The following is a 230,686-nucleotide window of genomic DNA, read 5'->3' as shown; positions in this document are numbered from 1 at the left end:
ACGCGATCATCCGTGCGGCAGTAGCGGTCGGCGAACATGCGGCCGATCGGGTGATAGCGGTCCATGTGCACCCGCATCGCCTTGTCGTCCCACAGCTCGTCGCGGATGTGGAAGTGGATGCCTTCGCCCATGATCAGGCGGCGATCGTCGTTGACGTCGATCATCTTCCAGAGCTTGCACTCCATCGCCCAGGGCGTGTCGGCGAGCCGCGGCACCGCGATCTTGCTCGAGGGCGCGAGCTTGAGCCCGAGATAGTCGGGCTCGCCGATGTCGGGCGGAAAATCGCCGCTGCTCTCGTGCATGGCCTTCGCCAGCGGTTCGTCGGCGATATTGACCACGAACTCACCGGTGCGCTGGATGTTGAGGAAGGTGTCCTTGTCCTGTCCGTTCGGCTTACGGTTCGCCGCGAACATGCACAGCGGCGGATCCTCGCAAAACGCGTTGAAGAAGCTGAAGGGGGCGGCGTTGACCACGCCGGTCGGCCCGACCGTGGTTACCCACGCGATCGGCCGCGGCAGGATGAAGGACGTCAGCACCTTGTAGCGCTCGCGTGGCGTCAGATCGCTGGCGGCGTAATCCATGGTGGCTCCGTGGAGGTGAAACTTCGTAGGGTGGGCAAAGCGAAGCGTGCCCACCACTTCTTGCGATCTCGCGATGGTGGGCACGGCGCGCGAAGAGCGCGCCTTGCCCACCCTACGCCTCTTCCCGAGCGGGAAGAGGCGAGACCTCACGCCATGCTGAGCTCGTGGCGTCCCACCACCATCCAGTGCACCTCGTCCGGACCATCCGCGAAGCGCAGATGGCGTACGTCCTGGTACATCTCCGCGAGCGGGGTCCAGTGCGAGATGCCGGTGGCGCCGTGCATCTGGATCGACTGGTCGATGATCTTGCAGGCGCGCTCCGGCACCATGGCCTTGACCATGGACACCCAGACGCGGGCCTCCTTGTTGCCGAGCACGTCCATCGCCTTGGCGGCCTTCAGCACCATCAGCCGCATCGCCTCGATCTCGCAGCGCGCTTGCGCGATGATCTGCATGTTGCCGCCGAGATGGGCGATCTTCTTGCCGAAAGCTTCGCGGGTCAGGCCACGCTGCACCATCAGATCGAGCGCTTTCTCCGCTTTGCCGATGGTGCGCATGCAGTGATGGATGCGGCCCGGGCCGAGGCGGAGCTGCGAGATCTCGAAACCGCGGCCTTCGCCCAGCAGAATGTTCTCCTTGGGCACGCGCACATTGTTGAAACGCATGTGCATGTGGCCGCGCGGGGCGTGGTCCTGGCCGAACACGTACATGGGCCCGAGCACCTCGACGCCGGGCGTGTCGCGCGGCACCAGGATCTGTGACTGCTGCTTGCTCGGCGCCGCATCCGGATTGGTCTTCACCATCACGATGAGGATCTTGCAACGGGGATCGCCGACGCCGGAGATGTAATACTTCTCGCCGTTGATGACCCATTCGTCGCCGACGAGCTTTGCCGTGGTCGAGATGTTCTTGGCGTCGGAAGAGGCGACGTTCGGCTCGGTCATGACATAGGCCGAGCGGATCTCGCCGTTCATCAACGGCTTCAGCCACTTCTCCTTCTGCTCCTTGGTGCCGACGCGCTCCAGCACCTCCATGTTGCCGGTGTCCGGCGCCGAGCAGTTCATGGTCTCGGAGGCCAGCGGGCTCTTGCCGAGCTCGGAGGCGATATAGGCGTAGTCGAGGTTCTTCAGGCCCTGGCCGGTCTCGTCATCGGGCAGGAAGAAGTTCCAGAGGCCTTCCTGCTTGGCTTTGTTCTTGGCCTTTTCCAGCACCTCGAGCTGCTTGGGCGTGAAGCTCCAGCGGTCTTCCTTGGCCTCGCCGGCCTTGGCGAACTCGATCGACATCGGCTCGACGGTTTCGCGGATGAACTTCCTGACGTGATCGTAGAGCGGCCGGACCTGGTCCGACATGCGGAGGTCGTTGAGCTCGTCGCCGGGGTTGAGGGTGTAATTGGTAGTGCGGGGAATATAGGTGTGTTTTGTCATTGTTCCTCCCGGGTCGCTGAGATCGTGCTGGACGACAGAATAGTCGCAGCGCGGCAAAAGTGCGAGCGTGCATTTCCCCGCGCGGGCCATGCCACGCGATGGAATTTCGCGAGGGCGTTTGAAATGTTGTTTGAACGCCGTCGCGTCGTGCGTCAGCTCGCCATCCGGTGCATCGCGCAGATCTTGTTGCCGTCAAGGTCGCGCAAGTAGGCGATATAGAGCTTGTTCCCCGCGCCCTCGCGGATGCCGGGCGGATTCTCAATCGGCGTTCCGCCAGCAGCGACGCCGGCGGCGTGCCACTTGTCGACCTGCTCCGGCGAGTTGCAGGCAAAGCCGATGGTGCCGCCATTCGCGCACGTCGCCGCTTCGCCGTTGATCGGCTTCGTCACCGAGAACACGCCGGTCTTGGTGATGTAGAAGATGCGATGGCCGTCGACCCTGGCCGGCCGCACCTCGAGCGTGCCGAGCAGCGTGTCATAGAACGTCTTGGCCTTGTCGAGGTCGTTGGTGCCGATCATGATATGGGAAAACATTTGCCCGTCCCCTTTTGCGCTTACGAAATCAGACATCGTAGGGTGGGCAAAGCGCAGCGTGCCCACCACCACAATTGCTTATGGTGGGCACGCCGCAAGCGCGGCTTTGCCCACCCTACGAATTTAAAACGCCGTATAGCCGCCGTCGATAACGAACGTATCCGCGGTGTGATACGATGACGCCTTGCTCATCAGATATACGGCAATGCCGCCGAAATCGCTGGGCTCGCCGAAGCGCCGCACCGGAATGCGCGGCATCACGTTGGCGACAAACTTTTCGTTGGCCATGATGCCTGATGTCATGTCGCTCTTGATCCAGCCGGGCAGGATCGCATTCGCGGTGACGCCGTGGCGTGCCAGTTCGACGCCGAGCGCGCGCACCAGCGCGTTGATCGCGGCCTTGGTCGCCGCATAGTGCTCGTTGCGCGCGGTGCCGAAGATCGAGGCCAGGCTCGATGTCGCAACCAGCCGGCCGAAGGGATCGCCCGCATTGGCGCGCTCGGTCATGTGCTTTGCGGCCGCCTGGAAGGCGTGGAACACGCCGTCGAGATTGGTCGCGAACATGGTGCGCCATTCTTCCTCGGTGCGCTCGATGAAGGAACGCCGGCCGCCGCCGCCGATGCCGGCATTGGCAAAGCAGCCGTCGACCGGGCCGAAAGTGTCGAGCGTGGCCTTCATTGCGGCATTGACCGAGGCCGGATCGGTGACGTCGCAGACGCGGGTATCGACCTTGCCGGAGAGGCCTGCCATGCTCGCGGCAGCAGCCTTGTTCTTGTCAGCATTGCGGCCCCAGATCGAGACGTTGCAACCCTGGCCGGCTAGCGCCTGCGCGATGCCGAGCCCGATGCCGCCATTGCCACCGGTGATCACGGCGACACGGCCAGTGAGGTCGAAAAGGTCCATGGCGCGTGTCCTGCTTTTGGTATGCGTCGCATCAGCCGCTGCGCGCAAGATTGCTTGCTATGCTCCGATCACCATGGACAAGACCGCGCCAAAAATCAAATATGCGCCCCGGCAAAAGCAATTCCGGTCTGCGAAACGTCGCTGGCCGCAACTGACGAGGAAACCATGCAGTTCAAACACGTCACGCTCGATCTCGATGGCTCGGTCGCGATCCTCAAGCTCGACCATCAGGAGGTGATGAACGCGGTCTCCGTGGACATGCTCGGCGGTCTCGCGCAAGCGCTCGACGCGATCGAGGAGAGGAAGGACGAGGTGCGCTGCGTCGTGCTGACCGGCGCGGGGCGTGCGTTCTGTACCGGCGCGAACCTCCAGGGCCGCAACGACCAGTCGAAGAAGACCAAGGCCGGCTTGACGCTCGAGACCGGTTTCCACCCCTTCCTGCGCCGCATCCGCAATCTGCACTGCCCGATCGTGACCGCCGTCAACGGACCGGCCGCGGGCGCTGGCATGAGCTTCGCGCTGCTCGGCGACATGATCCTGTGCGCGCGATCCTCCTACTTTCTGCAGGCGTTCCGCCGCATCGGCCTTGTGCCGGATTGCGGCTCGACCTGGCTGCTGCCGCGGCTCGTCGGCCGGGCGCGCTCGATCGAATTGTCGCTGATGGGCGAAAGGCTGCCGGCCGAGAAGGCGCTGGAATGGGGTCTCGTCAACCGCGTCTATGACGACGGCGTGCTGATGGAGGAGGCGATGAAGCTTGCACGCGAGCTCGCCAGCGGGCCGACGGTCGCGCTGTCGCTGATCCGCAAGCTCTACTGGGACAGCCCGGAAAATTCCTTCGAGGACCAGCTCAATCTCGAATTCCAGTGCCAGCTTCGTGCCGGCGACACGCAGGACTTTCGCGAAGGCGTCGGCGCGTTCCTGGAGAAGCGCCCGGCGCAGTTCAAGGGCAAATGATCGAGACGCAACTCTCCCGCAGCGTCGCGCGCTGGTGCCCGGGCGCGACGGGCGTTACCGGAGCTGCAAGACTGTCCGGTGGCGCGAGCCAGGAAACCTGGCGCTTCGATATCGTGCACCCCGATGGGCCGATCGGCGCGATCCTGCGCCGCTCGCCGAAAGGCTATGGCGCGGCGCCGACGCGCGCGGCAGGGCTTGGGGCCGAAGCGCAGCTGATGCAGCTCGCTTATGAAGCGGGCCTGCCGTCGCCGCGGGTGATGCATGTTCTGGTGCCCGAGGACGATCTCGGCACCGGCTTCATCATGCAGCGGGTCGATGGCGAGACCATCGCGCGCAAGATCCTGCGCGACGACGAGTTCGCTGCGGCGCGGCCGCTTCTCGCGCGGCAGATCGGCGGCGTGCTAGCGGGGCTGCACGGGCTGCCGCAGGACAAGCTGCCCGAGCTGCGGCACATGTCGGCGGCGAAGGAGATCGACGAGTTCGAACGTGACTACCGCAGCCTGAACTGGCCAAAGCCGGTGTTCGAGCTGGCGCTGCGCTGGCTGCGCGGCCACGATCCGGGTCCCGCCGCCGAGACGACGCTGGTGCACGGCGATTTCCGCAACGGCAATCTCATCATCGGCGCCGACGGCGTCCGTGCGGTGCTCGATTGGGAGCTCGCCCATCTCGGCGACCCCATGGAGGATCTCGGCTGGGTCTGCGTCAACTCCTGGCGTTTTGGTGAGATCGACAAGCCCGTCGGCGGCTTTGGTTCGCGCGAGGAATTGTTCGCGGGCTACGAAGCCGCGGGCCGCAAATGCGAGCCTGCGCGTGTAAAGTTCTGGGAAGTGATGGGCACGCTGCGCTGGGGCATCATGTGCGGCGGCATGATGCAGCGGTTTCGCGAGGGTCCGGACCATTCCATGGAGCGCGCCATGATCGGCCGCCGCGCCAGCGAGACCGAGATCGATCTGTTGCGGCTGCTCGCGCCGCGAGGGAGTTGACCATGCAGGACGAACCGACCCCGATCGAGCTGACCAGGACGGTCGCTGATTTCTTGCGCAATGACATCGCGCCGCTGGTCTCTGGCCACCAGGCCTTCAAGCTGCGCGTGGCCATCAACATCCTTGATCTCGTGACACGGCACCTGACGCTGGAGCAGGGGAGCGATGCGAAAGAGGTGGAGCGACTGCGTGCTCTGCTGGGTGGTGATGGTTCGGTCACCGATCTCAACCGCGCGCTGGCCGAACGCATCGCCAAGGGCGAGGTAGATCTCGCAACGACCGGTCTCGCCGAGCATCTCTGGCAGACCACGATGGACAAGCTTGCCGTGGATCAGCCGAACTACGCATCGTACAAGCGCGAACTGTCGCGAGACGGCTAAGCGTTCCCACTGTCTCCGTCATTGCGAGCGCAGCGAAGCAATCCAGAGTCGCTCCGCGGAGACAGTCTGGATTGTTTCGCTGCGCTCGCAATGACGAGGGGAGGGACCTCCTACTTCCCCACCCATTTCGGCGGCCGCTTCTCGGAAAATGCCTTCGGGCCCTCGATGTAGTCCTGCGACGCCACCATCGCCTTCACGGCCGGATAGTCCCGCTGCTCTTCAATTGCCTGCTCGAGCGACACACCGAGCCCCTTCTGAATGGTCTGCTTCGAAGCCCGGATCGACATCGGCGAGTTCTTGGTGATCATCTCCGCCCAGCGCAGTGCGCCCGCCAGCGCCTCGCCCTGCGGCACCACCTCGTTGACGAAGCCGAGCTCGTGGCCCTCTTTGGCGCTGACATGGCGCGCGGTGAGGATCATGCCCATGGCGCGCTTGAGCCCGATCTGGCGCGGCAGCCGGTGCAGGCCGCCGGCGAGCGCGGCCAGCCCGACGCGCGGTTCGGGCAGCGCGAAGGTCGCATTCTCTGAGGCAATGATCAGGTCGCAGGCCAGTGCGATCTCGAAGCCGCCGCCCATCGCCACACCGTTGACCGCGGCGATGATCGGCTTGTCGCAGTCGAATCGCGCAGTGAGGCCGGCAAAGCCGCCCTTGTCCCAGCCGCGCTTTCCGCCCGCCGCCTGCCATTTCAGATCGTTGCCGGCGCAGAACGCCTTGTCGCCGGCACCGGTGACGATCGCGACCCACTGCTCGGGATCGGCGGAGAAATCGTCGAAGACCCTTTGGAGCTCGAAATGCGCGTCGGTGTGCAGCGCGTTGTAGACCTCGGGCCGCGACAGCGTGACGATCGTGATTGGCCCCTTGCGTTCCACTTTGGAAAATTTCAGCTCCATCGCTCGCTCCCGCATTTTCTCGTGAAGGAATATTGGCGGCATACTACCGCGCCTCAGTGCTTGGGCACCATCGAATTGCGCAACGCGCCTTGCGCGGCCGGCACGCCTCGCATTGCTTGACTTGAAGGCGCTCTTCTCACCTTAATCGTGCGAAGCAAAACGCGCCTAGCGCCTTAACGCAAAACGATAAAATCATTCGGGAGAGAACCTGTGGATTTTTCACTGCCTGCCGATCTCGCCGCCTATCTCCGAGAGCTCGACGGCTTCATCGAACGCGAGATCAAGCCGCTGGAGCAGGCCGACGACAACATCCGCTTCTTCGATCATCGCCGCGAATGGGCGCGCACCGATTTCGAGAACGGCGGCCTGCCGCGCCATGAATGGGAAGCGCTGCTGCGCAAGGCGAAGGACCTTGCCGACGCCGCCGGCCATCTGCGCTTTGCGGTCTCGAGACAGTATGGCGGCAAGGACGGCTCCAACCTCTGGATGGCCGTGATCCGCGAGCATTTCGCCGCCAAGGGCCTCGGCCTGCACAACGACCTCCAGAACGAGCATTCCATCGTCGGCAATTTCCCCGTCGCGACGATGCTCGACCGCTACGGCCGCGACGACCAGAAGGCGATGATCGACGGCTCGATCAAGGGCAAGTATCGCATCACCTTTGGCCTCACGGAGCCCAATCACGGCTCGGATGCGACCCACATGGAAACGCGGGCGGTGCCGGCGACCCGCGACAACGTCAAGGGCTGGATCATCAACGGCGAGAAGATGTGGACGACCGGCATGCACGTCGCCACGCACTGCGCGCTGTTCGCGCGCACCAGCGGTAATGACGGCGATGCGCGCGGCATCACCTGCTTCCTGGTGCCGGCCAAGAGCCATGGCGTCAAGATTGAAGAGTACATGTGGACCTTCAACATGCCGACCGACCATCCGCGCGTCAGTTTTACGGATGTGTTCGTCCCGGAGGATGCGCTGTTCGGCGAGGTTGGCCGCGGCCTGGCGCTGGCGCAATGTTTTGTCCATCAGAACCGCATCAGGCAGGCCGCGAGCTCGCTCGGCGCCGCCGTCTACTGCATCAACGAGAGTGTGAAGTACGCGCGCGAACGAAAGCCGTTCGGCAAGGCGCTCGCCGAGAACCAGGCGATCCAGTTCCCGCTGGTGGAGCTGGCCACGCAAGCCGAGATGCTGCGCCTGTTGATCCGCAAGACCGCCTGGGAGATGGACAAGCTCAACGAAGAGCAGATCGAGCGCACGCTCTCCGACCGCGTCTCGATGTGCAACTACTGGGCAAACCGCCTCTGCTGCGAATCCGCCGATCGCGCCATGCAGGTCCATGGCGGCATGGGCTACTCACGCCACAAGCCGTTCGAGCATATCTACCGCCACCACCGCCGCTACCGGATCACCGAAGGCAGCGAGGAGATCCAGATGCGCAAGGTGGCGGGGTTCCTGTTCGGCTATATGGGGCCGGGGAAGCATTAGGGGCATTGCGCGTTATCTCTCTCCGAGTCGTCCCCGCGAAGGGCGGGGACCCATAACCCAAGCGAGAAGTTGTGTATGAGCTGGCAACTCTGAGTCGTCGCCAAACTTGATCTAGTGGTTATGGGTCCCGGGCTCACGCTACGCGCGCCCCGGGACGACGATGTGGAGGCAGTCGCGGCTAATTCACCCGTCGGTCCTTCCCCGCCCAATACGGCTCCCTCAACTGCCGCCGCAGGATCTTGCCTGAGGGATTGCGCGGCAGCGCCGGCAGGAACTCCACGCTCTTCGGCGTCTTGAACCCGGCGATGCGCTCGCGGGTGAAGTTGATGATGTCGGTGGCGGTCGCCTCCTTGCCCGGCTTCATCACCACGACCGCCTTCACCGCCTCGCCCCATTTGTCATCGGGCACGCCGATCACGGCGGCTTCGGCGACGTCAGGGTGATCGCACAGCGCGCTCTCGACCTCGGCGGGGTAGATGTTCTCGCCGCCGGAAATGATCATGTCCTTGATGCGATCGTGGATGTAGAGATAGCCGTCCTCGTCCATGTAGCCGGCGTCACCGGTGCGCAGCCAGCCGTCGGCGCGCAGTGTCGATGCGGTCGCCTCCGGCAAATTCCAGTAGCCTGCCATGTTCGAGCCCGAGCGCGTCGCGATCTCGCCGACCTGGCGCGGCGGCAGCGGCTTGCCGTCCGCGTCCAATATCGCGATCTCGACGCCCGGCAGCGCCTTGCCGGCCGAACGCATCCGTTCCAGCCCCTCGACGTGATCCTCCGGCGGCAGCGCGACGATGGTCCCGGTCGTCTCCGTCATGCCGTACATCTGCACAAAACCGCATTTGAAGATCTCGATGCACTCCTTCAGCAGCGCGGCCGGAATGGGAGATGCGCCATAGAGCATGTATTTCAGCCGCGAGAAGTCGACGGTTTTCGCACGCGGCTGCCGCACCACGAACTGCATCGCCGCCGGCACCATGAAGAGCTTTGTGATGCCCGACTGCTCGAAGAAATCCAGCACCTTGGTCGGATCGAACTCGCGTGCGATCACGCCGCGGGCGCCGTGATAGAGCCCCATCACGCCCCAGCCGGAGCCTCCGATATGGAAGATCGGCATCGCCACCAGCGATACGTCGTTGGTTGACCACCGGTTCCACTCCGGCTTGTCCGCGGCGTTTCCGGTCTGCACGAGATTGAGGAAGTTCGCATGCGACAGCATCGCGCCCTTCGGCTTGCCGGTGGTGCCCGATGTATAGAGCTGGATCGCGATGTCTTTCGTGTCGATCGGCACTTTCGGATCATCGCCGCTCTGCGCCTCGCGCCAGGCCGTGAAATCCTGCCATTCCGGCGCGCCGCCCTCGGTCGTGATGACAGTGCGCACGCCCGGCAACTGGTCCTTGATCTGGCGAACTTGCGCAATGAACTCCGGCCCCACGAACAGAACCGGTGCCTTGCAATCCGCGACGATGAAGGCGACCTCGGGCCCGGCGAGCCGCCAGTTCACCGGCGCCATCACCACGCCGGCCTTCATCGCACCCATCAGCAGCTCGAAATAGAGGTCGCTGTTCTTGCCGAGATAGGCGATGCGCTCGCCCTTCTTCACGCCCGCCGCCAGAAGCGCGTTCGCGACCTTGTTGGTCTTGATGTCGAACTCGGCAAAGCTGGTGATGCGCCCTTCGAACTCGTAGGCGATGGCGTCGCCGCGGCTCTTGCCGCGCTCGCGCACCATGTCGGCGAGGTTCGCCAATGGCTGTGTGGTGGACATGTTTCTCCCGTAGGCGTTTTGTTTTTATGCCGCGGAGTGTGGCGTCATCCGCGGGCAAAGACAATACGGGAGAGAGCGAGCTAGCCCCGCTTCGCCCGGTCCTTTTCGTTCTGCGCCATGATGCTTTCACGCGCGGTTTTCCAGTCGTCGTCGCTCCAGTCGCGGAGCTGGTAGAAATTGCCGCCCATCGCGAGCGCCTGGGCGCCGTCCATGGCGATGGTCTCGCCTGAGATCCAGTCGCAGCCGCCGGAGATCAGGAACACGGCGACGTTCTGCAACTCCTCCATGGTGCCGACCCGGCCCATCGGGTTCATCGCCTTGGTGCGCGCGCCGGCTTCATCGCCGGGCTTGATGCGCTTGCTCATGCCCTCGGTCGGGATCTCGCCCGGCGCGATGGTATTGAGGCGGATGCCGTATCGGCCCCATTCGGTCGCCAGCGACATCGTCATGGCGTGGATCGCCGACTTGCTCATCGCCGACGGCACCACATAGGGCGAGCCGTTGCGCACCCAGGTCGTGGTGATCGAGACGACGTTGCCCGGCTGCTTCAAGGCGATCCAGCGCTTGCCGACCGCGTGCGTCACGTAGAACGTGCCGTGCATCACGATATTGGCGACCGCATCGAAGCCGCGCGGCGACAGCTCTTCGGTGCGCGAGATGAAATTGCCGGCGGCGTTGTTGATGAGGTCGGTGAGGGGACCGTCGCGGAAGATGGTCTCGATCATCTCCTCGACCGCGAGCGCATTGCGGATGTCGACCCCGTGGCTGCTGACGCGGCCGCCATACTGGTCCATCAGCTCGGTCGCGGTCTCGTCGCAGACGATCTTGCGCCGGCCGCAGATATGCACCTCGGCGCCGAGCTGGAGAAACCGCGCTGCCATCGACTTGCCGAGCCCGGTGCCGCCGCCGGTCACGAGGATGCGCCGGCCGGCCAGAAGATTTTCCTTGAACATGGGTGTTTCCCCCGTAGGGATTGTCAGTTAATTGGTCGATTGACTAAATCCGGCCGCCGTACTCCTGTAAAGCGGCACCGAACAAGAACAGGCAGGAACCAGGGGAGAATTCATCCATGGAAGAGCGCGTCTCGATCTCGATCTCGGAAGGCGTCGCCGACGTGCGCCTGGTGCGCGCGGACAAGATGAATGCGCTGGATCAGGCGATGTTCGAGGCCCTTGTTGCCGCAACGGATCGGCTTTCGAAGGACAAAAGCGTGCGCGTCGTCGTGCTGTCGGGCGAAGGCCGCGCCTTCTGCGCCGGTCTCGACATGGGGCGTTTTGCCGCCATGAAGGAGAAGGGCGGCAACGGAATTCCGGGTGGCGAAAATCGCGACCTCACCGCGCGCACCCACGGCCAGGCGAATTTTGCGCAGCAGGCGGTGTGGGGCTGGCGCCAGCTTCCGGTGCCGGTGATCGCAGCCGTCCACGGCGTTGCCTTCGGCGGTGGCTTCCAGCTCTCGCTCGGGGCCGACATGCGCTTCCTCTCCCCCGATGCGCGGATGTCGGTGATGGAGATCAAATGGGGCCTGGTGCCCGACATGGCGGGCACGCCGATCCTGGCCTCGCTCGTGCGCGACGACATCTTGCGCGATCTCACCTATACGGGGCGCATCTTCTCCGCGCAGGAGGCGATGACTTATGGCCTCGCCACGCGCATCTGCGACGACCCGCGCGCAACTGCCCTCGACGTCGCACGCGAGATCGCCGGCAAGAGCCCCGATGCGATCCGCGCCGCCAAGCGCCTGCTCAACAACCTTTCGGTCGATCCAGGGCCCGCACTGCTCGCCGAATCCGTCGAGCAGCAGAAGCTGATCGGCAGCGCTAACCAGACCGAAGCGGTGCGGGCGAATCTCGAAAAGCGCGCCCCGAAGTTCGCGGATTAGCAATCTTCCGTCATTCCGGGGCGATGCGTAGCATCGAGCCCGGAATCCATAACCACGATCGTGAGTATGGATTCCGGGCCCGCGCCTTCGGCGCATCCCGGAATGACGACCACGGTTATGACTGAGATCTCAAACCCGACGAAAGATCGGACAGCAAAAATGAGTGAAATGTCAGAATTCCTCGGCATCGTCTCGGGCGATCGCCGTCGCACCCACGCCGAGGTCGCGAGCCGCGCCGATCGCATCGCTTCCGGTCTCAGCAAGATCGGCGTCAAGCAGGGCGATTGCGTCTGCATGCTGATGCGGAACGACATCGCCTTCCTGGAGGCAGCCTATGCCGCGATGCGGCTCGGGGCCTATGGCGTGCCGATCAACTGGCACTTCAAGCCGGAGGAGATCAACTACATCCTCGCCGATACTGGAACGTCCGTGCTGATCGGCCATGCCGACATGCTGCATGCCTTGCGCGATGCGATTCCGAAAGGCGTGACTGTGCTCAGCGTGCCGACGCCGCCGGAGATTCTCTCCAACTACAAGATCGATCCGGATCATCTGAAGACGCCGAACTTCGCGATCGATTTCGAATCCTGGCTCGCGGCATTGCAGCCCTATGACGGCCCGGTCGTGCCGCAGCCCATGAACATGATCTACACCTCTGGCACGACGGGGCACCCCAAGGGCGTGCGGCGCCATGCGCCGACGCCGGAGCAGGCGGCGGCCGGCGAGCGCATGCGCGCGATGATCTACGGGCTGAAGCCCGGGGCGCGCGCGATCCTGCCGGGCCCGCTTTATCACTCCGCGCCGAACTCGTTCGGCATCCGCGCCGGCAAGCTCGGCGGCGCGCTGGTGCTGATGCCGCGCTTCGAGGCCGAGGAGTTCCTGGAGCTGATCGAGCGCTTCAAAATCGACACCATCTTCATGGTGCCGACCATGTTCATTCGCCTGATGAAACTGCCGGAGGCGGTGCGTCGGAAATACGACGTCTCTTCGCTGCGCCACATCATCCACGCCGCGGCGCCGTGTCCGGCCGACGTCAAGCGCGCCATGATCGAGTGGTGGGGGCCGGTGATCTACGAATTCTACGGCTCGACCGAATCCAGCGCCGTCACCTTCGCAACTTCGCAGGACGCGCTGAGCAAGCCCGGCACGGTCGGCAGGATTTCGCCCGGCGCCGAACTGCGCTTCCTCGGTGAGGACGGCCGCGTGCTGGGCGTCGGCGAGATCGGCGAGATCTATTCCCGCATGGCCGGGATGGCCGATTTCACCTATCACAACAAGCCGGAGAAGCGCGCCGAGATCGACCGTGACGGCTTCATCACATCAGGCGATGTCGGCTATATCGACGCGGACGGTTACGTCTTCATCTGCGACCGCAAGCGCGACATGGTGATCTCGGGCGGCGTCAACATCTATCCGGCCGAGATCGAGTCGGTGCTGCATGCCGTCCCCGGCGTGCATGATTGCGCGGTGTTCGGCATCCCCGATGCCGAGTTCGGCGAAGCGCTGATGGCGGTGGTCGAGCCGCAAGCCGGCATCACGCTCGATGCCGCCGGCATCCGGGCCCGGCTAAAGGCTTCGCTCGCCGACTACAAGGTGCCAAAACACATCGAAATCCGCGCCGGGCTGCCGCGCGAAGATTCCGGCAAGATCTTCAAGCGCCTCCTGCGCGATCCCTATTGGGAGCAGGCGGGACGGAAGATTTGAGAAGGAATCCCTAGGGTGGGCGAAGCGAAGCGTGCCCACCATGACGACCGATTGTGCCGATGGTGGGCACGGCGCAAACGCGCCTTGCCCACCCTGCAAGGGAACTGACAGGGAAACATTCGTCATGAGCGATGCTACCAGCGAAGTCCTCTACGAGGTCGCCGACCACATCGCGACCATCACGCTGAATGCGCCGGAGCGCATGAACACGATATCCGGCCCAATGCTGAACGATCTCGCGCGGCTGCTCACCGAGGCCAATGAGGACAAGAACGTTCGTGTCGTCATCCTCACCGGGAAGGGCAGGGCGTTCTGCGCCGGCCTCGACCTGCGCAAGGAGCGCGACGGCAACGGTCTCAGCGCGGCATCCTCGCCGACCACGATCAATTTGCGCAACACGCCGCCGACGGTGTTGCAGGCGATGGACAAGCCGACCATCTGCGCCGTCAATGGCGGCGCCGCCGGTTACGGCATGGACACCGCGCTCGGCTGCGACATCCGCATCATGGCGGAGTCCTCGAAGCTCGCCGCCGCCTTCGTCAAGCGCGGCGTGGTGCCGGAATCCGGCGGTACCTGGCTGTTGCCGCGCATGCTCGGCTGGGCCAAGGCCTCCGAGCTGATTTTCACCGGCCGCACGCTGAGCGCACGCGAGTGCCTGGAATGGGGGCTCGCCAACGAGGTCGTGCCGGACGCCGAGCTGATGACCCGCGCCACTGCCATCGCCCGCGAAATCGCCGCCAATGCGCCGCTCGCGGTGCAGGCCTCCAAGCGCATGATGCGGATGGGCCTGAACCAAAACTTCTCGGACCATGTCCACCACGTCTATCTCCAGCTCCTGCCGCTGTTCAAGACGCAGGACATGGCCGAGGGCATGAAAGCCTTCATGGAGAAGCGCGAGCCGAAATTCGAGGGCCGCTGAGCGCGGCCGAGCGGAACTGCGGCGTCATGCCGGGGGTCACACGCCGACGAGCGCGGACGTGATCGACCATGACGTCGCAGCTCGTGCTATAGGAACGGGGTCACTAACCGCGGATTATGCCATGACCCCCGTTTCCATCCTGCTCAACATCCTCTGGATCCTCATCGGCGGCGCCTGGATGGCGTTCGGCTGGCTGGTCGCCGCGGTCATCATGGCCGTGACCATCATCGGCCTGCCCTGGGCGCGGGCGGCGTTCAACATCGCGGTCTACACGCTGATGCCGTTCGGCTCGCGGGCAGTCAATCGCTACGAGGTCACCGGCGTCGAGGATATCGGCACCGGCCCGCTCGGGGTGATCGGCAACATCATCTGGTTCGTGCTCGCCGGCTGGTGGCTGGCGCTCGGCCATCTCCTGACGGCGCTGGTCCTCGCGATCACCATCATCGGCATCCCCTTCGCATGGGCGCATCTGAAGCTCGCAGGCATCGCGCTCTGGCCGATCGGCAAGGTGATCGTGCCGGCTTAAGGCGCGAACACGTAGGAAGCGTAAAGCGGCAGCGAAACCATTCAATCGGTCCGCGCGAGACGAAGCATGATGGGTTTCACAAGGGTTCAACCCATCCTACGCGCATTTCTTGCCCTCCCCTTTGGAAGGCGCCAGGCGGGATGAGCAAGCAATCGTAGCTCGTCGGTTGCTACTTCTGCTGAACACGACTCAGGTAATCGACAACAGCGTGGATGCGTTTTCGCACGACGACTTCCGGGCTTTGCTCCGGCCCGGCCATCTTCCAATAAGACGGATCAACATAGTGAGGCAATTTCACAATAGGGTTGAATCGTTCCCCCCAAATTGGCATTTCACGAGTGCCGTGAGCGGGAATTGTTTTCAATCCCTCTATGGCTTCATAAACTGCGTTCGCGGGAAAGTCCCCGTGGTTGTTCCTGGCCAACATCGTCAAATCGGGAGGCGGTGTCTTGAGCTGGTCGCTGACCGGTCCTTTGCCCTTTGCATCCGCGCCATGACAACTCGCGCAGGAAGACTGAAATTCTGACTTGCCGATGTCGAGGTCTTCAGCTCGGGCCGAAGCAGCGAAGCCAGCGGTTAGACCGGTGATCGTCAACCATACACCGAATTTTATCATGTCGCGCTCCGACGCCGGCTAGAAGACCTTTACCACTAGCCGGTTTGCCCTCCGAACGATTGACTCACATCAAGACGGGCTTTCGGCTCAGGGACGAGGCTTCAAGAAAATTGCGACGAACGTATCGACACCCGATTGTTTCAGCCGCCCATGCCGAAAATCATCCGAATGTTCGCGCCCGGGAGTGTGCACTTGCTGGCGATCTTGCCCGTCCCGACGAGATGATCGCATAACGGTCATTTTTGCTGCGGTGCATGAATCCGGTTGTGGCCCAAGCTCGCAGGATGGGTAGAGCGAAAGCGAATCCCATCAATCCATCCGCCGGAGACGAGGCATCATGGGTTTCGCAAGCGCTCAACCATTCTACGCGTGCTGCGCCCGTTGCGATGTCAGCTGCTTGGCCGTTGCCGACCTAACGCGGCGGAATGCGTGTCGGCAGCTTCTGGACTCGAAGCCGACAGAAAGTTGGGTCCGCCGCCGTTGATCTAGATCAACTAGGGCACTCGCCAATAAGGGCGATTAGTTATTGGGGTCACGAGATGCAGATCTTGTGATCATATTAAATCACGAGTGACCTGTCGGTCACCCGTTACTGGGGAGGTCATCACAATGAGATGCAGGTTGATTATCCTCACGTTCGTCTCAATTGTCCCGGGGTTCGCCAGTGAGGCGCTTGCCACGACGGCCGATATTCGCAGCATCACCTGTAGCGAATATCTCGCCATGCCGGCTGCACCGTCGAGCAAGTTTTCGGCTTGGATGACCGGCTGGTTTAGTTATGAAAGTCGGAGGACGTTTGTAGATTTTGACCTGCATCGGACAAATGTCGCAAGCGTAAGAGGGTGGTGCCAATCCAACCCGAGTGCGAGTGTGATGGTGGGGCTGGAAAAGTCGATCGGCGTAACTGCGGTGCCTAACGCTACGCTGGATTTTAACAAGATCACTTGCGGAACTTGGTTGGCGTACGGTCCAGAGGATCAAGACTTTGTAAGATATTTCATGAGCGGCTACTACAACGCGGCGGCAAGCAACAGCGTATTGGATTACGATCGCCTGCAGAGGAATTCCAGAGCGGTCGTCGCGTATTGCAAGAAGAACAAATCCCGCACTCTACCAACGGCCATTCAGAACAGAGCTAGCTAGGCTGGACCAGTTTCCAGCCGCTTACGAGCGACGGAGAGCGCCTTCCGAATGCATACGAACTCGGCCATTAGCATGGCTTCTGCGAATGGCCCGTCAGAGAAGTAGCGGCGCAGTTTCATTGAGGTTCGCTCAGTGAAGCATGTCGGATTAGGTTTGCTAAGGTTGAGTTCTTCGCATTTCGACCCCACTCGGACACCGAAAAGTAGCAAAGGCCAGAAAATTCATATCCACAAAAAAGCCCCGGCGAGCCGGGGCTTTGGTTTGCGGAGATGTGTGCGATCAGTATCTGGCTGCGACCGGTGCGCCGTATCCACCGAAGCGGTAGTTCAACCGAAGCGTGACCATGTCCACGTCTTGGCTGACCCCGCTGCCGGTGAGGGTGAACCCTCCGGGAGTAACCACGCCTGCGAAGCCGGCATTGTCACGCCCCATCCAGAGATGGTCGTATTCGATACCGAACGACCAGTTCGGCGTGAAGCCGTATTCCCAGCCAACACCCAGAGCGCCGCCCCAGCGCGTGTGGCCTGCCGACGCCAGGCCGACCCCGGTTACGTTGTTGAATATATCGAAGCGATTGCGTGTCACGGCGGCGCCGCCCTTCACGTAGAACAGCGAGGCGTTCCACGCCCAACCGAGTTGCGCCGTGAAGAGTCCGATGGCGTCAATCTTGCCGGTGGTCGAAATCAACGGATCGATCAGACTGACGCGCGTGTTCTTGATTTCGGCCCAATCTCCCTGCGCTTCCAGGCCGAGCACAAACTGATTGGTTTGCCAGCGGTACCCGATCTGTCCGCCCGCGAGGCCCCCGGAGCGATCGGCGCAACCACCTGCGACTATCCCTGCCGGCGTCACGAAATCCACACAACCGTGGCTTTGCCCCCAACCTCCGTTGGCGCCGATGTAGAAACCGGTCCAATCATAGATTGGCGCGACCACCGGGGGCGGGGCCTTGACGTAAGGTCTAGCAGCCAGATCAGCCGCTGACGCGGGTGCCGCCATGCTCACTGCCAGCAAGGCCATGCCACTTAACAAAATCTTCTTCATTATTTTCGCTCCATCCACGTTTCACCCGAACGATGCCGGTTCTTTTCTGGATGTCCGGCATTCCAACTCGAACCTAGCTGATCCGACCAGCATGAGGTGTGCCTACGCCGCAACAGTCGGGAAAATTAGGTAATATGCGCGCTCGAGTTGCGTAAGTGCCATTGACCAATCAACTAAGGAAGTTGCATCTTGGAATTTTGCGCCAGCGATGTCTGTTGTTGGCCCCCGTTTCGGACATGCCTCGTCGCGCTGACGATGTCCGTTGACAGGACAACAGCAGACCTTGCGATTCCAAGCGCTGGGCGTGAGGAAACGATGATAGCGGCTTGCCTGAGTCCATCGTTGGCGGGCGCATGCCTCCAGGTTGATCTGGATCAACACGCACTCTCCGGAACTTGGGCGACCTGCGAGAGGGCGGGAAGACCGGAGTTTGAACGGCGTCAGGAGCGACGGACAGGGCGCACGGAGCGGCGCGAACAGCGGAATGAGGGTGCTGCCGAAGAGAAAAAGTAGCCGCGCGCCCCAGCACGTCGCAAGAAACCAATTAGGAGCAAGAGCATGAAAAGATCAACGATGCTCGGAGCGGCCCTCGGTGCAGCAATATTGTGTTTGGCTCCGGTGTCGCTTCACTGGTCACCAGCCGGGACTGTCTCCATCTCCGTCGACAAAGCCGACGCTCGTGTCGGTCGCCCGCTCACACCTGGCAGCATTGCGGGGGTTAATAGGCGAGTGCATCGGCGCGCGTATCGGCGCGGGTACTATGGAGCTGCTGTAGGCGCAGCTGCCGTCGGAGCAGCGGCCACGGGAGCGTACTATTACGGCCGACGCTGCGGTTATTATCCGTATCCGCCGTGCTATTGAGCGCGGCGTCGTTTGCGGGGCTCGACCGTTGGCATCAGCACTGCCGAGAAGCTTGACGCGCGTTGGACGTCGCCGATGCAATTGGCCTCATAGCCGATGCATTGCCGCGCACCATCGGTAGGCGTGTTGCGCGCCTGCATCGGCATGATCGAGCGAAGTCCGTTTCGCATTTTTGAAAGATGCAGCCGCCTCAATTGCGGCAAGGGACTCAGCTATTGATTCGCTCGGTAATCCAGCGTTCGTCGGCCTGGTCCACGATCCCTTAGAACTCACACCTGGATCGGCCAACGATGGGGGTGCAAGGGCGCTTGGTCCCCATCCGGGCGCCCTTGTGCTGAGGCACGCCTAGGCTCCGCGCCAGACGCGCAACACGCCCTCGCGAAAGCCGCCGACGAAATGGTCGGACGTATCCGATGGCAGAATTTGGCTGAGATCGTCGAACGAGCCGCTCACCATGGTCGCAAGCTCATGTGCTGAAGCATGCTCCGCCCATCGGCGCCCCAGCTCTAAACCCCGTTTGCGATCTTCCTCTGCGTCCATCGTCTCGGCTATCTTGCGCGTTAGCCGGCCCCGACGAAGTTGCTGACCGCGCCGGGGCCTTCTACGTTCTCGCCAAACTTAGGAAGCTTGGGGGCTGGAAAGATCGGCGAGGCGTATCGCAGAGAAGCACAATCCCGGTGCGTGGCTAGTGCACTTTGTGCCAATGCGAAGCGGGTGACCGGCATCCGTCGTTTCTATTGGCTGCCTCCAAGGGTACGCCCCAGTCGTTCCAGTTCCAGCGTGACGCAGAATAGCGCGAATAGCGACGCCACCAGTTGCAGCCCGCGACGGAACATGAGCCAGAGATCGGCGCCTTGATTGATCTCGGGCAAATGTCTGAAGAACACGACGCCGAACAGTGAGCCACCGAAAATGAAAGCAAGGCGCCCCAGAAAGAGAAACAGGTGGCTCAGGATCGGATTCGAGCGCTGAGGGGGAAGCGGAACGCATCGAAGGCGATACCAATAGGCGACTTGCATCGCAACGATCATGATTGGCGCTGCAAGATTGTCAGACCGTTCGTAAGGCAGCTGCTCACCGGGATAGGTCATCAGGTGCCTGAATTCGGGCAGCCCGTCCAAGATTATAAAGAGCGCTCCTGTCAGTTGACCCAGGAGAAGAAGCAAATAGAGGGCTCTCGATTTCAAGTTCGTCATGCCAAATACCCGTGAAAGCTTACTGTCAGCGCGGCTGTGCACGTAGGCGTCCTGTATTGGGTTTGGTGACGGCCCGCCGCGCTAAATTGGCACAAACTGCATAGCGCAAAGTCACATAGCTGCATCGCGGCTTCCCCTGATTGTGTCGACTTCCAAACAAGTGTGATGATCGTCTCATCGCCATCGGTCACGACCGGGACACTGATGAGCGCATGGGGACAACGTGCCTACAGCTGAACAATGCCGCGCTTATGCCGTCGATTACAAACTACTTGCCGCTGATCCGAGGAATTCCGCCCGTCGAGCGACCGTGCTGACGAACATCTCACGGAGCTGGGCAGGGCTTGCGAGTCAGCTTGAGAACCTTGCAGAGATCGCGAGGTCGGAAGGCATGTGAGATCGCCTTGCGTCAAAGGGGGCTGGTCGGCGAGTCTCCATCCGCACTTGGCGGTTGTCTCTTCGTGAGCGGGTTCTTGAGTGCTTTGCGCATCGCCGTCCCGTCCGCGATGAATTGGTAGCGACGACCAAGGCTCGCGCGGTTTTCGCAGGAGCTTGAACCATCTGCTTCGTGTTGGCGACCAAGAGCCAATCATGTTCGACGATCTGATGAATCTCTTGATTATTGTGTCTTTTGGCTTTCCCGCCATGCCATGGTTGTTTGGTGCGCGATGGGGGGCGAGAGGAGTTTGGCTCAGTACAGGATTGGCCGTAGTCATCCTGCTGTGTTTTTTTCCAATATTGTTTTGGGTTGCATGCGGTGCCTGTGGGCAGGGTGCGATAGCCATTTTTGTGCTGGGGCCGATCTGGATTGCATCGGCATTGCTTACAGTCACTTCGGCGGCGGTCGCTTACTACAAATTCGCGCGCTAATTTCCACAAGACCGCGAGGGCGCTGGGGTGACGATACCGCCCACGCTGGGCATCGCAGATGAAGTGATTGAGTAAGGCATCGCACACAATTCCTCGCACTGCCCGACGGGCAAAACACGCCACATGCAGGTCAAGGGACAGGCCCGCAAATATTCTGATTGATCGAATTCTTAGCTTCGGGTAAACCGTAAAACATCCCGGCCCGCCAAAGGGGCGTTTCGCGATCGTCACGATACGTGAGCCGGAATGCGATGGACGCGGCAGCGCCGGCGCGTGACGAGGTGGCAGGGCGGGCTACGCCTGTGAGCCATCGCGATCCGCGTGAACGACCCGGCGCGGTCACAGCGTTTCTTTTCGGCTTCGGGAGCGAGCACGCGCAAGCTTCCGGATGTCCGGGGAGGGACGTCCGCGGACGGCAAAAGCGTGTGGTCCTGACGCCCGGGGTCTGTGCGTCAAGGCTTGCGGTGGTGTGAGCAATAGTGCATCGCTCCCCGGGGAGAGCGCGCCATAAGCCGTAAAACCATTGCGCAGGGAAGGCTGGGATGTCCCGGCATCACCTGTGGTCACCCCGCGTGCGTTTCCCGCGTGCGGACCCTGGGTGCCAGCCGGCGCCCGGCCTTCCCTGCGCCCTTTTTTCTCGATGAGGGCGAAACGGATCGCAAAGCTCGGGCGCCTGCGCCGCGAGACCGCGGAGGGGCGTGCGCCCGTCAGCAAGGTGCATTCCAGCCCACGACCGGTGGCGTTGCCGCGCCGCCCCCAACTTCATCTTGCGCTGCGGCAAAAAACTTGCACACTCGGTTGAGCCGGGCAGCCAAGCGAGCTCGAACCAGGGGAGCGAGCCATGTCCCTCCAGACATTACCATCCGACACCGCAGATCAACGTCCCAACCGCCCCGAGGACGCCCAGGCGCTGGAAGCGGATGTGCGGCTGCGGGACGACATCCGCCTGCTCGGGCGCATCCTCGGCGATACCGTGCGCGACCAGGAGGGTGCCGATGTGTTCGACCTGGTCGAGCGCATCCGGCAGACCTCGATCCGGTTCCACCGCGATGAGGACCGGACCGCCCGCCGCGAGCTCGAGCAGATCCTCGACAGCATGTCGACCTCGGAGACGGTGCGGATCGTCCGCGCCTTCAGCTATTTCTCCCACCTCGCCAACATCGCCGAGGACCAGAACAACATTCGCCAGATGCGCGCCAACAAGGGGGGCGGCTCCGGCGTGCTGGCCGAGACGCTCGCCCATGCCAGGGCCGCGGGCATCGACCCGGACGCCTTGCGCAACTTCTTCAAGAGCGCGCTCGTCAGCCCGGTCCTGACCGCGCACCCGACCGAGGTTCGCCGCAAGAGCACGATGGACCGCGAGATGGAGGTCGCCAGCCTGCTCGACCGCCGCGAGCGCGTCGCGCTGACGGCGGACGAGACCGCCGCCAGCGACGAGCAGCTTCGCCGCGAGGTGCTGACGCTGTGGCAGACCAATCTGCTCCGCCGGACCAAGCTCACCGTGCTCGACGAGGTCGCCAACGGCCTGTCGTTCTACGATTACACGTTCCTGCGCGAGGTGCCGCGGCTGGTCAACACGCTGGAGGACCGGCTGGAGGAGGGCGGCGAGCAGGCCGCCGGCGAGCTCGCCTCGTTCCTGCGCATGGGCAGCTGGATCGGCGGCGACCGCGACGGCAATCCCTTCGTCACCGCCGACGTGATGCGCGGCACCCTGCGGCTGCAGTCGAGCCGGGTGATGCAGTTCTATCTGAACGAGTTGCACGTGCTCGGCTCGGAGCTGTCGATCGCGGCGCATCTTGCCGATATCTCCGAGGAGCTGCGCACGCTGGCGGAGCGCTCGCCCGATACCTCGCCGCACCGGAGCGGCGAGCCCTATCGGCTCGCGGTCTCCGGCATCTATGCGCGCCTGACTGCGACGGCCGAAATGCTTCAGGTCGAGATCACGCGCCGGCCTGTCGGCAAGGGCAAGCCTTACGAGAGCGTGAAGGAGCTGCAGGCCGATCTCGACGTGCTGCACCGCTCGCTGATCTCCAACAACGCCCGCGTCATCGCCCGCGGCCGACTGCGGCTGCTGCGGCGCGCGGTGGACTGCTTCGGCTTCCATCTGGCGCGGCTCGACATCCGCCAGAACTCGGCGGTGCACGAGCGCACCATCGCCGAGCTGATGGACGCCGCCAATCCCGGCATGTCCTATCTCGCACTGGGCGAGGAGGCGCGCATCTCGCTGCTCACCAACGAGTTGCGCTCAACGCGCTCGCTGGTGTCGCCGTTCGTCAAGTACAGCGACGAGACCATGGGCGAGCTCAACGTGTTCCATGCCGCCGCGGAGGCGCATGCGAAGTTCGGCTCCGACGCCATTCCCCAATGCATCATCTCGATGTGCAAGAGCATGTCCGACATGCTCGAGGTCGCGGTGCTCCTGAAGGAGGTCGGCCTCGTCCATCCCTCCGGGCGCAGCGCCATCAACATCGTGCCGCTGTTCGAGACCATCGAGGATTTGCAGGCCTCCTCCGGCATCATGGACCGGATGCTGTCGCTGCACGATTACCGGCGCCTGGTCGACAGCCGCGGCAGCGTGCAGGAGGTCATGCTCGGCTATTCGGACTCGAACAAGGACGGCGGCTTCGTCACCTCGGGCTGGGAGCTCTACAAGGCGGAGATCAATCTCGTCGACGTGTTCGAGCGGCATCACGTACGCCTGCGCCTGTTCCACGGCCGCGGCGGCTCGGTCGGTCGCGGCGGCGGCCCGAGCTATGATGCCATCATCGCGCAGCCCGGCGGCGCGGTGAACGGGCAGATCCGCATCACCGAGCAGGGCGAGATCATCTCGTCGAAATATTCCAATGCCGAGGTCGGCCGCAACAACCTGGAGATCTTGGCCGCCGCGACGCTGGAGGCGAGCCTCTTGCATCCGCGCCAGAGCGCGCCGCGACGCGAATACCTGACCGCGATGGACGAGCTTTCGAATCTCGCCTTCAAGGCCTATCGCGGCCTCGTCTACGAGACCGATGGTTTCGTCGATTACTTCTGGGCGTCCACCGTGATCAACGAGATCGCGACGCTGAACATCGGCAGCCGTCCGGCCTCGCGCAAGAAGACCCGCGCAATCGAGGATCTGCGCGCCATCCCCTGGGTGTTTTCCTGGGCGCAATGCCGCCTGATGCTGCCGGGCTGGTACGGCTTCGGCAGCGCGGTCGAGCAGTGGATCGCCGAGCATCCCGACAAGGGCATGCCGTTCCTGAAAGAGCTCTACAGGGAATGGCCGTTCTTCCGCATGCTGCTGTCGAACATGGACATGGTGCTCGCCAAGAGCTCGATCGCGATCGCCTCGCGCTATGCCGAGCTGGTGCCGGACGAAGCCCTGCGCGAAAAGATTTTCGGCCGCATCCGCCGCGAATGGCATTCCTGCATCGAGACGCTGCTGGACATCATGGGCCAGGATCGCCTGCTGCAGGGCAACCCGCTGCTGGAGCGCTCGGTGCGCCACCGTTTCCCCTATCTCGATCCGCTCAACCACGTGCAGGTCGAGCTGCTGAAAGAGCATCGCGCGCAGAACCCGGATGAGCAGGTGCTGCGCGGGATCCAGCTCACCATCAACGGCATCTCGGCGGGCTTGAGGAATACGGGGTAAGTGTTCACCTCTCCCCGCAAGCTGGAGAGAGGTGAAGCCAGGTCAGACCGGATCCCAGGGGAAGATGTCGGCGGAGCGGTCGAGCTTGTAGAACGAGCCCTTCAGCGCCGGCATGCCGTGTTCCGCGATCGATTGCGGCGTCCAGCCTTCGCTCCGATGCACCGAGCGCAGCGGCCTGTTCTGGCTGAACAGGAACAGCTCGTTCATGCGTGCGCCAAAAATCTGCCCGCTGACGTCCTTGGCGGCATCGGAGAGCAGATAGGCGCAGATCGGCGCGATCTTCTCCGGTCCCATCTGCTTGATCTTCTCGACGCGCGCCTTCTCGGCTTCGGTCTCGGTCGGGATGGTGCCGATCATGCGCGTCCAGGCGAACGGCGATACGCAGTTGGAGCGGACGTTGAAGCGGCCCATGTCGAGCGCAATGGATTTGGAGAGTCCGACGATGCCGAGCTTGGCGGCGGCGTAGTTGGCCTGGCCGAAATTGCCGATCAGGCCCGAAGTCGAGGTGAAGTGCACGAAGGAGCCGCTCTCCTGCTCGCGGAAAATGCGCGCCGCGGCGTGGCTGACATAGAACGAGCCCATCAAATGGACCTTGATGACGGCCTCGAAGGCTTCCACGCTCATCTTGTGGAAGATCATGTCGCGCAGGATGCCGGCATTGTTGACGACGCCGTCGAGCCGGCCGAAATGATCGGTCGCGGTCTTCACGATCTTGCTCGCGGGGATCGCTTCCGCCACCGACTCGAAATTGGCAACCGCGGTGCCGCCGCGCTTCTTGATCTCCTCGACCACCTCCTCGGCGGGCGTGGCGCTGGTGCCGGCGCCGTCGGCGGCGACGCCGGGATCGTTGACGACGACCTTGGCGCCCTCGCCCGCGCAGAGCAGCGCGATCTCGCGCCCGATGCCGCGGCCTGCGCCGGTGACGATGATGACCTTGTCTTGCAGTGATTTCGTCATGTGGATTCTCCGCTATGCGTTCCAAATTCCGCCGTCATTCCGGGATGCGCCGAAAGGCGCAGGCCCGGAATCCATAACCACGATCGGGAGTATGGATTCCGGGCTCGTAGCTTCGCGTCGCCCCGGAATGACAGGCATTACCTCTCGTTCGTAAACACGATCGTGCCGCTTGCGGCGAACATGCCGCCGACGCCGTGGCACACCGAAATCTTCGCGTTGGCGATTTGCGCCGGCGCGATGCCGCGCATCTGGCGCACGCTCTCCTGAAGCGCGTACATGCCGTACATGCCCGAATGCATGTAAGAGAGCCCGCCGCCATTGGTGTTGAGCGGCAGCTTGCCGCCGGGGCGCGTGTTGCCGTCGGCGATGAACTTGCCGGTCTCCTCATGCGGCATGAAGCCGAGGTCGCCGAGACCGAACAGCGGCAGATGCGCGAACGCATCGTAGATCATGAGATGGTCGACGTCCTTGTGCGCGATGCCGGCCTCCTTGAAGGCGAGGGGGCCCGCGGTCTTGAACGCGCGCGAGGAATTGAAGGTCTCCATCTGGCTGACCATCGGCGTCTCCACGCTCTCGCCGGTGCCCATGATGTAGACGGGCTTGCGCGGAAAGTCCCTGGCGCGGTCGGCCGAGGTCAGGATCAGCGCGCCGCCGCCGTCGGTGACGAGGCAGCACTGCAGCAGTCGGAACGGATAGGCGATCATGCGCGAGTTGAGCACGTCGGCGACCGTGATCGGGTCCTTCATCATCGCGCGCGGATTCTTCGCGGCCCATTCGCGCTGCACTACGGCCACCGAGGCAAGTTGTTCGTGGGTGATGCCGTAGGTCTTCATGAAGCGCAGCACGGGGATCGGGAACATGCTGGGCGGGCCGTAGACGCCGAACGGCGCCTCGAACTGGCCTTGCAGGCTGTCGGCGGGGATCGAGCGCGGCGCCTTGCCGATCATCGACTTGCCGCTCTCGGCATGGGTGATCAGCACGGTCTTGCAGAGGCCGGCCTCGATCGCCGCGGCGGCATGGCGGACGTGCAGCATGAAGGAGCAGCCGCCGACCGAGGTGCCGTCCACCCAGGTCGGCTTGATGCCGAGATAGTGGCAGACCTGCTGCGGCGTCTCGACCGCGGTGGCGAAACCGTCGATGTCGGACAGCTTCAGCCCGGCGTCCGCAATGGCATTGAGCGCCGCATCCGCGTGAAGCTGGAGCTGCGACACATTGGGGATGACGCCGAGTTCGGTGGTCTCGGCCGCGCCGACGACGGCAACCTGGTTGCTGCGCATGGCCTATCCCTTCGCCGGACGGAAAACGGGGAGGGTGATCTTGTCGTCAAGTGCCTCGAAGGCGACTTCGAGCTTCATGTCGAGTTCGAGTGCCTCCGGGGTCTGCGGGCAGTCGATGATGTTGCTCATCATCCGCGGCCCCTCGGCGAGCTCGACCACCGCGATGGCGTAAGGCGGCGTGAAACCGGGCGCGGCGGGGCGGTGGTTGATCACGTAGCTGTAGAGAAAGCCCTTGCCGCTCGCCTTGAAGATGCTGACCTTGCGCGAGGCGCAGGACGAGCAGAACGGCCGCGGCGGGAAGTAGACATGCGCGCAGGCGTCGCAGCGCTGCAGGCGCAATTCGCCCGCCTTGGTGCCGTCCCAGAAATGCTGGGTCTCCGGCGTCGGTTTCGGTCGTGCGCGTTGCGGTTCGGCCATGTCGGCAGATCCTCCCAAAGGCTCAGGTTTCAGACCTGCCTGTTTCAATCTTGATGCGACAATCGACCATGGCGCGTCAACGGTCCAGCAATGCGCATGCATGCCATCATGCGCACAATGCTTGTGTCGAACTGAGGCCGCGCTATAGATTGCGCGCAAATATTCCGTGAGACAGACATGCCCGATTTTCCGACACTGGCGAAGCTCGCCGAAGACCTCGAAAGCGGCCACACGACCTCCCGCAAGCTGGTCGAGGCGTGCCTCGCCAAAATCGCCGATCCCGCCGGCGAGGGCCGGCGCACCTTCGTTCATGTCGACAAGGAGGCCGCGCTCGCGGCGGCGGATGCCATGGACGGCTTGCGCAAGGCGAAGGCCACGCCGTCGCGCTATGCCGGTATCCCGGTCTCGATCAAGGATCTGTTCGACATCAGGGGCCAGGTGACGCGCGCCGGCTCCCGCGCGCTCGACGATTCTGCGCCGGCCGAGCAGGATGCCGCCACGGTGGCGCGGCTGCGCAAGGCCGGCTTCGTGGTGATCGGCCGGACCAACATGACCGAGTTCGCCTATTCCGGCATCGGCATCAATCCGCACTATGGCACACCGAAGGGCGGCTGGAACCGGGCTGCGGGCCACGTCCCCGGCGGCTCGTCGTCGGGCGCCGCAGTGTCCGTGCTCGACGGCATGGCGCATGGCGCGCTCGGCACCGACACCGGCGGCTCCTGCCGGATTCCGGCCGCCTATAACGGCATCGTCGGCTACAAGCCGACGCAGCGCCGCGTGCCGCTCGACGGCTCCGTGCCGCTGTCGTTCTCACTCGACAGCATCGGGCCGCTGGCGCGATCGGTCAGTTGCTGTGCCATTCTCGATGCCGTGCTCGCGAACGAGCCGATCGCGCCGCTGAAGCCGCGGCCGGTCCGGGGTATGCGGTTGGCCGTGCCGACCGCGATCGCGCTCGATGACCTCGATGCAGCGGTTGCCGAAACCTTCGAGCGCGCGCTCAAGACGCTTTCCGATCATGGTGCGATCGTCGAGCGCATCGAGATGGCCGAGTTCCACGACATCGGCCCGATGAATGCCAAGGGCGGCTTCGCGGCCTCCGAGAGCTACGCCTGGCATCGCTATCTGATCACGGCCAAGGGCGACGTCTACGACCCCCGCGTGTCCGTGCGCATCATGCGCGGCGAGGCGCAGAGCGCGGCCGACTATATCGATCTCCTCAACGAGCGCCGCTCGCTGATCGCGCGCGTCAACGCGCGCATCGCGCCCTATGACGCGCTGGTGCTGCCGACCGCCGCCAATACGCCGCCGAAGATCGCGGATCTTGCCGACGACAAGGCATTCACCAGGGAAAACCTGCGGGCGCTCCGCAATTGCACCCTGATCAACATGATCGACGGCTGCGCCATCTCGCTGCCTGCACATCGCGAAGGCGACGTTCCGGTCGGCCTGATGCTGGCGGGTGCGGGCGGGGCGGATCGTCGTATTTTTGAACTAGCTGCCGGCATGGAGGCCGTAATTCGTGTTTGACCTGACTTTCATCGTCGACGCCCAGGACACCACCACGCCGCTGACGCTGGCGATCGACCAGATGGTCATCGCCGGCTGGACCGGCCGCGACACGATCGCGCGCGACAAGCACATCGCCGAGCTGGAGGCCATGGGCATCGCCCGGCCGGCCACGACGCCGATCTATTATCGCGCCTCGGCGCGGCGGCTGACCATGCAAGACCGCATCGAATGCTGCGGCGGCGACTCCTCCGGCGAGGTCGAGTTCGTGCTGATCGGCTGGCAGGGCCGCACCTTCGTCGGCTGCGGCTCCGACCACACCGACCGCAAGGTCGAGGCTTACAACGTCACTGTCTCAAAACAGATGTGCGACAAGCCGATCGCCTCGACGCTGTGGGAGCTCGAGGACGTCATCGGCCATTGGGACAGGATGATCCTGCGCTCCTGGGCCACGATCAATGGCGAGCGCGTGCTGTATCAGGAGGGCACGCTGGACGCGATGCTGCCGATCGCGGACCTCGTCGCGCGCGGCTTCGAAGGTGGGAGGCTGCCAGACGGCTGCGCCATGTTCGGCGGCACCTTTGCGGCCAAGGGCGGAATCCGTCCGGCTGACCGGTTCGACTTCGAGCTTGAGGACCCCGTGCTGAAGCGGACGATCAAGCACGGCTACGACGTGACGACGCTGCCGGTGAGGGGCTGATCTGCCTCCGCACCGTCATTACGAGCGAAGCGTAGCAATCCAGGCTGATTCCGCGGAGGGATTCTGGATTGCTTCGTCGCAACGGCTCCTCGCAATCACGGGGAGGCAGTCGGAAATCGGGTGGCGCAAGGTCGATCGATCCTGCGAAGGTCGTGGCCATGACAGCAACAGCACGCAAATCGCCTCACAACCCGTCCGCCGACCTCACCGCCCATGTCGATGCCCTCGACTGGGCCGAGATCACCACCGAGCTCGACTCCCAGGGCTGCGCCGCCCTGAAAGGCCTGCTCACACCGGGCGAATGCCGCGCCGTCGCCGAGCTCTATCCCGACGATGCCAACTTCCGCAGCCGCATCGTCATGGGCCGCCACGGCTTTGGCCGCGGCGAATACAAATATTTCACCTATCCGCTTCCCGATCTGATCGCGCAGTTGCGCCCGGCGCTCTACGCGCACCTGCGAGGCGTCGCCAATCGGTGGAACGAGGCGATGGGGATCGACATCCGCTACCCCGCCGGGCATGCGGCGTTCCTGAAGCGCTGCCACGAGGCGGGGCAGGCGCGGCCGACGCCGCTGCTGCTGCAATATGAGGCCGGCGACTTCAACTGCCTGCACCAGGACCTCTATGGCGAGCACGTGTTCCCGCTCCAGGTCGCGATCCTCTTGTCCGAGCCGGGGCGCGATTTCACCGGCGGCGAGTTCGTGCTGACCGAGCAGCGCCCGCGCATGCAGTCCCGCGCCGAGGTGGTGCCGCTGGCGCAGGGCGACGCCGTCGCCTTCGCTGTGCATCATCGCCCGGTGCAGGGGACGCGCGGCACCTACCGGGTTAATCTGCGCCATGGCGTCAGCCGTATCAGGTCCGGCCAGCGCCACACATTGGGTGTGATTTTTCATGATGCCAAATGAGCGCAGGCGTTGACGGCTGATCTGTTCGACAGCGTTGCCGAGGCGCAGCCGTCGCGTGAGGAGATCGCCGACGGTGCCGTGTTGTTGCGCGGGTTCGTCAAGCCGATTGAGGACGAATTGATCGCCGCGGTGCGTGCGATCGTGGCACTGTCGCCGTTCCGCCGGATGACGACGCCGGGCGGCTACCAGATGTCGGTGGCCATGACCAATTGCGGCGAGCGCGGCTGGATCACCGATCACACCGGCTATCGCTACGATCCCATCGACCCGAAGACCGCCGCGCCCTGGCCGGCGATGCCGCCCGTGTTCCGCGATCTCGCGCGCCGCGCGGCGGAGCAGGGCGGCTTCGAAGGCTTTGCGCCCGATGCCTGCCTCGTCAATCGCTACGAGCCCGGCACGCGGCTGTCGTTGCATCAGGACAAGGACGAGCTGGACTATTCGGCGCCGATCGTCTCGGTCTCGCTCGGGCTGCCCGCGACCTTCCTGTTCGGTGGCCTGGCGCGCAGCGACAAGCCGCGCCGCTTCCGGCTCGTGCATGGCGACGTCGTGGTCTGGGGCGGGGCTAGCCGGCTCGCCTATCACGGTGTGGCGCCGCTTGCCGACGGCGAGCATGTGCTGCTCGGGCGGAAACGGATCAATTTGACCTTCCGAAAGGTCCGTTGACGCGTTTTCTCACAGCCCTCACTCGTCTAAGCTTGGGGGCGGGGGAGGCCGCGACATGGCGACTAGACAGATATCGGCCGACACCGGGACGGCCAACCGCACGGGCCTGTATCTGGCTGTGCTGCAGCTGGTGTTCACGCTGGGGTGGACCACTTACGTCATCTATCTGCCAAAACTCGCGGCTGAGGTCGGCATTGCACCCTCCGCTGTCATCCTCATCCTGATGCTGGACCAGGCGATCTTCACAATTGCCGACACCGCGATGGGGGTCGCGGCCGACAAGATCGCGCCCTATGTCGGCAGGCTTGGCCTGTTCGTCGCGCTCGTGGCCGCGATCTCGTGCGGCGCGTTCGTGGCGCTGCCCTTCGTCGCCGGAGCAGGCGTGGCCGCGCAGGGTTGGTTCATTGCGCTGATCGTGGTGTGGTCGATCGCGTCCTCCGCGCTACGCGCGCCGCCGCTGACCTTGCTCGGCAAATACCGCGCCAGGCCTCAGGTGCCGTTCCTTGCGGCGCTGGCCCTGCTGGGCTATGGCGTCGCCGGCGCCGTCTCGCCCTATCTGGGGGTGGTGCTGCGCGAGCACGATGCGCGGCTGCCGTTCGTGATCTCCAGCGTCGCGCTGCTGCTCACGGCGCTCGCGATGTCGCGGATCGAATACGATGTCGCGCGCGACACGCCGCCGCCGACACCGGCCGAGGCGGCAAAGCCGCTCGGCATCACGTCCATCATTTTCATCGTTGCGACGGTCGCGCTGGCGCTCGGTTATCAGCTGCACTTTGCCATGAACAGCGCGCCGTTTTATCTGCGCTTTGCCAGGCCTGACGAGCTGCAATGGCTGATGCCGGTGTTCTGGATCGGCTTCAACATCGCGATGTTTCCGGCGAGCCTCGTCGTCAAGCACCGTGGCGGCCTGATCGTGATGGGCGCCGCCGGCCTGTGCGGCGCGGTTGCGATCGTGGCGGCGGAGCTTGCCGGCAGCCTCGACACGCTGGTCGTCGCTCAGTTTCTCGCCGGAGCCGCGTGGGGCTGCATGCTGATGAGCGCGATCTCGGCCGCGCTTGCGATCGGCTCGACCGGCGCGGAAGGCAAGGTGACGGGCCTCGTGTTCTCGGCGCTGGCCCTCGGCACCTTCGCACGGATGGCCGCGGTCGCCGGCGGCTTGCAGAAGATGCCGGACTACGCACCGCTGCTGCACTGGGCCCCGGTCGCCTGCTGGTCGGTCGCAGGCGCCGGCTTGCTGGTGATTGCGGCCGCGCGACTTCAGGGAACGCCCGGCCTCAAGGCTTCGGCGGGTGGATGAACGTCCACGGGCTGACCTCGGAGTCCCGCGGCACCTCGACCGAGATCAGATACGGCCCGCCATGCGCGAGTGCCTTCTCCATCGCCGCCTTGAACTGGTCCGGCGCCGTCACGCGCGCTGCTGCCACGCCAAATGACTCCGCGAGCTTGACGAAATCCGGGTTGACCAGATCGGACGCCACCACGCGGCCGTCAAAGCGTTCGCGCTGGTCGCGGCGAACGTTGCCATAGGCGTTGTTGTTGAACACCAGCGTCACCACGCCGATGTTGAACTGCACGGCCGTGGCAAGCTCCTGCACGCCGAACATGAAGCCGCCGTCGCCGGTGATCGCCACCACCGGCCTGTCGGGATTGGCGACCTTGGCCCCGAGCGCGGTCGGGAAGCCCGAGCCGAGCGTGCCCTGATAGCCCGAGGTGATGAAGGTGCGTGGCTCGTAGATTGGAAAGCCGTACCAGGAGGCGAAGCCGAACTGCGACAATTCATCGGTGACGATCGCGTTCGCCGGCAGCACCTCGCGCAGGATGTTGAGATACGCCATCTGCGGCTGGACGCGCTGGATCTCGGCTTGCGCCGTCGCGGTCGCCTCGCGGATTTCTCCCCGCCGGCCACTGGTCCTGGCATAGCCGGCCTTCGTCACGGCTGTGACGAGATCGGCCGTGCCGGCCTTGGCGTCGGCGACGATGGCGGCATCGGAGGCGAGGCGGCGCATCTCGGCCGGGTCGATATCGACGCGAATGGATTTCAGCCCCTGCGGCTGATACGGCCAGCGGAAGCCCGATGCCGGCAGCTCCGCGCGGGTGCCGATTGCGATCATCAGATCGGTCTTCGGCCACAGTCGGTAGGCCGCCGCCATGGTCAGGCCGAGCTCATGCGCATTGGAGACGATGCCGCGGCCGCTGCGGAAGGCGACGACTGGCGCATCGATCATCTCGGCGAGCTCGAGGATCTCCTCGCGCGCCTCGATCGCGCCGCTGCCGACGAAGATCATCGGCGCCTTGCTGTTCCTGATCAGCGTAGCTGCCTGCTTGACCAAATCAGGATCGGGCCGCGGCGCGGGCAGGGGCTCCAGCACTTGTGCCGCCGCCGTATCGGCTCGCTGGGTAAAGATATCCCACGGCATCTCGACCGAGGCGGGGCCACGCCGTCCGGATGTCATCTCCTGGAACGCGCGCGCCACCACCGTCGGCGCGTTGCCGGGATATTCGATCCGGTCGGCCCATTTCACATAGGTGCGCAAGGTCGCAAGCTGATCCGGCATCTCGTGCAGATGGCCGCGGCCCTTGCCCAGGAACTGCGTCGGCACCTGGCCGGTGACGCACAGCACCGGCTCGTTGCAGCCGAAGGCGGTCAGCAGCGCGGCGCTGGCATTGAGCACGCCGGGGCCGGGCACCACGCTGAACACGCCGGGCCGGCCGCTCGAGCGCGCATAGCCGAACGCCATGTAGCCGCAGGCCTGCTCGTGCCGCGCGCCGATCACCTTGAGCTGGGCCTGGTGGAAGGCGTCGAACAGGCCGTAGACCTGCGCGCCGGGCAGGCCGAACACGGTGTCGACGCCATGGGCGACAAGGCCGCTTACGATCGCTTCGCCGCCGGTGAGGGTAGTCATTGCACTATTCCACTTCGATGGTTCTTCAGGCTTCGTCGGCGACACCGTTGCGCAATTTTCCGATGCCCTCGGCCGCGACCTCGACGACGTCGCCGGGCTTCAGATAGCGCGGCGGATCGAACCGCGCACCTGCGCCGGTCGGCGTGCCCGTCACGATGACGTCACCGGGAACGAGCGTTGCGAAGGTCGAGATATAGCTGATGAGATAGCGGAACGGAAACATCAGCCGGCTGGTACGGTCATCCTGCCGCAGCTCGCCATTGACGTGGGTGGTGAGGCGGATGTCGGCAAGTTGAGATTCCCTCGTGTACGGCACCAGCCACGGGCCGAGGCTGCCGCTGGAATCGAAGTTCTTGCCCTGCGTCACGTTGAACTTGGCGTGGCGCAGCCAGTCGCGTACCGAGCCCTCGTTGCACAGCGTCAGCGCGGCGATGTGATCGAGCGCAGCACTTTCCGGGATGTGCCGGCCGGCTTTGCCGATCACCAGCACGATCTCGCCCTCGTAGTCGAGCTGCGCCGAGGCGCGCGGGCGCACCAGCGGCGTGTCGTGGCCGACGAAGGAGCGGGGCGAGCGCATGAACATGCTCGGATATTTCGGCGCGTCCTGGCCGTCCTTGTACTCGGCATTACGGTCGGGATAGTTGACGCCGATGCAGATGATTTTTTCTGGCGCGGGTATCGGCGGCAGCCAAATGATATCGCCAGGCGCATGGTCCGGCGCGCGGCCGGCGGCTTCTTCGGCAAGGCTTGCGAGCTTTCCAGCCGCGATCACCTCGCGCAGCGTCGGATAGTGTATGGCGTGGTGCGGGGAGAGATCGACGATGCCGTTCTCCAGGACGGCGCCGTAGCGGGTTTCACCCTTGACGGAGTAGGTGGCGAGGCGAGGTAGCTTCATCGCCTAATCCGCCACCAGCACGTCGGCCACGAATTTCGGCTCGCGCACGGCCTGGCCTGCGAACGGCGAGCCCTGCTCGAACCAGGAACGCGGGGCAGGCGCGCCCCACAGCGTCTGACGGCGCGGATCGCGCAGCGACCAGCGCAGCGGCTCGTGGTCGTGGTCGCCCGTGAAGTAGTCGCTAGTGTAGAGCTCGAGGCGGTGGCCGTCGGGATCGCGCACATAAAGGAAGAACGCGTTCGAGATGCCGTGGCGCCCCGGGCCGCGCTCGATGTTCTTGACGAAGCCTTGCGAGGCCATCACGTCGCAGAGATGGATGATGTTCATCGCCGTCGGCGTCCAATAGGCGAAGTGGTGCAGCCGCGGGCCCTTGCCGTTGGTGATCGCGAAATCGTGGACATTGCCCTTGCGATGCATCCAGGCCGCGGCGATGCGCCCGTTCGGTCCGTCCTCCTCGGCATATTCGGTGAGACGGAAGCCGAGCCGCGCATAGAATTCGACGGTGTCCTGCACCTCGGCGGCGAACACGTTGAAATGGTCGAGCCGCTGCGGATGACATCCCCTGTAGAGGTCGTAGCGACGAAGCAGATGCGGGCGCCGCTCCATCGCGGCATACAGCTCGATCTGGAAGCCGAAGGGATCGGTAAGTTGAAGGGTGCGGCCCTGGAACGGCTGGTCGACGAAGGCGTAGCCAAGGCCGTTCTCGGACAGGAAGCGGGCCGCCTTGTCGAGATCTCCGTCGTTGCCGACCTTGAAGCCGAGCCGGTTGCAGGCGGGCGCGGCGGCTTTCCGCAGCACCAGCGAGTGATGCTGGTGCTCCTCCGCGGCGCGCAAGTACACGACATTGTCGTCGGCGTCCTCGACATGCAGGCCGACGGTGGTCTCGTAGAACTCGCGGCTCAGCTTCAGATCGGTCACGTCGAGCACGACGTGACTGGAGCGGATGATGTTGAACGGCGGTTCGAAGATGTGTTGCGGTACGGGCATTGCGTTTCCCCTCTCTAGACCCTGCCACTCTGGAGTGACGTTGTGCTAGATTCCCAGTTTCTGGATCTTGTGCGTGCCCCGCGCCAGCGAGACGTGCTTGGTTTCCATGTAGAAGTCGAACGAATAATCGCCGCCGTCGCGGCCGATGCCCGAGGCCTTCATGCCGCCGAACGGCGTCGGCAGATGGCGGACGTTTTCGGAGTTCAGCCAGATCATGCCGGCCTCCAGCGCGTCGGCAACGCGCAGTGCGCGGCCGACGTCGTTGGTCCAGACATAGCCGGTCAGGCCATAGCGGATGTCGTTGGCGATCTCGATGGCGTCGGCCTCGTCGCGGAAGGGCAGCACGGTGAGGAACGGGCCGAACACCTCCTCCTGCGCCACGCGCATCTTGCCGTGCGCACCGGTGACCAGCGTCGGCTCGACATAGTGGCCGCCGCCGGGGCCGTCATGGGCCTTGCCACCGACCGCGATCGTCGCGCCGTCCTGGCGCGCGACGTCGAAATAGGAGCAGACCTTTGCCAGGTGCCGCTCATGGATCAGCGGCCCGATCTCGGTTGCGGGATCGAGGGGATGGCCGACCTTCAGCGCCTTCACGCGCGCGGTCAGCTTCTCCACGAATTTTTCCGCGATGCTGGCCTGGATCAGCAGGCGGCTGGACGACGTGCAGCGCTCGCCGTTGAGCGAGTAGATCATGAACACGACGGCATCGAGCGCGCGGTCGAGATCGGCATCGTCGAACACGATCACCGGGTTCTTGCCGCCGAGCTCGAAATGCACGCGCTTCAGCGTGGGCGCGCCCTGGACCATGATCGCCGATCCGGTCGCGCTCTCGCCGACGAAACCGATCGCCTTGATCGCGGGATGCTCGGTCAGCGCCTTGCCGGCCTCTTCGCCGAAGCCGTGCACCGTGTTGAGCACGCCGTCCGGCACGCCGGCTTCCTTGACGAGCCTTGCCAGAACGGCGGCCGTGACCGGCGACCATTCGGCCGGCTTGTGCACGACGGTGCAGCCGGCGGCCAGCGCAGGCGCGATCTTCCAGGTCGAGAGCATGAACGGCGTATTCCACGGCGTGATCACGCCGACGGGACCGATCGGCACGCGCGTCGAGACGTTCCAATGCTCGTCGCTCGGCGTGTTCTGGCCGTCGCGGGCTTCCGCGCATTTGTCGGCGAAGAAGCGAAAATTTTCGGCGGCGCGGATCGCGGCCTTGGCCATGAAGCGATAGGCCTGTCCAGTGTCGATGCATTCCAGCACCGCGATGTCTTCGGCATTGTCCTCGATGGCGTCGGCGACCCGATGCAGCAGCTTCTTGCGCATCGCCGGCCCCATCTCGCGCCAGGACTTGAAGGCAAGCGCAGCGGCCGTTGCCGCGCGATCGATGTCCTCGGCATTGCCGCGGGCGACGCTCGCAAGCGTCGCGCCGTCGACCGGCGATTTGGTCTCGAAGGTGTCGCCCGAGATCGACGGGACGATCTTGCCGTCGATCATGTGGCCGATGCCGTCGGCCCGCAGCGTCTTCAGCAGCGGCGTGACGCGATCGTGGTTGGCCTGGAACACATCGGCTTTCGGCGTGGGCTTATCCATTTGCGGCCTCCACTTTCAAGGCGTCGTGGATGTTATTGCGCTTCCAGCTGGTGTCCTTGTCGTTGATCTGCATGTCGAACGACAAAGCGAATTTGCTGGCGGCGAAGACGGGATCGAGGTGTTTGGACAACGCCTGGAAGATTTGCTCGCCGGCCTTCTTGCGGGTCGGCAGGTCGCGGCCCTCGCCGATGCGCAGCACCATGTCGAGAAAGCCGTAGTCCTGCCGCGCATCGGCGATGGCATAGTGCTCGCACTTGATCGCGCGGACCCGGATGCCGCCGAGCGGGAAGATGCCGGTCTCGACCGCCGCCTTGCGCACGACCTCGCATACCAGAGCCATGTCGAGGCGGCCATCGAGATTGGCCGAATATTCAATCGTGAAATGCGGCATCGCGGTTTCACTCCCTGTGTCGTCTTGCAGCGTGTTCTTGTTCGCCTAAGCGAAGTAGCAGCTTACCGAGCCGTAGGCGCCATAATCGGCCTGGATTGTGTCGCCCTTGCGGGTCTCGATCGGACGGATGAAGGAGCCCGCGAGCACGACCTGGCCGGGCTCCAGCGCAAGGCCGAGCGGCGCGATCTTGTTGGCGAGCCAGGCAACGGCGGTTGCGGGATGGTTGAGCACGCCTGCGGCAAGGCCGGTCTCCTCCAATTGGCCGTTCTTGAAACACAACGCACCGATCCAGCGTAAGTCGGCGTCGAGCGGGCGGATCGGCCGGCCGCCGAGCACGATGCCGGCATTCGCCGCATTGTCGGCGATGGTGTCGAAGATCTTTCGCGTCGCCTTGGTCTGGGGATCGACGCGCTCGATCCGGGTGTCCAGGATCTCCAGCGCCGGCACCACGAAGTCGGTGGCGTTGAGCACGTCGAACATGGTGCAGTCGGGGCCAGCGAGACGCTTGCTCATGACGAAGGCGAGCTCGGCCTCGACGCGTGTGGCGATGAAGCGCCCGGTCGGGACGAGGCCGCCATCGGCAAAGAACATGTCGTCGAGCAGCACGCCGGAATCCGGCTCGTTGATGTTGAGCGCGCTCTGCATCGCCTTCGAGGTCAGGCCGATCTTGTGGCCTTTGACGATACGCCCCTCGGCGATCTTGACGTCGACCCAGGCCTTTTGAATCGCGTAGGCATCGGCAATGGTGATGTCGGGAAAATCCTGCGAGAGCTGCCGGATCTGCGTGCGGGTCTTCTCCGCCTGGTGCAGACGCCTCGCGCAAGCTCGGATATCGTCGTCGGAAAGCGCCATGTGTGATCTTGCAAATCGTGGTGCCCGGGAGATACTTAACATGTTAAGTGAATGCGTCAAACAGAATTTGGGCTTGCTGCACTGCAAACGTTTTGCGGCTTGAAAGGGCGTCATGGCGAAGAGACCGGCCGATCCCGCGAACGGAAGCGAGCCCGCCGCACGGCAGGTGGTGCCGATGCGCGACTTCTCGCGTTCGTTGCCGATGTCGCTGCTGCGGGCGCGCGAAGCGGTGATGCGGCAGTTCCGTCCCTCGCTGCGCGAGCACGGATTGACCGAGCAGCAATGGCGCATCCTGCGCGCGCTCGCGGCGATCGAGGCTGCCGAGGTCACGGAACTCGCGCGCACGGCGTTCCTGCTCGGACCGAGCCTGTCGCGCATCCTGCGTGATCTCGAGGCGCGCAATCTGATCGAGCGCAAGACCGCCAAGGCCGATCTGCGCCGCAGCATGGTCTCGATCTCGAAAGAGGGCGTGAAGCTGATGGCTTCCGTGGCGCCGTCCTCCGAAGCGATCTATGCGGAGATCACGCAACGCTTTGGCGCACGCAAGCTCGCAGAACTGCAGGAGATGCTCGGCGAGCTCGAACAGAGTCTGGCGGAGCTGGGCGCGGGCGAGGAGGCAAGTGCCGAGGAGTGAAAGCAGATATGCGCGAGCGCGCGGCGACAATCATGGACATGGCCGCGTTTTTTGGCTCAAACTGCCTCCCAAGCCGATCGCTGCAAAATCGGCGCCGGGTAGAGGCAAACAGACCCTCATGGTCACCGTTCAGGTTCAGAGGCTGATCGACTTCGTCGCCGAAGTCTTCGCCCATGCGCAGTCCTCGCCGGAAGAGGCGAAGCGGATCGCGACCTATCTCACGACGGCCAATCTGACCGGTCACGACAGCCACGGCGTGATCCGCGTCCCCGTCTATATTCGCTGGCAGAAGACCGGCGCGGTCGTGCCCAACCAGAACGCCGAATTGGTGCTCGACACGCCCTCGCTCGCGGTGGTCGACGGCAAGTTCGGCTACGGCCAGACCGTGACGCCGCAAGCAGTCCAGATCGGCATCGACAAGTGCAGGAAGGCCGGGCTTGCCGCGGTGGCGCTGCGCAACGCCGGCCATATCGGCCGCGTCGGGGACTGGGCCGAGATGGCCGCGGCCGAAGGTCTCATTTCGATCCACTTCGTCAATGCCGCAGGCTCGCTGCTGGTGGCGCCGTTCGGCGGCGTCGAGAAGCGGCTCTCCACTGCGCCATATTGTGTCGGCATTCCCCGCGAGGGCCAGGACCCGATCGTGCTGGACTTTGCGACCTCGGTCGTGGCCGAGGGCAAGGTGCTGGTCGCCAGCCGCGGCGGCAAGAAGCTGCCGAAGGGCGCGCTGGTCGATTCCGACGGCAGCCTGAGCGAGGACCCGGTCGTGCTCTACGGCCCCTTCACGCCCGACGGGCCGCGCGATCACACCCGGGGAACGGGCGCGATTCGCGCCTTCGGCGAGCACAAGGGATCGGGCCTTGCCTTCATCTGCGAGCTGCTCGGCGGCGCGCTGACCGGAACCGGGGCCACCTCGGGCGGGCGGCGCTTTGCCAACGGGATGCTGGCGTTCTATGTCGATCCGAAGGTGGTCGACACCTCCAGCCTTTTCGATGAGGAGGTATCGCGCTATGTCGATTTCATCCGCGCCACCAAGCCGATGGCCGGGGTCGACCAGGTGCTGATTCCCGGCGATGCCGAGCGGAAAACCCGCATTGAGCGGACCCGAAACGGCATCCCCTTGCCGGATGACACCTGGGCGGCAATAGTGAATACCGCACGCGAGGTTGGCGTCAGCGAGGTCAGCATCCAGCGCGCGACCGCATAGGCGCTGCGTCATTGCAAGCGTAGCGCGGCGCTCCGGTTCGCGGTAACAGCGGGGCGTGCTGTCGCGGCGCTCGTCATGGTGACGATGGATAACGCGGTCCAAACAGCACGGTCCAAACAACAAAGAAGGAAGGCAACGTGGCGAACAAGGTCAAGGAAATCTGGAAGTCGGGCAAGGCCGTGGTCAACGCGTGGCTCGCGATTCCCTCCGGCTTCTCGGCCGAGATGATCGCGCAATGCGGCTTCGACAGCGTCACCGTCGACATGCAGCATGGCGTGCAGGACTATCTGTCGATGGTGCAGTGCTTCCAGGCCATGGACAAGCATCCGGTGACCCCGATGGTCCGCGTGCCCTGGAACGAGCCCGGCATCATCGGCAAGGTGCTCGACGGCGGCGCCTATGGCGTGATCTGCCCGATGGTCAACACGGCGCAGGAAGCCAAAAATCTCGTTTCCTATTCGAAATATCCGCCGCAGGGCGTCCGTTCCAACGGTCCGATCCGCGCCGGCATGTACGGCACCGCGGGCTCCTATCAGAAGACCGCGAATGCCGACACCATCCTGCTGCCGATGATGGAGACCAAGACCGCGGTCGAGAACATGGAAGCCATCCTCGACGTCGAGGGCATCGACGGCGTCTATATCGGCCCGTCCGATCTCGGCTTCTCCTACGGCCTCGAGCCCAAGCTCGATCGCAGCGAGCCCGAGATCCTCGCGATCTACGACAAGATCATCAAGGAGTGCGGCAAGCGCGGGCTGAACCCGGGCATCCATTGCAGCGGCGCCGAAGGCGCCGCGCGTGCCATCAACATGGGCTTCAAGCTGGTTACGCTCTCGAACGAGGTCGGCCTGATGACGACCTACGCCAAGATGCAGGTCAACGCGACCCGCAAGGACGCAGGCGGCAAGGCCTGAACTCGCCCCTCTTTCCCTCTCCCCGTTCTTACGGGGAGAGGTGAAGCAAGACCCAAGGAGACCTCGCATGACCATCAGCCCCGTCATCCGCCTGCATCCCGATGATGGCGTGCTGATTGCGCGCGCCAGCCTGCCGCCGGGCACACTGGTGGCTGACGGCGTGACGACGGTCGAGCGCATTCCCTCCGGCCACAAGGTCGCGATCAAGCCGATCGCGGTCGGCGAGCCGGTCAAGCGCTACGGCCAGATCATCGGCTTTGCAACGGTGCCGATCGCGCCCGGCCAGCACGTGCACGTTCAGAACTGCGGCATGGGCGATTTCGCCAAGGACTACGCCTATTGCGCCGACGTCAAGCCGACGCCGAATTTCGACCTGCCGGCGACCTTCGAAGGCATCCGCCGTCCGGACGGCCGTGTTGCCACGCGCAACTATATCGGCATCCTCACCTCGGTGAATTGCAGCGCGCATGTCGCAGGTCTCGTCGCCGACGTCTTCAAGAAGAATCCCTTCACCGGCGACAATCCGCTGGCCGATTTCCCCAATGTCGACGGTGTGGTCGCGCTGACCCACAAGACCGGCTGCGGCATGACGCAGAACGAGCCGCTGGCGCTGCTCCGCCGCACGCTCGGCGGCTATGCGCGGCACGTCAATTTCTCGCACGTCATCGTGCTCGGCCTCGGCTGCGAGGTGAACCAGATCGGCGGCCTGATGGAGGAGCAGAAGCTCGCCGGCCGCCTGCGCGCGATGGACATCCAGGAGGTCGGCGGCACCCGCAAGACGGTGGAGGCGGGCATCGCCTTCGTGCGCGAGGCACTCGCCGATTCCAACAAGGTCAAGCGCGAGTCCGTCCCGGTGAGCGAACTGACCGTGGCGCTGCAATGCGGCGGCTCCGACGGCTATTCCGGCGTGTCCGCCAATCCGGCGCTGGGTGCGGCGAGCGATCTCATCGTGCGTCACGGCGGCACCGTGATCCTGTCGGAGACGCCGGAGACCTATGGCGCCGAGCATCTGCTGACGCGCCGCGCGGTCAGCCGCGAGGTCGGCGAGAAGCTGGTCGATCTCATGCGCTGGTGGGACGAATACACCGAGCGCGAAGGCGCCGAGATGAACGCCAATCCGAGCCCCGGCAACAAGGCCGGCGGCCTCACCACAATTCTCGAGAAGTCGCTCGGCGCGATGGCGAAGGCCGGCACCACCAACCTCGTCGATGTGCTGCGCTACGCCGAACCGGTAACGAAGCGTGGCTTCGTGTTCATGGACACCCCCGGCTACGACCCCGTCGCCGCAACCGGCCAGGTCGCCGGCGGCGCCAACCTCGTCTGCTTCACCACGGGCCGCGGCAGCGTGTTCGGCTGCAAGCCCGCGCCCTCGATCAAGCTCGCCACCAACACGCCCATGTACAAGCGCATGGAAGAGGACATGGACGTCAATTGCGGCACCATCCTCGAAGGCGAGGAGAGCGTCGAGCAATGCGGCCAGCGCATCTTCGATCTCATCCTGAAGACCGCGTCCGGCCGGCCGACCAAGAGCGAAAGCTTCGATTTCGGCGGCGCCGAGTTCGCGCCCTGGGTGCTGGGCGCGACGATGTAATGCGCGTGCAGCCCGTGCCGTAGGCACGGTCTGCCCGTTGTTAGTGCTTGATCGCGCTGACATCAGGTGTTCTGCTCAAAAAAGCTGCTGGAGCACCGTACCCCGTGTCGATCTACGTCGCATTACACCACGTTACGCACTACAAATACGACCGCCCGATCGATCTCGGCCCGCAGACCATTCGTCTGCGGCCGGCGCCGCACACGCGCACGCCGGTCCTGAGCTATTCGCTCAAGGTCACGCCATCCAATCATTTCGTGAACTGGCAGCAGGATCCGCAGGGAAACTGGCTCGCGCGCTACGTCTTTCCCGAGAAGACCACCGAGCTGAAGATCGAGGTCGATTTCACGGCGCAGATGACCACGGTCAATCCGTTCGACTTCTTCGTCGAGCCCTATGCCGACAGCTTTCCGTTCGACTATCCGCAGGACCTCAAGACGGAGCTCGCGCCTTATCTCGAGACCGTCAAGCCGGATCGCCTGTTCGCGAAATATCTCGACACGATCCCGCACGAAGCCCCGAACACCGTCAACTTCCTGGTCGATCTCAACCGGGAGCTGCAACAAAGGATCGGCTACGTCATCCGCATGGAGCCGGGCGTACAGACGCCGGAGGAGACGCTCACCTCCGCGGCCGGCTCGTGCCGCGATTCCGCATGGCTCCTGATCCAGACCTTCCGTCATCTCGGGCTCGCCGCCCGTTTCGTCTCCGGCTATCTGATCCAGATCCGTCCCGACATCGATCCGATCGAGGGACCGCCTGAGGTCGAGAACGACTTCACCGATCTGCACGCCTGGGCCGAGGTCTATCTGCCGGGCGCAGGCTGGATCGGTTTCGACGCGACCTCGGGCATGCTCGCGGGCGAGGGGCACATCCCGGTTGCCGCCACGCCACACTACCGCTCGGCGGCGCCGATCTCGGGCGGCGCCGGTTTTGCGGAAGTCGAATTCGACTTCGACATGAGCGTCAAGCGCATCCGCGAGGCGCCGCGCATCACAAAACCGTTCTCGGACGAATCCTGGACACGGCTCAACGACCTCGGCGAGCAGGTTGACGGCGATCTTGCGGCGCAGGACGTGCGTCTGACCATGGGCGGCGAGCCGACCTTCGTCTCCGTCGATGATCTCGAAGGGGCCGAGTGGAATACGGACGCCGTCGGTCCGACCAAGCGCGGGCTCGCCGATGATCTGATCCGCCGCCTGCGCTCGCGTTTCGGGCCGGGTGGCCTGCTGCACTTCGGTCAGGGCAAATGGTATCCCGGCGAGAGCCTGCCGCGCTGGGCGTTCGGCCTGTACTGGCGCAAGGACGGCGTGCCGATCTGGAAGAATGCCGACCTCATCGCCAGCATCGAAAATCCGCGGCCGGCGCAGGCCAAGGACGCCAAGGCGTTCGTGGAAGGCGCGGCGTTGCGGCTCGGGCTCGATCCCGGCTACATCATGCCGGCCTATGAGGACACCGCGTACTGGCTTCAGAAGGAAGCCGAGCTTCCCGTCAACGTCGATCCGTCCGACTCCAAATTGTCCGATCCGGAGGCCCGCGCGCGCATGGCACGGGTGTTCGAGCACGGGCTCAACAATCCTCGCGGCTTCGTGCTGCCGGTGCAGCGCTGGAATGCGCCGCCACGCTGGCGCAGCGAGCGCTGGAAACTCAGGCGCAATCATCTTTTCCTGATGCCGGGCGATTCGCCGCTCGGCCTGCGCTTGCCGCTCGACTCGCTCGGCTACGTCCCGCCCGATCAATATCCCTACATCGTCGAGCGGGATCCGATGGAGGCCCGCGGCAAACTGCCGGTGTTCAGCCTCCCGGCGCGTCCGGACGCGCCGGAGCGAGTCGAGCCCGAGCAGCTCAACACCTCCGTCCCGGTTCGCACCGCGATGTCGATCGAGGTCCGCGACGGCGTGCTCTGCGCCTTCATGCCGCCGGTCGAGCAGATCGAGGATTATCTCGAGATGATCGCGGCGCTCGAAGCGACGGCCGAGGAGATGCAGCTCCAGGTCCATGTCGAAGGTTATCCGCCGCCGTTCGATCCGCGCGTCGACGTCATCAAGGTGACGCCTGATCCCGGCGTGATCGAGGTCAACGTCCAGCCGGCAAAGAACTGGCGCGAGGCGGTCGACATCACCGCCGGCCTCTATGAGGATGCCGCCAAGACACGCCTCGGCGCCAACCGCTTCCTGGTCGACGGCCGCCACACCGGCACCGGCGGCGGCAATCACGTCGTGGTCGGTGGCTCCAGCCCGCAGGACTCGCCGTTTCTGCGGCGGCCTGATCTGCTCAAAAGCCTTGTGCTGTACTGGCAGCGGCATCCGTCGCTGTCCTATTTCTTCTCCGGCCTGTTCATCGGGCCGACCAGCCAGGCGCCGCGCATCGACGAGGCCCGTCACGACAGCATCTACGAGCTCGAGGTCGCGCTCACGCACGTGCCGCCGCCGGGTTACCAGGCGCCGCTATGGCTGGTGGACCGGCTGTTCCGGCATCTGCTCGTCGACATCACCGGCAACACCCACCGTGCCGAGATCTGCATCGACAAGCTCTATTCGCCCGACGGGACCACCGGCCGGCTCGGCCTCGTCGAATTCCGCGCGCTCGAAATGCCGCCCGATCCGCGCATGTCGCTGGCGCAGCAGCTCCTGATCCGCGCGCTGATCGCAAAATTCTGGCGCGAGCCGCAAGCCGGAAAATTCGTGCGCTGGGGCACGGCGCTGCATGACCGCTACATGCTGCCGCATTTCATCTGGGAAGATTTCCTGGACGTGCTCTCCGAGCTCAAGCAGTCCGGCTATCCGTTCGAAGCGGAATGGTATCTGGCCCAGCTCGAATTCCGCTTCCCCGCCTTCGGCCGCGTCCATCATGGCGGTGTGACGCTGGAGTTGCGCCAGGCGCTGGAGCCCTGGCACGTGCTGGGGGAGGAGGGCTCGGCGGGCGGCACCGTGCGCTATGTCGACAGCTCGGTCGAGCGGCTCCAGGTCAAGGCGGAGGGGTTCGTCGAAGGTCGCCACATCGTGACCTGCAACGGCCGCCGCCTGCCGATGACCTCGACCGGACGCTCGGGCGAGGCCGTGGCCGGCGTCCGCTTCAAGGCCTGGCAGCCAGCCTCGGGTCTGCACCCGACCATTCCGGTCCACGCGCCCTTGACGTTCGACCTGATCGACACCTGGAACGGTCGCTCGCTCGGGGGCTTCGTCTACCACGTTGCCCATCCGGGCGGACGCAGCTACGACACCAAGCCCGTCAACACCTATGAGGCCGAGGCGCGGCGGCTGGCGCGCTTCCAAGACCACGGCCATACGCCGGGGCCGATGCAGCCGCCGCCCGAGGAACGCACAAATGAGTTTCCGCTGACCCTCGACTTGCGGACCCCGCTCCTGCAATGAGTATGATGCCGGGGCAGGGAGAGGCGCATGGGCGAGGGCGCAGCCGAAGAGGACGACAAGGCGGGTAAGGCGCAAAGTCAGCGCGAAGGCCAGCGCCGCCTCGCGCAATGGGTCCGCGACTATCGCCGCCTGCCGGGCATCCCCGACGAGTTCCTGGGGCCGGACGGCGCCCCCCGCGCGGTCTGGAGCCGCTTTTTCGACGCCTTCGGCGCGCTCGCGCCCGACGAGGTCGAGCGCCGGTTCGGCATGGCCGACCGTCATTTGCGCGAGGCCGGCGTCACCTATCGCGCGCCCGGCGACAGCGCCGACCGTCCCTGGTCGATCAGCCATCTGCCGCTGCTGATCGACGAGGCCGACTGGAAGCAGCTGTCCGCCGGCATCACCCAGCGCGCCGAGCTGCTCGAGCGCGTGCTGGCCGACATCTATGGCGAGGGCCGGCTGGTTGCGGAAGGCGCGCTGCCGGCGGCCGCGATCGCCGGCAGTCCCGAATATCTCCGGCCCGTCTGCGGCGTGCCGCCGCCGGGCGGGCGCTATCTCTCGCTCTATGCCGCCGATGTCGGCCGCGGGCCCGACGGCCGCTGGTGGGTGCTCGGCGACCGCACGCAGGCTCCCTCGGGCGCGGGCTATGCGCTGGAGAACCGCCTGGTGCTGTCGCGCGCCTTCTCCGATCTCTACAAGTCGATGAACGTGCCGCGCGTCGCGCCGTTCTTCGAGGCGTTTCGCGACAGCCTGCGTGCGCGCGCCGACCGCGACGAGCCGCGCATCGGCGTGCTGACGCCGGGCGCCTTCAGCGAGACTTTTTTCGAGCACGCGACGCTCGCGCGCTATCTCGGCTTCCTGCTGGTCGAGGGCGACGATCTCGCCGTCAGCGACAACCATATCCACATCCGCACCGTCGCGGGCCTCAAGCGCCTCGACGTGCTCTTGCGCCGGGTCGATTCCAATTCGCTCGATCCGCTCGAGCTCGAAGCCTCGTCGCGGTTGGGGGTGCCCGGCCTGATCGACGTGCTGCGCAAGGACGGCGTCGTCGTCGCCAACATGCCGGGCTCCGGCGTCCTCGAAGCGCGCGCGCTGCTCGGCTTCCTGCCGGCGCTCAGCCGCCGCCTGCTCGGCGAAGAGCTGAAGATGCCGCACATCGCGACCTGGTGGTGCGGCCAGCGCTCGGCGCGCGACGAGGTGCTGTCGCGGCTCGACGAGGTCGCGATCGAGGGTGCCTATCGGCGTGGCGTGCCCGGCTTCGACAGCAACGGTCCGGTGCTCGCGAGCGAGCTCGACGCCGGCGGACGCAAGCGCCTGGTCGACGCCATCGCCGCGCGCGGCATGGACTATGTCGGCCAGGAGGTGGTGCGGCTCTCGACGATGCCGGTGTGGGAGCAGGGCCAGATCACGCCGCGTCCCTTCGTGCTGCGGGTGTTCGCGGCTGCGACGCCCGACGGCTGGGCCATCATGCCCGGCGGCTTCTGCCGGATCGCCGAGCAGCCGGATGCGCGCGCGGTGTCGATGGGCGACGGCGCGCGCTCCGCAGACGTCTGGGTGGTCTCGGGCAAACAGGTGCCGACCGCGACGCTGCTGCCTGCGACCGACAAGGTGCGCATCCGCCGCATCGCAGGGGTGCTGCCGAGCCGTGCCGCCGACAATCTGTTCTGGCTCGGCCGCTATCTCGAACGCGCCGAGGCGACGCTGCGGCTGGTGCGGGCGCTCGGCTCGCCGAGCGGGCCCAACAAGGGCACCGCGGCCTCGCTGCAATCGGCCGAACGCATCCAGCGCCTGCTGGTGGCCTGGGGCGCGATCTCGCAAACCTCGCGCGCGGCGCCCGGCCGCATCGTCGCGGAAGCGCTGCAGAGTCCGGAGCGTTTCGGCTCGGCGCTGTCGCTGGTCCGCGCGGCGCAGCGCACGGCGACCTCCTTGCGCGAGCGGCTGTCGCCCGATGCCTGGCAGGTCATCACCGAGATGGCCGAGCGGCTGGCCTGGGAGGTCGAGGACGACGACAGCGTGCTGAGCGCGGCCGAGCTGACCTTGCAGGAGCTGGCGAGCTTTGCAGGCCTGGCGCACGAGAACATGAACCGCGCAGCCGGCTGGCGCTTCCTCGACATCGGCCGCCGCACCGAGCGCGCCATCAACACCACGCGCTTTGCCCGCCAGTTTGCCTATGACGAGGCCGGCGACGAGGATCTCGACATCCTGCTCACGCTGGTGGATTGCCAGATCACCTATCGCTCGCGCTATCTGCTGGCGCCGATCCTGGCGCCGGTGCGCGACCTCGCCGTGCTCGACCCCTACAATCCGCGTTCGGTGGCGTTCCAGGTGGCGACGCTGAACGAGCACATCGCGGCGCTGCCGAGCCTGAAGGAGCACGGTCTGATCGAGAAGCCGCAACGGGTCGCGGTCGCGATGCAGGCGATGCTCGCCACCGCGGAAGCCGAGAAGCTCGAGGTCAAGACGCTGTTTTCGCTGGAGCAGGATCTGCTCAGCCTCGCCGAGGCGGTCGGGCAGCACTACTTCCCGCACGGCCCCAATGCCAGCCGGCCGGAAAAGCTGACGGGGCTGGCGTGATCTACGACATCCGGCACGTCACCACCTACGAATACGAGAGCGCGGTCAGCTTCGCACGCTGCACGCTGCGGCTGGAGCCGCGGAGCGGAGGCGGCCAGGAGCTGATCTCGCACAGCGTCGAGATCCGTCCGCGGCCCGCCGAGCGCCATGTTCGCCGCGATTTCTTCGGCACGCTGACCGAGAGCATCGTGATCGAGGCCGCGCATCGCAATTTGCGGATCGACTCGCGCTCGCGCGTCTCGGTCTCGCGCCGGCCGCCGGCGCGTGATGCCGTCAGCCCGCCCTGGGAAAGCATTCGCGACATCGCGTTTGAAGCAACCAGCCTGGGGCCGTCCTCGCCGGTCGGCTATGTCTTCGCGAGTCCGCTGGTGCCCGTGCTGGGTCCGGTCAGCGCCTATGCGGCGGCGAGCTTTGCGCCTGACACCGGCATCCTCGCCGGTGCGGTCGATCTCATGCATCGCATCCGCGACCAGTTTCGCTACGACCCCAAGGCCACCGTGATCTCGACGCCGCTCGACGAGGTCTTCGCCAAGCGCCACGGCGTCTGTCAGGATTTTGCCCATGTGATGATCGCAGGGCTTCGCGGCCTCGGCCTGCCTGCGGCCTATGTCAGCGGATATTTGCGCACCATTCCGCCGGCGGGCCAGCCGCGCCTGCAGGGCGCCGACGCCACCCATGCCTGGGTGTCGCTGTGGTGCGGAGCGGAGCTTGGCTGGGTCGATTTCGATCCGACCAACGACCTTATGGTCGCTGGCGACCATATCGTGCTGGCGGTCGGCCGCGACTTTTCCGACGTCTCGCCGGTCGACGGCATCATCGTCGGCTCGCCGAAGCAGAAGCTCGACGTCGCCGTGGACGTGCTGCTGGTGGAGTGACCGTAGTTTCACGGTCCAGGGCGCACGAGACGATGCAGGCGCATGCGTCCGGCTGCGGTCCGTTCCGGTGATCTCTCATCGAAGTCCGACGAAGCGGATTTGATTTGTGTCCGGCGGCCGCAACCCTGCCCGGTCCGCCCGGGCGGTGTATCGCGCGGTCACCTCAACCGCGATGCCGCAGCACGCAACTGCAACATAATTCCGTATTTTTGTTCCGGGGTTTGGTCACCCGGCCCAAGATGGGCTATGCTGATGCCTGCGTCGAGGACAACAATGAGACGTCGGGAGTTGGCATGGGACACCACCGACAGACGGGGCTGCATCCATGATGACGTTACCGAGACTGGCGGCGGAAACCCTGGAGAAGATGCTGGGCTCGTTCATGCGTCGCCGGTACGACGAGTCCTCTGCCAGGGTGCTGGAGGGGTCGACGCGCACCGCGATGGAATGCATCGGCAACAGCGACGCGTTGTACCACAACATCGAGCATACGATGTTGGTGACTCTGGCCGCTCAGGCCATCCTCACGGGACGTAATCTCCATGCCCATCTTGCGGCGGAGGACTACCTCCATATCCTGATCGCCTGCCTTGCGCACGACATCGGCTATGTCCGCGGCCTGTTTCCGGAGGATGACGAAGACGGTTTCATCATCGACGAGGCGGGGACCAAGGTGTCGCTGCCGCGGGGCGCGTCGGATGCCAGCCTGATGATGTATCACGTTGATCGCTCGAAACTTTTTGTGCGGCGGCGGCTGCCGCCGATCCGTGGTATCGACAGCGAGCGCGTCGCCCGCGCCATCGAGGGCACGCGCTTCCCTGCGCGCGAGGGGCAGGACTACGACGACGAAGCCTCGATCCTGCGCGCCGCCGATTTCATCGGCCAGCTCGGCGATCCCAACTATCTGCGCAAGGCCAATGCGCTCTACTACGAGTTCGAGGAGGTCGGCATCAACCGGCAGCTCGGCTACGACTCGCCCGCCGACATCGTGAACCGCTATCCGCAATTCTACTGGAATAGCGTCGCACCGCACATCCAGACCGAGATCGGCTATCTCAACAAGACCGAGATCGGCCGGCAATGGATCGCCAATCTCTACAGCAACGTTTTCCGTGCCGAGCGCGACATCACGCTGTCCGGGCCGCAGAAATAAGTCGGGTGCTCGTAGCCCGTGTTTCGCTTCGCCCCATCCCGGATCGCCGGCGAACGAACGGCCTGTCACACCTCCCGGCCGTGCAGTTTCCAGAGTTCGTAAACACTTTCCCAGTCGGGAGTCTCGTCGCAGGCATAGCCGAAAACCCGCCCGGTTCCGAGTTTCCGGGAGTTCTTCATGGCCTGGAGATGCGCGCCGCTTGAAACGAAGCGGCGCATGCTGGCCGGATCCGCCCATGCCGTCAGGGTGAGATAGATACCCCCTGACACTCTGCCTGCGGTGAGCAGATTGCCGGGCGCGCGCCGGGCCTGCACGAAGGACCACGTCGTTCTCCACCAGAACATCGGCAGCTGCACGACGCCTTTCGGGCGAAAGCCGGTCATGGAGACGTAGACCATATCGATCCCCGCGATTCATTCGATTGCAGGCAAAACGAAAATCGCGAGGGGATGGATCACCGCCATCGTTGCCTTTATGCTGGCGCGGTCAACCAGGTGCGCGGCATGCGAGAAAAATCAGTTAGCACCGACGTCCTCGACATCGCCTATCGCGAATACGGCGCACCGGAGGGCTGGCCCTGCATCATGGCTCACGGCTTTCCCTACGATGCGAACGCCTATGCCGAGACCGCGCCGATGATTGCGCAAGCCGGCGCGCGGGTGCTGGTGCCCTGGCTGCGCGGCTACGGGCCGACACGGTTTCGTTCCGCGCAGACGTTGCGCTCCGGCGAGCAGGCGGCGCTCGGTGCCGATCTCCTCGCTTTCATGGATGCGCTTCACATCGCGCGCGCGGTCGTCGGCGGTTATGACTGGGGCGGGCGCGCGGCCTGCGTGGTCTCGGCGCTGTATCCGGAGCGGGTGATCGCCCTCGTCTCCGGCAATTCCTACAACATCCAGAACATCGCCCGATCGATGGAGCCGGCCTCGCCGCCGGAAGAGGCGGCGCTCTGGTATCAATATCTCTTCCACAATGAGCGCGGCCGCCGCGCGCTGGAGCGCAACCGGCGCGGCTTCGCGCGCCAGCTCTGGGCGATGTGGTCGCCGACATGGGCATTCGACGACGCGACGTTCGAGACAAGTGCAATGTCGTTCGACAATCCTGATTTCGTCGATGTCGTGATCCACTCCTACCGCCACCGCTACGCGCTGGTCGCGGGCGATCCGGCCTATGCGGCGATCGAGGCGAAGCTCGCCGCGCAGCCGCCGATCCGCGTTCCGACCATCGCGATCGACGGCGACAGCGACGGCGTCAATCCCGGCACCGCCCACCATGCGCGCAAGTTCGAAGGCTTTTTCGAGCGGCGCGTGTTCACGGGCGCGGGCCACAATCTGCCGCAGGAGCGGCCGGCCGAATGGGCGCAGGCCGTGCTTGATGGACGGAAGGCTGCGGCCGAACCATCCTGATTTTCGCCGATCGTGGGAACTTTTCGCTGACAACGCCGTCCGAATCCTGAGCTGAGCGTGAGCTGCGAGGGAGATGACCATGAGCCAGGACAGCAAGCCGAGCAGGCCCGACCTGACCAAAGGTGTGCCGCTGACCGGATTCAAGGACGGCAAGCTGCTTGGCCATGTCGGCGACGAGGATGTGCTGCTGGTGCAGGCGGGCAGCGAGATCTTTGCGATCGAGCCCGCCTGCAGCCATTACCACGGCCCGCTCGCCGAAGGCCTGGTGGTGGGCGAAACCATCCGCTGCCCCTGGCATCACGCCTGCTTCTCCCTGCGCACCGGCGAGGCCACCCGCCCGCCGGCGCTGAGCGCGCTGGCGGTCTGGGAGGTGACGCGGGATCGGGACAGGATTTTGGTCCAGCGCAAGCGCGAGATGCCGAAACCCTCGGCGCCTCACCGCACGGCGCCGACGCCGGAAAGATTCGTCATCGTCGGCGGCGGTGCGGCGGGCTTCGCGGCGGCCGTGACGCTCCGGCGCGAGGGCTTTGCCGGCGCCATCACCATGCTGAGCAATGAAGGTGCGATGCCGGTCGACCGGCCGAACCTCTCCAAGGACTATCTCGCCGGCAACGCGCCGGAAGACTGGCTGCCGTTGCGAAGCGAGGATGACTATCGGGATGCCGGCATCGACCTCGTGCTCAACACCAACGTTTCAGCCGTCGATCCGAACGCACGCAGCGTGACGGTGGGCAACGGCGACAGATTGCCGTTCGACCGGCTGTTGCTGGCGACCGGCGCCGAGCCGGTCAAATTGCAAATTCCGGGTGCCGACCAGCCGCACGTCCACACCTTGCGGTCCGTCGCCGACAGCCGTGCCATCATCAGCGCGGCGGGCAGCGCGAAGCGCGCGCTGGTGATCGGCGCCAGCTTCATCGGCCTCGAAGTCGCGGCCTCCTTGCGGGCCCGCAAGCTCGAGGTGCACGTGGTCGCTCCCGACGAGCGGCCGATGCAGCGCATTCTCGGCTCCGACATGGGCGACTTCATTCGCGCCCTCCACGAGGAGAACGGCGTCAATTTCCATCTCAGGGACACGGTGGAGAAGCTCGACGGCACGCGCGCGACGCTGAAGAGCGGCGCCGTGATCGAGGCCGAACTCGTCGTGGTCGGCATCGGCGTCAAGCCGCGCCTTGCACTGGCCGAGCAGGCCGGGATTGCGACCGATCGCGGCGTGTGCGTGAATGAATATCTCGAAACCAGCGTGTCGGGCATCTTCGCCGCCGGCGACATCGCGCGCTGGCCCGATCCGCATTCCGGGCAGAACATCCGTGTCGAGCACTGGGTGGTGGCGGAGCGGCAAGGCCAGTCCGCGGCACGCAACATGCTCGGCAAGCGCGAGCGCTTCGACGCCGTGCCGTTCTTCTGGTCGCAGCATTACGACGTGCCGATCAACTATGTCGGCCACGCCGAGAGCTTTGACGACATCGCGGTCGACGGCAGCATTGCCGGCAAGGACTGCCTGCTGAAGTACCGCAAGGGTGGACGCGTGCTGGCGGTCGCGTCGATCTATCGCGATCTCGACAATCTCAAGGCCGAGCTCGACATGGAGCGGTCGCGCGCCTGAGGCGCCGCATTCGACCTTGATTTGCGTCAATGTTGCTGCAGGCGGGGGCTGCTCTGCTGGCTGTTGTCCCGGCGCGGCCCGTGCTATCGTGGGCGGGCGGGCTTCGCATGCAGGAGTGGCCGCCATGACGAGTGCTTCGGATACGTCCCATCATTCCAGCCTGGGCTCTGGCATCGCGGCGCTGCATGCCAAATGGGGCTGGATCGTCGCTCTCGGCGTCGTCTATCTCATCGCGGGTTTCGTCGCGCTCGGCAGCGTGGTGATGGCAACGGTGGCGAGTGTGATCGTGGTCGGCGCGATGATGATCGTCGCCGGCATCGCCGAGATCATCGGCGCGTTCCAGATGAAGAGCTGGGGCAAATTCGTGATCTGGGCGTTGCTCGGCGTGCTCTATGTCGTCGCAGGCTTTCTGACCTTCGAAAATCCGCTGTTCGCGGCAGTGTTGCTGACGCTGTTCCTGGGTGCCTCGCTGCTCGCCTCGGGCGCCGTGAGATTGTTTCTCGCTTTCAGCATGAAGCGCGAAAGCCCGTGGGTGTGGGTGGCGCTGTCGGGTGCGATCACCCTGCTGCTCGGCCTGTTGATCATGGCGCGCTGGCCGGTCAACAGCGTCTACATTCTCGGCCTGTTTCTCGGCATCGACCTGATCATGGCGGGTGCGGGCTGGGTCAGCCTGGGCTTCAGCCTGAAGCGGCGCCACTGACCAGCAACTCGACGCAAGACCATTTTGCGGAACTCCGCTGATCTGACGCGCTGACAAAAGCAGCACGCCGCGTGTCTGCCGCGCGGACGATCATCACCGGGGAGACGCCATTGGTGGTCCTGCTCAAGCAGTGCAAGGACAAAATCTGACGCGCGGGAACATCATGGCGCAGGCCGCCAATCTGAAGAGTGTGCCGCTGTCGCTGCTGATGCCCGGCATCACGCTCAACACCACCCCGCAGGATTTCCGCCCGATCAAGGACGGCTATATGCTGCAGTTCGACGGCAACGACTGGATCGTGGCAAGCGAGCTGTTGGGCGGGACGTGATGGTGCGGCCGGCTGTTGCGGTTGATGACGGCGCATCCTTCGAGACGCCCGCTTTCGCGGGCTCCTCAGGATGAGTGCGGAATGCGCAGCGGCAGGCTCAACAGGCGCGCATGCCGCTTAGCCTCACCCTGAGGAGACCGCGGAGCGGGCGTCTCGAAGGGCGAGGCGTGCGCTCCAACTACCACGGAAAGCAAAGCACGTTCACCCTCGGCGAACAGGAGAGCAAAATGGACTTTCAACACTCCGCGCGTTCGCTGGAGCTGCAGGAACGCGTCCGCCAGTTCATGCGCACGCATGTCGAGCCGGTCGAGGAGCTCTATTACGAGCAGGTGAAGCCTGAAGCGTCTCGTTACAAGACGCCGCCATTGCTACAGGACCTGAAACGCCTGGCGCGCGAGCAGGGGCTCTGGAACCTGTTTCTCTCCGGCGAGCACGGTCCCGGGCTGACCAACCTCGAATATGCGCCGGTGAAGGAGATCATGGGCCGCATCCTCTGGGCGCCCGAGGTGTTCAACTGCTCGGCGCCCGACGTCGGCAACATGGAGGTGCTCGCAAATTACGGCACCAAGGCGCAGCAGGAGCGCTGGCTGAAGCCATTGCTGGAGGGCCGCATCCGCTCCGGCTTCTCGATGACGGAGCCGCAGGTCGCTTCCAGCGATGCCACCAACATCCAGTGCGAGATCAGGCGCGACGGCGCCGACTACGTCATCAATGGGCGCAAATGGTTCACGTCAGGCGCGATGAACGAGGATTGCGAGATCCTGATCGTGATGGGCAAGACCGCGCCCGACGATCCCGACCGCCATCGCCAGCAATCCATGATCCTGGTGCCGAAGGCGACGCCCGGCGTGCGCATCGTCCGCGACATGCTCACCTACGGCTATGACGACGCGCCGGCCGGACACCCCGAGATCGTCTACGACAACGTCCGCGTGCCCGCGGAGAACATCCTGCTCGGCGAGGGCCGCGGCTTCGAGATCGCGCAAGGCCGGCTCGGCCCCGGCCGCATCCACCATTGCATGCGGCTGATCGGCTGCGCCCAGCGCGCGCTGGAATTGATGTGCCGGCGGTCGGTCTCCCGTGTCGCCTTCGGCAAGCCGCTCGCCGAGCAGGGCTCGGTGCGCGAGGACATCGCAAACTCCTTCTGCGAGATCGCGCAGGCGCGGCTCTTGACGCTGCAGGCCGCCGACAGAATGGACCGCGAAGGCAACAAGGCCGCGCGCGACCTGATCGCCGCCGCCAAGATCGTGGTACCCGGCATGGCCGCCCGCGTCATCGACCGCGCCATCCAGATCCACGGCGCCGCCGGCGTCTCGCAGGATACGTTCCTTGCCCGCGCCTACGTCTATGCCCGCTTCATCCGCATCGGCGATGGCCCGGATCAGGTGCATCTCGCCGCCGTCGGCAAGGAGCTGATCAAGCGCGGCGGGGTGATGGCGGGGTAGTGCTGCCAAGGGAAGAGGCCCGGTTGGGGTCTTCAGTCAGATTTGCTGCCAAACTTCGCAACTCTGCGGGCGTGTTCCCACAGCTCGACCTGACTGAAGTCCGTCAGCTGCTCAGCGCGTCTCTTGGCCGCGTCATCGTCGACGCAATCAAGATCGACAGCTTTAATATGGTGACCGTCCGGAGAGATAAGGTAGGCTTTATAGTTTGACATAACCAATGCTCCTTGATGAGGCGGGAGCATGCAGCACTCTCTGTCACCGATAATAGCCAATAACGGACGGTGATGAGGTCAATGTGCTCCGGCTTTATGTTCAGAACGCGACCGAGCCCGATCGCGGCGCGGCCTCTGGGAGGTTCCCAAGGACGAGCGGAAGATTACCTTCGAAATACTGTCCAGGAATATTCACCCCGCCGATCTCGAGAGGGGTCAGGACGGCCATTGACAAGGCCGTGCAAAAATTGGTGCTCGCATCTGGTCAAAAGGTAGCGTGGTATGCTTTGGTGGACCGGGTTATTTGGTGCGTCTCTGCCGACGTTGTTGCGCTCGGCACATCAGCGAGCAGGTCAACAATGTACAGTTTCGTCCCGAGCAGCCGGACTTCCGGCGCGCGGTCCATCGCGGCAATTTTCGCCTCCATCCTGGCGATCCTGATCATCTGTAGCGGCCGATCCGCGCTCGCGGCAGTCGAGCCCTTTCCCGCGGATTTCAGAATCGAGCGCATTTCTGTCAACGGCGTCACCCTGCATGTCCGCGTTGGCGGACGTGGACCGGCGGTCGTACTCCTGCACGGCTTCGCAGACACAGGCGATATGTGGGCCCCGCTTGCCAAGGCCCTTTACAAGGACCACACCGTGATCGTTCCAGACCTGCGCGGTATGGGGCTGTCGTCCCAGGCCGCAGGCGGTTACGACAAGAAAAACCAGGGCGTCGACATCGCCATGGTCATGGACAAGCTCAATGTCCAGAAGGCCGATCTGGTGACTCACGACATCGGCAACATGGTGGGCTATGCGCTCGCGGCGCAGTTTTCCGATCGCATCACCAAATGGGTCGTCATCGACGCACCGCTGCCCGGCATCGGGCCCTGGGACGAAATCCTGAAAAGCCCCATGCTATGGCATTTCAATTTCCGCGGCCCTGACGTCGATCGCCTGGTCAAGGGCCGCGAGCGCATCTATCTCGACCGGTTCTACAACGAGCTGTCGGCCGATCCCAAGGCCATCGACGAAGCGACTCGCAACCATTATGCGAAACTGTACGCCCGGCCCGGCAACATGCATTACGCCTTCGAGCAGTTCGCCGCATTCGGGAAGGACGCCACCGACAACAAGGTTTTTGCCGGTACCAAGCTGAATATGCCGATCCTTGCCCTTGGCGCCGAAAAGTCCTTTGGCAGTCAGCAAGCGGCGATCATGCGCGAGGTCGGCACCAAGGTCGACGGCGGCATCATCACCGGCTCCGGACATTGGATCATGGAAGAGCAGCCGGCGCAGACCGTGAGCAAGGTGCGCGCTTTCCTCGACGGGAAATGACCGGCAAGCGCTTCATCCGCATCGGTGACGCTGATCCGAAGCGGTCAAGGCTGCCGAGACTTGGCAGCGTCCCGCAGATCGAGAATCAGCTTTGCAAGGTCACGATCTTCCGGCTCGAGGATCGCAAGCCGCTCTGCGTAGCCGATCGCCGCCGTTCTGTCTCCGGCCATCCGACTGAATGAGACGAGGGCTTGAAGGATCTCGCGATTGTTCGGATGGTCGCGCAACGCTTCCCTCAAGACCGTCATGGCGTCGTCTGGCCGGCCGCCGGAATGCAGGGCGATGGCATAGACATAGGCATAGCGCGGCAGGTCCGGCTCGAGTTCCGTCGCTCGACGCAATTCAACGAGCGCGTCCTGCGCACGCCTCAACCTCGTGAGGGCCAGCCCGAGTGCATGATGAAGAGCTGCATCGCGTGGCGAAGCCGCAATCGCGTTACGAAGGGTGGCTTCGCCTTTGTCATCCCGGCTGGTTTGCCGATAGAGGTCGGCCAGGTTTGTTGCTGCCGCCGCATTTGTCGGGCTGAGCCTGATGGCGGCCTGGTATTCGGTTTCGGCCGCCTGCATCAGTCTACGCTGTGCCAGGAAATTCCCGAGCGAGATGTGCGCCTCGGGCCGCTCGGCATTGGCATGCTGGGCAGCGATGAACTCGGCCGCCGCTTGATCAAAAGACGCGCGGTCCTGTGGAGGCTGGCTTGCGGTTGGCAGGGCGGCCAGCAGCGAAGCAGCCCTGATGCGAACGCCGCGGACGGGGTCGGATAACAGCCGGGATGCGAACGGCCAGGCCTGATCGGCGGGCACGCTCTCCAGCATGTCGAGCGCGCCGATCCGCACCATCGGATCGGGATCGGCGAGGGCGATGCGGGCTGTTGCGATATTGGCGGGAGTCACGCGCGAGGCAAGTTCGCCGAGCGCGCTGGCGCGCGCCACCGCCGGCGCTTGGCGATCCGACGCAAGACCGGAAAGAAGCGCGGCGGCATCGGCTCGATCGGTGCGGGCGGCATCAAACGCCGGCCCATAGGTCTGAAAACCCTTTCGGGCAGGCCCGAACCATTCCTCGATCACCTTGGCCGCCCATTGGGACGGTTTGTCGCGGTGACAGTCGTTGCAAGCGTTCGGCGTTGCCAGTGCGGCGGAAAGGTCAGGCCTCGGAACTCGAAAGGTGTGGTCATGCCTGGTGTCGACCACCATGTAGGTTCGCTGCTGCATATGGCACGACATGCAAGTCGGCGCCGGATCGACACCTGCATGGTGGCGATGCTGCACATCGGCATACTTGTCCCCTGCGTGGCATTGCAGGCAAACGCCCTCGCCCGGGCTGCGCAGTCTTGCGCTATGCGGCTCGTGGCAGTCGCTACAGGTAACGCCGGCCGCAAACATCTTGCCCTGCTTGAACGGCGTATAGTTATATGGCTCCTCGACATCGCGGATCTGACCGTCGGCGTAATAGGTGTGACGCGCCAGCGCTTCGACCGCATGGGTCTGCGACAACGACTGTCCGGGTATCCAGTCTTCATGGAATGCCTCCCGCCGCGCGTGGCAGAGGCCGCAGGTCTCGACTTCCTTGCGCAACGTTGCCGGTGCCGCGGAGCGTTGGGCATTTCCCCTCCTTGGATCGACCGGCCAAGTGACGCCCCGGCGTTCGTCAAAACGCACCAGCAAGCCCTTGCTGTCGTCTTCGCGGCGGCCAAAGGGCCACCAGCTCTGCTGCTCGCGCGCCCAGGCGGTGTGGCGCGAGCCTTGCCCATGACAGCCCTCGCATCCGACACTGATTTCCGCCCAACGCGTCGCGAAGCGATCGGCCTCGGCATCGTAGTTCTTGCGCAGGCCGGTCGAGTGGCATTCCGCGCACATGAAATTCCAGTTCTGGTTCAGTTTCGTCCAATGAAGGATATCGTCGTGCCTGATCTCTTCATTGGGTGAGAGATGAAACCAGCGCTGGCCGCCCCTCTCTGCCGGCCGGCTGTCCCACGCGAGCGACAACGCCTGAACGCGGCCGTCGGGAAATTCCACAAGGTATTGTTGCAGCGGATCGACGCCGAATGTGTACTTCACCTCGAACACGGCAAGCTTGCCGTCGGCGCCATCGGTCTCGACCAAGAACCTGCCGTCCTTGCGGAAGAAGCGGGACCTTACGCCATAATAGTCGAAGCCCGCGTCGTCGAAATTCCCGAGCACGGTCTTGTCGGTGGCGTGCTGCATCGCCGCCTTGTGCTGCGAGGAATTCCACAGCTTTGCTTCGGCTTGGTGGCAGCCAGCGCAAGTCTCGCTGCCGACGAAGCTTACCGCGGACGAGGGCCGCGCCGTCGGCGCCGACGGGCTGCGATTGAGGAGCTGAAAGGCGAGACCAAAGGCAAAGACGGCGATCCCCATGATCGAGGCCATCGCCCAGAGCCGACGCTTCGACAGCGATGCGGCTTCCACATTGCGGTTGGCGGGCTCCCGTGCGGACATAACTTGGGGAATGCCGTCCGCGGAATCCCTCCGTGGCATGGCCTTGCTGCCGGATTTCCGTCGCTTGCGTGCCAACGGATCGCCCCTCAGCGCTGAAATCGCCCAACCACAATCGAGCGAGCCTCGATCGGGCGATTTGCGCATCATCGGCTCGACTTCCATCAAGTCAAGTGCAGCCGCCAGTAGGAGCGGTGATGGGGACCTATTTGTTGCGGTTCTTGCTCGCGCCTCTCAGCTTGGGCGCGGTCGAAGACGATTTTGCCCAATCGGCCATCTGTATGCAGGTGAGCAGGTCGACGTAACCGTCGCTCCCACCCGCAGTCGCCTCGCCTTCGCATCTGTTCTTGAGTTCGGCCGAATTCGAGAACCAGATGGTGCCGAGTTGCTGCTGAGCGGCGCTCTCGTCGCGCAGGCAATCATCGAAGCTCTGGGAAAGTTTCAGCCCCATCGCCTTGCCGGTTGCCACCGTCGCCTTGCATGTCGCTTCGACATCGAGCTGGGGCACGCGATAGCCGATGGGGATCACCAGTTGACTTCCAAGCATTGCCATCGATGGCAGCGCGATCTTCATTGGGAAGCTCCCCGTGAACGGCTTCTCGTGGAATTCAACTGCTGATCTTCAGCGCAGTCTGACGTTGGGAGATCGAGGCCTCCCGCCGGAGTACGTTGACATGGATCAACGCGAGACCTGCTCGATGCCGAGAGGCTGGCGGTTTCCAGTGCGTACCATCCCACCGGGAGTTCGCCATGAAAGCAATTTGCAGCGCACTCGCGGGTGCATGTCTGATCGCCCTGAATTTTGGCACGGCATCGGCTCAGCAGGTTACCGGCACCCCCGGTTCGGCCGGCGCCACCACCACGATCGACGGCAAGCAGCTCCCGCCGCCAGATCCGAAATTCGGTGGCGTGATCAAGGAGAAAGCCTCGGAGTCGAAGCCCTGGTGGGCCCCACGCGTGGTGCCGCCGGAGGGCGCACCGAACGTGCTGTTGATCATGACGGACGACCAGGGTTTCGGTGCGCCGGGCACGTTCGGCGGCGTTATCCCGACGCCTGCCATGGATCGCATCGCAAAAGCCGGTTTGCGCTTCACGAATTTTCACTCGACTGCACTCTGCTCACCGACGCGGGCGGCACTCATCACGGGACGCAACCATCATTCGGTAGGCTTCGGAGTGGTCGGCGAAATCGCGACGGGATTCCCGGGGTACGACTCGATCATCCCAATCGAGAAAGGCACGGTCGGTACGGTCCTGAAGGCGAACGGGTACGCGACCTCATGGTTCGGCAAGAACCACAACACGCCTTCTTACCAGTCGAGCCAGGCCGGACCATTCACTCAATGGCCCAACGGCATGGGGTTCGATTATTTCTACGGCTTTGTCGGCGGTGACGCCAGCCAGTGGCAGCCGAACCTGTTCCGCAACACGACGGCCATCTATCCGTTCGAGGGTAACCCCAAGTGGAATCTCGAGACGGCGATGGCGGACGACGCGATCCAGTACATGAAGCAGCTCAAGGAGATCGCACCGGACAAGCCGTTCTTCGTTTACTACGTCCCGGGGGCAACCCACGCGCCCCATCATCCAACGCCCGAGTGGATCAAGAAGATCAGCGACATGCACCTGTTCGACGACGGATGGAACAAAGTGCGTGAGACCATCTTCGCCAACCAGAAGCGATTGGGCATCATGCCCGAGAACGCCGATCTGACGCCATGGCCGAAAGAGCTGCCGGAGTGGGATACCCTCAGCCTCGAAGAGAAGAAGCTCTTCATCAAGCAAGCTGATGTTTACGGCGCTTACCTCGCCTACGCCGACCATGAGATCGGACGGGTTATCCAGGCCGTCGAAGACCTCGGCGAGCTCGACAACACCTTGATTATCTATATCGGCGGCGACAACGGCGCGAGCGCCGAAGGTATGCTCAACGGCACACCGAACGAGTTCACGACATTCAATGGCATTCCCGTGCCGGTCAAGGATCAGTTCCTCTGGTATCCGTTCTGGGGATCGGAACGGACATTCCCGCACTTTGCGGCACCGTGGGCCTGGGCGCTGGACACGCCATTCAAGTGGGTCAAGCAGGTGCCATCGCACTTCGGCGGCACATCGCAGGGCATGGTCATGTCCTGGCCCGGCCACATCAACGATTTGGGCGGCATCCGCCGCCAGTTCCATCACGTGATTGACATCGTGCCGACCATCCTTGAGGCAACCGGCATTCCGCAACCCGACACGATCAACGGCATCAAGCAGATCCCGATCGAGGGGGGCAGCATGACGTACACGTGGGACAAGGCAAACGCCAACGCGCCGACCAGGCACACGACGCAATATTTCGAAATGCTCGGCAATCGGGCGATCTACCAGGACGGATGGGTGGCGGCGACGACGCCGGCGACGCTCCCCTGGGAGCTCAGCTCGGCCACGCCGCCGGATGTGATCAGCGGCTACAGCTGGGAGCTCTACAACATCGACCAGGACCCGACCCAGTCCAGCGACCTGGCGGCCAAAATGCCGGACAAGCTCAAGCAGATGCAGGCTCTCTTCTATTCGGAGGCCGCCAAATATAACGTGCTGCCGCTCGACAACTCGTCGCTCGCCCGTTGGAATACGGCGCGACCGAGCCTCACGGCGGGACGGACGCTGTTCACCTATTCGGGCGAACTGAGTGGCGTGCCCGCAAGTGCGGCTCCGAGCATCCTGGGCAAGTCCTACACCATCACCGCCGAGGTGACGATTCCCGACGGCGGTGCCGAGGGCATGATCGTCACGGAAGGCGGGCGCTTTGGCGGTTACGGCCTGTTTCTGAGCAAGGGCGACTTTGGTATCGACCGCGGCAAGGTGGTGTTCCTCTACAACCTGCTCGACCTCAAGCGCACGATCTGGGAAGGCCCGGAGCTGGCAGCCGGCAAGCACACCATCGTCTTCGATTTCAAATCCGACGGTCCGGGTTTGGGAAAAGGCGGGACAGGTGCCCTCTCTGTGGACGGAAAGGAAGTGGCCAGGAATTCGATGGAGCACACCATCCCTGTCACCTTCCCGGAGGACGAAACCTTTGACGTCGGCCTGGACACGCGCACCGGCGTCGCAATGGTCGAGTATCGCTACGAGCCTCCGTTCAAGTTCACCGGAAAGATCGACAAGCTGACCTTCAAGCTCGAACCCTTCACACCGGAGCAGGAGGCGAAGGCAGCAGCGGCCGACCAACCAGTAGGGTCCGCCCCATCGGTGGGGAAGGCGAAATGACGTGGAGGGCCGTCGGCGGCTCTCCGCCGGCACCGTCCACGACCTGGAATGACCAATTGGCCGTCTTGATCGATAGGAGACTTCGATGACCACGAAGGACGACCCCGGCGCATTGCTGTGTCGGCCTTGCGTTGGTGCGCTCGCATTCGGCGCAAGCGCCTTTCTGCCGAGCCCGCTCGGCCAATTCAATCTCACGATTGATGTAACCGTTGGGAAGGGAGTGCGCTGACGAGTGCGTTGCAGGTTGCCCTGAGGTAAAATGTGATGAAGTGGGTTACCACAGCCGTCGCAGTTGAAATCGCCGCTACGGGGTTGATCCTGCTGATCGGACCGGGGCTGTTCGGGCGGCTGATTTTCGGAACCGAATTGTCCGAGCCAGGCCAGGCGCTCGGCAGACTCACGGGCATTGCACTGCTGGGCTTTGCGTTGACGTCCTGGCCGCCCCCCTCCGCGCGACCCGTCGCGAAAGCCATGCTCACCTACAATCTGCTCGCGACCGTCTATCTTGGCTGTATCGGCCTGGCGGGACAGTTGGTCGGTGCGCTGCTCTGGCCCGCTGTTGCTCTGCACTTCCTCTTCACGGGTCTGCTGGCTGCAGAGCGGATCACGGGCGGAGGAGCCTGACGATTGGCGAGCGGAGCCGGTACACGACGCTCCGACCGCGACGCATGATCCATATCAATGTGAGGGGCGCGATTGAGCATAGCGTCGGAACCAAACAAGGGAGGGAAATGAGATGAAAATGTCGATCGCAATGTCGGCGCTTCTCGTCGCTGGCTTCGTTGCCATGAGCACTGAAAAAGCGGCCGCGATAGTTTACTGCCAGTATGTCGAATATCCCGTCGGATGCGTCGCCCGGGCCGGCGTCGTCCTGCGGCCCCGGCCAGTGGCACGCGCCGTCGCAACGCCCGGCGTCGGCGTCGCCGGAACGCCGATGAATCGAGGCGGCCCGGTCAATCGCGTTGGCAGGCGCTAACTGAATTCTTTTCATCGATATTCGCCACACAGAGCAGAAGAAGCCAATGACGATTATCCTGGCGCTCTAGTTCTCGTGGTGTCGCTTCGCTGACATTGTTTTCAACTTTGGAAGGGGGGGCCAAATGGCGAAGTTCGAGTCGGAAATTGAAGACGTGACCAGTGATGTTGGTCAATCGCGTGCCGCCCGCGACGGCGGCGGATGCAGCTTTTTTTGGCGCGGAATGAGTCGCACGTTTTCTCAAGGTTGCCGATCGCAGCAACGCCAGGGAGTGTCTCCATGAAAGCGCATTTGTCCGCCTTGATCGTCTCAGGCGCCGCGTTGCTGGTTTCGGTTTCTGCGCCCGCTCAGCAGGTCAATGGCGTCCTCGGTTCTCCCAGCGCCAGCTCCACCATCATTGGAAAGCAACTCCCGCCGCCCGACCCGAAATTCGGCGGCGTCATCAAGGATGATTCACTGCAGTCGAAGCCGTGGTGGGCCCCGCGGGTCGTGCCGCCGAAGGGTGCGCCCAACGTATTGCTCATCATTACCGATGACGCTGGCTTCGGCGTCCCCAGCACTTTCGGCGGCGTGATCCCGACCCCGACGATGGATCGTCTTGCGAGCGAGGGCTTGCGCTATAACCGGACCTTCTCCACCGCGCTGTGCTCGCCGACGCGGGCAGCCTTGATCACCGGGCGCAATCATCATTCCGCGGGCTTCGGCGTCATTTCGGAGCAATCGACAGGCTACCCCGGCTACAACAGCATTCTCGAGAAGGACAAGGCCACGATCGGCCGTATCCTGCTCGACAACGGCTACGCGACGTCGTGGTTCGGCAAGGACCACAATGTGCCGGCCTTCGCGGCCAGCCAGGCCGGGCCCTTCGACAAGTGGCCAAACGGCATGGGATTCGAATACTTCTATGGCTTCATCGGTGGCGACGCCAATCAATGGCAGCCGAACCTGTTCCGCAACACGACCCAGATTTATCCGTTCGAGGGCAAGGAGGCGGGAAGCTGGAATCTGGTGACGGCGATGGCCGACGATGCCATCGACTACATGACGCGAATGCACCAGATCCAGCCGGACAAGCCCATCTTCATCAAGTATGCGCCCGGTGCCACGCACGCGCCGCATCACCCGACGAAGGAGTGGGTCGACAAGATCAGCAAGTTGAAGCTGTTCGACGAAGGCTGGAACAAGGTGCGCGAGCGCATCTTCGACAACCAGAAGCGGCTCGGCGTGATTCCAATGGACACCAAGCTGGCGCCATGGCCGAAGGATGTCCTGAAGGAATGGGACCAGCTGAGCGCAGATGAAAAGAAGCTGTTCATTCGACAGGCTGAAATCTTCGCCGCCTACGCTGCCTATAGCGACCATGAGATCGGGCGCGTCATCAAGGGCTTCGACGATCTCGGCAGGCTCGATAACACGCTGATCATCTATATCAACGGCGACAACGGCACCAGTGCCGAGGGTGGCCCGATGGGCACACCGAACGAGGTCGCCTTCTTCAACGGTCTCAGCGAGTTGCCGATCGACGTGCAGATGAAGTTCTACGATGTCTGGGGCACCGACCTGACCTACAACCACATGTCCGCCGGCTGGTCCTGGGCGTTCGATGCACCGTTCCGCTGGTTCAAGCAGAACGCCTCGGCGCTCGGCGGCATCAACCAGAACATGGTGGTGTCGTGGCCGGCGCGGATCAAGGACAAGGGCGGCCTGCGCGAGCAGTTCGTTCACGTCATCGATGTCGTGCCCACCATATTGGAAGCCGCGGGCATCAGTGCCCCTGACGTCGTCGACGGCATCAAGCAGAAGCCGATCGAGGGTATCAGCTTCGCCTACACTTTCGACGCCAAGAACGCCAAGGTGCCGACGCGGCACAAGACGCAGTATTTCGAAATGATGGGTCAGTGGGCGCTGTACGACGACGGCTGGTTCTTGAGCACCAAGGTCAACCGCGCGCCCTGGGAAGCATTCGGTCCCGCCAACACCGATCCCCTGAACAATCAGAAGCTTGAACTCTTCAACCTGAACCAGGATTTCAGCCAGACCGACGATCTTGCGGCGAAGAACCCGGAGAAGGTCAAGGAGATGAAGCAGAAGTTCATCGCCGAGGCCAGGAAGTACCAGGTGTTCCCGATGGATGCCTCTGTGGCGGCTCGAGTCATTGCGCCGCGGCCCAATATCACCGCCGGACGCAGCGAGTTCGTCTACAAGCGACCGATGGTGGGTCTGCCACAGGGCGATTCGCCGCTGCTTCTGAACACGTCCTACACGATCACTGCCGATATCGAGGTGCCCGATGGCGGCGCCGAGGGCATGATCCTCACGTCAGGTGGACGGTTCGCTGGCTACGGCTTCTACCTGCTGAAGGGCAAGCCTGTATTCCTTTGGAATATGGTCGATCTGGAACGCATTAAGTGGGAAGGCGCGGACGCGCTATCGCCGGGTCGGCACACCGTCGAATTCGACTTCAAGTATGAGGGAATCGGGGTTGGTACGCTTCAGTACAACAACTTCAGCGGCCTCGGCCAACCCGGCACCGGTACCCTGAAGGTGGACGGCAAGGAGGTCGCGACCAAGCGAATGCCGAAGACGCTGCCCATGATCCTGCAATGGGACGAAAGCTTCGACATCGGCTCCGACACCCTGACCGGCGTCAACGACGCCGACTACACGCCGCCGTTTACGCTCACCGCCAAGCTCAACAAGCTGACGGTCAAGGTGGATCGGCCGCAACTGTCGCCCGCCGACGTCAAGAAGCTGGAGGCGGCGATGAACGCGAAGATAAAGGCCGATTGATTGCGGCCTCGGTGCAAGACTTCAGGGCTGAAGAAACAGTCCGAGTGCAACGCCTTGCGTGACGGGATGTTTGGGAGGAGCGGATGGCTCGAGAAAGGTCTAACTGGATCTGCCTTTTGGCAGCAACCGCGGGTATGGCATTCTTGCCTCAGGTATCCCGCGCGGACGAAAGCGGCATCTCGTTCTGGCTGCCCGGTTTATACGGCAGCCTCGCCGCAACGCCCGCCACGCCAGGCTGGTCGATCGCTGCGATCTACTATCATACGAGCGTGAACGCGTCCGGCGCAGCCGCAGCGTCGCGGGAATTCCAGGTCGGGCGCTTCTCTCCGACGGTCAACATCGATCTCAACCTGGCGCTCGGCGGCCAGGCCGATCTGATGTTCATCGCGCCGACCTACACGTTTGCGACGCCGGTCCTCGGCGGCCAGTTGTCGGCGACGCTTGCCAGCGTTTACGGCAGAAATTCCGCGAGCCTTGCCGGCACCTTGACGGCCGCGGCGGGGCCGATCGTAACCACGCGTAACGGGTTTCTCGAAGACGCGCTGGTCTCCTATGGCGACCTCTACCCGACGTTGAAGCTGAAGTGGAACAACGGCGTCCACAACACCATGGTCTATGCCGCGGGCGACATTCCGGTGGGCGACTACAACCCGAACCGGCTCGCGAATATCGGCATCGGTCATGGCGCCATCGATCTCGGCGGCGGCTACACTTATCTGAACCCAGCGACCGGTACGGAATTCTCCGGCGTTGCCGGCTTCACCTACAATTTCAAGAACCCCGATACGCAGTACCAGAGCGGCGTCGATTTCCATCTCGACTGGGGCGTGTCGCAGTTCCTGTCAAAGCAGGTGTTTGCCGGATTCGTCGGCTACGCCTATCAGCAGGTCACCGACGATTTCGGCCAGCCAGCTGTACTCGGTGGCTTCCGTTCGCGCGTCCTCGGTGTCGGTCCGCAGATCGGTTATATCTTTCCGATCGGGAGCAATCAGGCCTTTCTTGGCCTGAAGGGATACGGCGAGTTCGACGCTGCCAACCGACCTTCGGGTTGGAATACCTGGCTGACGTTTTCGATCTCGGAGGCGGTGCCCGCCAGCACGGTGACGCCAACCAAGCACCTGATGCGGAAGTAGAGGTCTGTCCGGCGACGTCTACTCCGCCATGATGACATCATGCCGGTGTTTTGCCCGACGTGTCAAATTTAATTCGTAAAATCCGCAGATTCCGCGCCGGCAGCCAAGCCATTGAGATCGCTGCACCCGGCTACTGTGCATGGGGTTGTTTTCGCGTTTCTTGCCTGCAGCGTGCCTGCCGCCAGCTTCGCAGCAGTGAACGCGCTGCTATCCCGCCTTGGCGGCGCGGGAATCCGACCGCAGGTTCTGGAAGAACTTCTCCACCTCGCGCGACAGCGTGTCCGCCGTCGCGGTCAGGCTGCTTGCCGCCGTCAGCACCGAGGATGCCGCCGTGTCGGTCTCGCCGATGGCGTCGCGCAGCGAGGTGATGTTCGCCACGAGCGTCTCGTTGCCCTGCGCGGCCGATTGCGCGTTGGAGGAGATCTCGCGGGTGGCGGCGTCCTGCTGGCCGACGGCGCCGGCGATCGCCGAGGTGACGTCGTTGATCTCGCGGACCGCGCCGCCGATCTCGCGCACGGCGTCGACCGCATTGCGGGTGGAGGCCTGGATCTGGCCGACGTTCTCGCCGATCTCGGCCGTCGCCTTGGCGGTCTGGCCGGCGAGCGCCTTCACTTCATGAGCGACGACGGCGAAGCCGCGGCCGGCATCGCCGGCGCGCGCAGCCTCGATCGTGGCGTTGAGCGCGAGCAGATTGGTTTGCTCGGCGATGGCCTGGATCAGGCCGAGCACGCCGTCGATGCGCTGCGTGGCCGCGGCAAGGCTCTCGATCTCGGCGATCGATTTCTCGGTGCGCTGGCCGGTCTGCTCGACCGCGCTTGCGCTCTGCCGCACCTGCCGGCCGATCTCAACCACCGACGCCGACAGCTCCTCGGCCGCGCCCGCCACCGCCGTGACGTTGTGGGAGGCCTGCTCGGTGGCGTTCGCCGCCGTGCCGGCGCGGCTGCTTGCGTCCGCGGTGACGCGCGTGATGGTCTGCGCGGTCTCGCGCATGGTCGAGGCGTTGTCGGCGAGGCCGCGCATGACCGCGCCGATCGCATCGCGAAACTGCTCGACGGATTGTTCGATGTGGCGGGCGCGCTCCTCGCGCGCGGCGGAGTCCTGCGAGACCTGCGAGGCGAGGTTGCGGTTGCGCCCCATCGCGTCCTGGAAGATCTGGATGGCGCGGGCCAGCGCGCCGATCTCGTCGGCGCGGTGGCTGTGCGGCACCACGACGTTCTCGGCGCCGTCGGCGACCTGCTTGATGGTCGCGGTGATGGCCGAGAGGGGGCGGGCGATCGAGCGGGCGATGATGACGATGCCGATCACGACGAGGACGAGCGCCACGCCGGCGAGGCATGTCAGGACGAAGGACAGAATGCGATTGGTCTCGGTCTCATGCGCGATTTGCCTCGCGCGCTCGGTATAGACCTTGGACAGCGCCTCGAGATCCTTGTTCAGTGCCGAGCGGACGGCGCGATTGGCGTCGTTGTCGCCCCATTCGCGGCCCGCGGCCGCGTTGATCTCGACGCCGCGGCGTACCAGCTCCTTGCGGAACTCGACGAACTGCTCGATGCGCTTCTTGAAGGTGGCGAACTGCTCGGCATCGTCGGCCTTGACGATGGTCTCCCAGCGCTTCACGACGCCGAGGATCTGTGCGTTGAACTTGAGCAGGCCGTCGCCGAATTTCTTCACGACGGCGGGCTCGGTCGACATGTAGACGCCGCGCGATTCCATCACGACCGCGTAGACCAGCGAGTTGACCCGCTCGACGTTCAGCGCGGCGGCGTTCGCCGTCTCGATCGCGCTGGTCAGTTCGGCGCCGCGACGGCTGTTGTAATTGGACAGCATCGCGATCGCCGCCGTCAGCAGCGCGAACAGCGCGAAGATCGCGTAGAGCTTGGTCGCAAGCGTGAAGCGGCCCGACAGGCCGGCGGCATTCCCAGATTGGTCGGTTGTCATGGTTTTCAGGAGTCCGAATGGCCGGGAGCGGCCGGAAAGCGCGGTCTTGTAAAAATCTATGCAAAACTATGCAGAAGGAAGATGGACACAGCGTTAACGGGCCGGTCCGCGGCGCCTGCTGCGGGCCGAAGGAAAGCCGTGCTATCTCAGCCATTTGGAGCAGTGTTGTCCGTTTCCAGCAATTGGCCGCCGAGGGACGGGCGGGATGCCCCAAACATCGGCGTGCACCGGGGCCGCCAAGCGCGTATTCCCTGATGCCGGGATCGCCTTCAAGATCGCCTTCAAGATCGCCCTGGACTCGGCCTCTGGCCGACGAGACCCGGAGAGACCCTTGCTCTACCGCCACACCATCGACGCCACGACCTACGCATTCCCGGATCTGCGCGACCTGCTCGCCAAGGCGACGCCGCCGCGCTCCGGCGACCGGCTGGCCGGGATCGCCGCCGCCAGCGCCGAGCAGATGATCGCGGCGCGGATGGCGCTCGCCGACGTCCCGCTGGGGCAGTTCTTGCAGGAGGCCGTTATCCCCTACGAGGCCGACGAGGTCACCCGTCTCGTCATCGACAGCCACGACACAAGAGCCTTCGCACCGGTGGCCTCGCTGACCGTCGGCGCCTTCCGCGACTGGTTGCTGTCGGATGCCGCGACGCCCGACGTCCTGCGCAAGCTGTCAGGCGGCATCACGCCGGAGATGGCGGCCGCGGTCTCGAAGCTGATGCGCAACCAGGACCTGATCCTGGTCGCGCGAAAATGCGAGGTCACCACCGCTTTTCGCAACAGCATTGGCCTGAAGGGCCGGATGAGCACGCGGCTCCAGCCCAACCACCCCTTCGACGACGCGAGGGGCATCACCGCCTCCATCCTCGACGGCATCCTGCTCGGCGCCGGCGATGCCTGCATCGGTATCAACCCGGCCAGCGACGATCCGGCCGTGATCGGGCAATTGCTGCGCCTGCTCGACGAGATCATCGCGCGGCTGAAGATCCCGACACAGGCGTGCGTGCTGACCCATGTCACCACGACGCTGTCGCTGATCGGGCAGGGCGTGCCGGTCGACCTCGTCTTCCAGTCGGTCGCGGGCACCGAAGCCGCCAACCGCAGCTTCGGCATCGACCTCGCGCTGCTGAGGGAGGCGCAGGAGGCCGGCCTGTCGCAGAAGCGCGGCACGGTCGGCGAGAACGTGATGTATTTCGAGACCGGGCAGGGCTCGGCGCTGTCCGCCAACGCCCATCACGGCGTCGACCAGCAGACCTGCGAGGCCCGCGCCTATGCGGTCGCCCGCGCCTTTGCGCCATTGCTGGTCAACAGCGTGGTCGGCTTCATCGGCCCGGAATATCTCTACGACGGCAAGGAAATCATCCGTGCCGGGCTGGAGGACCACTTTTGCGGCAAGCTGCTCGGCCTGCCGCTCGGGATCGACATCTGCTATACCAACCATGCCGAGGCGGACCAGGACGACATGGACAACCTCCTGACGCTGCTCGCCGCCGCCGGCGTCACCTTCATCATGGGCGTCCCCGGCGCCGATGACGTCATGCTGAACTACCAGTCGACGTCTTTTCACGACGCGCTCTATGTCCGTGACGTCTTCGGTCTGCGCCGCGCGCCGGAATTCGACGACTGGCTGGCGCAGTCGGGCATTGTGGGCGCTGACTTCCGTCTTGCCGCCGATGCAGGCCTGCTGCCCGATTTTGCCTCCCGGCTGATTGCCTGACGGGCTGCAGGCGCTCAGCCTCGGTAGAAGTCAAGGAAACCATTGGCCCCCTTCGTGAATTAGAATGATGCCACAATGTTGAGAAATTTCGGCGGCAGCGTTACGCTATATGTCCGGCTATTCCGCACCATATACCGAACGTGGCTGGGGGAGCTTTGATGCGAGCTGAATGCAACGGTACGTCCCGGCGGATCCTCTGCGTGTTTCCGCGTTACACGTCTTCGTTCGGTACATTCGAACATTCCTATCCGCTGACCGATGGCGTCCGGGCCTTCATGCCTCCGCAGGGGCTTTTGCTGCTCGCGGCCTATCTGCCCAGGGAATGGCAGGTCAAATTCGTCGACGAGAACCTTCGCCGCACGACGAGGGAAGAGTTCGAATGGGCCGAGGCGGTCTTCGTCAGCGGCATGCATATCCAGCGCCAGCAGATGAACGACATCTGCCGCCGTGCCCATGAACTCGACCTTCCGGTCGCGCTCGGCGGTCCCTCGGTCAGCGCCTGCCCGGACTATTATCCGTCGTTCGACTATCTCCATGTCGGCGAACTCGGCGACGCCACCCATCAGCTGTTCGAGATCCTGTCGCGCGACACATCGCGTCCGGAACAGCAGGTCATCCTCACGACCAAAGACCGCGTGCCGATGACGGAGTTTCCAATCCCGGCCTACGAACTCGCCGACGTGAAGAAATACTTCCTCGGCAGCATCCAGTATTCCAGCGGCTGCCCTTACCAGTGTGAGTTCTGCGACATCCCCGGCCTCTACGGCCGTAATCCGCGCATCAAGTCGCCGGAGCAGATCATCGCCGAGCTCGACCGCCTGCGCGAATGCGGCATGACCGACACGGTCTATTTCGTCGACGACAATTTCATCGGCAACCGCAAGGCGGCGATGGACCTGTTGCCGCACCTGATCGAATGGCAGAAAAAGACCGGCTACGTGGTCCGGCTCGCCTGCGAGGCGACGCTCAACATCGCCAAGCGGCCCGAAATCCTCGAGAAGATGCGCGAGGCCTATTTCATCACCATCTTCTGCGGCATCGAGACGCCCGATCCCGACGCGCTGAAGGCGATGCACAAGGACCACAACATGATGGTCCCGATCCTCGAAGGTGTGCGTACCATCAACTCCTACGGCATGGAGGTCGTGTCCGGCATCATCATGGGGCTCGACACCGACAAGCCGAAGACATCCGATGCGCTGCTCGCCTTCGTCGACGAATCCCAGATACCGCTGCTCACTATCAATCTGCTCCAGGCGCTGCCGAAGACGCCGCTATGGGACCGGCTGGAGCGCGAGGGCCGCCTGATCGAGGACGACGGCCGCGATTCCAACGTCGACTTCCTGTTGCCCTATGACGATGTCGTTGCGTCCTGGAAGCATTGCATGGGCGCCGCCTACGAGCCCGAGAAGGTATTTGCCCGCTTCCAGTACCAATGCGACCACACCTATCCCCACCGCCTCAAGATGCCGGTGCCGGACGAGATGAAGACCTGGGCCAATATCAGGCGCGGCCTCGTCATGCTGCGCAACATCTTCTGGAAGGTCGGCGTGCTTGGCGACTATAAGCGCGTGTTCTGGAAGTTCGCGCTGGGCCGCATCAAGCGCGGCGATCTCGAAGGGCTGATCGGCTGTACCCTGATCGCGCACCATCTCATCACCTTTGCGCGCGCGGCTTCGACCGGCCAGCAGAACGCATCGAACTATTCGATCCGGCTGCGCGAGGCTTCCGTTCCCGCCGAATGATGCGACATGTCTGATCCGGCCGTCCCGCGCCGCCCGACCCTCGATCTGCGGTCGCTCACGCCCGCGCGCGTCGCGCTCGGGCGTAGCGGCGCGAGCGTGCCGACGCGCGCGCTGCTCGATTTCACGCTGGACCATGCCCGCGCCCGCGATGCCGTGCATGCCGTCTTCGACGCGCCGCGACTGGCCGCCGATCTCCGCGAGCTTGGCCTCGTCGTCACCGAGGTCAGGAGCCAGGCAGTCGACCGCAGGGACTATCTGCGCCGGCCGGATCTCGGACGACAGCTCGATGGTGGTTCGGCCGAACTGCTGGCACGCAGTGCCGTGGCGCCGTGCCAGCTTGCGGTCGTGATCGGCGACGGCCTGTCGGCGGCCGCGGTCCACGCCCATACGGCGGCGCTGGTGACGCGCCTGCTGACGTTGCTCGCAGCCGACGACGGTGTCGCGATCGGCCACGTCGTCGTCGCCTCAGGCGCGCGCGTCGCGCTCGGCGACGAGATCGGCGCCATTCTCGGTGCGCGCATGGTCGTGATGCTGGTCGGCGAGCGGCCGGGCCTCTCGGCACCCGACAGTCTCGGTGCCTATCTGACCTTCGCGCCGAAGCCGGGCCGCACCGATGCCGAGCGCAATTGCGTGTCGAACATCCACAAGGCCGGCTTGAGCCATGACGAGGCCGCCTTCAAGATCGCCTGGCTGGTCCGCGAGGGTCTGGCGCGAGAGGCAACCGGCGTGGCGCTGAAGGACGAGAGCGCGGACCGTGCACCGCGTCGAATTGGCACGGCTCTGCCCGAATGACGGGCATTCCGGCAAAATCGCCGCATCTTGATCGGTTTGGCCACCTTCCGCCTGCTTGCGAAAAGGGTGATTGACCTGCTAAACCCCTCGCGGCGATTTTCCACACATTTTCAAAGGACAAGCCTCCCATTGGTATGGCGTTTTCAAGCCGTTCGCGGGGCGCAATAAGCTCACAGACCGAGCCGATTTAGGAACTGGACAAGGCATGCTCGAAAAGCACAGCGAGAGTGAGGTTCATGTCGACAAGGTCGAGCAGGGACCTGCGTCTTCCATCGCCTTCGGGCTGGAGCGCATCGGGCTGATCGCCGTCCGGGCGCCGATTGTGTCCTGCATCGTCCTGCTCGTGCTGATCGTCGGCGCCGTGTTCGGCATCCACCGGATCAAGATCGACGATTCGCTGTCGCAGCTATTCCGCTCGAACACGCCGGAATTTCGACAGTATGAAGCGGTGACCAAGAAGTTCCCGGCCGAGGAATTCGACGTTCTCGTCGTGGTCGAGGGCAAGAATCTGCTGGCGAGGAACAACCTCGAGAAGCTGCGCGACTTCGTCACCGACATGCAGCTCGTCGAAGGCACGCGCGGCCTGGTCTCGCTGTTCTCGGCGCGTCAGGCGCCGGCGCCGGGCAAGCTGCCGGCGGCACTGTTCCCGCCCGATCTGCCCGAAGGCGCCGCCTACGACAAGTTCATCGAGACCGTCAAAAACAACGAGATCATCCGCGGCAAGCTGCTGTCGGAGGACGGCACGCTCGCGCTGATCGTGCTCTCGCTCGATCCGGAGGTCGTCGCGTCCAGCAAGCTGACCAAGACCGTCGGCGACATCCGCGCCCTGATGAAGGAAGACCTCGGCGATACCGGACTCAACGTGCAGCTCTCCGGCGTGCCGGTGATGCAGCTCGAGATCCGCAACGCGGTGGAGCGCGACGGGCTCACCTACAACATCCTCGGCATTCTCGCCGGCTGTGTCATCGCCATCATCTTCTTCAGAAAGATCTCGTTCATGGTGGCGGCGGCGTTCCCGCCGATGATCGCGATCCTGCTGGCGCTCGGCGCGCTCGGCTGGGCCAATTTCAATCTCAACATGTTCCTGAACGTGATGACGCCGCTCATCATGGTCATCAGCTTCTCGGACTCGATGCAGCTCACCTTCGCCGCGCGTGACCGGCTGATCGCAGGCCAGGACAAGTTCACCGCATTCAAGAACGCGGTGCTGGTGGTGGGACCGGCCTGCGTGCTGACGCACGGCACCGCCGGCATTTCCTTCATCGCGCTCCAGTTCTCCGACTCCGACCTGATCCGAAAGTTCGGCGAGGCTGGTCTCGCCGCCACCATCATCGCGCTGGTCGCGGTGCTGTCGCTGGTGCCGGTGTTCGGCGTGCTGCTGGTGCGCAACGAGAAGGTCTTTGCGACCAAGTTCCAGAGCGCGGATGCCGGCGTCCAGGCGCTGCGCAATTTCTGCTATTGGATCGCGGTGCGCATGGTGGGCCGTCCCGGCCTGTTCAGCCTGATCGCGGTGGTGTTCGTCGCCGGCCTCGGCGTCATCTACGCCAATCTGGAGCCGCGCTACCGGCTCGCAGACCAGGTGCCGGACAAGCGCCAGGCGGTCGCCGCCAGCGACCGGCTCGATGCCAAGCTCACCGGCGCCAATCCGGTTAACGTGCTGGTCCAGTTCCCCAAGGGTGAGACGCTCTATTCGCCGGAGACGCTGCAGACGATTGCGGACGTGCACGCGACCGTGGAGAAGGCGGCCGGTGTCGGCAACGTCTGGTCGCTTGAGACTCTGCGCCGCTGGCTCGCGGAAAAGGCCGGCGGCGCCGACGTCGCGACGCTTAAAGAGTATGTCAGCGTCATTCCCGAGCATCTGGTGCGGCGCTTCATCGATGCCGAGCAGGATGCGGTCGTGGTCGCCGGCCGCGTGCCGGACAAGGATTCCAGTCAGCTGCTGCCGATCGTCGACAAGCTCGATTCCGAGCTTGACGCCGTCCGCAAGAAGCATCCCGGCTACGAGATCGCCGTGACGGGCCTTGCCGCGATCGCCGCGCGCAATTCGGCCGGCATGATCGAGAAGCTCAACCGCGGCCTCACCGTCGAGTTCGCGCTGGTCGCGATCTTCATCGGCCTGGCCTTCCGCTCCTGGGTCGTGATGTTCGCCTGCATCCTGCCGGGCATTTTCCCCGTGGTGATGTCGGGAACGGTGCTGTGGGCGATGGGCGAGGGGCTGCAATTCGCCAGCGTCGTCGCGCTGACCGTCTCGTTCGGCCTGGGCTTGAGCGCCACCATCCACTTCCTCAATCGCCTCAGGCTGGAGAGCAAGCCGGGCGTCGGCTCGGCGCTTGCGGTGGAGCGCGCGACCGTTCTGGTCGGCCCGGCGTTGATCCTGACCACGCTGGTGCTGGCCTGCGGCCTCGTCGTCACCGTGTTCTCCGACCTGCCGTCACTGCGGCTGTTCGGCTGGCTCAGCGCCTTCTCGATGGTGATGGCTCTCGTCGCCGACCTCTTCATCCTGCGGCCGACGGCGATGTGGCTGATCAATCTGCACGCCAGGCTGCAGGGTACCGACAAGCCGGCGATCTGAGTAGCGCGGCTTGATCCGCGTGGAGCATGGACCCGACGCAGGCGTTTGCCGGTAGATCCAATCAGCAAAAAGCCCCCGGCTCGCGAGAACCGGGGGCTGTGTTGCTTTCGATCGAGCAGGGAATCAGCTCTTCGTCATCGTGATGTTGACGCCGCGGATCTCGCCCTTCGAGGAGATCTGCACGGTCTGCTTGGTGCCATTGGTGCGCAGCGACAAATTGGCGGCAAAGCCGTTGGCCTCGACGAACACTTCGATCTGGCCGCCGCCGGCGGTGCCTTGCAAATTGCCGAAGATGTTGCGGCTGGCCTCGCTCCAGTTGCCGGAAATGCGCTCGCCCTGGCTCGTCACGTCGCTGGTGAGGTCGAACTTGTAGCTGTCGGACGCGCAGTGCAGGGCCTGCTTGAGGCTGAGACCGCTGCCGGCGACCTTGTAGTCCGCCTTGCAGCGGATGCGCTCGGTGGAGCCGTCGGACAGCGACACGGTACCGGTGCCGGTCCACGCGCCGTCGAAACCTGCAAACGGTCCGGACGACTGAGCCTGACTTGCCGAAACTGAGAACAGCAGCATAGCCCCGATGCCGGCCGCCTTGATTGCCAGTTCAGATCGCCCAAAGAATTTCATCTCAAATATCCCGTTTTGGAACGACGTCCGCTGATCATCAAGAACGTCTCGCCACATCGAAGGTTTAGTGCTTCGAGCCCCTGTCAGGTTCAAAGCGTGAGCGCCAGAGATGGCGGTTCACAGCCCCTCGCGCCATGTTCCGGGCTCGCGATTTGCCGTGTTTCGATATGTTTCTGGCGGGAAAAGCGGGCTTCAGCGATGCAGCGCTGCAACAGGTGGGCAGCAAAACGCGGCCTGTCTAAATTATGGCGTAGTATCAAGCTCTTACATCTGCCAATGAAGGCCCAGGGAAGACCTGATTTGGTGGGTGCGGCGCCAATTTGGCCGCATTTTCCAGTGCTTGTGCCTTCTCCGAGGCCGCACGTTCCGCGGCGACTTGCCATCAGACCAATCCGTTCCCGTCTGCCCTGTGTTGTCCGGGATCGGTGCGATTCTGCCGTCAGAATGAAGGAATACAATGCGTAAGCTTCTCGTCGCTCTCACCCTGCTGTCGGCATCCCTCTCCACGGCTGCGTTCGCCCAGCAAGGCCGCGGCACGGATTCCGAGCAGAAGGCCTGCACGCGCGACGTGCAGAAGTTCTGCCGTCCGGTCATCGATCAGGGCGATTTCACGATCCTGGCCTGCCTCAAGGAGAACCGGGCCAAGATCTCCCAGGCCTGCGACCAGGTCCTGAAGAACCACAGCCAGTAAGCTCGGCCACTGGCCCACAAGGGCGGCCCCCCGGGCCGCCTTTTCGGGTCCGATCCGCGAAGGGCAGCCATCGAGAGACAGGATTGGTTTTGCGGCCGTATTCCCCTATATGGGGGCCGCGGCGGCATGAGCCCGCGCGAGCGAAAAGCCCTTCCTGTCCAAACGATTGTAGACCAGCCCTCGATGACCTCTGCGAGCGAATTGCGATCCGGCAAGGGTGACCGCGACGAGAATTTTCCCGTTGCGTCCTGGATCATCCATCCGCGTCATCGCGCCCTGATCCTGGCGTACTACAATTTCGTCCGCACCGCCGACGACATTGCCGATCACGCCACGCTGCCGGGCGACGAGAAGCTCGCTTATCTCGATCTGCTGGAGGCGGAACTGCTCGGCACCGGCGACACCCAGGCCGAAGCCGTCAGCTTGCGGCGCGCGCTGGCCGAGCGCGGCATGGCGCCGCGACACGCGCTCGACGTCCTGGTCGCCTTCCGCATGGACGTGACCAAGCTGCGCTACGAGAATTGGGACGAGGTCATCCACTATTGCCGTTACTCGGCGATGCCGGTCGGCCGCTTCATGCTCGACGTCCATGGCGAGAGCACCTCGACCTGGGCCGCATCGGACGCGCTCTGCGCGGGCCTGCAGATCAACAATCACCTCCAGGATTGCGGCAAGGATTTTCGCGAGCTCAATCGCGTCTACCTGCCGCGCGACGCGCTGGCCGCGAGCGGCGCATCGGTCGAGCAGCTCGGGCTCGCGCAGTCGCCGCCGGCGATGCTGGCCTGCCTGCAGGGGCTCGCAATCCGCAACGAGGCGCTGCTGGGCGAGGGCAGGTCGCTGGCTGCGGAGATCAGGGATTTCCGGCTCGGCCTCGACGTCTCGGTGATCCAGGCCTACGCCGACCGTATCGTGCGCCTGTTGAAGGTGCGCGATCCCCTGCGCGAGCGCGTGCACCTGAACAAGTTCGAGCTTCTCACCTTCAGCGTCGCCGGCATGATCGGCGAAGTCGGCCGCCGCGCGATCGGACGCAAGGCCATTTCCAGACCGGGGACTGCACATGACGCTTGAGGCGGCCGCGCCCGGCGCCAGTTATGGCTCGACCGCATCCGGCAGCTCGTTCTACGCCGCGATGCGCATCCTGCCGCGCGACCAGCGCGAAGCGATGTTCCAGATCTACAGCTTCTGCCGTCAGGTCGACGACATCGCCGATTCCGATGGCCCGCGCGACGAGCGGCTCGCCGCACTTCAGCAATGGCGCAACGACATCGACGCGCTCTACCAGGGCCATCCGCCGCCGCGGCTGAAGGACTACGTCGCCTCCGTCAAGACCTTCGGGCTGAAGCGCGAGGATTTCCTCGCCATCGTCGACGGCATGGAGATGGACGTGCCGCAGGACATCCGCGCGCCCGACATGGCGACGCTGGATCTGTATTGCGATCGCGTCGCCAGCGCCGTGGGGCGGTTGTCGGTGCGGGTGTTCGGGCTGCCGGAAGAGGATGGCATCCAGCTCGCCCATCATCTCGGCCGCGCGCTCCAGCTCACCAACATCCTGCGCGACATCGACGAGGACGCCGGCCTCGGCCGGCTCTATCTGCCGCGCGAGGCGCTGCTGCATGCCGGCATCACCTCCGACGATCCGAACCGCGTGATCGCCGAGCGCGCGCTGCCGAAGGTCTGCCTGCCGCTGGCGCAGCGCGCGAAGGCGCATTTCGAGACGTCGGACGAGATCATGAACCGCAACAGGCGCCGCGCCGTGCGCGCGCCGCGGATCATGTCGAAATACTATCATTCGATTCTGGACCTCCTGATCGCGCGCGGGTTCAACGCGCCGCGCGAGCCGGTGCGTGTGTCGAAGATCACACGCATCCTGATCCTGCTCCGCTACGCTTTCATCTGATGCAAAACACAGCTCACATCATCGGCGCTGGAATTTCCGGCCTCTCTGCCGCCGTGCGGCTCGCCAATGCCGGCTTCAAGGTCGCCGTGCACGAGGCGACGCACCAGGCCGGCGGCCGCTGCCGCTCCTATTTCGACGGCGCCACCAATCTCACCATCGACAACGGCAATCATCTGCTGCTGTCCGGCAACAGCCATGCGCGCGCCTATGCGCGCTCGATCGGCACCGAGGCCGGCCTCGTCGGCCCCGATCGCGCGCAGTTTCCCTTCGTCGACATCACGACCGGGCAGCGCTGGCAGATCGATCTCGGCGATGGCCGGCTGCCGACCTGGGTGCTCGACGAGAGCCGTCGCGTTCCCGACACCGGGCTCACCGATTATCTCAAGCTGGCGCCGCTGATCTGGGCCTCGGAGCAGACGCTGGTTGGCAAGTCCATTCCCTGCGAAGGCGTCCTCTACCAGCGTCTGGTGCAGCCGCTGCTGCTGGCTGCGCTCAACGTCGATCCGCCCGAGGGCTCGGCCGGGCTCGCTGGCGCGATCGTGCGCGAGACGCTGCTTGCAGGCGGACAGGCGTGCCGTCCACTGATCGCGCGCGACGGCCTCAGCGCCGTGCTGATCGAGCCGGCCGTCAAATTCCTGACCGAGCGCGGCCACACCGTTCAGCTCGGCCATGAGCTGCGCTCGTTTACGGCCGCGGACGGCAAGGCCGGCGCGCTGAATTTCGGCGGCGAGGACGTGATCCAGCTCGCCGACGGCGACGTCGTCGTGATGGCGGTGCCGCCGCGCGCCGCCTCCAGCCTGCTGCCGGGTCTGAAGACGCCGACTGAATTCCGCGCCATCGTGAATGCGCATTTCCGCACTGAACCGCCGCCGGGCTCGGCGCCGATCCTGGGCGTGATCGGCGGCGTCGTGGAATGGCTGTTCGCGTTTCCGAACCGGCTCTCCGTCACCATCAGCAACGGCGACCGTCTGGTCGACATGCCGCGCGAGGAACTCGCGCAGGCGATCTGGAACGACGTCTGCAAGGCCGGCGGCGTGTCCGGCGATCTGCCACCGTGGCAGATCGTGCGCGAGCGCCGGGCCACTTTCGCCGCCACGCCGGCGCAGAATGCGCTGCGTCCGGGGCCGGTCACCGCGCTGAAAAACCTGTTTCTCGCCGGCGACTGGACTGCTACGGGATTGCCGGCAACCATCGAGGGATCGGTCCGGTCCGGTGATCGCGCCGCCGATCTGGTTCTGGCCGCCAAAGGATCCTGAAGAGCGGCCCTGACGGGCAAATGTCCCGGTCAATTTCAATCGACTATCGGAGCAATCGAGCGAGATGGATTCCGTGAACCCGACCAGCCGCGAAGCCCAAGAACCCGGGATCCTGGAATCAAGGACCTTGGAATCGAGCATTGCGTCGGCCACGGAAGGCGTCATCGGCTTCCAGCAACCGGACGGCCATTGGGTGTTCGAGCTCGAGGCCGACTGCACGATTCCGGCCGAATACATCCTGCTGCGCCATTACCTCGCCGAGCCCGTCGATACCGCGCTCGAAGCCAAGATCGGCAACTATCTGCGCCGCATCCAGGGCGCCCATGGCGGCTGGCCGCTGGTGCATGACGGCGAGTTCGACATGAGCGCCAGCGTGAAGGCCTATTTCGCGCTGAAGATGATCGGCGATTCCGTCGACGCGCCGCACATGGTGCGCGCGCGCGAGGCGATGCACGCACGCGGCGGCGCCATCAACAGCAATGTCTTCACGCGCTTCATGCTGGCGATGTTCGGCGTGGTGACCTGGCGCGCGGTACCGGTGCTGCCGATCGAGATCGTTCTGCTGCCGTTCTGGTCGCCGTTCCACCTCAATAAGATCTCCTACTGGGCGCGCACCACCATGGTGCCGCTGATGGTTCTCGCTGCGCTCAAGCCGCGCGCGAAGAATCCGAAGAGCGTCGGCATCGACGAATTGTTCCTGCAGGATCCGCGTTCGATCGGCATGACCGCCAAGGCGCCGCACCAGAGCATGGCCTGGTTCGTGCTGTTTCGCGCGCTCGACGGCATCCTGCGCGTGGTCGAGCCGATGTTTCCGAAGAGCCTGCGCAAGCGCGCGATCGACGCGGCACTCGCCTTCACCGAGGAGCGCCTCAACGGCGAGGACGGCATGGGCGCGATCTATCCGCCCATGGCCAACATCGTCATGATGTACGACGCGCTCGGCAAGGACGAGAATTTTCCGCCCCGCGCGGTCACGCGCCGGGGCATCGACAAGCTGCTCGTGATCAAGGACGACGAAGCCTATTGCCAGCCCTGCGTCTCGCCGGTGTGGGACACGACGCTGACCGCCCACGCGCTGCTCGAGGCCGGCGGCGACAAGGCGGTGCCGGCGGCCAGGCAGGGCCTCGACTGGCTGATCCCGAAGCAGGAGCTCGAGGTGAAGGGCGACTGGGCGGTGAAGCGGCCCGACGTGCGCCCGGGCGGCTGGGCCTTCCAGTACAACAATGCCCATTACCCCGACCTCGACGACACCGCCGTGGTGGTGATGTCGATGGACCGGATGCGCCGGGAGCACGGCGTGACCGGCTATGACGCCGCGATCGACCGCGGCCGGGAGTGGATCGAGGGGATGCAGAGCGACGACGGCGGCTGGGCCGCCTTCGACGTGAACAACCTCGAATATTACCTGAACAACATCCCGTTTTCCGACCATGGCGCGCTGCTCGACCCGCCGACCGAGGACGTCACCGCCCGCTGCATCTCGATGCTGGCCCAGCTCGGCGAGACCGCCAGGACCAGCAAGCACGTCGCCGAGGGCGTTGCCTACCTCCGCAAGACCCAGCACCCGGAAGGGTCCTGGTACGGCCGCTGGGGCATGAACTTCATCTATGGAACCTGGTCGGTGCTCTGCGCCCTGAACATGGCCGGCGTCAGCCACGACGACCCGATGATGCGCAAGGCCGCCGCCTGGCTGGCCTCGATCCAGAACAAGGACGGGGGCTGGGGCGAGGACGCCGTCAGCTATCGCCTGGACTACCGGGGATGGGAAGCCGCCCCCTCGACCGCCTCGCAAACGGCATGGGCCTTGCTTGCCCTGATGGCTGCAGGCGAGGTTGATCACCCGGCCGTCGCCCGCGGGGTGGAGTACCTGATTGCAACACAGAACGAAAAAGGACTGTGGGACGAGCAGCGGTACACCGCCACGGGCTTTCCCCGTGTATTCTATCTACGTTATCATGGTTACCCAAAGTTCTTCCCGCTGTGGGCGTTGGCGCGGTATCGGAACTTGCGGAACACCAACAGCAGGGTGGTAGGGGTCGGAATGTGACTTTGGGGATGGGGGACTATCTTACCGCGGGCAATGCCATTGATCCGCGACCGATACTCATTGTGACCGGTCTGGTTCAGGAGGCCCGCATCGCGGCCGGGCCCGGAATGGCGGTCATCTGCTCGTCCAGCAGCCCGACCCAGTTGCGGGCGCTGCTGACCGTGGTGGACCCCGAGACGATTCGCGGCGTGATCTCGTTCGGCGTGGCCGGCGGGCTCGACCCGACCTTGCGCTCCGGCGACGTCGTGCTGGCGACCGAGGTGCTTTCAGGCGACACCCGCTGGGCCGCCGGCCTGTCGCTCGGCGACGATTTGATCGACCGCCTGACGTCGGGACGTCGCCGCGTGGTGCGCGGCAGCCTTGCCGGCGCCGAGGAAGTGGTCACCGGGCGCTCCTGCAAGGCGGCGCTGCATTCGGAGACGGGAGCGGCCGCCGTCGACATGGAAAGCCACATCGCGGCCGCGTACGCCGCCGAGGCCGGGCTGCCCTTTGCCGCTGTCCGCGTCATCAGTGATCCCGCCCACCGCGCGCTGCCCGCGCTTGCCCGCGCCGCCATCAAGCCGAACGGCCAGATCGACCTTGCCGCCGTGCTGCGCGGCATCGTGCGCAATCCGGCAGCGCTGCATGGACTGGTCTCGACCGGCATCGACTTCAACCGCGCGCTGCGTAGCCTGCGAGGCTGCCGCGATTATTTGATCGGGACGGAGCTCGTCGGCAGCGAGGTTCTGGTGTCCGAGACGGCCTGAGCGGTTTCCTCGAGCTGACAAAAGAAAAGGCCCGGTCGCGATGGTGACCGGGCCTTTTCTTTTCGACCGGTAGAGCTTGGATGGAGCGGACCGCAATCCGGGTTCATCACCCAGCACCGTCACTGCAATTACCGTTGGCTCACTTAAGGGGGCGGTCCAGCACTGTCACCGTAATTCTGTCACCGTAATTCACCAGCGGTATTTGTCCCTTAGGATGAGGACGAACGTACATGGATGGTGAAAGATGACTTCGAAGCTTTCCTTTGAGCAGGCCAACGCGATTTGTCGCAATTGGATCTCCATAGGCGAGAATGCGCCCAACTACTCTGACCACCTGAAGAAGAAGGGTTTCTCGGCCTTTTCGATTCGAAGCGAATTTGTTGAGTCGTTTGCTCAAGTGGATGAAGACATCGTACTCCACCGCCAATGCGTCGTTGAGAGTATCAAGGAACGACTAGGTCAACCTGGCAACTTTCCAATTCCTGACGAGAACTTCAAGGATCTCTATTTTTCACCGCTCCTTCAGGAGCTAAGACAGAAACGCGATATTGAGAACGGTTGCCCGGAAAGAGATCTGAGCAGCCGCTTTGGTGGCGGCGAAGCCGCTTGGCGGCGAGAGGTGGATCCGTGCCGAAGAAGACTCGTTCAAGACAGTGTCATGCGGAGGTCCGATCACGAAAGACAGCTACAGGATATGTGGAGATGCGAGAGGAAATTGGCTGAAAACGAGGCCGATATCCACGCAAGTGAAATGGTGCGAGGGAAAGGACACTCGTTTGACGAAGGAGAGCGTTACTCGTTTTTCAAAGCCATTATGGAACGCGATGCGGCAACATTTGGCTTTCATTTTGACAAGGCCAGATCGCGAAGCGATCGTCCGGTATTTTCGAAGGCAGTCGCAGGCGACTGGAGTCTTTATTGGTTTATCGACGATCGAAGATTTTTCTACTTTTCCCCACAAGAAGGACGTTTCGCACCTAGCTTATACCTAAGGAGTTCGCAGGCAAGAAAGTCGAAGATTGAGCCAGGACAAATTCTATCTATCAACTATGCAAGCGTAGTCGATGGCTTGTCGGTTGCATACTGGAATTTCAGTAACTTCTGTCAGCTTGAGCGAGCTATCGCGGCGCACTCGCTATTGTATGGGTTGATCTCCTCGAAGATTGAAGAAGGTATCCAGAAGGTCTTGCCGAACCGCTAACTGATATTTAGTTGCGGGAGCTATGGTGGCACCCACTGGCTAGAGGTAGTCAACAGCGCGTAGATCGTTTTTTTGGCGGCGTCAGCCGCCAATCTGGAGCATTCCATTTGGTCGCACGGCAGCTGGCTTCGAATCGCGCCCGTTTCTTCCTGGAATTACGTTGCAGTCCAGCACTGTCACCGTAATCCTCATGGGAGGCGTCGGGCCAGTTGCTCTGCGGGCTGGCGCCATGGGAGGCGTCGGGCAAAACACCGCAACCCCCGTCAACCCCTCTTCGCAAAAATATTCCACTTTCCCGAATTTCGGATTTGCGGCATATGTCCGCCATCCCGGCCCTGCCAGAGGGGCGCTTCGCGATCGTCACGAGATGCGGGTCGGGGTGCGGTGGACGCGGTAGCGCCGGCGCGGCAGGCGATGACAGGGCGGGCGACCGTGAGTCAGGCGCGACGCGATACGACACGGCGCGGTCACAGCGGTTTCGGCCGTCGTCGGAGGTGAGCACACGCGAGCTCCCGGCGATCAGGTCAAACCGTCCGCGGACGGAGAAGTCGTGTGGTCCCGACGCCCCGGGGTTCTGGCGTCAAACTTCGTGGTGATGCGGCGGCCGACCGGCACGCGCGTCGATCAGCGAATTAGTGGACTTGCACAATTGCGAGCGCAGCGAAGCAATCCAGAATCTTTCCGCGGAAGGATTTTGGATTGCTTCGTCGCAAGAGCTCCTCGCAATGACGACGTGGAGAGAGCGAGCAACACACTCGCGCCTCGTACCCCGGCCGCCGCGCAGCGCTTCTTCAGCGGTGCGCTGCAGAGCCGGGGCCCATTTATCGACACGGCGCGTGGCTGCTGGGTCCCGGCTCTGCGCAGCAACGCAAAGAGCGCTGCAGAGCGTCCGGGACACGGGCCGCTCCTCTGGCGGCACAACGGCGCAAAGAAAAGGCCCGGTCGCGATCGCGGCCGGGCCTTCGTCGTGAGAGTTGATTGCGTCCGATTACGCGGCGGTCGAAGCCTTCCGCGCGGCCTTCTCCTGCGCGGCGTCGGCCTCGTCCTTGCGGATCTCCGACAGGCGCTTCTGCACTTCCGCCGAGAAGATGTACTGCGCCGGACGCTGCTTGCTCATGTCGATCTCCGGCGCCATCGGGCCGGTGGTCCTGATGCCGCGCAGCGACACCCACATCGCCTTGATCGGGTTGTTGAGGGCTGCGGTCGCCGCGGTCGGCTCGTAGCCGCAATGGGCCATGCAGTCGGCGCACTTCTCGTACTTGCCGGTGCCGTAGGTTTCCCAGTCGGTGGTGTCCATCAGCTCCTTGAAGGTTTTTGCGTAGCCTTCACCGAGCAGGTAGCAGGGCTTCTGCCAACCAAAAATGTTGCGCGCGGGCATGCCCCACGGCGTGCACTCGTATTCCTGGTTGCCGGCGAGGAAGTCGAGGAACAGGCCGGAATGCATGAAGTTCCACTTCTTGCCCTTGCCCATCGCAAAGACGTCGCGGAACAGCTTCTTGGTCTTGGTGCGGTTGAGAAAGTGCTCCTGGTCCGGCGCGCGCTCATAGGCGTAGCCGGGCGACATCGAGACGCCGACGCCGAGCTCGACGGTGAGGTCCAAGAACTTCGCGATCTCCTCGGCCGGATGGCCGTCGAAGATGGTGGCGTTGACGTTGACGGTGAAGCCGCGCGCCTTGGCCGCCTTGATCGCGGAGACGGCGCGGTCGAACACGCCCTTCTGCGACACCGCCTTGTCGTGGTGCTCCTTCAGGCCGTCCAGATGCACCGAGAAGAACAGGTAGGGCGAGGGCTCGAACAGGTCGAGCTTCTTCTCGAGCAGCAGCGCGTTGGTGCAGAGCGAGACGAACTTCTTGCGCGCGACGAGGCCGCGCACGATCTCGCCGATCTCCTTGTGGATCAGTGGCTCGCCGCCGGGAATCGCCACCATCGGCGCGCCGCATTCGTCGGCGGCGTCCCAGCACTCCTGCGCCGTCATGCGGCGGTTCAGGATCGCATCGGGATAGTCGATCTTGCCGCAGCCGACGCAGGCGAGGTTGCAGCGGAACAGCGGCTCCAGCATCAGCACGAGCGGATAGCGTTTGCGGCCAAGCAGTTTCTGCTTGAGCAAATAGCCGCCGATACGCATTTCCTTGAAGAAGGGGATAGCCATTACGAGTTTCTTTCTGGGCTTGGAATTGGGGTGGGTCAGCTCGCAGCCAATTGGGCCGGAAGCCGGAATTCGATGTTTTCCTCGCGGCCCGGCAGCACCTGGACCTTGACCGGTCCGATCCGCCGCATCGCTTCGATCACGTCATCCACGAGTACCTCGGGCGCCGAGGCGCCGGCCGTGACGCCGACGGTCCTGGCATCTTTCAACCACTCCGGATTGAGCTTGCTGCCGTCGGCAATCAAATAACTCGCGACACCGGCTTCAGTGCCGATTTCGCGGAGCCGGTTCGAGTTCGAGCTGTTGGCAGCGCCCACCACCAAGATCACGTCGACCAGCTTGCTCAAGTCCCTTACCGCAGATTGGCGGTTCTGTGTCGCATAGCAGATATCCCGGATATCCGGGCCTTGAATATCTGTAAAGCGGGCTTGGAGGGCCGCAATGATGTCCCTTGTGTCGTCGACCGACAGGGTGGTCTGGGTAATGTAGGCCACTGGCGTATCCGCCTGCAGCGTCAAGGCGTTAACCTCTTCGACGCTCTGGACCAGCAGCACGGAGGCGGGAACCTGGCCCATCGTGCCCTCGACCTCGGGGTGGCCGGCATGGCCGATCAGGATCAGGGTACGGCCCTTGGTGATGTAGCGCTTCCCCTGATTGTGAACTTTCGTGACCAGGGGACAGGTGGCATTGAGCACCGGAAGGTCGCGCGCGGCGGCCTCTTCCTCGACGCTGCGGGCGACACCATGGGCGCTGAACACGGTCACCGCCTTCGGCGGAACCTCGGACAGCTCCTCGACGAAGATCGCGCCCTTGTTCTTCAGGCTCTCGACGACGTACTTGTTGTGCACGATCTCATGGCGCACGTAGACGGGCGGGCCGTACTTCTCCAGCGCCCGTTCCACGATCTCGATCGCACGCACCACGCCCGCGCAGAAACCGCGCGGTTGCGCCAGATAAACTTCCATTGGACGCCCATCACGCAAGTTGCACCAATCCGCTTCTCAAGTCCCCGGCGGCACCCCGATACTGACCAATGAGCTGCAATATCCGCACCATCGGCTTCTCGCACGCGGTAACTGCCCACCCCTGTCGGGGCTCCGGTGCATGGAGGCGCAATACTTTGTGTCAAAAAATCGGCAGCAAGGAAAGACCGAATGAACTTTGGTTCCCTGCTGGATCAATTTATCGGTATCATAGTAGAGGGCATCTCCGTGAGCAAATGGGCGTCATTTGTGCCCACTCCTTCGTCACGTTCCCGCCTCAACTGACCGGCTATACCGACCGACCCGCATGATTTTGCCGCAGTCTGTCGCTGTTTACCTCGAACCTCCTTGCGGCGAGAACCACTCAAAACAGCAATAGGTTTCGCCCGGGAACTCCGATAAACAGCGGGCGTTTCCGGCAAGCCGTTAACCGCAGAAAGAAAAGAAGTGCTGCAAAGCGTAGTCGTTGCCGTCGTCAGGGCCTGCACCCGGTTTGCCTCCCTCGTCGTCATTCTCGGGCTCCTGCTGGCGGTGGGGGCGGGCTACTACACGTCCCAGCACTTCGCCATCAATACCGACATCAATTCGCTGATTGCCCAGAATCTGGACTGGCGCCAGCGCGACCAGCAGTTCGATCGCGCCTTCGACCGCGATGCGACGATTACGGCGGTCGTCGAGGCCAAGACGCCGGAGATGGCGACCGCGGCTTCGGACGCGCTCTTTGCCAAGCTGAAGGACGACAAGACCAACTTCCAGTCGATGCAGCAACTCGGCACCGGCGAGTTTTTCGAGAAGAACGGCCTGTTGTTCCTGCCGACCGAGGAAGTCAGCAAGATCACCGGCCAGTTCCAATCCGCAGCGCCCCTCATCGAGATCATGGCGGGCGATCCCTCGATCCGCGGCCTGACCGGTGCCCTTGAAACGGGACTCGCCGGCGTCAAGCGCGGCCAGGTCAAGCTCGACAATACCGAGCGACCCTTCAACCTGATCGCGCAGACGGTCGAGACCGTGCTCAACAAGGGCAATGCGAGCTTCTCCTGGCGCGAGCTCGTCAGCGACGAGCCGCTGACGGATTCGGACAAGCGTGCTTTCATCGAATTCAAACCGGTCCTCGACTACAACGCGCTGGAGCCCGGCAAGGGCGCCACCGACGCGATCCGCAAGGCCGCGATCGATCTCGATTTTCCGACCAAATACCAGGCGCGGGTGCGGCTGACCGGTCCGGTCCCGATCGCCAACGAGGAATACGCCACCGTGCAGGAAGGCGCCGTCGTCAACGGCATCGGCACGGTTCTCGTCGTGCTCCTGATCCTGTGGCTGGCGCTGCATTCGGCGAAGATCATCTTCGCGGTGTTTATCAATCTCTTCGTGGGCCTTGCCTTGACGACCGCAGCCGGCCTGATGATGGTCGGCTCGCTCAATCTCTTGTCGATCGCATTCGCGGTGCTGTTCGTCGGCCTCGGCGTCGACTTCGGCATCCAGTACAGCGTCCGCTACCGTTCGGAGCGCTACAAGCACAACGATCTCTCGGGCGCGCTGGTGCTGGCGGCCAAGCGCTCGGCGATCCCGTTGTCGCTGGCGGCGATGGCGACCGCGGCCGGCTTCCTCTGCTTCATCCCGACCGACTACAAGGGTATTGCCGAACTCGGCCAGATCGCGGGCGTCGGCATGCTGGTCGCCTTCGTCTCCTCGATCACCATCCTCCCGGCGCTGCTGAAGCTGTTGAATCCGCCCGGCGAGAAGGAGCCGGTCGGTTACGCCTTCCTGGCGCCGCTCGACTATTTTCTGGAAAAGCACCGCGTGCTGGTGGTGGGCGGCACGCTGCTGCTGGCGGTCGCCGGCCTGCCGCTGCTCTACTTCATGAAGTTCGACTTCAACCCGATGAACCTGCGCAACCCGAAGGCCGAATCGATCGCGACTTTCCTCGACCTGCGCAAGGATCCCAACACCGGCGCCAACGCTATCAACGTGATGACAACGTCCGAGGAGCAGGCGAGGCAGGTCGAGACGAAGCTGGAGAAGGTCCCCGAGGTGCTGCGGGTGATGTCGCTCAACAGCTTCGTGCCGGAGGACCAGCCGCCGAAGCTGAAGCTGCTTGCGCAGGGCGCCAAGGTGCTGAACCCCGCGCTCAATCCCGACCAGATCGACGCTGCGCCTTCGGACCAGGAAAACGTCGATGCGCTGAAATCCTCGGTCGACAATCTGCGCCGCACCGCGGGTGATGCGAAGGGCGCGGGTGCGGTCGCCTCGCGCCGGCTGGCGGACGCGCTCGAAAAGCTCGCCAATGGCGACGAGGCCACGCGCAACAAGGCGCAGGACGTGTTCATCACGCCGCTGAAGATCGCGTTCGACCAGCTCAGGAATGCGATGCAGGCCGACACGGTGACCCTGAAGTCATTGCCGCCCGACCTCGTCAACGCCTGGAAGAGCAAGGACGGCATCATCCGCGTCGAGGCGCTGCCCAAAGGCGATCCCAACGACAACGACACGCTGCGCAAATTTGCGGCGGCAGTGCTCGTTGCCGAGCCGACCGCGATCGGCGGGCCGGTCTCGATCCTGAAATCCGGCGACACCGTGGTGAGGGCGTTCATCCATGCCGGCATCTATGCCCTGCTGGTGATCGGCCTGTTGCTGTGGATCACGCTGCGCAGGTTCGTTGACGTGCTGATGACGCTGGTGCCGCTCCTGGTCGCCGGCGCGGTGACGCTCGAGATCTGCGTGCTGATCGGCCTGCCGCTCAACTTCGCCAATATCGTCGCGTTTCCGCTGCTGCTCGGCGTCGGCGTCGCCTTCAAGATCTATTATGTCGTGGCCTGGCGCTCGGGCAGGACAAACCTGCTCCAGACCAGCCTGACACGCGCGATCTTTTTCAGCGCGCTGACGACGGCGACCGCGTTCGGCAGTCTGTGGCTGTCGAGCCATCCTGGAACGTCCAGCATGGGCAAGCTGCTCGCTCTCTCGCTGGTGACGACGCTTGCCGCAGTGCTGCTGTTCCAGCCGGCCCTAATGGGCAAACCCCGCAATCTCAGGGAGTAGGCAGATGTCGCCGACCGGGTCGGGGGCACTCTTCTGACCGGGCTTGGCTGCGCCGGCGGCCTTCGGGGCTGCTGACGCAGGCGCCGCGGCCATGGCACCCGTCGTTGCCTGGGCTTTCGGCGCCGCGCCGGTGGACTTCGGCATACCCTTGGCCATGGCGTTGGCGGGGCTCAGGGGAATCGGCGGCCCGACCCGGGTCCAGGTCTCGCCGCCGCAGAGGAAGCCCATCACGCAGCCCTTGATCTCGAGCTGATCGGTCCCGGCCGGCGTGATGGTTGCGCTGTAGAGCTGGCCGTCCTTGGCGTTGTAGACCTGTCCTTCCCACTGATCGACGCCGGGCTTCTTCTTCATGTCGATCAAGGTCGGCATGCCCAGCGTCGGCCTGTTCTTTTTCGAGGCATCCGGGTTGTTCTCGTCGCGGCCGCCTGGCTGTTTCTCCCAGGAAACCGCGCCCCACATGCTGCCATTGCATTGGGCGACACGAATGTTGGCGACGCCGTCGGCGACCCGCCAGTCGCCGGTAGGATCGGCGGCGAGCGCCGGGGTCAGGCCGGTGAAACCGCCAACCAGTATTAGTCCGGTGTAAAGGGCTAAACGCATGATAGTTCCTTGGCAGTGCAACATGTCCTAAAGCTGTGCTTGCGAAGATGGTCCGAAAAAGGGCAAAAGGCCGCACAGACCGTTTTCAGCAACGGTCCCTTTTCAGTTGACGAGACTGCCCTCAACCGAAGTATGTAGCGGATGCCCAGCCCAAATCCAGACATGTCTCAGCTATTCGCGGACCGTCAGGCCCAGCGCAGCGCCCTGCATAATCGGCATCTGAACGAGCAGTTCGTTCGGGTCCTCAAGACCATCGGTTACGACGTCGGCTTCCAGAAGGGGCAGGGGCAGTACCTCTACGACCGCGACGGGGCACGCTATCTCGACCTGTTGTCCGGCTTTGGCGTGTTTGCGATCGGGCGTAATCATCCCGTCATGCGCGAGGCGCTCAAGAGCGTGCTCGATGCCGACCTGCCCAACCTCGTCCAGTTCGACGTCTCGGTGCTCGCCGGCGTGCTCGCCGAGCGGCTTCTGAAGTACGTCCCCTATCTCGACAAGGCGTTCTTCGCCAATTCCGGCGCCGAATGCGTCGAAGCCGCGATCAAGTTCGCCCGCGGCGCCACCGGCCGGCCCGGCATCGTCTATTGCGCCCACGGCTATCATGGCCTGACCTATGGCGCGCTGTCGCTGACTGGGGATTCGAACTTCCGCACCGGCTTCGAGCCGCTGCTGCCGGGCTGCACCTCGATCCCGTTCAACGATCTGGCCGCGCTGGAAAAGGCGCTGGCCTCGCGCGAAGTCGCAGCCTTCGTCGTCGAGCCGATCCAGGGCAAGGGCGTCAACATGCCCACCGACGATTTCCTGCCGGGGGCGGCGGCGCTCTGCAAGAAATACGGCACGCTGTTCGTCGCCGACGAGATCCAGACCGGCATGGGCCGTACCGGCCGCTTCCTCGCGGTCGAGCACTGGAACGTCGAGCCCGACATGGTGCTGCTGTCGAAGTCGCTGTCCGGCGGCCACGTGCCGGTCGGCGCGGTACTGACGCGCAAGAGCATCTTCGACAAGATTTTTAATCAGATGGACCGCGCGGTTGTGCACGGCTCCACCTTCTCCAAGAACGACCTCGCGATGGCCGCCGGCATCGCCACGCTCGACGTCATGGAATCCGAGAAGCTGATCGAGTCCGCCGCCAAGCGCGGCGCCGAGCTGCGCCTGGCGCTGACGCGCATGGTGCCCGGCTACGAGCTGATGAAGGAAGTGCGCGGCAAGGGCCTGATGATCGGCGTCGAGTTCGGCCCGCCGAAATCGCTGAGGCTGCGGGCTTCCTGGAACGTGCTGGAGGCCGCCAACAAGGGCCTGTTCTGCCAGCTCATCACCGTGCCGCTGTTCAAGGATCACAAGATCCTGACCCAGGTGGCCGGTCACGGCAGCCATACCATCAAGCTGTTGCCGCCGCTGACCATCACCGAGGAAGATTGCGGCTGGATCGAGCGCGCCTTCGACGACGTCATCGCCGGCAGCCACAAGGTCCCCGGCGCGATCTGGTCGCTCGGCAAGACGCTGGTGGACAACGCGGTGAGACGTTCGGCCTGATTTTTTGCCGAGACGTTTCCGCAATCGTCATTGCGAGCGAAGCGACTTGTCCGCCGAAGCCTTTGGCGAAGGCGGAAGCAATCCAGACTCTGTTCGCGGAGGCAGCCTGGATTGCTTCGTCGCTTCGCTCCTCGCAATGATGTTGTGGGGTAGAGCTATCCCTCCACATTCGCCTTCATCGCCGCGTCGAACTTGTCGACGAACTCGGCGAGTTCGTCGTTGCCGATGTCGCTGACGGCCCAGAAGTTCAGGCCGCGCTCGCCCCAGCGGCGGCAGTTGAAGCCCTGCATGGTCTGGGTCTTCGGCGGCCGGTGTTCGGTGCTCGAGGTCTGCGATACGAACAGGTTGATCACGTGCTGCCGGCGCTTGTAGACGACGGCGCCGATGGCGCGGGCGTCGATATAGTCGAGCCGGCCGCCGACAAGCGTAAAGCCCTGCGCGGTGAGATCGATCACGGGCGGGGCGACATCGAGCTTGCCGTTGAACCACGGCTTGACTGTGTGCTGGTCCGTGGAAACCACGTCGATGAGATGACCGGCCTGGAGCGAGCGCAGATGCGCGGAGACGACTTCCGACAGGATGCGCTGCTGGTCGTCCTGGCGCAACACCACGGCGAAGACGCCGGAGGCGGCGAGCGCGGAGACCGCCGAACCCATCGCAAAGCCGCGCAGCACGGAGCGGCGGGTCGGCTGACGGCGCTCAGGCTGCGGCATCGAGGCCTCGATGCGGGCGCGCAGGCTCGCGGGTGCGGCGTAGCGTAAATTCGTATCGGCGAGCACGCGCTGCATGTCGCGCTGTGCTGCGAGCTCGGCGGCGCAGGCCGGGCAGCTGGCGACATGTGCTTCGACCTCGCGCGCGTGGCCGGCATCGAGCTCGTTGTCGAGCAGCGCGTGAAGCAGGATCCTTGCTTCGTCGCAATTCATCTTGCTTGCTCCTCTTCCGCCGTCCAGGCCGCGCGCAGCATGGCGCGGGCGCGGGCGAGGCGGGACATCACGGTGCCGACGGGCGCGCCGACTGCCTCGGCGATTTCACGATAGGACAGGTTGTTGATCTCGCGCAGCACGAATGTCTCCTTGAACGGCTCGGCCAGCGCGTCGATCAATTTGCGGATCGTGCCGGCATCGCGGCTGCGCAGCACTTCGGTTTCCGGGCTTGCCTCGGTCTCCTGCCATATCGGCGTCTGCTCGGCGGCACCGGGCATATCCTCGATCGCGCTGGGCCTGTGCGCGCGCCGCGCATATTCCGCGTTGCAGACGTTGCGCAGGATCGCGAACAGCCAGGGCTTCATCGCCGGCCCACGATAGCTGTCAAAGTGCTTCAGCGCGCGCAGATAGCACTCCTGCACCGCATCTTCAGCGTCGGAGGCATCGCGCAGCAGATAGCGCGCGAGCGTGTAGACGTCGTCGAGATAGGGCAGCGCCGCCTCGCGGAAGCGCTGCGCCTTCTGCAAATCTTCGTTGGCGGGCATCGCTCCTCGCTTTGCCTCTTGTTCTGCTCGTCGCGTTGTTTCGTCCCTGAGCGTGACCGAAGGCACACGCGCCCGGCCGGCGTGGGACCACCGGCCGGGCAGGACGTTGATGCCTTGGTTTGAGATGTTACTCAACCTTGATCATCCCCGTCATGTGCGGGTGCAGCGAACAAAAATACTTGTAGTCGCCCGCATTGGTGAAGGTGAACGAGAACTTGTCGTCGGTGTCCAGGGTCTTGGACCTGAACTTGCCGGCCGACACCACGGTGTGGGGAATGTCGTCCCGGTTGGTCCAGGTCACGGTGGTGCCGACCTTGATCTTGAGTTCGGCCGGCTGGAAAACGAAATTGTCGATATGCACGTCCATGTCGTCGGCACGGGCAGCTGTTGCGGGCAACAGGATGGCCGCGGCCACAGCGACACCGAAGTCGCGGCGATTGAGTGTCTTCATTGTCAGCTTCCGTTCAGCCCTGGACTCAGCCCTGCAGCGGCGTGTCGATGATCGCGAGCCGCTGCTCGTTCTGCTTGAAGTTGACGCTGGCAACGCCGAGCATCGAGCGGAGCCTGGCGTCCTCGACCTTCATCGGCCCGGGCGAGGGAGCCGCCCCGGGCGCCGGCTGCGGGAAGGCCGTTGAGCGCGCGGTGTGGAAGGTCACGTTGCCCTCGACCTTCTGCATCACTTGATGGATGTGGCCGTTCAGCACGGTGACCGAACCGAAGCCTTTCACCTGTTCCAATGCGCGGCCGCCGTCCTCGGTGCCCCAGCCCCATTCGGGATAGACCGTCCAGAGCGGGATGTGGGCGAACAGCACGATCGGGGTGGATTTCGACTTGCCCCGCAGATCGTCTTCGAGCCAGGCGAGCTGCTCGGCGCCGAGATTGCCGAGGCCGCCGGCCTTGAGATCGACGACGTTGACGAGGCCGATGAAGTGCACGCCGCCGGCGTCGAAGGAGTACCAGCCCGCACCCTTGGTGCCGCGGCCGTAGCGCTCGCGATAGAACTTCACCTCCTCGTCGAGGAAGTCATGCTCGCCGGGCACGTAATGCACGTCGAGCTTGCTCTGCGAGATGATGCGTTCGGCATTGTCGAACTCGGCGGCCTTCGACAGGTGCGTGATGTCACCGGTGTGGATCATGAATGACGGCTTGACCGGCATCGCGTTGATCTTGCCCACGGCTTCCTCCAGCGTGCCGAGCGCATTGGGATTGGCTGGCTTGTCGAAGCCGACATGGCTGTCGCTGATCTGGAGGAAGGTCATGCCGGGCGCGGCCGCGGTCGCGGCTTGCGCGGAATCGATGATGCCGAGCGAGCGCGGCACCCCGCCGGTGATGGTCCAGAGCACGCCAGTGCCGGCCCAGGTCATGCATTCCAGCACCTTGCGGCGACTCAAGCCGTCGTCGCCGTGATCGTGTCCGCTCATCGCGTATCTCCACTTCGCCCGGAATTGGGCTTCGGAGAGGTGATTGAGGGAGGGGTGGGTTTATTCGCGGGAGGCGATGACGTTTTCGTGAAGTGGTGGGAGCGGGGCCCGGATTTCGCTGCGAGACTGGGCTACGCGTTCAACGCGCATCCTCCAAAATCATCGCGGCGCCTTTCTCCGCAATCATCGCCGTCGGCGTGTTGGTGTTGCCCGAGGTGATGGTTGGCATAATCGAGGCATCGACGATACGCAGGCCGTCGAGCCCGTAGAAGCGCAGGCGCTCGTCGACCACCGCCATTGGATCGTTTGCCGCGCCCATCTTCGCGGTGCCGACGGGATGGAAGATGGTGGTGCCGATATCGCCGGCGGCTTTGGCAAGCGAGGCGTCGTCATCGCCGACGGAGGGGCCGGGCAGATACTCGCTCGGGCGGTACTTTGCGAGGGCCTTCTGCTGCATCAGGCGGCGGGTGGTACGGATGGCATCGGCGCCGACCTGGCGGTCGTCGTCGGTCGACAGATAGTTCGGCGCGATGATCGGCTTTTCGTCTGGGCTAGCTGCGCGCAGGCGCACGGTGCCGCGCGAGGTCGGCTGGAGATTGCAGGCGCTGACCGTGATCGCCGGGAAGCGGTGCAGGGGATCGCCGAACTTGTCGAGCGACAGCGGCTGCACGTGGAACTGGATATTGGCGCGCGCGCGAGTCGCATCGGAGCGTGTGAAGATGCCGAGCTGCGACGGCGCCATGGTCAGCGGGCCGCGGCGGCGGAAGGCGTAGTCGAGCCCCATCAGGCCGCGGCGGAACAGATTGTAATAGGTTTCGTTCAACGTGCGCACGCCGTCGACCTTGTAGATCGCGCGCTGCTGGAGGTGATCCTGAAGATTGCGACCGACACCGGGCTTGTCCATGACGATGTCGATCCCGAGCGGCGACAGCCAGTCGGCGGGCCCGATGCCGGAGCGATGCAGCACCTGCACCGAGCCGATCGCACCCGCGGAGAGGATTACCTCACGTTTTGCACGCGCTTCCATGACCTCGCCATTCTGGATGAAGCGTACGCCGACGGCGCGACCCTGCTCGATGATGAGGCGCTCGACCAGCACGTGCTTCTCGAGCCGCAGGTTGGGGCGGTTCAGCGCGGGCTTGAGGAAGCCGCGGGCCGACGACCAGCGCCGGCCGCGCTTCTGGTTGACGTGGAAATAGCTGGTGCCTTCGTTGTCGCCCGTGTTGAAATCCGGGATGCGCTTGATGCCCATCTCCTCGGCGGCGTCGCCGACGGCATCGAGAACGTCCCACGACAGCCGCGGCGCCTCGATGCGCCAGCCGCCGCCCGTGCCGTGATGTTCGCTGGCGCCGAGGAAGTGATCCTCTAGCCGCCTGAACAGCGGCAGCACGTCGTCATAGCCCCAACCGGTCATGCCGAGCTGGCGCCAGTGATCGTAGTCGGCGGCCTGGCCGCGCATCGAGATCATGGCGTTGATCGCGGAGCAGCCGCCGATCACCTTGCCGCGGGGATAGGCAAGCGAGCGGCCGTTCAGGCCCGGCTCGGCCTCGGTCTTGAACATCCAGTCAGAGCGCGGATTGCCGATGGCGAAGAGATAGCCGACCGGAATGTGGAACCAGATCCAGTTGTCGTCGCCGCCGGCTTCGAGAATGAGGACGCGGTTTTTCGGATCGGCCGAGAGCCGGTTGGCGAGGATGCATCCCGCCGTGCCTGCCCCGACGACAATGTAGTCAAACTCACCTTCGAGCCGGCTTGGCATTCTGTTTCCACCCAATAAGCGCATCATGTCCGGGCTTGTCCCGGGCATCCACGCACTTTCCGTCCTAATAGTCAGACGCGGACGGCCGGGACAAGCCCGGCCATGACGAGAGGACAGGGTTACCCTCGGCCCGCGGCAGTTGGGTGGACTGGCGCTTGCATGGTAGACAGTCCTGCATTTTCAACAAAGCTTGAGACCCTCCATGCCCATCGTGAACCGCGTCGCCGACCTTCAACCCGATATTCAGGCCTGGCGCCGGGACATCCATGAGCATCCTGAGCTGCTGTATGACGTCCACCGCACCGCAGCATTCGTCGCGGACCGGCTGCGCGAATTCGGCTGCGACGAGGTCGTGACCGGCCTTGGCCAGACCGGCGTGGTCGGCGTGATCAAGGGCAACAAGCCGGCCGGCGAAGGGCTCAAGACCATCGGCCTGCGCGCCGACATGGATGCGCTGCCGGTCGAGGAACAGACCAACCTGCCTTACGCCTCGAAGATTCCGGGCAAGATGCACGCCTGCGGCCATGACGGCCACACCGCGATGCTGCTTGGGGCGGCCCGCTACCTCGCCGAGACCCGCAATTTTGCCGGCGATGCTGTCGTGATCTTCCAGCCGGCCGAGGAGGGCGGCGCCGGCGGCGCGGCCATGGTCAAGGACGGGCTGATGGAACGCTTCGGCATCGAGCAGGTCTACGGCATGCACAACGGCCCGGGCATCCCGATCGGCTCGTTCGCGATCCGCCCGGGTCCGATCATGGCAGCGACCGACGAGGTCGACATCATGATCGAGGGCCTCGGCGGTCATGCCGCGCGTCCGCACAAATGCATCGATTCCGTGCTGGTCGGCGCACAGGTGATCACTGCATTGCAGTCGATCGTGGCGCGTAGCGTCGATCCGCTGGAATCGGCCGTGATCTCGATCTGCGAGTTCCACGCGGGAAATGCCCGCAACGTCATTCCGCAAACTGCGACGCTGAGGGGCACCATCCGCACATTGTCGCCGGAGGTGCGCAAGCTCGTCGAGAAGCGCGTGCACGAGGTTGTCGCTGGCGTGGCGCAGATCACCGGTGCCAAGATCGACCTGCACTACAAGCGCAACTATCCGGTCGTGAACAACCACGCCGCGGAGACCGAGGTGGCGCGGCGTATCGCAAGGCAAGTTGCGGGAGATGCCAATGTGCACGAGATGCCGCCGCTGATGGGCGGCGAGGATTTCGCCTACATGCTGGAAGCGCGCCCCGGTGCCTTCATCTTCTGCGGCAATGGCGACAGCGCCGGCCTGCATCACCCCGCCTACAATTTCAACGACGAGGCGATCGTGTTCGGCACGTCCTACTGGGTCAAGCTGGTCGAGGAATCGCTGGCGGCGTCGTAGGGCTGAATCCGAGCACAAATGATAAGGGCCCGTGCATCGCACGGGCCCTTTGTCCTCGAGTGATACGATTGTTCAGAACACCCGCGAGAACATGTAGTACAACGCTCCCGAGATGATCATCGCTGCCGGCAGGGTGAGCACCCAGGCCATCGCAATGTTGCGGATCGTCGCCCATTGCAGCCCCGAGCCGTTGGCGGCCATGGTGCCGGCGATGCCTGACGACAGCACGTGCGTTGTCGAGACCGGCAGACCGTAGCCGTCGGCCGCGGCGATGGTGGCGGCCGCGGTGATCTCGGCGCAGGCCCCTTGCGCGTAAGTCAGGTGCGTCTTGCCGATCTTCTCGCCGACCGTGACGACGATGCGCTTCCAGCCGACCATGGTGCCGAGGCCGAGCGCAATGGCGACCGCGATCTTCACCCAGCCCGGGATGAATTTCGTGGCGCTATCGAGCGAACCCTTGTAGGCGTTGAGCACGCTTACTTCGTCGGCGCTGAGTTCGGCTTCCTTGTCCTTCATCAGAAAGCGGAGCGCTTCCGAGGCGAGGTACATGTCGTTGCGGGTGTTGCCGACTGCTTCTGCCGGTACCTTCGCGAGCGAGCCATAGGTGGTGACCTGCTTGGCGATATCACGCACGAGAACGGCAAGTGACGGGAAGGTTCCACCGTTGACCTCGTGCTGAGCCACATAATTGGTGACGGCCGGCCGCGGGTTGCCGATCACGTTGTAGCCGGCGGCTTTGGCTTCGATCACCTTGCTGGCAGCGGCCGAGTTATTGACGAACGCCTCGATCTGTGTTTCCGGCAGCGCGCGGTTGAGCGCATAAGCCGTCGGCACGGTACCGATCAGGATCAGCATGATCAGGCCCATGCCCTTCTGGCCGTCATTGGAGCCGTGGAAGAAGCTGACCAGCGTGCAGGTGAGTATCAGGATGCCGCGGATCCACAACGGCTGCGGCTGGTCACCTTTGGGTTCACCGAACAGGGCAGGCGTGGCGCGCAGGAGCACGCTGCGCAGGATCAACAGCAGGACGGCAGCAAGCGCGAAGCCGAATAGCGGCGAAAGCAGGAGTGCCTTGCCGATATTGGTTGCCTGCGACCAGTCGACACCCGATGTGCCGCTACGGCCGTGCAGCAGCGCGTTCATGATGCCCACGCCCATGATCGAGCCGATCAGCGTGTGCGAGCTTGAGGCCGGCAGTCCAAAGTACCAGGTACCGACGTTCCAGATGATGGCCGCGATCAACAGCGCGAACACCATGGCGAAACCGGCGCTGGAGCCGACCTGGAGGATCAACTCGACCGGCAGCAGCGAGACGATGCCGAACGCGACCGCACCGCTCGAGAGCAGCACGCCGAACAGGTTGAACATGCCGGACCACACCACGGCGACATGGGCGGGCAGCGAGCGCGTGTAAATCACGGTCGCGACCGCATTGGCCGTGTCATGGAAGCCGTTGACGAACTCGAAGCCGAGCGCGATCAACAGCGCGACGAACAGAAGGATGAAGGGCGCGTAGGTCTTAACCTGTGTACCGGTGGCATCGACGTCGACCCAGATGCTGTAAGCAACGAACAGCAGCGCCGCAGCGATGACGCCCAGGTACACGATACCGGTGAGCGGATGAAAGCCGCGATCGAGGTCCGGGCCCCTGCCCAAGGCCGGTTCGATGGAGCCGGGCAAAGCAACGTCACTCATTGAAAATTTCTCCTGTCCCTGTGCTTCGATTTTGCGCGAGGCATGTGACAGGCGGTTGAAATGGGCGACTTGAAATGAGGGGACTTCTCGGTCGCATGGCGCCCTGCAGCAGGGCGCAGGTCAGGCCGCGCGTACGGCTTTCTTCTGCAACGACCCGGCGATCTTCAGATCTTCGACAAAGAGCTGATATTCCAGCGCTTTGTCTTCCGGATCGGGCAGCCGCAGCAAGTAAGATGGGTGCACCGTCACCAGCGCTTTGCGTCCGTCGGGAAGGTCGATGAGCCGGCCGCGGGTCTTGCCGATGGGGGTGATCCTGCCGAACACGCTTTGCGCGGCGGTAGCGCCCATCGCCACGATCAGATCGGGCTGGATTGCCGAGACTTCCCGTTCGAACCATTGCCGGCACGCTTTGATTTCAGGCGTATTCGGCTTCTGGTGCAGGCGGATCTTTCCGCGCGGCACGAATTTGAAGTGCTTCACCGCGTTGGTGACATAGACCTTCTTGCGATCGACACCGGCCTCCTCCAGCGCACGGTCGAGCATCTGGCCGGCCGGGCCGACGAAGGGATGACCGGCGAGGTCTTCCTTGTCGCCGGGCTGTTCGCCGACCAGCATGATGTTGGCGTGCTTCGGGCCCTCGCCGAACACGGTCTGGGTCGCGTCCTTGTAGAGATGGCAGGCGCGGCAATGCGCGGCTTCCTCACGGAGAGCTTCGAGATCGTTTGCGGAAGTCTTGCGAGTCATCGGAGCCTCCGGCCGCTTTTGGGGCTTGTGCGGATCGGTTGCGGCATTGGCGATCATGGCGCCGGTCATGCGCTCGGCGTCCTCGATCAGAGGCTTAATGATCGAAGCCTCGGGCAGGTTCCTCCAGTATTTCTTCGGCATCTCGGCCTGCATCGCCTTCACCTTGAGCCGGGCGGGATTGAAGATGCTGGCGTAGTAGCGCCGCCAGGTTTCCTCGAGCCGGTCTTCGCCCGGTGCCTCGCTCTTGCTGACTCCCGGCGTGAACGAGAGCGCATGGCCGTCCCAATGCGCACAGAGGTCCGGCGTCAGGATCGACCAGGGCATGTCGGCAAAGCGCTTGGCGAAGAATGGCGCGGCGAGTTCGACGATGTGATGCTCCGGCTCGAACCAGGCGACATAATGCGCTTCGCGTTCGCGGCCGATCTCGCGAAAGCGCACGAAGGCATGCATCTTGTGCTCGTCGCGATGGACGGCTCGGGCCATCGCAATGACCAGCGCGACGTCAGGATCGATCGCGACCTCGATCAGATCGTGATCGTCTTTCAGGCGCCAGAGCAGGCGATAGAGGATCGCAAAGCGTTCGGGATCGCGATGCAGGATCGCGGCCTTGGCGAGATCGACGAATTTGCCTGATACGTTGAAGGTGCCGTCGTTCACCGCGAGGATCGGAGACGGCGCTTGCGGCGCGAATAATTCTGCTTCGCGGCCTTGCACGGTCCAGGCGACATCGGTGGGCTGCACATGATGAAGCACGAGGCTGCGCGCAGCTTTGCGCCAGCCGTCGAAATCGGTTTCGTGATCGAGGATGATGTAGTGCATCAGAAGCCAAACCCCAGTTGTGTTGCCTTCGGCCTGAACCGCTCGATCAGCCCGGCGGCATCGAGGCGATGCGGCGAGGGGCGGTGGTCGCTGAGAACGATGAACGGCAGCGCCTTGTTGCGGGGCACGTGCAGCCGGGCGAGATCGGCGAGGCGGATTGTGGTGGTGCGCCGCGTCGCGATGATGCGTTCGACCGCCCTGGTGCCGAAGCCCGGCACGCGCAGCAGCTCCTCGCGGCTGGCGCGGTTGATGTCGAGCGGGAAGCGCTCGCGATGGCGCAGCGCCCAGGCGAGCTTCGGATCGATGTCGAGCGGCAGCATCGCGCTGTCGTCGACGATCTCGCCGACATCGAAGCCGTAGAACCGCATCAGCCAGTCGGCCTGGTAGAGCCGGTGCTCGCGCAGCAGCGGCGGCTGCACCAGAGGCAAGGCGCGGCTGGCGTCGGGGATCGGGCTGAAGGCGGAATAATAGACGCGCCTTAACTTGTATGAGCCGTAAAGATTGGAACTGGTGTGGAGAATGGTGTGGTCGGAGGCGCTATCGGCGCCGACGATCATCTGCGTGCTTTGGCCGGCGGGCGCGAAGCGTTGCGGCCTGGCCTTCGTCTTTGCTTTGCGGCTGTCCTCGGCCTCGTCCAGCTTCAGCCGCAGCCGGCCCATGGTACGGCGGATCGCGCGCACGTCCTTCTCCGGCGCAAATTGCTGCAGGCTCGTCTCCTCGGGCATCTCGATGTTGATGGAGAGACGATCGGCATATTTGCCGGCCTCCGCGATCAGCGCGTCGTCGGCCTCCGGAATGGTCTTCAGGTGGATGTAACCGCGGAAGTGATGCTCCTCGCGCAGTTTGCGCGCGACGCTCACCACCTGCTCCATGGTGTAGTCGGGGCTCCGGATGATGCCGGAGGAGAGAAACAGCCCTTCGATGTAATTGCGCCGGTAGAAGTCGAGCGTGAGCTTGACCACCTCCTCGACGGTGAAGCGGGCGCGCGGCACGTTGGAGGAGGCGCGGTTGACGCAATAGAGGCAATCGTAATTGCAGGCGTTGGTCAGCAGCACCTTCAGCAGCGAGATGCAGCGTCCGTCAGGCGCGTAGGAATGGCAGATGCCCATGCCGGGCGCGGTCGAGCCCATGCCCTTGCCGTCGCTGGAGTCCCGCTTCTCGGTGCCGCTGGAGGCGCAGGACGCGTCGTACTTGGCAGCGTCCGCCAGGATTTCCAGCTTGCGTTGCACGTCCATGTTTGAATCCCTTTGATTCCGCTCATGAATCCGACAGAGCGCCAATTCGATTGACTCCAGGGGCGCCGTTAGTTTTATATTAGAACATATCATGAACAATTGAGCCAGCCGCGGGTTCTTATTTTTGAGAGCCACCGGCAATCACCCCTGAAGGAGCGGCGACCATGAGCGGCGCACGCATCAGCGCGCTTGCGACCTTGCGCGGCCAGATCGAGCGCATCGAGACCGCGGAGGTCGTCCATCAGCGCGATCGCGTCGCGCTCGGCCATGGCGAGGTCGACAGCGCGCTGAAAGGCGGGCTCGCGCGCGCGGTGATCCACGAGGTGTTTTGCGAGGGGCGCCAGGGGACGGCCGCGACGGGTTTTGTCAGCGGGCTTGCGGGGCGCGTGACCGCGCGCAAACCGCTGCTGTGGGTGCGGCAGGATTTTTCGGAAATTGAAACCGGCGCGCTGTCGATGAGCGGGCTCGCCGAGCTCGGCCTCGATCCGCGCCGCGTGGTGATGGTGCGCGCCGCCGATGTCGAGAGCGCGCTACGCACGTCGGCCGATGCGCTCGCCTGCGATGCGCTGGGCGCCGTCGTGCTCGAGCTTTGGGGTGAGACGAGACAGTTCGATCTCGTGGCGAGCCGCAAGCTGACACTGGCTGCGCAAGGCTCCGGTGTCACCGGCCTGCTGCTGCGGATGGCCGCGCAACCGCTGCCGTCGACCGCCGAGACCCGATGGATGCTGCGGGCGGCGCATTCGCCGCCGGGGGTCGCGTGGAGCGCCTGGGGCGCGCCGCGTTTCGATGTTGAACTCTTGCGCAATCGTCACGGCCCATGCGGCCGGTGGATCATGGAATGGAAATGTGATGAGTGCCAGTTCTCTGAACCGTCGACGTATCCTCAGCCTGTGGCTGCCGCGCCTGCCCATCGACCGGATCCAGCGGTTCTTCAACGACGTCGGACTGGGTAATGACAAAGCGTTTTCAAGCGAAGTGGGTACCGGTTTGCGTGAAGGAAACGCGTCGAAACAAAAAGACGATCCCAGCATCGTCGTCATCAAGGACAACAATGCGCTGGTGATCCATGCGCTGGACGAGGCCGCCGAGCGCCTCGGCCTGCATATCGGCCAGCCCCTGGCCAATGCCCGGGCGATGTGCCCGGACCTGCGGGTGTTCGACGCTGATACCGTGGCCGATGCGAAGACGCTCAGCGACATCGCCGACTGGTGCGACCGCTTCACGCCGCTGGTGGCGCTCGATCCGCCGCATGGGCTGTTTCTGGACATTACCGGCTGCGCGCATCTGTTCGGCGGAGAAGCGGCACTGCTGCAGACGCTGGTCCGCGCGCTCGGCCGACAAGGCTTTGCCGTCAGTGCGGCAATTGCAGGCACCTCGGTCTGCGCGCGTACGCTGACGCGCCAGACCACGGGCACCATCGTTGCCGATGGCGGGGAGGCGGCGGCGATCAGCCGGTTTCCGGTGTCGGCGCTCGGCGCGGGCGAGGCCATCACCACGGGCTTGCGCCGCGCCGGCCTGAAGACCATCGGCGATGTCGCTTCCCGCGAACCACATGAAATCACGGCGCGGTTCGGCGCACGGTTCTCCACGCTGCTCGCGCATGCGCTAGGGCAGGGCGATGCGCCGATCAACCCGCGAAAACCGCTGCCCGACTACATCGTGGAAAAACGCTTCGCCGAGCCGATCGCAACCGACACCATGATCGCGATGACGCTGTCGCGGCTCGCCGACACGCTGATCGCGTCGATGGAGAAGCAGGGCAAGGGCGCGCGCCGGCTGGAAGCCGCCTTCTTCCGCACCGACGGCGCGGTGCGTGCGATCATGGTCGAGACCGGGAGGCCGGTGACGCAAGGCAAAGTCATCGATCGTCTGTTCCGCGAGCGCCTCGATGCGCTCGCCGATCCCCTGGATCCCGGCTTCGGCTTCGACATGGTGCGGCTGTCGGCGAGCCGGACCGAGATCGTGGTGCAGGAGCAGCGCGATCTCGACGCCCACGTCCACGACAATGACGAGCTCTCCGCATTGATCGACCGCATTGCCGCGCGCATCGGCGGAAAGCGCGTCGTCGTGCATCTGCCGCAGGACACCCATATTCCCGAATGTGCGGTGCTGGCCGCGCCGGCGCAGCATCATCTCGCTGCCGCCATGCAGGCCGAATGGCCCGCGCGCACCGAGAGTGAGCCGCCATTGCGTCCCTTGCGGTTGTTCGACAGGCCCGAACCGGTCGCGGTGCCGTTCGCGACCGTGCCCGACGGGCCGCCGCATCAATTCACCTGGCGGCGCGTGCAGCATGCCGTGGTACGGGTGGAAGGGCCCGAGCGCATCGCGATGGAATGGTGGCGGCAGGACGGCAGGCAGCTGACGCGGGATTATTTCCGCATCGAGGATGCCGAGGGCCTGCGCTTCTGGATCTTTCGCGATGGTCTCTACGAGGGGGAGTGTTTTGACGACGACGGCAAGCCTGTTCCTCCCGGCTGGTATGTGCACGGTCTCTTCGCATGAATGCGCCCGCTTATGCCGAGATCGGCATCACCACCAATTTCTCCTTCCTGCGCGGCGGCTCGGATCCGCGCGCCTATGTGCATCAGGCAAGCAAGCTCGGCATTCCCGTGATCGGCATCGCCGATCACAACACGCTGGCCGGCGTGGTGCGGGCCTACAAGGAGCTCGACAATGACAAGGTGCGACACAAGCCCAAGCTGCTGATCGGCACGCGCATCGTCTTCATCGACGGCACGCCCGACATTTTTGTCTATCCGCGCGACCGCGCCGCCTATGGCCGGCTGTGCCAGCTTCTCACCAGAGGCAAGCGCGGCGATGACATCACGCGGATCGAAAAGGGCGAATGCCATCTCAGGTTTGCTGACCTTCTCGAGTTCTCGGAAGGCCAGCTCCTGATCCTGACGCTGCCGCACCGTTTCGATGCGGCGCAGGCGCAGGACATTCTCGCCAAGCTGAAGACAAGTCGCGCCGGGGGCGTGTGGCTGGCGGTGAGCCTGATCTACCGCGGCGACGACCGGCGCCGCCTGGTGCGGCTCGATGATCTCGCCGCAAAAGCAAAAGTGCCGCTGCTCGCGACCAACGAGGTGCTTTATCACGATCCCGGCCGCCGTCCGCTTCAGGACGTGCTGACCTGCATCCGGGAAAAGACCACGATCGGGGCGGTCGGACGCAAGCTTGAGGCCAATGCCGAGCGCTTTCTGAAGACGCCCAGGGAGATGTCCCGGCTGTTCCGCGACTTCCCCGAAGCGGTCGCGGAGACCATGCGCTTTGCGGACAGGATCGAGTTCACACTCGACCAGCTCAAGTACCAGTATCCGGACGAGCCGGTGCCGCCGGGCAAGACCGCGCAAGGGCATCTGGAGGATTTGACCTGGGCGGGCGTGCAGACATATTTCGCCGGAAAGATCGATGAGAAGCTTCGCGCGACGCTGAAGAAAGAGCTCGCGCTGATCGCCGAGCTGAAATACGCGCATTATTTCCTCACCGTGCACGACATCGTGCACTATGCGCGCAGCCAGAATATTTTGTGCCAGGGGCGGGGATCGGCGGCGAACTCGGCCGTGTGCTACGTGCTCGGCATCACCTCGGTCGATCCGACCAAGGTCGATCTGCTGTTCGAGCGCTTCATCTCCAAGGAGCGGCTGGAGCCGCCGGACATCGACGTCGATTTCGAGCATTCACGGCGCGAGGAGGTGATGCAATATGTCTATCGCCGCTACGGCCGCCACCGCGCCGCGATCATCGCGACCGTCATTCATTATCGCCCGCGCAGCGCCATCCGCGACGTCGGCAAGGCGCTGGGCTTGACCGAGGACGTCACCGCCGCACTCGCCGACACCGTGTGGGGAAGCTGGGGCAAGGGCCTCAACGACATGCAGGTCAGGCAGGCCGGGCTCGATCCGAAAAATCCGATGATCAACCTCGCAGTCGAGCTTGCGACCGAACTGATCGAATTCCCGCGTCATCTGTCCCAGCATGTCGGCGGCTATGTGCTCACGCAAGACCGGCTCGACACCTATGTGCCGATCGGCAACGCCGCGATGGACGAGCGTACCTTCATCGAATGGGACAAGGACGACGTCGACGCGCTCAGCATGATGAAGGTCGACGTGCTGGCGCTCGGAATGCTGACCTGCATCAGGAAATGCTTTGATCTGATCGACCGGCACAAGGGTGAGCGCTGGGTGCTGGCGAGCGTCCCGCAGGACGATCCAAAAGTCTACGACATGCTGTGCCTCGGGGAATCGCTCGGCGTGTTCCAGGTCGAAAGCCGCGCACAGATGAACATGCTGCCGCGGCTGAAGCCGCGGACCTTCTACGATCTCGTCATCGAAGTCGCGATCGTGCGTCCCGGTCCGATCCAGGGCGACATGGTGCATCCGTACTTGCGGCGGCGGAACGGTCAGGAGGAGGTTCGTTATCCCTCGCCATCGCCCGAGCATGGTCCAGCGGACGAGCTCTACAAGGTGCTACACAAGACCAAGGGCGTGCCTCTGTTCCAGGAGCAGGCGATGCGTATCGCGATCGAGGCGGCAAAATTCACCTCCGAGGAAGCCAACGGCCTGCGTCGCTCGATGGCGACATTCCGCAATGTCGGCACCATCGGCCAATACGAAGAGAAGCTGATCGGCAACATGGTCGCGCGCGGTTACGATCCCAACTTCGCCAGAAGCTGTTTCGACCAGATCAAGGGTTTCGGCTCCTACGGTTTTCCCGAGAGCCATGCCGCGAGCTTCGCACAGCTCGTCTACATCTCCTCGTGGCTGAAGCATCATCATCCCGACGCCTTCTGCTGCGGCCTGCTGAACTCGCAGCCGATGGGCTTCTACGCCCCGGCGCAGATCGTCGGCGATGCGCGCAAGAACGGCGTCGAGGTGCGCGACATCGACGTGTCCTACAGTTTCGCGCAGAACACGCTGGAGGAGGGACGCGGCAAATATTGCGCCGTGCGCCTCGGTTTCCGCCAGATCGACGGGTTTCACTGGCTCGATGAGGATGAGGAGAGGCTGAAACGCTCTCAACCGTCATTCCGGAGTGCGCAACTTGTCCGCCGAAGCTCGGAGAGCGAAGGCGGAAGCGCGAGCCATGACGGGATTGTGCTCCCTCTCCCGGGGGAGGTGAAGGAAGACTGGGCCGCCCGCATCGTCGCCGCCCGCAATCGCCGGCCGTTCACCTCGCTGGAAGACTTCGCCCGCGACACCGGCCTGCCCAAGCGTGCGCTGATTCTGCTCGCCGATGCCGATGCCTTCCGCTCGCTCGGGCTCGATCGCCGCGAGGCGCTGTGGCAGGTGCGGCGGTTGCCCGACGACGTACCGCTGCCGCTGTTCGAGGCCGCCACCGCGCGCGAGCAGCCGGACGAGCACGCCAAACCCTTGCCGGTGATGCCGCGGGCCGAGCAGGTGGTCGCGGACTACCAGACCATCCGGCTATCGCTGAAGGGCCATCCGATGGAATTTTTGCGCGGGATGCTTTCGCGCGAGCGGGTGGTGGCCTGCAAGGAGATCAGCCACGAGAACGAGCGGCGACGCGTCCGCTGCGCCGGCGTCGTGCTGGTGCGGCAGCGGCCGGGCAGCGCCAGCGGCGTCGTGTTCATGACGCTGGAGGACGAAACCGGCATCGCCAATGTCGTGGTGTGGCCCAAGATCATGGAGCAGTACCGCAAGGAGGTGATGGGCGCGCGCCTCATCCTGGTCGAGGGCTATATCCAGAGCAGCCCCGAAAAGGTGACGCATCTGATCGCGCAGCGCATGGTCGACCGCTCGCACGATCTGGTCAGCCTCGCCAACGATGCACTCAGCCGCAAGCATCCAGTGCCGGCAGGCGCTACCGTGGTCGAGCCGCTCAACGACGACCGCCGCGACCACGCGGATACCCCCGCGCAAAAGATCCGCCACCCCCGCAACGTCCGCATCCTGCCGCCGTCGCGCGATTTTCATTGAGGTGCTTCCCTCTAACGAAGCTGCCGTAGGGTGGGCAAAGGCGCGTAAGCGCCGTGCCCACGTTCTAGGTTCTTTCGCGAAAGCGGTGGGCACGCTTCGCCACCCTACAAGTTCTTCGGTGATGATGCTCCGCTTCCCTAAAAATTCACCCGGTTCGAGATCGCCCCATCCACGACGAGATTCGATCCCGTCGTGAACCCCGACACCGGGCTTGCCAGAAACACCGCTGCGCTCGCGATCTCCTGAGGCGTCGCCATGCGGCCTGTCGGATTGCGCTTCATCGCATCATTGTAACGCTCGGGCATGTTCTGCTCGATCATGTTCCAGACGCCGCCCTTGAAATAGACCGTGCCGGGCGACACCACGTTGACGCGGATCTTCTTCTTGGCATATTGCCGCGCCAGCCCCTTGGCCATGTGGATCAGGGCCGCCTTGATCGGGCCGTAGGAGCTGGCGAGATCGGCCTGCGCCGCCGAAATCGATGAAATGATGACGAAGGCGGCATCGCCGCTCGTCTCGCCGCCGGCCTCGAGGAACGGCCGCGCGGCGTCGAACGCGTGCACGGCGCCGAGCACGTCGAGCCGAAAATTCTGTTCCCACGATGCGGCATCATGGCCTTGTGCCATCGCGCCCGCGTTGGAGAACAGCATGTCGATGCCGCCGAGTTCGCGTGCAGCGCCCTCGATCCAGGATTTCAGCGCCGCGCCGTCGGTGACATCGACCGGGCCGCCGGTCGCGCGGATGCCGCTGGACTTCAGTTCAGCGACGGTAGCCGCGACCTGGTCGGCGTTGCGCGCACACACCGCGACATTGGCGCCTTCACCGGCCAGCGTTGCCGCAATCGCCCGCCCGATGCCGCGCGTGCCGCCGAGTACGACGGCGTTCTTGCCTTTGAGACCGAGATCCATTGTTTGGTTTTCCTTGTTGATCGTGCGGAACTTAGTTGTTTGAGCGAGGATGTCGAATTCATTCTCGGTGTCATACCCCGCGAAAGCGGCCCACCTCACTCCGGCGCCGCGCCCACCGGCGGGCCGCCGGGCGGGCGGTGCAGGAAGGTCAGCGAGGCGTAGGCGCCGGCCCAGGAGCCGATCGCCGCGAAAGCGACATAGAACGCGTTTTCGGTGTAGCTGATCACCGCGTAGGAAGAGAGCAGGTACCAGACCGCGCTCCAGTTCGCCGCCGGCACCCGCTTGCGCGCGATCACGGCCGAGGTGAACATGACATAGACCGCGTCGGTGGCCGCCGTTGCGATGAACACGGCGCCTGCGGTGAGGGGATCGATGGCGGCCATTGCATTCCTTTGTGTGCTGATGGAAGGTCTCGAAAAAACTACAGCATGATCCCGAAAGCGCGCAGCGGTTTTCCGGAAGATCATGCTCAAACAATAACCTGAAAGAGAGAGAAGCGGTCATGCAAAGCCCCGCCGGCATTCTCAGCGACATCTGGACCTCCGCTGGCGGCGATGCGGCCGCGCTCGAACGCGTGAAGCTGACGGGCGAAGAGCCGCAAATCCCGTCCTCGTTTCGCGTCGCCGTCGCCGGACAAACCACGATCGCCGCCTCGGGCCTCGCTGCCGCCGAGATCTGGAGGCTGCGCAGCGGCGAGGCGCAGGATGTCTCGGTCGACATGCGCCACGCCGTCGTCGAATGCCGCTCCGAGCGCTATTTGCGTGTCGACGACAAGCCGCCGCCGCCGGCCTGGGACGCCATCGCCGGCGTCTACAGGACCGGCGACAACCGCTTCGTCCGCTGTCATACCAATTTCCCGCATCACCGCGACGCCGTCTGCAACGTGCTCGGTTGCGAGCCCGAGCGCGAGAAAGTGCAGGCTGCGCTGATGCAATGGAAGGGTGAGGATTTCGAGACTGCGGCCTATGCCGCGGGCGGAGTCGTCGCCCTGATGCGGTCCTACGACGAATGGTCCGAGCTGCCGCAGGCCCGCGTGCTCGCCGAATTGCCGCTCATCTCGATCGAGAAGATCGGCGAGGCTGCGCCAAAGCGGTGGTCCAAAGGCGATCGTCCGCTCTCAGGCCTGCGCGTGCTCGATCTCTCCCGCGTCATCGCAGGGCCGGTCGCCGGCCGCACGCTCGCCGCGCACGGCGCCGATGTGCTGCTGATTTCAGGGCCGGAGCTGCCCGCTATACCCTGGCTCACCATTGACACCGGCCGCGGCAAGCTCACCACCTTCATCGCGTTGAAGAGTGAGGCCGGCCGGGCGCAGATGCGCGAGTTGTTGAAGGACGCCGACATCTTATCGCAAGGCTATCGCCCGCGCGCGCTGGCCGCTCTCGGCTTCGCGCCGGAGGACGCAGCGAAGATCAATCCCGGCATCGTCTATGTGACGCTGTCGGCCTATGGCCATGCCGGCCCCTGGGCGGAGCGGCGCGGCTTCGACTCGCTGGTGCAGACCACGACCGGCTTCAACCGTGCCGAAGGGCAGGCCGCCGGGATCGACGGGCCGAAGGAATTGCCGGCGCAGATGCTCGACCATGCCACCGGTTATCTGATGGCGTTCGGCGCGATGATGGCCAAGGCGCGCCAGGCCCGCGAAGGCGGCAGCTGGCACGTTCGCGTGTCGCTGGCGCAGACCGGACGCTGGCTGTGGAATCTCGGACGACTCGAAGGTGGCCTGAACACCCCGGATATTACGGGTGAGGCTGTACATGCTGCATTCATCGAGAGCATGCCATCTGGCTTCGGCACGTTGAAGGCAGTGCGCCATTCAGCGCTGCTGTCGAAGACGCCGGCGCAATGGAGTCGTCCGGCAATGCCGCTCGGCAGTCATCCGGCGCAGTGGCCGGCGAGAAGCTGACGTGAAGCTAACGCGAAGCTGACATGAAGCTGACGTGTCGCAAAATTTTAACGCAAACCGAAAGGCGCCCGGCGTTTTTTAGGTTGTTTGAAATCGCAATTCGGCACTATTAGCGCGACCGATGAGGCAGGCAGCCGCCGGTATCATCGCAGATTAGACCGGGCCCCATGGTAGTTGAAAATACCAAACGATTGCAGGTGCTTACAAAACAGCGGGTGATCACGTCCGTAGTTTTACTAGCGCTTGCGGGTGCCGGGGCCTACGGCTTCCTCTATGCGGGAGCCAAGGACAAGAGCCACTCCGAGATATCCAGCCAGTCGCGCAGGAGTGCGCAGAACTTCACGCCGACGCCGTCGGAATGGGCGACGCTGACGATCGAGCCGGTCAAGGCCAAGACCTTCCGGGCCGAATATGTCACCGAAGGCAAGGTCGCGGTCGATGAGGACCGCTCGACGCCGGTGTTCTCGCCCTATGCAGGCCGGGTGACCAGGCTGCTCGCCAAGCCGGGCGAGACGCTGAAGCAAGGTCAACCGCTGTTCACGATCGAGGCCGCCGACACCGTGCAGGCCCAGAACGATTTCATCGCGGCGATGACCTCGCAGAACAAGGCGAAGTCCGCGATCGATCTTGCCGACATCCAGTTCAAACGCGCCAAGGACCTCTATGAGGGCCACGCCATTCCGCTGAAGGACTACCAGCAGGCGGAAGCGACCCAGGTTCAGGCGCAGAACGACATGCGCTCCTCGGCGACGTCGCTGGAAGCCGCGCGCAACAAGCTGCGCATCCTCGGTTTCACCGACGAGACCATCAAGGCCTTCCAGGACAAGGGCGCCATCAATCCGGAAGTCACGATCTATTCGCCGATCGCGGGTACGGTCGTGCAGCGCAAGATCGGCCCGGGCCAGTACGTCAACTCCGGCGCCAGCGATCCGGTCTTCGTGATCGGCGATCTCTCCACCGTCTGGCTCACCGCCTTCGTGCGCGAGAGCGATGCGGCCGCGGTCTGTCTCGGACAGGACATCACCGTCAACGTGATGGCGCTTCCGGGCCGCCCGCTGACGGCTAAAATCAACTACGTGGCCACGGCGATCGATCCCGCCACTCGCCGCCTCCTGGTGCGCGCCACCATCGACAACAAGGACGGCCTGCTCAAGCCCGAGATGTTTGCCAACGTCACGATCTATTCGGCTGGCGACCGCGCCGCGCCGGCCGTGCCGAAGCAGGCGTTGATCTATGAAGCCGACAAGGTCCGACTCTGGGTTGCGCGCGAGGACAAGTCGGTCGAACTGCGCGAGATCAAGATCGGCCTCATCAACGGCAACCTCGTCGAGGTCACCAGCAATCTGAAGCCCGGCGAGCAGATCGTCACCAAAGGCAGCCTGTTCATCGACCGCGCGGCGTCCGGCAGCTGATCGACGACCCAAGAAACAAGACAAGCTGAAGCCCCGCATGGATCGTCTCGTCGCCCTTGCCGTCAACCGGCGCTTCCTGATGGTTGGCATGTTCGTCGTCGTGCTGATCGGCGGCCTGATCGCTTTCAACCAGCTCAACATCGAGGCCTACCCGGATCCGACCCCGCCGATGGTCGACATCGTGACGCAGAGTCCGGGCCTGTCGGCGGAAGAGATCGAGCGCTACATCACGATTCCGATCGAGACCCAGGTTGCAGGTCTGAAGAACCTGACGACAATTCGCACCATCTCCCTCTACGGCCTCTCCGACGTCAAACTGCAATTCTCCTTCGCCTATACCTATGACGAGGCATTGCAGCAGGTCTTGAACCGTCTGGCGCAGCTCGCGCCGCTGCCCGGCAACGTGCAGCCGCAGATTTCGCCGCTCAGCCCGATCGGCGAAATCTTCCGCTATCGCCTCGTCGGCCCGCCGAACTACAGCGTGCTCGACCTCAAGACCATCCAGGACTGGATCCTCCAGCGTCGCTTCCGCGCGGTGCCGGGCGTGATCGACGTCACCGGATGGGGCGGCAAGAGCAAGACCTACGAACTCCAGGTCGACAACAACAAGCTGGTCGCCAACGGCCTGACGTTGCCGCAATTGCTCCAGGCGGTCGGCAATGCGAACGTCAATGTCGGCGGCAACACCGTCAATATAGGCCAGCAATCGGCCGTGGTGCGCGGCGTCGGCCTGATACGTTCGATCGACGACCTCGCCAACACCATGGTCTCGCAGACCAACGGCAATCCGGTGCTGGTCAAGGACGTCGCCACCGTCACCGTCGGCCAGAAGCCGCGACTCGGCATCGCCGGCCTCGACGAGTCCGACGACATGGTGCAGGGCATCGTCCTGATGCGCCGTGGCGAGAAGAGCTCGCCGACCATCAAGCGCGTCCACCAACTCGTTCAGACCATCAACAATTCCAGCATCCTGCCGCCCGGCGTGCGCATCGAGCGCATCTACGACCGCGGAGACCTGATTGAGCTCACCACCCACACCGTGTTGCACAACATGGTGGTGGGCATTCTCTTGATCGTGCTGTTGCAGTGGATTTTCCTCGGTGACCTCCGCAGCGCGCTGATCGTCGGCGCGACGATTCCGTTCGCGCTGTTCTTCGCGGTGATCATCCTGGTGCTGCGCGGGGAATCGGCGAACCTGCTGTCGGTCGGCGCCATCGATTTCGGCCTGATCGTGGACGCCACCGTCATCATGGTGGAGGCGATCTTCCGGCGCCTGACGCAGACCACGCCGATGTCGGAATCCGAGCAGATGTCGTCCGAGACGCTGTTCGGCATGAAGAGCCATGCCATCCTCAGCGCGGCAGCCGACGTCTCGCGCTCGATCTTCTTCGCCGCGGCGATCATCATCGCGGCCTTCCTGCCGCTGTTCACGCTCTCCGGCGTCGAGGGCAACATCTTCGGACCGATGGCGCGGACCTATGCCTACGCGCTCGCCGGCGGGCTGCTAGCGACCTTCACCGTCACCCCGGCGCTGTCCGCGATCATCCTGCCGGCGCATGTCGAGGAGACCGAGACCAGGGTGATGCTGATCCTGCACCGGCTCTACATGCCGCTGCTGAATTGGGCCGTTGCCAACCGCGGCATCGTGCTCGGCGGCGCGGTCGGCCTCGTGCTGATGACGGTTGCGCTCAGCCGGCTGCTCGGCCTCGAATTCCTGCCGAAGCTGGAGGAAGGCAATCTCTGGATACGTGCCACGCTGCCGCCGACCATCTCGCTCCAGGAAGGCAATTCCTACGTCAACGAGATGCGCAAGGTGATTCGCGCGCGGCCCGAAGTTGAATCCGTGGTGTCGCAGCACGGCCGACCCGATGACGGTACCGACGCCGCCGGCTTCTTCAACGCCGAGTTCTTCGCGCCGCTCAAGCCCGTCAGCCAATGGCCCGGCACCCGCGACAAGGAGGAGCTGACCGCGCAGCTGCTCAAGCAGCTCGACGATCGTTTCCCCGGCGTCGAGTTCAACTTCTCGCAATATCTCCAGGACAACGTCTCCGAAGCCGTCTCCGGCGTGAAGGGCGAGAACTCGATCAAGCTGTTCGGCAGCGATCTCCAGGCGCTGACCGACACTGCCAACAAGATCAAGTCGGTGCTGGCCACCGTGCAGGGGGTCACCGATCTTGCGGTGTTCACCTCGCTCGGGCAGCCGACCATCCAGATCGACATCGACCGTGCCAAGGCCGCCCGCTATGGCCTCGCGCCGGGCGACATCAACGCCACCATCAAGGTGGCGATTGGCGGCGACACCGCCGGCGACATCTACGAGGCGGGAAGCGACCGCCACTTCCCGATCATCGTTCGCCTCGCGCCGGAATTCCGCAGGAGTGCCGAGGCGATCCAGAATCTGCGGATCGGCGCGCCCGGACCCAACGGCACCGTCACGCAGATCCCTCTCAGCGAGGTCGCCTCCATCAGCCTGGTCTCGGGTGCGGCCTACATCTATCGCGAGCAGCAGGAACGCTATCTGCCGATCAAGTTCTCGGTGCGTGAGCGCGATCTCGGCAGCGCGATCCGCGAGGCGCAGGAGAAGATCGCCGATCAGGTGCAACTGCCGCCCGGCGCGCACATGGACTGGGTCGGCGAATTCGGCAATCTCCAGGACGCGATCCGGCGGCTGTCGATCGTGGTGCCGATCTCGCTCGCGCTGATCGGCGTCCTGCTCTGGTTCAATTTCGGATCGATGACCGACACGCTGCTCGCCATGAGCGTGATCCCGATGGCGATCTTCGGCGGCGTGCTCGGTCTCCTGATCACCGGCACCGCTTTCAGCGTTTCCGCGGCGATCGGCTTCATCGCGCTGTTCGGCATCGCCGTGATGGACGGCATCATCATCCTGTCGCAGTTCAACCAGCTGATCGAAGAGGGCATGGACCGCGTGAACGCGGTGATACGCACCGGCGAACTGCAGCTTCGGCCGGTGCTGATGACCTGTGTCGTCGCCGGCATCGGGCTCTTGCCGGCGGCGTTGTCGGAGGGCATCGGCTCGCAGGTGCAGAAGCCGCTCGCGGTGGTCGTGGTGACCGGCATGATGCTGGCCCCGATCGTGATTCTGGTGACGTTGCCGGTGCTGATCTCCTTTTTCTCGCGCCGCGCGCGCTGAACGCGCCTGTCACAACATCCGCTGCGCGATCCGTACCAGCATCGTGGCGCCGAGTCCGAGCAGCATCAGGCTCGCGAACCGGCTGCTCAACGACAGCATCCGCGGCGTCAGCCGTGACCGCGCGGTTGCGACCATCGTGCTGAGCATCATCCACCAGATCGCCGAGCCGACGAAGACGCCCGCGACCAGCGGCGGGGCAACAGATGGTGTCGAGAACGCATGCAGCGCCGCCAGGAACAGGATGACGGTCAGCGGATTGGTCAGCCCGAGAGCGACGGCGCTGAAATAGGCGCGCGTCAGGCGTACGTTGGCGATCCGGCCTTCCTGAAGCACGAAGGAGCTGCGATGGGTCCGGATCGCGAACCACAGCAGCGTAAGCGCCGAGACGATGCCGAAGCCGGCGGCATTGGCCTCGACCCAGGGCTGCGCAAGCGCGCCGAGTCCCAAGACCGCAAGGACGCTGTAGGTGAGATGCACGGTCGCCGCACCGAAGCCGGTTGCGAGGCCAGTGGCCATGCCCGATGCCAGTGTGCGCTGAATGCAGAGCATCCCCATGGGTCCGATGGGAGCGGCGACGGTGAAACCAATTCCAATGCCGGAGAAAAGCGCGGCAAGATAATGCGATAAGGGCATGCATCCGCACGAATAAATGAAATCTGTGCGTGTGCGTACCGGCGAATGAGAATCCTTGCCTCAACCGAAAGGGTGAAAAGCGAAAGGAAACACGAACACGTTCGTGTGAGTCCGGCACCGTTGTGCTTTCGCGACAACAGTTCCACGACTCGGCATGGAATTGCGTCGCACTTCGTTGAACCTAATCGCGCCTGTCGCGACTCAGAACCCGTAGAGACGTGCCGGATTGTCGACCAGGATCTTCTTGCGTACATCAGCATCCGGCGCCCACACCGGAAGCTGATTGAGCAGGCGGCCGTCGTCGATCTGGTAGAGCGGCGCGATGTCGGTTGCCTTGCGTCCCTCGACACGGCTCGAATCCGGATGCGGCCAGTCCGTGCCCCAGACGATGCGGTCCGCATTCGCCGCGATCAGTGCGCGCGCATAGGGCACCATGTCCTGATAATCGGGTGCGAGCTTCGACGAGCGGTAGGCGCCGGAGATCTTCACATAGGCCTTGCCGGATTTGACGAGTTCGACCAGGTCCGCAAATCCCGGCTGCTCCAGCCCATGCGGAGCCTCAAGGCCGCCGAAATGGTCGAACACGATGGGCACCGGTGCGGCCAGCACAAGCTCCTTGATCGCCGAGATCATCGGCAGCGTGGTATAGAGTTGCACGTGCCAGCCGCGCGCCTTCATGCGCTCGGAAGCCGCCGTGAAGCGGGCGCGGCCGGCATTGGGATCGCTGACGCCGCCGGTCGCGAGATTGATGCGGATGCCGCGGAAGCCATCCGCCTGTATCGCATCGAGCTGCGCCTCCGTGGTGTTGTCGTCGATCACGGCCACCCCGCGCGCGTTCGCGCCGCGCGCCTTCATGCCGAACAGCGACGAGGAATTGTCGGTGCCGTAGACGCTCGGCGTCACGATCACCACGCGCTCGACATGCAGCGCCTTGTGAAGCGCCGCCATTTCTTCAGGGCTCGCCGGCTCCGGCGTGTAGACGCGCCCGGCGAAGAAGGGAAATTTTTCGACGTCGCCATGGATGTGGGTGTGACAGTCGCAGGCATGCGCCGGAACGTCGAAATTGACCGGCGTCGCGGGCTGCGCCGCGCGGGGGTGGGCTTTGCTGGACATGGCTACTCCGGCGGCAAGGGAGGCCGGCACGGTATCACATCAGCCCGGCAGCCGCCCCACTTCGCTGCATAGCTGCTCGACGAGGTCCGCAAGCGGGCGTGAGCCGTCAACGCGCACCATCGGGCAGGGCAGGCTCGCGAGCCACGCTTCATCCTTTGCAAGACTGCGGCCTTCGCGATCCCCGGCTTCGTAGTGCGATGCCCATTCGACAAAACAGTCAGTCTCGTCGTGGCGCCATCCGCCCGGTGCGACGGCGTCAGCGCCGAAATGGGCGGCCTCGCGGGCGCGCAATCGCGTCAACCGGATTTCGCGCGGCGTGCTCACGAAGACGACCAGATCGAAAAGCGGAACGAGCTCCTCGCCCCAGCCGGTGACGGTTCCGCTCAGCACCCAATCGAGACGCGGCAGAAACATCTCGCGCATCAGGCGCAGGCGCTCGGCGGCGGGGCGCGTCGTCTGGTAAGGGGGCGCGGTCGGCAGCCAGAAATAATCATCGCTGTCGTGATGCGGCAGCGCAAGCCGGCCGGCGATCGCGCGACCGGCCGTCGTCACGCCGGAGCCTGAAGCTCCCATCAGATGGATTCGGCGGCTCTTCATCGGCACCAAGCCAGACGATGTGATACTACTGCCCAGACGGCGTGCGCAGGCCGTGCCAGGCGTCGCGGACCTGCTGGTAGTGCACTTCGGGCAGGTAGTCCGGCGTGTTCAGGCTCAAGGTTTTGACGTCGAGATGGCCGACGGCGCTGAGCAGCGTGTAGGAGGCGATGATGCGGTCGCGCAGCGCGCCGATCAGGCGGGCCTTTGCCTGGATCAAATCGGCCTGCGAGTTCAGCACGTCGACCGTCGTGCGCTGTCCGCCGGCGGCTTCGCGCTGCACGCCCTGGAGCGCGACGGTTGCCGCCTTGACCTCGGACTCCGAGGCCGAGACCGCTATCTTGGCGCCCTCGTTGGCGACCCAGGCGCTGACCGCGGCCGTGCGCGCCTGGTTGCGCACCTGGTCGAGCACGAGCCGGCTCTGCGCCGTGATCTCCTTGGCCTGCCGGGTCTGCGCGGCAGCCTGTCCGCCATCGTAGATCGGCGCGGTGACGTTGGCGACGATCGAGGCCTGGTCTTCGGCGAAGGTGCCGAGCGTCGGGTCGTTGTTGCGGCTCTTGCTGGCGCTGCCCTGGATGCTGGCGCTCGGCAGCAGCGCGCCTTCGGCGACGCGGATGTTGGTGGAGGCGACGTCGACGTCGAAGCCCGCCGCCATCACCGCCGGATGCTGGCGGATCGCCATCGTCAGCGCGTCTTCACGGCTTTTCGGCAGATAGCGATCGACGACTTCGGCGGCCCGAAGCTGCGACGGCGCATTGCCGATCACCTGCGCGTACATCGCCTGGCTCACCGCCAGCGCGACTTCCGCGGCGTTGAGATCGGCAAGCCCGCGGTTGAGCCGCGCCTCGGCCTGCGCGCTGTCGGTCGGCGTGACGTCGCCGGCGTTGAGGCGGCGCTGAGTGACCGAGAGCGTTTCGCGCAGGAAGGCGACGTTGGAGCGCTGCGCCTCGACGAGCGACTGGTTGGCGAGCACGTTGGTGTAGGCGGTCACCGCATCGAGCAGCACGCCCTGGCCGACATTGCGCAGCGCCTCGCGGCCCGACTGCACCTGGAGTTCGGCGGCGCGCACGTTGTTGGCGGTGCGGAACCCATTGAACAGCGTCTGCGTCACCGTGACGCCGATGATCCACGGCTTCAAATTGGCGGTCTGGATGGTGTTGTCGGGCAGCAGATTGCGCACCGATTGCAGGCCGGCGCTGAGGCTCGCCACGATCTGCGGCCGATAGCCGGCGAGCGCCTGCGGCACGTTCTCGTCGGTGGCACGCTGCCGCGCACGCTCGGCATTGAGCTGTGGATTGGTCTGGTAGGCCTTGGCCAGCGCCTCCGGCAGGGCCTCCGCCCATGCGGCGGAGGGCAAGGCGCAACAGAGCGCCAGCGTGGTCCATGTTGCCAGCACAGGAGCCACGCCCGATCGATGCCGCGTCATCACGCGACCAGCTCTGGTGGCACGCCCAATCATATGATCCCGCAAAACCCCGGCTGTCCGCCCCCGCCGACGGTGGCCTCTTAACTGTTTATCCAGCGCGGGTCCCGCAGGCAAACTGCCGCGGGGAAAACCCCCATGTATTCCGTGCTTGTTGCAGGTGCGTCACACACCAATTTCCTCCCGGATGCGCTATAGGGATTCCGTCAGGTGCCCGTAATGTGGTCCGGATCCCACGGATGATGCCGAAACTCTTCTCCGACCCCGATGCGCTCGCGGAGGAGATCGTTCGCGATGTCGGAACCGATCTGGTGGTCGGCCTGCCGCTCGGCCTCGGCAAGGCCTGTCATGTGGTCAACGCCCTCTATGCGCGGGCCTGCGCGGATCCTGACATCAAGCTGACACTGCTCTCGGCGCTGACCTTGGAAAAGCCGAGACCGAAGGGACTGATCGAGCACCGCTTCATCGCGCCCGTGATCGACCGGCTCCTCGGCGGCTATCCCGATCTGGCCTATGCCGACGCGCTGCGCGAGGGGCGGCTGCCGCCCAACATCAAGGTCGCCGAATTTTTCTTTCTCGCAGGGCGCTGGCTGCACGTGCCGGCCGCGCAGCAGAACTACATCTCCGCCAATTACACGCACGCGGCGAGCTATTTGCTGGCGCGCGGACTCAACGTGGTGACGCAACTGGTGGCCAAGCGCGTCGTTGATGGCGTTCCGCGCTACAGCCTGTCCTGCAACACCGATACGACGCTGGATGTGCTGCGTGAGCGCCGCGCCGGGCGTGCGTCGTTCAAGCTGGTTGCGCAGGTGAACTCCGAACTGCCGTTCATGCCGGGTGCGGGTGATCTGGCGGCCGATGAATTCAGTGCGGTGCTGGATAGCGCCGCGACGGACTTTCCGCTCTTTGCGCCGCCGTCGGAGCCGATCTCCAACACCAAATTCGCGATCGGGCTGAATGCGGCATCACTGGTGCGCGACGGCGGCACGCTCCAAATCGGCATCGGGCAGATCGGCGACGCGCTGGCGCAGGGCCTGATCCTGCGCCATCGCGACAGCGGCGCGTTTCGTAGCGTCATGGCCCGGCTGTCACCCGCGCGACCGGCCGTCGCGCAGGAATCCGGCGCCTTCGCCGCGGGCCTCTACGGTGTCAGCGAAATGTTGACCGAGGCCTTCATCGGCCTGATCGAGGCCGACATTCTCAAGCGCTCCGTCGATGGTGTGGTGCTGCACGGCGCTTTTTTCCTCGGTCCAAAATCGTTCTATCGCGCGCTGCGCGAGATGCCGCCGGACCGGATCGCTTGCATTCAGATGATGCCGGTGTCGTTCACCAACGAGCTCTACGGCGAAGAGGAGCGGAAGCGCCGCGCCCGCGTCGATGCGCGCTTCATCAACAACGCCATGATGGCGACGCTTCTCGGCGCGGCCGTCTCCGACGGCCTGGACGACGGGCAGGTGGTGAGCGGCGTCGGCGGGCAGTACAATTTCGTGGCGCAGGCCTTTGCGCTCGAGGGCGCGCGGTCGGTCCTGACGCTCGAGGCGACGCGACATGCCGGCCGCGGGCTCAAATCCAACATTCTCTGGCGCTACGGGCACGAGACCATTCCGCGCCATCTGCGCGACGTCTTCGTCACCGAATATGGCGTCGCCGATCTCAGAGGAAAGTCCGATGCCGATGTGATTGCCGGCATGCTGGCGATCGCGGATTCGCGCTTCCAGGACGAACTGATGCGGGTCGCGAAGGAAGCCGGCAAACTGCCGCGGGACTACGAGATCCCGGCGGCTCATCGCGACAACCATCCCGAGCGGATCGCGGCTGCGCTCAAGCCCGCGCGCGACGCCGGCCTGCTGCCGCCATTTCCGTTCGGCTGCGATTTCACCGAGGTGGAACAGCGCCTCATTCCGGCACTGGAGATCCTGCAAGGCGCGCAACGTTCACCGCGGGCGCTCGCAGGCTTGCTCTGGCAGGGGCTGATCCGAAAAACGGATGCGGCCGACGAGGCATGTCTCGCACGCCTCGGTCTCGATCGCCCCAAAACCTGGCCGGAGCGCGGCTACCGCGCGCTGGTCAGCGCGGCCCTCGCGCAGAGCCGCAACGCCTAAAGCGCGATGAGATTGGGATAAATCGTCATCGCGCTTTAGGTTCTTGTTTGAGCATGATCTTTTCGGAAAACCGCTTCGCACTTTTCCGGATCATGCTCCAGCCGCTTATCGGTTCTTGTTCACCGGCTTGCGCTTCTCGATGAACGCCGCCATGCCCTCTGAACGATCTTCCAGCGCGAAGGTCGAGTGGAACAGGTTGCGCTCGACGCTCATGCCCTCGGCGAGCGTGGTCTCGAAGGCACGGTTGACCGCTTCCTTGGCCATCGCAGCCGCGGGGCGCGACATCGCGGCGATCTTGTCGGCTGCCGCCATCACCTCGTCCATCAGCTTGTCAGCGGGCACGATGCGGCTGACGAGGCCTGAGCGCTCGGCTTCCGCCGCGTCCATCATGCGGCCGGTGAGGCAGAGGTCCATCGCCTTGGACTTGCCGATCGCGCGGGTCAGGCGCTGGGTGCCGCCGATGCCGGGAATGGTGCCGAGCGTGATCTCGGGCTGCCCGAACTTGGCGGTGTCGGCGGCGATGATGAAATCGCACATCATGGCGAGCTCGCAGCCGCCGCCGAGCGCATAGCCGGCGACCGCGGCGATCGTGGGCTTGCGGCAGCGCGCGAGGCGGTCGCCGCCGATCGCGGCAAAGTCCTCGGTGAACATGTCGATGAAGCCCTTCGGCTGCATCTCCTTGATGTCGGCGCCGGCGGCGAAAGCCTTCTCGCTGCCGGTCACGACGATGCAACCGATGGCGCTATCGGCTTCGAGATCGTCGACCGCCGCGGCAATCTCGCGGAAGACGCCGAAAGAGAGAGCATTGAGCAGCTTCGGCCGGTTCAGCTTGATGATGCCGACCGCCCCTTTGCTTTCGACGATGATGTGTTCGAACGTGCTCATGCTCCACCCGCGCTTCTGATTGGGCCGGCAATGTGCCCTCTGGCGCGGTGGGCTTCAAGAGGGCCGGAACGCCCGCGAGGTGCGCGTTCCGGAACTCCCTTGGGCCAGGATCAGGTCGCAGATCAGGCCATGAACATGCGCGCGGCGGAGGCCAGCGTCAGCAGCGTGCCGACGCCGATGAAGATCTTGCCGATCAGTGAGCTCTGGTCCCAGGCCGAACTCTGCTGGCTGCTCGCCATCACCGGAGCCGGCCGCGGTTGCGCGTCGGTTGCGGCAATCACCGCCTTCTGGGCCGCGGGAGTGTCCTGTTGCACGGCGCGGTCGATGTCGTTGAGCTGATCGGGTGCGACGACCTGACTCTCGGCATTCGGCTCGGCGGTATTATCGGCCGCTGCCTGGACGTTGTCGTTGGCGCGGCCCGTCATCGCGGAGGCGGCAGCCGCAGTCGGCGTATCCGTAGCGGCGAGCTGCGCATTGGCGTTGGCGATTTCCGGCGGCATCTGGCCTGAGGCCGGCACGTCACGATCGTCGGGCTTGGCCTCGTCGGCCTTTGCCGCGGCCTCCTTGTCGGCCTTGTCATCGGATTTCTGCGCCGTCTTGGTGCTGTCGCGGTGGCGCGACGTGTGGCGCCGCTGCTTGCCCGGCCTGACCGCGTCGGCCTGTTTGCCCGCGCTGTCCGTTTTGTTGCTTTCGGCTGAACCCGGTGCCGCCTGCACGACGCCCCCGAACAGCAAGAAAAACCCGGCAAGAAGGATCAATGCCGCGCGCCCGCTGGCTTTCATCATGTTGACGATCTCCCCAATTCCGCCCGTCCCGGCAGCGAACAGAGACCCTGAGGCGTGACAACAGCGGGGCAAAAAATGGGAATCTTCTGGCTGGACCGGGCAAAAACGCGGCAAGCGGCTCCCTTTCCGGCCGGCCGCCGGGTGCGGACGGAACCGATCGGTGTTATGAGCCGTCCGAGATCCTGACGGCCGTCTCGGTCCTGAGGCACAGCAGAGATCACGACTTCGTGATCGAGCGGTGCCTGCGTAACAAATTGAAAGAGCGGCCGAATTGCATGGTGAGGGCGCGCGTGCGCGGACGTGAGGACGAATGGACCGGCCTGATGCGGTCGGCCATGGCTGGCGATGACGCGGCCTATCATCGCCTGTTGAGGGCGGTCACGCCGGTGCTGCGCGCAGCCGCAAGACGCGGCCTGGCGCGGGCAGGCCAGCCGCCCGACCAGGCTGAGGATATCGTGCAGGAGATTCTGTTGGCGGTGCATCTGAAGCGGCACACCTGGGACAGCGAAGCCCCGTTCGCGCCCTGGCTGTTTGCGATCGGCCGCAACAAGCTGATCGACGCGCTGCGGCGCCGGGGCAGGCGGATCTTCGTCAACATCGACGATTTCGCCGAGACCCTGCCGGGCGAGGCGCCGGAGCAGACCGCTTCAGCCGGCGAGGTCGCGGCGCAGCTGAGCGCGCTGCCGCAGCGCCAGCGTGACGTGTTGCAGTCGATCGCGGTCGAGGCCGCCTCGATCAAGGATACGGCGGCGAAATATTCGATGAGCGAAGGTGCGGTGCGGGTCGCGCTGCATCGCGGACTTGCGGCGCTGACAGCCAAACTGCGAGACCAATAGTCATGGATACCGATCAACTCATTCGCTCGCTCTCGGCCGACAACGCCCATCGCGCACCGCGCGTCGGCGCGGTGCTGACCATGGCCCTGCTGGTCGCCGCGCCCCTGTCGATCCTGATCTTCGCGACGTTCCTCGGCGTTCGGCCGGACGTGATGAGCGCGATGCACAATCCGTTCTTCGACATGAAGTTCGCCGTGACGCTGTCGCTCGCCATCCCAGCGATCATCGTCAGCCTGCATATGTCGCGGCCCGAAGCGCTGCTGCGCGGCTGGGGCTGGCTGCTGCTGCTGCCGGTCGGGCTGCTCGCGGTTGCGATCGGCAGTGAGGCGATGATGGCGCCGGCCATGCCGATGACGATGCGCTTGATGGGCAAGAACTCCAGGGTGTGCCTGTCAGCGATCCCAGCGATGTCGCTACCGCTGCTTGCGGGGGCGCTGTTCGGCCTGCGCCACGGCGCGCCATCGCGTCCCGCGCTTGCCGGCGCGCTCGCCGGTCTGGTGTCGGCCGGTCTGGCCGCGACGCTGTACGCCTCTCACTGCACCGACGATTCGCCGCTGTTCGTCGCGACCTGGTACACGATCGCGACCGCATTGGTGACGGCAGTGGGAGCGCTCGTGGGCTCGAAAGTCCTGCGGTACTGAAGGCGTTCCGCGCAAATAGTCGTCGCGTCGCATCGCCGCGACTCCCGGGTTTCGCTTAGCCCCATCGCGCTCCGGCCGTTGCCGCCTGACGTCTGCGTCCGCGGCAGCCCTCTGGTCTTCAGGCCGCCGGCGTTGCGCCCTGCTGCATGCGGTGGAAGCGCAGCACCTGTTGTGCGGTCGATGAGCGCAGCGCCTCGTAGGTATCGCGCATCGTCAGCATGTCGGTCTGCGAGCCGCCTGAAAGCTTCTCGCGCATGGCAATGATTGCGCGCACGCTCGGCCACGACATGCCCGCGACCTTGGCGAGGATCATCACGCCCTCGGTGCGGCTCTCGATCATCATGTTCTCGGCGGTATCGACCGTGACACCCGCGAGCGCCGCGAGCCCCGCATTGGCCTCGTCGAACTTGCCCTGCTCTGCGAAGGCGGCGACCTGGAGCTCGTTGAGGCGGCCGTCGTCGTGGAGCGATTTCACCAGCGCGCGCGCCATCTCGGTCTGCCTGGTCATGGCCGCGGTGCGGACCCGCTGGGCCGCTTCCTGGACCACGCTCGACACCTCGTCCGCGAGCTCCGGATGCGCGGCCTCGAGCTTCCTGCGCACGCTCAAGGACGCCTTCGCGACCAGCTTGAGGTAGTGGTGTCGCGGCAGGTCGCGTCGCAGGCCGATGCAGGTGGCGAGGTCGTCGTCGCGCTCGGCCCGCGTGACGAGGTCGGTGAAACTTCCCTCGGACAGCTGCGCGCCGGGATTGCTGACGGTCGATTGCACGACGTCCTCGTTGCCGCGCGTCACCAGCACGTCGGTGAGTGCTTCCGACAGCACCCGCCGCAGCGAGATCGCCTTGAGATGGGCCTGGCCCCTGGTGCGCGCGATCTCGATCAGGGTCGCCTCGTCCAGCCGCTCCGATTTCGACAGCACGGGGCCGGAGACCTCGATCACCTCGTCGAGCGCGAGCGTGCGGATGATCTTCGGCGGCGCAGCCGCGATCGGTGCGAGACGGTCGGCAAGCAGCGCCCTGGCCGAAACCTCGATCTGCTCGATCAGGCATTGGAACACGTCGTCGAACACGCTGACGTGGTCTTCGGAATAGTCCACCGCGTTGCCCACGAAGAGATCGGTGACCCGGCGCAGCGCCTCGACCCGGCGCGCGACGGTGCCGTGGGAGAGCGTGGCCTGCAATTCCTCGAGCAGATTCTCGGCTGTCTTTACGGATTTGGTTTTCATTGCCCTGTCCTGGAGCGTTCGGCCCGATGGCGGCTTATGCCGTGCCGGGAGAAAATGGATTGATCAACTCGTTGCAATGCGGTTGCGCCCTTGTGCCTTGGCGGAATAGAGCGCGCTGTCGGCGCGCGCGAGAAACGTGTCGGCAGTATCAGCGTCGCGCAGCGTCACGACGCCCGCGGAAATGGTCACGCGCATGCCCGGGGAGAATGCGCTCCAGTCGAGATCGGCAACGATGCCACGCAGCCGATCGAGCATGCGCGACGCCGCCTCGCCGTCCGTGCCCGGCAGCAGCAGCAGGAATTCCTCTCCCCCGTAGCGGCCGAAGCTGTCGGCCGGGCGAATGTTGGCGAAAAAGGTGATCGCGAAGGTGCGCAGCACCTCGTCGCCGACGGGATGGCCGTGGGCGTCGTTGATGCGCTTGAACCAGTCGAGATCGATCAGTGCGATCGCGCAAGGCGTCGATGCCCGCCTTGATTTTTCGATCTCGGCGTCGAGAAGCCGCATGATGCAGCGGCGGTTGTAGGAGCCGGTGAGCTCGTCGAGCTCCGCCAATTCCTCGATGCGCTGATAGGCGGCCTTCAGTTCGATGCTGCGCTGGTACAGGATCTTGCGCAGCGTGGCGCCGAACAGGCCGAGGAAGGCGCACTGGCCGATCACCAGCACGAAGCACAGCATCGAGGCGGTTCGCTGCAGACTCGTTGCAACGGGCATGCCGATCGGCAGGTCGGAGGCGAGGAAGACGGTGGCGAGGCCGGCGGTCGCGATCGCCCAGGTCAGCATCGCCTGCGCCGAGGTCATGCGCAGCGTACCGAAGGCGAAGATCAGGAACAGCACGCTGATGAAGGCGACGCCGACGGTCGGCACCGACAGCAGAAACACGAATTGCAGCGCCATATGCGCCGAAATCTGGAACACGGTCAGATAGTGGTCGGTGAATCTGTCGCCGACGCCGGCTTCCGACAGCACGGCGAAGGTGCCGATGATCAGTAGCCCGCCGAACCAGAACAGCGAGGCAACGTCGATCGAGATCGCACCGTCAAAAGCGTAGACCAGCAGGACGGAGGCGCCGAGCGAATAGCTCGCCACCTGGCCGATATACATCTGGCGGCGCTGCCGGATCCGGCGCGCCAGCACTTCGGGCGCCGCCGCCTCGGGCGTGAGGACGAGATCCGCGACCTCAGCGGCATTCCTCTCCGGAAAGGACGTCGCGGCCGTGTTCATGGTCCCGCCAATGGTCGATCTCAGCCCAAAAATCTACGTGGCAAGCCTTTAGGTTTGGTATCCTTCGAAACCGAATCCGCACTGTGCAGCGCGGGACGGGGACGCCTGTGCCGGCAAAGTAATTTGCCGGCGATTAGGCATTGTGTGCGGTGCAGTCGAGCCAAAGCGGGGCTTGGCGAGACATACATCGTGCAGGGCTGCTATGGTTCCATGCTCGTCGGGCCGTCTGCGCTGGACGGCATTGCGCAGGAAAGTGCTCCATTACTATGTTACCGTTCTTGAGCGAGGCGACCGGCCGCCGGGGGTGGCAAAAGGAAAAATCTCGTATGTGGGGTAGATCACACAGGCCCCCGTATGACTGCGGTAGATTGAAGAATTTACCTTCTCCCGTCGAACCGTCTGCCGCATCGACCCGACCAACCTTGCGAGACGGCCTTTGAGCGTGACCCAGGCGGCTTCGGACGAGGTCCTGATCGCCAGGATCGCTCAAGGCGACCGGCTCGCCATGCAGGTGCTGTACGGGCGGCACCATGTCAGGGTGTATCGGTTCGGCCTCCGGCTCGTGCGGGACGAGCAGGCGGCGGAAGACCTCATCAGCGAGGTGTTTCTCGACGTCTGGCGTCAAGCCGGCAAGTTCGAGGGCCGGTCCGCCGTTTCCACCTGGCTGCTGGCAATCACCCGATTCAAGGCCCTGTCTGCGCTTCGGCGCAGGAAGGACGTTGGGTTGGACGACGAAGCCGCGAACGCGATCGAGGATACGTCCGACGATCCGGAAACGGTGGTGCAGAAGAAGGATACCAGTGAAGCGTTGCGGGAGTGTCTGACGGGCCTCTCGCCTGACCATCGGGAAATCGTCGATCTCGTCTACTACCACGAGAAGTCCGTGGAAGAGGTGGCCGAAATCGTTGGCATTCCGGAGAACACTGTGAAGACGCGCTTGTTCTATGCGCGCAAGAAATTGGCCGAACTGCTGAAGGCAGCCGGCATTGAGCGAGGCTGGCCATGATGGCGTTGAGCAAGAAGATGCTGGAGCAAGAGCCCAGTGAGATCGAACTGCTGCTGCCCTGGCATGCCGCCGGCACGCTGAACGCGCGTGACGCGCGCCGTGTCGAGGAAGCGCTGGCGAATGATCCGGCGCTCGCCAGGCAATATGCCGCGATCCGCGGCGAGTACGAAGAGACCATCCATCTGAACGAGAGCCTGGGCGCCCCTTCGGCGCGCGCGATGCAGAAGCTGTTCGCCGCGATCGACGCGGAGCCGGCGCGACCGGTCGGTTCGCTGCCGCTCTCGGCGCGCATTGCGACCTTCTTCTCGAGCCTGTCGCCGCGCACGCTGGCCTGGTCGGCGAGCCTCGGTGCCATCGCGCTGCTGGTGCAGGCCGGCATCATCGGTGCCGTTCTGATGAAGACCCAGCCCGCGACCTTCCAGACCGCCTCGCTCTCGACCAGCGCGCCGCTCACGCGCGAGCTCGGGGCAGCCGCGCCGGCGCGGGCGTTGGTGCGCTTCACGCCCGAGGCGCGTGTCGCCGACATCACAGCGCTGCTCGACAGCTACCAGGCGTCGATTATCGGGGATGCCAAGGGTGGCATGTTCCGTCTCCAGTTCGACAAGGCGATGGGTCAGGACGAGCTTGCCTCGCTGCTCGGAAAAATGTCGCGCGAGAAGTTCGTCAATCTGGCCGTCGCGGCGCCGTAAGGCGTCGCTGCACCGATGATGCGCAAGTCCGAAAGCCAACTGCGCGCCGGGGCCTTCGCGTCCTCGGTTGGAGCCGCGCTGCTGCTCGCCGCCTGTCTCGGCTTCGAGGTCGCGCAGGCGCAGGCGATCATGCGCACGCCCACGATCAGCGTCCCCACGCGCACGCCGACCATCTCTCCCAGTATCGCCGCGCGGGCCGTCGCTGTCGCCCCTGGACCGCGGGCTATCCCCGCGATCCCGCATACCACCAGCATAGGCCGAATGGGGGCACCGGTGCTGCCCTATGCGCGCTATTCGCCGAACCTCTATCCGTCCTGCTCCGCGCCTTATCGCGACGGCGACGGCGAGTGCCTTGGCCAGCCGAATGCCGGTGGTGACGGCACTGGCAAATCCGGCAAGAAGAGCGCCGGCAAGGGGAGGGGCAACACCACGCCGGTCGCCGTGAACCCGCGCACCTTCGCAGGCGAATTCGTCGCCGAGATCGACGGCGCGCTGTCGGTGACCGAGGCCGACGAGCTTGCGCGACGCCACGGTTTGACGCGCGTCTTCTCCGAGAATTTCCCGCTGATCGGGGCCACGTTCGGACTGTTCCGTATCACCGACGGCCGGCCCGCCGAGACGGTGCGGCGCGAATTCGCTGCCGAGGGCGGCGTGCGGTCGGTCCAGCCGAACTTCCGCTACGTGCTGCAGGACCAGAAATCGTCGGTGCCGACCGAGGGAGATCCCGCGCAATATGCGCTGGCCAAGCTACGCCTGCCACAGGCGCATGCGCTGGCGCACGGCGCAAATGTGACGGTTGCCGTGATCGACTCCGGAATCGACGCCAATCACCCCGAGCTTGCGCATTCCATCGCCGACAATTTCGATGCGCTCGGCAGCACCGAGGGCCCGCACGTTCACGGCACCGGCATCGCCGGCGCCATCGTGGCCCATGCCAAGCTGATGGGCAGCGCGCCCGAGGCGCGCATCATCGCCATCCGCGCCTTCGGCGGCACCAACTCCGGGGCCCAGAGCTCATCCTACATCATCCTGCGCTCGCTGAACTATGCCGCCGAGCATGGCGCGCAGATCGTCAATATGAGCTTTGCCGGTCCGAAGGACGCGGTGATCGAGCGGGCTATCGCGGCGACCGCTGCGCGCGGCCTGGTGCTGATCGCCGCCGCCGGCAATGCCGGCGCGAAGTCGCCGCCGCTTTATCCCGCCGCCAATCCCAACGTGATCGCGGTCAGCGCGACCGACCAGCAGGACAGGCTGTTCACCGCCTCCAACCGGGGCAACTACATCGCGGTCGCGGCGCCTGGCGTCGACATTTTCCTGCCGGCGCCCGACGGCAAATACCAGATGACGTCGGGCACCTCGTTCTCCGCCGCCTATGTCTCCGGCGTCGCGGCGCTGCTGCTCGAGCGCAACTACGCCTTGAAGCCGGAAGCGCTGCGCATCACGCTGGCGAAGACCGCGCGCGACCTCGGCTCGCCCGGGCGTGACGATCTCTTCGGCGACGGCGAGGCCGATGCGTTTGCCGCGGTCATGGCCGTTCCGGCCGATAGCGCGACGCCCGTTGCCGCCGCATCCGGTACAACTAAACGTGAAGATATCGAGAAGCGTCGCGACGAGCCTAGTATGCGCGCAATCGAACAACCCTCGCTGTCGAGCGCAGGCGATAAATCCGCGATTTCTCAGGCGGATAGGCCGGCGGCGCGATAGCGGCTGCGACAAGATTGCGCGCCGCGCGACGGTCGAAAAATCAACCTCCACATTGAACGTTCAGCCTGCTGCCACGACCAAATTATGTGGGAGCGGTCATCCCTCCCCATAAGTCATATCAGGCGCGAGCGCCCATCCACCCCAAGCGCCCATATGGCTCGACCCGTCCGGTTGTCCCCCCGGACGGGTCTTTTCTTTTGGGGGTCTGATTTCTTGAATCTCTGCGCGCGATCAGCTTCCGGTTGAGAGATTGCGGCTGTGCTGATCGCAGCCGTCGCTCGGGTGCGCCGCAAGTGAGTCATGCTTGTGTGAAGCTTGACTCGCAAATGCCTGAAATCTCCGCACGACTACGGTGTTTTGTGACGAAGGCCGTGTCGTTGCTGGACAAGTCAAAACTTTTCCACAAAATATTCATGTCGCGTCTAAATTGATTCGTCTGCGTTGCGTCGCGTCCGTATTTTCTCCTGACGGGCTGACTTATGACACATCGCCAAGGGGCTGTTCGCGACGTGGCCGACGGCCGCGACATTGCGGCGCGCTGGTGCGCTCTTGCCGAGCAGAGGCTCGAGCATCTTTCCGAGATGTTCGAGACCGGACGCTGGCGCCGCTATCACTCCGAGATCGCATTCCTTGAAAACATCCAGGAAGCCAAGCGCGCCGTCCAGACCTGGCGCGCGCTTGCCACCGGTTCGGACGTCGCCGCGGCGGCTGCGAGCGTGTCGCCCGCATTCGGCTGGTCGCCCGCGACGATGCCCCGCATGTCTCCGCGCGAGCAAGAGGCGCAGGTCATGCAGCCGAAGGCCGTGCACATCGCCCCCGAGACCGCCGTGCCGGTCGCGCTCGATCGCACTCCGAACGTGCTCGCTGAAATCACCGAAGCCCCGATCGCGCCGCGTGCCGCGCCCCCTGCAATGGCACCCGTCACCGCACCAATTGTGACGGCGCCGCCCACCGTGCCTGCGGCGATGGCAACGCTTCTGCCGCAGTTCTCGCCGCCGGCAGCCGAAATCGTCGCAGCCCCCGAACGCGTCGTCGAATTCACCCTCAGCCTCGACGGCCTGGAGGCGAAATACCCGCTGCTGAGGAACGCGTTCTAAGGGTTCGGCGGGCGAGAGGCGGCACCTATCGCCGCACCGCATTCCCGCCGACCACCACCTGCGCGAACCGCTGCGCGCCGTCCGCCGACAGATCAGATGTCACGGCGCGCGCATGATCGAGCCCGACCACGGCGCCGCGCGGGGTTTCCGAGATCATGTTGTTGTTGACGAGCGCGGTGCCGGCGCCCGGCACCACGGAGACGCCGACACCGGCTAGCGCCTTGCGGATCACGTTGCCGGTGATGGCGACGTCGCGCAGATACTTGCCCCAGCCGGCGACGATGCCGTAGGACGGCGCGTTCTCGATCACGTTGCCGGTCACCGTCGAATCCGCCTCGATGTAGATGCCGACGCCGGCATCGTCGTCGGGCGCGGTGCCGATCGGCCGCTTCGGGATCAAATTGCGGATGATGTTGCCCTGGACCACGGCGATGCGGCCGCCCTCGTTGAAATTGCAGACGGAGACGCCGACGGCGGCGCCGTCCACCGTATTGTTCGCGATCACGGCGGCTTCGAACGAAAATTCGGAATACAGCGCGACCTCGCGCACGTCGCTGACGCTGTTGCCGGTGATGTGGATGTTGGAGGCCGAATTGCCGCGCACCGCCGAGTAATCGCAGTTCCTGATGCGGTTGCCGCGCACGATCACGTTGCCGGCCCGGAAGGCGTTGATGGCGTTGCCATACTGGCCGGAGCCGCCGGGACCGGCCTTGATGTCCTCGATGCGGTTGTCAATGACCAGCGTCCCGTCATCACCGATCGCGGTGCGCAGGATCTCGATGCCGTTGTCGTTGGTGCCGGTGATGGTGTTGCGCGAGACGCAGAGGCCCCGCGCGTCGAACGAGACCACCGCCGTCACGGCGATGTTGGTGAAAACGTTGCCGGAGATGTCGCCCGAGACCTGCTCGAGCCAGATACCGCTGCCGCCGGAGCCGGTGATCTCGCAATCGGTGATGCGGACGTCGCGCCCACCGAGCACCTGGATCAGGCCGCGTCGCGTCGGCAGCGGAATGCCGCCGCCGTCGAAGGTGATGCCGGTGAGGCCAATCGAGTCCGAACCGTCGCTCTGGATCGCGGAGGCGCCGCCCGTGAAGACGAGTTTTGTGGCACCGCGCACGCCAATCAGCTGCGCGCCATTCGGAAGCCGTAGCAGCCCAGCACGGTAGATTCCGGGCGGGAGCGCCAGTGGCATCTGCGCACGCGCGGCCTCGTCGATCGCGCGCTGGAGTGCGCGGGTCTGGTCCTCGCTGCTGCCGGGTCGCACACCATATTGGGTCGCGTCGCGGCCGAGCAGGGACGTCAGCGGCGCCGCGCGCGCAGCGTCGGCAGGCATGGCCAGCGCGCCGGCGATGCCTGCGGTGGAAGCTCCGATGAGATGACGGCGATTGAGGTCCATGATGCGTCCTCCGGCGGACGCGGGGGGTCCGCAGCGGTTAGGTAGCGCAGGGCGGCAGAGGACGTGGGGATTGTTCGCGGTAGGGTTAAATGTTTACCCCAGTGAAGCACGCCCCTTCCGTGCCAATTGCACCATCTCCATCAGCATTGCTTCGCCGGCATCCACCAGCTCGTCCAGCGTGATCCGAGGTGCGCCCTTGCGCCGCACCGCGCCGCTTCGCGCAAGCAGGGGAATATGGATGAACGCCGCGAGCTGCGGTCCGCCTGCCTTCACCTGCTCGATCGCACGCCAGCTCAGATAGTTGCAGAGATAGGCGCCGGCATCGCGCGAGGCGCGGGCGTCGATGCCGGTGAGGCGCGCCGCGCGCAGCAGCCTTGCCGTGTGCGGGCCGAACGTCATCGCGTCCGCACGGCCGGCGATGCCGCGCTTGCTCGATCGGGTGTTGGCGGCATCGGGCCAGAGCATGGTAACGGCGTTGCGCGCGCGGGTCTCGATGCGCAGGTAAGACGTGCGCGCGGCGAGGCCGAACATCAGCAGCGCATCCGGCTTCTGTTTCGCGAGCACCTCGGGCAATTGCCGGTCGACGGCGCCATAGGTCACCGGGAAGATGTGGCTCGCGATCGCGACATCGTCGAGGGCCGGACGGCGCAGCTGCGTCAGTCGCGCCACCAGCGGCTGGGTTGGATTGTACGGCGCGCCGGGAAACGGCCCGAAGCCGGTGAGGAGAATGCGGAGCTTTTCGCTCATTGCAGCAACTCCAGAATCTGCTCGGCGGCAATCGCCGGCGTGAGATGGCCATCGGCCACTTCAGTCTCGATCTTCCTGACCTTCGTCCGCACCGATGCCTCGCTGCGCAGCCGCGCCAGCATGCGCTGCTCCAGCATCGACCACATCCACTTCACTTGCTGCTCGCGTCGCCGTGCGGCGAATTCGCCGGACGCGTTCATCGCCTTGCGGTGATCCAGGACCTTCTGCCAAAGCTCGGCGATGCCGGTGCCGGCCAGTGCCGAATAGGTGACGACAGGCGGATGCCAGTGTTCGGAGCGGGGGCTGAGGATATGCAGCGCGCCGCGATAGTCGGCGGCGGTGATGTTGGCGCGCTTGAGATTGTCGCCGTCGGCCTTGTTGATAGCGATCATGTCGGCGAGCTCGACCAGGCCCTTCTTGATGCCCTGCAGCTCATCGCCGCCGCCTGGCAGCATCAAGGCGAGGAAGAAATCGGTCATATCGCAGACCGCCGTCTCGGACTGGCCGATGCCGACGGTCTCGACCAGCACGACGTCGAAGCCGGCGGCTTCGCAGAGCAGCATCGCCTCGCGCGTCTTCGCAGCGACGCCGCCGAGCGTGCCCGACGACGGCGAGGGGCGGATGAAGGCGTTGTCGGAGGCGGATAGCCGCGCCATCCGCGTCTTGTCGCCGAGGATCGAGCCGCCGCTGCGCGCCGAGGATGGGTCGACCGCGAGCACCGCGACCTTGTGGCCGTGCTCGATCAGGTGAGTGCCGAGTACATCGATGGTAGTGGACTTGCCGACACCGGGCGAGCCGGTGATGCCGACGCGGACCGCCTTGCCGGTGTCGGGCAGCAGCATCTGCACCAGCTCCCGCGCCAGCGCCTGGTGGTCGCCGCGCCGGCTCTCCACCAGCGTGATCGCCCGGGCAAGGGCCGCGCGACTGCCGGAGCGGAGGTCGCGGGCGAGGGATTTGATGTCCAGCGAAGCTTTCTTCTCAACCATGCCCTGCTTTACAACGCCCCGGCGGAGCAGGCGAGGGCCGCTCGGCTGCTGTCGTGGGCCCGAGTGTTCGGGAATGAGGGTGGCTCTACTCCGCCGCCTCGCTATGCCCGAGCCGGGCGTTCAGCTTGCGGATCAGCTCCTCGGCCGCGTCCGCGATGACCGTGCCTGGCGGGAAGATCGCCTCCGCCCCGGCGGCGTAGAGCGCGTCGTAATCCTGCGGCGGCACCACGCCGCCGACGATGATCATGATGTCGTCGCGGCCCTGCTTCTTCAGCGCGGCCTTCAGCTCCGGCACGGCGGTGAGGTGGGCGGCGGCCAGCGAGGAGACGCCGAGGATGTGGACGTCGTTCTCGACGGCCTGTCGCGCGGCTTCGTCCGCCGTGGCAAACAGCGGCCCGATGTCGACGTCGAACCCGATATCGGCAAACGCGGACGCAATCACCTTCTGGCCGCGGTCGTGGCCGTCCTGGCCGATCTTGGCCACCAGGATGCGCGGCCGGCGGCCTTCCGCCTCCTCGAAGGTATCGATCAGCGCCTGAACCTTCTCGACCTGGTTGCCCATGGTGGACGCCTCCCGCTTGTAGACGCCGGTGATGGACTTGATCTCGGCACGGTGCCGGCCGAACACCTTCTCCATCGCGTCCGAAATCTCGCCGACGGTCGCCTTCGCGCGCGCAGCGTCGATGGCCAGCGCGAGCAGATTGCCGTTGCCTTCGCCGGCCGAGCGCGTCAGCGCGGCGAGCGCGGCATCGACGTCCTTCTGGCTGCGCTCTGACTTCAGCCGTGTCAGCTTGTCGATCTGGAGCCGGCGGACATTGGTGTTGTCGACCTTGAGGATGTCGATGGGAGCCTCATCCGTCGGCTTGTACTTGTTGACGCCGATCACCGCCTGCTTGCCGGCATCGATCCGGGCCTGGGTCTTGGCCGAGGCCTCCTCGATGCGCAGCTTGGGCACGCCGGCCTCGATGGCCTTGGCCATGCCGCCGAGCTCCTCGACCTCCTGGATATGGCTCCAGGCCTTCGCGGCGAGATCGCGCGTCAGCCGCTCGACATAATACGAGCCACCCCAGGGATCGATGACGCGGGTGGTACCGCTCTCCTGCTGCAGGAAGAGCTGGGTGTTGCGGGCGATGCGCGCCGAGAAATCGGTCGGCAGCGCGAGCGCTTCGTCGAGCGCATTGGTGTGCAGCGACTGGGTATGGCCTTGCGTCGCCGCCATCGCCTCCACGGTCGTGCGCATCACGTTGTTGAACACGTCCTGCGCGGTCAGCGACCAGCCTGAAGTCTGGCTGTGCGTGCGCAGCGACAGCGAGCGCGGGTCCTTCGGGTTGAACGGCTTCAGCAGCTTGGCCCAGAGCAGGCGCGCGGCGCGCAGCTTGGCGACCTCCATGAAGAAGTTCATGCCGATCGCCCAGAAGAACGACAGCCGCGGCGCGAAGCGGTCGACGTCCAGGCCGGCCGCAAGCCCGGCGCGAAGATATTCGACACCGTCGGCGAGCGTATAGGCGAGCTCGAGATCCTGCGTCGCGCCGGCCTCCTGCATGTGATAGCCGGAGATGGAAATGGAGTTGTATTTCGGCATCTTCTGCGAGGTGTAGGCGAAGATGTCCGAGATGATCCGCATCGAGGGCGCGGGCGGATAGATGTAGGTGTTGCGCACCATGAACTCTTTCAGAATGTCGTTCTGAATGGTGCCCGAGAGCTTTTCCGGCGCCACGCCCTGTTCGCCCGCGGCAGCGACGTAGAGCGCGAGGATCGGCAGCACCGCGCCGTTCATGGTCATGGACACGCTCATCTGGTCGAGCGGAATCCCCGCGAACAGCGTGCGCATGTCGTAGATGGAATCGATAGCAACGCCGGCCATGCCGACGTCGCCGCCGACGCGCGGATGATCGCTGTCATAGCCGCGATGGGTGGCGAGATCGAAGGCGACCGAAAGGCCCTTCTGTCCGGCAGCCAGGTTGCGGCGGTAGAACGCGTTGGAATCCTCCGCCGTGGAGAAACCGGCATATTGCCTGACGGTCCAGGGCTGGTTGACATACATGGTCGGGTAGGGGCCGCGCAGATAGGGCGCGATGCCCGGATAGGTGTCGAGGAAATCGAGCCCGGCCAGATCGGCCTCGCCATAGGCTGATTTCACCAGGATGCCCTCGGGTGTCAGCCACGGTTCGGCGCTGCCTGACGGCGCGGCGGTGGCGATGCGCTCGAAGGCGACGTCGGCGAAATTGGGAATGCGGCTCATGGTTTCGACCATATCATAGACGCTCAATCATGATCCGGATGCTGATGGCTGACGATGGTCGCCATCTTCTCCGGCCCGTAATTCTGCTGCGTGGTCTGGCTCGGCAGATTGGAGATTCCCACCACCCAGCCGAGGCGGGATTCCGTTCCATATTGCCGTGTCGGCACCAGCTGGTCGGGTCGGTCGAAGGCGCCGGTCATGATCTCGATCCGATCGCCGTCGATACGGCCGAAGCTGAGTGGCGTGCCGCAGGCGGCGCAATAGCCGCGGTCCGCGATCGTGGAGGAGCGGAAGAACGACGGCCGCCCCTTGGTCCAGGCGAAATCCGCCCGGTTGATGTCGGCGAAGGAGGCGAACGGCGCACCGCTCGCCTTCTGGCACATCCGGCAGTGGCAGATCGAGACCCGGTTCGGCGTGGCCGTGACCGCGAAGCGCACTGCGCCGCATTGGCAGCCGCCGGTGAAGACTGGTTTGCCCACTTCGGTCATGCCTGCTCCATACGTCGATAAGCGTCTTGCAACGTGGCAAGCGCATCGCCGCCGGCGAAAACGAAGCCCGTGACGCCGGCCGCACGGAGCGCCGCCTCGGCATCAGTCGGGCGGCCTGCCAGATAGATATGTCGCCCGCCTGCGGTTTGCAGGGCCTTCGCCGCGGCTTCGGCGTGTTCCGCATAGACCTTGTCGCTGGAACAAAGGCAGGCGAGCTCGGCGCCGGAGGCCTTGAAGGCGGCAGCCAGCTCGGCCGGATCGGCAAAGCCCTCGCTGTCAACGGCCTCGATCCCACCGGATTCGAACAAGCTCTTGGCAAAGGTCGCGCGCGCCGTGAAGTCGGCGGGCGTACCGAGATTGGCCAAAAACACTTTTGGTCGTGCCCCGCGCGCCTTCAGCGCGGCATCGGATTTGTCGCGCAGCGCCTCGAACGGTTCCGCAAGCCGGATCGGCGGCAGCGCATCGAAATTGTATTTCTGCTCGCCGTAGGGGGCGAGCGCAACCGGCGTCGCCTTCAGCACCGTGGTCTCGCGCTCATGCAGGTTCGGAAACTCGCTGGCACCGGTCAACACGTCGCGGCGCTTTGCAATGTTGGCGTCACGCGCTTTTCGCGCGGCCGCGACCCTGCTCTGGAACACGCCCTGCTGAAGCGCGGCGAAGGCGCCGCCGGCTTTCTCGCTGTCCTGGAACAGCGCCCAGGCCGCCTCGCACAGCTGCGCGGTCAGCGTCTCGATGCCGCCTGCGCCGGCCGCGGGATCGCTGACCCTGGCAAGGTTGCTTTCTTCCAGCAGCAGGGCTTGCGTGTTGCGCGCCACGCGACGCGCGAATGGATCCGGCAACCCCAGCGCCAGCGTATGCGGCAGCACGGTGATCGCGTTGGCACCGGCGAGCCCCGCTGCGAACGTCGCAATGGTCGCGCGCAGCATGTTCACGTAAGGGTCGCGCTGCGTCAGCATGCGCCAGGCCGTATCGGCGGCAATGAACAGCGGCTTCGGTGTCAATCCGCATGCCGTTTCGATGCGTGCCCACAACAGCCGCAACGCGCGGAATTTTGCCATGGTCAGGAACTGGTCGGCATCGGCAGAGAGACGCGCATAAACCATTCCCTGCGCAGCTTCCAGCGGAACGGCGGCGCCTTCGATCGCGCGCAAATAAGCGACGCCGCAGGCGAGCACGAAGGCAAGCTCCTGTACCTCGGAGCCGCCGGCATCGTGGATCACGCGTCCGTCGGCAGACGCGAACGGCCCCTTGAAGCCGAGCGCGGCGAGGCCCTTGATGCCGCCGGTGACGGCAGGAACGATCTCGTCCCAGGTATAGGGGCTGTGGCCCCACACCGCGCCGGCGGCGAGCGGATCGAGCCCGAAGCGGATGTCGCAGGCGGCAGGATCGATGCCGTTGCTCTTCACATATTCCGCGACATGGATCGCCGCCATCCGCGATTGCGGACCGATCTGGAGCTCGATGCCGATGCCGGCGTCGAGATGAATGTCCTTCAAGACCTTTGCGACCGCATCGGCCGAAGGTTCCAGGCCGAAACCGTAAGCGCCGTTGCCTCCGGCGAACACCAGCGCGAGCCCGGTTGCGCCGTTCTCGAGATCGGTCAGCGCCTGCGTATTCGCCAGCATCGCATCGGGATGGTCGATCCGCTGCATGATCTGCCAGGGCGCGGCCGGCGGCCGTCCCACCACGGGCGCAACGCCCTTGGCGCGCGGATAGAGCGGATCGATCCTGAGGCCGTCATAGGTCTTGCCGACCAGCTTCTCGAACGGCGCGCCCTTCAGCACGCCATCGACCAGCTTGCGCCAGTCTTCGACGGTCGCCCTGGGAAAATCCGCCGCCAGAGGCAGTTCGTCAGTCACGGAGGTCATGCGGCGAGGGGCTCCCGAAAATCTTGTTATTCGCAGGCGAAATTGCCACGGCCGGCCGTCCCTGCAAACGGTTGTTTTTGGTTAACCGGTATCCGGAAGCCGCTCAATGCCTTGCGTCGAGACGCTGGCGAGCCCGTCACGCACGCGAATGCCTGCGATCACGCGGTCGGGTGCAATCTCGGCCAGCGGCACCAGCACGAAGGCGCGCTCGAACAGGCGCGGATGCGGCAGGGTCAGGTCGGGCTTGTGCAGGCTGACATCGTCATAGGCGATCATGTCCAGATCGAGCGTGCGCGGGCCCCAGCGCCGCTCCTTGTCCCGCGTGCGGCCGAATTTCTGCTCGACCTTCTGCATCACGAACAGCAGTGCGTGCGGATCGAGGCCGGTGTCGATTTCGATGCAGGCGTTGATGAAGGGAGCCTGGTCCTCGTCGCCCCAGGGCGGGGTCGCATAGTCCGATGAGCGCGCGATCAGCGCGGCCTGCGCCATGCCGCAGACATGGGCGATCGCCTTCCCGAACGTCGCGCGGACGTCGCCGACATTGCCGCCGAGCGCAATGAGGACGCTCGCCATGTCAGGGGTGCCGCGAGCGCGTCAGCATGATGCCGACGTCGTCGAAGATCGCCGCGATCGGCGCATGCGGCTTGTGCACGGTGATCTTCACGGCTCGGATACGCGGGAAGTGCGACAGGATGGCATCCGCGACCGCGCCGGCGGCGCGCTCCAAAAGCTTGTAATTGGTGTTCTTGAACGCCGCGGTCGTGGTCGCCACGACTTCGGCGTAGGACACCGTGTCGGCGAGGCGGTCGGAGCGCGAAGGCTCCGACAGGTCGGTATGGAGTTCGAGGTCGATGACGAAACGCTGTCCGACTTCGGTTTCGTGATCCATCACGCCGTGGCGGGCATGGATCGACAGGCCGGTCACGAAGATCGTATCGGTCATTGCTTGCTCTCGATTGCGTTTGCGACCCGCAGGGCCTGCAGGGTCTCGGCGACGTCATGGGTCCGGATGATCTTTGCGCCGCGCCGGGCGGCGATCAGATGCGCGGCGATCGAGCCGGCGAGCCGCTCTTTCGGCTCCGACGGCGAGGCCGAGGCGATGAAACGCTTGCGCGAGGCGCCGACCAGGACCGGCAGGCCGAACATTTCGAGTTCGCGCAGCCGCGCCAGCGCAATCATGCTCTGCTCGGCCGTCTTGCCGAAGCCGATGCCGGGGTCGAGCACGATCTTGTCACGGGCGATGCCGGCTTGTGCCGCGATCTCCAGCGAGCGCTGAAAGAACGCCTTCATGTCCGCGATGATGTCGATGGCGGGATCGACGCTGTCGCGGTTGTGCATGACGATGACGGGGACGCCCCTCGCGGCCACCAGCGGCGCCATGGCGGCGTCGCGTTGCAGGCCCCAGACGTCGTTGGCGATCACGGCACCCTGGTCGAGCGCAAAGGCCACGACTTCGGCCTTCATGCTGTCGATCGACACGGGAACGCCGAGCGCCACGACGCCTGACAGCACCGGCTTCAGCCGGGCAAGCTCGTCGGCAACCGTGACGGCCTTGGCACCCGTGTAGGGCCGGGTGGACTCGGCGCCGATATCGATGATGTCGACCCCGGCCTCGATCATCTCGCGCGCTCGCGAGAGCGCCTGCTCTGGTGCGACGAATTCGCCGCCGTCGGAGAAGGAATCAGGGGTGACGTTGAGCACACCCATCACTGCCGGGATCGGCCGCTCCAGCAGCGTCCGCAGCAAATCATGCCCGACTGAACCGGCCGCCGGGACGGATGGGGAGGGCGAGGCATTCATGCGGCTCGCTTTAGCTGCCGGGGAGGGGGAGTCAAGACGGGATTGGCGGCAACGCGCGCTGCTGTTTCACCGTCATACTGGAGTGGCCGCTTCTTCAGCGGCCCTCGAAGGGCGACCGCCCGGCTCTCGCAGCGTGGCCGTGCATCCTTCGAGGTTCGTCGTCAGACGCGTTGCGTCCCACGACGAGTAGCTCAGGATGACGGGGAGAGAATGGCGCGGATGGAAAGCAGGCTAATACGAAATCTTCGGCGGCAGCTTCTTTGCCTTGGCGATGATGTCGCCGACCGACTTCTCTGAAGGCAGGATGCGGAGGAGCTTTTTCTTCTCGTTGGCATCCCGCATGCTCTGGGCGAGCCTCGCCGGATTTCGATAGGCGAGCTCGCGCACGGTGGTAACGCCGGCGGCGCGGACCAGGCCGACCTTGGCCCTGCCCATGCCGGGGATACGCATGTAGTCGGAGACGTTGGCCCATTCCAGCAGCAACTGCTCGCTGATGCCGGTCTTGGCGGAGAGCGCTTTGCGGCCCTTCACGGTCGAGGCCGCCTCGAGCAGCGCGTCGGTGGTGCGGATACCTTGCGCCTTCAACTTGTTGGCGGCAAAGGTCGACAGGCCCTCAATCTCGGAGATCGGATATGTCATGATGCTCGATATGAAATGCGCAGGCTTCAGGCGAACTGGCTGAGGCCCGGGCTCCCCGCGATGATCTTGCCCATCTGATCCGCTCCGATTTTGTCTCGGCCGAAGCGAAAAAGTTCACGGGCGACGTTCTGAATCTCGGACATACCAAGGCCCAGGCCCATCAGGCGTGTCCCGACCGCCATCAGGCCGCCGCCCATCAGCCGCGACAGCCCGCCGCCGCTGCCGGACGCCTCGATTGCGCCCTCCGCACCGGGGATATGATCGATCAGAGCCTTGACGATGTCGGAAGGACCCTCGTTGCGGAGGAAGCCCAGGATAATGCCGACGGTCTTTTCAGCGACAGCACTATCTATGCTGGCGTTTGTCGCCAGCCGCCCGATCAGCTCGTCCATATGGCCTGCCCCTCAGCCGGTTCACATGCCGGAGTATTGCTTTCAAAATGATCTTGAGCCGGTGTGATGTGAAATACAAGCGATGAACGCCACCAACGTTCCGATTCGTTCTCGAACGCGCGAGAAGTGTTGCAGCGATGCAAGAGCGGAGATCGAATCGGCAAAAAAATGCCGCGGTGCGAATGCGTCATTCCTACTTTCGGCTGATGTCGCTCATTGGTTTCCGGCAATGTCGCATGCCGAGGCCGCGTTGAATGGTTTCAATCGGCGCGCGACATGCGTTAAACTACGGAACTGGTGCATTTGAGTTTCGATCAGCGAAACGCGTCAGACAGATCAGAGAGAATAATGACCGCACAGGACAGCAAGCTCGGCGACACCGACGACAAGATCTTCGTCGGCAAGGGAGACGAGCAGGCATGGCTGACGCTGGCGCTCGCCAATCGCCACGGCCTCGTCACAGGTGCAACCGGAACCGGCAAGACGGTGTCGCTGCAAGTCATGGCGGAAGGATTTGCGCGCGCCGGTGTTCCGGTCTTCGCTGCCGACATCAAGGGCGACCTCTCCGGCATCTCCGAGGTCGGCGTGCCCACGGATTTCATCGTCAAGCGCGCTACCGGGATGGGACTGACGTTCGAGCCCGACCAGTTCTCGACGGTGTTCTGGGACGTGTTCGGCGAGCAGGGCCATCCGGTACGGGCGACCGTCACGGAAATGGGACCGCTTCTGCTCGCGCGCATGCTCGATCTGAACGACGTGCAGGAGGGCGTGCTCAACGTCGCCTTCCGCGTCGCCGACGACAACGGCCTTGTCCTGGTCGACATGAAGGATCTGCGCGCGCTGCTCGATGCCATCGTGCCCGACAGCGGCAAGAAGGGGCCGGACGCGGCCGATGATCCGCTTGCCGACATCCGGAAGGCGGCCCAGGGCTTTGGCAATGTCACCAAGGCCACCGTCGGCACCATCCAGCGCCAGCTCCTGGTGCTGGAGAACCAGGGCGGCACCAAATTCTTCGGCGAGCCTGCGCTGACGCTGAAGGACTTCATGAAGACCGATCGCGACGGCCGCGGCATGGTCAACATCCTCGTCGCCGACAAGCTGCTGCAGAGCCCACGGCTCTACGCGACATTCCTGCTCTGGATGCTGTCGGAGCTGTTCGAGGAGCTGCCCGAGGCCGGCGACCTGCCCAAGCCGAAGCTCGTGTTCTTTTTCGACGAGGCGCATCTGCTGTTCAACGACGCGCCGAAGGCGCTGATGGACAAGATCGAGCAGGTGGTCCGCTTGATCCGTTCCAAGGGCGTCGGCGTCTATTTCGTTACGCAAAACCCGATCGACGTCCCCGACCGCGTGCTCGGGCAACTCGGCAACCGGGTGCAGCACGCGCTGCGCGCCTTCACCCCGCGCGACCAGAAGGCGGTCGCCGCCGCAGCACAGACCTTCAGGCCCAACCCGAAGCTCGATACCACCAAGGTGATCATGGAGCTCGGCAAGGGCGAAGCACTGGTGTCCTTCCTCGAAGGCAACGGCACGCCGGCGATGGTCGAGCGGGTGATGATCCGACCGCCATCGGCCCGGATCGGACCGATCACGCCGGAAGAGCGCAAGGCGATCATGGATGCGAGCCCGGTGAAGGGCAAATACGACACCACCGTTGATGAAGAGTCCGCCTATGAGATGATCCAGAAGCGCATTGCCGGGACGGCTGCGATTGCCGATGGCGGTCCGGCTGGTGGTGGCGGCGGCATCCTCGGCCAGATCGGCTCGATGGTCGGCACCATCTTCGGCACCAACGTCAAGCGCGGTCGCCTGTCGACGGGCCAGGTCATCGCGCGCGACGTGACGCGATCGGTGACGAACCAGGTGATCGGGCGGATGGCCGCCAATCTCGGCAAGTCGGTCGCCGGCCAGATTGGTGGCTCGATCGGCCGCACCCTGGTCCGTGGCGCGCTCGGCGGCTTGCTGCGTCGATAGGCAGAAAGCCCCGTTCGAGGCAATCTGTCCGCAAACCCGGCCCTCGTGCGCGACCGGTACAAATTAGGGTGAACAGGACTCTCCAAGCGTCCGTCGGTCTGCTAGGTGCTATGGTCCCTGACTGGACCGCACCGTGACCTCAACCGAATCTTTCGCCGAACCCCTCGCATTCAGAACCCTGTCGCTGCGTGCGCCGCTCGACCTGCTCTTCCTGCTCTGCTGCTTCGTCCTGACCGCCGATGTCCTCGGTCCCGAGATATTCGGCCACGGCAAGACCAAGGATTACGGGCTGTGGTACTGGGCCGGGCAGCAGGTGTTGCAGGGCGGGCCGCTTTATCCCGGCGACATCGGTGCGTATTTCGAATTCATCTATCCACCGCTGCCGGCGATCCTGCTGGCGATCCCGAGCTGGTTCGGCAAGATCGCGCTCTACAGCGTGCTGTCGATCCTCAATATCGTGGCGTGGTGGTACACCGGGATGCTCTCAAATGCCATGACCGCTTCGGGCCGCAGGCCGGCCCCCTGGCTGGAGGCGCTGCCCGCCATCGTCACCGTGACCTTCGTGTTCGACATGTTCGATCTTGGCCAGCCGAACCTCGTGCTGCTGGCGATGATGCTCTACGGCTTCTGGAGCTTGCAGCATCAGCGCTCCTGGCTCGCGGGTTTCATGTTCGCGCTCGCGACCGCCATTAAGGTGTTTCCGATTGCGGTTCTGCCCTACCTGGTCTGGCGTCGGAAGTGGGCCGCCGTCGCCGCTACGGTCGCCTTCACCGGCATCCTTCTCTATGTCGTGCCGGCGCCGATCCGTGGCTTCGAGCGCAACGCCGCCGAGCTCGAGACCTGGTATAACGCCATGGTCGGCTCGAGCTCGGAAAAGGGTTTTGGCCAGCGCGACGAGCAGAACTGGTCGTGGGTGAACCAGTCCCTCATTGCGGTCACGCATCGCCTGGTCCGGCCGATCAACTACAATCAGGAGGATCCCAACAAGCCGCCGCGCACGATGAATGTCATCGACGTCGACTACAGGACGGCGAACTGGATCGTGCTGGCGCTGTCGGCGCTGCTCGGGCTCGGCTTCGTCGCGGTCATGCCCCGGCAAGCACGGCGAACGGCGCGTTCCGACGCCGAGGAGCTGGGCATCCTGTTCTGCCTGATGACGGTGGCATCGCCCCTGGCGCGGCAATACTACTTCATGTGGCTGTTCTTCCCGATGACGGTGCTGATGCATCGTGCCGCTTTCGACGAGCGGGCGAACGTGCGGCTTGGAACCTGGCTCGCTTTGGGCGCGGCCGGCGCCCTCATGCTGCTGTCGCTGCCGTGGTTTCCCAACGTCACCCAGGCCTGGGGCAATAACCTCGCCGCCACGGCCATCCTCGCAGGTTGCCTCGCATGGCACATCCGCCATCCCCCGGTTGCGGCTGGCTCCGAGCCTGCGGTAGCGGTAAAAGCCAGACTTCTTGAAGAGCCAAGACTTCTTGAAAAGACATCCTGAGCTCCCGATTTTTGGGACCCGAACGTAGGGAATCGACCATGGCCAATGCGCAGCTTCAATCCGTGCTCGACCACATCGACAAGGATTTTGATAACAGCCTGGAGCGGCTGTTCTCGCTGTTGCGGATCAAGTCGATCTCCGCGGATCCGGCCTTCGCCGCCGATTGCAAGGCGGCGGCCGAACATCTTGCCAAGGACATCGCCAGCCTCGGTGTCGCCACGGAAGTGAGGCCCACGGCCGGCCATCCCGCCATCGTCGGCATGACCAGGGCGGGCGGGCGGCCGCATGTGATCTTCTACGGCCATTACGACGTGCAGCCGGTCGATCCGCTCGATCTCTGGCACCGTCCGCCGTTCGAGCCCGTGGTCACCGACCACGCCGACGGCCGCAAGATCATCGTTGCGCGCGGCGCCGAGGACGACAAGGGCCAGGTGATGACCTTCGTCGAGGCCTGCCGCGCGTGGAAGAAGGTGACTGGCTCGCTGCCGATCGACGTCACCTTCCTGATCGAAGGCGAGGAGGAGGTCGGCTCGAAGAATTTCGTGCCCTTCATCGAGGCCAACAAGGACGAGTTCAAGGCCGACTATGTGCTGGTCTGCGACACCGGCATGTGGGACCGCAACACGCCGGCGATCACGACCTCGCTGCGCGGTCTGCTCTACGAGGAGCTGAAGATCACGGCTGCCAATCGCGATCTGCATTCCGGCGTGTTCGGTGGCAGCGCGATGAACCCGATCCGGGTGCTGACCAAAATCCTCGGCGGCCTGTTCGACGACGACAACCGCATCACCATCCCCGGCTTCTACGACGGGGTGAAGGATCTGCCGCCCGACATCCTGGAGCAGTGGAAGAAGCTCAACCTGACGCCCGAGATGTTCCTCAAGCCGATCGGCCTGTCGATCCCGGCCGGCGAGAAGGGACGGCTGCTGATCGAGCAGGCCTCCTCGCGCCCGACCTGCGACGTCAACGGCATCTGGGGCGGCTATATCGGCGAGGGCTCCAAGACGGTGATCCCGTCGCATGCCTCGGCAAAGATCTCGTTCCGCCTGGTCGAGGGGCAGGACCCCCAGAGGATCCGCAAGGGCTTCCGCGACTACGTGACGGTGCGGCTTCCGGGCGACTGCAAGGTCGAGTTCGGCGACCATTCCGCCGCGCCGGCGGTCGCGCTCGACTGGAACATGAAGCCGCTCGCAGCCGCCAGCAAGGCGCTGACGGAGGAATGGGGCAAGGAGACCGTGCTGATGGGCTCGGGCGCCTCGATCCCGATCGTCGCCGACTTCAAGCGTACGCTTGGGCTCGACTCGCTGCTGGTCGGCTTCGGATTGGATGACGACAACATCCACTCGCCCAACGAGAAGTACGACCTCCGCAGCTTCCAGAAAGGCATCCGCTCCTGGGCCCGCATCCTGGCTGCGCTGGCGGAGGTGAAGTAGGGCTACGGCATCAACGCCGTCATTGCCGGGCTTGACCCGGCAATCCATCAGGCAAGATCATTTTGCGATGGATGCGGGGGTCGAGCCCGCGCATGACGAGCCGAGGAGGCCGCCCCAAAATAAAAACGCCACCCGGAATTGGGCGGCGTTTCATTCCAAAAGGCGTAGAGGTTCGTTGGCAGCTACCCTACACCGAATCCCGAAAATCTCAAGACCGATAGCCCGGCAGTTCGCGGTCGAGCTTGCGCAGCAGCGGCGGCCACACGAGGTTCGTCGCGCGCAGCTCGGCACGGTCGCGGTTGGCGAGCAGCTCGGTGTTCTTGTCGATCGCGACATCGTCCACCGGATAGACCGGCGTGCCCAGCGCGCGCGTGCGCACCTGCATCGAGCAGGCGCGCTCGAGGTGGTACATGCGCTCGAAGGCGGAGGCGACCGAGCGGCCGACCGTCAGCGTGCCGTGATTGCGCAGCAGCATGTGGTTGTGGTCGCCGAGATCCTTCTGCAGCCGCGGCCGCTCGTCATGGTCGAGCGCGATGCCTTCATAGTCGTGATAGGCGAGGTCGTGGGTGACGAGCTGGGCCGTCTGGTTCAGCGGCAGCAGCCCTTCGGCGCTGCTCGACACCGCGGTGCCGTCGAGGGTGTGGAGATGCAGCACGCAGATTGCGTCCTCGCGCACCTCGTGGATCGCCGAATGGATGGTGAAGCCGGCCGGATTGATGCTGTACTCGCTCTCGGAGAGCTGGTTGCCGTGCAGATCGACCTTGACGAGGCTGGAGGCCGTGATCTCGTCGAACATCAGCCCGTAGGGGTTGATGAGGAAGTGATGATCGGGGCCGGGGACGCGCGCGGAAATGTGGGTATCGACCAGATCGTCCCAGCCGTAGAGCGCGACGAGGCGGTAGCAGGCGGCGAGATTGACCCGTTGCTGCCACTCGGCCTCCGTCATGTTCGACGGCACTTCCTTCAGGCGCGCTTCCGCTGGCGACATGGCTGGTCTCTCCGAACATCGTTGTTGCGGGGCGGCAGCGTAGTCGCGGTTGGGGGCGGCGGCAAGGCGCCGAAAGCGCGGCAGTCCAGCGTAGCCCGCATGGAGCCAGCGGGTCCGGGGAAGAATATTACGGTGCCGGGATCGAGAGCAGGCTGGAAATGCTGCGGCCGCGGATGTCGTAGACGCGCGCGAACACCACGTCGTCGCGCTTGATCTCGACCATGACCGGTGCGGTGAGGCCCTTGCAGTAGAACTCGCCGAGCGTCATCGCGAAATCGGCCGCGTTGGAATCCCAACCGATGGTGAAGTCGGGCCCGAGTGCGACTTGCGCGGGGCGCTGCGGACCGCACACCGCGACCTTCCACTTGCGATTGCCCGGCGGCACTTCCTGCCGCTCGACGATCTGCTCGCGCAGCTCGTCCGAAGCCTGCTTCAGCGCCAGGCCCCAATAGTCCAGCATGAAGCGCTCGTCGGCGCCGCGCACGGTGCCGGCGATGTGGTTGAAGTGGGTGTATTGATAGGGGTGCAGCCGGATCATCTCGGCGAGCGACAGCGCGAGGCCGAAGCAGAAGGTCGCGAGCACGACCGGCTGCCAGGTGCGGTGGTTGACGCGCAGGCGCTCCATGACCCAGCCGAAGGCGACGCCGCCGAGCACTGCCATTGGCGGGATCACGAACACGAAATGGCGGATGCCGTTGTAGAGCGCCGGCCGCTTCACCATCGCGATGGCGAGCGGCAGCGTCGCCGCCAGCGTCAGCATCAGCAGGATGGTCTTGCGGCGCGCTGCAACCTCGCGGCGCGGCAGCATGGCGAAAGTGCTGACCGCGGCGCCGGCCATCAGCACCAGCATCACCTCGGGCAGCTGGAGCGCGAACAGCGTCGGCAGATAGGACCAGGGCATGTCGGGCACGGACACGATCGCGCCGTCGAACATCTCCTTCCAGGGCTTCTCGAAGAAGTGCGAGAAGTAGGTCAGCGCCTCGAACGGATTGCCCGGCTCCATGATCGACCACGGCCAGATCAGGCCCATCACGAGGTAGCCGAACACGAGGCCGGGCAGCAGCACGTAGACGACATGGGCGAAGCGGCGGGCCGCCTCGCGAACGCCTTCGGTACGCAGTTCCTCCAGGAACAGCGGGAGGAAGCCGACCATGGCGTAGACCAGCGCGAGCCCGCCGAGGATGCGGCAGCCGAGCGACAGGCCCGAGCCGAAGCCGACGATCAGGATCGTGCGCGGCGAAGGCTGCGGATATTCCTCGGCGAGGCGGACGAGGCCCAGCATCAGGATGATCATGGCCACCGCGAAGGGCGCATCCTTCGGATTCATGAACATGTGGCCGTAGAAGATCGGGCAGAGCGCGAGCAGCAGGAGCGAGGCAAGACCCGCAAGCGGGCCGCCGACACGGCGGCCGAGCCGCCACGTCACCGCAAGCCCGATCACGCCGACGACCGCGCCGAGCAGACGGCGCGTCTCGAACAGCTCGAGCGGAATCACCTTGTGCAGGAGGGCTGCGACCATGTCGAAGCCGCCGCCGTACATATAAAGATTGGCGAAGGAGAGCGCCGCGGTGTCCCTGAAGCCGGAACCGAACATGCGCAGCAGCAGGTCGGCATATTCAGCGTGGGTGTAGTCGTCCCAGCCGAGCCCGTAGTCGCGGAAGGTCAAGCCTGCAATGACGGCGACCGCGGCCAGCACCAGCATGGCAAGATCGTCGCAAGTCCGTTCAACCGACCGCCGCAGGGGCGTATCGATCGCCGAAGTCGTGATGGATGTCATGGCTATTGGTGACCCGGAATCCCCTGTTGGCCCTGCTGGCGCGCGCGGGCCTGCTCCCCGAAATCCCTATAGCGCAGTTCCATTACCAAGTAATTGGGCATTATAGCTAAATTCCTGATGCGACGCAGCAAAACCAGAAACTTGAGAGCGAGCCTAGACGTAGCGGGCCGTAGCTGAAGGGAATGTGAATAAGTCCCTGATTTCCTTCTCATTAGGAACGCAGGCCCGAATTCGCCGTTGGCGTGGAACGCCGTATGACGGTATCGTGGCGTGACGGGTGTCGCGTGTGGATGCGCGGCCGGGGGTGAGTTCGATGACCGTGGCTCTGTTGATCGCTGGGATTTTCGCCATTTTGGCGGGCCTCCTTGCGATCCTGTTTGGCTTTACCGTCAGGGAATTCAGTCTCGGCAGCACTCTCATAATCTCCGGCACCATCGGGGTCTGCTCCGGGATGTTACTGGCCGGCCTCTATGTCGTGGTCGCGGAACTGAAGGGCATCGCCCGCCGGCTCGCTGGATCAGCCGCAGCGTCCGAGGTTCGAGTGAGGCCCGTGCTGCCCGGTCTCGGGATGCCTGGAGCGCCCGCGCCCGAAGCGGGGAGCGCAGCCAGGATCGAGCCGGCGCCGCCACCGCCGGCCGGAGGCCCGCCACCGTGGCAGAACGAAGCGTCCGCGCGCGAGCGTCCGCGCGTCGAGCCGCCGCCGGAATCGGAGGTTCCAGCGCTGCCCGAAACTCCTGAACCACCGCGCCGGCGCAACTTGCTGTTCGCCTCGACCTCCCGCAAGGAGCGCGAGCGTGCGGAGGCGAAGGCCGGCGAGGCCTCGCCGCCGCATGCAGAGCCGTCAGCGGCGCCTGGCGTACCGGATGTTCCGCCTGCGAGCTTTGACGACGCCTGGCCGAAGCCGGACCGGACGCGCGCACCGGAACCGCCGGCCGCCGGGCGTCGCCCGCCGCCGCGTTCGCCGTCGACCTTCGTGGAAGCTGCCCCGCCGCCGCCGCCGCCGCCCGACCCGGCACCAGCGGCCGAGCAGGCGCCCGTGACCGTGCTCAAATCCGGCATTGTCGATGGCATGGCTTATTCGCTGTATTCCGACGGCTCGATCGAAGCGCAGATGCCGGAGGGCATGATGCGCTTCGCATCGATCGACGAGCTGCGCGCCCATCTCGACCAGCGGTCCTGAGACTGCGGCGCACAAGTAAAGCGTCGGCGTTTCCTCAGTAATCAGCTCATTCTCGTCAGTCGTCGTATTTTGGCCCAACGTATTGTTGACACGGAATACTTCGGCGTCGTCAATCCATGAGAATGCAAGGTTAGGGAAAGGTCGGGCCCATGTCGGATGCCGGGGCTAAGAATTTCATCGAGCTGACGGCGAGCATCGTGTCGGCCTATCTCAGCAACAATCCGACGCCGTCCGGCGAGATACCGAACCTGATCAGCCAGGTGCATGGCGCCCTGGTGCGGGTTTCGTCAGGCCGCACCGAGACGGCGACGCTCGAGCCGGCAAAGCCGGCGGTCTCGTTGAAGAAGTCGATCGCGCCCGATTATCTGGTCTGTCTGGAAGACGGCAAGCGCTTCAAGTCGCTGAAGCGCCATCTGCGCACCCAGTACAACATGACACCGGAGCAATACCGCGAGAAATGGGGCCTGCCGGCCGACTATCCCATGGTCGCGCCGAACTATGCAGTGGCGCGCTCGCAGCTTGCGAAGCAGATGGGACTGGGGCAGCAGCAGCGGAAGCGGAAGTAACTTCTCACGATGCGTCCGCGAGCGCCTCTTTTGCGTCGGTCTTGATGCGCTCGACCATCGAGCGCAGTCCGTTGGACCGCTGCGGCGTCAGGTGATCGCGGAAGCCGAATTCGTCGAACACGGCAAGGGCGTCCGTCGCGAGAATCTCCTGCGGCGTGCGGCCCGAATAGAGCGCGAGCACGATCGCGACCAGCCCGCGCACGATATGCGCGTCGCTGTCGCCGAGATACTTCAGGATCGGCGCACCATTGCTGCGGTCGACATGCTTGGCGAGCCAGACCTGGCTGACGCAGCCATTCACCTTGTTCTTGGCCGAATGCTCGGCCTCGGGCATCGGTTCCAGCGCGCGGCCAAGCTCGATGACGTACCGGTAGCGGTCGTCCCACTCGTCCAGAATCTCGAAATTATCCCTGATTTCATCGATCGTCGTCATGCTGGCCCGTGTGTTCCCGTTCAGGCCAATATAGGGACGCAAGGCGCCGAAATCGATAGGGTTTGGGCGCTAATTCGCCTCTGCAGGCGCCGGGCCGCGCCATTCCAGCGCGAGATCGTCCTGGGACAGGGTGTCGTGCGGCGCCTCGCCTGCAGCAAGGTCGCCTTCGCCGGCCAGCGCGATCGAGCCGGTGTGGTCGGGCGCCTTCTTGTCGGTCTTCTCGAGCTGCTCTTTCTTGTCGTTGATGATCTGGTAGATTTTCTTCGCGCCGTCCTGCGCGCGCTGGCCGATGATGGTCGCGGCCTGTCCGCCGACCTCGCAGGCCGCGGGCTGGCGCTTGCAGAACTGGGTCATGTCGGAGACGGCCGCGGTCGCAGCCTGCACCGCGTCGGCAGCGCCGATCTGCGGCAGCTTGTCCGATTCGGGCGTCTTGTCCCGCGGCAGGAGCACCAGCACCAGCCCGAGCCAGAATGTGATGCGAAGCAGAAAGCGCATCTTATCGACCTGTATGTTAGATCCCCCGCGGCGATCTCCGCGGATGTCGGACCTAGCAACTCTCGATAAATCCCAACTGATTGCCTTCCGCTTAATTCGCGGAAAATTTACGCAAAAATCTTTCCAAGTCCCGTTCTCGTGAATTTTCGATTGACGCCCTGTGCCCGTGATTCCGCCGGCTCGCATATCCACCAATTCGAAACCATGCGGGGGAAGGTGAAACCCTGTGTTCACCATCCCCGCCGAAGACGTGTTCAAATCGCCTAAAAATCTCCGCGATGACACCGTGTCCAGCCGCGCGCCGCATTGCCTTAGCACTCGTTTAAGGTCGCTCTGACACGGTGGCTCAACGATAAGGAGGCGTTCCGGCGCGTCTTCTCGACGAGTGAGCCGAAGCGCGAGACCCGTGACAGTTTTGAGTATCATCCGCGATTGTCTCGATGCGCTGCTGCATCCTTCCGCGCGTTACGATGCGCTGACGCGAGCGCGCCATCGTGCCTTCATGGCGCCGCGGCTGCTTGGCAGCCTGGCCGCCTTTGCCGCATTCCCGGTCTATCTCGCCATGCGCGGCGCGCCGAGCGCGATCGAGGTGGCCGCCTTCGCCTGGCTGATCGCGCCAATCCTGTTGTCCTGGTTCCTGTCGCGCACCGGCCGCTATGAAGGCGCGCATGTGCTGTCGTCGCTGGCGCTCGCTGGCCTGATCATGGCGGTTGCGATTAGCACCGGCGGCATCGAATCATTCGCAGCGATCTGGCTGGTCGTGGTCCCGCTCGAAGCTGCGCTGTCGGCCTCGCGCCGCGTCGCGGCCTTCGCCTCGCTGCTCGCGCTGTCCTGTGCTGGGATACTGATCCTCGTCGGCCATCTCGGCTGGCTGCCGGCCGGCGACACCAGCGCCGCGGAACGTGGCGCGCTGATGGCGTTCGGCGTCGCTTCGGCGACGCTCTATTCCGCAGCCCTTGCCTTCGGCGCGGAATCGCTCGCGCGCACCAGCGTTGCGCTGCTGTCGCGTGAAGAAGAGCGCTATCGCCTCCTGGCGCGCAACATGAGCGACGTCATCTCGCGGCATCAGCGCAACGGCGCGGTGCAGTTCATCTCGCCGGCGGTGGAGGCGATGCTCGGCATGCCCGCCACCCAGCTGCTCGGCCACGGTCTGTTCGACCGCGTCCATGTCGCCGACCGTCCGGCGTATCTCACGGCGCTGTCCGATGCCGCACGCGGCGACGTGCGCAGCGTCGAATTCCGGTTGCGCCGGGAGCCCGTCGGCTCGGAGCGTGGCCAGGTCGATTTCATCTGGGTCGAGATGCGCTGCCGCCCGCTCGATCAGGATATGGGCCGGGATGTCACGTGCGAGGCCGAAGTGGTCGGCGTGATGCGCGACGTCACCGATCGCAAGCTTTCCGAGCAGGCGCTCGATCAGGCGCGCAGCGCCGCGGAGGCGGCGGATGCCGCCAAGACGCGCTTCCTCGCCACCATGAGCCATGAGCTGCGGACACCGCTCAACGCCATCATCGGCTTCTCCGAGATGATCGCGCAGGAGCAGACCTTGATGCTGGGTGCGGCCCAGCGCAAGGAATACGCCCAGCTGATCAACGATTCCGGCCAGCATCTGCTCTCGGTCGTCAACGGCATCCTCGACATGTCCAAGATGGAATCGGGCAATTTCGAGATCGCGTCCGAGCCGTTCGCGCCGCGCGCATCGCTGTTGCATTGCTGCAATCTGCTGGCGCTGAAGGCGCGGGAGAACGGCGTCGATCTCGTCACGGACGCGCCGCAGGACCTGCCGGCCATGACCGGAGATCCGCGCGCGTTCAAGCAGATCGTGCTCAACCTCGTCGCCAACGCCATCAAGTTCACCGAGCGCGGCGGCCAGGTCTCCGTGACAGCCGCGGTGACCGGATCGCAGCTCACGTTGCGCATCAGCGACACCGGCGTCGGGATCGCACCCGACGATCTCAAGCGCATCGGCGCGCCGTTCTTCCAGGCCGGCAAGACCTATCAGCGACGGCATGAAGGAACCGGCCTCGGACTTTCGATCGTCAAGAGCCTCGTGGCGTTGCATCTCGGCGAATTGACGGTACAAAGCAGGCTCGGCGAGGGCACTGCCGTCACCGTCAAGCTGCCGCTCGTCTACACGCCGCCGCACGCCAAACCTGCCGATAGAATGCCGGCTGAGAGCAAGATCGCGACCTTGACGCCGGTGCTGCGTCATGAGCCTCACGACAAACTTCAAGACCAAACTCACGACCAACCTGCTCCGGTGAAGAAAAGTGCCTAAGAAGTCTGCCAAGGACGAAGCTGCTCCGCGCCGCCGAGGCGCCAAGGCCGCGGTCATCGATATCGAGACCGAGCGCAACCTCGTGATGCGCGTGCTGCTGCACAGCCCCAAGGACACGCTGGCCGGCCTCGTCGCCGTCGCCGCCATTGGCGCGATCGTCGCCAATGCGCTGTTCCTGCAGACCGGCCGGCATCCCGCGCCGATGTTCGGCACCGTGATCAATCTTCCAGCGCCCTCGTCCGTGTCGCTGTCGAACCCGTTGCCGCGTCCGCGCCCCGTCGGCGCCGATACCTCGCCGCTCGAGCCGAAAGCGACGGAGTTTCGCGTCGAGCCCAAGCCTGCCGAACGGGCCGCCGAGAAGCCGGTCGAGGCAACCGCATCGGCGCCGCGCTCGGGCAGCGATCCGATGACCAGTCTGGTCAAGGCAACGACCTCGACGCCGCTCTCCGCGATGCGGCCGCCGGCGCCGATTCCGGTGCAGCAGAGCCCCGCCGCGAGGCGTATCGCCGGCGTGCAGCGTGCGCTGTCCGAATACGGCTATGGAAATCTGAAGGTCACGGGCGCGATGAGCGGCGAGACCCAGTCCGCGATCCAGAAATTCGAGCGCGAACACAGGATGCAGGTGACCGGCCAGGTGTCCGACCGCCTGTTGCGCGAGCTCGGCGCCGCGATCGGCCATCCCGTCGAATAGCGGTACTTCAACTGTCATTGATGCGCATCAATTCTGCGCCTCGCGCGCCGGCAAAAGAAGCCGGGTCCATGCTGGTGTGATTTGCCCGGGATCAATGACGGCCGGCGGCTTCGGCCACGATGATCTCTCGTCTTCATCATCGAGGAGGAGAGGTTGTCATGTTCAAGGTCTCGATTCTGGTCTGGATCATGCTTGGAACCACGCTGGCTGGTATCAGCCTGATCGTGGTGCTGATGGTCCCGAGCTTTGCCAGCGACGCCATCAGGAACATCCCGTACGCGGTCGCCGTGGGCTTTGCGCTCGCGATGCCGTTGTCATACCTCGTCGCACGCCAGATCGGCGGTGGACAGCAGCGCGCGCGCAAGGCATGAGAAGCCCGCGCTGAGACTGGCGCGGCGCTTCATGCTGGCCTATCGTCGGACTCATGCGGTTGAAATCGAACATATGGGTCGCAGCCTATCTGCGCCGGTGCCAGACCGAGGGCGTGTACGGCGCGGTGCGTCGTCGCGGGGCCGAGGAGGCGGGAGCGGTGTTCGTGAAGGTGTCGCTGCTCGACGGCAATGCGATGCTCTATGTGCCGGCGCCGCAGACCGTCTATGACGACGGCCGGCCGGTCGACCGCTTCTTCGTGCCGGTTGCGCAGCAGCCGCTGCCTGAGCCCGCGGTCGAGGAACGGCTGACCAAGGAAATACGCTTCGATTCGGATGTCTGGATCGTCGAGACCGAGGACCGCGCCGGGCGACACTTTCTCGAGCTCGCGAAGACCTGATTACCGATCCGACGATCCGCCTGTGCCGGTGCGCACCGCCGGGCTCGAGCCGGGCTGCACGCCGGGCCGCGTCTGGCTCGCGCCCGCGCGCGCGCGCTGGCGCTCGCTGTCATGCAGCGACGGCTGGTACTTTGCCCGCGTGACGGCGAGCGTCGAGCCGCGCCAGGCCGCCAGCATCACCAGCGCCGAGCGATCGCCGAGGCGATCGTAGAGCCGTGACAGCCGGTACACCGCTTCGACCGACATGCCGATCTCCGGCTTGAAGAACAGCAGAATGCGCTGGAAGTTCGGGCTCGGCATGTCGAGAGCGCGCGCGGCGATCGCCAGCGCTTCGCCGCCGGCATCGTCCACGATCTGGGCGGCGACGCGCGAGGGCAGGATCAGGCTGTCGCCGAGTTCGAAGGTGAAATTCTCGACGTCGCCCGCGATCGCCGCCATCTCCAGGATCTGGATCGCGCGCTTGGCGCGCACGGTCGGAATTCGCGGCGCGGCCTTCAGCGGCGTCTGCGCCAGATTGTGCAGGATCAGCGCGCGCTGGGACGCATCGGCGCGGAAGAACATGTCGTGGATTTCGGCGGCGTCACTCGGCTGCATCGCCATGTTCGAGGCCATGCGCTGCTCGGCCTCGGTCGGCGTGCGGACCGGGGAGGGCGCCGGCGGGGCAGCCGGGGTCTCGCGCGCGAGCGGAACCCTGCGGCCTTCCTGGGCTGCGACCAGCCCGAGCTTCTGCAGGATCGGGACGGGCGTCTGAGGATAGATCGCGAGCCGTGCCTTGACGGCCGCGCGTGTCGCATCGTCGACCTGGTCGATCAATCGCGTGGCGAGTTCGACGAATTGCCGCTGTTCGTCCTCGCTGTGGACGCGCGTCTGGACATACAGGTCGGTCAGCACGCGCAGCAGCGTCGGGCGAACATCGACGCCTTCGCGACGGGAGAGGGACATCAGCCCGTCGAATCCGGGAAACAGCGACTTGGTCATTGAGAGATACGCGACCTGGAAAAGATGCTCGCCGCCAGTCTATCGCAGGCTCCTTTAAAGGCTCGTTAAGGAAAACGAGGCGTGAAGCCGGCCCTGCAATTGAAGCCGTTCTCGTGCCGCAACGGGACGGCGGGGCCGGCCCGTGCGGTTACGGTTCCGCCGGCGCGTTTACACCCCGTTAACCATGAACTGATCTTAATGATCCCATGTTGCAGAAGCGCGCTCGGTCGCGCGGCAATTGAAGAGAGCTGACATGGGGACCATCATCGAATTTCCGGCCGGTCGCCGGGTGGGCTCGTCGGGGGACGTGGCTCCGCGCGCGGACATGGGAACGATCTTGATCCTCCCGGTGATCCGCATCGAGCGCGAGAGCGACGAAACCAGCGGCGATCGCGGACCGGAGCAGGGCACAGCGCCGGGGCGTCGTCGCCGTCGCCGCTAGCCTCCGGCTTTGCAATGCCGGAAGACCTTCGCCAGATCCGCGCCGTCGCAACGGCCATCCTGCTCGCAGCTTTGGGCGCGATGCTCGCCGCCTGCAGCGGCGGTGATTTCGGCCGCACCCGCGAGAGCATGCGCAGCGACGACATGCATCGCTGGCTGGGGGCCGAGGTCACCGGCAGCGTCGGCCTGAGGCCGTCCCAATTCCAGCTCACCGACGCCGAGCGCCAGCTTCGCGACCTCGCCTATCCCATGATCGAGCCGCCGCTGTCGCGCCCGGCCTGGAAGAGCGTGTTCGGCGACTACAAGGCGCTGCCGTCACCCTGGCAGCAGAAGATCGTGTTCGACCGCACCATGTACGGACGCACGCTGATCGACGAGCCGCACCGCTCGCATTCCTCGCGCTATGCGCAGCTGATCGAGGACGTGCGCAACGACATCACCCGCTTCGAGCCGTTCTTCGCCTCCGCGATCCACGTCATCGATCTCGACAAGAAGCGCAATGCCAGCATGGCGCGCGTCTCCGAGCTCTCGCCGAGGGAGAGGGAGGATGCGGTCGCGCGCATGCAGGAGAATTCGCTGATCATCCAGTGGGTCCAGCAATGCCTCGAGCAGCGCGTCGCGTCCTATCGCTGGGCGCTGGAACGCCTGGTGATCCAGGCGCCCGACGGCATGGCCGCCGATGCCGACCGCCTGATCGGCGAACTCGCCGCCCAGACCGCCAACCCGCCGGTCGCGGCGCAGCCGCCCTACGGCCGCGCGGTCGTCGTGAAGGGCTGATCGGGGCGCGTCCGCCGGGGCGGAGGTCCGGCGCGCTACCGCTTTGGCATGGTCCGGTCCAGGAATTCAAAAAGCCGGCGCCGGGAGTCTTCGGTCAGATCTTGTCGGAACCGATATTCGACGCGATGGCCGCGGACGTCGATCTTGCTCGTTCCGTCCAGCCGTTGGCAATCCCAGCAATGCGTCGCGTCGGGATAGAGGTGCCACTCCGCGGGCACACCGCTTCCCTTGATCGCTTCCAGCTTGTCGATACAGTCCGATGCGGGCGTCTCGGTGTCGGCGCCCCCCATCAGGACGAGAAGCGGATTCGAAATATCCGTATTGACCAGGTCGAACGGCGGCCGTCCCTTCGGCGTGATGCGGAAGCAGCCGGGATAGACACTTGCAACCGCCGCAAACCCCGAGTCGATTTTCAACGCGCTGACGTAGTGCGGGCTCGCGGCCAGCAAACTTACCATGGCTCCCCAGGAGAAGCCGGCGAGAGCGATGCGCTTCTTGTCGACGTAGGACTGCTGGCGGAGACGTTCCGCGGCTTGCAGCGCATCCCTAACGCCCCGGAAAAAATTCACGCCGTTTCTTGGACCGAAACAGACGCTCTGGACGTTCCGTGGCCCGAGGCTGTCGACCAGCAGGACAACGTAGCCGTGTGAAATTGCCGCGCGGGCCCACGCAGCGACGGGCCCGTGCAGTCCACTACACTGGTGCATGAGAACGATGGCCGGGAACGGGCCTGGTCCGGTTGGCTTCAGCAGCGCCATCCGGGGCGATGCGAGTTGTTCGACGGATTCAGCGGTGTCGGGAAGGACCAGATCCGGTGCGATTGTCGCTCCGCGATAGATGGTCTCGGCCTCCCAGACCGCGGGCTGCCACGCGGGACCGTCCTGACCGTCCTGGGCGCTGACCCCGCCGGCGCACCAGCCCGCAACCAATCCTGCAACCAGCCCGATCCGCCTGCGCCAGTTCAGCCAGCCCGCGCGCCTTGGGAACTCGCTTTTGCTGCAACCGCTAACCCTTTTGAGCATATCCCCGGACCGCACTGATTGGCGCTTGTTCTCCACATCCATGAGGATAGGATTATTTCGTTGTATCAGGTCATTTTTCGCAAAAGGTCTTTCAAGATGAGCTTAGAGACCAGGAATCCGTTTGAAAGCCGTCTGGATTTCAACCTGCCGCGGAAGCTGCTGCCATTTGCCATTTTGCTGGGGCTGACCGGTCCGGCCGCCGCGCTGACCAAGGAGGCGGCGCTCGAAAATTGCCGGATGACGGTCGGCAAGCCGATCGTGCAGGCGTGCATGCAGGCGCAGGGAGGCCGCAAAGCCGGTGCCGACATCGAGGGGTGCCGCGCCAAGGCGTCTCCTCAGGTCAGGGCTTGCGTGCTCGCCGCACTCAACGCTGCAAACGGCCGTGCCAACGTCGCCGTCGAGCTTCCGAAGGAGGTCGCGCCCAAGCTCGATCCGGGGGCCGCTTTGCCGAAGGGCTTCGTCGCGCCGCCTCGCAGCATCGCCGACATCACCGCGGTCCTGGATGGTGAAAAACCTGACGAGAAGATGCTTGCTGAATTGCGATCGGACGCCGACGCCGCGCCCACGGGGAAGGAATCGCGCCAGGACCTCGCACAATTCTATTTCGATCGGGCCAATGCGCGCGCACAACTCGGCCGGCTCGCCGAATCCATCGCCGATGCAGACAAGGCCGTTGACGTGGGGCGCGGGCTCGTCGGGGCGAACATGCTCGGTCGGATGATGCAACTCCAGTCGCTGCAGCACTCCCTTGCGGGCGATCCGAAGCGTTCTCTCGAGATCATGCAAAGACTTCTGCGCGAATCGGCCAGCATGCCAGGCGCCAAGGGATTGCAGTTCAATACCAACCGTGGGATTGCGTCCGTTCTCATTCAGATGGGCGATGTGGCGCAGGCCGAAGCGTATATGCGCCGCAGCCTGACCGCGATTCAGGAAGCGCGCACCAGCGGCCTTCCCGGCTGGCGAGCCTCCTATGCCAAGTTCGGCCAGAGTTGGGAAGGTGAGCTGGAGATGTCCCGCGCCCAGATCTTCGAGGCGCGCGGCCAGTTTGCCGAAGCCGAGGCAGCCTATCGCACCGCGGAGATTCGCAAGCGGTCGAGCACGAAGGCCATCATGGATGCGGACAGTCCGCCCGCGGAAACTATTCTGCTGCAAGCTATCGACGGCATCGTGCTGAATCAGGCACGCATGAAGGCCCGACAGGGCAGGCTGGCCGAAGCCGAGGTCGACGCCCGCCGTGCGCTGCTGTCGCGCTTGAAGGACACCGGCAAGTACAATCCCGTCACGCCGCGCTTCGTGATCGGGTTGGCCAGCATTCTGGTCGATCAGGGCCGTTACGACGAAGCCGAGAAGCTGGGCCGTGTCGCCCTAGAGATCAACAAGACGGTAGGCGTGCCGGAGGACTCGCAGGCGACGGTGCAATTGTTCTCGCAGCTTGCCGGCATTCTGACGATCCAGCGCAAGACTGCCGAGGCGAACGACATGTTTGCGAGGATCGACAAGGCGATCGCCAATTGGGAGCCGCAGCGCCGCCAGGTCTTCGAGCTCAATCCGTCCCGGATCATGTCGCTCTACGGCGCTGGTCAATTGGACGCCGGGATCGCTGCCGCCGAGCAATTGGTGAAGAAGCAGATCGCTCGGGTCGGCGAAAACCATTTCGACGCCGCCTCGGCGCGCGGCACCCTGGCGGTCGGCCTGATGCGCGCGCGGCGCGACGCCGACGCGATCCGGGAATTCAAGGCGGCCATTCCGGTCATGATGGCGAACGCCAACGAAAACGCCGACGACGAGAACACGAGTGTGGTGGCGGCACGCAGCCAGCGGCTGCAGTCGATCGTCGAGAGCTACCTCCTGCTGCTCGCGAGGGCCGAGGGCAACGGCATTGGCGAGGAGACCTTCAGTCTCGCCGATGCCGTTCGTGGTCGTTCGGTGCAGCAGGCGCTCGCGGCCTCCAGTGCTCGCGCAGCAGCAAAGGATCCCGCGCTCGCCGAGCTCGTCCGCAAGGAGCAGGACCTCACCAAACAGGTCAACGCCCAGCTCGGCACACTCAACAACGTGCTCGCGCTTCCCTCGGCGGAACGCGACGACAAGGGAGTTCAGCAGATCCAGGCGTCGATCGCGGCCTTGCGCGGCGAACGCGACAAGGCGCGCCAGCAGATCAAGCAGAAGTTTCCCACCTACGCCGATCTCGTCTCGCCCCGGCCGCCGAGCGTCGCCGAGATTCGCGCGACGCTTGCCGACAATGAGGCGATGCTGTCCTTCTATTTTGGCCATAACGGCAGCTTCGTCTGGGCCGTGCCGAAGTCGGGCCCGGTGGCTTTCGCCGCGGTCAAGGCGGGTATCGGCGACATCGAGACGAAGATTCGCAAGCTGCGGGAGGCGCTCGAGCCGCAGGCCGCGATGATCTCGGATATTCCGCCCTTCGATCTCAAGCTCGGCTACGAGCTCTATGAGCTGCTGCTGAAGCCCGTCGAGAGCGGATGGAAACCGGCCAACAATCTCATCGTGGTCACCAATGGCGCCCTGGGCCTGTTGCCGCTCTCGCTGCTGCCGACCGCACCGGCCGAAGTTGCTCAGGACGAGGATCCGCTGTTCGTCGGCTACCGCAATGTGCCCTGGCTGGCCCGCACCCATGCCGTGTCGACGGTGCCGTCGGCTGCAGCCTTGCGCACGCTGCGACAATTGCCCCCTGGCAAGCCCGGCAGGGGAGACCTGGTGGCATTCGGCGATCCCTATTTCAACAAGGATCAGCAGGCCGAGGCTGAGGCCGAAGGCGATCAGGCCAAGGTTCTGGTCGCCGACGCCGCCGGCAACGTGACGCGCGGCGGGCCGCTCAAGCGGCGCAACAGTCCCAAGCTGGAGGGTGTCGACAGTGCCGAACTCGGTCTGCTGCCCCGGCTTCCCGACACGGCCGATGAGCTGAAGTCGATCGCGCTGGCCTTGCAGGCGGATCCTTCAAAGGTGTTGTTCCTCGGCAAGAGTGCGACCGAGAGCGTCGTCAAGACGATGGACCTCTCCGGCTTCAGGATTCTGGCCTTCGCCACCCACGGTCTGGTCCCGGGCGAGCTCAATGGATTGACACAGCCGGCGCTGGCCTTGTCGTCCCCGACGGTGACTGGAGAGGGCGGTGACGGCCTCCTGACCATGGAGGAGATTCTCGGCCTCAAGCTCGATGCCGACTGGGTGATCCTGTCGGCCTGCAACACGGGTGCAGGTGCAGGTGCCGGCGCCGAGGCGGCGTCGGGGCTCGGCCGCGCGTTCTTCTACGCCGGAACGCGCGCCTTGCTGGTCACGAACTGGTCGGTGCATTCGCAATCGGCACGGCAACTGGTGACCGACCTGTTCAAGCGGCAGGCGGATGATCCCAAGCTGTCGCGGAGCCAGGCGCTGCGCGAGGCGATGATGGCCCTTGTCGACGGACCCGGCTATCTCAACAGCGAAGGCAAGACCGAGTTTGCCTATGCGCATCCGCTGTTCTGGGCGCCGTACACGATCATCGGCGATGGCGGCGTACGTTGATCGCAGGTGAAGGCAGGCAAGGGCATGGGTGAATTCACAATGAAGCGTCACATTCTGCTTGGGCTTATTGGTGCGGGTCTGTTGCTTTCGGGCGCATCGCGAGCGACACCTCTCATCACGGAAGAGGAAGCCAAATTGCCGCCGCCAAAGGGTGCGATCGCGGCGGACCGGCGCGGTATCATGCGCGGTCCAAAGGTGGAGTTCGTCTCGCCGGGCGACGCCGTCAACTCGCCCATGCGGCTCGTATTGAAATTCGAGTCGTATGGCGGGGCAAAGATTGATCCGGAGTCGGTGAAGGTGATCTTTCTGCGAACGCCGAATGTCGATCTCACCTCGCGGGTGAAGCCGTTTGTCCAGTCCGACGGCATCAACATGCAGGACGCGGAGTTGCCGCCGGGCGAATACACGGTTCGGGTCGACATCAAGGATAGCGATGGCAGGCCGGGCACGACCATCTTCACCCTGAAGGTCGCGCCCAAGTGATATGTCCGTACTGCCAATCCGTGAATGCGGATGGTGTGCTGGTTTGCACGTCCTGCTCGCGCGACATCGCCGTCCCCGCGACGCTGATCGCGGAGCGGGATGATCTCCTGCGCAAGCGCGATGAGCTGCGCGACGAGCTGAAGCGGGCCAGGGGCGAGATCGAGGCCATCATGCTGCGCCGGAAGTCGCGCTGACGATGGAATGTCCGTTCTGCGCCGAGACGATCAAGGACGAAGCGATCGCGTGCAAGCACTGCTCGCGGGACTTGCGCGTCGTGCGGCCAACGCTTCTCGAGATCGACGACATCGTTTCCGAACTGGACAAGCTCAGGCGCGATCTGGACCGCGTCAATGTCCGCCTTGAGCGATACAACAATCCGCTGCGCTATTTCGGAACGCATGCGCTGCTCTACGTCGTGATTCCGGCGGCGCTGCTGACCGTGGCACATGTCCTCGTGACCATCGCCTTCAACCTGTCTCCGATTCCGCTTCGGATTGCATCGATCGTCATCCCGCTGCTGTTCGGATTCGTCGCCTATCCCCTGCACAGGGTTTCGGCGATGGGGGCGTTTCTGCTGGCGGTCCTGGCCGCGAGCGTCAGCATCCTGGCGATGCTGACGGTCACTGGAATCCACGATCGCGTCCCGATCCTGCCGACGGTGTGGATTGAATGGCGGGAAGTGTTCGAATACGGGGTGAGCATCATGCTGGCCTTCGTCTCCGGAAACATCCTGGGCGTCTTGATCTTCCAGGTGCTGCCGCGTGTGCTTGCCCAGGGAGGCAAGCCGAACGCGTTCGCCTTCAGGATGGCGCGCTTGCTCGGACAGCATGTCGGTGAAGAACAGTTGCGTCGCAGGGCTCGATTGATCCAGGACCTCATGCAAACCGTGGGGCCGCTGGCCGGCATCGCCGCGACGGCCGTCGGCTCGATCTACGCCGGCTTGAAGGGCTTGCTGGGATAGCTGGCCGAGCGGTTCAGCGCCGTCGCCCGCTCCGGTCGGGTTTGCGCCGCTGCTTCTGCAGTTTTGCGACAAGATCCTTCAGCGCGTCCGCCAGCGCAGCTATCGCGTTTCGACCACCTCGCCGTCCTCCTTCACGAAGCGGCCGACGGGGTTGTCCAGGAGGTCGACCACCGCTTCCGAGGGCCGGCACAATCGCGTGCCCTTTGGCGTCACGACGATCGGACGGTTGATCAGGATGGGATGCGCGAGCATCTGATCGATCAGCTCGTCGTCGGACCATTTGGTGTCGTCGAGGCCGAGGTCGCGATAGGGCGTGCCTTTCTCCCGCAGCAGCGCGCGAGCGGACATGCCCATGGCCTTGACGAGCCCGACCAGTGTTTCGCGGGATGGCGGCGTCTTCAAATATTCGATGACGACAGGCTCGACGCCGCTCTGCCGGATCATCGCCAGCGTGTTGCGCGAGGTGCCGCAGTCGGGGTTGTGATAGATCGTGACGCTCATCGGGTCGTCTCCGCGATTGGGATGGGGCCTCGCGCCTCGGGCCGTCCGAGCAGCCAGTTCATCAGCAGCATGCCGGCAAGGGCTCCGCAGAGCTCCGCGAGGATGAATCCGGGCAGGTCGGCGGGACGTATGCCCGAGAACGTGTTTGTCAGCGACCTTGCGATCGCCACCGCCGGATTGGCAAACGAGGTCGAGGCCGTGAACCAGTACGCCGCCGTGATGTACAGGCCGACCAGCCAGGGGACGGCAGTGCGCTGGAAACGGATGCCGGCCAGGATCGTTGCGACGAGGCCGAAGGCGGCGACGGCTTCGGCGAACCATTGCGGCCCTCCGGTTCGCACCTTCGTCGAGAGGTCGATCAGCGGGAGTCCGAACATCAGATGCGCTGCCATCGTTCCCGCAATGCCGCCGGCGATCTGCGCGGCCACGTAAAGTCCGGCCTCGTTCACCGGCAGTTCGCGCTTGCCGGTAAAGACCAGCGTGACCGCCGGATTGAAGTGCGCGCCGGAGATCGGTCCGAGCACGGTGATCAGGACGACCAGAATGGCGCCGGTCGGCAACGTATTGCACAGAAGCGCCAGAGCGGCGTCCTTGGTCAGCGTCTCGGCCATGATGCCCGATCCGACCACCGTGGCGACGAGAATGGCCGTGCCCAGCGCTTCAGCCGCGAGGCGGCGCGGAAGATCGAACTGGTCAGGCACGGCTTTTCTCCTTTCGTTTTGGCGAGCAGCAGGCTTGAAGGCTATCGACGACCGGCTCGCAAACTTCCGGCCGCCCGCCGCAGCAATCCCGCAGCAGGAAGACCGCGACGTCCCGGAATTCGGAAAGGTTGGCGCGGTAGACGATCGAGCGGCTGCGGCGCTCGGAGCTGACGAGGCGCGCGCGTGTCAGGATCGACAGATGGGCCGACAGCGTGTTCGGAGGGACTTCCAGCAGGCGGGCGAGGTCGCCGGCCGCAAGGCCGTCGGGCTCGTGCCTGACGAGCGTCCGGAACGCCTCCAGGCGGGTCGACTGGGAGAGGGCGGCGAGCGCGAGAACGGCTTCTTCAGTTTCCATATATCCAGATTTATGGAAATATTGGATTTCCGTCAACCGAATCCGGAGCGCCTTCTCGGTTCATATTTCGAATATTCTAGAAGTACAGTTGACGGCGCAGACGGTCGGACGCAATATGGAGCGATGAAGATCGCTGACGCAGCCGCACGTCTGGAAGCCTTGGGCAATCAAACCCGGCTCCAGATCTATCGCGCCCTGGTCCGGGCAGGGCACTCGGGCATGCCCGTGGGCCGTTTACAGGAGAAGCTGAAGATCCCGGCGTCGACGCTGTCGCATCACATCAAGACGCTGGTCTCGGTCGGGCTTGTCAGTCAAGTCCGGGAATCGACGACCCTGGTCTGTCACGCGAACTTCGATGCGATGCGGGGGCTGGTCGATTTTCTGGCGGCGGAGTGCTGCGCAGACGAAGTCGGATGCAGGAATGCGCAGACGGCGGCGTGATCCTTCTCGGCCGATTTATTCGATCATTCTAGAATGACGGGAGTAGGGACATGAGCGACGTGAAGACAGTTGCCGTCGTCGGGGCGGGGCCGGTGGGTCTCGCTGCGGCCGCCCATGTGCTCGAACGCGGCATGTCGCCCATCGTGCTCGAGGCCGGACCCGAAGTGGGACACGCGGTTCGCCAGTGGAGCCACGTCCAGCTCTTCTCGCCATGGGAATACAATGTCGACAACGCCGCCGCGCGTTTGCTCGCACCGACGGGATGGAATTCGCCGGATCCCAAGTCCTATCCGACCGGCGGCGAACTGCTCGATCGATATCTGACGCCGCTCGCGAGGCGAACGCCGCTGCGCGAAGTGATCCGGACATCCAGCCGCGTCTCTGCCATCAGCCGCGTCGGTTTCGACAAGGCGAAGACCCGGGGACGAAACCAGGCGCCTTTCGAAATCCGCTACCAGAACGGCAAAGGTCCCGAAGTCCTGCGCGCGGATGCCGTGATCGATACATCAGGCACATGGTTCTCGCCCAATCCGGCCGGCGGTAACGGCTTGCCGGCGATCGGCGAGCGTGAATGCGCCGGCCACATCGGCTACGGCATGCCGGATGTCCGCGGGGCCGCTCGCGCCAGATATGCCGGCAAGACCGTCGCGGTGCTCGGCGCCGGTCATTCCGCGGTGGGCACGCTGATCGATCTCGTGCATCTCGCGGACGAGGTGCCGGGGACGCAAGCGATCTGGCTGTTGCGCGGCGCCGATCCCGCCAAGGCATTTGGCGGCGGCCGCAACGACAAGCTTGCCGCACGCGGCGAGCTTGGCAGCGCCTTCGCCGCGCTTGTTGCCGCCGGGAAGATCAAGGTCGAGACCGAATTCGGCGTCACGCATCTGTCCGAATCCGACGGTCGCCTCAGGATCGCGGCCGGCAGCTGTTGCGGCGCGCGAAGCGTGGTTGCGGATGAGCTGATCGTGTCCACCGGCTTTCGTCCCGATCTGTCGTTCCTGTCCGAACTGCGCCTGCGGCTCGATCCCGCCATCGAGGCACCGGCCGCGCTGGCGCCGCTGATCGATCCCAACGAGCACAGCTGCGGTACGGTGCGCCCGCACGGCGCGCGCGAGCTCGCGCATGACGAGCCGGGTTTCTATCTCGCCGGCATGAAGTCCTACGGGCGCGCCCCGACTTTTCTCATGATGACGGGCTATGAGCAGGTCCGCTCGATCGCGGCCGAACTTGCCGGCGACAAGGAGGCTGCGGCGAGGGTCGAGCTCGTGCTGCCGGAGACCGGCGTCTGCACGCGCGGCGGCGTCGAGTCCATTGAAGCCGCATCAGGATGTTGCGGCGGGCCGGCGAAGCAGGAACCAACGGCCTGTTGCGCCGCCGACGAAGCGGCGAAGGAGGCAGGTGGCGCGGGGTGCGGTTGTTCATGACGCCGGTCCCTGCGGGCCAGGCCCGAGGTCCGTTCGCCATCGTGTTCGCGCTCGGCACCGCGCAAACCATCGCGTGGGCGTCGAGTTACTATCTCCCCGCCATCCTGGCTGCGCCGATCGCGCGCGATCTCGGTCTTGCGCCGACTTACGTGTTCGGCGCGCTGTCGGGAGCGCTCGTGATCTCCGGGCTGCTCGGCCCGCGCGTCGGGCACGCCATCGATACGTTCGGAGGGCGAAGCCTGCTCGCCATCTCGAACCTCGTGTTCGTAGCAGGCTTGCTCCTGCTGTCCGTCGCCCATGGCGTAGCGGTCCTGATTGCAGCCTGGACGCTGCTCGGGATCGGCATGGGCATGGGGCTCTATGAAGCGGCTTTCGCGACGCTTGCGCGCATCTATGGCACCCATGCACGACGAACCATTACCGGCATCACCCTGATTGCCGGCTTTGCCAGCACCCTCGGCTGGCCCCTCACGACGTGGCTGGATTCCGAGTACGGCTGGCGTGTGGCCTGCCAGGTCTGGGCGGTGATCCATATCGGCCTTGCGTTGCCGCTCAATCTCTCGCTGCCGCGTGCGGTCCCGTTGGACCAGCAGTCCCGACCGGGCACCGGCGCGCACCAGCAGACCGGACGCCAGAGCGAGACTTTCGCCATGGTGCTGCTGGCCTACATGTTTGCGGCAGCAAGTTTCGTCAGTTCGGGAATCTCGGCCATTCTGCCGACCATGCTGGTTGCGTTCGGCGCGACACCGGCCCAGGCCTTGCTCGCGGGCGCGTTGGTTGGCCCTGCGCAGGTCGGCGCGCGCCTGCTGGAGGCAGGATGGCTCGCCCGGTTTCATCCGCTGCTCTCGGCGAGGCTGGCCGTGCTGATGAATCCAATCGGCGTCGTTGCGCTGGTGGTGGGCGGACCCTTGCTCGCGTCGACTTTCACGGTGCTGTACGGGGCAGGCAACGGCATCATCACCATTGCCCGCGGGACGCTCCCATTGGTGCTGTTCGGGCCGGCCGGATTCGGCAGGCGCGTCGGCATGATCTCGCTGCCGTCCCGGGTGACGGGTGCCGCCGCGCCGCTCGCATTGGGGTTGATGGTGGAGCACATCGGCAGCGGTGCGCTGTGGATCAGTGCGCTGGTCTCGGTCTCGGCCTTCTTTGCGCTTCTGCTGCTTCGTACGGACGAGGCGCCATCGAAACCGCTTCAGGCGGGAGGACAGCATTCGTAACCTGAGCGGCCGGTCCCTGATTGCGGTGATGTGCATCGGCCAGGTCGGCAACCTGCTGCCGCATGTGACGTTGTCCGCGAATCTGGCGCAGCATCTGATGCCGGCGTGGGGGCTGTCGGCGGCCGAAGGCGGCTTGATGGCGAGCGGTTATGCGTTCGGCTACATGCTCGCCGTGCCCGTGTTGACGACGTTGACCGATCGGGTCGACGCACGGCTCGTTCTGCTCTGGGGCTCGATCGTCAGCGGGCTGGCGACCGTAGCGTTCGGAATCTTCGCGCAAGGGTTTTGGTCCGCGACCGCGATCTGGTCCCTTGCAGGGCTTGGATTTGCCGGTGCGTACATGCCCGGCCTGAAGGCGCTGACGGACCGGCTTCCTGCCGGCGACACCTCGCGCGCCGTCACGCTGTACACGTCGAGCTTCTCGGTCGGCGTCGGCCTCTCGTTCCTGCTCGCGCAAGTGATCGCCGACCGTTGGGGCTGGCGGACCGCTTTCCTTGTCACCGGCTTCGGTCCCGTCGCAATGGTCGTCGCGTGCCTCCTCATGCAGGGGCAGCGGCCTGCGCCGAAGGCCGGACGCCTCCTGAACTTCGCACCCGTCTTCGCCAACCGCGAGGCGCTCGGATACATATTCGGCTACGGCGCCCATTGCTTCGAACTCTACGGCATCCGCACCTGGCTGGTCGGGTTCTGGACCTTCGTCATCGCTCATCAAGGCGCGCCGTCGTGGCTGAGCCCCGTCTTGCTGAGCTTCTGCTTCGCAGTGATCTCGATGCCCGCCAGCATCCTCGGCAACGAGGCCGCACTGAAGTTCGGCCGCCATCGGGCGATCACGATCGTGATGATCACGTCGGCCTGCGTCGCACTGATCATCGGGCTCAACGCAACTGCGCCGGCATGGGTGCTCGCGCTGCTGCTGCTCGTCTACGGTTTGACGGTGCCGGCGGATTCGGGCGCGCTGACCGCCGGCATGTCGGCCGCCGCGACATCAGAGCATCGGGGTGCAACCCTGGCCCTGCACTCGACGGTGGGCTTCGGCCTGTCAGCGGTTGGGGCCTGGGGGACGGGCGCTGCGCTCGACATTGCCGGCGGCCCGCAGAGCGCGCACGGCTGGCTGCTGGCGTTCATCGTCCTCGCAGCCGGAATCGCGGTGGGGCCGCTCGCACTGCTCTGGGCGCGGAAGGTCCCACCACGGAAGCCGGTGTCGGTGGACTAGCGAGTCAGGTGCTCGCTTCGAGGGGAGTGCAGAACTGGACGGGGTGGAAATGGACAGGGGAACAGGATCAGAATTTCTCGGATGCATCGCTCCCCCCATCCTCATCAGCCTGGAGGATTGTTTCCGATAGCAACGCAGCGGCTTTCTGGAGTGGAGCTATGAACCGGTCCAACTCGGCGAAGCTCACGCGTGCCACGGGAACGGAGACGCCCAGGCACGCGATCAACTCGCGATCCGGAGACAGGATCGGAACAGCGCAGCCAACGACCCCTCTCACATACTCTTCGTTGGTCTTGGCCCAGCCGCGTTTGCGGGTCTCATCGAGGACCTTCATCAGGCTCTCGACGTCGATGATCGTCGTGTCGGTATATTTGGTGAGAGGGAGCGCCCAGCACAGCCTCTCACGCGCCCGCTCCGGCAACCGGCTCATGTAGATCTTGCCGGTGGACGTGCAGTGAAGTGGCGCTGCTTCCCCCGGGTTGAACTGGAGACCTTGAGGTTGCGACACGCGGACGCTGTCGACATACGCAACGACATTGTCACGCACGACGCCGATCTCGCACTGCTCGCCGATTTCAGTGGCGACTGCGCGGAGCACAGCATGCCGACGTGCGGTACGAAAAGCGGCGCCGATGACCCGGGCTGACAACGTGACCAGTTGATTGCCGACCACGTAGCGCTTTGTTCCGAGCGCTCTCTGAAGCAGCCCGCGCTGCTCCAGATTTCCGATGAGTCGATGCGCGGTCGGTAGCGGCAGAGCGAGCGCATTGGCGATTTCTGCGACCGAGACCGCCCTGACTTGACCGGCGACATGGCCGACGATGGCGAATGCACGGTCGAGAGGTCCTTCGGCGTTGTCTTGCGGCATTTTGCATCCTCTCAGGCGTAGTCGTCTCTGTAAGACAAATTATCATTTTTCGGAATTAAAACTACCAAAATATGAAAAATATCTTTGATGCGATCGCTTGTTGCCCATATCGTTGGCTCTGCCGAAAGGTGAACAGGATTTGTGCAGCGCAAAGTGAAGCCCTGCCGGGCGCGCTCATCAGGAGAGTGGGATGTCTCGCCATTACAACGTCGATGCCGTGCGGAAGGAATTTCCGGCTGTCGAGCGGATCACCTATCTCGACTCCGGCTTCCAGACGCCCCTCTCGCGTCCCGTCAAAGCGGCGATCGACCTTTTTCTCCGCGAAGGCCTCGAGACGGCCGGTCCGAAAAGCGTGTGGCTCGATCGCGTCGAGCAGACCCGGGAAAAGCTGGCGCGGCTCCTCGGCGCAGCGACAGATGAAATCGCGTTCACCAAGAACACCTCGGAAAGCATGAACATCGCGGCCAACGCGCTGCCTCTGCGTGCCGGCGACAAGGTGCTGATGATCCACGGCGATCATCCGAATAACGCCTATGCGTTCCTCAATCTGCGACGCAAGGGCGTTACGGTCGAGTTTGTGCCGATGACGGCAGTCGTGAATGCCGAGAGCCTTCGTTCGCATATCGACGCGAACACAAGGGCGATCTCGATGTCGCAGGTGACTTTCCATGCCGGTCATCGTTTTGACGTCGAGAGCATCGGCGCCTTGTGCCGGGAGATGGGACTCTATTTCGTCGTTGACGTGATGCAGGCGATCGGCGTCGTGCCGATCGATGCGAAAGCCCTGCGCGCGACCTTCATCGGGTCGGGCAGCCACAAGGGATTGCTCGTGCCGCAAGGGCTCGGGCTCCTGTATTGGGACAAATCCAGGACCGAGCTCGAGCCCGCCTATCTCGCCGTCGCGAGCCTTGCCGAGGTCCCGGCCGATCTCATCGCCAGCTCCGACAAGCTCGACTTGGCCACCAGCGCGCGCCGCTTCGAGCTCGGCAACTTCAACCTCCCGGCGATCCATGCGCTCGGCGCCTCGCTCGACATGATCGAAGCGCTGGGCGTGCAGAATATCCAGAATCATTGCCTCGATCTCGGCGATCATCTCATCGCCCAGCTCGATGCTCTGGACATTCGCCTCGTCGGTCCCCGCAACCGGCAGCACCGCGCGCCGCATATCTACGTCATCGCGCTCCCTGCCGCCGAGTGGCTTGGCCATTTCGAGCAGAATGGTGTCCGCGTGTCGCCGGAGCGGGACGGCATTCGCGTGTCGTTCGGAATGTTCAACAATTTCGCGGATGTCGATCGCCTGATCGATGTCATCAAGCGGCGCGGCCTGAAGCCGTCATCCAGGGCCGCCTAGGCCGTCCATCAAAGGGGAGATGCACATGATGAATTTTGCACGTGTATTCGGTGTTCTGTCCGGCCTCGTGGCCGTCGGCGCCTTTGTCCAGCCGTCGACCGCGGCCGATAGTCCCACGCTCGCCAAGATCAAGTCGAGCGGTGCCGTCACCATCGGCTATCGCGAGGCTTCCATTCCGTTCTCGTATCTTGGTCCCGATCAAAAGCCGATCGGCTTTTCGCTGGACCTCTGCGCCGCCATCGTCGAGCGCATCAAGGCCGAAATCAATCTGCCCAATCTCGCCGTCAACTACACTCCGGTGAACTCGTCCAACCGGATTCCGCTCATTCAAAGCGGTACCGTTGACATCGAATGCGGCGGTACGGCGAACGACAAGAAACGGCAGGAGCAGGTTTCGTTTTCGGTCGCGACATTCGTCAGCCAGCCGCGCTGGCTGACGAAGGCGGACAGCGGGCTGAAGACGGCCGGCGATCTCAAGGGCAAGACGATCGTCGTCACCCAGGGCTCCAATGCCGTTGGCTTCGCGCAAGGTGTGAATGCGAAGCAGCAACTCGGATTCAACATCGTCCAGGCGAAAGACCATGCGGAATCCTTCCTGATGCTGAATACCGGCCGCGCCGCCGCCTTTATGGAGGACGATATCCTTCTCGCCGGCCTCAAGGCCGCAGCTCCGAATCCGAACGCGCTGATATTTCTCCCCGAGGGTTATGCGAAGGTCTATTATGGCCTGATGTTCACGAAGGGCGACGCCGGCTTCAAGGCGCTCGTCGACGACGTTCTTTCGAAACAGATGGCGTCGGGCCAGTTCGAAAAGACCTACACGAAATGGTTCACCCGGCCGATTCCGCCCAAAGGCGAGAATCTCGCGTTCCCGCTGACGGACGAACTCATGGAGCGGATCGCGCATCCGAGCGACGCGGTCGACTAGTCGAAATGATACCGGAGAATTTTTCGGCAAGCTGATCCTCTCTCGCATCCGGAGCCCCGAGGTTCGCCATGTTCGCAGTGCTTTTTGAGCAGACGGCGGATGGCCAGCGCTATATCGACTGGCTTCTGTCGGGTCTCGGCTGGACCTTGGCGTTGGCTTTCTTCGGCTGGTGGATTGCCTTTGCGGTCGGGGTTGTCGTCGGGATCGGCCGGACCGTGCAGAACCGGGTCGTCGCAGCGTTCGCGCGCCTGTATGTGGAGATATTCCGCAACATCCCCGTCCTGGCGCAGATGTTTCTCTGGTATTTCGTCCTGCCGGAGATCCTTCCGCCCGCGCTTGGAAACGCCATCAAGCAGATACCGCCGCCCTGGGGATCGTTCTTCCCGGCGCTCGTGTGCCTGAGCCTCTACACCGCTGCGCGTATCGCCGAGCAGGTTCGTGCCGGGATCGAGGCCTTGCCGAAAGGGCAAACCGAGGCGGCAAACGCGCTCGGGCTCACCGGATATCTGACCTATCGGCACATCATCCTGCCGCAGGCGCTGCGTTTGATCATGCCAAGCCTGACCAGCGAGGTGATGGGCATCTACAAGAACACCTCCGTCGCACTCACGATCGGCCTGATGGAGCTTACGGCTCAGGCTCGCCAGATCAGCGAAGCGACGTTCCAGACCTTCACGGCCTTCGGCGCCGCGACGCTGATCTATCTCGCGCTGGCGCTGATCGCCTACCAGGGGATGGCGCTGATCGATCGGGCCGTGCGCATCCCCGGTGCCGCACGGGCTGGCGATGCGATCGAGCCGAGCCTGGTCGACGACGTCAAACAGGTCGGCTGCTTACCCGACGCGATGGAGGTCGCGAAATGAACAGCCTCGATTTCTCGATTGTTCTTCAGGCGTGGCCCTATCTCTGGTCCGGGTTGCTGTTTTCGCTCGCGCTGACTGCTGTGGCTTTCGTGGTCGGCATGATCCTGGGCACCTGTTTTGCGCTCCTGCAGCACTTCGAGCTGCCTGTGATCGGAAAGATTGTGCGCGGCTACATCGCCTTGATCCGCTCGATCCCACTGATCCTCGTCCTGTTCTGGTTCTTCTTTCTGGTGCCGATCGTGCTTGGCCATCTCGCCGGCAACGGCCGTCCGATTCCGATCGGCGCCACCTGGACTGCCTTCATCACCTTCGGCCTGTTCGAGGCGGCCTACTATTCGGAGATCATTCGCGTCGGATTGCGCGCCGTGAACCGGGGACAGTTTGAGGCGTGCCAGGCGCTCGCATTGTCCACCTTCGAGACGTATCGGAGCGTGATCCTCCCGCAGGTGCTCCGCGTGGCGAGCCCGATCATCCTCAGCCAGACCATCATCCTGTTCCAGGACACCTCGCTAGTCTACGTGCTTTCGCTGACTGACCTGCTCGGTGCAGCCTCGAAACTTGCGCAGCTCAACGGCCGTCTCGTTGAGATGTACCTCGTGGTCGTCGCGGTCTACCTCGCCATCAGTTCGGCGGCATCGCAGTGCGTCGCGTTGCTGCGCAGGCGCTATGCGATCGCGGGAGCGCATCGATGAGGAATCGTTCGAGAACCGCCGTCCTTGGGAGACGAAGATGATTCAGGAGATCGCCGCACACGAGACGAGCCGATCATCGGCCATCGTTGCCGTGGAGGGCGTGGTGAAGCGGTTCGGCCGTTTCACGGCCCTGAGCGACATCAATCTCAGTGTCGCGGCGGGCGAGAAGATCGTCCTTTGCGGTCCCTCGGGTTCTGGCAAATCGACGCTGATCCGCTGCATCAACCATATCGAGAAGCATGATGGCGGCCGCATCGTCGTCGATGGCGTTGAGCTGACGGACCGGATGACCGACGTCAACAGCGTCCGCCGCGAGGTCGGCATGGTGTTCCAAAGCTTCAATCTGTTTCCGCATCTCTCGGTCGTCGAGAACTGCATGCTGGCGCCGATGAAGGTGCGCGGCCTGTCCCGCGTGGAGGCGTATGAGCGTGCGATCGGCTTTCTCCGGAAGGTGCGGATCCATGATCAAGCGACCAAATATCCGGGACAGCTCTCCGGGGGCCAGCAGCAGCGCGTTGCGATCGCCCGCGCCCTCTGCATGCAGCCGAAGATCATGTTGTTTGACGAGCCGACCTCTGCGCTCGATCCGGAGATGGTCAAGGAGGTGCTCGAAACCATGGTGGAGCTGGCGCGGGATGGAATGACCATGGTCTGTGTCACGCACGAGATGGGTTTTGCCCGCGAAGTCGCTGACCGGGTGGTCTTCATGGATCGCGGGTCGATCGTCGAGGAAGCCGATCCTGAAACCTTCTTTCGTGCGCCCAGGACCGAACGAGCGAAGGGTTTTCTCAGCCAGATCATCCATTAGGAACGGCGTCCGTGCAGGGTGCGGGCGCTGTGATCATGGCATCCCTTGCTCCGACATGAAAAAACCCGCGGCGGATTGCTCGGCGCGGGTGTTACGATCTTTCGATCTTGTCATTCTGCCAGTGTTTTGCCCGACGTGTCAAAGCTTCCAAGTCCATGGCGCCGCCGCTTCGCCCTGGGATCTGCGACGTGAGTTTTGGGTGATCGGATAGTCCAACGATTTCAATGACCCTGTACTGTGCATGGGGTTGTTTTCGCGCTTTTTGCTTTGAACTGCTGACGCAGCCCCACGTCAGCGCCGTCCGCGCGGCGCCTCGGCCTTGGCGGGCACCTCTGTCTGCGGCGCGCAGGTTGCAGCCTGAAGCGAGGCTTGCGCCTGCGGCATCAGGCCGGGCTCGGCGGCGAGCGCCTTCATGACGATGAGCCCGGTCGCGGTCGGGGAATCGATGATCAGGCGGTCGGCCGCGGTGATCTCCTCGTCCTCGGGCAACTCGCTGTGCTGCGCTTCCGTCATCAGGTCGAGCTCGATCACCTTCCTGCCGGCGGAGCGATCGTTGATGGCGTAATAGGCGATCTCGTTGCGGGTGTAGAACGACACCGAGGTGTAGGCCTGGCTCACCGGCACGGTGAGCTTGATCGGCCCGCTTGTGAGGTCATAGCGGCAGATCGCGAGCGCAAAGGCCGGGTCCATGAACGGCATCGGTGAGGTGTTGGGATCGGCGAGGGGAAGCTGGGTGACGCCGTTGAGCTTGGTCATCGGCGTCAGCCGTGAATAGGCGTCCTGGGTCGCGATCCGCGGCAGCGCCAGCACGCTGACGAGATGGACCACGAGGCCCAGCAGCACGCCCGCGACGATGGTGAACAGGAGCCGGATCATGAGCAGCCCACCGTCGAGATCGTGGGCATCGGCGCATCGCGCTGGGTGCGCGTCGCAACGCCGACCGGGGTGTCGTAGAGCCGCAGCATCAAGGCGTAGCGCTCGATGCCGCCGGTCGGCAGCCAGTTGCCGGCGCGCGAGCGCGAGGCGATGCGGATCTCGAACGTGCCGTCGGACCCCCGCACGATCTCCTGGCTGGTGAAGCCGTAGCGCTGCAGCGTGTTGGCGACGAGGTGGCCCTTGCGGTCGTAAAGCGTCAGCGTCCAGAACCGCGCCGGCGGCGTCACTCCGGAGACGACGACGTCGCAGCGGCCGTCGAGCGGCTTCTTCTTGTCGTCGGCGGTCGCGGTGAAGGCGACGCCGTCGCCGGTGCCGATCGGCAGCTCGCCGTTGCGCACGATGGTGGCGCGCGAATAGGGATCGACGTCCGCGGTGCCGGTGCGCGGGCGGGCGGTCCAGGGGCCGATGGTCAGCGCGCCGATCTCGGTGCCGCGCGTCGTCGTCATCCAGGTCGCGCCGACGCCCACCACGGTTGCGAGCAGAAGGGCCGTCAATGTGATCAGGATCAGCCGCACGGGTTTCGATCAGTTCTTGCGCGGGGCGGATGCGTTCGCATTCTCTTCCGCATAGTTCTGCGGGAAGGCGAGCGCGCTCGTGGACGCGGCCGGCTTGGCTGTCTTGCCGTCGTCGGCAGCGGACTTGTTGGCGGCCCGGGCCGCGTCATCCAGCAGCTTCTCGACGCGGACCAGAATGTCGGCGCCGCGCTTGGTCAAGACGGGCGGCGGACCGGGCTTGGTCTCCAGCACCTTCGGCGCAGCGTTGGCTTGCGCGTTGGCAACGCGTTCCGGCGGCAGCTTCTGGCCCATGCCGACGCCGGGGATCTCCCGGACCTCGACGCCCTGATGCGCCGCGACCATGATGTCGTGCCAGGTCTGTGCCGGCAGCGAGCCGCCGGTCATGCGGTTGGTCGGCGAATAGTCGTCATTGCCGTACCAGACCGCGCAGGTGAAATTGCCGGTGTAGCCGACGAACCAGGCGTCGCGATACGCATTGGTCGTGCCGGTCTTGCCCGCGGTCGGAATGCCGTCGAGGGCGGCGCGGCGCGCGGTGCCTTCGCTGACGACGTGGCTCATCATGCCGGCCATGTCGGCGGCAATGTTCGGCGGAATGGCTTGCCGCGGCTTCGGCCCGTCGCGGTCCCAGCGCCAGACGAGGTCACCGGCGCCGGTGCGCACCTCCAGCACCGCATGCGGCGTCACCGCCTTGCCGCGGTTCGGGAAGGTCGCATAGGCGACGGCGTGCTCGAGCACGGTGACTTCGTCCGAGCCGATCGGCAGCGACGGCGTGTCGGGCAGCGGCGCCTTGAGGCCGAAGCGGCGGGCGACCTCGACGATCTTGGCGCGGCCGATCTTGGCCGGGTTCGGCGCCTTCGGCTGCTCCTTCTGGCCGATCGCGATCGACAGTTTCACCGGCACCACGTTGATCGAGCGCGTGATCGCCTGTGTCAGCGTCACCGCGCCGGAATAGGAATGGCCATAGTTCTGCGGGCACCAATTGCCGATGCAGACCGGTCCGTCGATCACGATCGAATTCGGCGTGAAGCCGTTCAGAAGCGCGGTGGTGTAGACGTAAGGCTTGAACGAGGAGCCCGGCTGGCGATAGGCGTCGGTGGCGCGGTTGAACTGGCTGGCGCCGTAGTCGCGGCCGCCGACCATGGCGCGGATGCCGCCGTCGAGATCGGAGACGACGGTCGCGGCCTGGGTCGCGTGATAGTCGCGGCCGAACTGGCGCAGCTGGTTCTCGACCGCGTCTTCCGCCGCCTTCTGCACGTTGGCGTCGATCGCGAGCCGCACCACGAACACGCGCTCGGTGTAGGATTTCGGGAAGGTGTCGACCAGTTTGCGCATCTCGTCGAAGGCGTAGTCGAGATAATAGTTCGGCGAAGCCTCGTCGCGGCGGTCGACCGCGAAGGCGGGATTGCGGCGGGCGCCGAACACCTGGCCCTCGGTCATGAAGCCGGCATCGACGAGGTTGTCGAGCACGACATTGGCGCGGGCGCGGGCTGCGGGCAGGTTGATGTGGGGGGCGTATTTCGTCGGCGCCTTGAACAGGCCCGCGAGCATCGCCGCTTCCGCCAGCGTCACGTCACGCGCGGACTTGTTGAAGTAGAAATGCGCGGCGCCGTCGACGCCGAAAGTGCCGCCGCCCATATAGGCGCGATCGAGATACAGCTTGAGGATCTCGTTCTTGGTCAGGCGCCATTCGAGCCAGACCGCGAGGAAGGCTTCGTTGACCTTGCGCTCGATGGTTCGCTCGTTGCTCAGGAACAGGTTCTTGGCCAGCTGCTGGGTGATCGAGGAGCCGCCCTGGCGGACGCCGCCGGCCTGGGCGTTGGTGACGAGCGCGCGCGCGGTGCCGGCGATGTCGATGCCAAAATGCTCGTAGAAGCGGCGGTCCTCGGTCGCCAGCGTCGCCTTGATCAGCACGTCCGGAAAATCTTCCAGCGGGATCGAGTCGTTGTGCTTGATGCCGCGGCTGCCGATCGGGTTGCCGTAGCGGTCGAGGAAGGACACGGCGAGATCGGACTTCTTCAGCCAATCCTCGTCCGCGGTCTCGCGGAAAGCGGGGATGGCGAGCGTCAGCATCACGACCAGGCCGCCGAGGCCGAGGGTCGCGGCCTCCGACAGCGGCTCGATGAACACCCAGCGCTTCCACCGCCCGACATAGAAGCGGTCCATGAAGGTCGAGTAGCGCTCGTAGAGCTCGCGGATGCCCTTGGCCGAGGAGAACAGCGAGGAGTCGATGCGCGCATCGAGATCCAGGAAGAAATTCCGGACCTTCTGCTTCCAATGCGGTGGTATGATCTGGCGCACCTAGAACCCTTGAGGCTTGGTTCGAAAGCGTTCAAGCACCCGGCCGGGGCGGCATCGAGACGTCTTGCGGGAATGTTGCGGCAAACCCAAGGCGCCCGGTTCGCGTCCGTGGGGACTTGCCGTTCCTTCTAGCCGAGCAGGGCCTATAAACCAATGGTCACGCTTGCGATTTTGAACAACAGGCCTAATTGACCCCGGTTCATTACGGGCCTTCCGCGAGCGCTGCTTGCAGCCTTACGGCCGCACGCCCTAGATGGCACCAGCCGTAGCTCTTCGAATCTTGTTGAGGCGCATGACCGCAGCTCCCAAACGACCTTCAGGCCAGGAAGGATTCTTCTGGAAAACCAAGACGTTGGAGGAGATGTCGGGGCCGGAATGGGAAAGCCTGTGCGACGGCTGCGGCCGCTGCTGCCTGAACAAGCTCGAAGAGGAGGACACCGGGGAGATCTATTTCACCCATGTCGGCTGCAAGCTGCTCGATGCCGGGACCTGCGGCTGCAAGGATTACGCGAATCGTTCCGACAAGGTTCCTGACTGTGTCCGCCTGACCCCGGCCAATGTCCGCACCCTGAACTGGCTGCCCCCGAGCTGCGGCTACAAGCTCGTCGCGGAAGGCCGCGACCTCTATTGGTGGCATCCGCTGGTATCCGGCGATCCCAACACCGTGCATGAGGCCGGTGTCTCCGTGCGCGGCCGGGTCGAGGGCAGCGAGGAGCAGATCCCGGACGATGAGCTCGAGAACCACATCGTGCAGTGGCCGGCGCAGCTGCCGAAACGGGCGCGCCTGAAGCGACGCCCGAAGGACTGATCCGCCTGCAACTTCGGATCACGGCTTCGGGATGGCCGTGGGGTGGGATGCACCCATGCGCCGCGGTGCCTGCCCGGGAAGAACTTTGCTGTCTACATTGGGCTGCATAGAACGAATCCTTCGCGGCGTTGCGCCGCACCACGGTTTCCGATCGAGATGAACAAGTTTGACCGGCGGAGCAGTTCTGCCGATACCCAGGTGTTGCCCGACGATATCGCCGAAGAGCTGTCGCGGCTTCCGAGCGAGGTCTTGAGCGTCGACGACGCTCCTTCGCTCGCGCCGCCGGCGCCGCTGTCACAGGACGAGGTGCGGACCATCGTGCTCAGCCTGATGCTGACGATGTTCCTGGCAGCACTCGACCAGACCATCGTGGCGACCGCGCTGCCGACCATCGGTCGCCAGTTCCAGGACGTCTCGAACCTGTCCTGGGTCATCACGGCCTATCTGCTCGCCTCGACCGCGGTTGCGCCGGTGTTCGGCACGCTCAGCGACATCTACGGTCGCCGCGTCATGATCATCATCTCGCTCAGCCTGTTCGTCGCCGGCTCGGTGCTGTGCGCGGTCGCACCGAACATGCCGATGCTGATTCTGGCGCGCGGCCTCCAGGGCCTTGGTGGCGGCGGCATCATGCCAGTGGTGCAGACGGTGATCTCCGACGTCGTGTCGCCGCGCGAGCGCGGCCAGTATCAGGCCTATTTCTCCAGCGTCTGGATGGTCGGCGGCATCCTCGGCCCGGTCATCGGCGGCGTGTTCGCCGAGCATCTGCACTGGTCGATGATCTTCTGGATCAACCTTCCACTCACGGCCGCGGCGCTCGCGCTGCTGCTGCCGAAGATGAAGAAGATCCCGGTGTTCCATCGCAAGCGCAAGGTCGACTGGCTTGGCGGCGTGTTGTTGATGGCGTCCGCGGTGGTCTTCATGCTGGTGCTGACGTGGGGCGGGACGCGCTATCCATGGCTGTCGCCGACCGTGCTCGCGATGGTCGGTGGCGCCGTCGCGCTCGTTGTCACCTTCGTGTGGCACGCGCGGCGTGCGGACGAGCCGTTCCTGCCGCTGCCGCTGCTCGGAGGGTCGGTCGCGCCGTTCGGGCTGATGGCCGGCGGCTGCGCGCTCGGCGCGATCACGGGCCTCACCGTGCAGCTCCCGCTCTATTACGAACAGGTCTATCACCTCAGCGCCAGCGAAGCGGGCCTCGCCCTGATTCCGCTCGCGGCGGTCTCGACCTGCGGCGCGGCGATCGCCGGTCGCACCATGGCGCGCGCCAAGCATTACAAGCGGGTCGCCATCATCGGCACGTCCTGGGCCGCGCTGTGCGGCCTCGGTCTCACGTTGACGACGCTGCCGCTATGGGCCCTGCTGACGCTGATGGCTGCGTTTGCGCTCGGCCTCGGCACCACTTTTCCGGTCTGCGTGGTCTCGCTGCAGAATTCGGTCGCCCGTCCGCAGGTCGGTACCATCACCGGCGCGTTGAACTTCTTTCGCTCGCTGATGTCCTCGTTCACGGTTGCGGCCTTTGCCGCCATCCTGCTGATCGCGCTCGGCACCGACATTCCGCTCGCCGGCGAGCATCATGCCGCGGGCAGCATCCCTGCGATCCCCGCCGACGACATGCGGCACGCGTTCCGCTACGTCTTCGGCGCCGCGACCGCGCTGATGACCGGGGCCGCGCTCTGCCTGATCATGATGGAGGAGCGGCCGCTGGCCGGCCCCTCCGTCACCAAGCATGTCGAGATGGTGGAGTAGGGCCTAGCCGCCCCGATCGGCAAAGCCGCTCTTTCGCGGCAACAGGATCGTGAACTCCGTGAACGCGCCGGGCTCCGTCGCGACGTCGATCGTACCGCCGTGCTGCTTCACCACGATGTCGTGGCTCATCGACAACCCGAGGCCGGTGCCTTCGCCGGCGGGCTTGGTGGTGAAGAACGGGTTGAACATCTTCTCCTTCACCTCGCGCGCAATGCCGGTGCCGTTGTCGCGGATGCGGATCTCGATCTTGTCGCCGCGGTCGCGCGTGGCCGCGATCACCGTCGGCTCGTAATCGGCGGTGCCGTTGTCCGTTTTTCGCTTGGCGACCGCGTGGAAGCCGTTCGAGATCAGGTTCAGCAGCACCCGGGTGATCTCCTGCGGGAACACTTCGGCTTGCCCGGCCTCGGGATCGAGCTCGCGCTTCAGCGTCACGTCGAATAGCGGCTTCTCGGCGCGGGCGCCGTGATAGGCGAGGTTGAGGCTCTCCTCGACCAGCGCGTTGATGTCGCTCAGCCGGTGCTCGCCGCCGCCTTCGCGCGAATGCAGCAGCATGTTCTTGACGATGGAATCGGCGCGCCGCCCGTGCTGCACGACCTTCTCCAGATTGTCCTTCAGAAGCCCGGTCAGTTCGTCGACTTCGCTGCGGACGTCGTGCGCGAGCCGGACGGGCGTCAGCACTTCGTTCAGCTCATCGGTCAGCTCGGCCGAGAGCGAGGCAAAATTGTTGACGAAGTTGAGCGGGTTCTTGATCTCATGCGCGATGCCGGCGGTGAGCTGGCCGAGCGATGCCAGCTTCTCGGTCTGGATCAGCCGGTCCTGCGCGGCGCGCAGATCCTCGAGCGATTTGGCAAGCTCGCTGGTGCGGTCCTGCACTTCGTTGAACAGGCGCGTGTTCTCGATCGCGATGACGGCCTGGTCGGCAAAGGTCTTGAGCAGGTTGAACGCCTTGTCCGGGAAAGCTCCGGGCTGCGGCCGTGTGACCGCAATGGTGCCGATCGCAACGCCGTCGCGCAGCATCGGCACGACCAGGATGCTGCGATAGCCTCGTATCCGCGCCAGCTCCCTCATGGCGTCCGTGAGGTCGGGTTCGCTTTGCATGTCGCCCCGGAACGCGAACTCTCCGCTCGTCGCCACGCGGCTGTGAATTCCCGGCGACGACAGCGGCGCCGGAAAGGAGCTGAGCAGATCCGCGTTGCCGGCTTCGTTGTCGGTGGTGAAGGCGGCCAGATGCAGCATGCCGTCGATGACGCGGGTGACCGTCGACGAATGTCCCCCGACCAGCGCTTTGGCGCTGTCGGAGATCGCCTGGAACACCGGCGTGACGTCCGCAGGCGAAGCCGCGATCACCTTAAGGATGTCGGCGGTTGCGGTCTGCCGTTCCAGCGCTTCCCGTGTGGCGTTGAACAGGCTGACATTCTTGATCGCGATCACCGCCTGGTCGGCGAAGGTCTGGAGCAGCCGCACATGATGCAAGGTGAACGCGCCGGTCGCGCGGCGCGTGGCGATGATCACGCCGATGGCCTCGCCCTCGCCCATCAGCGGCGCGAACAGCATGCTGCGATAGCCGCGGGCGCGCGCGATGTCTCGCGCGGCCGGCTCGAGCTCGGTGTCGGGCAGTTGCGCCGCCGCACCATCGGCCACGAGCTGGTAGGGCGGGAACTGCGCGAACGGCACCGGGAATGAGGCCTGGAGCGCGCGGTCGCCGGCGGCATCCGTCGGCGTGAACGCGGCAAGATGCGCGGCGCCGTCGATGTAGCGCAGCACTGCGGTGGAAAAGCCGCCGATCAGCCGGTTGGCGTTGGCGGCGATGGCGTCGAACACCGGCTGCACGTCGGACGGCGAAGCGGCCATGACTTTGAGAATGTCGGCCGTGGCGGTCTGGCGCTCCAGCGTCTCGCGCGTCTCGTTGAACAGCCGCGCATTTTCGATCGCGATCACGGCCTGGTCGGCAAAAGTCTGGAGCAGCTGCACGACGTCGGCTGCGAACGCGCCGGGCTCGGCGCGCGTCACGCTGATCATGCCGACCGGTGTGCCACGGTTCATCAGCGGCATGAACAACACGCTGCGGAAGCCGCGCAGCCGTGCAAGGTCCCGGTTCAGCTCCGGGACGCCCTCGGCTTCGCTATCGGGAAATTGAATCGTCTCGCCGCCACGCACCAGCGCAAAGGTCGGAAAGTCCGCAATCTTGCGCGGGAACGCCGCCTTGAGCCCCTCGTCCGCCTCGAGGCTGGTTGGTGTATAGGCCACGAGGTGCAGCTCGTCCTCGATGAACTGAAGCACGGTGGCGGAAAAGCCGCCGAGCAAACGTTTGGAGCTGGACGCGATCGCCTCGAAGACCGGCCGGGCGTCGGAGGGCGAGGCCGCGATGGTGCGCAAGATCTCGGCACTGGCGCGCTGACGATCGCCGGCGATCGCAAGCTCGCTTCGAAGCTGCGCATTCTCGGCCGTGGCCGACTGCAATCGGCGCTCGAGTTCCTCGATATCGATGAAAGGCGTGGTCATTCGCGATCCGGCTTGATACCGCGACGTTCGCGGCACCAAGGCGGATTATCATATCTCCTGCGGCCGGGGCCAGCGCCTGCGACAGCAAGGTTTGCCGCCAAAACCGGCCGGGCTCACGTGCCGGGCCGCGACACCTCGGTCTCCTTGCTGGTGATGAACTCCAGCAGCACAGGGGTGCCTTCCTGCGTCTTCTGGATGCCGCGCTTGATCGCGGGGATGATGTCCTCAGGCCTGGTCACCCGTTCGCCGTAGCCGCCGAAGGCGCGCGCCATCGCGGCATAGTCGCCGGAAATATCGGTCGAGCGATATTTCTCGGTCGAAACCGGCATCACCTTCAGTTCGATCGCCATCGAGAAATTGTTCAGCAGGATCGACATGATCGGGATGCGCTCGCGTACCGCGGTCTCGAAATCCATGCCCGTGAAACCAATCGCCGCATCGCCCCAGACGTTGATGCAGAGCTTGTCGGGCTTTGCGAGCTTGGCGCCCATTGCAAGCCCGAGGCCGTAGCCGAGCTGCGTCGTCTTGCCCCAGCCGAGATAGGTGAGGGGCTCGACCGATTTCCAGAACGGCGAGAGCTGGTCGCGCGGGCTGCCGGCATCGTGCGTGATGATGGTGTTGTTGATGTCGACGGTGTGCTGCAGGTCCCACAGCACGCGATAGGGGCTCAAGGGCGCGTCATTACTGGTGAGTTTCGGCATCCATTTGGCCAGCCACTCCTTGTGCGAGGCCGCGATTTCGGCCGTGACCGCGGATGCATCGCGATCCGCAGTGATCGTCCTGCCGATCTCCTCCAGCAGCGCGTCGAGCACGAGCCCGGCGTCGCCGACGAGGCCTATTGTCGCCTCCACATCCTTGTTGAGGTGGTTGGGGTCGAGCGTCGAATGGATGATGGTCTTGCCTTTCGGCATCGCGATGCCGAAGTTTGTTTCGGTGAAGGAGCAGCCGATGCCGAAGATGACGTCGGCTTCAGCGAGGAATTTCGGCACCGCGCGCGGGACCGCGAGGCCGCCGGAACCGAGCGAGAGCCGGTGGGTTTCCGGGAACGACGATTTGCCTCCCAAGCTGGTGGTGACGGGGATGGCCAGCCGCTCGGCGAGCCGTTTCAGTTGCGGCCAGGCCTGCGCGTAATGCACGCCCTGGCCGGCATAGATCACCGGACGCCTGGCGTTGACCAGGAGGCCTGCTGCTTCCTTCACATGCACGGGATCGGCACCGTAGCGGGTGCGCAGCACCGGCGTGTAGTTCAGCGGCTCCGGCACCTCCTCGTTCCACATGTCCGAGGGAATCTCGACGATGACGGGACCGCCGCGGCCGTTCTTCAGTTTCGTGAAGGCGCGGCGAAAGATATTGGCGACCTCGGCAGCAAGGATGATCGGCTCGGAGGATTTCGCGAACGGCTTCATCGCCTCGCTGGAATTGAAGTTCGGCTCGATATGCGCAAGCCTGCGTTGATAGCCCATTGGCAGCACCAGCACGGGCACGGATTCGCCGTAGCATTGTGCGACGCCGCCCATCGCGTTTTCCGCACCGGGCCCGTGCTGCATGCAGAACGCGCCGATCGAACGCCCGGACGTCACCCGCGAGATCGCATCCGCCATGTGGATGCCGACGCGCTCCTGCCGCACCATCACGGGCCGGATCTCGGCTTTCGCCGCATGCTCGATCAGATGGTTGACCGGATAGCCGCAGAGGATCTCGATCCCCTCACGCTTCATGATTTCCGCGATCGCGGTGCCGAGCTTCATGGCGTCTCTCTCCCTGGCGATGCCGGTTGGTCCGGCCGATTAGGGAGAGAGGATCAGGAAATGGGAGGAGGGTAAAGCGCGGGCAGAGGATAGTCGCGGTAGGTCAGCTATGCAGCGAGCCGCGATCCGGGCCACGAAATTCCTATTTGCAGTTTTTGCAGATCGTCAGCCTTCGCCTCAGCGCCTCATCCTCCTCATCGAACGATGACTGGCCGGCGAGGCCTTTTGCTGTGCGTGAACCGGCAGGCGGCGTCACCTGACTGGCGGCGTCATTGTCATCGACGGTGCCTGCGCTGAAGCCATCATAGTCGGTGGCTGGAGTCTGCGCCGATGGAAGCCCGCCGATCGCGGGTGGCGAAGCCTCTCGGCTGGATGCCGCTGGATGCTTCCTGGAATTTTTGGCACCCGCGCGCGGCGGGGATGCATCGGGCCGAGCAAGCGACACCGGAGGGGCGACCGAGGTCTGTCCTCTCGCGCTGTCATGCGACCAGACGCCGGCAAACACGAGGCCGAGAGCCAGGAACGTCACGCGTCTCATCCGCATCCTCAAACAGCTTTGGTTCAATGGCCTGGTCGCGCCACGCCGCGGCGGACAATATCAGCAGCCCGATGGCCGTCAAAATTGGCCGAAATGGGGAACTCGCGCGTTCGTCGGACGGAACATGGTTCATGGAGGGTAACGATTTCGATCCCGCCTTGGGACGGGCGGTGAACTTCGAAGAAGAATTTAACGCTTGCGCCCTAATTTGCGCTCGCCATGAGTGACCAGGTCGTCCACAGCGAGGTTCAACCGTTTTCGGCGCGCGCGGCGCTGCCCTGGATGGTGAGCGTCGGCGTCTATGTCCTGCTGCTGATCCTCGGACCACGGCTGCTCAATGATCCCGACACCTACTCTCATATCGAGATCGGGCGCTGGATCATCGCGCATGGCGCGTTGCCGGAGAGCGACTCGTTTTCCTTTTCGATGCGCGGCGCGCACTGGATCACCTTCGAATGGCTCTCGGAGGTCATCTATGCCGGCGCCTATGCGCTTGGCGGCTGGCCGGGCGTCGTCGTCCTCGCCGCCGCCGCGATAGCGCTCGCCTTCGGGCTGCTCACCTTCTTCCTGCTGCGCGAGCTTTCGCCGACCCATACGCTGCTGATGGTGATCGCGGCCGTTATCCTGCTCGCACCGCATATGCTGGCGCGGCCACACGTGCTGGTGCTGCCGCTGATGGTGATCTGGGCAGCTGCCCTGGTGCGCTGCATGGATCGCGGAGGGCTTCCGCCATACTGGGCCTTGCCGTTGCTGGTGCTGTGGGCCAATCTGCACGGCAGCGTGATCCTGGCGCTTGGACTGATCGGCCCCGTGGGGCTCGAGGCGCTGCTGAACGCAAAGCGAAGCGAATGGCCGCGCGTCGTGCTGCGATGGCTGCCATTCACGGCTCTCGCGGTCGCCGCGGCCTGCCTGACGCCCCATGGGCCTGAGCCGCTGCTGATGCCGCTGACGACGCTCGGCCTCGGCCAGGCGCTCGGCTGGATATCGGAATGGCGACCGCAGGATTTCAGCCATATCAGCTTCTTCGAACTGCTGCTGCTGGGCGGCATCTTTGCGCTCTCGCGCGGCGTGACGCTGCCGGTCGTGCGGGCATTGGTGGTGATCGGCTTGCTCCATTTCGCGCTGGCGCAGATCCGCAATGCGGACCTGCTGGCGCTGCTGGCGCCGCTCTATCTGGCGGCCCCGCTCGGGCGGAAATTCGGCGGACCGGCCGGGGAGGATACCGCCGGCACGTCGCGCGGCCTCGGTGTCGCCGCGCTCGGAGTGCTGGTCGTGATGAGCGGCGCGGCCCTGGCGCGCGACGTGCGGCCGGCTCCGATCATCACGCCTGCGGCTGCCATCGCTCAAGCCGACCTCGCCAGGACGGGGCCCGTGCTCAACGATTATTCCTTCGGCGGCTATCTGATCTTTGCCGGCATTCCCACCTTCATCGACGGTCGCGGCGAACTGTTCGGCGGGGCGTTCATCAACCGCTACAATCGTGCCGTGGCGCTGGTCGACCTCGGCGATTTTCTCAAGCTGCTTGACGACTACAAGATCGGCGCGACGCTGCTCACGCCGAAGACGCCGGCGGTCGCGTTGCTCGACCGGCTGCCCGAATGGCAGCGCGTCTACAGCGACGATGTGGCGGTCGTGCACAAGCGGCGAGATGCGCCGCAAAAATAGGTCAAGCGGTCCCGAAGGCGGCGTATTGGCCACCGAGCGACACGCCACTGAGGGCATCTTCCAGACGCCGCGCCGGTTTGGTGTCCCAGGGGAGCAGCAGGAAATGGCGCGCGCCGATCTCGCGCAAGCCGCCCGCAGCCATCAACTTTCGCGTCGTGCCGGCACTGAGCAGGACGGCGTCCCGGTCGAACTCACAGCGCGCGACGGCAAGACGCGTCAACGGGTTGTACGGATTGTGCTCGATCACGCAGACGAGCCCCCCGGGGCGCACCACGCGCCGCATCTCGGCGATGAAATCCGGCCATTCGCGCGGCGCGATATGGTGCATCACGCAGACCGCCGTGACCAGATCGAAGCTGGCGTCGTCGAAAGGAAAAGTGCGGCCGTCGAACTCGCGGTAGTCGACTGCACTGTTGTCAGCCCGAGCCTGCGCCAGGCTGGCCGACGAAACGTCGATGCCGTTCAAGCGGCCGACCATGCCGTGCAGCAGGGGATGGAGGCTGCCGACGCCGCAGCCGACGTCGAGCATTTCGGGCTTCTTCGCGTCCAGCCGCCGCGCGATCAGATCACGCAGCAGATCGGCTTTCGCGCGCATGAAGAAATGATGCGGCAGGCCGGAGAAGTCGATCGAGGATTGGACCACCTCACGATAATTGTCGTGATAGCCGTCGAAGAGTTCGGTCATGCGCCGGGTCACTCGTTGACGGCGTGGATCGCCGGTGCGTCCGCCGCCTCGTTGCGATCGAAGCCGGCTCGCGTCTGCACCACATAGAGCGGGCGTCGTTTCACCTCGGCATGGATGCGGCCGACATAAAGCCCGACGATGCCCGTCATCAGCATGTTGATTCCACACAGCAGGGACACGACGACGATCGTCGAGGACCAGCCGGTCACAAGGTGACTGTCCTGGCTGAGCCACAACACGACCACCCAGCCGCCGTAGAGCAGCGCGAGTCCCGAGACCGTCAATCCGCACCAGATTGCGAACCGCAGGGGCAGATCGGAAAAGCCGAGTGCGGCGTTCATCGCGAGCCGCACCATCTTGAGCAGCGGATATTTGGTCTCGCCCGCCGCGCGCTCGAGGCGGTGGAAGGCGACCTCGGTCTGGCGGAAGCCCAGCCAGGCGATCATGCCTCGTACGAAGCGGTCCTGCTCCGGCATCTGCCGAAGTGCGTCCAGCACCTTGCGATCGATCAGGCGGAAGTCGCCGACATCGGCGGGGATGCCGACCGAGGACATCTTGCCGAGTAGCCGGTAGAACAGATGCGCGGTCGCACGCTTGAACCGGCTTTCGCCTTCGCGCGACAGGCGGCGGGCGTGGACGATGTCGTTGCCCTCCTGCCATTTTGCGATCAATTGCTCGATCACTTCGGGCGGATCCTGCAAATCGGCATCCATCACGATGATCGCGTCACCTTGCGCGGCGTCCATGCCGGCGGTGATGGCGACCTGATGGCCGAAATTTCGCGACAGGCCGATATAGCGAAACCGCGGGTCGCGCGTGGCGAGCGACCGCAGCACGATCGAACTGGAATCGCTGCTGCCGTCGTCGACGAAGATCGCTTCGGCCGGCCCGTCGAGCCGGGACAATACCTGTTCGAGCCGGCGTAGCAGCACCGGCAGCACGGCTTCCTCGTTGAACACGGGGATGACGAGGCTGTAGCGGATCGATCTGAAACTGGCCGCCATGCGGAAGAGCCCAACTCGGTTCAAGGAGCGGGAGTTTAGTTCGTCGGTGGTTAAGGCGGCCTTGCCGCAACTGTTAAGGATCTAGGGCTCTGGGGCGATGCAGCCGGTCGACCCGCCCGAGAGCCGGGAGGCGCAGCCGGATGGTGACGCCCGATTAACCACGCTGTGCGGTCTAGGACCTGCGGCGGATCCTGTAGAGAACAAATCGCTCCGACGTGTCCAGCACCTCCAGCAGATCGGGAAGCGGGTTCGCGGCCGGCGGTCCAAGCATATAGAGATAGTCGTAATCCCGGTACCAGGTGCGGACAAAGGGCGGCACGTCTGCAGGCGGCTGGCTGGTCGCAATCGCGGCAAGCAGGTCTGCCGGCACCGGTCCTCCGTAGGGAATGGCAAGACGGCGTACGGTCTCGCGCGCCCGCACCGGCTGCTTGCCCGCTTCCGTGAATAAATTGGGCACGAACGCGTTGGCATAGTGCACGGCCAGCGTTGGCGCATAATACATGGGATACGAGGTCAGGTCGGCGAAGGGCGGATCTCCATTGTCGCCCGTGCTGCCGACGAGGACGCGTGAGCCGCGATCGATCTTGTCGAACGAGGCGACGATAGCCGCAAAGTCGGCGCGGTAAGGCAGCCACACCGCGAGCACGACGGCGAGGTTGACCAGGATGACGCCGCTGATCGCCGCGAGCGCCGCCATTCGCCATGCCCGGCTGGGCAGCGACAGCGAACAGAATGCCGGCAGGATCAGTGCCGCTGCGGGAATCATGCGGAGGTCGACAAACGAGGTTCCAAACAGCTTCGAGGGAATGGCCACGTAGAGGAGCGCAAAGCCGATCGCGATCCAGATACCGGCTGCCTCGAGCTTGAGAAAGCCACGTCTTGCGGCGAAGAGCAGCGCGATCATCAGCACCAGCCCGGTCGTTGCCGCGACCGTCAGATTATAGCCGTTCATGATGCGGAGCGGCCAAATCGGCTTGAATTCGAGGAACCAGTTCGTGCCTTCGCTTCCGATCGAGCCTGCGGTCATGTGCATGACCCCGAATAGAGCCAGCGCCGGCATGGCCAGCGCGCCGAGCCGTACCGCTGTGTCGCGGTACGATATCCGCCGGTGGCCGATGCGCCAGAGCTCGTAGAGGCCAAGCGTCGCGCCGTAGATGCCGAGCGAAAAGAAATGCGCCGCATACAGGGCGGCGACAAAGACCACGTTGGCAACGAAACGCAGCGGCCATGGGCCATCTGCCAGCATCAGATAGACGGCGATGCCGCAGAGCGCGAGGCCCAGTCCGAACTCGAAGTTCACGAAGCCCCAGCTGAACGGCAGGCAGTAAAGGAAGGCGAGCGCAGCGAAGCCGGCGAGATGGACCCGTCCCTTCCGGGCCCGTTCGAGCAAAAGCGCGCCCCCGACTATCAGGAATTGGCTCAGCAGCAGAAACAGCCGTGTGGCGTTCTCGACGCTCATCAGCCGCGCCAACTGCGGGACCAGCAGATCCATTCCAAGGTTGGGATAGAACGCCCAGGCCACCTCGTAATGCGGATTGGCGCTGGGGGTGCCGTTCTGGCTCAGAATATACATGCGGGCGAGGTGATTGGGATAATCGACCATCGCGGGAATAGGGGTCAGCAGCACCGGCAGGAACGAGACGGCCGCCAGCACGGCAAGAACGGTGATCGCCACGGATCGGTCCGAGCCAGGACGCGCCCGGATTGTCAGGATTGGCCTATCGGAAGTCACCATGTCGGGCCGCGGGATTTGAGTTTACGCTCTTGGCGCAAGAGCACGACACAATGCCATAGCGCGAACATCGTAAAGAACAAGCGTCACGCAGCAATTGAGCGTCGTTGCCTTGCGCTCAACATCAGGGAAACGGAAACTCCGCCGTGTTTGGGCCGTCGCATTAACGGAGGGGCAATTTTACCCCGCTAGCGTGGCAAGTGCGCCTTGGCATGGGTCCCGGCTCATGGCCTTCAATCTCATCTCGCGTCGCTCTACTCATTCTCCTCCAACGCGCGCCGCAGCCTGCGGATGATGACGCCGCGGGCGCGGTCGTCGGCGGCGGCCGCGACCTTGTCGCTGATGTCGAGCATCAGCTCCGACCTTTCGTTGTGCCAGTCGAGATGCGTGACGGCCTCGGGCGCCAGCCGGCGGCGATGGTCGACGTCGAGCACGCGCGGCTCGGGCGCCTCGAGCTCGTAGATGTCGTCGAGCAACGGCTGATAGATCTTTGCGGCCGGAAGAATGCGTTCGCCCAGCCGTTCGGCAAGACCGGCGATCGCATCCTGTTCGCCATGGGTGAGGAACAGGCCGCGGGCGATCGGGCGGCGCGCCGCGATCCAGCCGGCGATGCCGACGGCATCGGCATGTCCGGAATATTCGTCGATCACCCGGATGCGTGCGGCGACCCTGATCTCCTCGCCCTGGATCCGCACGGCCTTGGCGCCATCCTGGATGAAGCGGCCGAGCGTGCCGTGCGCCTGGAAGCCGCAGAGGAGCACGGTCGCGCGCTCGTTCCAAAGCCAGCGCTTGAGGTGATGGCGGATGCGGCCCGCGTCGCACATTCCGCTGGCGGAGATGATGATGTGAAAGCCGGTCAGGCGCATGATCGCCTTGCTCTCGGCAACCGTCTCGGTGAATTTGAGATGCGGAGAGTTGAGGAGGCGATCGACGTCGACGCTGGAATCGAGGCTCGCGGCATGCTGGCGAAAGACTTCGGTCGCATGGATCGCGAGCGGGGAATCGAGGAAGATCGGCGCCGCCGGAACTTCGCCGCGTTCCATCAGGTGTACGATATCAACGATCAGCTCCTGGGTCCGCTCGACCGCGAAGGCGGGGATCAGAAGGGCACCCTTGGCCGCGGCCGCGTCGCGGATCTCGCTTGCGAGGTGTTGCCGGCGTTGTTCGGGCGTCGTGACTGCGCGCACGCGGTCGCCATAGGTGGACTCGCAGATGACATAGTCGAGGTCCACCGGCGCCTGGGGATCGGGCTGGAGCAGCTTTGCTTCTGGCCCGACGTCGCCCGAGAGCAGGACGCGCAACGGGCGTTCCCGGCCGTCCCGGTCGAATTCCAGCTCGATCGAGGCGGAGCCGAGCAGGTGGCCGGCGTTCCAGTAGCGCGCGCGGACGCCGGGGATCACCTCGGTCCAGCGCTCATAGTCGATCGGGCGGAACGATTGCAGCGATGCCGTCGCATCCGCCTGCGTGTAGATCGGGGCGACCTCCTTCCGTCGGCGCGCCACATTGCGCCGGTTGAGCTGCGTGACCTCGGACTCCTGGATGCTGCCGGCGTCCGGCAGCATCCAGGAGCAGAGGTCGATCGTGCCGCGCGTCGCGATGATCGGGCCGTCGAAACCTTCGCGCACGAGCTTCGGCAGCAATCCGCTGTGATCGATATGGGCGTGCGTGAGCAGCACCGCCTGGATGTCGGCGGGCCGGAAGGGAAAGGCGCCGTAGTTGAGTGCCTTGAGCGTCTTCTGTCCCTGGAACAAGCCGCAATCGACCAGGAAGCGCCCCTTCGCGGTCTGGAACAGGTAGCTCGAGCCGGTCAAGGTGCGGGCGGCGCCGCAGAATCGAACAGTCACGCTCATGTCGTCGTCTCCGGCGGAGGTGTCGGGTTGAGCTCGCGCTCGAGGGCAGTGGCCAGAATTTCGTCGAGCGCGATCGCGTTGGTCGGATGCGGCACGCTGTCGCTCGAGCGAATGGAGCGGATGCCTGCATCGGCGAATGCGACGATCATCGCGGGCTGAAACAGCGCATGCGTCACGACCGAATCGACGGCGCTTGCGCCCATCGCTCGCAATGTCGTCGCTGCGACCATGAGCGTCGTCCCGGAGGAGACGATGTCGTCGACCATCAGCGCCGGCCGCCCCGCGAGCAGGGTGTCGTCGGCAAAGTCGATCTCAACGGAGCGGTCGCCGCGCCGCAATTTTCGCGCGACCGTGTGCTGCAAGTCCAGCCGCTTCGCGAGGTCTCGCACCCAAGGCTCGGATTCGGCATCGGGGCCGATCACGACGGTTGCCGGATCGATGCCGGCCTTCGCCAGCGTTTTCGCGATCGCCGGCATTGCCGACAGGTTCTCCGCCTCGATGCCGGGAAACACGGCGACGATGTCGGACGTGCGGTGCAGGTGCGCGTCCACGGTGACGACGCGATCCACGATCTCCGCAAGCAGAGCGCCCATGGCGTGCTGGCTGATGGCCTCGCCCGCATGAAACGCAATGTCTTGCCGCATGTAGCAGAGATAGGGGGCGACCAGGACCAGCCGCTTTGCGCCGCCGCGTCGCAGCGCCTCCGCGGCGAACCGCAGCGCGATCAGCTTGTCATTGGGTTGATCGAGCGCGGCATAGAGAATGGTGGTGTCGGCCGCCGGCGCGACCGTTACGCGCAGCTCGCCGTCCGGGAAGCGGTGCAGGCTGATCTCGTCGCAGGCAATCCCAAGCCGCGCCGCGAGACGCTTCGCGGCCTCGGTGCCGAACGGCAGGGTCTGGAACGCGACGGTGCTCACGACGCCGTCTTGCCCGGGAGGGTGTCGTGACCATCGACGGCGTAGCCGTTTTCCGCTGCCGCGGCGGAGGCTGCCAGATCATGCTCGGGCCGGTCGAAGGCGTAGACGCGATAGAGCGGCTCGCCCTGCTCGACGCGGTCGCCGATCTTCTTGAACAGGCGGATCCCGGCGCCCTTGTCCAGCGGTGCGCCGGCGGTGCGGGCGAGCCGGTTCAGCCGCAGACAGTCGATCGCGGACACCGTGCCGTCATGCGCCGCCTTGACGTCGAAGCCGAGCGATCCCAGTTCGGTGCTGCATGTCGACGGTCCCTGGGCGTCGATGATCTTCTGCATCTGCTTCAGCGCCGCGCCGCTCTCGAGCAGCTCTCGTGCCCGCGCATAGCCGGCGCCGCCGCGCAGCTTCGGATCGTATTCCAGCAGATGGGCGGCCAGCCGCAGCGATTTCTCGCGCAAGTCGCGCGGGGCATCCGGCTCGTTGCCGAGCACCGCCATCACATCATTGGCCTCGAGCACCGGCCCGATGCCGTTGCCGATCGGCTGGCGGCCGTCGGTCGTGATCACTTCGACCGTGCGGCCGAACCGGTCGCCGACGAATTCGAACAGCTTTCGCAGCCGCATGGCGTCGACGGCGCCGGTGACCTTCGCGGTCGGCCCGACCGGAATGTCGATCAGCAGGTGCGTCGAGCCCGCCGCGATCTTCTTGGACATGATGGAGGCGACCATCTGCTCGCGGGTGTCGAGGCTCAGCGGGCGCTCGACCGAGATCAGGACGTCGTCGGCCGGCGACAGGTTCACGTGTCCGCCCCAGATCAGGCAGCCGTTGCAGGCCGACACGATCGCCTTCATCTCCTCGACGCCGACGTTCACCCGCGCCAGAACCTCCATCGTGTCGGCGGTGCCGGCGGGCGAGGTGATGGCGCGCGAGGAGGTCTTGGGGATCGGCAGGCCGTGCGCGGCGACGATCGGCACCACCACCATCGAGGTGCGATTGCCGGGAATGCCGCCGATGCAGTGCTTGTCGACGACGACAGGGTCCGGCCACACCAGCTGCGTGCCGGCCTGGGCCATCGCCCCGGTGAGGGCCAAGAGTTCATCGCTGGTGATGAAGCTCGCCGAACCGATCAGGAAGGCGGCGATCTCCATGTCGGAGTAGCGATAATGCGCGAGGTCGTTGATGATCGCGCTGATCTCGGCCTGGCTCAGGGTTCGGCCGTGGATCTTCGCGCGCACCGCTTCGAGACTCTCGGGCGGCGTGGCGGGCGTCACCGTGACCAGCGCGCCGACCGGTTCGGCGAAACGGTGGAATGCGGGCTCGGAGAGGCCGATCTCGTCCTGGGCCGCCAAGGTATCGTCGTCCGTGATCAGCAGCGTCGCCAGCAGTACCTTGCCATCGAGACGGAGCTCGACGCGGCTGAAGCCGCGAAAGATCTCCGCGCGCAATGCCTTGGATTGCCTGGAGATGACGACGACGTTCTCACGGCCGGTATCGAGGCGAACGCGGCGGATTTTCAGTTGGGAGTGCGGGATGTCTGCTTGCATGGACGGGCCGGCAGGAAGGAAGCTTGGCCTCCATGCTTAGCCGTCGCAGTGCCGCTGCTGTTGACCCAGATCATGGTCTGCCACGCTGGCAGGCCCGCGTGCCGTCGCGGTCTCGCCGATGTCAGAAGGTGCATCGGGCCGGAAGTTTGCCGGTTACTTCACAGCCGCGCTGATCGAGTTGAACTTGCCGCTGAGGAGTGCGCTGCCCGTGTTGTTCACGGCGGTGATGATCGCGAGCGCGATGCCGGCGGCGATCAGGCAATATTCGATGGCGGTGGCACCGGATTCATCGGCAAGAAATGACCTGAGCAAAGTCATCGTCAACTCCTGTTCATCCGTCCAACGTAGGCTGGTGCCGTTTTCGGAATGGTAAATTGATTCACTAAGTTTTCGCGGGCGCGTCAAAATGCAGGTCGGATCGTCCTTCCCTGCCGTTTCATATGTTGTCACCGATTGACTTAAGGTTTCGTCACACAATTGGCGCGGATTTGGTGATGTCGTCGTCTCGTCTCAGGACGGGATCGGGCGCTCCGGCGCGGCCTTGCCGGGGCGTTTCAGGGCCGCTGCAAGGCGTCCGACCAGATAGCTGACCACGCGCGGCTGCGCGCGCGCGGAGCTGCCGGCGAGGCGTTCTTGCTCGGCCGTGTCGTTCACGATGCCGATGTAGTTCTTTTTGGCGTCCTGCTGCTGCACGGGCCTGCAACCCCCGGATTCAATCGAGGGGCGACCATGCTGTGCATGGCGGGAACCGACGGTTAATTTTGTCTTCCGTACGATTACGGGCCGCCGCCGCAATCGAAGGCGGGCGCCGAAAACGATGGCAGGGCTTAACGGATTGTTGAGCCTGTTCCCAGGGCTGCTCGGCGACGGTGCGGAGGTTATGCCCGGCGCCGCGCTCACTTGCGACGAAGCTCAGCGTGCAGCGCCCGCAACATCGCGATGCGGGCGAACATCATCCAGCCGCCGCCCGTCTCGGCCGCGTTGATCAGGGTCTCGATCGCGGTCTGCCAGTGGCTCGCGTGCTGCGTATCCTCGGGCAGCCGCATGATGTGGTCGGCAGCCTCTTGCAGCGTCCGGAGCTTGCGCCCGCCGCGCATGGAAATGGGATCGTCGAACGCGGCCGACCAGGGCATGTCAGATCGGCCGATCGGCGAGGGGAGACATCACGGCGAGGTCGAAAGATGCCTGCTGCTAGCCAGCCTTCTTCGCCCGCGCCGGCGCGCGAACCGGCTTGTCGGCCTTTTTGGGAGCGGCTTTTGCCGCGACGTCCTTGCCGCCCTTGCCGGAGATCGGCAGCAGCATCTCGCGCTGGCCTTCGACGCGCTTCTTCGGCTTCTTGCCCTTGACGGTCTCCCTGACGGTCTCCTTGGCGACCTTCGCTGCGGGCGCGGCGTCCTTCTCGTTCGCGATGCTCTTCTTCAAGGCGTCCATCAGGTTGATGACGTTGCCGCCGGTCTTCGGCGCGGCCTTCGCGGTGATGGGCGTGCCGCTGCGCTTCTTGTTGATGAGGTCGATCAGCGCGGTCTCGTAATGGTCCTCGAACAGCTCGGGCTCGAACGCGCCGGACTTCTTCTCCACGATATGCTTGGCAAGGTCGAGCATGTCTTTGGTCAGCTTCACGTCCTGGATGTCGTCGAAATACTCCTTTTCGCCGCGGACCTCGTAGGGGTAGCGCAGCAGCGTCCCCATCAGGCCGCTCTCGAGCGGCTCCAGCGCGATGATGTGCTCGCGATTGGTCAGCACCACGCGGCCGATCGCGACCTTGTCCATGCTGCGAATGGTCTCGCGGATCACCGCATAGGCATCGTGACCGACCTTGCCGTCGGGCACGAGATAATAGGGGCGGATCAGATAGCGGTTGTCGATGTCGGCCTTCGGCACGAACTCGTCGATGTCGATCGTGTGCGTGGAGTCGAGTGCGATGTCGTCGAGCTCGTCCTTGGTGACCTCGATGTAGGTGTCGGTGTCGACCTTGTAGCCCTTGACGATGTCCTCGGAGGTCACCTCGTCGCCAGTCTCGGCGTCGACCTTGAGGTACTTGATCCGGTGGCCGGTCTTGCGGTTGATCTGGTTGAAGGAAACCTTCTCGGTATCCGAGGTGGCGGGATAGAGCGCGACCGGGCAGGTCACGAGCGACAACCGCAGAAAACCCTTCCAATTGGCGCGGGGGGCCATGGGCTACTCCAAACGCAACGGGGACAGACTTATGAAGATACCATCGGGGAACACCGAATCATACATGGCTCAGTACGGAATCTTGCAACTGCGTTAACCGACCGCTGGGCGTGCGGTTGCCAAATTGCGAGCGGCAAAAAGCCGGAACATCACATCCAATCACGCGTTGCCACGGGACATCAAGCCGCGAGAAGGTCGCGGCCTTCCGACGCGACAGCCAGAGATTGAGGTCACCATGGCAACCACGCGAGACCAACACCAGATCGTGGAAACTGCGACCGAAGCGCGCCAGGGCGAGCCCGGGCCGTCGGTGGCAGCGTTGCTGGCCATATCAACCGGGCTTGCGATCCTGATCCTCGCCGTCATCTGGTTCGTGTTCTTCCGGACCTGACGACGGACTGAACGCCTTCCTATTCGCCGCGTAACGCGGCACATTGCGCCCGCCATGCCGCCGGACCGTCCGGCAGGCTTGGCGGGCGCAGTCGCGTCTGCGCCAGAGGACGGATACGACCAAGTTGCAGATGACCAAAAAGTAACGCGGCCGGTTCCCGGCGTTCATATTCAGTTCACGCCGGAATTGGTCATCTGGTGGTGTTCATGCAGCCTATTCCTGCAGCCTGTCTTTGGAGAGAAGCGTGCGCCTGCTCGTTGTCGAGGACGACCCCGATCTCAATCGCCAGCTGACCAAGGCATTGACCGACGCCGGCTATGTCGTGGACCGCGCCTTCGACGGGGAAGAGGGGCATTTTCTCGGTGACAACGAGCCCTACGATGCCGTGGTGCTCGACATCGGCCTGCCGAAGAAGGACGGCATCTCGGTGCTGGAGGCCTGGCGGCGCAACGGCCGCACCATGCCGGTCCTGATTCTCACGGCGCGCGACCGCTGGAGCGACAAGGTCCAGGGTTTCGATGCCGGCGCCGACGACTATGTCGCAAAGCCGTTCCATCTGGAGGAGGTGCTGGCGCGCATCCGCGCCCTGCTGCGCCGCTCAACCGGCCATGCCCAGAGCGAACTCAGCTGCGGCCCCGTCACGCTCGACACCAGGACCGGCAGGGTCAGCGTCTCCGGCAATCCCGTCAAGATGACCTCCCACGAATATCGGCTTCTGGCCTACCTGATGCACCATTCCGGGCGTGTGGTGTCGCGCACCGAGCTCGTCGAGCATCTCTACGATCAGGACTTCGACCGCGACTCCAACACCATCGAAGTCTTCGTCGGCCGCATCCGCAAGAAGCTCGACGTCGACATCATCCAGACCGTCCGCGGCCTCGGCTATCTCCTGACCCCGCCGCCCGCCCCGGGCGCTTGAGGTCTGTCGGGCTTGACGGAAGGCCGAACAGAGGCCTTGGTCCGGTAATGACGTCCGACGCCCTGCCATCCTGCGCTTGCCGGGACCTTTCCGATGCCCGCTAGCTCGCTTGCGACCCGCCTGTTCCTGTCGGCGACCGCCTGGCTCGTGGTGATCCTGGCCATCACCGGCGTGGTGCTGTCGTCGGTCTACAAGAACGCCACCGAGCGCGCCTTCGACCGCCGGCTCAATCTCTATCTGCGCACGCTGATCGCGGAGGTCGCCACCCCCGACGAGCCGCCAGACCGCCAGTTCCAGTCGCTCGGCGAGCCCCTGTTCGAGCTGCCGCTGTCCGGCTGGTACTGGCAGATCACGCGGACCGACACCGAAAAGCCGGAGGTACGGTCTTCGCGCTCACTCTGGGACAAGAAGCTGCCGAAGCTTGAGGAACAGGGCACCGAGCTCACCGCCGCCGGCATTCGCCTGGCCTATGTCGACGGGCCCGAGGGGCAGAATCTCCGCATGGTGGAGCGGCCGGTCGATCTCGGCGCGGACGGCAAGTTTCTCGTCAGCGTCGCCGGCGACGACACCGAGATTTTCGACGAGACGCGAAGTTTCGACTACTACCTCGGTGGCACCTTCACCGCGCTCGGCATCGTGCTGCTGCTGACGACGGTGTTCCAGGTCCGCTTCGGCCTCGCGCCGCTCAAGCGCATCTCGGAATCCATCGCCGACATCCGCTCCGGGCGGGCGGAGCGGCTCGAGGGCGAATTCCCGGTCGAGATCGCGCCGCTGGCGCGCGAGACCAACGCGCTGATCGATGCCAATCGCGAGATCGTCGAGCGCGCCCGCACCCATGTCGGCAATCTCGCCCACGCGATCAAGACGCCGCTCTCGGTCATCGTGAACGAGGCCGGGGTGCACGCCGCCGATCCGTTCGCGGCCAAGGTGATGGAGCAGGCGGATGTGATGCGCGACCAGCTCGCCCATCATCTCGAGCGCGCGCGCATCGCGGCGCGGGTCTCGGTGGTCGCCACGGTGACGGAGGTCGCGCCCGCCATCGAGGCGCTGCGGCGGACCATGCAGAAGATCCACCGCGATCGCGGCATCGTGGTCGAGGCCAAGGCCGATCCGTCGGCAAAGTTTCGTGGCGAGCGGCAGGATCTGGAGGAGATGGTCGGCAATCTCGTCGACAATGCCTGCAAATGGGCGGCCTCGCGGGTCTTCATCGAGGTCCTGGTGGACACGCCGCCTCCGGCGGGCGCCGGCCCGCGTCTGCGGATCATCGTCGATGACGACGGCCGCGGCCTGTCCGAGGCCGAGCGCGCGCAGGTCTCCCGGCGCGGCCAGCGGCTCGACGAGTCCAAGCCCGGATCGGGGCTGGGGCTCTCCATCGTGACCGACCTTGCCGCGCTCTATGGCGGCAGCCTCTCGCTCGGCGGCGCGCCGACCGGTGGCTTGCGGGCCGAACTGGTCCTGCCCGGAATATAATCCCTTGTTCCCATGGAGTTATTCGCCGCGCTTGGCATGCGTCCGGAGGCGGTCGGAGGCATTCGGAGCCACTTCCTAAACGGCTTCTTAAGTGGGCCCCACCTATGATCGCGCCCGGACGCATCCCAGGTCCGCCATTTTACCGTGCATAACCCGGGCGCATGAGCCAGACATCAATCGAGCGGCTGAGGGAATATCTCGCGCAGCTCCCGCCGCAGGCGCAGGCTTTGCTGATGCGGGAGTTCGAGCGCGCGCTTGAGCGCGGCCAGGATACGGCCGTGGCGACCCTCGTGCTCGACCAGCTGCGCAAGATCGTCCGCAAGACCGAGGCCGAAGAGGCACTGCCGCCGCGCACGGATGATCTGTCGCGGCTGTTGTTCCAGGTACTGGAACCGTTCCTGGTCGAGGCGGGTACCCCGGTCCGGGTCGGCCAGATCCGCCGCTCCTCGCTCCATCCGATCTGGCAATGGCTCGGGCGTGACGGCGCCCCGGACAAGCTGAACGAATTCGAGGCGGCGCTGGCACGCATGCCGGCTGACAGCGCGGGGCAGGTCGAGGCACTGGCGCAGAAGCTCCAGGCGGTGGCCGCGGACGCCATCTTCGAGCTGACGGGGCCGGGCGGCGGCGACAAGTCGCGTGCGCTTGCCCGCGTCGGCCCGCCCAACGTGATCGAGGATCTCTATTCGGTCGGGGCGGTACTCGGGGTCCGGGACGCCATTGCCACCCTGAACGAGAAGCTGCCGCGCTTCCTGCGCGCTTTCGGCGATTCCCAGATCGCCTCGGTGAGCTCGGCGCTCAACATTCCCGTCCTCCAGACGCCGCAGATGCTGCCGTTCGCGCTGTCGATCGTCGTGCAGCGGATGACGGCGCCGTGGCAGATCATTCGCCTCGCAATCAAGATTGCCGCGTCCGACGACGAGATCCGTGTGGCGGCAACGCCCTATGGCGTCGCCGTCACGATCGCGCTGCACGATTTGTCCTGCGTGGCCGCGATTCTGCGCATGGACATCAAGCGCGGCCATTTCGACAACGTTGCCGGCAATCTCAAGGCGCTGCACGATGGCGTGCGCGGCCTGCGGACCGAACTCGACCTGCGCAACGATTCCTCCTGGGGCAAGCAGTTGACCTCGATCCGGGCCGACATCTCCAATGCGCTGCAATCCGAGATCGACAGCGTTCCCGGCCGCGTCCGCCGCATCCTGCGCCAGCGCGCCGAGAAGGACATTCCGCCGGGCGCGCGGATCGACAGCACCGAGGTCGAGGAAACCGTGGCGCTGATCGATTTCGTCGCGACCTGCCGCAACTATGCGAGCGAGCTTGCGATCAACGAGGTGACGCTGCGCACCTATTCCGACCTTCAACAATATGTCGAGCGTTCCACCGAGCAACTGGTGCAGTCCCTGCGCGCCGCCGATCACAAGGTCCGCACCTATCGGCAGCAGCAGGTGCAGGCCGCGATCCGCTTCTGTCAGGTGTTGTTCGGCGATGATTATGCCTCACTGATGAGCAGGGCTGCGGAAAACGCGGCCACGGGCGAGCGCAAATCGTCGCGCGCAAGCTGATTCAGGCGAATTTTTCGTGATCACAATTTGAGGTTGACGATATCGGGGGCGAGCCGTACGGTCGCCGTGCAAACTTTTGGAATTCTATCTGTGGGCGCATGAAACCCGTTATCAGCTCCATCGAAGTCGAGAACCGGGTCGTCGTTGCCAAATATCAAAGGCTGATGGTCGGCGCGAAAGTGGTGATGGTCGAGAAGGCTAGCGGTCGGCAACTTCCCGAGACCGTCACCAGGGTTGCATCGCCCGTTCCCGTCGGGGCGTTGCGCATCAGATTGCCTGACGCAATCGAGCCGGGAACGTATTTCCTGAGAGCCTTCAACGGGCACGGCGAGGACGCCGCTCAAAGCGCGGACTTCGAGATCGCCTAAGTCGTTGGATTTTCACCGTTTCGGGATTGTGCGCGGTCGCGCCGATTGACAATTGTCAATTGCCGCATTGTCCGGCCGTGGTGTAAACGCACCTATGGGCGCGGCTCGCGCGCCGCCGGAAGTTTGCCAGATGACGTTATGGTTCGTGTTCGCGCTGATGACGGTCGCGGCGATTCTCGCCGTGCTCCTGCCGCTCGGCCGTAGCGGGCGCGCGCAAAATCAGGGCAGCGAGGTCGCGGTCTACAAGGACCAGCTGACCGAAATCGAACGTGATCTTGCCGCCGGCCTGATCGCAGCGCCCGAGGCCGAGGCCGCCCGCGTCGAGATCAGCCGCCGGTTGCTCGCCGCGGCCGACAGCGAGCCCGCAGCGGCGCCGAAATCCAGCCTCAAATGGCGCCGCGCGGCGGCCGTGCTGGCGCTCGTCGGCCTGCCGCTGGTCACGATCGGCGTCTACATGCCGCTCGGCTCGCCCAGGCTTGAGGACTTTCCTCTGGCGCAACGGGCGCGCGGGTCAGGCTCCGGCATGACGCTCGAGAATCTCGTCGTGCAGGTCGAGCAACATCTGGAAAAGAATCCGACCGATGGGCGCGGCTGGAACGTGCTCGCGCCCGTGCTGCAGCGGCTCGGCCGCTTCGACGAGGCGGTGCGCGCCTATCGCAACTCGCTCACCTACAACGGGGAGAGCGCAGAGCGCCGCTCCGATCTCGGCGAAGCGGTCTCCGCCGCCGCTGGCGGCGTCGTGACTGCCGAGGCCAAGATCGAATTCGAGCGCGCGCGCGCGATCAACGCCGACGATCCCAAGGCGAACTACTTCCTCGGTCTTGCCGCCGAGCAGGACGGCCACAAGGACGAGGCGGCCAATATCTGGCGCGCGCTGCTCGCCAAGGCACCCGCGGATGCGCCGTGGCGTCCCCTGGTGCAGTCCTCGCTGGCGCGGGTCGGTGGCGGCGGCACGGTGCCGGCGCTGTCGGACGAGACCATCGCCGCGTCCAAGGACATGAACGAGGGTGACCGCAACGCGATGGTCCGCGGCATGGTCGAACGGCTCGCCACGCGCCTCAAGCAGAACGGCGACGACGTCGAGGGTTGGCTGCGCCTGGTGCGCGCCTATCTCGTGATGGGCGACCGTGACAAGGCTGTGGGGGCATCGGCCGATGCCCGCCAGGCGGTCGCCAGCGATGCCGCGCGGCTGCGCCAGCTCAACGAAGGCCTCAAGACTCTCGGGCTCGACGGATGACGAATTTGCGACGAGACGAGCGAAGAACGGATATGCCATGACGCGCAAGCAGCGACGTATGACCATTATCGGCGGCTCGCTCGCCGTGCTCGCGCTCGCAGCCGCGCTGGTGCTCAACGCACTGCGCGACTCCATCGTGTTCTTCTCGACGCCGACCATGGTCGCCGAGAAGCACGTTGCGCCGGGCAAGCGGTTTCGTCTCGGCGGTCTGGTGCAGCCCGGCTCGCTCCAGCGCGGCGACAATCTCGCGGTGACGTTCGAGGTCGCCGACGGCGGCGCAAAGCTTCCGGTCGCCTACAAGGGCATTTTGCCCGATCTGTTCCGCGAAGGGCAGGGCGTCGTCGCCGAAGGCGTGCTCGACGCCAATGGCGTGTTCAAGGCCGACACAGTGCTCGCCAAGCACGATGAGACCTACATGCCCAAGGATGTCGCCGATGCCCTGAAGAAGCAGGGGCACTGGAAGGACGATTATGGCAAGGTTTCCGATGGCGGCAAGCCTGCGGCAACGACCGCGCAGGGCAATCCGCAGGGAGCAGTGCAATGATCGCGGAAACGGGACATTACGCGCTCGTGCTGGCGCTCGGTCTGGCGCTGATCCAGTCCATCGTGCCGCTGATCGGCGCGCGCCTGCGCGATGACGCGCTGATGAATGTGGCGCGCTCCACTGCGCTGGCGCAGCTTCTGTTCGTCGGTGCGTCGTTCATCGCGCTCGTGACGCTGCACGTGGTTTCGGATTTCTCGGTCGCCAACGTCTACGAGAATTCCCACTCCATGAAGCCGCTGCTCTACAAGATCACCGGCGTGTGGGGAAATCATGAAGGCTCGATGCTGCTGTGGGTGTCGATCCTCGCGCTGTTCGGCGGACTGGTCGCGGCCTTCGGCAACAATCTGCCGCTGTCGCTGCGCGCGCATGTGCTTGCCGTGCAGGCCTGGATCGCCAGCGCCTTCTACCTCTTCATCCTGGTGACCTCGAACCCGTTCCTGCGCATCGCCAACCCGCCGATCGAAGGGCGCGATCTTAATCCCGTGCTCCAGGACATCGGCCTCGCCGTGCATCCACCGATGCTCTATCTCGGCTATGTCGGCTTCTCGATCTCGTTCTCCTTCGCGATCGCGGCGCTGATGGAGGGGCGGATCGACGCGGCCTGGGCACGCTGGGTGCGGCCGTGGACGCTGGTCGCCTGGATATTCCTGACGCTCGGCATCGCCATGGGCTCCTACTGGGCCTATTACGAGCTCGGCTGGGGCGGCTGGTGGTTCTGGGATCCGGTCGAGAACGCCTCGCTGATGCCGTGGCTCGCCGGCACCGCGCTGCTGCATTCGGCGCTGGTGATGGAGAAGCGCAACGCGCTGAAGGTCTGGACCATCCTGCTGTCGATCCTGACCTTCTCGCTGTCGCTGCTCGGCACCTTCCTGGTGCGCTCGGGCGTCATCACCTCCGTGCACGCCTTCGCCACAGATCCCACCCGCGGCGTGTTCATTCTCCTGATCCTCTGCCTGTTCATCGGCGGCAGCCTGTCGCTTTTCGCGGGCCGCGCCGGGTCGTTGAAGCAGGGCGGCCTGTTCGCGCCGATCTCGCGCGAGGGCGCGCTGGTGCTGAACAATCTGCTGCTCACGGTCGCCTGCGCGGTGGTGCTGTTCGGCACGCTCTATCCGCTGGCGATGGAGTTGCTCGCCGACTTCAAGATGTCGGTCGGCGCGCCGTTCTACAACCTTACCTTCGCTCCGCTGTTCACGCTGCTGCTGCTCGCCGTGCCGTTCGGGCCGATGCTGGCGTGGAAACGCGGCGATCTGCTCGGCGTGACCCAGCGCCTGCTCGCGGCAGGCGTTGCCGGGCTCGTTGTGATCGCCATCGTCTGGGCATGGACGCGCGGCGGCAGCGCGCTGGCGCCATTGGCGATCGGGCTTGGCGTCTTCGTCATCGCCGGTGCCATGACCGATCTGGCCGAACGTACCGGCCTGTTTCGCCTGCCCTTCGCAACGACGCTGCACCGCGCCCGCGGCCTGCCGCGCTCGACATGGGGGAGTGTGTTTGCGCATGCGGGGCTCGGCGTCGCGCTGATCGGAATCGTCTGCGAGACCACCTGGAACAGCGAATACATCGCGACCATGAAGCAGAACGACGTCGCTCATGTCGCCGGTTACGACGTGAAGCTGGACGGCCTGTTTCAGCGCCAGGGCCCGAACTTTCGCGAGATGATCGCCGAGTTCAACGTCAGCCGCGAGGGCAAGACGCTCAGCGTCATGACGCCGTCCAAGCGCAGCTTCACCACCCGCGGCTCGTCGACGACCGAGGCCGCGCTGCTGACGCGCGGCGCAAGCCAGCTCTACATCTCGCTGGGCGATGCGACCGCCGAGGGCGCCATCGCCGTGCGCATCTATCACAAGCCGCTGGTGCTGCTGATCTGGTGGGGACCGGTGCTGATGGCGTTCGGCGGCATGCTGTCGCTGTCCGACCGGCGCCTGCGGGTCGGCGCGCCGAAACCGGCGCGGGCCAAGCAGCGCCTGCAGCCGGCGGAGTGACCCGATGCGCCGGATGATGGCCACGATCGTCGCGCTCGCGCTGCTGGCCTTGCCCGCGGCGCACGCCGTGCAGCCCGACGAGATCATGTCGGACCCCGCCAGGGAGTCGCGCGCACGCGATTTGTCGCGCGAGCTGCGCTGCATGGTCTGTCAGAACCAGTCGATCGACGATTCCGATGCGCCGCTCGCGCGCGATCTGCGGCTGCTGGTACGCGAGCGCATCGCAGCCGGCGACAGCAATTCTCAGGTGCTCGACTTCCTGGTCGCACGCTATGGCGAGTTCGTGCTGCTCAAGCCTCGCTTGGAGCGGCAGACCATCTTGCTGTGGCTGCTCGCGCCGCTGTTGCTGTTCGGCGGCGGGCTGGCGCTGTGGCTGCAAATCCGTCGGCGTTCGCGAAGCGGTGCAGATGTACCAGCTCCGCCGCTTACGCCCGACGAGGAAGCGCGGCTCGCTGCACTGATGCTGGAAGAACCAAGGTCGTCATAGCGCTACGTAATGATACGTAGGCCGTCTGGCGCTGCATGTTTCATGCTCTGTTGACCTTTGTCTGGAAGCTTGTCGCGTCATTTGATTCCAGACCTTGAGTCCTCAACGATGTTCACGAACAGCAATCTGACGATCCGCTTTCTGGTCGGCGCCGTCGTCGCTGCATTATTGTTCCTGCTCGGCATCGGCGGCGGCACCGGCTTCGTCGCGGTGCTCTATCTCAACAACGAGATCACCAGCCTGTCATCGGACTTCGCCGCACTGAGCGGGCCTGCGCGCGACCACGCGATGCATATCTATCAGCAGGCGCAGACAGCGTTCTCCTATTTTCTCGTCGCCTGCGGCGTGATCGTGGTTGTCGCCGGCGCGATCTGTCTCGCCACCTGGTTTGTCGTTCGCAACGGCATCCTCAGTCCCTTGGCGGCGATCGTGCATGCCATGCGGGAGGTCGCCGACCAGAAGTTCGAGACATCGGTTCCGGGGCTCGGCGGCACCAACGAGATCGGCCTGCTCGCCGGCGCATTGGAGGTGTTCAAGACCAATGGCCTGGAGCGGCGGCGCCTCACCGAGCAGCAGCTGCATGAAGCGCAGCACCAGGCCGAGCGATCGAAATTCCTGGACGCGCGGATCAAGCGCTTCAACGAGCTGGTCGCCAGCGTCGTCGACAGCGTGGCGTCATCGGCCGTGCATTTGACGAGCAATGCCGAGACGCTGTCGCAGACCGCCAACGACACCAGCACCAAGGCCAATGCGGTTGCGAGCGCGGCTAGCCAGGCCAGCGCCAGCGTGCAGACGGTGGCGGGCTCGGCCGAGGCGATGACGAATTCGATCGGAACGATCAGCCGCCGCGTCACGGACGCGACCCAGCGCGCCGAGGGCGCAGCGACGCAGGCCGAGAAGAGCCGCGATACCATCCACACCCTGTCGGACGCCGCCGACAAGATCGGCGAGGTCGTGCAACTGGTGCAGGCGGTCGCCTCGCAGACCAACCTGCTGGCGCTCAACGCCACCATCGAGGCGGCGCGGGCAGGCGAGGCCGGCAAGGGCTTTGCCGTGGTCGCCTCCGAGGTGAAGAATCTGGCGCACCAAACCAGCAAGGCGACGGAGGAGATCACCGCCCACGTCGCCAGCATCCAGGGCATCACAGCGGAGACGCGCGGCGCGATCGACGGCATCTCCAAGACGTTGTCGGAGATTTCGTCCATCATGTCCGGCATCGAGGTCGACACCGCTCAGCAGCGCAACGCCACGCAGGAGATCACGCGCAGCGCCCGGGACGCCGCCGGCGGCACGCTCGACGTCTCCAATCACATCGTCCAGATCACCTCGACCTCCGCCGAGACCGGCCGCATGGCCGCCGAGGCGCGGGACTCCGCGGTTGACCTGTCGCGGCAGGCCGAGACCTTGAAGCGCGAAGTCGACGAGTTCATCGTCAGCGTCAGGGCAAGCTGAGCGCCCCCTTAACGGGAGGCCTGCTCGCCGTTACGGGAACTTGATTAAGTTCCTGTAATACCACGATTTTCGGCCTGCGATAAACTGCCGCATCCGCGCCTCCCGTTCATTACGAAAGTTTAACCCCCCCGCCAGCGCGCGGTAAGGCGGGAGCCCCCATCTTCAGGTCCGCAAGGTGCTGGCAGCCGGCACCAAAAGGAATTCAAGGCCCTGGAGATCCCTGCATGACCGATCGTATCGACCTTAGGAACCTTCCGTCCTACCGGCAGCCGCGCCGGTCGGTTTTCTCGGCTCGCAGGATCGCGCTGATGGCTTCGGTCATCGCCGGTCTCGGGATCGCCGTCCACGGCTTCAGCCCGTCGACCTCCCCGAGCGACCTGTTCTCCAGCCCGGCGCATGCGCAGGTCAACAACGAGGTCCGGAAGGTCGAGCGTCCGATCGGCTTCGCCGATATTGTCGAGCGCGTGAAGCCTTCGGTGATCTCCGTGAAGGTCAATATCAAGCAAAAGACCGTAAGCAACGATGACGGCGACGATTCTTCCTCGCCGTTCCAGCCGGGCTCGCCGATGGAGCGCTTCTTCCGCCGCTTCGGCGGTCCGGATGGCGTCCCGGGCCTGAAGGGCGGTGGCGGCCGCGGCCGCGTCGTGCAGGGCCAGGGTTCCGGCTTCTTCATCTCGGCTGACGGCTTTGCCGTGACCAACAACCACGTGGTCGACGGCGCCGACAAGGTCGAGGTCACCACCGACGACGGCAAGACCTACTCCGCCAAGGTGATCGGCACGGACCAGCGCACCGACCTCGCCTTGATCAAGGTCGAGGGCAGCACGAACTTCCCGTTCGCCAAGCTTGCCGACGGCAAGCCCCGGATCGGCGACTGGGTGCTCGCGGTCGGCAATCCGTTCGGCCTCGGCGGCACCGTGACGGCCGGCATCGTTTCGGCCAGCGGCCGCGACATCGGCAACGGCCCGTATGACGATTTCATCCAGATCGACGCGCCCGTGAACAAGGGTAATTCCGGCGGTCCGGCTTTCGACACCAACGGTGAGGTGATGGGCGTCAATACCGCGATCTACTCGCCCTCCGGCGGCAGCGTCGGCATCGCGTTCTCGATTCCCGCCAGCACCGTGAAGAGCGTGGTGGCGCAGCTCAAGGACAAGGGCTCGGTCAGCCGTGGCTGGATCGGCGTGCAGATTCAGCCGGTGACGTCGGACATCGCCGACAGCCTCGGCATGAAGAAGGCCGAAGGAGCGCTGGTCGCTGAGCCGCAGGCGAATGGTCCGGCTGCCAAGGCCGGCATCGAGTCCGGTGACGTGATCACGTCGGTCAACGGCGAATCGGTCAAGGACGCTCGCGAACTCGCCCGCACCATCGGCGGTCTGGCGCCCGGCGCGACCGTGAAGCTCAACGTACTGCACAAGGGCCAGGACAAGGTCGTGAACCTCACCCTCGGCCAGCTGCCGAACACGATCGAGGCCAAGGCCGACACCGACAATGACGGCGGCAAGGGTGCGAGCAAGGGCACCGACGTGCCCAGGCTCGGCATGACGGTTGCCCCCGCCAATTCCGTGGCCGGCGCCGGCAAGGACGGCGTCGTCGTCACCGAAGTCGATCCGAAGAGCGCCGCGGCCGAACGCGGCTTCAAGGAGGGCGACGTGATTCTCGAAGTCGGCGGCAAGAGCGTGAGCAGCGCCGGCGAAGTCCGCGACGCCATCAATACGGCGCGGACCGACAACAAGAACAGCGTCCTGATGCGCGTGAAGAGCGGCGGCCAGTCGCGCTTCGTCGCCGTGCCCATCGCCAAGGGCTAGGCCTCAGGAGGCTTGCGAGATGAAGGGTGTCGGCCGGCATCAGTCGCCCCCGCCGACGGCGCCCTTCGGGGAAGCAGCGCAACGACTGCTTCCCCTGTCTACCTTCCGGTGGAATTACGCCCCCCTCCGTCGGAAGGCCTAGGGCGGTGAGGTCCCCCCAGCTTCACCGCCCGCCTTTTTTCTCGATCCGAGATCGTTCCGCTCGGCTTGCATGCGATTGCCGCTCGCGCCATGTTTAGAGAAGGTTCACTCCCTTGACCGTCGCCGAACGCACGATGCGCCTCCTCATTATCGAAGACGACCGCGAATCCGCCGACTACCTCGTGAAGGCGTTTCGCGAGGTCGGGCACATTGCCGACCACGCCGCCGACGGCGAGGAAGGTCTCGCCATGGCCGAGAACGGCGATTACGACGTCCTGGTGGTCGACCGCATGCTGCCCAAGCGCGACGGCCTGTCGCTGATCGGCGCGCTGCGCGACAAGGACGATTCGACGCCGGTGCTGATTCTCTCGGCGCTCGGCCAGGTCGACGACCGCATCAAGGGCCTGCGCGCCGGCGGCGACGACTATCTGCCAAAGCCCTATTCCTTTGCCGAGCTGCTGGCCCGCGTCGAGGTGCTGTCGCGCCGCCGCGGCGGCCCGGCCGAGGACACCCTTTATCGCGTCGGCGATCTCGAGCTCGACCGTCTGTCCCACCGCGTCGCCCGCGGCAAGGACGAGCTGACGCTTCAGCCGCGCGAATTCCGCCTGCTCGAATACCTCATGAAGCATGCGGGCCAGGTTGTGACCCGCACCATGCTGCTGGAGAACGTCTGGGACTATCATTTCGATCCGCAGACCAACGTGATCGACGTGCACATTTCGCGGCTGCGCTCCAAGATCGACAAGGGCTTCGAGCGGCCACTGCTGCACACGATCCGCGGCGCCGGGTACATGATCCGTGACGGCATTCGGTAAACTCGTCCGCACCACGGCGTTCCGGCTGACGCTGGTCTACCTGTTCCTGTTCGGGATCTTCGCGGCTTCGCTGCTGGGCTATTTCGCCTGGAATACGCGGCGGCTGATCACCGAAGAGATCACGCAGACGGTCAATGCCGAGACCTCGGAGATCAACGAGATCTACGGCCGCCGCGGTCTGGTCGGCCTCGTACGCGCGATCGAATATCGGGCACTGCGGCCGGGCGCCAATCTCTACCTCGTGACCACGCCGACCGGCCAGGCGGTTGCCGGCAATGTCGGCTCGCTGGCGCCGGGCGTGATGGCGACGCGCGGCTGGTCGGAGACCGCCTACCGGCGGATCGAGGACGCCGACGACCGCGACCATCGTGCGCTGGTGCGTGTCACCGAATTGGAAAACGGCTTCCGGCTTCTGATCGGCCGCGACCTCGCCGAGCGGCGTCGCCTGTTCGGCATCGTCGCCAAGGCGGCGCAATGGTCGATCCTGATCGTCGTCGTGCTCGGCCTCGGCGGCGGCATCTTCGTCGCGCGTCGTGTGCTCCGGCGCATCGACGCCATGACCGGCACCGCGCAGCGCATCATGACCGGCGATCTCAGCGGGCGTCTTCCCGTGGGGCGTAGCGGTGACGAGCTCGACCGCCTCGCCGAAAACCTCAATGCCATGCTGGAGCGGATCGAGGCGCTGATGGCGGGGTTGAAGGAGGTCTCCGACAACATCGCCCACGACCTCAAGACGCCGCTGACGCGCCTGCGCAACCGGGCCGAGGAGGCGCTGGCGAAATCGGGCAGCGAAGCCGATTACCGCGCCGCGCTGGAGCGGACGATCGAGGAATCCGACGGCCTGATCCGTACCTTCAACGCGCTGCTGATGATCGCGCGCGCCGAGTCCGGACAGGCGCGCGGCAACATGGATGATTTCGACGCGGCCGAGGTCGCAGGTGGCATCCACGAGCTCTACGAGCCGCTCGCCGAGGACGACGGCATGACGTTGAAGGTCAAGGCCGAGCCGACACCGGTTCACGCCAACCGCGAACTGATCAGCCAGGCGCTCGCCAATCTGGTCGAGAATGCGATCAAATACGGCAAGCCGGTCGCGCAGACGGCGGGAACCGTGGTCAGCATGGATAGCAGGCAGATCACGATCGAGGCCAGGCGCGACGGCGATCAGGTGCTCCTCAGCGTCACCGATCACGGTCCCGGCATCCCCGAGAGCGACCGCAAGCATGCCGTGGAACGATTCGTTCGGCTGGAAGCGAGCCGCACCCTGCCTGGGTCCGGCCTCGGCCTCAGTCTCGCTTCGGCAGTCGCGACATTGCATGGCGGTGAGTTGAGGTTGGGCGACGCCCAGCCGGGTCTTATCGCCACCCTGGTCCTGCCGGTGCGCGCGGGGGCCGGCGACAGGGTTGCTCCGCCAATGCTGGATGTGCCACAGAAGGTGGCATGAACCACTCCGCGCCGGGAAACGCGGACAAGCATGGTGAGAGCCTGGCCGCGCGCTTCGCGGAAGCTCCCCATATTGCCGCTTCCACGAACGACGAACGACGTTTTAAGGACTGGCTGGCCGAGCTCGAGCCGGCACAATCGGCCCGTCTTGAAGCGCTGCTGGCTCATCCCTTCGCACGGGACATCCTGGCCGGCATCGCGGAATTCTCGCCCTATCTGTTCGATCTGATGCGCGCCGATTCCTTGCGCCTGATCCGGCTTCTCGAATGCGATCCGGATGCGTATCTCGCCACGCTGATCGGGGAGGCGAGGGGCGCGGTGCTCGCCGCGTCCGACGAAACCGAGGTGATGCGGCTGCTTCGCCGCATGAAGGCGGAGGCCGCGCTGCTGACCGCGCTGTGCGACATCGGCGGGGTCTGGCCGGTGATGCGGGTGACCGCGGCGCTCACCGATGTCGCGGTGTCCTCGGTGCAGGCGGCGCTTCAATATTTGCTGCGGCAGGAAGCCGCACGCGGCAAGCTCTCGCCGCCCAATCCCGAGACCCCTGAGGAGGGCTGCGGGCTGATCGTGCTTGCGATGGGCAAGATGGGGGCGGCCGAGCTGAACTATTCCAGCGACATCGATCTCATCGTGTTCTTCGATCCCGACAACACGACGCTCGCGCCCGATATCGAACCCCAGCCATTCTTCGTGAGGGTGACGCAAGGGATGGCGCGCATCCTCCAGCAGCGCACCTATGACGGCTACGTCTTCCGCGTCGATCTGCGGCTGCGTCCCGATCCGTCCTCGACGCAGGTGGCGATTTCGCGTGACGCCGCGCTGAACTATTACGAGCGGGAGGGGCGCACCTGGGAGCGCGCCGCGATGATCAAGGCGCGTGCCTGCGCCGGCGATCCCAAAGCGGGCGAAGCACTGCTCGCCGAGATCGCGCCTTTCGTCTGGCGCAAGCATCTCGACTTCGCGGCGCTGGCCGACGTCCACGACATGAAGCGGCAGATGCAGACCTATCGCGGCCAGAGCGACGTCGCGGTCGAGGGCCATAACGTCAAGGTCGGCCGTGGCGGCATCCGCGAGATCGAGTTCTTTGCCCAGACCCAGCAGTTGATCGCCGGCGGCCGCCATCCGGAATTGCGGGTGCGGCCAACGCTCGCCGCGCTCGACATTCTCGCTTCCAGCAGCTGGATCACCTTCGCGGCGCGCGACGAACTGACCAAGGCGTACGAATTCCTGCGCCGGGTCGAGCATCGCCTCCAGATGATCGCCGACGAGCAGACCCACACGCTGCCCGAGGACAAGGGGGCGGTCGAGCGCTTCGCCCTGTTCTTCGGCTATTCGGATCGCGAGGCCTTTGCCCGCGATCTCCTGCGTCAGCTCGAGATCGTCCAAGGCCACTATGAAAAACTGTTCGAGGGCGACGATCCGACCGGCACGGCCAAGCTGCCGGCGCTCGACTACGGGGCGGGTCCCGAAGATCCGCGCCTGCTGCAATATTTGACGACGCTCGGCTTCAAGAAGCCTGCCGCGGTGGCGCAGACCGTGCGCGACTGGATCACCGGCGACTATCGCGTGTTCCGCGTCGAGGCGACGCGCAGCGCCTTCGTCGAATTTGTGCCGGCGCTGATCGACGGTCTCGCCCATGCCGAGGAGCCGGATCGCGCGGTCGTGGCGTTCGATCATTTCCTCGGAGCGCTCCAGCGTGGCGGCCGGCTGATCACGCTGCTCGGCCAGAACCGCGATCTCGTCGCGCTCGTGGCCCTGGTGCTCGGCGCGGCGCCGCGGCTCGGCGAGATGCTGGCGCGGCAGCCGCAGCTCATGGACGGCCTGATCGATCCGCGCTTCTTCGGCGCCATGCCCGACCGGCAGGAATTGTCGGGGCGGCTCGCGACGACCGTGCAGGACGCCGGCTCCTACGAAGAGTTCCTCGATCGCCTGCGCCTGTTCGGGCAGGAGAGTCTGTTCCTGATCGGCACGCGCATCCTCTCAGGCACGGTCTCGGCGCCGCAGGCGAGCACGGCCTTCGCCGACGTCGCCGAAGGCATCGTCCATACGGTGCATGGCCTCGTCGCCGACCGCTTCGCCGCGCAGCACGGCCGCATCAAGGGGCAGGAGACCGCGATCATCGCGATGGGCCGGCTCGGCAGCCGCGAGATGACGGCGTCGTCCGATCTCGACCTGATCCTGCTCTACGATTTCGACCGCGACGATCCCGACTCCGACGGTGCGAAGTCACTGCAAGGTGCGCATTATTTCGCTCGCTTCACCCAGCGCCTGATCAGCGCGTTCACGACGCGCACCAATTACGGCGTGCTCTACGAGATCGACATGCGCCTGCGCCCCTCGGGGCGCGCCGGCCCCGTGGCTTCGAGCCTGGTTTCGTTCGCGGACTACCAGACCAATGAGGCCTGGACCTGGGAGCACATGGCATTGACGCGCGCACGCGTGGTGTCGGCATCGCCCGAATTCGGGGAACGGATCGAACGCGTCATCCGGGATGTCCTGACCCGGCGCCGCGACCCCGCAATCACGGCCAACGATGTCGCCGACATGCGGCGCGCGATCGCCCAGGAGAAGGGCGAGGCCGATTGCTGGGATCTCAAGTATGCCGCCGGCGGCATGGTCGACATCGACTTCATCGCGCAATATCTCCAGCTCGTGCACGCTCACGACAAGCCGGACATCCTCGACGTCAGTACGATGCAGGTGCTGGAAAATGCATCAAGGCTTGGCGTGATGGCGCAATCGGAAACCGAGATATTGCGTGCCGCGGCGCGGCTCTATCACGACCTGACGCAGATCCTGCGGCTTTGCGTCAGCGACCGCTTCAAGCCCGAGACCGCCGGCACCGATCTTCTGCGTGTGATGGCGCGCGCCGGCGATGCGCCGGATTTCTCGTCGCTGGAAGCGCGTGTGAAGGAGACGCAGGGCGAGGTGCGGCGCGTGTTCACGGCGCTGCTGGAAACGACGTCGCCTTCTTCAGCGAGGTAAGCGCCTCGCGCACGTTCGGCTCCAGGCCCGCGCCGCCGGCATCGAGATGGGCGAAGATCGCGCGCTTCATCCGGGGATCCCAGAACTTCCTGATGTGCTCGGCGATTCCCGGCACGGCCTTGTCGTGACCCTGGCTGCGGAAGAACGTGCCGATCTGGTTGGCCATGTAGATCAAACGGTCAGGCGACATCGGCAATCTCCGTGGCATGACGGGCGACAACCCGGCCGCCATGCGAAAACACTTCGAACCCGTCCTGGCGGGCAATGGCTATCAACGTGATGCCGGCGGCCTCCGCCGTGCGCACGGCCAGCGCGGTCGGTGCGGAGACGGCGACCATCACCGGCACGCCGATGGCGGCGGTCTTCTGCACCATCTCGACCGAGACCCGGCTCGTCAGCAGCACCATGCCGCCGCTTGCAGCCGTGCGGCTGCGCGCCAGCGAACCGGCGAGCTTGTCGAGCGCGTTGTGGCGGCCGACATCCTCGCGCAGCGCGACGATACCGCCGGCGGGTGACCAGAACGCGGCGGCGTGAACGGCGCGAGTTTGCAAATTGATCGATTGCAGCGGCGCGATGGCCTGCACCGCCGCCATGATCTGCTCGGGCGTAAACGTCTGTCCCTGCGGCACGACGGCCGCAGGCCGCACGGCCTCGGCAATCGAATCGATGCCGCAGAGACCGCAGCCGGTCGGGCCGGCGATGTGGCGGCGGCGCTGGCTGATGCGTGCGGCATCTTCCGGCGCCAGCCACATGCGCAGCTCGATGCCATCGTCGAGGCGGACCACTTCGAGCGACTTGATGTCGTCGACCGATCTGATGATGCCTTCGTCCAGGCTGAAGCCGACGGCGAAGTCTTCCAGGTTCTGCGGCGTTCCCATCATGACGGCGTAGGTGCCGCCATTGTAGGTCAGCGCCAGCGGCGTCTCTTCGGGGATCAGCCGCGTGCCTTCGGACGCAGCACCGTCGCGCCAGATTTCGCGGTCGATGGCCTGGACCGGCACGTGCATGCCGCTACTCCGCAGCTTCTGCCGGTGCGATGCGACGGGAGTGCCGCGCCTGCTCATCATAGGCCTTCTGCCAGTCGGACGGTCCGTTCGACGGCGAGATCTGCACCGCCGTGACCTTGTATTCGGGGCAGTTGGTCGCCCAGTCCGAATACTCGGTCGTGATGACGTTGGCCTGCGTGTCCGGGTGATGGAAGGTGGTGTAGACGACGCCCGGCGCGACACGGTCGGTGATCTCCGCACGCAGCGTCGTCTCGCCGGCGCGACTCTTCAGCCGCACCCAGTCGCCGTCGCGCACGCCGCGCTGCTCGGCGTCGTGCGGATGGATCTCGAGCCGGTCCTCGGCATGCCAGATCACGTTCTCGGTGCGCCGCGTCTGCGCGCCGACATTGTACTGGCTGAGGATGCGCCCCGTGGTGAGCAGCAGCGGGAAGCGCGGGCCGGTGCGCTCGTCGGTCGCGACATATTCGGTGACGATGAACTTGCCCTTGCCGCGGACGAAGCCGTCGATATGCATCACCGGCGTACCCTCCGGCGCCTTCTCGTTGCAGGGCCACTGCACCGAGCCGAGCTCGTCGAGCTTGGCGTAGGATACGCCGGCGAAGGTCGGCGTCAGCGCCGCGATCTCGTCCATGATCTCGGACGGGTGACTGTAGTTCATCTCGAAGCCCATGGCCTTGGCGAGGGCGATGGTGACCTCCCAATCGGCCATGCCGTTCTTCGGCGTCATCACCTTGCGCACGCGCTGGACGCGGCGCTCGGCATTTGTGAAGGTGCCGTCCTTCTCGAGGAAACTCGAACCGGGCAGGAAGACGTGAGCGTAGTTCGCGGTCTCGTTCAGGAAGAGATCGTGAACGATCACGCATTCCATCGCCGACAACGCCGCCACCACATGCTTGGTGTTGGGGTCGGATTGCAGGATATCCTCGCCCTGCACGTAGATGCCCATGAACGTGCCTTCGATCGCGGCATCGAACATGTTGGGAATGCGCAGGCCCGGCTCCGGGTTGAGCTTGACGTTCCAAAGCGCCTCGAACTGGTCGCGCACGGCGTCGCCTGAGATGTGGCGATAGCCCGGCAGCTCGTGCGGGAACGAGCCCATGTCGCAGGAGCCCTGCACGTTGTTCTGGCCGCGCAGAGGGTTCACGCCGACGCCGGGACGGCCGATATTGCCTGTTGCCATCGCGAGGTTGGCGATCGCGATCACGGTGGTCGAGCCCTGGCTGTGCTCGGTGACGCCGAGGCCGTAGTAAATGGCGCCATTGCCGCCGGTGGCGTAGATGCGGGCCGCTTCGCGCAGATCGTGCGGGTCGACGCCGGTCAGGATGGCGGTTGCTTCCGGGCTGTTGTTCGGCTGGGCCACGAACGCCGCCCATTCCTCGAACTCGGTCCAGTCGCAGCGTTCGCGCACGAACGCTTCGTTGACGAGCCCTTCGGTGACGATGACATGCGCCAGCGCCGTCACGACGGCGACGTTGGTGCCGGGCATCAGGGGCAAGTGCAGCGCCTTCACATGCGGCGATTCCACCATCTCGGTGCGGCGCGGATCAATCACGATCAGCTTGGCGCCCTGGCGTAGCCGCTTTTTCAGGCGCGAGGCGAAGACCGGGTGAGCAGAGGCCGGATTGGCACCGATGATCACGGCGACGTCGGTATGCTCGACCGAGTCGAAGTCCTGTGTGCCGGCCGACGTGCCGAACGTCACAGAAAGACCATAACCGGTTGGAGAGTGGCAGACGCGCGCGCAGGTATCGACATTGTTGTTGCCGAAGCCGGCGCGGATCAGCTTCTGCACCAGATAGGTTTCTTCATTGGTGCAGCGGGACGAGGTGATGCCGCCGATGGCGTCGCGACCGTACTTCGTCTGGATGCCCCGCATCTTCGCTGCGGCAAAGGAGAACGCCTCGTCCCACGGCACTTCGCGCCAGGGATCCTCGATCCGCTCGCGGATCATCGGCTTGAGGATGCGTTCCTTGTGATTGGTGTAACCCCAGGCGAAGCGGCCCTTGACGCAGGAATGGCCCCGATTGGCCTTGCCGTCCTTGTACGGCACCATGCGAACCACTTCCTCGCCGCGCATCTCGGCCTTGAACGTGCAGCCGACGCCGCAATAGGCGCAGGTGGTGACGACGGAGTGCTCGGGCTGGCCGATCTCGATCACGGACTTCTCGGTCAGCGTCGCGGTCGGGCAGGCCTGCACGCAGGCGCCGCAGGAGACGCATTCGGAGCCGAGGAAGCTTTCGCTCATTCCCGGCGAGACGCGGCTGTCGAAGCCACGGCCCGAGATGGTCAGGGCGAAGGTGCCTTGGACCTCCTCGCAGGCGCGGACGCAGCGCGAACAGACGATGCACTTGGAAGGATCGTAGGTGAAGTAGGGATTCGACTCGTCCTTCGGCATCCAGGCGGCGTTGACCTCGCCGTTGGACTTCGCGAAGACGTGGTTCTCACCTTCATAGCCGTAGCGCACGTCGCGCAGGCCCACCGCGCCGGCCATGTCCTGCAACTCGCAATCGCCGTTGGCGCCGCAGGTGAGGCAGTCGAGCGGATGGTCGGAGATGTAGAGCTCCATCACGCCCTTGCGCAGCTTCTTCAGCCGTTCGCTCTGGGTGTGCACGACCAGGCCGGACATGACCGGCGTGGTGCAGGAGGCCGGGGTGCCGGCACGGCCCTCGATCTCGACCACGCAGAGGCGGCACGAGCCGAACGCATCGACCATGTCGGTCGCGCAGAGTTTTGGGATCTGGTGGCCGGCGTCCATGGCAGCCCGCATGATCGAGGTGCCCTCGGGCACGGTGACCTCGTTGCCGTCGATGGTCAGCGTCACCATCGTTTCCGATTTCGAGCGCGGCGTGCCGAAGTCGATTTCTTCGATCAGAGACATTGTCGTTCTCCTATTCAGCGGCCTGAAGCGTGGTCGGCGCCGGGACGAAGTCCTCCCGGAAGTGCTTCAATGCGCTGAGCACGGGGTAGGGCGTGAAGCCGCCGAGCGCGCAGAGCGAGCCGAATTTCATGGTGTTGCAGAGGTCTTCGACGAGCGCGAGGTTTTCGCTGACGCGCTCGCCGCGCATGATCTTCTCGATGGTTTCGACGCCGCGGGTCGAGCCGATGCGGCAAGGCGTGCACTTGCCGCAGGATTCGATGGCGCAGAACTCCATCGCGAAGCGCGCCTGCCTGCGCATGTCGACGCTGTCGTCGAACACGACGATGCCGCCATGGCCGATCAGGCCGTCGCGCGCGGCAAAGGCCTCGTAGTCGAACGGCGTGTCGAATAGCGCGCGCGGGAAATAGGCTCCGAGCGGACCACCGACCTGCACGGCACGCACCGGGCGGCCGGTGAACGTGCCGCCGCCGATGTCGTCGACGAGTTCGCCGAGCGTTACGCCGAACGCCGTTTCGAACAGGCCGCCATGGCGGATATTGCCGGCGAGCTGGATCGGCATCGTGCCGCGCGAGCGGCCCATGCCGAAATCGGCATAGGCTTTCGCACCCTCGGCGAGGATGAAGGGGATGGCCGCGAACGACAGCACATTGTTGATGACGGTCGGCTTGCCGAACAGGCCGTGATGCGCCGGCAGCGGCGGCTTGGCACGCACGAGGCCGCGGCGGCCTTCGAGGCTCTCCAGCAGCGAGGTCTCTTCGCCGCAGACGTAGGCGCCGGCGCCGACGCGCACCTCGAGATCGAAGCTGTATGTGGACCCGCCGATCTTGTCGCCGAGATAGCCGCCGCGCCTCGCTGCCATGATGGCGGCATTCATCGCTTCGACCGCGTGCGGATATTCGCTGCGGATGTAGATGTAACCCTTGGTGGCGCCGACGGTGATGCCGGCTGTGGTCATGCCCTCGATCACCAGGAACGGGTCGCCCTCCATGATCATGCGGTCGGCGAAGGTGCCGCTATCGCCTTCGTCGGCGTTACAGACGATGAATTTGCGGTCGGCCTTGGTCTGGGCAACTGTCTTCCACTTGATGCCGGTCGGGAAGCCCGCGCCGCCGCGGCCGCGCAGGCCGGATGCGGTGACCTCGGCAAGGATCGCATCGGAGCCGAGCGAGAGCGCGCGCTCCAGCCCCTTGTAGCCGCCATGGGCGCGGTAGTCGTCGAGCGAGCGCGGGTCGATGACGCCGCAGCGGGCGAAGGTGAGACGGGTCTGGCGCTTGAGCCATGGGATCTCGTCGGTCGCGCCGAGCCGCAGCAGGTGCGGCGTGTTGCTGGCGAGCGCGTCGAGCAGGGAGGGGACATCGGCCTCGGTGACCGGGCCAAAGGCGATCCGGCCCTGCGGCGTCGCGACCTCGATCAGCGGCTCCAGCCAGTACAGGCCGCGCGAGCCGGTCCTGACGATCTCGACCGCAACGCCGCGCTTGGCCGCATCCTGTTCCAGCGCCAGCGCAACCTCGTCGGCGCCGACGGCGACCGCACCGGCATCGCGTGAGACGTATAGACGCATGCTCATCGCTGCGCCTCCGCGACGAGTGCATCGATACGCGTTTCATCGAGCCTGCCGATGAGCCGGCCGTCGAGCATCGCGGACGGCGCGGTCGCGCACAGGCCAAGGCAGTAGATCGGCTCCAGCGTGACGCGATCGTCGGCCGTGGTGCTGCCTAGCGAAACGCCGAGCTTGGCCTCGGCTCGCGCCGCCAGCGCATCGCCGCCCGCCGCCTGACAAGCCTCCGCGCGGCACAGTTTCAGAACGTGTCGGCCGGCCGGCTTGTGGCGGAAATCGTGATAGAACGTGAACACGCCATGCACTTCGGCGCGCGACAGATTGAGCGCCTGCGCCACCATGGGAATGGCCGCCTCCGGCACGTAGCCGAACGCCTCTTGAAGGGCATGCAGGATGACGAGCGTCGCGCCCTCCTGCCTGGCATGCTCGGCGATGATCTCGGCACCGCGCGTTTCGTCCCAAGGTTCGTAAGCCGCTGTCATTCTTCGTTCTCAACCGGAGCGTTTCTGCCTCGCAAACTATTTGGAATCATTCGAAGATCAATAAAGCTGTCTCATGCTGCGATTGCGAATTCTGATCGATCGACGAGTGCGATCGGTCGATCTGAAATTGCAATTAAAGCCATTCCGCCGGGTGGTTTTTACGTGTTGGGAACGGGTGGGCATGCTAGCTTGCATGCCACGACACAATCCGAGGGGACGACCGGTTGCTCGACAAGCTTGAACTGCTGCTGGCGCTGGCGAAGGAGCGGCATTTCGGACGCGCGGCGGAGGCCTGCGGCGTGACGCAGCCGACGATGTCGACCGGGCTCAAGCAACTCGAGGAGATCCTCGGCGTGATGCTGGTCCAGCGCGGGTCCCGCTTCCAGGGTTTTACGCCGGAAGGCGAGCGGGCGCTGGACTGGGCGCGGCGGATCGTGGGCGATGCCCGTGCGATGCGCGATGAGATCAACGGGCTGAAGCACAAGCTCTCCGGGGAGATCCGCATTGCGGCGATCCCGACCGTGCTCGGCATGGTCGCCGCGCTGACCACGCCGTTTCGCGCCAGGCATCCCGAGGTACGCTTCCGCATCCAGTCCACCACCTCGTCCGAGGTGCTGGGGCTGCTCGAAAATCTCGAGGTCGATGCCGGGCTGACCTATATCGAGAACGAGCCGATCGGCAAGGTTCGCACCATTCCGCTCTACAACGAGAGCTATCGCCTGCTGACCGCGCCGGACGGCATGTTCGGCGATCGCGAGACGGTGACGTGGAAGGAGGTCGGGCAGGTGCCGCTGTGCCTGCTCACGCCCGACATGCAGAACCGCCGCATCATCGACCGTGCGCTGCGCTCGGTCGGCGCTGAGGCGACGCCGACGCTGACCTCGAACTCGCTGCTCGTGTTGTTCACGCATGTGAAGACGGGGCGGTGGGCGAGCGTGATGCCGGCCAAGCTCGCCGAGACGCTCGGCCTGTCCGACACGGTGCGCTCGATCCCGATCACCGATCCCGATGTCAATTACAGCATCGGCATGGTGATCCCGCAGCGCGATCCGATGACGCCGCTGATCGCGGCGTTGGTCAATGTGGCGCGGGAAGTCGCGCCGTCGCTGCAGTCATAGCGTCAGGCCGCAGCCGATATCCCGGACGCCGCCTTGATCGCGTCGCGCGGCAGGGTCACGCGCACGACGGTGCCGACTTCGAGCTTTGAGCGCAGCCGCATCGAGCCGCCATGGAGTTGCGCCAGCGAGCGCGCGATCGCAAGCCCCAGACCCGAGCCGTGATAGGTCTTGGTGAGCTGGCTCTCGACCTGCTCGAACGGGCGGCCAAGCCGCGCCAGCGAATGCGGCGCGATGCCGATGCCGGTATCGGCGATCATCAGCACGATCCTGTCGTCGAGCTGCCGGCTGCGCACGACGATGCGTCCGCCGTCGGGCGTGAACTTCACGGCGTTGGAGAGCAGGTTGACGATGATCTGCTTGGTGGCGCGGCGATCGGCGACGACGCAGATGGATTTTGCGATATCGGCGTCGAGCGTCAGGTGCTTGTCCTGCGCCCGGCCGGTGACGACCCGCATGGATTCCGCGAGCGTCTGCGCCAGGTCGAGCTCCTCCATGTCGAGCTTCATGCGGCCGGCCTCGATCTTGGACATGTCGAGGATGTCGTTGATGACTTCGAGCAGATAGTGGCCGCTGGTCAGGATGTCGTGGCAGTATTCCTGGTACTTCTCCGAGCCGAGCTCGCCGAACATGCCCGACCCCATGATCTCGGAGAAGCCGATGATCGCGTTCAGCGGCGTGCGCAACTCGTGGCTCATATTGGCGAGGAACTTCGACTTGGTCTGGTTGGCCTCCTCGGCGCGGGTCTTCTCGCGCTGGTACTTCTCGGCGAGGTCGGCGAGCTCGCCCGCCTGGCGCTCCAGGGCGGCCTGCGAGCGCTTCAGGTCGATGACGGTGGCGCGCAGGCGCAGATCGTTGTCGACCAGCTTCTGCTCGTGCTCCTTGATCCGGGTGATGTCGGTGCCGACCGAGACGTAGCCGCCATCCTTGGTCCGGCGCTCGCTGATGTGCAGCCAGCTGCCGTCGTCGAGCTGCGCCTCGAAGGTGCGCGCCCCCGGGCCCTGGCTCGCGGTCTCGTTGTGGCGGGTGCGCACTTCCGGCATGCGGCCGACCTCGAGCACCGTCTCGTAGGAGGTACCGGGAATGACGGCACTGTCGGGCAGCTTGTGCAGGCGCTGGAAGTGGGAGTTGCAGAGCACGAGGCGGTCGCTCGCGTCCCACAGCACGAAGGCTTCCGGAATGGTCTCGATCGCGTCGCGCAGGCGCAGATCGGCTTCCACGGTCTTCTCGGCGAGGCTCTTCTGCTCGGTGATATCGACGGCGATCCCGATCAGGTGCACGCTGGAATCGGTCGCCCCGCTCGTCTTCTCGCAGCGGACGCGGAGCCAGATCCAGTGGCCGTCGACATGCTGCATGCGGAAGGTCTGGTCGATGTGGTCGATCTTCTCGGAGATGAGCTGGTCGGCGATCTCGAACAGGTCGATGTCGTCGGACTTCACCAGCGCGTTGACCTCGCCGAAGGTGAGGAGCTCGTTGCGGCCGTCGAGACCGAGTATCGAAAACATCGACTGCGACCAGAAGATCCGGCCGCGCGACAGGTCCCAGTCCCACAATCCGCAGCGGCCGCGGTTGAGCGCGGTGTCGATCCGGCCGCGCACGGCGTCGTTGATCAGGTCGCCCTCGCGAGCGCGGGTGGACTGCCAGTGGAAGGCGAAGCCGAGGATCAGGACGACGAAGCCGGTGGTCGCCGACAGCGTCACCGAGAGCGCGGCGTCCGAGCCCCAGATCGGCTCGTTGCGCTCCTGGATCACGGTGACGAAGCCGGGCAGCGACTTGATCTGCTGCGAGGTCGCCATGGCGGCGTTGCCGTTCGGCAGCGTCATGTCGGAGATGTTGCCGTCGCGCGGCGGCGCCGCGAGCAATTGAGCCGTGGTGATCGCATCGAGCAGGTGGTCGTTGCCTGACGGATCGCTGTCGATCGGGATGCGGGCGAGGATGCGGCGGTCGATTCCGGCCGAGGTGACGATGACGTGGCGGCCCGAGGCGGTGCCCCAGGACGGAATGAGATCGGGCAGCTGCGTCGGCAGGTTCTCGATGTTCTTCAGCCGGTCCTGTCGCGCGGAGGTGAGGCGGTCGATGCGCTCGGCGAGCAGGTCGGCGAGCGCCGAGATGTCGTGGCGGATCACCAGGCGCTTCTGGCGCGTCTGGTCGACGACCTGCACGAAGGCGCCGAGGCAGATCGTGATCAGGAACGCAATGATGAGAGTCGGCACGGCGCGCCGCAGCGCCGGCTCCGCGATCAGGAGCCGATGATAGGCAGGTTTCGCGATCGATTGCGCCAATCCTTTGATCGAATCGGATTGGACGCACGCGTTCGCGGCGTCTGCACGCGCCATGCCTTCGGCCCCCTGAAAAGCTGCTTGCAACTTGAGTTCGGAAGCAGCCCCACATCGCTTCCGAATCATGCCCGATTTGAATCCAGTTTTCGCGGGCTGTCGAGAGTCAACGAATCGTTAACGCGAATTTATTCTTATCCAACGTACAATTTGCGCGGCGCACGTCCGCAAACTTACGTGCGAGGCGAGTCCGAAACGAGAACGTGTGACTCCGCGCACGTTCTCTGTCACGCGCGCGGCGGCTCGGCGTGACTGATGACGCGCTTCACGCTCGGGAACGCGCGCCGCAGCGCGCGCTCGATCGCGTCGACATGATCGTGCACCTTGGTCACGCTCATCGACGGTTCGGCGCGGCAGTGGAAGTTGACGATCTCGCCGGCGTCGGTGTTGCGGACACGGACATTGTGGATGTCGTGGATCTCGCCGCCGGCGGCATATTCGGTCAGGGCGGCGGCGATGGACTGCACACGTTCCGGCGCGGCATCGACCCCGAACGGCAGTTCCGGTTCCAATGGCTCGATGTGGACGTCGACCTCGACGTCGGGGCCGAACTCCTCCTGGATGTTGCGCTCCAGCGTGTTGGCGACGTCATGGGCGGCGTCGAGCTGCATCGCGGCATCGACCTCGAGATCGATGCCGACGATCAGCTTGGCGCCGAGATCGTGCACCGTGACATGGTGGACGGCGAGCCCTGAATTGTGCGCGATGACCATGATCCGGTCGCGCACCGTCTCGTTGTCGCGCGCGACGGGGACGGCGGTGAAGGTCAGATCGGCGTCGCCGAATGCCTTGTCGACGGCCGCCTGGGCCTTGCGCTTGATCTCCTCGACGCGGTCGATCGGATAGGTCCGCGGCACCTTCGCGATGGTGTCGATGAACGTGGTCGCTCCGACCATGCGGACGCGCAGCCGGTCGACGTCGATCACGCCTGCAACGCCCCGGATCGCGGCGGTGGCCTTCTCCTGCGCGCCCTCCGGGGCGCGATCGAGCAGTGTCTGCACGGTCGAGCCGGCCATGCGCAGTCCGAGCAGGGCGATCATCACGGCGACCGCGGCCGCTGCAGCGGCGTCGCCCCACCAGAAGCCGAGGGCGGCGAGGATCAGGCCCACGATCACGGCGAACGAGCCCATGACGTCGGAGGCGAAATGCAGCGCGTCGGCGGCGAGCGCCTGGCTCCGGGTCTCCCGCGCGGCACGGTGCAGGGCGCGGGCGCGCCAGAGATTGACGACGATGTCGATCACCAGCACCACGAACGGCACGGCCGAGATCGTCGGCGGCACGGTTCCCTCGCGCAGGCGGCTGTAGGATTCGACCAGGATGCCGCCGGCGAGCACGTAGAGCAGGGCGGTGACGCCCAGCGCCGAGATGCTCTCCAGCTTGCCGTGGCCGTAATGGTGCTCGTCGTCCGCCGGCTTGTCCGACACCCGCACCACCGCCCAGGTGATGATGGTCGCGATCAGGTCGACCGAGGAGTGCAGGGCCTCGGAGATCAGCGCGAGCGAGCCGATCGCGATGCCGACCGCGAATTTGGCCGCCGCCATGCCGCCGCTGGCGAAGATCGAGATCGCGGCGACCGAGGCTTTGTTGTGCTGGGAAGTCATGGCCGGGATGTAGCAGCCCACAGGTGAACATCAAGCGATGATCCACAGGAGTAGTCGCTAGTGATTTGCAGAAGCGGGCTCTGGCACCGTCATGCCCGGCCATGACAAGCGGTGAGAGCGGCGACCCGCCGCCCGCGGCTCCTCACATCGTCACGACGATCTTGCCGAGGTGCTTGTTCGCCTCCATGTGCTCGAATGCCTTGTCGATGTCGGCGAAGGCGTAGACCTTGTCGATCGGCAGCTGCAGTTTTCGCGACTCGACCGCGCCCCAGATGTCCTTCTTGACCTCCTCGAAGATCTCGCGGACCTCCTCGATGGTGCGGGTGCGGAAGGTGACGCCGACATAGTCGATGCGGCGCGCCGCGTGCAGGTCGAAATTGAAGTCGGCATGGGTGCCGCCGAGCCGGCCGACATTGACGATGCGGCCCTTGATCTTCGTCGCGGCGAGGTTCTGGCTCGCGACCTTGCCCGAGACCTGGTCGACGATGAGATCGACGCCGTCGCCGCCCGTCGCCTTCAGCACCTCGTCGACCCATTTGGGGTCGGAGGAGTCGACGGCGAGGTCGGCGCCATACTCCTTCAGCCTGCCGCGGCGATAGGCATGGGTCGAGGAGCCGATCACGAGCCTGGCGCCCTTGAGCTTGGCAATCTGCATCGCCATCAGGCCGACGCCGGAGCTCGCGCCCTGGATCAGCACGGCCTGCCCGGGCTGTACGCCGCCGACGGTGACGACCGCGTTGTGCATGGTCGCCAGCGCGACGGGCAGGGTGGCGGCCTCCTCGAAGTTCATGTTCGACGGGGCGCGGAACAGCCGGCCATGATCGGCCAGCGTGTATTCAGCGAACGCCGCGCCGCCCGAGCCCATGATGCGGTCGCCGACCTTTACGCCTTTCGCATCCGGTCCGAGCTCGGCGACCTCGCCGGCCCATTCCATGCCGAGCACGGTGCCGGCGCCGCCGGCCGCGCCGTGGGCGTGGCCCTTGCGCATGCCGGTGTCGGCGCGATTCAGCCCGCAGGCGCGGACACGGACCAGCACCTGGGCGCCTTTAGGTTTTGGTTGAGCGACGTCGGAAATCCCAGCGCCGTCAGGGCCGTAGACATAAGCCTTCATGAATTGCTCTCGCTTCTTGCAGTGATTATTCCGCAGCCTGTGCGGTCGGATGAACGATCATGCCTTCGAGCCGGCCGCGGATGATGGCTTCGGCTTCGCGCACGATGCGCGAGATGAGTTCGGCGCAGGTCGGGATGTCCTGGATCAGGCCCTGGACTTGGCCGGCCGACCAGATGCCTTCGTCCGAATTGCCGGTCGCATAGACCATCTTGCCGCGGGCGCCGGCGACGAGTTCGCGGATGTCCTCGAACTTGGCGCCTTCCTTCTCCATCGCGACGACCTTGGTCGAGATCTCGTTCCTGGCGACGCGCGAGGTGTTGCGCATGGTGCGGAAGATCAGCTCGGTCTCGCGCTCGTCATTGGCGACGATCTTCTCCTTGATGAGCTGATGGATCGGGCTCTCCTTGGTGGCCATGAAGCGGGTGCCCATGTTGATGCCCTCGGCTCCGAGCGCCAGCGCTGCGACGAGGCCGCGGGCGTCGGCAAAACCGCCGGAGGCGATCATCGGGATCTTGATCTTGTTGGCGGCGGCCGGGATCAGGATCAGGCCGGGGGTGTCGTCCTCGCCGGGGTGGCCGGCGCATTCGAACCCGTCGATCGAGATGGCATCGACGCCCATGCGCTCGGCCGAGAGCGCGTGGCGG

196 protein-coding genes and 1 pseudogene (2 of these 197 cut by a window edge) are annotated in these 230,686 nt (G+C 64.7%); 105 read left to right on the top strand and 92 right to left on the bottom strand.

The features are described 5' to 3' along the window. From NR187_RS10430 to NR187_RS10415, 4 genes are all read right to left on the bottom strand, one after another. On the bottom strand, positions 1-581 hold the 5' portion of the coding sequence (locus NR187_RS10430; protein WP_211382789.1) for a flavin reductase family protein. Its footprint begins 37 nt before the window's first position; the window shows 581 of its 618 coding nt (coding positions 1-581); its start codon is at positions 579-581; its stop codon lies off the left edge, out of view. A 146-nt stretch (positions 582-727) separates the two neighbouring features. After that, positions 728-2,005 carry an acyl-CoA dehydrogenase family protein gene (locus tag NR187_RS10425; RefSeq protein WP_211382790.1) on the bottom strand — a complete coding sequence of 426 codons (1,278 nt, stop codon included), beginning with the start codon at positions 2,003-2,005 and terminating at the stop codon, positions 728-730. 152 nt (positions 2,006-2,157) lie between these two features. After that, positions 2,158-2,538, bottom strand: a complete 381-nt coding sequence (locus tag NR187_RS10420; RefSeq protein ID WP_211382791.1) for a VOC family protein — start codon at positions 2,536-2,538, stop codon at positions 2,158-2,160. Positions 2,539-2,661: 123 nt separating this feature from the next. Continuing rightward, entirely contained in the window at positions 2,662-3,441 is a 780-nt protein-coding gene (locus NR187_RS10415; protein ID WP_256806401.1) for an SDR family NAD(P)-dependent oxidoreductase, read from the bottom strand. 165 nt (positions 3,442-3,606) lie between these two features. On the opposite strand from NR187_RS10415, the gene NR187_RS10410 reads away from it, so the two are divergent. From NR187_RS10410 to NR187_RS10400, 3 genes are read left to right on the top strand one after another with little or no spacing between them, the layout of a single operon-like run. After that, positions 3,607-4,395: an enoyl-CoA hydratase/isomerase gene (locus NR187_RS10410; protein ID WP_211382793.1), complete on the top strand. Its 789-nt coding sequence runs from the start codon at positions 3,607-3,609 to the stop codon at positions 4,393-4,395. After that, positions 4,392-5,378, top strand: coding sequence for a phosphotransferase family protein (locus tag NR187_RS10405; protein WP_256806400.1), 987 nt, complete (start codon positions 4,392-4,394; stop codon positions 5,376-5,378). Before NR187_RS10410 ends, NR187_RS10405 begins: the two co-directional genes overlap by 4 nt. A gap of 2 nt (positions 5,379-5,380) precedes the next feature. Next, positions 5,381-5,758 carry a DUF6285 domain-containing protein gene (locus tag NR187_RS10400; protein ID WP_256806399.1) on the top strand — a complete coding sequence of 126 codons (378 nt, stop codon included), beginning with the start codon at positions 5,381-5,383 and terminating at the stop codon, positions 5,756-5,758. A gap of 110 nt (positions 5,759-5,868) precedes the next feature. On the opposite strand, the gene NR187_RS10395 is transcribed toward NR187_RS10400, so the two are convergent. Beyond that, on the bottom strand, positions 5,869-6,648 hold the full coding sequence (locus NR187_RS10395) for an enoyl-CoA hydratase-related protein (RefSeq protein ID WP_211382796.1): 780 nt from the start codon (positions 6,646-6,648) through the stop codon (positions 5,869-5,871). Positions 6,649-6,858: 210 nt separating this feature from the next. Here NR187_RS10395 and NR187_RS10390 point away from each other — a divergent pair, with 210 nt between their 5' ends. Next, complete coding sequence (locus NR187_RS10390) at positions 6,859-8,133, top strand: acyl-CoA dehydrogenase family protein (protein ID WP_256806398.1); 1,275 nt, start codon at positions 6,859-6,861, stop codon at positions 8,131-8,133. Positions 8,134-8,311: 178 nt separating this feature from the next. Here NR187_RS10390 and NR187_RS10385 read toward each other — a convergent pair whose 3' ends face one another. Further along, positions 8,312-9,892: a fatty acid--CoA ligase gene (locus NR187_RS10385; RefSeq protein WP_211382798.1), complete on the bottom strand. Its 1,581-nt coding sequence runs from the start codon at positions 9,890-9,892 to the stop codon at positions 8,312-8,314. Positions 9,893-9,972: 80 nt separating this feature from the next. Beyond that, entirely contained in the window at positions 9,973-10,845 is an 873-nt protein-coding gene (locus NR187_RS10380) for an SDR family oxidoreductase (protein WP_211382799.1), read from the bottom strand. 116 nt (positions 10,846-10,961) lie between these two features. Here NR187_RS10380 and NR187_RS10375 point away from each other — a divergent pair, with 116 nt between their 5' ends. The 4 genes from NR187_RS10375 (at position 10,962) to NR187_RS10360 (ending at position 14,920) form a co-directional block, all read left to right on the top strand. Further along, the gene (locus NR187_RS10375; RefSeq protein WP_256806397.1) at positions 10,962-11,771 is read left to right on the top strand and encodes a crotonase/enoyl-CoA hydratase family protein; all 810 of its coding nucleotides are present in this window, start codon (positions 10,962-10,964) and stop codon (positions 11,769-11,771) included. A gap of 159 nt (positions 11,772-11,930) precedes the next feature. Beyond that, positions 11,931-13,475 (top strand): acyl-CoA synthetase, encoded by a 1,545-nt coding sequence (locus tag NR187_RS10370; protein ID WP_256806396.1) that lies wholly within the window; start codon positions 11,931-11,933, stop codon positions 13,473-13,475. A gap of 124 nt (positions 13,476-13,599) precedes the next feature. Next, the gene (locus tag NR187_RS10365) at positions 13,600-14,394 is read left to right on the top strand and encodes an enoyl-CoA hydratase/isomerase family protein (RefSeq protein WP_256806395.1); all 795 of its coding nucleotides are present in this window, start codon (positions 13,600-13,602) and stop codon (positions 14,392-14,394) included. Positions 14,395-14,515: 121 nt separating this feature from the next. Beyond that, entirely contained in the window at positions 14,516-14,920 is a 405-nt protein-coding gene (locus NR187_RS10360) for a YccF domain-containing protein (protein ID WP_211382803.1), read from the top strand. Positions 14,921-15,089: 169 nt separating this feature from the next. Here NR187_RS10360 and NR187_RS10355 read toward each other — a convergent pair whose 3' ends face one another. Beyond that, positions 15,090-15,536: a cytochrome c gene (locus NR187_RS10355; protein WP_256806394.1), complete on the bottom strand. Its 447-nt coding sequence runs from the start codon at positions 15,534-15,536 to the stop codon at positions 15,090-15,092. Between the two features lie 621 nt (positions 15,537-16,157). On the opposite strand from NR187_RS10355, the gene NR187_RS10350 reads away from it, so the two are divergent. Further along, complete coding sequence (locus NR187_RS10350; protein ID WP_249128937.1) at positions 16,158-16,679, top strand: HdeA/HdeB family chaperone; 522 nt, start codon at positions 16,158-16,160, stop codon at positions 16,677-16,679. Between the two features lie 279 nt (positions 16,680-16,958). On the opposite strand, the gene NR187_RS10345 is transcribed toward NR187_RS10350, so the two are convergent. The 3 genes from NR187_RS10345 to NR187_RS10335 form a co-directional block, all read right to left on the bottom strand. Next, on the bottom strand, positions 16,959-17,723 hold the full coding sequence (locus NR187_RS10345; protein ID WP_211382806.1) for an outer membrane protein: 765 nt from the start codon (positions 17,721-17,723) through the stop codon (positions 16,959-16,961). A 1,206-nt stretch (positions 17,724-18,929) separates the two neighbouring features. Next, positions 18,930-19,124 (bottom strand): hypothetical protein, encoded by a 195-nt coding sequence (locus NR187_RS10340; protein ID WP_211382807.1) that lies wholly within the window; start codon positions 19,122-19,124, stop codon positions 18,930-18,932. Between the two features lie 194 nt (positions 19,125-19,318). Next, positions 19,319-19,780 carry a hypothetical protein gene (locus NR187_RS10335; protein ID WP_256806393.1) on the bottom strand — a complete coding sequence of 154 codons (462 nt, stop codon included), beginning with the start codon at positions 19,778-19,780 and terminating at the stop codon, positions 19,319-19,321. A gap of 591 nt (positions 19,781-20,371) precedes the next feature. Between NR187_RS10335 and NR187_RS10330 the strand changes: the two genes are divergently transcribed. Both NR187_RS10330 and ppc read left to right on the top strand, forming a co-directional pair. Then, positions 20,372-20,650 carry a hypothetical protein gene (locus NR187_RS10330; RefSeq protein WP_211382808.1) on the top strand — a complete coding sequence of 93 codons (279 nt, stop codon included), beginning with the start codon at positions 20,372-20,374 and terminating at the stop codon, positions 20,648-20,650. An 841-nt stretch (positions 20,651-21,491) separates the two neighbouring features. Beyond that, on the top strand, positions 21,492-24,281 hold the full coding sequence (gene ppc / locus NR187_RS10325; RefSeq protein WP_211382809.1) for a phosphoenolpyruvate carboxylase: 2,790 nt from the start codon (positions 21,492-21,494) through the stop codon (positions 24,279-24,281). Positions 24,282-24,323: 42 nt separating this feature from the next. Here the strand turns inward: ppc and NR187_RS10320 are convergent, their stop codons facing one another. The 3 genes from NR187_RS10320 to NR187_RS10310 all read right to left on the bottom strand — a co-directional run bounded on the left by NR187_RS10320 (position 24,324) and on the right by NR187_RS10310 (position 26,932). After that, positions 24,324-25,238: an SDR family oxidoreductase gene (locus NR187_RS10320; protein WP_211382810.1), complete on the bottom strand. Its 915-nt coding sequence runs from the start codon at positions 25,236-25,238 to the stop codon at positions 24,324-24,326. A 137-nt stretch (positions 25,239-25,375) separates the two neighbouring features. After that, positions 25,376-26,515 (bottom strand): thiolase, encoded by a 1,140-nt coding sequence (locus NR187_RS10315; protein WP_211382811.1) that lies wholly within the window; start codon positions 26,513-26,515, stop codon positions 25,376-25,378. 3 nt (positions 26,516-26,518) lie between these two features. Further along, positions 26,519-26,932, bottom strand: a complete 414-nt coding sequence (locus NR187_RS10310; protein ID WP_256806392.1) for a Zn-ribbon domain-containing OB-fold protein — start codon at positions 26,930-26,932, stop codon at positions 26,519-26,521. Between the two features lie 177 nt (positions 26,933-27,109). Between NR187_RS10310 and NR187_RS10305 the strand changes: the two genes are divergently transcribed. From NR187_RS10305 to NR187_RS10285, 5 genes are all read left to right on the top strand, one after another. After that, complete coding sequence (locus NR187_RS10305) at positions 27,110-28,459, top strand: amidase (RefSeq protein WP_211382812.1); 1,350 nt, start codon at positions 27,110-27,112, stop codon at positions 28,457-28,459. Then, entirely contained in the window at positions 28,452-29,138 is a 687-nt protein-coding gene (locus NR187_RS10300) for a DUF2848 domain-containing protein (RefSeq protein WP_211382813.1), read from the top strand. Before NR187_RS10305 ends, NR187_RS10300 begins: the two co-directional genes overlap by 8 nt. A 158-nt stretch (positions 29,139-29,296) precedes the next feature. After that, complete coding sequence (locus tag NR187_RS10295; protein WP_211382814.1) at positions 29,297-30,043, top strand: 2OG-Fe(II) oxygenase; 747 nt, start codon at positions 29,297-29,299, stop codon at positions 30,041-30,043. A 9-nt stretch (positions 30,044-30,052) separates the two neighbouring features. Continuing rightward, positions 30,053-30,706, top strand: a complete 654-nt coding sequence (alkB, locus tag NR187_RS10290) for a DNA oxidative demethylase AlkB (RefSeq protein WP_211382815.1) — start codon at positions 30,053-30,055, stop codon at positions 30,704-30,706. Between the two features lie 55 nt (positions 30,707-30,761). Continuing rightward, positions 30,762-32,003 carry an MFS transporter gene (locus NR187_RS10285; RefSeq protein ID WP_256806391.1) on the top strand — a complete coding sequence of 414 codons (1,242 nt, stop codon included), beginning with the start codon at positions 30,762-30,764 and terminating at the stop codon, positions 32,001-32,003. Here NR187_RS10285 and NR187_RS10280 read toward each other — a convergent pair. Genes NR187_RS10280 through hpaH form a run of 6 tightly spaced genes read right to left on the bottom strand, consistent with a single transcriptional unit; the run spans position 31,981 to position 38,318 of the window. Next, the gene (locus NR187_RS10280; RefSeq protein ID WP_256806390.1) at positions 31,981-33,609 is read right to left on the bottom strand and encodes a thiamine pyrophosphate-dependent enzyme; all 1,629 of its coding nucleotides are present in this window, start codon (positions 33,607-33,609) and stop codon (positions 31,981-31,983) included. The two genes, NR187_RS10285 and NR187_RS10280, sit on opposite strands and share 23 nt — an antisense overlap. 25 nt (positions 33,610-33,634) lie before the next feature. Beyond that, a complete protein-coding gene (locus tag NR187_RS10275) occupies positions 33,635-34,504 on the bottom strand; it encodes a fumarylacetoacetate hydrolase family protein (protein ID WP_211382818.1) in 870 nt (289 codons plus the stop codon). 3 nt (positions 34,505-34,507) lie between these two features. Continuing rightward, a complete protein-coding gene (gene hpaD, locus NR187_RS10270; protein ID WP_256806389.1) occupies positions 34,508-35,491 on the bottom strand; it encodes a 3,4-dihydroxyphenylacetate 2,3-dioxygenase in 984 nt (327 codons plus the stop codon). A 45-nt stretch (positions 35,492-35,536) separates the two neighbouring features. Next, positions 35,537-37,075: a 5-carboxymethyl-2-hydroxymuconate semialdehyde dehydrogenase gene (gene hpaE / locus NR187_RS10265; protein WP_211382820.1), complete on the bottom strand. Its 1,539-nt coding sequence runs from the start codon at positions 37,073-37,075 to the stop codon at positions 35,537-35,539. Beyond that, positions 37,068-37,466, bottom strand: coding sequence for a 5-carboxymethyl-2-hydroxymuconate Delta-isomerase (locus tag NR187_RS10260; protein ID WP_211382821.1), 399 nt, complete (start codon positions 37,464-37,466; stop codon positions 37,068-37,070). Before NR187_RS10260 ends, hpaE begins: the two co-directional genes overlap by 8 nt. 45 nt (positions 37,467-37,511) lie before the next feature. Beyond that, positions 37,512-38,318, bottom strand: a complete 807-nt coding sequence (gene hpaH / locus NR187_RS10255; RefSeq protein WP_256806388.1) for a 2-oxo-hept-4-ene-1,7-dioate hydratase — start codon at positions 38,316-38,318, stop codon at positions 37,512-37,514. Between the two features lie 112 nt (positions 38,319-38,430). On the opposite strand from hpaH, the gene hpaR reads away from it, so the two are divergent. The 8 genes from hpaR to NR187_RS10215 all read left to right on the top strand — a co-directional run bounded on the left by hpaR (position 38,431) and on the right by NR187_RS10215 (position 50,616). Then, entirely contained in the window at positions 38,431-38,952 is a 522-nt protein-coding gene (gene hpaR, locus NR187_RS10250) for a homoprotocatechuate degradation operon regulator HpaR (RefSeq protein WP_256806387.1), read from the top strand. 118 nt (positions 38,953-39,070) lie between these two features. Further along, positions 39,071-40,156, top strand: a complete 1,086-nt coding sequence (locus tag NR187_RS10245) for a malate/lactate/ureidoglycolate dehydrogenase (protein ID WP_211382824.1) — start codon at positions 39,071-39,073, stop codon at positions 40,154-40,156. Between the two features lie 137 nt (positions 40,157-40,293). Further along, positions 40,294-41,070, top strand: a complete 777-nt coding sequence (locus NR187_RS10240; protein WP_211382825.1) for an HpcH/HpaI aldolase/citrate lyase family protein — start codon at positions 40,294-40,296, stop codon at positions 41,068-41,070. 67 nt (positions 41,071-41,137) lie between these two features. Beyond that, positions 41,138-42,661: a UxaA family hydrolase gene (locus tag NR187_RS10235; RefSeq protein WP_211382826.1), complete on the top strand. Its 1,524-nt coding sequence runs from the start codon at positions 41,138-41,140 to the stop codon at positions 42,659-42,661. Between the two features lie 104 nt (positions 42,662-42,765). After that, the gene (locus NR187_RS10230) at positions 42,766-46,035 is read left to right on the top strand and encodes a transglutaminase family protein (protein WP_211382827.1); all 3,270 of its coding nucleotides are present in this window, start codon (positions 42,766-42,768) and stop codon (positions 46,033-46,035) included. 27 nt (positions 46,036-46,062) lie between these two features. Then, positions 46,063-48,588, top strand: a complete 2,526-nt coding sequence (locus NR187_RS10225) for a circularly permuted type 2 ATP-grasp protein (RefSeq protein WP_211382828.1) — start codon at positions 46,063-46,065, stop codon at positions 48,586-48,588. After that, a complete protein-coding gene (locus tag NR187_RS10220; protein WP_211382829.1) occupies positions 48,585-49,463 on the top strand; it encodes a transglutaminase family protein in 879 nt (292 codons plus the stop codon). Before NR187_RS10225 ends, NR187_RS10220 begins: the two co-directional genes overlap by 4 nt. A gap of 325 nt (positions 49,464-49,788) precedes the next feature. Beyond that, positions 49,789-50,616: an HD domain-containing protein gene (locus tag NR187_RS10215; protein WP_211382830.1), complete on the top strand. Its 828-nt coding sequence runs from the start codon at positions 49,789-49,791 to the stop codon at positions 50,614-50,616. 65 nt (positions 50,617-50,681) lie between these two features. On the opposite strand, the gene NR187_RS10210 is transcribed toward NR187_RS10215, so the two are convergent. After that, complete coding sequence (locus tag NR187_RS10210) at positions 50,682-51,014, bottom strand: hypothetical protein (RefSeq protein WP_256806386.1); 333 nt, start codon at positions 51,012-51,014, stop codon at positions 50,682-50,684. Between the two features lie 105 nt (positions 51,015-51,119). On the opposite strand from NR187_RS10210, the gene NR187_RS10205 reads away from it, so the two are divergent. From NR187_RS10205 to NR187_RS10185, 5 genes and pseudogenes are all read left to right on the top strand, one after another. After that, positions 51,120-52,019 carry an alpha/beta fold hydrolase gene (locus tag NR187_RS10205; RefSeq protein WP_256806385.1) on the top strand — a complete coding sequence of 300 codons (900 nt, stop codon included), beginning with the start codon at positions 51,120-51,122 and terminating at the stop codon, positions 52,017-52,019. Positions 52,020-52,098: 79 nt separating this feature from the next. Beyond that, entirely contained in the window at positions 52,099-53,622 is a 1,524-nt protein-coding gene (locus NR187_RS10200; RefSeq protein ID WP_256806384.1) for an FAD-dependent oxidoreductase, read from the top strand. A 124-nt stretch (positions 53,623-53,746) separates the two neighbouring features. After that, positions 53,747-54,322, top strand: a complete 576-nt coding sequence (locus NR187_RS10195; protein ID WP_256806383.1) for an HdeD family acid-resistance protein — start codon at positions 53,747-53,749, stop codon at positions 54,320-54,322. Between the two features lie 110 nt (positions 54,323-54,432). Further along, positions 54,433-54,650: pseudogene (locus NR187_RS10190) on the top strand (branched-chain amino acid ABC transporter substrate-binding protein); the annotation flags it as partial. 227 nt (positions 54,651-54,877) lie between these two features. Next, positions 54,878-56,095: an acyl-CoA dehydrogenase family protein gene (locus NR187_RS10185; protein WP_256806382.1), complete on the top strand. Its 1,218-nt coding sequence runs from the start codon at positions 54,878-54,880 to the stop codon at positions 56,093-56,095. 32 nt (positions 56,096-56,127) lie between these two features. Here the strand turns inward: NR187_RS10185 and NR187_RS10180 are convergent, their stop codons facing one another. Next, positions 56,128-56,307 carry a hypothetical protein gene (locus NR187_RS10180; RefSeq protein WP_211382835.1) on the bottom strand — a complete coding sequence of 60 codons (180 nt, stop codon included), beginning with the start codon at positions 56,305-56,307 and terminating at the stop codon, positions 56,128-56,130. A 359-nt stretch (positions 56,308-56,666) separates the two neighbouring features. Here NR187_RS10180 and NR187_RS10175 point away from each other — a divergent pair, with 359 nt between their 5' ends. After that, entirely contained in the window at positions 56,667-57,629 is a 963-nt protein-coding gene (locus tag NR187_RS10175; protein WP_256806579.1) for an alpha/beta fold hydrolase, read from the top strand. A 44-nt stretch (positions 57,630-57,673) separates the two neighbouring features. Here the strand turns inward: NR187_RS10175 and NR187_RS10170 are convergent, their stop codons facing one another. Beyond that, the gene (locus NR187_RS10170) at positions 57,674-60,244 is read right to left on the bottom strand and encodes a tetratricopeptide repeat protein (RefSeq protein WP_256806381.1); all 2,571 of its coding nucleotides are present in this window, start codon (positions 60,242-60,244) and stop codon (positions 57,674-57,676) included. A 40-nt stretch (positions 60,245-60,284) separates the two neighbouring features. Then, entirely contained in the window at positions 60,285-60,653 is a 369-nt protein-coding gene (locus tag NR187_RS10165; RefSeq protein ID WP_256806380.1) for a hypothetical protein, read from the bottom strand. A gap of 176 nt (positions 60,654-60,829) precedes the next feature. On the opposite strand from NR187_RS10165, the gene NR187_RS10160 reads away from it, so the two are divergent. From NR187_RS10160 to NR187_RS10135, 6 genes are all read left to right on the top strand, one after another. Next, complete coding sequence (locus tag NR187_RS10160) at positions 60,830-63,331, top strand: arylsulfatase (RefSeq protein ID WP_256806379.1); 2,502 nt, start codon at positions 60,830-60,832, stop codon at positions 63,329-63,331. Between the two features lie 85 nt (positions 63,332-63,416). Beyond that, on the top strand, positions 63,417-63,560 hold the full coding sequence (locus NR187_RS10155; protein WP_211382838.1) for a hypothetical protein: 144 nt from the start codon (positions 63,417-63,419) through the stop codon (positions 63,558-63,560). Positions 63,561-63,595: 35 nt separating this feature from the next. Then, positions 63,596-63,955 carry a hypothetical protein gene (locus tag NR187_RS10150; RefSeq protein ID WP_256806378.1) on the top strand — a complete coding sequence of 120 codons (360 nt, stop codon included), beginning with the start codon at positions 63,596-63,598 and terminating at the stop codon, positions 63,953-63,955. Positions 63,956-64,067: 112 nt separating this feature from the next. Beyond that, positions 64,068-64,307, top strand: coding sequence for a hypothetical protein (locus NR187_RS10145; protein ID WP_256806377.1), 240 nt, complete (start codon positions 64,068-64,070; stop codon positions 64,305-64,307). A gap of 279 nt (positions 64,308-64,586) precedes the next feature. After that, the gene (locus NR187_RS10140; protein WP_211382840.1) at positions 64,587-67,097 is read left to right on the top strand and encodes an arylsulfatase; all 2,511 of its coding nucleotides are present in this window, start codon (positions 64,587-64,589) and stop codon (positions 67,095-67,097) included. A gap of 134 nt (positions 67,098-67,231) precedes the next feature. Continuing rightward, complete coding sequence (locus NR187_RS10135) at positions 67,232-68,230, top strand: transporter (RefSeq protein ID WP_249128942.1); 999 nt, start codon at positions 67,232-67,234, stop codon at positions 68,228-68,230. A 207-nt stretch (positions 68,231-68,437) separates the two neighbouring features. Here NR187_RS10135 and NR187_RS10130 read toward each other — a convergent pair whose 3' ends face one another. Continuing rightward, positions 68,438-70,168, bottom strand: coding sequence for a methyl-accepting chemotaxis protein (locus tag NR187_RS10130; protein ID WP_211382842.1), 1,731 nt, complete (start codon positions 70,166-70,168; stop codon positions 68,438-68,440). A gap of 331 nt (positions 70,169-70,499) precedes the next feature. Here NR187_RS10130 and NR187_RS10125 point away from each other — a divergent pair, with 331 nt between their 5' ends. The 4 genes from NR187_RS10125 to NR187_RS10110 all read left to right on the top strand — a co-directional run bounded on the left by NR187_RS10125 (position 70,500) and on the right by NR187_RS10110 (position 76,991). Then, the gene (locus NR187_RS10125) at positions 70,500-71,882 is read left to right on the top strand and encodes an ethanolamine ammonia-lyase subunit EutB (RefSeq protein WP_256806578.1); all 1,383 of its coding nucleotides are present in this window, start codon (positions 70,500-70,502) and stop codon (positions 71,880-71,882) included. Between the two features lie 158 nt (positions 71,883-72,040). Next, entirely contained in the window at positions 72,041-73,627 is a 1,587-nt protein-coding gene (locus NR187_RS10120; RefSeq protein ID WP_211382843.1) for a B12-binding domain-containing radical SAM protein, read from the top strand. A 6-nt stretch (positions 73,628-73,633) separates the two neighbouring features. Further along, the gene (gene eutC / locus NR187_RS10115) at positions 73,634-74,419 is read left to right on the top strand and encodes an ethanolamine ammonia-lyase subunit EutC (protein ID WP_256806376.1); all 786 of its coding nucleotides are present in this window, start codon (positions 73,634-73,636) and stop codon (positions 74,417-74,419) included. Between the two features lie 205 nt (positions 74,420-74,624). Further along, on the top strand, positions 74,625-76,991 hold the full coding sequence (locus tag NR187_RS10110; RefSeq protein ID WP_211382845.1) for an RND family transporter: 2,367 nt from the start codon (positions 74,625-74,627) through the stop codon (positions 76,989-76,991). Positions 76,992-77,114: 123 nt separating this feature from the next. Here NR187_RS10110 and NR187_RS10105 read toward each other — a convergent pair whose 3' ends face one another. Further along, complete coding sequence (locus NR187_RS10105) at positions 77,115-77,612, bottom strand: hypothetical protein (RefSeq protein WP_211382846.1); 498 nt, start codon at positions 77,610-77,612, stop codon at positions 77,115-77,117. A 457-nt stretch (positions 77,613-78,069) separates the two neighbouring features. Between NR187_RS10105 and NR187_RS10100 the strand changes: the two genes are divergently transcribed. The 7 genes from NR187_RS10100 to NR187_RS10070 all read left to right on the top strand — a co-directional run bounded on the left by NR187_RS10100 (position 78,070) and on the right by NR187_RS10070 (position 85,450). Beyond that, positions 78,070-78,303: a hypothetical protein gene (locus NR187_RS10100; protein ID WP_211382847.1), complete on the top strand. Its 234-nt coding sequence runs from the start codon at positions 78,070-78,072 to the stop codon at positions 78,301-78,303. Positions 78,304-78,486: 183 nt separating this feature from the next. Beyond that, the gene (gene hpnC, locus NR187_RS10095; RefSeq protein WP_256806375.1) at positions 78,487-79,371 is read left to right on the top strand and encodes a squalene synthase HpnC; all 885 of its coding nucleotides are present in this window, start codon (positions 78,487-78,489) and stop codon (positions 79,369-79,371) included. Then, positions 79,361-80,200 carry a presqualene diphosphate synthase HpnD gene (hpnD, locus tag NR187_RS10090; protein WP_256806374.1) on the top strand — a complete coding sequence of 280 codons (840 nt, stop codon included), beginning with the start codon at positions 79,361-79,363 and terminating at the stop codon, positions 80,198-80,200. Before hpnC ends, hpnD begins: the two co-directional genes overlap by 11 nt. After that, the gene (gene hpnE, locus NR187_RS10085; RefSeq protein ID WP_211382850.1) at positions 80,200-81,456 is read left to right on the top strand and encodes a hydroxysqualene dehydroxylase HpnE; all 1,257 of its coding nucleotides are present in this window, start codon (positions 80,200-80,202) and stop codon (positions 81,454-81,456) included. Before hpnD ends, hpnE begins: the two co-directional genes overlap by 1 nt. A gap of 64 nt (positions 81,457-81,520) precedes the next feature. Beyond that, entirely contained in the window at positions 81,521-83,503 is a 1,983-nt protein-coding gene (shc, locus tag NR187_RS10080) for a squalene--hopene cyclase (protein WP_211382851.1), read from the top strand. Next, on the top strand, positions 83,500-84,249 hold the full coding sequence (locus tag NR187_RS10075; RefSeq protein WP_211382852.1) for a phosphorylase: 750 nt from the start codon (positions 83,500-83,502) through the stop codon (positions 84,247-84,249). Before shc ends, NR187_RS10075 begins: the two co-directional genes overlap by 4 nt. A gap of 244 nt (positions 84,250-84,493) precedes the next feature. After that, positions 84,494-85,450: a hypothetical protein gene (locus tag NR187_RS10070; protein ID WP_211382853.1), complete on the top strand. Its 957-nt coding sequence runs from the start codon at positions 84,494-84,496 to the stop codon at positions 85,448-85,450. 988 nt (positions 85,451-86,438) lie between these two features. Here NR187_RS10070 and hpnH read toward each other — a convergent pair. Both hpnH and ispH read right to left on the bottom strand, forming a co-directional pair. After that, a complete protein-coding gene (gene hpnH / locus NR187_RS10065) occupies positions 86,439-87,599 on the bottom strand; it encodes an adenosyl-hopene transferase HpnH (RefSeq protein WP_211382854.1) in 1,161 nt (386 codons plus the stop codon). A 35-nt stretch (positions 87,600-87,634) separates the two neighbouring features. Then, positions 87,635-88,561 (bottom strand): 4-hydroxy-3-methylbut-2-enyl diphosphate reductase, encoded by a 927-nt coding sequence (gene ispH / locus NR187_RS10060; protein WP_211382855.1) that lies wholly within the window; start codon positions 88,559-88,561, stop codon positions 87,635-87,637. A 465-nt stretch (positions 88,562-89,026) separates the two neighbouring features. Here ispH and NR187_RS10055 point away from each other — a divergent pair, with 465 nt between their 5' ends. Beyond that, entirely contained in the window at positions 89,027-91,615 is a 2,589-nt protein-coding gene (locus NR187_RS10055) for an MMPL family transporter (RefSeq protein WP_211382856.1), read from the top strand. Here the strand turns inward: NR187_RS10055 and NR187_RS10050 are convergent. Beyond that, positions 91,583-92,215, bottom strand: a complete 633-nt coding sequence (locus NR187_RS10050; protein ID WP_256806373.1) for a DUF2147 domain-containing protein — start codon at positions 92,213-92,215, stop codon at positions 91,583-91,585. The two genes, NR187_RS10055 and NR187_RS10050, sit on opposite strands and share 33 nt — an antisense overlap. A 141-nt stretch (positions 92,216-92,356) precedes the next feature. On the opposite strand from NR187_RS10050, the gene hpnO reads away from it, so the two are divergent. Beyond that, on the top strand, positions 92,357-93,748 hold the full coding sequence (gene hpnO, locus NR187_RS10045) for an aminobacteriohopanetriol synthase HpnO (RefSeq protein WP_256806372.1): 1,392 nt from the start codon (positions 92,357-92,359) through the stop codon (positions 93,746-93,748). 155 nt (positions 93,749-93,903) lie between these two features. Here hpnO and NR187_RS10040 read toward each other — a convergent pair whose 3' ends face one another. From NR187_RS10040 to NR187_RS10020, 5 genes are all read right to left on the bottom strand, one after another. Beyond that, the gene (locus NR187_RS10040) at positions 93,904-94,671 is read right to left on the bottom strand and encodes an anti-sigma factor (RefSeq protein WP_256806371.1); all 768 of its coding nucleotides are present in this window, start codon (positions 94,669-94,671) and stop codon (positions 93,904-93,906) included. Then, the gene (locus NR187_RS10035; protein WP_211382860.1) at positions 94,668-95,216 is read right to left on the bottom strand and encodes a sigma-70 family RNA polymerase sigma factor; all 549 of its coding nucleotides are present in this window, start codon (positions 95,214-95,216) and stop codon (positions 94,668-94,670) included. Before NR187_RS10035 ends, NR187_RS10040 begins: the two co-directional genes overlap by 4 nt. Positions 95,217-95,343: 127 nt before the next feature. Continuing rightward, positions 95,344-95,667 carry a cupredoxin family copper-binding protein gene (locus NR187_RS10030; protein ID WP_211382861.1) on the bottom strand — a complete coding sequence of 108 codons (324 nt, stop codon included), beginning with the start codon at positions 95,665-95,667 and terminating at the stop codon, positions 95,344-95,346. A 25-nt stretch (positions 95,668-95,692) separates the two neighbouring features. Further along, complete coding sequence (locus NR187_RS10025; RefSeq protein ID WP_211382862.1) at positions 95,693-96,637, bottom strand: metallophosphoesterase; 945 nt, start codon at positions 96,635-96,637, stop codon at positions 95,693-95,695. Between the two features lie 139 nt (positions 96,638-96,776). Next, the gene (locus NR187_RS10020; RefSeq protein ID WP_256806370.1) at positions 96,777-98,396 is read right to left on the bottom strand and encodes a GMC family oxidoreductase; all 1,620 of its coding nucleotides are present in this window, start codon (positions 98,394-98,396) and stop codon (positions 96,777-96,779) included. A 202-nt stretch (positions 98,397-98,598) separates the two neighbouring features. Here NR187_RS10020 and NR187_RS10015 point away from each other — a divergent pair, with 202 nt between their 5' ends. After that, the gene (locus NR187_RS10015) at positions 98,599-99,771 is read left to right on the top strand and encodes a M20 aminoacylase family protein (protein ID WP_211382864.1); all 1,173 of its coding nucleotides are present in this window, start codon (positions 98,599-98,601) and stop codon (positions 99,769-99,771) included. 72 nt (positions 99,772-99,843) lie between these two features. Here the strand turns inward: NR187_RS10015 and NR187_RS10010 are convergent, their stop codons facing one another. The 3 genes from NR187_RS10010 to NR187_RS10000 form a co-directional block, all read right to left on the bottom strand. Next, positions 99,844-101,466 (bottom strand): inorganic phosphate transporter, encoded by a 1,623-nt coding sequence (locus tag NR187_RS10010; protein ID WP_211382865.1) that lies wholly within the window; start codon positions 101,464-101,466, stop codon positions 99,844-99,846. 120 nt (positions 101,467-101,586) lie between these two features. Continuing rightward, a complete protein-coding gene (locus tag NR187_RS10005; RefSeq protein WP_256806369.1) occupies positions 101,587-103,029 on the bottom strand; it encodes a UdgX family uracil-DNA binding protein in 1,443 nt (480 codons plus the stop codon). Continuing rightward, positions 103,029-104,264, bottom strand: coding sequence for a putative DNA modification/repair radical SAM protein (locus NR187_RS10000; RefSeq protein WP_256806368.1), 1,236 nt, complete (start codon positions 104,262-104,264; stop codon positions 103,029-103,031). Before NR187_RS10000 ends, NR187_RS10005 begins: the two co-directional genes overlap by 1 nt. 164 nt (positions 104,265-104,428) lie before the next feature. On the opposite strand from NR187_RS10000, the gene NR187_RS09995 reads away from it, so the two are divergent. The 3 genes from NR187_RS09995 to NR187_RS09985 are packed head-to-tail and all read left to right on the top strand — an operon-like array spanning position 104,429 to position 110,206. Continuing rightward, complete coding sequence (locus tag NR187_RS09995; RefSeq protein ID WP_211382868.1) at positions 104,429-105,217, top strand: ImuA family protein; 789 nt, start codon at positions 104,429-104,431, stop codon at positions 105,215-105,217. After that, positions 105,114-106,766: a DNA polymerase Y family protein gene (locus NR187_RS09990; protein WP_211382869.1), complete on the top strand. Its 1,653-nt coding sequence runs from the start codon at positions 105,114-105,116 to the stop codon at positions 106,764-106,766. The genes NR187_RS09995 and NR187_RS09990 overlap by 104 nt, the downstream gene beginning before the upstream one ends. Continuing rightward, entirely contained in the window at positions 106,763-110,206 is a 3,444-nt protein-coding gene (locus NR187_RS09985; RefSeq protein WP_256806366.1) for an error-prone DNA polymerase, read from the top strand. Before NR187_RS09990 ends, NR187_RS09985 begins: the two co-directional genes overlap by 4 nt. Positions 110,207-110,343: 137 nt before the next feature. Here NR187_RS09985 and NR187_RS09980 read toward each other — a convergent pair whose 3' ends face one another. Both NR187_RS09980 and NR187_RS09975 read right to left on the bottom strand, forming a co-directional pair. Next, the gene (locus NR187_RS09980) at positions 110,344-111,114 is read right to left on the bottom strand and encodes an SDR family NAD(P)-dependent oxidoreductase (RefSeq protein ID WP_211382871.1); all 771 of its coding nucleotides are present in this window, start codon (positions 111,112-111,114) and stop codon (positions 110,344-110,346) included. A gap of 95 nt (positions 111,115-111,209) precedes the next feature. Continuing rightward, positions 111,210-111,497: a hypothetical protein gene (locus tag NR187_RS09975; RefSeq protein WP_008136644.1), complete on the bottom strand. Its 288-nt coding sequence runs from the start codon at positions 111,495-111,497 to the stop codon at positions 111,210-111,212. Between the two features lie 119 nt (positions 111,498-111,616). Between NR187_RS09975 and NR187_RS09970 the strand changes: the two genes are divergently transcribed. From NR187_RS09970 to NR187_RS09960, 3 genes are all read left to right on the top strand, one after another. Continuing rightward, entirely contained in the window at positions 111,617-113,017 is a 1,401-nt protein-coding gene (locus tag NR187_RS09970) for a CoA transferase (protein WP_211382872.1), read from the top strand. Positions 113,018-113,184: 167 nt separating this feature from the next. Then, entirely contained in the window at positions 113,185-114,429 is a 1,245-nt protein-coding gene (locus NR187_RS09965) for an efflux RND transporter periplasmic adaptor subunit (protein WP_211382873.1), read from the top strand. A 37-nt stretch (positions 114,430-114,466) separates the two neighbouring features. After that, positions 114,467-117,583: an efflux RND transporter permease subunit gene (locus NR187_RS09960; protein ID WP_211382874.1), complete on the top strand. Its 3,117-nt coding sequence runs from the start codon at positions 114,467-114,469 to the stop codon at positions 117,581-117,583. A gap of 9 nt (positions 117,584-117,592) precedes the next feature. On the opposite strand, the gene NR187_RS09955 is transcribed toward NR187_RS09960, so the two are convergent. The 4 genes from NR187_RS09955 to NR187_RS09940 form a co-directional block, all read right to left on the bottom strand. Beyond that, positions 117,593-118,216, bottom strand: coding sequence for a LysE family translocator (locus tag NR187_RS09955; protein WP_211382875.1), 624 nt, complete (start codon positions 118,214-118,216; stop codon positions 117,593-117,595). A gap of 201 nt (positions 118,217-118,417) precedes the next feature. Further along, positions 118,418-119,329, bottom strand: a complete 912-nt coding sequence (locus NR187_RS09950; RefSeq protein ID WP_211382876.1) for an amidohydrolase family protein — start codon at positions 119,327-119,329, stop codon at positions 118,418-118,420. Positions 119,330-119,368: 39 nt separating this feature from the next. Next, entirely contained in the window at positions 119,369-119,926 is a 558-nt protein-coding gene (locus NR187_RS09945) for a hypothetical protein (RefSeq protein WP_256806365.1), read from the bottom strand. 25 nt (positions 119,927-119,951) lie between these two features. Next, entirely contained in the window at positions 119,952-121,349 is a 1,398-nt protein-coding gene (locus NR187_RS09940) for a TolC family outer membrane protein (RefSeq protein ID WP_211382878.1), read from the bottom strand. A gap of 239 nt (positions 121,350-121,588) precedes the next feature. Between NR187_RS09940 and NR187_RS09935 the strand changes: the two genes are divergently transcribed. Then, positions 121,589-123,448 carry an acetyl-CoA hydrolase/transferase C-terminal domain-containing protein gene (locus NR187_RS09935; protein WP_256806577.1) on the top strand — a complete coding sequence of 620 codons (1,860 nt, stop codon included), beginning with the start codon at positions 121,589-121,591 and terminating at the stop codon, positions 123,446-123,448. Positions 123,449-123,553: 105 nt separating this feature from the next. Here the strand turns inward: NR187_RS09935 and NR187_RS09930 are convergent, their stop codons facing one another. Together NR187_RS09930 and NR187_RS09925 are read right to left on the bottom strand one after the other, a co-directional pair. Beyond that, positions 123,554-124,333: an enoyl-CoA hydratase gene (locus NR187_RS09930; RefSeq protein WP_256806364.1), complete on the bottom strand. Its 780-nt coding sequence runs from the start codon at positions 124,331-124,333 to the stop codon at positions 123,554-123,556. 122 nt (positions 124,334-124,455) lie between these two features. After that, on the bottom strand, positions 124,456-125,118 hold the full coding sequence (locus NR187_RS09925; RefSeq protein ID WP_256806363.1) for a hypothetical protein: 663 nt from the start codon (positions 125,116-125,118) through the stop codon (positions 124,456-124,458). Between the two features lie 290 nt (positions 125,119-125,408). Here NR187_RS09925 and NR187_RS09920 point away from each other — a divergent pair, with 290 nt between their 5' ends. Together NR187_RS09920 and NR187_RS09915 are read left to right on the top strand one after the other, a co-directional pair. Further along, positions 125,409-125,954 (top strand): sigma-70 family RNA polymerase sigma factor, encoded by a 546-nt coding sequence (locus NR187_RS09920; RefSeq protein ID WP_211382881.1) that lies wholly within the window; start codon positions 125,409-125,411, stop codon positions 125,952-125,954. Positions 125,955-125,956: 2 nt separating this feature from the next. Continuing rightward, entirely contained in the window at positions 125,957-126,595 is a 639-nt protein-coding gene (locus NR187_RS09915) for an NrsF family protein (RefSeq protein WP_211382882.1), read from the top strand. Between the two features lie 118 nt (positions 126,596-126,713). Here NR187_RS09915 and NR187_RS09910 read toward each other — a convergent pair whose 3' ends face one another. Then, positions 126,714-127,817 (bottom strand): DUF2336 domain-containing protein, encoded by a 1,104-nt coding sequence (locus NR187_RS09910; RefSeq protein ID WP_211382883.1) that lies wholly within the window; start codon positions 127,815-127,817, stop codon positions 126,714-126,716. 63 nt (positions 127,818-127,880) lie between these two features. Next, the gene (locus tag NR187_RS09905; protein WP_256806362.1) at positions 127,881-129,038 is read right to left on the bottom strand and encodes a GGDEF domain-containing protein; all 1,158 of its coding nucleotides are present in this window, start codon (positions 129,036-129,038) and stop codon (positions 127,881-127,883) included. Between the two features lie 436 nt (positions 129,039-129,474). Here NR187_RS09905 and NR187_RS09900 point away from each other — a divergent pair, with 436 nt between their 5' ends. From NR187_RS09900 to NR187_RS09885, 4 genes are all read left to right on the top strand, one after another. Then, positions 129,475-130,044 carry a sigma-70 family RNA polymerase sigma factor gene (locus NR187_RS09900; protein WP_256806361.1) on the top strand — a complete coding sequence of 190 codons (570 nt, stop codon included), beginning with the start codon at positions 129,475-129,477 and terminating at the stop codon, positions 130,042-130,044. Continuing rightward, positions 130,041-130,733 carry a hypothetical protein gene (locus NR187_RS09895; RefSeq protein ID WP_211382886.1) on the top strand — a complete coding sequence of 231 codons (693 nt, stop codon included), beginning with the start codon at positions 130,041-130,043 and terminating at the stop codon, positions 130,731-130,733. Before NR187_RS09900 ends, NR187_RS09895 begins: the two co-directional genes overlap by 4 nt. A 15-nt stretch (positions 130,734-130,748) precedes the next feature. After that, entirely contained in the window at positions 130,749-132,437 is a 1,689-nt protein-coding gene (locus NR187_RS09890) for a S8 family serine peptidase (RefSeq protein WP_256806360.1), read from the top strand. Positions 132,438-132,946: 509 nt separating this feature from the next. After that, a complete protein-coding gene (locus NR187_RS09885) occupies positions 132,947-133,534 on the top strand; it encodes a TIGR03809 family protein (protein ID WP_372703055.1) in 588 nt (195 codons plus the stop codon). 25 nt (positions 133,535-133,559) lie between these two features. Here the strand turns inward: NR187_RS09885 and NR187_RS09880 are convergent, their stop codons facing one another. The 11 genes from NR187_RS09880 to NR187_RS09830 form a co-directional block, all read right to left on the bottom strand. Continuing rightward, positions 133,560-134,930: a TIGR03808 family TAT-translocated repetitive protein gene (locus NR187_RS09880; RefSeq protein ID WP_256806358.1), complete on the bottom strand. Its 1,371-nt coding sequence runs from the start codon at positions 134,928-134,930 to the stop codon at positions 133,560-133,562. A gap of 93 nt (positions 134,931-135,023) precedes the next feature. Next, positions 135,024-135,677: a pyroglutamyl-peptidase I gene (locus tag NR187_RS09875; protein WP_211382890.1), complete on the bottom strand. Its 654-nt coding sequence runs from the start codon at positions 135,675-135,677 to the stop codon at positions 135,024-135,026. Then, positions 135,674-136,663, bottom strand: coding sequence for a methylmalonyl Co-A mutase-associated GTPase MeaB (meaB, locus tag NR187_RS09870; RefSeq protein WP_211382891.1), 990 nt, complete (start codon positions 136,661-136,663; stop codon positions 135,674-135,676). The genes NR187_RS09875 and meaB overlap by 4 nt, the downstream gene beginning before the upstream one ends. 85 nt (positions 136,664-136,748) lie before the next feature. Then, the gene (gene scpA, locus NR187_RS09865) at positions 136,749-138,905 is read right to left on the bottom strand and encodes a methylmalonyl-CoA mutase (RefSeq protein ID WP_256806575.1); all 2,157 of its coding nucleotides are present in this window, start codon (positions 138,903-138,905) and stop codon (positions 136,749-136,751) included. A 23-nt stretch (positions 138,906-138,928) separates the two neighbouring features. Then, the gene (locus tag NR187_RS09860) at positions 138,929-139,393 is read right to left on the bottom strand and encodes a GFA family protein (RefSeq protein ID WP_256806357.1); all 465 of its coding nucleotides are present in this window, start codon (positions 139,391-139,393) and stop codon (positions 138,929-138,931) included. Beyond that, positions 139,390-141,261 carry a methylmalonyl-CoA mutase family protein gene (locus tag NR187_RS09855; protein WP_256806356.1) on the bottom strand — a complete coding sequence of 624 codons (1,872 nt, stop codon included), beginning with the start codon at positions 141,259-141,261 and terminating at the stop codon, positions 139,390-139,392. Before NR187_RS09855 ends, NR187_RS09860 begins: the two co-directional genes overlap by 4 nt. An 81-nt stretch (positions 141,262-141,342) precedes the next feature. After that, a complete protein-coding gene (gene folK, locus NR187_RS09850; protein ID WP_211382894.1) occupies positions 141,343-141,834 on the bottom strand; it encodes a 2-amino-4-hydroxy-6-hydroxymethyldihydropteridine diphosphokinase in 492 nt (163 codons plus the stop codon). Between the two features lies 1 nt (position 141,835). Then, positions 141,836-142,204 carry a dihydroneopterin aldolase gene (gene folB / locus NR187_RS09845; RefSeq protein WP_211382895.1) on the bottom strand — a complete coding sequence of 123 codons (369 nt, stop codon included), beginning with the start codon at positions 142,202-142,204 and terminating at the stop codon, positions 141,836-141,838. Next, positions 142,201-143,061 (bottom strand): dihydropteroate synthase, encoded by an 861-nt coding sequence (folP, locus tag NR187_RS09840; protein WP_256806355.1) that lies wholly within the window; start codon positions 143,059-143,061, stop codon positions 142,201-142,203. Before folP ends, folB begins: the two co-directional genes overlap by 4 nt. 231 nt (positions 143,062-143,292) lie before the next feature. Next, positions 143,293-143,700, bottom strand: coding sequence for a DUF4332 domain-containing protein (locus tag NR187_RS09835; protein ID WP_211382897.1), 408 nt, complete (start codon positions 143,698-143,700; stop codon positions 143,293-143,295). 26 nt (positions 143,701-143,726) lie between these two features. Beyond that, positions 143,727-144,092 carry a DUF2267 domain-containing protein gene (locus NR187_RS09830; protein ID WP_256806354.1) on the bottom strand — a complete coding sequence of 122 codons (366 nt, stop codon included), beginning with the start codon at positions 144,090-144,092 and terminating at the stop codon, positions 143,727-143,729. 348 nt (positions 144,093-144,440) lie between these two features. Between NR187_RS09830 and NR187_RS09825 the strand changes: the two genes are divergently transcribed. The 3 genes from NR187_RS09825 to NR187_RS09815 all read left to right on the top strand — a co-directional run bounded on the left by NR187_RS09825 (position 144,441) and on the right by NR187_RS09815 (position 148,988). Next, positions 144,441-146,063 carry a helicase HerA-like domain-containing protein gene (locus tag NR187_RS09825; RefSeq protein ID WP_256806353.1) on the top strand — a complete coding sequence of 541 codons (1,623 nt, stop codon included), beginning with the start codon at positions 144,441-144,443 and terminating at the stop codon, positions 146,061-146,063. A 133-nt stretch (positions 146,064-146,196) separates the two neighbouring features. Further along, positions 146,197-147,555 carry a glycosyltransferase family 87 protein gene (locus tag NR187_RS09820; protein WP_211382900.1) on the top strand — a complete coding sequence of 453 codons (1,359 nt, stop codon included), beginning with the start codon at positions 146,197-146,199 and terminating at the stop codon, positions 147,553-147,555. Positions 147,556-147,593: 38 nt separating this feature from the next. Beyond that, on the top strand, positions 147,594-148,988 hold the full coding sequence (locus NR187_RS09815; protein WP_256806352.1) for a M20/M25/M40 family metallo-hydrolase: 1,395 nt from the start codon (positions 147,594-147,596) through the stop codon (positions 148,986-148,988). 208 nt (positions 148,989-149,196) lie between these two features. Here NR187_RS09815 and NR187_RS09810 read toward each other — a convergent pair whose 3' ends face one another. Further along, a complete protein-coding gene (locus NR187_RS09810) occupies positions 149,197-149,976 on the bottom strand; it encodes a class II aldolase/adducin family protein (protein WP_211382902.1) in 780 nt (259 codons plus the stop codon). Between the two features lie 127 nt (positions 149,977-150,103). Then, positions 150,104-151,753: a glycosyltransferase family 39 protein gene (locus NR187_RS09805; protein WP_211382903.1), complete on the bottom strand. Its 1,650-nt coding sequence runs from the start codon at positions 151,751-151,753 to the stop codon at positions 150,104-150,106. A 313-nt stretch (positions 151,754-152,066) separates the two neighbouring features. Here NR187_RS09805 and NR187_RS09800 point away from each other — a divergent pair, with 313 nt between their 5' ends. Beyond that, positions 152,067-152,933, top strand: coding sequence for a DUF308 domain-containing protein (locus NR187_RS09800; protein WP_211382904.1), 867 nt, complete (start codon positions 152,067-152,069; stop codon positions 152,931-152,933). 149 nt (positions 152,934-153,082) lie between these two features. After that, positions 153,083-153,499, top strand: a complete 417-nt coding sequence (locus tag NR187_RS09795; protein WP_211382905.1) for a MucR family transcriptional regulator — start codon at positions 153,083-153,085, stop codon at positions 153,497-153,499. Positions 153,500-153,503: 4 nt separating this feature from the next. Here the strand turns inward: NR187_RS09795 and NR187_RS09790 are convergent, their stop codons facing one another. Both NR187_RS09790 and NR187_RS09785 read right to left on the bottom strand, forming a co-directional pair. Further along, positions 153,504-153,932 carry a SufE family protein gene (locus NR187_RS09790; protein ID WP_211382906.1) on the bottom strand — a complete coding sequence of 143 codons (429 nt, stop codon included), beginning with the start codon at positions 153,930-153,932 and terminating at the stop codon, positions 153,504-153,506. A gap of 69 nt (positions 153,933-154,001) precedes the next feature. Next, positions 154,002-154,427, bottom strand: coding sequence for a DUF5330 domain-containing protein (locus NR187_RS09785; RefSeq protein ID WP_211382907.1), 426 nt, complete (start codon positions 154,425-154,427; stop codon positions 154,002-154,004). Between the two features lie 406 nt (positions 154,428-154,833). Between NR187_RS09785 and NR187_RS09780 the strand changes: the two genes are divergently transcribed. From NR187_RS09780 to NR187_RS09765, 4 genes are all read left to right on the top strand, one after another. Continuing rightward, positions 154,834-156,702, top strand: a complete 1,869-nt coding sequence (locus NR187_RS09780; RefSeq protein WP_256806351.1) for an ATP-binding protein — start codon at positions 154,834-154,836, stop codon at positions 156,700-156,702. After that, positions 156,695-157,393, top strand: a complete 699-nt coding sequence (locus tag NR187_RS09775) for a peptidoglycan-binding protein (protein ID WP_256806350.1) — start codon at positions 156,695-156,697, stop codon at positions 157,391-157,393. The genes NR187_RS09780 and NR187_RS09775 overlap by 8 nt, the downstream gene beginning before the upstream one ends. 158 nt (positions 157,394-157,551) lie before the next feature. Next, entirely contained in the window at positions 157,552-157,764 is a 213-nt protein-coding gene (locus NR187_RS09770; protein WP_211382910.1) for a hypothetical protein, read from the top strand. A 53-nt stretch (positions 157,765-157,817) separates the two neighbouring features. Beyond that, on the top strand, positions 157,818-158,162 hold the full coding sequence (locus NR187_RS09765; protein ID WP_211382911.1) for a DUF1491 family protein: 345 nt from the start codon (positions 157,818-157,820) through the stop codon (positions 158,160-158,162). Here the strand turns inward: NR187_RS09765 and NR187_RS09760 are convergent, their stop codons facing one another. Further along, positions 158,163-159,140: a DUF2336 domain-containing protein gene (locus tag NR187_RS09760; RefSeq protein ID WP_211382912.1), complete on the bottom strand. Its 978-nt coding sequence runs from the start codon at positions 159,138-159,140 to the stop codon at positions 158,163-158,165. A gap of 253 nt (positions 159,141-159,393) precedes the next feature. Here NR187_RS09760 and NR187_RS09755 point away from each other — a divergent pair, with 253 nt between their 5' ends. Next, the gene (locus NR187_RS09755) at positions 159,394-159,582 is read left to right on the top strand and encodes a hypothetical protein (RefSeq protein ID WP_211382913.1); all 189 of its coding nucleotides are present in this window, start codon (positions 159,394-159,396) and stop codon (positions 159,580-159,582) included. A gap of 14 nt (positions 159,583-159,596) precedes the next feature. After that, positions 159,597-160,358 (top strand): hypothetical protein, encoded by a 762-nt coding sequence (locus tag NR187_RS09750; protein WP_211382914.1) that lies wholly within the window; start codon positions 159,597-159,599, stop codon positions 160,356-160,358. A gap of 35 nt (positions 160,359-160,393) precedes the next feature. On the opposite strand, the gene NR187_RS09745 is transcribed toward NR187_RS09750, so the two are convergent. Then, positions 160,394-161,422 (bottom strand): dienelactone hydrolase family protein, encoded by a 1,029-nt coding sequence (locus NR187_RS09745; RefSeq protein ID WP_249128945.1) that lies wholly within the window; start codon positions 161,420-161,422, stop codon positions 160,394-160,396. Positions 161,423-161,476: 54 nt separating this feature from the next. Here NR187_RS09745 and NR187_RS09740 point away from each other — a divergent pair, with 54 nt between their 5' ends. From NR187_RS09740 to NR187_RS09725, 4 genes are read left to right on the top strand one after another with little or no spacing between them, the layout of a single operon-like run. Further along, positions 161,477-164,896: a CHAT domain-containing tetratricopeptide repeat protein gene (locus tag NR187_RS09740; RefSeq protein ID WP_211382915.1), complete on the top strand. Its 3,420-nt coding sequence runs from the start codon at positions 161,477-161,479 to the stop codon at positions 164,894-164,896. Between the two features lie 6 nt (positions 164,897-164,902). Next, positions 164,903-165,379 carry a hypothetical protein gene (locus tag NR187_RS09735; RefSeq protein ID WP_256806348.1) on the top strand — a complete coding sequence of 159 codons (477 nt, stop codon included), beginning with the start codon at positions 164,903-164,905 and terminating at the stop codon, positions 165,377-165,379. A 35-nt stretch (positions 165,380-165,414) separates the two neighbouring features. After that, positions 165,415-165,573, top strand: a complete 159-nt coding sequence (locus tag NR187_RS09730) for a hypothetical protein (RefSeq protein ID WP_249128946.1) — start codon at positions 165,415-165,417, stop codon at positions 165,571-165,573. A gap of 2 nt (positions 165,574-165,575) precedes the next feature. Next, a complete protein-coding gene (locus tag NR187_RS09725) occupies positions 165,576-166,340 on the top strand; it encodes a hypothetical protein (protein WP_211382917.1) in 765 nt (254 codons plus the stop codon). A 99-nt stretch (positions 166,341-166,439) separates the two neighbouring features. Here the strand turns inward: NR187_RS09725 and arsC are convergent, their stop codons facing one another. From arsC to NR187_RS09710, 3 genes are read right to left on the bottom strand one after another with little or no spacing between them, the layout of a single operon-like run. Next, positions 166,440-166,841, bottom strand: coding sequence for an arsenate reductase (glutaredoxin) (gene arsC / locus NR187_RS09720; RefSeq protein ID WP_211382918.1), 402 nt, complete (start codon positions 166,839-166,841; stop codon positions 166,440-166,442). After that, positions 166,838-167,542, bottom strand: coding sequence for an MIP/aquaporin family protein (locus tag NR187_RS09715; RefSeq protein ID WP_211382919.1), 705 nt, complete (start codon positions 167,540-167,542; stop codon positions 166,838-166,840). Before NR187_RS09715 ends, arsC begins: the two co-directional genes overlap by 4 nt. Continuing rightward, complete coding sequence (locus NR187_RS09710) at positions 167,535-167,897, bottom strand: helix-turn-helix transcriptional regulator (RefSeq protein WP_211382920.1); 363 nt, start codon at positions 167,895-167,897, stop codon at positions 167,535-167,537. The genes NR187_RS09715 and NR187_RS09710 overlap by 8 nt, the downstream gene beginning before the upstream one ends. A gap of 123 nt (positions 167,898-168,020) precedes the next feature. Between NR187_RS09710 and NR187_RS09705 the strand changes: the two genes are divergently transcribed. Genes NR187_RS09705 through NR187_RS09690 form a run of 4 tightly spaced genes read left to right on the top strand, consistent with a single transcriptional unit; the run spans position 168,021 to position 172,189 of the window. Beyond that, positions 168,021-168,338 (top strand): helix-turn-helix transcriptional regulator, encoded by a 318-nt coding sequence (locus tag NR187_RS09705; RefSeq protein WP_211382921.1) that lies wholly within the window; start codon positions 168,021-168,023, stop codon positions 168,336-168,338. 50 nt (positions 168,339-168,388) lie between these two features. Then, positions 168,389-169,759 (top strand): NAD(P)-binding domain-containing protein, encoded by a 1,371-nt coding sequence (locus NR187_RS09700; RefSeq protein WP_256806347.1) that lies wholly within the window; start codon positions 168,389-168,391, stop codon positions 169,757-169,759. Next, the gene (locus NR187_RS09695; RefSeq protein ID WP_211382923.1) at positions 169,756-170,976 is read left to right on the top strand and encodes an MFS transporter; all 1,221 of its coding nucleotides are present in this window, start codon (positions 169,756-169,758) and stop codon (positions 170,974-170,976) included. The genes NR187_RS09700 and NR187_RS09695 overlap by 4 nt, the downstream gene beginning before the upstream one ends. Positions 170,977-171,004: 28 nt before the next feature. Then, complete coding sequence (locus NR187_RS09690) at positions 171,005-172,189, top strand: MFS transporter (RefSeq protein ID WP_211382924.1); 1,185 nt, start codon at positions 171,005-171,007, stop codon at positions 172,187-172,189. A 67-nt stretch (positions 172,190-172,256) separates the two neighbouring features. Here the strand turns inward: NR187_RS09690 and NR187_RS09685 are convergent, their stop codons facing one another. Then, positions 172,257-173,057 carry an IclR family transcriptional regulator gene (locus tag NR187_RS09685; RefSeq protein ID WP_211382925.1) on the bottom strand — a complete coding sequence of 267 codons (801 nt, stop codon included), beginning with the start codon at positions 173,055-173,057 and terminating at the stop codon, positions 172,257-172,259. A 190-nt stretch (positions 173,058-173,247) separates the two neighbouring features. On the opposite strand from NR187_RS09685, the gene NR187_RS09680 reads away from it, so the two are divergent. From NR187_RS09680 to NR187_RS09660, 5 genes are all read left to right on the top strand, one after another. Next, on the top strand, positions 173,248-174,408 hold the full coding sequence (locus tag NR187_RS09680; protein ID WP_211382926.1) for an aminotransferase class V-fold PLP-dependent enzyme: 1,161 nt from the start codon (positions 173,248-173,250) through the stop codon (positions 174,406-174,408). A 19-nt stretch (positions 174,409-174,427) separates the two neighbouring features. Beyond that, on the top strand, positions 174,428-175,336 hold the full coding sequence (locus NR187_RS09675; RefSeq protein WP_211382927.1) for an amino acid ABC transporter substrate-binding protein: 909 nt from the start codon (positions 174,428-174,430) through the stop codon (positions 175,334-175,336). Positions 175,337-175,404: 68 nt separating this feature from the next. Then, positions 175,405-176,199, top strand: coding sequence for an amino acid ABC transporter permease (locus NR187_RS09670; RefSeq protein WP_211382928.1), 795 nt, complete (start codon positions 175,405-175,407; stop codon positions 176,197-176,199). Then, entirely contained in the window at positions 176,196-176,891 is a 696-nt protein-coding gene (locus NR187_RS09665) for an amino acid ABC transporter permease (protein WP_211382929.1), read from the top strand. Before NR187_RS09670 ends, NR187_RS09665 begins: the two co-directional genes overlap by 4 nt. A gap of 37 nt (positions 176,892-176,928) precedes the next feature. Further along, complete coding sequence (locus NR187_RS09660) at positions 176,929-177,699, top strand: amino acid ABC transporter ATP-binding protein (protein ID WP_249128947.1); 771 nt, start codon at positions 176,929-176,931, stop codon at positions 177,697-177,699. 291 nt (positions 177,700-177,990) lie between these two features. Here the strand turns inward: NR187_RS09660 and NR187_RS09655 are convergent, their stop codons facing one another. From NR187_RS09655 to NR187_RS09645, 3 genes are read right to left on the bottom strand one after another with little or no spacing between them, the layout of a single operon-like run. Next, positions 177,991-178,575: a DUF1254 domain-containing protein gene (locus tag NR187_RS09655; protein ID WP_211382930.1), complete on the bottom strand. Its 585-nt coding sequence runs from the start codon at positions 178,573-178,575 to the stop codon at positions 177,991-177,993. After that, a complete protein-coding gene (locus tag NR187_RS09650; protein WP_211382931.1) occupies positions 178,572-179,150 on the bottom strand; it encodes a DUF1214 domain-containing protein in 579 nt (192 codons plus the stop codon). Before NR187_RS09650 ends, NR187_RS09655 begins: the two co-directional genes overlap by 4 nt. 9 nt (positions 179,151-179,159) lie before the next feature. Then, complete coding sequence (locus NR187_RS09645; protein WP_211382932.1) at positions 179,160-181,448, bottom strand: transglycosylase domain-containing protein; 2,289 nt, start codon at positions 181,446-181,448, stop codon at positions 179,160-179,162. A 292-nt stretch (positions 181,449-181,740) separates the two neighbouring features. Between NR187_RS09645 and NR187_RS09640 the strand changes: the two genes are divergently transcribed. Both NR187_RS09640 and NR187_RS09635 read left to right on the top strand, forming a co-directional pair. Next, positions 181,741-182,256: a YcgN family cysteine cluster protein gene (locus NR187_RS09640; RefSeq protein WP_211382933.1), complete on the top strand. Its 516-nt coding sequence runs from the start codon at positions 181,741-181,743 to the stop codon at positions 182,254-182,256. Between the two features lie 156 nt (positions 182,257-182,412). Further along, complete coding sequence (locus tag NR187_RS09635) at positions 182,413-183,999, top strand: MDR family MFS transporter (protein ID WP_211382934.1); 1,587 nt, start codon at positions 182,413-182,415, stop codon at positions 183,997-183,999. Between the two features lie 3 nt (positions 184,000-184,002). Here the strand turns inward: NR187_RS09635 and NR187_RS09630 are convergent, their stop codons facing one another. Together NR187_RS09630 and NR187_RS09625 are read right to left on the bottom strand one after the other, a co-directional pair. Further along, positions 184,003-186,501 carry a GAF domain-containing protein gene (locus NR187_RS09630; RefSeq protein ID WP_211382935.1) on the bottom strand — a complete coding sequence of 833 codons (2,499 nt, stop codon included), beginning with the start codon at positions 186,499-186,501 and terminating at the stop codon, positions 184,003-184,005. A 113-nt stretch (positions 186,502-186,614) separates the two neighbouring features. Next, complete coding sequence (locus NR187_RS09625; RefSeq protein ID WP_211382936.1) at positions 186,615-188,249, bottom strand: thiamine pyrophosphate-requiring protein; 1,635 nt, start codon at positions 188,247-188,249, stop codon at positions 186,615-186,617. Between the two features lie 757 nt (positions 188,250-189,006). On the opposite strand from NR187_RS09625, the gene NR187_RS09615 reads away from it, so the two are divergent. Further along, on the top strand, positions 189,007-190,452 hold the full coding sequence (locus tag NR187_RS09615) for a hypothetical protein (protein ID WP_211382937.1): 1,446 nt from the start codon (positions 189,007-189,009) through the stop codon (positions 190,450-190,452). 1 nt (position 190,453) lies between these two features. On the opposite strand, the gene NR187_RS09610 is transcribed toward NR187_RS09615, so the two are convergent. From NR187_RS09610 to NR187_RS09565, 10 genes are all read right to left on the bottom strand, one after another. After that, a complete protein-coding gene (locus tag NR187_RS09610; RefSeq protein ID WP_211382938.1) occupies positions 190,454-191,137 on the bottom strand; it encodes a class I SAM-dependent methyltransferase in 684 nt (227 codons plus the stop codon). A gap of 8 nt (positions 191,138-191,145) precedes the next feature. After that, positions 191,146-192,141: a glycosyltransferase family 2 protein gene (locus NR187_RS09605; RefSeq protein WP_211382939.1), complete on the bottom strand. Its 996-nt coding sequence runs from the start codon at positions 192,139-192,141 to the stop codon at positions 191,146-191,148. Positions 192,142-192,313: 172 nt separating this feature from the next. Next, complete coding sequence (locus NR187_RS09600; RefSeq protein ID WP_256806345.1) at positions 192,314-193,876, bottom strand: hypothetical protein; 1,563 nt, start codon at positions 193,874-193,876, stop codon at positions 192,314-192,316. A 251-nt stretch (positions 193,877-194,127) separates the two neighbouring features. Continuing rightward, entirely contained in the window at positions 194,128-195,723 is a 1,596-nt protein-coding gene (locus tag NR187_RS09595; protein ID WP_211382941.1) for an MBL fold metallo-hydrolase, read from the bottom strand. Then, positions 195,720-196,640, bottom strand: coding sequence for a ribose-phosphate pyrophosphokinase (locus NR187_RS09590; RefSeq protein WP_256806344.1), 921 nt, complete (start codon positions 196,638-196,640; stop codon positions 195,720-195,722). The genes NR187_RS09595 and NR187_RS09590 overlap by 4 nt, the downstream gene beginning before the upstream one ends. Then, a complete protein-coding gene (locus tag NR187_RS09585) occupies positions 196,637-198,178 on the bottom strand; it encodes a thymidine phosphorylase family protein (RefSeq protein WP_256806343.1) in 1,542 nt (513 codons plus the stop codon). Before NR187_RS09585 ends, NR187_RS09590 begins: the two co-directional genes overlap by 4 nt. Before the next feature lie 153 nt (positions 198,179-198,331). Next, the gene (locus NR187_RS09580) at positions 198,332-198,496 is read right to left on the bottom strand and encodes a Flp family type IVb pilin (protein WP_211382944.1); all 165 of its coding nucleotides are present in this window, start codon (positions 198,494-198,496) and stop codon (positions 198,332-198,334) included. Between the two features lie 192 nt (positions 198,497-198,688). Then, the gene (locus NR187_RS09575) at positions 198,689-198,871 is read right to left on the bottom strand and encodes a hypothetical protein (RefSeq protein ID WP_256806342.1); all 183 of its coding nucleotides are present in this window, start codon (positions 198,869-198,871) and stop codon (positions 198,689-198,691) included. Between the two features lie 203 nt (positions 198,872-199,074). Then, entirely contained in the window at positions 199,075-199,311 is a 237-nt protein-coding gene (locus NR187_RS09570) for a hypothetical protein (RefSeq protein ID WP_211382946.1), read from the bottom strand. A gap of 58 nt (positions 199,312-199,369) precedes the next feature. Next, positions 199,370-200,353: a Ku protein gene (locus NR187_RS09565; protein WP_256806341.1), complete on the bottom strand. Its 984-nt coding sequence runs from the start codon at positions 200,351-200,353 to the stop codon at positions 199,370-199,372. Between the two features lie 235 nt (positions 200,354-200,588). On the opposite strand from NR187_RS09565, the gene NR187_RS09560 reads away from it, so the two are divergent. The 14 genes from NR187_RS09560 to NR187_RS09495 all read left to right on the top strand — a co-directional run bounded on the left by NR187_RS09560 (position 200,589) and on the right by NR187_RS09495 (position 217,954). Further along, positions 200,589-200,744: a hypothetical protein gene (locus NR187_RS09560; protein WP_165448146.1), complete on the top strand. Its 156-nt coding sequence runs from the start codon at positions 200,589-200,591 to the stop codon at positions 200,742-200,744. 244 nt (positions 200,745-200,988) lie between these two features. Next, on the top strand, positions 200,989-201,663 hold the full coding sequence (locus tag NR187_RS09555; RefSeq protein ID WP_211382948.1) for a response regulator transcription factor: 675 nt from the start codon (positions 200,989-200,991) through the stop codon (positions 201,661-201,663). Between the two features lie 93 nt (positions 201,664-201,756). Continuing rightward, the gene (locus NR187_RS09550) at positions 201,757-203,133 is read left to right on the top strand and encodes a sensor histidine kinase (RefSeq protein WP_256806340.1); all 1,377 of its coding nucleotides are present in this window, start codon (positions 201,757-201,759) and stop codon (positions 203,131-203,133) included. A 161-nt stretch (positions 203,134-203,294) separates the two neighbouring features. After that, positions 203,295-204,695, top strand: a complete 1,401-nt coding sequence (locus NR187_RS09545) for a hypothetical protein (protein WP_211382950.1) — start codon at positions 203,295-203,297, stop codon at positions 204,693-204,695. Positions 204,696-204,793: 98 nt separating this feature from the next. Next, the gene (locus tag NR187_RS09540) at positions 204,794-205,063 is read left to right on the top strand and encodes a hypothetical protein (RefSeq protein WP_211382951.1); all 270 of its coding nucleotides are present in this window, start codon (positions 204,794-204,796) and stop codon (positions 205,061-205,063) included. Positions 205,064-205,193: 130 nt separating this feature from the next. Beyond that, the gene (ccmI, locus tag NR187_RS09535) at positions 205,194-206,300 is read left to right on the top strand and encodes a c-type cytochrome biogenesis protein CcmI (protein ID WP_211382952.1); all 1,107 of its coding nucleotides are present in this window, start codon (positions 205,194-205,196) and stop codon (positions 206,298-206,300) included. 37 nt (positions 206,301-206,337) lie between these two features. Next, positions 206,338-206,844: a cytochrome c maturation protein CcmE gene (gene ccmE, locus NR187_RS09530; RefSeq protein ID WP_256806339.1), complete on the top strand. Its 507-nt coding sequence runs from the start codon at positions 206,338-206,340 to the stop codon at positions 206,842-206,844. Next, positions 206,841-208,823, top strand: coding sequence for a heme lyase CcmF/NrfE family subunit (locus NR187_RS09525; protein WP_256806338.1), 1,983 nt, complete (start codon positions 206,841-206,843; stop codon positions 208,821-208,823). Before ccmE ends, NR187_RS09525 begins: the two co-directional genes overlap by 4 nt. 4 nt (positions 208,824-208,827) lie before the next feature. Then, a complete protein-coding gene (locus tag NR187_RS09520; RefSeq protein WP_256806337.1) occupies positions 208,828-209,310 on the top strand; it encodes a cytochrome c-type biogenesis protein in 483 nt (160 codons plus the stop codon). Positions 209,311-209,418: 108 nt separating this feature from the next. After that, positions 209,419-210,762, top strand: coding sequence for a methyl-accepting chemotaxis protein (locus tag NR187_RS09515; RefSeq protein ID WP_256806336.1), 1,344 nt, complete (start codon positions 209,419-209,421; stop codon positions 210,760-210,762). 224 nt (positions 210,763-210,986) lie between these two features. Next, complete coding sequence (locus NR187_RS09510; RefSeq protein WP_211382957.1) at positions 210,987-212,570, top strand: Do family serine endopeptidase; 1,584 nt, start codon at positions 210,987-210,989, stop codon at positions 212,568-212,570. 275 nt (positions 212,571-212,845) lie between these two features. After that, the gene (locus NR187_RS09505) at positions 212,846-213,526 is read left to right on the top strand and encodes a response regulator transcription factor (protein ID WP_038944287.1); all 681 of its coding nucleotides are present in this window, start codon (positions 212,846-212,848) and stop codon (positions 213,524-213,526) included. Next, positions 213,510-214,970 (top strand): ATP-binding protein, encoded by a 1,461-nt coding sequence (locus NR187_RS09500; protein ID WP_211382958.1) that lies wholly within the window; start codon positions 213,510-213,512, stop codon positions 214,968-214,970. The genes NR187_RS09505 and NR187_RS09500 overlap by 17 nt, the downstream gene beginning before the upstream one ends. Further along, the gene (locus tag NR187_RS09495; protein WP_211382959.1) at positions 214,967-217,954 is read left to right on the top strand and encodes a bifunctional [glutamine synthetase] adenylyltransferase/[glutamine synthetase]-adenylyl-L-tyrosine phosphorylase; all 2,988 of its coding nucleotides are present in this window, start codon (positions 214,967-214,969) and stop codon (positions 217,952-217,954) included. Before NR187_RS09500 ends, NR187_RS09495 begins: the two co-directional genes overlap by 4 nt. Here NR187_RS09495 and NR187_RS09490 read toward each other — a convergent pair. From NR187_RS09490 to NR187_RS09470, 5 genes are read right to left on the bottom strand one after another with little or no spacing between them, the layout of a single operon-like run. After that, positions 217,911-218,144: a formate dehydrogenase subunit delta gene (locus NR187_RS09490; RefSeq protein WP_211382960.1), complete on the bottom strand. Its 234-nt coding sequence runs from the start codon at positions 218,142-218,144 to the stop codon at positions 217,911-217,913. The two genes, NR187_RS09495 and NR187_RS09490, sit on opposite strands and share 44 nt — an antisense overlap. Further along, positions 218,134-218,961: a formate dehydrogenase accessory sulfurtransferase FdhD gene (gene fdhD / locus NR187_RS09485; RefSeq protein WP_211382961.1), complete on the bottom strand. Its 828-nt coding sequence runs from the start codon at positions 218,959-218,961 to the stop codon at positions 218,134-218,136. Before fdhD ends, NR187_RS09490 begins: the two co-directional genes overlap by 11 nt. Before the next feature lie 4 nt (positions 218,962-218,965). Continuing rightward, positions 218,966-221,839 carry a formate dehydrogenase subunit alpha gene (fdhF, locus tag NR187_RS09480; RefSeq protein ID WP_211382962.1) on the bottom strand — a complete coding sequence of 958 codons (2,874 nt, stop codon included), beginning with the start codon at positions 221,837-221,839 and terminating at the stop codon, positions 218,966-218,968. A 10-nt stretch (positions 221,840-221,849) separates the two neighbouring features. Next, a complete protein-coding gene (locus tag NR187_RS09475) occupies positions 221,850-223,406 on the bottom strand; it encodes an NADH-quinone oxidoreductase subunit NuoF (RefSeq protein WP_256806335.1) in 1,557 nt (518 codons plus the stop codon). Continuing rightward, on the bottom strand, positions 223,403-223,879 hold the full coding sequence (locus NR187_RS09470; RefSeq protein ID WP_211382964.1) for a formate dehydrogenase subunit gamma: 477 nt from the start codon (positions 223,877-223,879) through the stop codon (positions 223,403-223,405). The genes NR187_RS09475 and NR187_RS09470 overlap by 4 nt, the downstream gene beginning before the upstream one ends. Positions 223,880-224,103: 224 nt before the next feature. On the opposite strand from NR187_RS09470, the gene NR187_RS09465 reads away from it, so the two are divergent. Further along, positions 224,104-224,997 (top strand): LysR family transcriptional regulator, encoded by an 894-nt coding sequence (locus tag NR187_RS09465; protein WP_211382965.1) that lies wholly within the window; start codon positions 224,104-224,106, stop codon positions 224,995-224,997. Positions 224,998-224,999: 2 nt separating this feature from the next. Here NR187_RS09465 and NR187_RS09460 read toward each other — a convergent pair whose 3' ends face one another. The 4 genes from NR187_RS09460 to NR187_RS09445 all read right to left on the bottom strand — a co-directional run. Continuing rightward, positions 225,000-227,330, bottom strand: coding sequence for a PAS domain-containing sensor histidine kinase (locus NR187_RS09460; protein ID WP_211382966.1), 2,331 nt, complete (start codon positions 227,328-227,330; stop codon positions 225,000-225,002). A 227-nt stretch (positions 227,331-227,557) separates the two neighbouring features. After that, complete coding sequence (locus NR187_RS09455; RefSeq protein ID WP_211382967.1) at positions 227,558-228,931, bottom strand: cation-efflux pump; 1,374 nt, start codon at positions 228,929-228,931, stop codon at positions 227,558-227,560. A gap of 142 nt (positions 228,932-229,073) precedes the next feature. Continuing rightward, a complete protein-coding gene (locus NR187_RS09450) occupies positions 229,074-230,042 on the bottom strand; it encodes a zinc-binding dehydrogenase (RefSeq protein ID WP_211382968.1) in 969 nt (322 codons plus the stop codon). Positions 230,043-230,067: 25 nt separating this feature from the next. Continuing rightward, positions 230,068-230,686 carry the 3' portion of a nitronate monooxygenase family protein gene (locus NR187_RS09445; protein ID WP_211382969.1) on the bottom strand. The gene runs 377 nt beyond the window's last position, so 619 of the gene's 996 nt are visible here — the last part of the coding sequence; its start codon lies beyond the right edge, outside the window; the stop codon is at positions 230,068-230,070.

The organism is Bradyrhizobium sp. Bra64 (assembly GCF_024519875.1).
GTDB classification, from domain to species: domain Bacteria; phylum Pseudomonadota; class Alphaproteobacteria; order Rhizobiales; family Xanthobacteraceae; genus Bradyrhizobium; species Bradyrhizobium japonicum_G.
This window is presented reverse-complemented; position numbering and strand designations above follow the sequence as displayed.

Bases quoted from the DNA above. Each gene is read 5' to 3' on its own strand.
- NR187_RS09615 (WP_211382937.1), top strand. From the start codon at position 189,007: ATGAGTGACCAGGTCGTCCACAGCGAGGTTCAACCGTTTTCGGCGCGC.
- NR187_RS10235 (WP_211382826.1), top strand. From the start codon at position 41,138: ATGACCATCAGCCCCGTCATCCGCCTGCATCCCGATGATGGCGTGCTG.
- NR187_RS10420 (WP_211382791.1), bottom strand. From the start codon at position 2,538: ATGTTTTCCCATATCATGATCGGCACCAACGACCTCGACAAGGCCAAG.
- NR187_RS09875 (WP_211382890.1), bottom strand. From the start codon at position 135,677: ATGAGCGAAAAGCTCCGCATTCTCCTCACCGGCTTCGGGCCGTTTCCC.
- NR187_RS10185 (WP_256806382.1), top strand. From the start codon at position 54,878: ATGGACTTTCAACACTCCGCGCGTTCGCTGGAGCTGCAGGAACGCGTC.
- folP (WP_256806355.1), bottom strand. From the start codon at position 143,061: ATGAATGCCTCGCCCTCCCCATCCGTCCCGGCGGCCGGTTCAGTCGGG.
- NR187_RS09655 (WP_211382930.1), bottom strand. From the start codon at position 178,575: ATGATCCGGCTCCTGTTCACCATCGTCGCGGGCGTGCTGCTGGGCCTC.
- NR187_RS10330 (WP_211382808.1), top strand. From the start codon at position 20,372: ATGTTCGACGATCTGATGAATCTCTTGATTATTGTGTCTTTTGGCTTT.
- NR187_RS10040 (WP_256806371.1), bottom strand. From the start codon at position 94,671: ATGAATTGCGACGAAGCAAGGATCCTGCTTCACGCGCTGCTCGACAAC.
- NR187_RS09695 (WP_211382923.1), top strand. From the start codon at position 169,756: ATGACGCCGGTCCCTGCGGGCCAGGCCCGAGGTCCGTTCGCCATCGTG.
- NR187_RS09750 (WP_211382914.1), top strand. From the start codon at position 159,597: ATGCCGGAAGACCTTCGCCAGATCCGCGCCGTCGCAACGGCCATCCTG.
- NR187_RS09960 (WP_211382874.1), top strand. From the start codon at position 114,467: ATGGATCGTCTCGTCGCCCTTGCCGTCAACCGGCGCTTCCTGATGGTT.
- NR187_RS10030 (WP_211382861.1), bottom strand. From the start codon at position 95,667: ATGAAGACACTCAATCGCCGCGACTTCGGTGTCGCTGTGGCCGCGGCC.
- hpnD (WP_256806374.1), top strand. From the start codon at position 79,361: ATGACGCTTGAGGCGGCCGCGCCCGGCGCCAGTTATGGCTCGACCGCA.
- NR187_RS10015 (WP_211382864.1), top strand. From the start codon at position 98,599: ATGCCCATCGTGAACCGCGTCGCCGACCTTCAACCCGATATTCAGGCC.
- NR187_RS09915 (WP_211382882.1), top strand. From the start codon at position 125,957: ATGGATACCGATCAACTCATTCGCTCGCTCTCGGCCGACAACGCCCAT.
- NR187_RS10210 (WP_256806386.1), bottom strand. From the start codon at position 51,014: ATGGTCTACGTCTCCATGACCGGCTTTCGCCCGAAAGGCGTCGTGCAG.
- NR187_RS10370 (WP_256806396.1), top strand. From the start codon at position 11,931: ATGAGTGAAATGTCAGAATTCCTCGGCATCGTCTCGGGCGATCGCCGT.
- NR187_RS10130 (WP_211382842.1), bottom strand. From the start codon at position 70,168: ATGACAACCGACCAATCTGGGAATGCCGCCGGCCTGTCGGGCCGCTTC.
- hpaR (WP_256806387.1), top strand. From the start codon at position 38,431: ATGGCGAAGAGACCGGCCGATCCCGCGAACGGAAGCGAGCCCGCCGCA.
- NR187_RS09940 (WP_211382878.1), bottom strand. From the start codon at position 121,349: ATGACGCGGCATCGATCGGGCGTGGCTCCTGTGCTGGCAACATGGACC.
- hpaE (WP_211382820.1), bottom strand. From the start codon at position 37,075: ATGGATAAGCCCACGCCGAAAGCCGATGTGTTCCAGGCCAACCACGAT.
- NR187_RS09790 (WP_211382906.1), bottom strand. From the start codon at position 153,932: ATGACGACGATCGATGAAATCAGGGATAATTTCGAGATTCTGGACGAG.
- NR187_RS10120 (WP_211382843.1), top strand. From the start codon at position 72,041: ATGCGAGCTGAATGCAACGGTACGTCCCGGCGGATCCTCTGCGTGTTT.
- NR187_RS10225 (WP_211382828.1), top strand. From the start codon at position 46,063: ATGGGCGAGGGCGCAGCCGAAGAGGACGACAAGGCGGGTAAGGCGCAA.
- NR187_RS09910 (WP_211382883.1), bottom strand. From the start codon at position 127,817: ATGAAAACCAAATCCGTAAAGACAGCCGAGAATCTGCTCGAGGAATTG.
- NR187_RS09860 (WP_256806357.1), bottom strand. From the start codon at position 139,393: ATGACCGAAGTGGGCAAACCAGTCTTCACCGGCGGCTGCCAATGCGGC.
- NR187_RS09520 (WP_256806337.1), top strand. From the start codon at position 208,828: ATGCGCCGGATGATGGCCACGATCGTCGCGCTCGCGCTGCTGGCCTTG.
- NR187_RS09670 (WP_211382928.1), top strand. From the start codon at position 175,405: ATGTTCGCAGTGCTTTTTGAGCAGACGGCGGATGGCCAGCGCTATATC.
- NR187_RS09930 (WP_256806364.1), bottom strand. From the start codon at position 124,333: ATGAGCACGTTCGAACACATCATCGTCGAAAGCAAAGGGGCGGTCGGC.
- NR187_RS10195 (WP_256806383.1), top strand. From the start codon at position 53,747: ATGACGAGTGCTTCGGATACGTCCCATCATTCCAGCCTGGGCTCTGGC.
- NR187_RS09525 (WP_256806338.1), top strand. From the start codon at position 206,841: ATGATCGCGGAAACGGGACATTACGCGCTCGTGCTGGCGCTCGGTCTG.
- NR187_RS09985 (WP_256806366.1), top strand. From the start codon at position 106,763: ATGAATGCGCCCGCTTATGCCGAGATCGGCATCACCACCAATTTCTCC.
- NR187_RS09490 (WP_211382960.1), bottom strand. From the start codon at position 218,144: ATGTCGCCTGACCGTTTGATCTACATGGCCAACCAGATCGGCACGTTC.
- NR187_RS09495 (WP_211382959.1), top strand. From the start codon at position 214,967: ATGAACCACTCCGCGCCGGGAAACGCGGACAAGCATGGTGAGAGCCTG.
- NR187_RS09815 (WP_256806352.1), top strand. From the start codon at position 147,594: ATGGCCAATGCGCAGCTTCAATCCGTGCTCGACCACATCGACAAGGAT.
- NR187_RS09905 (WP_256806362.1), bottom strand. From the start codon at position 129,038: ATGAACACGGCCGCGACGTCCTTTCCGGAGAGGAATGCCGCTGAGGTC.
- NR187_RS09995 (WP_211382868.1), top strand. From the start codon at position 104,429: ATGAGCGGCGCACGCATCAGCGCGCTTGCGACCTTGCGCGGCCAGATC.
- NR187_RS09455 (WP_211382967.1), bottom strand. From the start codon at position 228,931: ATGACTTCCCAGCACAACAAAGCCTCGGTCGCCGCGATCTCGATCTTC.
- NR187_RS10025 (WP_211382862.1), bottom strand. From the start codon at position 96,637: ATGAGCGGACACGATCACGGCGACGACGGCTTGAGTCGCCGCAAGGTG.
- NR187_RS09935 (WP_256806577.1), top strand. From the start codon at position 121,589: ATGCCGAAACTCTTCTCCGACCCCGATGCGCTCGCGGAGGAGATCGTT.
- NR187_RS09545 (WP_211382950.1), top strand. From the start codon at position 203,295: ATGAGCCAGACATCAATCGAGCGGCTGAGGGAATATCTCGCGCAGCTC.
- hpnO (WP_256806372.1), top strand. From the start codon at position 92,357: ATGCCCAGCCCAAATCCAGACATGTCTCAGCTATTCGCGGACCGTCAG.
- NR187_RS10245 (WP_211382824.1), top strand. From the start codon at position 39,071: ATGGTCACCGTTCAGGTTCAGAGGCTGATCGACTTCGTCGCCGAAGTC.
- NR187_RS10000 (WP_256806368.1), bottom strand. From the start codon at position 104,264: ATGGACGTGCAACGCAAGCTGGAAATCCTGGCGGACGCTGCCAAGTAC.
- NR187_RS10260 (WP_211382821.1), bottom strand. From the start codon at position 37,466: ATGCCGCATTTCACGATTGAATATTCGGCCAATCTCGATGGCCGCCTC.
- NR187_RS09515 (WP_256806336.1), top strand. From the start codon at position 209,419: ATGTTCACGAACAGCAATCTGACGATCCGCTTTCTGGTCGGCGCCGTC.
- NR187_RS10395 (WP_211382796.1), bottom strand. From the start codon at position 6,648: ATGGAGCTGAAATTTTCCAAAGTGGAACGCAAGGGGCCAATCACGATC.
- fdhF (WP_211382962.1), bottom strand. From the start codon at position 221,839: ATGTCTCTGATCGAAGAAATCGACTTCGGCACGCCGCGCTCGAAATCG.
- NR187_RS09550 (WP_256806340.1), top strand. From the start codon at position 201,757: ATGCCCGCTAGCTCGCTTGCGACCCGCCTGTTCCTGTCGGCGACCGCC.
- NR187_RS09990 (WP_211382869.1), top strand. From the start codon at position 105,114: ATGAGTGCCAGTTCTCTGAACCGTCGACGTATCCTCAGCCTGTGGCTG.
- NR187_RS10305 (WP_211382812.1), top strand. From the start codon at position 27,110: ATGCCCGATTTTCCGACACTGGCGAAGCTCGCCGAAGACCTCGAAAGC.
- folK (WP_211382894.1), bottom strand. From the start codon at position 141,834: ATGGCGAGCGTCCTCATTGCGCTCGGCGGCAATGTCGGCGACGTCCGC.
- NR187_RS09785 (WP_211382907.1), bottom strand. From the start codon at position 154,427: ATGCGCTTTCTGCTTCGCATCACATTCTGGCTCGGGCTGGTGCTGGTG.
- NR187_RS09800 (WP_211382904.1), top strand. From the start codon at position 152,067: ATGACCGTGGCTCTGTTGATCGCTGGGATTTTCGCCATTTTGGCGGGC.
- NR187_RS10285 (WP_256806391.1), top strand. From the start codon at position 30,762: ATGGCGACTAGACAGATATCGGCCGACACCGGGACGGCCAACCGCACG.
- NR187_RS09795 (WP_211382905.1), top strand. From the start codon at position 153,083: ATGTCGGATGCCGGGGCTAAGAATTTCATCGAGCTGACGGCGAGCATC.
- NR187_RS09450 (WP_211382968.1), bottom strand. From the start codon at position 230,042: ATGAAGGCTTATGTCTACGGCCCTGACGGCGCTGGGATTTCCGACGTC.
- NR187_RS09950 (WP_211382876.1), bottom strand. From the start codon at position 119,329: ATGTCCAGCAAAGCCCACCCCCGCGCGGCGCAGCCCGCGACGCCGGTC.
- ccmI (WP_211382952.1), top strand. From the start codon at position 205,194: ATGACGTTATGGTTCGTGTTCGCGCTGATGACGGTCGCGGCGATTCTC.
- NR187_RS09745 (WP_249128945.1), bottom strand. From the start codon at position 161,422: ATGGATGTGGAGAACAAGCGCCAATCAGTGCGGTCCGGGGATATGCTC.
- NR187_RS09855 (WP_256806356.1), bottom strand. From the start codon at position 141,261: ATGACCTCCGTGACTGACGAACTGCCTCTGGCGGCGGATTTTCCCAGG.
- NR187_RS09610 (WP_211382938.1), bottom strand. From the start codon at position 191,137: ATGACCGAACTCTTCGACGGCTATCACGACAATTATCGTGAGGTGGTC.
- NR187_RS10280 (WP_256806390.1), bottom strand. From the start codon at position 33,609: ATGACTACCCTCACCGGCGGCGAAGCGATCGTAAGCGGCCTTGTCGCC.
- NR187_RS09980 (WP_211382871.1), bottom strand. From the start codon at position 111,114: ATGGATCTCGGTCTCAAAGGCAAGAACGCCGTCGTACTCGGCGGCACG.
- NR187_RS09975 (WP_008136644.1), bottom strand. From the start codon at position 111,497: ATGGCCGCCATCGATCCCCTCACCGCAGGCGCCGTGTTCATCGCAACG.
- NR187_RS10400 (WP_256806399.1), top strand. From the start codon at position 5,381: ATGCAGGACGAACCGACCCCGATCGAGCTGACCAGGACGGTCGCTGAT.
- NR187_RS10135 (WP_249128942.1), top strand. From the start codon at position 67,232: ATGGCATTCTTGCCTCAGGTATCCCGCGCGGACGAAAGCGGCATCTCG.
- NR187_RS10335 (WP_256806393.1), bottom strand. From the start codon at position 19,780: ATGACGAACTTGAAATCGAGAGCCCTCTATTTGCTTCTTCTCCTGGGT.
- NR187_RS09765 (WP_211382911.1), top strand. From the start codon at position 157,818: ATGCGGTTGAAATCGAACATATGGGTCGCAGCCTATCTGCGCCGGTGC.
- NR187_RS10355 (WP_256806394.1), bottom strand. From the start codon at position 15,536: ATGATAAAATTCGGTGTATGGTTGACGATCACCGGTCTAACCGCTGGC.
- NR187_RS10035 (WP_211382860.1), bottom strand. From the start codon at position 95,216: ATGCCCGCCAACGAAGATTTGCAGAAGGCGCAGCGCTTCCGCGAGGCG.
- hpaD (WP_256806389.1), bottom strand. From the start codon at position 35,491: ATGCCCGTACCGCAACACATCTTCGAACCGCCGTTCAACATCATCCGC.
- NR187_RS09665 (WP_211382929.1), top strand. From the start codon at position 176,196: ATGAACAGCCTCGATTTCTCGATTGTTCTTCAGGCGTGGCCCTATCTC.
- NR187_RS10275 (WP_211382818.1), bottom strand. From the start codon at position 34,504: ATGAAGCTACCTCGCCTCGCCACCTACTCCGTCAAGGGTGAAACCCGC.
- NR187_RS09880 (WP_256806358.1), bottom strand. From the start codon at position 134,930: ATGGACCTCAATCGCCGTCATCTCATCGGAGCTTCCACCGCAGGCATC.
- NR187_RS10020 (WP_256806370.1), bottom strand. From the start codon at position 98,396: ATGCCAAGCCGGCTCGAAGGTGAGTTTGACTACATTGTCGTCGGGGCA.
- NR187_RS09755 (WP_211382913.1), top strand. From the start codon at position 159,394: ATGGGGACCATCATCGAATTTCCGGCCGGTCGCCGGGTGGGCTCGTCG.
- NR187_RS09725 (WP_211382917.1), top strand. From the start codon at position 165,576: ATGGAATGTCCGTTCTGCGCCGAGACGATCAAGGACGAAGCGATCGCG.
- NR187_RS10150 (WP_256806378.1), top strand. From the start codon at position 63,596: ATGAAGTGGGTTACCACAGCCGTCGCAGTTGAAATCGCCGCTACGGGG.
- NR187_RS09830 (WP_256806354.1), bottom strand. From the start codon at position 144,092: ATGGACGAGCTGATCGGGCGGCTGGCGACAAACGCCAGCATAGATAGT.
- NR187_RS09470 (WP_211382964.1), bottom strand. From the start codon at position 223,879: ATGACAGCGGCTTACGAACCTTGGGACGAAACGCGCGGTGCCGAGATC.
- NR187_RS09505 (WP_038944287.1), top strand. From the start codon at position 212,846: ATGCGCCTCCTCATTATCGAAGACGACCGCGAATCCGCCGACTACCTC.
- NR187_RS10380 (WP_211382799.1), bottom strand. From the start codon at position 10,845: ATGTTCAAGGAAAATCTTCTGGCCGGCCGGCGCATCCTCGTGACCGGC.
- NR187_RS10200 (WP_256806384.1), top strand. From the start codon at position 52,099: ATGAGCCAGGACAGCAAGCCGAGCAGGCCCGACCTGACCAAAGGTGTG.
- NR187_RS10295 (WP_211382814.1), top strand. From the start codon at position 29,297: ATGACAGCAACAGCACGCAAATCGCCTCACAACCCGTCCGCCGACCTC.
- ppc (WP_211382809.1), top strand. From the start codon at position 21,492: ATGTCCCTCCAGACATTACCATCCGACACCGCAGATCAACGTCCCAAC.
- NR187_RS10070 (WP_211382853.1), top strand. From the start codon at position 84,494: ATGACTTCGAAGCTTTCCTTTGAGCAGGCCAACGCGATTTGTCGCAAT.
- NR187_RS09565 (WP_256806341.1), bottom strand. From the start codon at position 200,353: ATGGCCCCCCGCGCCAATTGGAAGGGTTTTCTGCGGTTGTCGCTCGTG.
- folB (WP_211382895.1), bottom strand. From the start codon at position 142,204: ATGACCGATACGATCTTCGTGACCGGCCTGTCGATCCATGCCCGCCAC.
- scpA (WP_256806575.1), bottom strand. From the start codon at position 138,905: ATGAGCCGCATTCCCAATTTCGCCGACGTCGCCTTCGAGCGCATCGCC.
- NR187_RS09740 (WP_211382915.1), top strand. From the start codon at position 161,477: ATGAGCTTAGAGACCAGGAATCCGTTTGAAAGCCGTCTGGATTTCAAC.
- NR187_RS10160 (WP_256806379.1), top strand. From the start codon at position 60,830: ATGAAAGCAATTTGCAGCGCACTCGCGGGTGCATGTCTGATCGCCCTG.
- NR187_RS09945 (WP_256806365.1), bottom strand. From the start codon at position 119,926: ATGAAGAGCCGCCGAATCCATCTGATGGGAGCTTCAGGCTCCGGCGTG.
- NR187_RS10175 (WP_256806579.1), top strand. From the start codon at position 56,667: ATGTACAGTTTCGTCCCGAGCAGCCGGACTTCCGGCGCGCGGTCCATC.
- NR187_RS10310 (WP_256806392.1), bottom strand. From the start codon at position 26,932: ATGGCCGAACCGCAACGCGCACGACCGAAACCGACGCCGGAGACCCAG.
- NR187_RS09965 (WP_211382873.1), top strand. From the start codon at position 113,185: ATGGTAGTTGAAAATACCAAACGATTGCAGGTGCTTACAAAACAGCGG.
- NR187_RS10100 (WP_211382847.1), top strand. From the start codon at position 78,070: ATGCGTAAGCTTCTCGTCGCTCTCACCCTGCTGTCGGCATCCCTCTCC.
- NR187_RS10010 (WP_211382865.1), bottom strand. From the start codon at position 101,466: ATGAGTGACGTTGCTTTGCCCGGCTCCATCGAACCGGCCTTGGGCAGG.
- NR187_RS09675 (WP_211382927.1), top strand. From the start codon at position 174,428: ATGCACATGATGAATTTTGCACGTGTATTCGGTGTTCTGTCCGGCCTC.
- NR187_RS09805 (WP_211382903.1), bottom strand. From the start codon at position 151,753: ATGACATCCATCACGACTTCGGCGATCGATACGCCCCTGCGGCGGTCG.
- hpnC (WP_256806375.1), top strand. From the start codon at position 78,487: ATGACCTCTGCGAGCGAATTGCGATCCGGCAAGGGTGACCGCGACGAG.
- meaB (WP_211382891.1), bottom strand. From the start codon at position 136,663: ATGGTTGAGAAGAAAGCTTCGCTGGACATCAAATCCCTCGCCCGCGAC.
- NR187_RS10050 (WP_256806373.1), bottom strand. From the start codon at position 92,215: ATGCGTTTAGCCCTTTACACCGGACTAATACTGGTTGGCGGTTTCACC.
- NR187_RS10375 (WP_256806397.1), top strand. From the start codon at position 10,962: ATGGAAGAGCGCGTCTCGATCTCGATCTCGGAAGGCGTCGCCGACGTG.
- NR187_RS10410 (WP_211382793.1), top strand. From the start codon at position 3,607: ATGCAGTTCAAACACGTCACGCTCGATCTCGATGGCTCGGTCGCGATC.
- fdhD (WP_211382961.1), bottom strand. From the start codon at position 218,961: ATGCACGTGCCGGTCCAGGCCATCGACCGCGAAATCTGGCGCGACGGT.
- ispH (WP_211382855.1), bottom strand. From the start codon at position 88,561: ATGGAAGTTTATCTGGCGCAACCGCGCGGTTTCTGCGCGGGCGTGGTG.
- NR187_RS09895 (WP_211382886.1), top strand. From the start codon at position 130,041: ATGATGGCGTTGAGCAAGAAGATGCTGGAGCAAGAGCCCAGTGAGATC.
- eutC (WP_256806376.1), top strand. From the start codon at position 73,634: ATGTCTGATCCGGCCGTCCCGCGCCGCCCGACCCTCGATCTGCGGTCG.
- NR187_RS10425 (WP_211382790.1), bottom strand. From the start codon at position 2,005: ATGACAAAACACACCTATATTCCCCGCACTACCAATTACACCCTCAAC.
- NR187_RS09925 (WP_256806363.1), bottom strand. From the start codon at position 125,118: ATGATGAAAGCCAGCGGGCGCGCGGCATTGATCCTTCTTGCCGGGTTT.
- NR187_RS10145 (WP_256806377.1), top strand. From the start codon at position 64,068: ATGAAAATGTCGATCGCAATGTCGGCGCTTCTCGTCGCTGGCTTCGTT.
- hpnH (WP_211382854.1), bottom strand. From the start codon at position 87,599: ATGGCTATCCCCTTCTTCAAGGAAATGCGTATCGGCGGCTATTTGCTC.
- NR187_RS10405 (WP_256806400.1), top strand. From the start codon at position 4,392: ATGATCGAGACGCAACTCTCCCGCAGCGTCGCGCGCTGGTGCCCGGGC.
- NR187_RS09600 (WP_256806345.1), bottom strand. From the start codon at position 193,876: ATGGTGACTTCCGATAGGCCAATCCTGACAATCCGGGCGCGTCCTGGC.
- hpaH (WP_256806388.1), bottom strand. From the start codon at position 38,318: ATGGCGCTTTCCGACGACGATATCCGAGCTTGCGCGAGGCGTCTGCAC.
- NR187_RS09540 (WP_211382951.1), top strand. From the start codon at position 204,794: ATGAAACCCGTTATCAGCTCCATCGAAGTCGAGAACCGGGTCGTCGTT.
- NR187_RS09595 (WP_211382941.1), bottom strand. From the start codon at position 195,723: ATGAGCGTGACTGTTCGATTCTGCGGCGCCGCCCGCACCTTGACCGGC.
- NR187_RS09700 (WP_256806347.1), top strand. From the start codon at position 168,389: ATGAGCGACGTGAAGACAGTTGCCGTCGTCGGGGCGGGGCCGGTGGGT.
- NR187_RS09605 (WP_211382939.1), bottom strand. From the start codon at position 192,141: ATGGCGGCCAGTTTCAGATCGATCCGCTACAGCCTCGTCATCCCCGTG.
- NR187_RS09890 (WP_256806360.1), top strand. From the start codon at position 130,749: ATGATGCGCAAGTCCGAAAGCCAACTGCGCGCCGGGGCCTTCGCGTCC.
- NR187_RS10110 (WP_211382845.1), top strand. From the start codon at position 74,625: ATGCTCGAAAAGCACAGCGAGAGTGAGGTTCATGTCGACAAGGTCGAG.
- NR187_RS09770 (WP_211382910.1), top strand. From the start codon at position 157,552: ATGTTCAAGGTCTCGATTCTGGTCTGGATCATGCTTGGAACCACGCTG.
- NR187_RS10345 (WP_211382806.1), bottom strand. From the start codon at position 17,723: ATGAAGAAGATTTTGTTAAGTGGCATGGCCTTGCTGGCAGTGAGCATG.
- NR187_RS10320 (WP_211382810.1), bottom strand. From the start codon at position 25,238: ATGACGAAATCACTGCAAGACAAGGTCATCATCGTCACCGGCGCAGGC.
- NR187_RS09955 (WP_211382875.1), bottom strand. From the start codon at position 118,216: ATGCCCTTATCGCATTATCTTGCCGCGCTTTTCTCCGGCATTGGAATT.
- NR187_RS10315 (WP_211382811.1), bottom strand. From the start codon at position 26,515: ATGCGCAGCAACCAGGTTGCCGTCGTCGGCGCGGCCGAGACCACCGAA.
- NR187_RS09475 (WP_256806335.1), bottom strand. From the start codon at position 223,406: ATGAGCATGCGTCTATACGTCTCACGCGATGCCGGTGCGGTCGCCGTC.
- ccmE (WP_256806339.1), top strand. From the start codon at position 206,338: ATGACGCGCAAGCAGCGACGTATGACCATTATCGGCGGCTCGCTCGCC.
- NR187_RS10105 (WP_211382846.1), bottom strand. From the start codon at position 77,612: ATGAAATTCTTTGGGCGATCTGAACTGGCAATCAAGGCGGCCGGCATC.
- shc (WP_211382851.1), top strand. From the start codon at position 81,521: ATGGATTCCGTGAACCCGACCAGCCGCGAAGCCCAAGAACCCGGGATC.
- NR187_RS09570 (WP_211382946.1), bottom strand. From the start codon at position 199,311: ATGCCCTGGTCGGCCGCGTTCGACGATCCCATTTCCATGCGCGGCGGG.
- NR187_RS09660 (WP_249128947.1), top strand. From the start codon at position 176,929: ATGATTCAGGAGATCGCCGCACACGAGACGAGCCGATCATCGGCCATC.
- NR187_RS10170 (WP_256806381.1), bottom strand. From the start codon at position 60,244: ATGGAAGTCGAGCCGATGATGCGCAAATCGCCCGATCGAGGCTCGCTC.
- NR187_RS10385 (WP_211382798.1), bottom strand. From the start codon at position 9,892: ATGTCCACCACACAGCCATTGGCGAACCTCGCCGACATGGTGCGCGAG.
- NR187_RS09460 (WP_211382966.1), bottom strand. From the start codon at position 227,330: ATGGCGCGTGCAGACGCCGCGAACGCGTGCGTCCAATCCGATTCGATC.
- NR187_RS10360 (WP_211382803.1), top strand. From the start codon at position 14,516: ATGACCCCCGTTTCCATCCTGCTCAACATCCTCTGGATCCTCATCGGC.
- NR187_RS10005 (WP_256806369.1), bottom strand. From the start codon at position 103,029: ATGCACTACATCATCCTCGATCACGAAACCGATTTCGACGGCTGGCGC.
- NR187_RS10155 (WP_211382838.1), top strand. From the start codon at position 63,417: ATGACCACGAAGGACGACCCCGGCGCATTGCTGTGTCGGCCTTGCGTT.
- NR187_RS10205 (WP_256806385.1), top strand. From the start codon at position 51,120: ATGCGAGAAAAATCAGTTAGCACCGACGTCCTCGACATCGCCTATCGC.
- NR187_RS09580 (WP_211382944.1), bottom strand. From the start codon at position 198,496: ATGACTTTGCTCAGGTCATTTCTTGCCGATGAATCCGGTGCCACCGCC.
- arsC (WP_211382918.1), bottom strand. From the start codon at position 166,841: ATGAGCGTCACGATCTATCACAACCCCGACTGCGGCACCTCGCGCAAC.
- NR187_RS10340 (WP_211382807.1), bottom strand. From the start codon at position 19,124: ATGGACGCAGAGGAAGATCGCAAACGGGGTTTAGAGCTGGGGCGCCGA.
- NR187_RS09760 (WP_211382912.1), bottom strand. From the start codon at position 159,140: ATGACCAAGTCGCTGTTTCCCGGATTCGACGGGCTGATGTCCCTCTCC.
- NR187_RS10215 (WP_211382830.1), top strand. From the start codon at position 49,789: ATGATGACGTTACCGAGACTGGCGGCGGAAACCCTGGAGAAGATGCTG.
- NR187_RS09510 (WP_211382957.1), top strand. From the start codon at position 210,987: ATGACCGATCGTATCGACCTTAGGAACCTTCCGTCCTACCGGCAGCCG.
- NR187_RS10180 (WP_211382835.1), bottom strand. From the start codon at position 56,307: ATGTCAAACTATAAAGCCTACCTTATCTCTCCGGACGGTCACCATATT.
- hpnE (WP_211382850.1), top strand. From the start codon at position 80,200: ATGCAAAACACAGCTCACATCATCGGCGCTGGAATTTCCGGCCTCTCT.
- NR187_RS10140 (WP_211382840.1), top strand. From the start codon at position 64,587: ATGAAAGCGCATTTGTCCGCCTTGATCGTCTCAGGCGCCGCGTTGCTG.
- NR187_RS09825 (WP_256806353.1), top strand. From the start codon at position 144,441: ATGACCGCACAGGACAGCAAGCTCGGCGACACCGACGACAAGATCTTC.
- NR187_RS09585 (WP_256806343.1), bottom strand. From the start codon at position 198,178: ATGCAAGCAGACATCCCGCACTCCCAACTGAAAATCCGCCGCGTTCGC.
- NR187_RS09625 (WP_211382936.1), bottom strand. From the start codon at position 188,249: ATGAAGCTCGGCACCGCGATCGCGGAAATCATGAAGCGTGAGGGGATC.
- NR187_RS09810 (WP_211382902.1), bottom strand. From the start codon at position 149,976: ATGTCGCCAGCGGAAGCGCGCCTGAAGGAAGTGCCGTCGAACATGACG.
- NR187_RS09630 (WP_211382935.1), bottom strand. From the start codon at position 186,501: ATGACCACGCCTTTCATCGATATCGAGGAACTCGAGCGCCGATTGCAG.
- NR187_RS10165 (WP_256806380.1), bottom strand. From the start codon at position 60,653: ATGAAGATCGCGCTGCCATCGATGGCAATGCTTGGAAGTCAACTGGTG.
- NR187_RS09690 (WP_211382924.1), top strand. From the start codon at position 171,005: ATGTGCATCGGCCAGGTCGGCAACCTGCTGCCGCATGTGACGTTGTCC.
- NR187_RS09560 (WP_165448146.1), top strand. From the start codon at position 200,589: ATGGCAACCACGCGAGACCAACACCAGATCGTGGAAACTGCGACCGAA.
- NR187_RS10415 (WP_256806401.1), bottom strand. From the start codon at position 3,441: ATGGACCTTTTCGACCTCACTGGCCGTGTCGCCGTGATCACCGGTGGC.
- NR187_RS09705 (WP_211382921.1), top strand. From the start codon at position 168,021: ATGAAGATCGCTGACGCAGCCGCACGTCTGGAAGCCTTGGGCAATCAA.
- NR187_RS09685 (WP_211382925.1), bottom strand. From the start codon at position 173,057: ATGCCGCAAGACAACGCCGAAGGACCTCTCGACCGTGCATTCGCCATC.
- NR187_RS09640 (WP_211382933.1), top strand. From the start codon at position 181,741: ATGACCGCAGCTCCCAAACGACCTTCAGGCCAGGAAGGATTCTTCTGG.
- NR187_RS09680 (WP_211382926.1), top strand. From the start codon at position 173,248: ATGTCTCGCCATTACAACGTCGATGCCGTGCGGAAGGAATTTCCGGCT.
- NR187_RS09710 (WP_211382920.1), bottom strand. From the start codon at position 167,897: ATGGAAACTGAAGAAGCCGTTCTCGCGCTCGCCGCCCTCTCCCAGTCG.
- NR187_RS09970 (WP_211382872.1), top strand. From the start codon at position 111,617: ATGCAAAGCCCCGCCGGCATTCTCAGCGACATCTGGACCTCCGCTGGC.
- NR187_RS09635 (WP_211382934.1), top strand. From the start codon at position 182,413: ATGAACAAGTTTGACCGGCGGAGCAGTTCTGCCGATACCCAGGTGTTG.
- NR187_RS10365 (WP_256806395.1), top strand. From the start codon at position 13,600: ATGAGCGATGCTACCAGCGAAGTCCTCTACGAGGTCGCCGACCACATC.
- NR187_RS09835 (WP_211382897.1), bottom strand. From the start codon at position 143,700: ATGACATATCCGATCTCCGAGATTGAGGGCCTGTCGACCTTTGCCGCC.